Annotated in this window: 202 protein-coding genes, 3 tRNA genes, 1 riboswitch and 1 other annotated feature (2 of these 207 only partly in view); of the genes, 128 read left to right on the forward strand and 77 right to left on the reverse strand. The window is 56.4% G+C overall.

Annotation, left to right across the window (positions count from 1 at the left end):
* A protein-coding gene (gene fruA, locus K7H94_RS06585; RefSeq protein ID WP_222951832.1) for a PTS fructose transporter subunit IIBC crosses the window boundary here: on the forward strand, positions 1–1,120 show its 3' portion. The gene continues 578 nt to the left of window position 1, outside the view; the window shows 1,120 of its 1,698 coding nt (coding positions 579–1,698); its start codon lies beyond the left edge, outside the window; the stop codon is at positions 1,118–1,120.
* A gap of 70 nt (positions 1,121–1,190) precedes the next feature.
* Here fruA and nfo read toward each other — a convergent pair whose 3' ends face one another.
* Both nfo and K7H94_RS06595 read right to left on the reverse strand, forming a co-directional pair.
* Positions 1,191–2,036 (reverse strand): deoxyribonuclease IV, encoded by an 846-nt coding sequence (nfo, locus tag K7H94_RS06590; protein WP_058775787.1) that lies wholly within the window; start codon positions 2,034–2,036, stop codon positions 1,191–1,193.
* A 56-nt stretch (positions 2,037–2,092) separates the two neighbouring features.
* On the reverse strand, positions 2,093–3,139 hold the full coding sequence (locus K7H94_RS06595) for a YeiH family putative sulfate export transporter (protein ID WP_125309752.1): 1,047 nt from the start codon (positions 3,137–3,139) through the stop codon (positions 2,093–2,095).
* A gap of 106 nt (positions 3,140–3,245) precedes the next feature.
* Here K7H94_RS06595 and K7H94_RS06600 point away from each other — a divergent pair, with 106 nt between their 5' ends.
* The 5 genes from K7H94_RS06600 (at position 3,246) to K7H94_RS06620 (ending at position 8,567) form a co-directional block, all read left to right on the forward strand.
* Positions 3,246–3,623, forward strand: coding sequence for a YkvA family protein (locus K7H94_RS06600; RefSeq protein ID WP_058757253.1), 378 nt, complete (start codon positions 3,246–3,248; stop codon positions 3,621–3,623).
* Positions 3,624–3,632: 9 nt separating this feature from the next.
* On the forward strand, positions 3,633–4,499 hold the full coding sequence (gene yieE / locus K7H94_RS06605) for a DNA-binding transcriptional regulator YeiE (RefSeq protein WP_222951833.1): 867 nt from the start codon (positions 3,633–3,635) through the stop codon (positions 4,497–4,499).
* Between the two features lie 136 nt (positions 4,500–4,635).
* Positions 4,636–6,102 (forward strand): amino acid permease, encoded by a 1,467-nt coding sequence (locus K7H94_RS06610; protein WP_058775785.1) that lies wholly within the window; start codon positions 4,636–4,638, stop codon positions 6,100–6,102.
* A gap of 597 nt (positions 6,103–6,699) precedes the next feature.
* Positions 6,700–7,779 (forward strand): FecCD family ABC transporter permease, encoded by a 1,080-nt coding sequence (locus K7H94_RS06615; RefSeq protein ID WP_058757255.1) that lies wholly within the window; start codon positions 6,700–6,702, stop codon positions 7,777–7,779.
* A complete protein-coding gene (locus K7H94_RS06620) occupies positions 7,779–8,567 on the forward strand; it encodes an ABC transporter ATP-binding protein (protein ID WP_021509274.1) in 789 nt (262 codons plus the stop codon). Before K7H94_RS06615 ends, K7H94_RS06620 begins: the two co-directional genes overlap by 1 nt.
* Positions 8,568–8,614: 47 nt before the next feature.
* Here K7H94_RS06620 and fghA read toward each other — a convergent pair whose 3' ends face one another.
* From fghA to ptrR, 3 genes are read right to left on the reverse strand one after another with little or no spacing between them, the layout of a single operon-like run.
* On the reverse strand, positions 8,615–9,457 hold the full coding sequence (fghA, locus tag K7H94_RS06625) for an S-formylglutathione hydrolase (RefSeq protein ID WP_276523017.1): 843 nt from the start codon (positions 9,455–9,457) through the stop codon (positions 8,615–8,617).
* A 12-nt stretch (positions 9,458–9,469) separates the two neighbouring features.
* Positions 9,470–10,594: an S-(hydroxymethyl)glutathione dehydrogenase/class III alcohol dehydrogenase gene (locus tag K7H94_RS06630; RefSeq protein WP_021509276.1), complete on the reverse strand. Its 1,125-nt coding sequence runs from the start codon at positions 10,592–10,594 to the stop codon at positions 9,470–9,472.
* Positions 10,595–10,639: 45 nt separating this feature from the next.
* Positions 10,640–11,551 (reverse strand): putrescine utilization regulator PtrR, encoded by a 912-nt coding sequence (gene ptrR, locus K7H94_RS06635; protein WP_058757258.1) that lies wholly within the window; start codon positions 11,549–11,551, stop codon positions 10,640–10,642.
* 103 nt (positions 11,552–11,654) lie between these two features.
* On the opposite strand from ptrR, the gene K7H94_RS06640 reads away from it, so the two are divergent.
* From K7H94_RS06640 to mglC, 7 genes are all read left to right on the forward strand, one after another.
* Complete coding sequence (locus K7H94_RS06640; protein WP_222951834.1) at positions 11,655–12,785, forward strand: YbfB/YjiJ family MFS transporter; 1,131 nt, start codon at positions 11,655–11,657, stop codon at positions 12,783–12,785.
* 124 nt (positions 12,786–12,909) lie between these two features.
* A complete protein-coding gene (gene folE / locus K7H94_RS06645; protein ID WP_021509279.1) occupies positions 12,910–13,575 on the forward strand; it encodes a GTP cyclohydrolase I FolE in 666 nt (221 codons plus the stop codon).
* Positions 13,576–13,629: 54 nt separating this feature from the next.
* Positions 13,630–14,790: a DUF418 domain-containing protein YeiB gene (yeiB, locus tag K7H94_RS06650; RefSeq protein ID WP_058757260.1), complete on the forward strand. Its 1,161-nt coding sequence runs from the start codon at positions 13,630–13,632 to the stop codon at positions 14,788–14,790.
* Between the two features lie 141 nt (positions 14,791–14,931).
* Positions 14,932–15,972: an HTH-type transcriptional regulator GalS gene (galS, locus tag K7H94_RS06655; protein ID WP_021509281.1), complete on the forward strand. Its 1,041-nt coding sequence runs from the start codon at positions 14,932–14,934 to the stop codon at positions 15,970–15,972.
* Between the two features lie 308 nt (positions 15,973–16,280).
* A complete protein-coding gene (gene mglB / locus K7H94_RS06660) occupies positions 16,281–17,276 on the forward strand; it encodes a galactose/glucose ABC transporter substrate-binding protein MglB (protein WP_104188497.1) in 996 nt (331 codons plus the stop codon).
* A 71-nt stretch (positions 17,277–17,347) separates the two neighbouring features.
* A complete protein-coding gene (gene mglA / locus K7H94_RS06665; protein WP_021509283.1) occupies positions 17,348–18,868 on the forward strand; it encodes a galactose/methyl galactoside ABC transporter ATP-binding protein MglA in 1,521 nt (506 codons plus the stop codon).
* 18 nt (positions 18,869–18,886) lie between these two features.
* Entirely contained in the window at positions 18,887–19,897 is a 1,011-nt protein-coding gene (mglC, locus tag K7H94_RS06670; RefSeq protein WP_021509284.1) for a galactose/methyl galactoside ABC transporter permease MglC, read from the forward strand.
* 64 nt (positions 19,898–19,961) lie between these two features.
* On the opposite strand, the gene sanA is transcribed toward mglC, so the two are convergent.
* The 5 genes from sanA to K7H94_RS06695 all read right to left on the reverse strand — a co-directional run bounded on the left by sanA (position 19,962) and on the right by K7H94_RS06695 (position 24,766).
* On the reverse strand, positions 19,962–20,681 hold the full coding sequence (sanA, locus tag K7H94_RS06675) for an outer membrane permeability protein SanA (RefSeq protein ID WP_031280053.1): 720 nt from the start codon (positions 20,679–20,681) through the stop codon (positions 19,962–19,964).
* 139 nt (positions 20,682–20,820) lie between these two features.
* Positions 20,821–22,518: an NAD-dependent malic enzyme gene (locus K7H94_RS06680; protein WP_058757262.1), complete on the reverse strand. Its 1,698-nt coding sequence runs from the start codon at positions 22,516–22,518 to the stop codon at positions 20,821–20,823.
* Between the two features lie 158 nt (positions 22,519–22,676).
* On the reverse strand, positions 22,677–23,573 hold the full coding sequence (cdd, locus tag K7H94_RS06685) for a cytidine deaminase (RefSeq protein ID WP_222951835.1): 897 nt from the start codon (positions 23,571–23,573) through the stop codon (positions 22,677–22,679).
* A 124-nt stretch (positions 23,574–23,697) separates the two neighbouring features.
* Complete coding sequence (locus K7H94_RS06690; protein ID WP_222951836.1) at positions 23,698–24,390, reverse strand: CidB/LrgB family autolysis modulator; 693 nt, start codon at positions 24,388–24,390, stop codon at positions 23,698–23,700.
* Positions 24,383–24,766, reverse strand: a complete 384-nt coding sequence (locus K7H94_RS06695) for a CidA/LrgA family protein (protein WP_058769941.1) — start codon at positions 24,764–24,766, stop codon at positions 24,383–24,385. The genes K7H94_RS06690 and K7H94_RS06695 overlap by 8 nt, the downstream gene beginning before the upstream one ends.
* A gap of 151 nt (positions 24,767–24,917) precedes the next feature.
* Between K7H94_RS06695 and K7H94_RS06700 the strand changes: the two genes are divergently transcribed.
* Positions 24,918–25,265 (forward strand): endonuclease domain-containing protein, encoded by a 348-nt coding sequence (locus tag K7H94_RS06700; protein ID WP_222951837.1) that lies wholly within the window; start codon positions 24,918–24,920, stop codon positions 25,263–25,265.
* Between the two features lie 479 nt (positions 25,266–25,744).
* Here K7H94_RS06700 and metG read toward each other — a convergent pair whose 3' ends face one another.
* Complete coding sequence (gene metG, locus K7H94_RS06705) at positions 25,745–27,778, reverse strand: methionine--tRNA ligase (protein ID WP_141495211.1); 2,034 nt, start codon at positions 27,776–27,778, stop codon at positions 25,745–25,747.
* A 162-nt stretch (positions 27,779–27,940) separates the two neighbouring features.
* On the opposite strand from metG, the gene apbC reads away from it, so the two are divergent.
* On the forward strand, positions 27,941–29,053 hold the full coding sequence (gene apbC, locus K7H94_RS06710) for an iron-sulfur cluster carrier protein ApbC (RefSeq protein ID WP_058757266.1): 1,113 nt from the start codon (positions 27,941–27,943) through the stop codon (positions 29,051–29,053).
* Positions 29,054–29,056: 3 nt separating this feature from the next.
* Here the strand turns inward: apbC and K7H94_RS06715 are convergent, their stop codons facing one another.
* A complete protein-coding gene (locus tag K7H94_RS06715; protein ID WP_222951838.1) occupies positions 29,057–29,500 on the reverse strand; it encodes a GNAT family N-acetyltransferase in 444 nt (147 codons plus the stop codon).
* A 290-nt stretch (positions 29,501–29,790) separates the two neighbouring features.
* Here K7H94_RS06715 and ahpC point away from each other — a divergent pair, with 290 nt between their 5' ends.
* Both ahpC and ahpF read left to right on the forward strand, forming a co-directional pair.
* Positions 29,791–30,354, forward strand: coding sequence for an alkyl hydroperoxide reductase subunit C (gene ahpC, locus K7H94_RS06720; RefSeq protein WP_010617942.1), 564 nt, complete (start codon positions 29,791–29,793; stop codon positions 30,352–30,354).
* A 70-nt stretch (positions 30,355–30,424) separates the two neighbouring features.
* A complete protein-coding gene (gene ahpF, locus K7H94_RS06725; protein WP_058769944.1) occupies positions 30,425–31,993 on the forward strand; it encodes an alkyl hydroperoxide reductase subunit F in 1,569 nt (522 codons plus the stop codon).
* A 52-nt stretch (positions 31,994–32,045) separates the two neighbouring features.
* Here ahpF and K7H94_RS06730 read toward each other — a convergent pair whose 3' ends face one another.
* Complete coding sequence (locus tag K7H94_RS06730; RefSeq protein ID WP_021509295.1) at positions 32,046–32,243, reverse strand: hypothetical protein; 198 nt, start codon at positions 32,241–32,243, stop codon at positions 32,046–32,048.
* Between the two features lie 345 nt (positions 32,244–32,588).
* Positions 32,589–32,685: riboswitch (TPP riboswitch) on the forward strand.
* A gap of 33 nt (positions 32,686–32,718) precedes the next feature.
* Here K7H94_RS06730 and thiM point away from each other — a divergent pair.
* The 3 genes from thiM (at position 32,719) to fbaB (ending at position 35,501) form a co-directional block, all read left to right on the forward strand.
* The gene (gene thiM / locus K7H94_RS06735) at positions 32,719–33,504 is read left to right on the forward strand and encodes a hydroxyethylthiazole kinase (RefSeq protein WP_222951839.1); all 786 of its coding nucleotides are present in this window, start codon (positions 32,719–32,721) and stop codon (positions 33,502–33,504) included.
* Positions 33,501–34,301 carry a bifunctional hydroxymethylpyrimidine kinase/phosphomethylpyrimidine kinase gene (thiD, locus tag K7H94_RS06740; RefSeq protein WP_215800837.1) on the forward strand — a complete coding sequence of 267 codons (801 nt, stop codon included), beginning with the start codon at positions 33,501–33,503 and terminating at the stop codon, positions 34,299–34,301. Before thiM ends, thiD begins: the two co-directional genes overlap by 4 nt.
* Positions 34,302–34,448: 147 nt before the next feature.
* A complete protein-coding gene (gene fbaB / locus K7H94_RS06745; RefSeq protein ID WP_058757271.1) occupies positions 34,449–35,501 on the forward strand; it encodes a class I fructose-bisphosphate aldolase in 1,053 nt (350 codons plus the stop codon).
* 206 nt (positions 35,502–35,707) lie between these two features.
* On the opposite strand, the gene K7H94_RS06750 is transcribed toward fbaB, so the two are convergent.
* The 5 genes from K7H94_RS06750 to K7H94_RS06770 all read right to left on the reverse strand — a co-directional run bounded on the left by K7H94_RS06750 (position 35,708) and on the right by K7H94_RS06770 (position 41,295).
* Positions 35,708–36,394, reverse strand: coding sequence for a GntR family transcriptional regulator (locus K7H94_RS06750; RefSeq protein WP_058769948.1), 687 nt, complete (start codon positions 36,392–36,394; stop codon positions 35,708–35,710).
* Positions 36,395–36,493: 99 nt separating this feature from the next.
* Positions 36,494–37,954, reverse strand: a complete 1,461-nt coding sequence (locus K7H94_RS06755) for a mannitol dehydrogenase family protein (protein WP_222951840.1) — start codon at positions 37,952–37,954, stop codon at positions 36,494–36,496.
* Positions 37,955–38,006: 52 nt separating this feature from the next.
* Positions 38,007–39,290 (reverse strand): MFS transporter, encoded by a 1,284-nt coding sequence (locus tag K7H94_RS06760; RefSeq protein ID WP_058757273.1) that lies wholly within the window; start codon positions 39,288–39,290, stop codon positions 38,007–38,009.
* Between the two features lie 151 nt (positions 39,291–39,441).
* Positions 39,442–40,452, reverse strand: coding sequence for a Zn-dependent oxidoreductase (locus K7H94_RS06765; RefSeq protein ID WP_058757274.1), 1,011 nt, complete (start codon positions 40,450–40,452; stop codon positions 39,442–39,444).
* Between the two features lie 297 nt (positions 40,453–40,749).
* Positions 40,750–41,295, reverse strand: coding sequence for a chorismate mutase (locus K7H94_RS06770; RefSeq protein ID WP_222951841.1), 546 nt, complete (start codon positions 41,293–41,295; stop codon positions 40,750–40,752).
* Between the two features lie 230 nt (positions 41,296–41,525).
* On the opposite strand from K7H94_RS06770, the gene K7H94_RS06775 reads away from it, so the two are divergent.
* Genes K7H94_RS06775 through K7H94_RS06785 form a run of 3 tightly spaced genes read left to right on the forward strand, consistent with a single transcriptional unit; the run spans position 41,526 to position 43,803 of the window.
* Positions 41,526–42,161 (forward strand): hypothetical protein, encoded by a 636-nt coding sequence (locus K7H94_RS06775; RefSeq protein ID WP_222951842.1) that lies wholly within the window; start codon positions 41,526–41,528, stop codon positions 42,159–42,161.
* 41 nt (positions 42,162–42,202) lie between these two features.
* The gene (locus K7H94_RS06780; RefSeq protein WP_031280057.1) at positions 42,203–43,033 is read left to right on the forward strand and encodes a cytochrome b/b6 domain-containing protein; all 831 of its coding nucleotides are present in this window, start codon (positions 42,203–42,205) and stop codon (positions 43,031–43,033) included.
* The gene (locus K7H94_RS06785; protein WP_058757278.1) at positions 43,030–43,803 is read left to right on the forward strand and encodes a molybdopterin-binding protein; all 774 of its coding nucleotides are present in this window, start codon (positions 43,030–43,032) and stop codon (positions 43,801–43,803) included. The genes K7H94_RS06780 and K7H94_RS06785 overlap by 4 nt, the downstream gene beginning before the upstream one ends.
* A gap of 56 nt (positions 43,804–43,859) precedes the next feature.
* Here the strand turns inward: K7H94_RS06785 and K7H94_RS06790 are convergent.
* Positions 43,860–43,935: transfer RNA gene (locus K7H94_RS06790), tRNA-Asn, on the reverse strand.
* Positions 43,936–44,243: 308 nt separating this feature from the next.
* Between K7H94_RS06790 and K7H94_RS06795 the strand changes: the two genes are divergently transcribed.
* A complete protein-coding gene (locus K7H94_RS06795) occupies positions 44,244–45,365 on the forward strand; it encodes a Gfo/Idh/MocA family protein (RefSeq protein WP_222951843.1) in 1,122 nt (373 codons plus the stop codon).
* Positions 45,366–45,497: 132 nt separating this feature from the next.
* Here K7H94_RS06795 and yegS read toward each other — a convergent pair whose 3' ends face one another.
* From yegS to K7H94_RS06835, 8 genes are all read right to left on the reverse strand, one after another.
* Positions 45,498–46,397 carry a lipid kinase YegS gene (gene yegS, locus K7H94_RS06800; protein WP_215800839.1) on the reverse strand — a complete coding sequence of 300 codons (900 nt, stop codon included), beginning with the start codon at positions 46,395–46,397 and terminating at the stop codon, positions 45,498–45,500.
* A gap of 228 nt (positions 46,398–46,625) precedes the next feature.
* Positions 46,626–47,996 (reverse strand): prephenate-dependent tRNA uridine(34) hydroxylase TrhP, encoded by a 1,371-nt coding sequence (gene trhP / locus K7H94_RS06805; protein ID WP_058769956.1) that lies wholly within the window; start codon positions 47,994–47,996, stop codon positions 46,626–46,628.
* Between the two features lie 139 nt (positions 47,997–48,135).
* Complete coding sequence (gene baeR, locus K7H94_RS06810; RefSeq protein WP_031280058.1) at positions 48,136–48,843, reverse strand: envelope stress response regulator BaeR; 708 nt, start codon at positions 48,841–48,843, stop codon at positions 48,136–48,138.
* Between the two features lie 9 nt (positions 48,844–48,852).
* Positions 48,853–50,238 carry an envelope stress sensor histidine kinase BaeS gene (gene baeS / locus K7H94_RS06815; protein ID WP_222951844.1) on the reverse strand — a complete coding sequence of 462 codons (1,386 nt, stop codon included), beginning with the start codon at positions 50,236–50,238 and terminating at the stop codon, positions 48,853–48,855.
* Complete coding sequence (gene mdtD, locus K7H94_RS06820) at positions 50,235–51,641, reverse strand: multidrug transporter subunit MdtD (protein WP_031280060.1); 1,407 nt, start codon at positions 51,639–51,641, stop codon at positions 50,235–50,237. The genes baeS and mdtD overlap by 4 nt, the downstream gene beginning before the upstream one ends.
* Positions 51,642–51,739: 98 nt before the next feature.
* Positions 51,740–54,814, reverse strand: coding sequence for a multidrug efflux RND transporter permease subunit MdtC (mdtC, locus tag K7H94_RS06825; RefSeq protein ID WP_021509313.1), 3,075 nt, complete (start codon positions 54,812–54,814; stop codon positions 51,740–51,742).
* Positions 54,811–57,933: an MdtB/MuxB family multidrug efflux RND transporter permease subunit gene (locus K7H94_RS06830; RefSeq protein WP_222951845.1), complete on the reverse strand. Its 3,123-nt coding sequence runs from the start codon at positions 57,931–57,933 to the stop codon at positions 54,811–54,813. The genes mdtC and K7H94_RS06830 overlap by 4 nt, the downstream gene beginning before the upstream one ends.
* The gene (locus K7H94_RS06835; protein WP_222951846.1) at positions 57,933–59,162 is read right to left on the reverse strand and encodes an MdtA/MuxA family multidrug efflux RND transporter periplasmic adaptor subunit; all 1,230 of its coding nucleotides are present in this window, start codon (positions 59,160–59,162) and stop codon (positions 57,933–57,935) included. Before K7H94_RS06835 ends, K7H94_RS06830 begins: the two co-directional genes overlap by 1 nt.
* Before the next feature lie 240 nt (positions 59,163–59,402).
* Between K7H94_RS06835 and K7H94_RS06840 the strand changes: the two genes are divergently transcribed.
* Entirely contained in the window at positions 59,403–60,365 is a 963-nt protein-coding gene (locus tag K7H94_RS06840) for an aldo/keto reductase (protein ID WP_021509316.1), read from the forward strand.
* Between the two features lie 221 nt (positions 60,366–60,586).
* Positions 60,587–61,921, forward strand: a complete 1,335-nt coding sequence (locus K7H94_RS06845) for a carbohydrate porin (protein WP_021509317.1) — start codon at positions 60,587–60,589, stop codon at positions 61,919–61,921.
* Between the two features lie 115 nt (positions 61,922–62,036).
* On the opposite strand, the gene yegD is transcribed toward K7H94_RS06845, so the two are convergent.
* From yegD to K7H94_RS06860, 3 genes are all read right to left on the reverse strand, one after another.
* Positions 62,037–63,389 (reverse strand): molecular chaperone, encoded by a 1,353-nt coding sequence (gene yegD / locus K7H94_RS06850; RefSeq protein WP_222951847.1) that lies wholly within the window; start codon positions 63,387–63,389, stop codon positions 62,037–62,039.
* Between the two features lie 75 nt (positions 63,390–63,464).
* Positions 63,465–66,029, reverse strand: a complete 2,565-nt coding sequence (locus K7H94_RS06855) for a diguanylate cyclase (RefSeq protein WP_222951848.1) — start codon at positions 66,027–66,029, stop codon at positions 63,465–63,467.
* A 343-nt stretch (positions 66,030–66,372) separates the two neighbouring features.
* The gene (locus K7H94_RS06860; RefSeq protein ID WP_021509320.1) at positions 66,373–66,984 is read right to left on the reverse strand and encodes a phosphatase PAP2 family protein; all 612 of its coding nucleotides are present in this window, start codon (positions 66,982–66,984) and stop codon (positions 66,373–66,375) included.
* Between the two features lie 229 nt (positions 66,985–67,213).
* Between K7H94_RS06860 and udk the strand changes: the two genes are divergently transcribed.
* From udk to asmA, 3 genes are all read left to right on the forward strand, one after another.
* Positions 67,214–67,852: a uridine kinase gene (udk, locus tag K7H94_RS06865; protein ID WP_010615887.1), complete on the forward strand. Its 639-nt coding sequence runs from the start codon at positions 67,214–67,216 to the stop codon at positions 67,850–67,852.
* A gap of 120 nt (positions 67,853–67,972) precedes the next feature.
* On the forward strand, positions 67,973–68,554 hold the full coding sequence (dcd, locus tag K7H94_RS06870; protein ID WP_021509321.1) for a dCTP deaminase: 582 nt from the start codon (positions 67,973–67,975) through the stop codon (positions 68,552–68,554).
* Positions 68,555–68,613: 59 nt separating this feature from the next.
* Positions 68,614–70,413: an outer membrane assembly protein AsmA gene (asmA, locus tag K7H94_RS06875; RefSeq protein WP_058757289.1), complete on the forward strand. Its 1,800-nt coding sequence runs from the start codon at positions 68,614–68,616 to the stop codon at positions 70,411–70,413.
* A 199-nt stretch (positions 70,414–70,612) separates the two neighbouring features.
* Here the strand turns inward: asmA and K7H94_RS06880 are convergent, their stop codons facing one another.
* Positions 70,613–72,181 carry a TerC family protein gene (locus K7H94_RS06880; protein WP_222951849.1) on the reverse strand — a complete coding sequence of 523 codons (1,569 nt, stop codon included), beginning with the start codon at positions 72,179–72,181 and terminating at the stop codon, positions 70,613–70,615.
* Between the two features lie 789 nt (positions 72,182–72,970).
* On the opposite strand from K7H94_RS06880, the gene wbaP reads away from it, so the two are divergent.
* The 29 genes from wbaP (at position 72,971) to K7H94_RS07025 (ending at position 113,384) form a co-directional block, all read left to right on the forward strand.
* Entirely contained in the window at positions 72,971–74,404 is a 1,434-nt protein-coding gene (gene wbaP / locus K7H94_RS06885) for an undecaprenyl-phosphate galactose phosphotransferase WbaP (protein WP_058757291.1), read from the forward strand.
* A 299-nt stretch (positions 74,405–74,703) separates the two neighbouring features.
* Positions 74,704–75,834: a polysaccharide export protein gene (locus K7H94_RS06890; protein ID WP_031280061.1), complete on the forward strand. Its 1,131-nt coding sequence runs from the start codon at positions 74,704–74,706 to the stop codon at positions 75,832–75,834.
* Positions 75,835–75,843: 9 nt separating this feature from the next.
* A complete protein-coding gene (locus tag K7H94_RS06895) occupies positions 75,844–76,278 on the forward strand; it encodes an arsenate reductase/protein-tyrosine-phosphatase family protein (protein WP_021509326.1) in 435 nt (144 codons plus the stop codon).
* Between the two features lie 12 nt (positions 76,279–76,290).
* Positions 76,291–78,468, forward strand: coding sequence for a tyrosine-protein kinase Wzc (wzc, locus tag K7H94_RS06900; RefSeq protein WP_222951850.1), 2,178 nt, complete (start codon positions 76,291–76,293; stop codon positions 78,466–78,468).
* A gap of 397 nt (positions 78,469–78,865) precedes the next feature.
* Positions 78,866–79,783, forward strand: coding sequence for a glycosyltransferase family 2 protein (locus K7H94_RS06905; RefSeq protein ID WP_058757292.1), 918 nt, complete (start codon positions 78,866–78,868; stop codon positions 79,781–79,783).
* Between the two features lie 70 nt (positions 79,784–79,853).
* Positions 79,854–80,606, forward strand: coding sequence for a glycosyltransferase family 2 protein (locus K7H94_RS06910; protein ID WP_222951851.1), 753 nt, complete (start codon positions 79,854–79,856; stop codon positions 80,604–80,606).
* 155 nt (positions 80,607–80,761) lie between these two features.
* On the forward strand, positions 80,762–81,796 hold the full coding sequence (locus tag K7H94_RS06915; RefSeq protein WP_021509330.1) for a glycosyltransferase: 1,035 nt from the start codon (positions 80,762–80,764) through the stop codon (positions 81,794–81,796).
* Between the two features lie 69 nt (positions 81,797–81,865).
* Positions 81,866–84,076, forward strand: coding sequence for a phage tailspike protein (locus tag K7H94_RS06920; RefSeq protein ID WP_031280062.1), 2,211 nt, complete (start codon positions 81,866–81,868; stop codon positions 84,074–84,076).
* A 309-nt stretch (positions 84,077–84,385) separates the two neighbouring features.
* Positions 84,386–85,648, forward strand: a complete 1,263-nt coding sequence (gene wcaK / locus K7H94_RS06925; RefSeq protein ID WP_159378509.1) for a colanic acid biosynthesis pyruvyl transferase WcaK — start codon at positions 84,386–84,388, stop codon at positions 85,646–85,648.
* 3 nt (positions 85,649–85,651) lie between these two features.
* The gene (locus tag K7H94_RS06930) at positions 85,652–86,875 is read left to right on the forward strand and encodes a glycosyltransferase (RefSeq protein ID WP_222951852.1); all 1,224 of its coding nucleotides are present in this window, start codon (positions 85,652–85,654) and stop codon (positions 86,873–86,875) included.
* Entirely contained in the window at positions 86,872–88,212 is a 1,341-nt protein-coding gene (locus K7H94_RS06935; RefSeq protein WP_021509334.1) for an MOP flippase family protein, read from the forward strand. The genes K7H94_RS06930 and K7H94_RS06935 overlap by 4 nt, the downstream gene beginning before the upstream one ends.
* A 140-nt stretch (positions 88,213–88,352) precedes the next feature.
* Positions 88,353–88,565, forward strand: a complete 213-nt coding sequence (locus K7H94_RS06940; RefSeq protein ID WP_222951853.1) for a hypothetical protein — start codon at positions 88,353–88,355, stop codon at positions 88,563–88,565.
* Positions 88,566–88,655: 90 nt separating this feature from the next.
* On the forward strand, positions 88,656–89,552 hold the full coding sequence (gene galF, locus K7H94_RS06945) for a UTP--glucose-1-phosphate uridylyltransferase GalF (RefSeq protein WP_021509335.1): 897 nt from the start codon (positions 88,656–88,658) through the stop codon (positions 89,550–89,552).
* Between the two features lie 45 nt (positions 89,553–89,597).
* Complete coding sequence (gene galE / locus K7H94_RS06950) at positions 89,598–90,611, forward strand: UDP-glucose 4-epimerase GalE (protein WP_222951854.1); 1,014 nt, start codon at positions 89,598–89,600, stop codon at positions 90,609–90,611.
* Between the two features lie 519 nt (positions 90,612–91,130).
* Positions 91,131–92,546, forward strand: coding sequence for a mannose-1-phosphate guanylyltransferase/mannose-6-phosphate isomerase (locus K7H94_RS06955; RefSeq protein ID WP_222951855.1), 1,416 nt, complete (start codon positions 91,131–91,133; stop codon positions 92,544–92,546).
* Positions 92,547–92,560: 14 nt separating this feature from the next.
* Entirely contained in the window at positions 92,561–93,943 is a 1,383-nt protein-coding gene (gene cpsG / locus K7H94_RS06960) for a phosphomannomutase CpsG (RefSeq protein ID WP_222951856.1), read from the forward strand.
* Complete coding sequence (locus K7H94_RS06965) at positions 93,940–94,734, forward strand: ABC transporter permease (RefSeq protein ID WP_058775755.1); 795 nt, start codon at positions 93,940–93,942, stop codon at positions 94,732–94,734. The genes cpsG and K7H94_RS06965 overlap by 4 nt, the downstream gene beginning before the upstream one ends.
* The gene (locus tag K7H94_RS06970; protein WP_222951857.1) at positions 94,734–96,020 is read left to right on the forward strand and encodes an ABC transporter ATP-binding protein; all 1,287 of its coding nucleotides are present in this window, start codon (positions 94,734–94,736) and stop codon (positions 96,018–96,020) included. Before K7H94_RS06965 ends, K7H94_RS06970 begins: the two co-directional genes overlap by 1 nt.
* 55 nt (positions 96,021–96,075) lie before the next feature.
* Positions 96,076–97,827 (forward strand): GT99 family glycosyltransferase N-terminal domain-containing protein, encoded by a 1,752-nt coding sequence (locus tag K7H94_RS06975; protein ID WP_222951858.1) that lies wholly within the window; start codon positions 96,076–96,078, stop codon positions 97,825–97,827.
* A complete protein-coding gene (locus K7H94_RS06980) occupies positions 97,827–101,555 on the forward strand; it encodes a glycosyltransferase (RefSeq protein WP_222951859.1) in 3,729 nt (1,242 codons plus the stop codon). Before K7H94_RS06975 ends, K7H94_RS06980 begins: the two co-directional genes overlap by 1 nt.
* A gap of 14 nt (positions 101,556–101,569) precedes the next feature.
* A complete protein-coding gene (gmd, locus tag K7H94_RS06985) occupies positions 101,570–102,604 on the forward strand; it encodes a GDP-mannose 4,6-dehydratase (protein ID WP_222951860.1) in 1,035 nt (344 codons plus the stop codon).
* Position 102,605: 1 nt separating this feature from the next.
* Positions 102,606–103,508, forward strand: a complete 903-nt coding sequence (locus K7H94_RS06990; RefSeq protein WP_222951861.1) for a GDP-mannose 4,6-dehydratase — start codon at positions 102,606–102,608, stop codon at positions 103,506–103,508.
* Positions 103,484–104,569, forward strand: a complete 1,086-nt coding sequence (locus K7H94_RS06995) for a glycosyltransferase family 4 protein (protein WP_338047733.1) — start codon at positions 103,484–103,486, stop codon at positions 104,567–104,569. The genes K7H94_RS06990 and K7H94_RS06995 overlap by 25 nt, the downstream gene beginning before the upstream one ends.
* Positions 104,570–104,644: 75 nt before the next feature.
* The gene (locus tag K7H94_RS07000; RefSeq protein ID WP_276523018.1) at positions 104,645–105,757 is read left to right on the forward strand and encodes a glycosyltransferase family 4 protein; all 1,113 of its coding nucleotides are present in this window, start codon (positions 104,645–104,647) and stop codon (positions 105,755–105,757) included.
* A 133-nt stretch (positions 105,758–105,890) separates the two neighbouring features.
* A complete protein-coding gene (gene gndA, locus K7H94_RS07005; protein ID WP_222951862.1) occupies positions 105,891–107,300 on the forward strand; it encodes an NADP-dependent phosphogluconate dehydrogenase in 1,410 nt (469 codons plus the stop codon).
* Positions 107,301–107,391: 91 nt separating this feature from the next.
* Positions 107,392–109,902 carry an acyltransferase family protein gene (locus K7H94_RS07010; protein ID WP_222951863.1) on the forward strand — a complete coding sequence of 837 codons (2,511 nt, stop codon included), beginning with the start codon at positions 107,392–107,394 and terminating at the stop codon, positions 109,900–109,902.
* A 37-nt stretch (positions 109,903–109,939) separates the two neighbouring features.
* Positions 109,940–110,875, forward strand: a complete 936-nt coding sequence (locus K7H94_RS07015) for a glycosyltransferase family 2 protein (RefSeq protein WP_222951864.1) — start codon at positions 109,940–109,942, stop codon at positions 110,873–110,875.
* Positions 110,876–110,882: 7 nt separating this feature from the next.
* Positions 110,883–112,928: a glycosyltransferase family protein gene (locus K7H94_RS07020; protein ID WP_222951865.1), complete on the forward strand. Its 2,046-nt coding sequence runs from the start codon at positions 110,883–110,885 to the stop codon at positions 112,926–112,928.
* Between the two features lie 66 nt (positions 112,929–112,994).
* Positions 112,995–113,384 carry a GtrA family protein gene (locus K7H94_RS07025; protein WP_222951866.1) on the forward strand — a complete coding sequence of 130 codons (390 nt, stop codon included), beginning with the start codon at positions 112,995–112,997 and terminating at the stop codon, positions 113,382–113,384.
* A 38-nt stretch (positions 113,385–113,422) separates the two neighbouring features.
* Here the strand turns inward: K7H94_RS07025 and K7H94_RS07030 are convergent, their stop codons facing one another.
* The 12 genes from K7H94_RS07030 to hisL all read right to left on the reverse strand — a co-directional run bounded on the left by K7H94_RS07030 (position 113,423) and on the right by hisL (position 123,333).
* Positions 113,423–114,538, reverse strand: a complete 1,116-nt coding sequence (locus K7H94_RS07030; protein WP_159378493.1) for a succinylglutamate desuccinylase/aspartoacylase family protein — start codon at positions 114,536–114,538, stop codon at positions 113,423–113,425.
* Between the two features lie 112 nt (positions 114,539–114,650).
* The gene (locus tag K7H94_RS07035) at positions 114,651–115,448 is read right to left on the reverse strand and encodes an ABC transporter substrate-binding protein (RefSeq protein ID WP_021509348.1); all 798 of its coding nucleotides are present in this window, start codon (positions 115,446–115,448) and stop codon (positions 114,651–114,653) included.
* Between the two features lie 66 nt (positions 115,449–115,514).
* Positions 115,515–115,991: a YbaK/prolyl-tRNA synthetase associated domain-containing protein gene (locus tag K7H94_RS07040; RefSeq protein ID WP_222951867.1), complete on the reverse strand. Its 477-nt coding sequence runs from the start codon at positions 115,989–115,991 to the stop codon at positions 115,515–115,517.
* A 105-nt stretch (positions 115,992–116,096) separates the two neighbouring features.
* Positions 116,097–116,708 carry a bifunctional phosphoribosyl-AMP cyclohydrolase/phosphoribosyl-ATP diphosphatase HisIE gene (gene hisIE / locus K7H94_RS07045; protein ID WP_021509350.1) on the reverse strand — a complete coding sequence of 204 codons (612 nt, stop codon included), beginning with the start codon at positions 116,706–116,708 and terminating at the stop codon, positions 116,097–116,099.
* The gene (gene hisF / locus K7H94_RS07050; RefSeq protein ID WP_021509351.1) at positions 116,702–117,478 is read right to left on the reverse strand and encodes an imidazole glycerol phosphate synthase subunit HisF; all 777 of its coding nucleotides are present in this window, start codon (positions 117,476–117,478) and stop codon (positions 116,702–116,704) included. Before hisF ends, hisIE begins: the two co-directional genes overlap by 7 nt.
* Positions 117,460–118,197 carry a 1-(5-phosphoribosyl)-5-[(5-phosphoribosylamino)methylideneamino]imidazole-4-carboxamide isomerase gene (gene hisA, locus K7H94_RS07055; RefSeq protein WP_059011594.1) on the reverse strand — a complete coding sequence of 246 codons (738 nt, stop codon included), beginning with the start codon at positions 118,195–118,197 and terminating at the stop codon, positions 117,460–117,462. The genes hisF and hisA overlap by 19 nt, the downstream gene beginning before the upstream one ends.
* The gene (hisH, locus tag K7H94_RS07060; protein ID WP_010617671.1) at positions 118,197–118,787 is read right to left on the reverse strand and encodes an imidazole glycerol phosphate synthase subunit HisH; all 591 of its coding nucleotides are present in this window, start codon (positions 118,785–118,787) and stop codon (positions 118,197–118,199) included. The genes hisA and hisH overlap by 1 nt, the downstream gene beginning before the upstream one ends.
* Positions 118,787–119,854 (reverse strand): bifunctional histidinol-phosphatase/imidazoleglycerol-phosphate dehydratase HisB, encoded by a 1,068-nt coding sequence (gene hisB / locus K7H94_RS07065; protein ID WP_021509354.1) that lies wholly within the window; start codon positions 119,852–119,854, stop codon positions 118,787–118,789. The genes hisH and hisB overlap by 1 nt, the downstream gene beginning before the upstream one ends.
* On the reverse strand, positions 119,851–120,927 hold the full coding sequence (gene hisC / locus K7H94_RS07070) for a histidinol-phosphate transaminase (RefSeq protein ID WP_222951868.1): 1,077 nt from the start codon (positions 120,925–120,927) through the stop codon (positions 119,851–119,853). Before hisC ends, hisB begins: the two co-directional genes overlap by 4 nt.
* A complete protein-coding gene (gene hisD, locus K7H94_RS07075) occupies positions 120,924–122,231 on the reverse strand; it encodes a histidinol dehydrogenase (RefSeq protein ID WP_222951869.1) in 1,308 nt (435 codons plus the stop codon). The genes hisC and hisD overlap by 4 nt, the downstream gene beginning before the upstream one ends.
* A gap of 3 nt (positions 122,232–122,234) precedes the next feature.
* Positions 122,235–123,134 carry an ATP phosphoribosyltransferase gene (gene hisG, locus K7H94_RS07080; protein WP_222951870.1) on the reverse strand — a complete coding sequence of 300 codons (900 nt, stop codon included), beginning with the start codon at positions 123,132–123,134 and terminating at the stop codon, positions 122,235–122,237.
* Positions 123,135–123,188: 54 nt separating this feature from the next.
* Positions 123,189–123,310, reverse strand: a sequence feature (His leader region).
* Positions 123,286–123,333 carry a his operon leader peptide gene (gene hisL, locus K7H94_RS07085; RefSeq protein WP_100396937.1) on the reverse strand — a complete coding sequence of 16 codons (48 nt, stop codon included), beginning with the start codon at positions 123,331–123,333 and terminating at the stop codon, positions 123,286–123,288. It overlaps the preceding feature by 25 nt.
* A 180-nt stretch (positions 123,334–123,513) precedes the next feature.
* Between hisL and K7H94_RS07090 the strand changes: the two genes are divergently transcribed.
* Entirely contained in the window at positions 123,514–124,341 is an 828-nt protein-coding gene (locus K7H94_RS07090) for an SDR family oxidoreductase (protein ID WP_222951871.1), read from the forward strand.
* 195 nt (positions 124,342–124,536) lie between these two features.
* On the opposite strand, the gene K7H94_RS07095 is transcribed toward K7H94_RS07090, so the two are convergent.
* Genes K7H94_RS07095 through puuD form a run of 3 tightly spaced genes read right to left on the reverse strand, consistent with a single transcriptional unit; the run spans position 124,537 to position 127,157 of the window.
* Positions 124,537–125,817, reverse strand: a complete 1,281-nt coding sequence (locus tag K7H94_RS07095; RefSeq protein ID WP_058771096.1) for an NAD(P)/FAD-dependent oxidoreductase — start codon at positions 125,815–125,817, stop codon at positions 124,537–124,539.
* Between the two features lie 21 nt (positions 125,818–125,838).
* Positions 125,839–126,396 carry an HTH-type transcriptional regulator PuuR gene (gene puuR / locus K7H94_RS07100; RefSeq protein ID WP_058757319.1) on the reverse strand — a complete coding sequence of 186 codons (558 nt, stop codon included), beginning with the start codon at positions 126,394–126,396 and terminating at the stop codon, positions 125,839–125,841.
* Positions 126,393–127,157 (reverse strand): gamma-glutamyl-gamma-aminobutyrate hydrolase, encoded by a 765-nt coding sequence (gene puuD / locus K7H94_RS07105; protein WP_021509363.1) that lies wholly within the window; start codon positions 127,155–127,157, stop codon positions 126,393–126,395. Before puuD ends, puuR begins: the two co-directional genes overlap by 4 nt.
* 211 nt (positions 127,158–127,368) lie before the next feature.
* Here puuD and K7H94_RS07110 point away from each other — a divergent pair, with 211 nt between their 5' ends.
* Positions 127,369–128,784 (forward strand): glutamine synthetase family protein, encoded by a 1,416-nt coding sequence (locus K7H94_RS07110; RefSeq protein ID WP_021509364.1) that lies wholly within the window; start codon positions 127,369–127,371, stop codon positions 128,782–128,784.
* Positions 128,785–129,150: 366 nt separating this feature from the next.
* Positions 129,151–130,509 (forward strand): APC family permease, encoded by a 1,359-nt coding sequence (locus tag K7H94_RS07115; protein ID WP_058757322.1) that lies wholly within the window; start codon positions 129,151–129,153, stop codon positions 130,507–130,509.
* A 361-nt stretch (positions 130,510–130,870) separates the two neighbouring features.
* On the opposite strand, the gene sbcB is transcribed toward K7H94_RS07115, so the two are convergent.
* On the reverse strand, positions 130,871–132,292 hold the full coding sequence (sbcB, locus tag K7H94_RS07120) for an exodeoxyribonuclease I (protein WP_222951872.1): 1,422 nt from the start codon (positions 132,290–132,292) through the stop codon (positions 130,871–130,873).
* 202 nt (positions 132,293–132,494) lie between these two features.
* On the opposite strand from sbcB, the gene dacD reads away from it, so the two are divergent.
* The 3 genes from dacD (at position 132,495) to tmaR (ending at position 135,374) form a co-directional block, all read left to right on the forward strand.
* Entirely contained in the window at positions 132,495–133,661 is a 1,167-nt protein-coding gene (gene dacD, locus K7H94_RS07125) for a serine-type D-Ala-D-Ala carboxypeptidase DacD (RefSeq protein ID WP_031280074.1), read from the forward strand.
* Between the two features lie 162 nt (positions 133,662–133,823).
* Positions 133,824–134,882 carry an FUSC family protein gene (locus K7H94_RS07130; RefSeq protein WP_021509368.1) on the forward strand — a complete coding sequence of 353 codons (1,059 nt, stop codon included), beginning with the start codon at positions 133,824–133,826 and terminating at the stop codon, positions 134,880–134,882.
* Between the two features lie 171 nt (positions 134,883–135,053).
* Positions 135,054–135,374: a PTS system regulator TmaR gene (tmaR, locus tag K7H94_RS07135; protein WP_021509369.1), complete on the forward strand. Its 321-nt coding sequence runs from the start codon at positions 135,054–135,056 to the stop codon at positions 135,372–135,374.
* A gap of 43 nt (positions 135,375–135,417) precedes the next feature.
* Here the strand turns inward: tmaR and K7H94_RS07140 are convergent, their stop codons facing one another.
* Positions 135,418–136,485, reverse strand: coding sequence for a LacI family DNA-binding transcriptional regulator (locus K7H94_RS07140; protein WP_222951873.1), 1,068 nt, complete (start codon positions 136,483–136,485; stop codon positions 135,418–135,420).
* A gap of 99 nt (positions 136,486–136,584) precedes the next feature.
* Here K7H94_RS07140 and K7H94_RS07145 point away from each other — a divergent pair, with 99 nt between their 5' ends.
* Positions 136,585–137,355 (forward strand): YdcF family protein, encoded by a 771-nt coding sequence (locus tag K7H94_RS07145; protein ID WP_058757325.1) that lies wholly within the window; start codon positions 136,585–136,587, stop codon positions 137,353–137,355.
* 216 nt (positions 137,356–137,571) lie between these two features.
* Here K7H94_RS07145 and K7H94_RS07150 read toward each other — a convergent pair whose 3' ends face one another.
* A complete protein-coding gene (locus tag K7H94_RS07150; protein WP_222951874.1) occupies positions 137,572–138,483 on the reverse strand; it encodes a ketopantoate reductase family protein in 912 nt (303 codons plus the stop codon).
* Positions 138,484–138,694: 211 nt separating this feature from the next.
* On the opposite strand from K7H94_RS07150, the gene fusA reads away from it, so the two are divergent.
* Positions 138,695–140,794 carry an elongation factor G gene (gene fusA / locus K7H94_RS07155; protein WP_222951875.1) on the forward strand — a complete coding sequence of 700 codons (2,100 nt, stop codon included), beginning with the start codon at positions 138,695–138,697 and terminating at the stop codon, positions 140,792–140,794.
* A gap of 39 nt (positions 140,795–140,833) precedes the next feature.
* On the opposite strand, the gene K7H94_RS07160 is transcribed toward fusA, so the two are convergent.
* Positions 140,834–141,619, reverse strand: coding sequence for a phosphate/phosphite/phosphonate ABC transporter substrate-binding protein (locus tag K7H94_RS07160; protein ID WP_245001405.1), 786 nt, complete (start codon positions 141,617–141,619; stop codon positions 140,834–140,836).
* Positions 141,516–142,583, reverse strand: coding sequence for a fatty acid desaturase (locus tag K7H94_RS07165; protein ID WP_222951876.1), 1,068 nt, complete (start codon positions 142,581–142,583; stop codon positions 141,516–141,518). Before K7H94_RS07165 ends, K7H94_RS07160 begins: the two co-directional genes overlap by 104 nt.
* Positions 142,584–142,800: 217 nt before the next feature.
* Between K7H94_RS07165 and K7H94_RS07170 the strand changes: the two genes are divergently transcribed.
* Positions 142,801–143,823 (forward strand): LLM class flavin-dependent oxidoreductase, encoded by a 1,023-nt coding sequence (locus tag K7H94_RS07170; RefSeq protein ID WP_058757329.1) that lies wholly within the window; start codon positions 142,801–142,803, stop codon positions 143,821–143,823.
* A gap of 249 nt (positions 143,824–144,072) precedes the next feature.
* On the opposite strand, the gene K7H94_RS07175 is transcribed toward K7H94_RS07170, so the two are convergent.
* The 3 genes from K7H94_RS07175 to K7H94_RS07185 form a co-directional block, all read right to left on the reverse strand.
* Positions 144,073–144,900, reverse strand: a complete 828-nt coding sequence (locus tag K7H94_RS07175; RefSeq protein WP_141495246.1) for a glycosyltransferase family 8 protein — start codon at positions 144,898–144,900, stop codon at positions 144,073–144,075.
* 22 nt (positions 144,901–144,922) lie between these two features.
* Complete coding sequence (locus K7H94_RS07180; RefSeq protein ID WP_141495247.1) at positions 144,923–146,305, reverse strand: D-arabinono-1,4-lactone oxidase; 1,383 nt, start codon at positions 146,303–146,305, stop codon at positions 144,923–144,925.
* A gap of 78 nt (positions 146,306–146,383) precedes the next feature.
* A complete protein-coding gene (locus tag K7H94_RS07185) occupies positions 146,384–147,025 on the reverse strand; it encodes a TetR/AcrR family transcriptional regulator (protein ID WP_125310083.1) in 642 nt (213 codons plus the stop codon).
* Between the two features lie 212 nt (positions 147,026–147,237).
* Between K7H94_RS07185 and K7H94_RS07190 the strand changes: the two genes are divergently transcribed.
* The 3 genes from K7H94_RS07190 to K7H94_RS07200 are packed head-to-tail and all read left to right on the forward strand — an operon-like array spanning position 147,238 to position 149,838.
* Positions 147,238–148,065, forward strand: coding sequence for a MetQ/NlpA family ABC transporter substrate-binding protein (locus K7H94_RS07190; RefSeq protein WP_222951877.1), 828 nt, complete (start codon positions 147,238–147,240; stop codon positions 148,063–148,065).
* Positions 148,066–148,076: 11 nt separating this feature from the next.
* A complete protein-coding gene (locus tag K7H94_RS07195; RefSeq protein WP_141495248.1) occupies positions 148,077–149,201 on the forward strand; it encodes a methionine ABC transporter ATP-binding protein in 1,125 nt (374 codons plus the stop codon).
* Positions 149,182–149,838, forward strand: a complete 657-nt coding sequence (locus K7H94_RS07200; protein WP_141495249.1) for a methionine ABC transporter permease — start codon at positions 149,182–149,184, stop codon at positions 149,836–149,838. Before K7H94_RS07195 ends, K7H94_RS07200 begins: the two co-directional genes overlap by 20 nt.
* A 170-nt stretch (positions 149,839–150,008) precedes the next feature.
* On the opposite strand, the gene K7H94_RS07205 is transcribed toward K7H94_RS07200, so the two are convergent.
* The 9 genes from K7H94_RS07205 to K7H94_RS07245 form a co-directional block, all read right to left on the reverse strand.
* On the reverse strand, positions 150,009–151,280 hold the full coding sequence (locus K7H94_RS07205; protein ID WP_222951878.1) for a TonB-dependent receptor: 1,272 nt from the start codon (positions 151,278–151,280) through the stop codon (positions 150,009–150,011).
* 104 nt (positions 151,281–151,384) lie between these two features.
* On the reverse strand, positions 151,385–152,773 hold the full coding sequence (locus K7H94_RS07210; RefSeq protein ID WP_222951879.1) for an FAD-binding oxidoreductase: 1,389 nt from the start codon (positions 152,771–152,773) through the stop codon (positions 151,385–151,387).
* A gap of 57 nt (positions 152,774–152,830) precedes the next feature.
* The gene (locus tag K7H94_RS07215) at positions 152,831–153,628 is read right to left on the reverse strand and encodes an ABC transporter permease (protein ID WP_104189730.1); all 798 of its coding nucleotides are present in this window, start codon (positions 153,626–153,628) and stop codon (positions 152,831–152,833) included.
* Positions 153,625–154,455 (reverse strand): ABC transporter ATP-binding protein, encoded by an 831-nt coding sequence (locus K7H94_RS07220; RefSeq protein WP_141495252.1) that lies wholly within the window; start codon positions 154,453–154,455, stop codon positions 153,625–153,627. The genes K7H94_RS07215 and K7H94_RS07220 overlap by 4 nt, the downstream gene beginning before the upstream one ends.
* A complete protein-coding gene (locus tag K7H94_RS07225) occupies positions 154,452–155,423 on the reverse strand; it encodes an ABC transporter substrate-binding protein (RefSeq protein WP_088518058.1) in 972 nt (323 codons plus the stop codon). Before K7H94_RS07225 ends, K7H94_RS07220 begins: the two co-directional genes overlap by 4 nt.
* A 13-nt stretch (positions 155,424–155,436) precedes the next feature.
* Positions 155,437–156,315 carry a creatininase family protein gene (locus tag K7H94_RS07230; protein WP_141495253.1) on the reverse strand — a complete coding sequence of 293 codons (879 nt, stop codon included), beginning with the start codon at positions 156,313–156,315 and terminating at the stop codon, positions 155,437–155,439.
* Between the two features lie 14 nt (positions 156,316–156,329).
* The gene (locus tag K7H94_RS07235; protein WP_141495596.1) at positions 156,330–156,785 is read right to left on the reverse strand and encodes a RidA family protein; all 456 of its coding nucleotides are present in this window, start codon (positions 156,783–156,785) and stop codon (positions 156,330–156,332) included.
* Positions 156,772–157,971, reverse strand: a complete 1,200-nt coding sequence (locus K7H94_RS07240) for an amidohydrolase family protein (protein ID WP_141495254.1) — start codon at positions 157,969–157,971, stop codon at positions 156,772–156,774. Before K7H94_RS07240 ends, K7H94_RS07235 begins: the two co-directional genes overlap by 14 nt.
* On the reverse strand, positions 157,968–158,918 hold the full coding sequence (locus K7H94_RS07245) for a PDR/VanB family oxidoreductase (protein ID WP_181444743.1): 951 nt from the start codon (positions 158,916–158,918) through the stop codon (positions 157,968–157,970). The genes K7H94_RS07240 and K7H94_RS07245 overlap by 4 nt, the downstream gene beginning before the upstream one ends.
* Before the next feature lie 146 nt (positions 158,919–159,064).
* Between K7H94_RS07245 and K7H94_RS07250 the strand changes: the two genes are divergently transcribed.
* Together K7H94_RS07250 and K7H94_RS07255 are read left to right on the forward strand one after the other, a co-directional pair.
* Complete coding sequence (locus tag K7H94_RS07250) at positions 159,065–160,009, forward strand: LysR family transcriptional regulator (RefSeq protein ID WP_222951880.1); 945 nt, start codon at positions 159,065–159,067, stop codon at positions 160,007–160,009.
* Positions 160,010–160,121: 112 nt separating this feature from the next.
* Positions 160,122–160,571 (forward strand): GNAT family N-acetyltransferase, encoded by a 450-nt coding sequence (locus K7H94_RS07255; protein ID WP_222951881.1) that lies wholly within the window; start codon positions 160,122–160,124, stop codon positions 160,569–160,571.
* Positions 160,572–160,707: 136 nt separating this feature from the next.
* On the opposite strand, the gene K7H94_RS07260 is transcribed toward K7H94_RS07255, so the two are convergent.
* The 3 genes from K7H94_RS07260 to K7H94_RS07270 form a co-directional block, all read right to left on the reverse strand.
* Positions 160,708–161,100, reverse strand: a complete 393-nt coding sequence (locus tag K7H94_RS07260) for a DUF943 family protein (protein ID WP_245001406.1) — start codon at positions 161,098–161,100, stop codon at positions 160,708–160,710.
* Positions 161,097–161,942: a DUF3289 family protein gene (locus K7H94_RS07265; protein WP_222951882.1), complete on the reverse strand. Its 846-nt coding sequence runs from the start codon at positions 161,940–161,942 to the stop codon at positions 161,097–161,099. Before K7H94_RS07265 ends, K7H94_RS07260 begins: the two co-directional genes overlap by 4 nt.
* A gap of 300 nt (positions 161,943–162,242) precedes the next feature.
* Positions 162,243–162,318, reverse strand: a tRNA-Asn gene (locus tag K7H94_RS07270).
* 507 nt (positions 162,319–162,825) lie between these two features.
* Between K7H94_RS07270 and K7H94_RS07275 the strand changes: the two genes are divergently transcribed.
* The 3 genes from K7H94_RS07275 to K7H94_RS07285 are packed head-to-tail and all read left to right on the forward strand — an operon-like array spanning position 162,826 to position 166,312.
* Positions 162,826–163,749: a sugar ABC transporter substrate-binding protein gene (locus K7H94_RS07275; protein ID WP_058782055.1), complete on the forward strand. Its 924-nt coding sequence runs from the start codon at positions 162,826–162,828 to the stop codon at positions 163,747–163,749.
* Positions 163,750–163,781: 32 nt separating this feature from the next.
* Positions 163,782–165,266, forward strand: a complete 1,485-nt coding sequence (locus K7H94_RS07280; RefSeq protein ID WP_021509786.1) for a sugar ABC transporter ATP-binding protein — start codon at positions 163,782–163,784, stop codon at positions 165,264–165,266.
* Positions 165,267–165,280: 14 nt separating this feature from the next.
* Positions 165,281–166,312 (forward strand): ABC transporter permease, encoded by a 1,032-nt coding sequence (locus tag K7H94_RS07285; protein WP_058777949.1) that lies wholly within the window; start codon positions 165,281–165,283, stop codon positions 166,310–166,312.
* Positions 166,313–166,434: 122 nt separating this feature from the next.
* Here K7H94_RS07285 and K7H94_RS07290 read toward each other — a convergent pair whose 3' ends face one another.
* Entirely contained in the window at positions 166,435–166,584 is a 150-nt protein-coding gene (locus tag K7H94_RS07290) for a hypothetical protein (protein ID WP_155519939.1), read from the reverse strand.
* Positions 166,585–166,769: 185 nt separating this feature from the next.
* Between K7H94_RS07290 and nac the strand changes: the two genes are divergently transcribed.
* The 4 genes from nac (at position 166,770) to K7H94_RS07310 (ending at position 171,762) form a co-directional block, all read left to right on the forward strand.
* Entirely contained in the window at positions 166,770–167,687 is a 918-nt protein-coding gene (nac, locus tag K7H94_RS07295; RefSeq protein ID WP_021509788.1) for a nitrogen assimilation transcriptional regulator NAC, read from the forward strand.
* 274 nt (positions 167,688–167,961) lie between these two features.
* Positions 167,962–168,921 (forward strand): HTH-type transcriptional regulator Cbl, encoded by a 960-nt coding sequence (cbl, locus tag K7H94_RS07300; RefSeq protein WP_021509789.1) that lies wholly within the window; start codon positions 167,962–167,964, stop codon positions 168,919–168,921.
* Between the two features lie 93 nt (positions 168,922–169,014).
* Positions 169,015–169,854, forward strand: a complete 840-nt coding sequence (locus K7H94_RS07305; RefSeq protein ID WP_222951883.1) for a GNAT family N-acetyltransferase — start codon at positions 169,015–169,017, stop codon at positions 169,852–169,854.
* Positions 169,855–169,980: 126 nt separating this feature from the next.
* Entirely contained in the window at positions 169,981–171,762 is a 1,782-nt protein-coding gene (locus tag K7H94_RS07310) for a thiamine pyrophosphate-requiring protein (protein ID WP_058757344.1), read from the forward strand.
* 562 nt (positions 171,763–172,324) lie between these two features.
* On the opposite strand, the gene K7H94_RS07315 is transcribed toward K7H94_RS07310, so the two are convergent.
* Together K7H94_RS07315 and K7H94_RS07320 are read right to left on the reverse strand one after the other, a co-directional pair.
* Positions 172,325–172,771 (reverse strand): transposase, encoded by a 447-nt coding sequence (locus K7H94_RS07315; RefSeq protein ID WP_222951884.1) that lies wholly within the window; start codon positions 172,769–172,771, stop codon positions 172,325–172,327.
* Positions 172,772–172,956: 185 nt separating this feature from the next.
* Entirely contained in the window at positions 172,957–175,122 is a 2,166-nt protein-coding gene (locus K7H94_RS07320) for a putative bifunctional diguanylate cyclase/phosphodiesterase (RefSeq protein ID WP_222951885.1), read from the reverse strand.
* Positions 175,123–175,434: 312 nt separating this feature from the next.
* Between K7H94_RS07320 and phnF the strand changes: the two genes are divergently transcribed.
* From phnF to phnE (K7H94_RS07390), 14 genes are all read left to right on the forward strand, one after another.
* On the forward strand, positions 175,435–176,151 hold the full coding sequence (phnF, locus tag K7H94_RS07325; protein WP_059012653.1) for a phosphonate metabolism transcriptional regulator PhnF: 717 nt from the start codon (positions 175,435–175,437) through the stop codon (positions 176,149–176,151).
* Complete coding sequence (gene phnG / locus K7H94_RS07330) at positions 176,148–176,597, forward strand: phosphonate C-P lyase system protein PhnG (protein WP_058757348.1); 450 nt, start codon at positions 176,148–176,150, stop codon at positions 176,595–176,597. Before phnF ends, phnG begins: the two co-directional genes overlap by 4 nt.
* Complete coding sequence (gene phnH, locus K7H94_RS07335; RefSeq protein WP_058771117.1) at positions 176,594–177,169, forward strand: phosphonate C-P lyase system protein PhnH; 576 nt, start codon at positions 176,594–176,596, stop codon at positions 177,167–177,169. Before phnG ends, phnH begins: the two co-directional genes overlap by 4 nt.
* Positions 177,169–178,245: a carbon-phosphorus lyase complex subunit gene (locus K7H94_RS07340; RefSeq protein ID WP_021509798.1), complete on the forward strand. Its 1,077-nt coding sequence runs from the start codon at positions 177,169–177,171 to the stop codon at positions 178,243–178,245. Before phnH ends, K7H94_RS07340 begins: the two co-directional genes overlap by 1 nt.
* On the forward strand, positions 178,238–179,086 hold the full coding sequence (locus K7H94_RS07345) for an alpha-D-ribose 1-methylphosphonate 5-phosphate C-P-lyase PhnJ (protein ID WP_021509799.1): 849 nt from the start codon (positions 178,238–178,240) through the stop codon (positions 179,084–179,086). The genes K7H94_RS07340 and K7H94_RS07345 overlap by 8 nt, the downstream gene beginning before the upstream one ends.
* A complete protein-coding gene (gene phnK, locus K7H94_RS07350; protein ID WP_211725429.1) occupies positions 179,076–179,837 on the forward strand; it encodes a phosphonate C-P lyase system protein PhnK in 762 nt (253 codons plus the stop codon). The genes K7H94_RS07345 and phnK overlap by 11 nt, the downstream gene beginning before the upstream one ends.
* A gap of 167 nt (positions 179,838–180,004) precedes the next feature.
* Entirely contained in the window at positions 180,005–180,709 is a 705-nt protein-coding gene (phnL, locus tag K7H94_RS07355; protein ID WP_222951886.1) for a phosphonate C-P lyase system protein PhnL, read from the forward strand.
* Positions 180,706–181,842 (forward strand): alpha-D-ribose 1-methylphosphonate 5-triphosphate diphosphatase, encoded by a 1,137-nt coding sequence (gene phnM / locus K7H94_RS07360; RefSeq protein ID WP_058774782.1) that lies wholly within the window; start codon positions 180,706–180,708, stop codon positions 181,840–181,842. The genes phnL and phnM overlap by 4 nt, the downstream gene beginning before the upstream one ends.
* Entirely contained in the window at positions 181,842–182,378 is a 537-nt protein-coding gene (gene phnN, locus K7H94_RS07365; protein ID WP_104188816.1) for a ribose 1,5-bisphosphokinase, read from the forward strand. Before phnM ends, phnN begins: the two co-directional genes overlap by 1 nt.
* A complete protein-coding gene (gene phnP, locus K7H94_RS07370; RefSeq protein WP_222951887.1) occupies positions 182,375–183,145 on the forward strand; it encodes a phosphonate metabolism protein PhnP in 771 nt (256 codons plus the stop codon). The genes phnN and phnP overlap by 4 nt, the downstream gene beginning before the upstream one ends.
* An 80-nt stretch (positions 183,146–183,225) precedes the next feature.
* Entirely contained in the window at positions 183,226–184,053 is an 828-nt protein-coding gene (gene phnC / locus K7H94_RS07375) for a phosphonate ABC transporter ATP-binding protein (RefSeq protein WP_222951888.1), read from the forward strand.
* Between the two features lie 26 nt (positions 184,054–184,079).
* Positions 184,080–185,009 (forward strand): phosphonate ABC transporter substrate-binding protein, encoded by a 930-nt coding sequence (gene phnD / locus K7H94_RS07380; protein WP_031280167.1) that lies wholly within the window; start codon positions 184,080–184,082, stop codon positions 185,007–185,009.
* 127 nt (positions 185,010–185,136) lie between these two features.
* Positions 185,137–186,000, forward strand: a complete 864-nt coding sequence (gene phnE / locus K7H94_RS07385) for a phosphonate ABC transporter, permease protein PhnE (protein WP_058757354.1) — start codon at positions 185,137–185,139, stop codon at positions 185,998–186,000.
* Positions 185,997–186,881 (forward strand): phosphonate ABC transporter, permease protein PhnE, encoded by an 885-nt coding sequence (phnE, locus tag K7H94_RS07390; RefSeq protein WP_166720682.1) that lies wholly within the window; start codon positions 185,997–185,999, stop codon positions 186,879–186,881. Before phnE (K7H94_RS07385) ends, phnE (K7H94_RS07390) begins: the two co-directional genes overlap by 4 nt.
* On the opposite strand, the gene K7H94_RS07395 is transcribed toward phnE (K7H94_RS07390), so the two are convergent.
* A complete protein-coding gene (locus K7H94_RS07395) occupies positions 186,835–189,420 on the reverse strand; it encodes an ATP-binding protein (RefSeq protein ID WP_211727283.1) in 2,586 nt (861 codons plus the stop codon). The genes phnE (K7H94_RS07390) and K7H94_RS07395 overlap by 47 nt on opposite strands.
* A 144-nt stretch (positions 189,421–189,564) precedes the next feature.
* Between K7H94_RS07395 and K7H94_RS07400 the strand changes: the two genes are divergently transcribed.
* The 6 genes from K7H94_RS07400 to K7H94_RS07425 all read left to right on the forward strand — a co-directional run bounded on the left by K7H94_RS07400 (position 189,565) and on the right by K7H94_RS07425 (position 195,868).
* A complete protein-coding gene (locus K7H94_RS07400; protein ID WP_222951889.1) occupies positions 189,565–191,070 on the forward strand; it encodes a sugar ABC transporter ATP-binding protein in 1,506 nt (501 codons plus the stop codon).
* A 10-nt stretch (positions 191,071–191,080) separates the two neighbouring features.
* Positions 191,081–192,064 carry an ABC transporter permease subunit gene (locus tag K7H94_RS07405; protein ID WP_021509811.1) on the forward strand — a complete coding sequence of 328 codons (984 nt, stop codon included), beginning with the start codon at positions 191,081–191,083 and terminating at the stop codon, positions 192,062–192,064.
* A gap of 198 nt (positions 192,065–192,262) precedes the next feature.
* A complete protein-coding gene (locus K7H94_RS07410; protein ID WP_058757358.1) occupies positions 192,263–193,201 on the forward strand; it encodes an ABC transporter substrate-binding protein in 939 nt (312 codons plus the stop codon).
* Between the two features lie 56 nt (positions 193,202–193,257).
* Entirely contained in the window at positions 193,258–193,941 is a 684-nt protein-coding gene (locus tag K7H94_RS07415) for a D-lyxose/D-mannose isomerase (protein WP_222951890.1), read from the forward strand.
* Positions 193,942–193,953: 12 nt separating this feature from the next.
* Positions 193,954–194,814 (forward strand): ketose 1,6-bisphosphate aldolase, encoded by an 861-nt coding sequence (locus tag K7H94_RS07420; RefSeq protein WP_058757359.1) that lies wholly within the window; start codon positions 193,954–193,956, stop codon positions 194,812–194,814.
* A 1-nt stretch (position 194,815) separates the two neighbouring features.
* On the forward strand, positions 194,816–195,868 hold the full coding sequence (locus tag K7H94_RS07425) for a carbohydrate kinase family protein (protein ID WP_222951891.1): 1,053 nt from the start codon (positions 194,816–194,818) through the stop codon (positions 195,866–195,868).
* Here the strand turns inward: K7H94_RS07425 and K7H94_RS07430 are convergent.
* Positions 195,805–196,551, reverse strand: coding sequence for a response regulator (locus K7H94_RS07430; RefSeq protein WP_104188831.1), 747 nt, complete (start codon positions 196,549–196,551; stop codon positions 195,805–195,807). The two genes, K7H94_RS07425 and K7H94_RS07430, sit on opposite strands and share 64 nt — an antisense overlap.
* Before the next feature lie 454 nt (positions 196,552–197,005).
* Here K7H94_RS07430 and K7H94_RS07435 point away from each other — a divergent pair, with 454 nt between their 5' ends.
* Both K7H94_RS07435 and K7H94_RS07440 read left to right on the forward strand, forming a co-directional pair.
* Positions 197,006–198,304: an NCS2 family permease gene (locus tag K7H94_RS07435; RefSeq protein ID WP_021509817.1), complete on the forward strand. Its 1,299-nt coding sequence runs from the start codon at positions 197,006–197,008 to the stop codon at positions 198,302–198,304.
* A 260-nt stretch (positions 198,305–198,564) separates the two neighbouring features.
* On the forward strand, positions 198,565–198,939 hold the full coding sequence (locus K7H94_RS07440; protein WP_227746459.1) for a hypothetical protein: 375 nt from the start codon (positions 198,565–198,567) through the stop codon (positions 198,937–198,939).
* A 46-nt stretch (positions 198,940–198,985) separates the two neighbouring features.
* Here K7H94_RS07440 and K7H94_RS07445 read toward each other — a convergent pair whose 3' ends face one another.
* Positions 198,986–200,440 (reverse strand): AMP nucleosidase, encoded by a 1,455-nt coding sequence (locus K7H94_RS07445; RefSeq protein WP_021509819.1) that lies wholly within the window; start codon positions 200,438–200,440, stop codon positions 198,986–198,988.
* A gap of 74 nt (positions 200,441–200,514) precedes the next feature.
* Here K7H94_RS07445 and K7H94_RS07450 point away from each other — a divergent pair, with 74 nt between their 5' ends.
* The 22 genes from K7H94_RS07450 to ybiX all read left to right on the forward strand — a co-directional run bounded on the left by K7H94_RS07450 (position 200,515) and on the right by ybiX (position 222,964).
* The gene (locus K7H94_RS07450) at positions 200,515–200,676 is read left to right on the forward strand and encodes a hypothetical protein (RefSeq protein ID WP_155519940.1); all 162 of its coding nucleotides are present in this window, start codon (positions 200,515–200,517) and stop codon (positions 200,674–200,676) included.
* 162 nt (positions 200,677–200,838) lie between these two features.
* Positions 200,839–201,897 (forward strand): branched-chain amino acid ABC transporter substrate-binding protein, encoded by a 1,059-nt coding sequence (locus K7H94_RS07455; protein ID WP_021509821.1) that lies wholly within the window; start codon positions 200,839–200,841, stop codon positions 201,895–201,897.
* An 81-nt stretch (positions 201,898–201,978) separates the two neighbouring features.
* Positions 201,979–202,893, forward strand: coding sequence for an ABC transporter permease subunit (locus tag K7H94_RS07460; protein ID WP_021509822.1), 915 nt, complete (start codon positions 201,979–201,981; stop codon positions 202,891–202,893).
* Positions 202,894–202,912: 19 nt separating this feature from the next.
* Entirely contained in the window at positions 202,913–204,187 is a 1,275-nt protein-coding gene (livM, locus tag K7H94_RS07465; protein WP_411829751.1) for a high-affinity branched-chain amino acid ABC transporter permease LivM, read from the forward strand.
* Positions 204,180–205,055, forward strand: a complete 876-nt coding sequence (locus tag K7H94_RS07470; RefSeq protein ID WP_021509824.1) for an ABC transporter ATP-binding protein — start codon at positions 204,180–204,182, stop codon at positions 205,053–205,055. Before livM ends, K7H94_RS07470 begins: the two co-directional genes overlap by 8 nt.
* A complete protein-coding gene (locus tag K7H94_RS07475; protein WP_058771132.1) occupies positions 205,048–205,797 on the forward strand; it encodes an ABC transporter ATP-binding protein in 750 nt (249 codons plus the stop codon). The genes K7H94_RS07470 and K7H94_RS07475 overlap by 8 nt, the downstream gene beginning before the upstream one ends.
* A 120-nt stretch (positions 205,798–205,917) precedes the next feature.
* Positions 205,918–207,333 carry an EmmdR/YeeO family multidrug/toxin efflux MATE transporter gene (locus K7H94_RS07480; RefSeq protein ID WP_222951893.1) on the forward strand — a complete coding sequence of 472 codons (1,416 nt, stop codon included), beginning with the start codon at positions 205,918–205,920 and terminating at the stop codon, positions 207,331–207,333.
* Between the two features lie 302 nt (positions 207,334–207,635).
* Entirely contained in the window at positions 207,636–209,486 is a 1,851-nt protein-coding gene (locus tag K7H94_RS07485; protein ID WP_222951894.1) for a glycosyltransferase family 25 protein, read from the forward strand.
* Entirely contained in the window at positions 209,476–210,255 is a 780-nt protein-coding gene (locus tag K7H94_RS07490) for an NTP transferase domain-containing protein (RefSeq protein ID WP_072209930.1), read from the forward strand. Before K7H94_RS07485 ends, K7H94_RS07490 begins: the two co-directional genes overlap by 11 nt.
* Positions 210,252–210,641 carry a ParB N-terminal domain-containing protein gene (locus tag K7H94_RS07495; protein ID WP_058757367.1) on the forward strand — a complete coding sequence of 130 codons (390 nt, stop codon included), beginning with the start codon at positions 210,252–210,254 and terminating at the stop codon, positions 210,639–210,641. Before K7H94_RS07490 ends, K7H94_RS07495 begins: the two co-directional genes overlap by 4 nt.
* The gene (locus K7H94_RS07500) at positions 210,634–211,305 is read left to right on the forward strand and encodes an NTP transferase domain-containing protein (RefSeq protein ID WP_058757368.1); all 672 of its coding nucleotides are present in this window, start codon (positions 210,634–210,636) and stop codon (positions 211,303–211,305) included. The genes K7H94_RS07495 and K7H94_RS07500 overlap by 8 nt, the downstream gene beginning before the upstream one ends.
* Positions 211,305–212,534 carry a DUF711 family protein gene (locus K7H94_RS07505; protein WP_072209931.1) on the forward strand — a complete coding sequence of 410 codons (1,230 nt, stop codon included), beginning with the start codon at positions 211,305–211,307 and terminating at the stop codon, positions 212,532–212,534. Before K7H94_RS07500 ends, K7H94_RS07505 begins: the two co-directional genes overlap by 1 nt.
* Before the next feature lie 16 nt (positions 212,535–212,550).
* On the forward strand, positions 212,551–213,255 hold the full coding sequence (locus K7H94_RS07510; RefSeq protein ID WP_222951895.1) for a class I SAM-dependent methyltransferase: 705 nt from the start codon (positions 212,551–212,553) through the stop codon (positions 213,253–213,255).
* Entirely contained in the window at positions 213,248–213,994 is a 747-nt protein-coding gene (locus K7H94_RS07515) for an aspartate/glutamate racemase family protein (protein ID WP_058757371.1), read from the forward strand. The genes K7H94_RS07510 and K7H94_RS07515 overlap by 8 nt, the downstream gene beginning before the upstream one ends.
* A gap of 269 nt (positions 213,995–214,263) precedes the next feature.
* Positions 214,264–214,683: a DUF6130 family protein gene (locus K7H94_RS07520; protein WP_222952032.1), complete on the forward strand. Its 420-nt coding sequence runs from the start codon at positions 214,264–214,266 to the stop codon at positions 214,681–214,683.
* Positions 214,684–214,700: 17 nt separating this feature from the next.
* Complete coding sequence (locus K7H94_RS07525) at positions 214,701–215,696, forward strand: alpha/beta fold hydrolase (RefSeq protein ID WP_222952033.1); 996 nt, start codon at positions 214,701–214,703, stop codon at positions 215,694–215,696.
* Between the two features lie 73 nt (positions 215,697–215,769).
* Entirely contained in the window at positions 215,770–216,510 is a 741-nt protein-coding gene (locus K7H94_RS07530) for a response regulator (RefSeq protein WP_222951896.1), read from the forward strand.
* Positions 216,507–217,817 carry a sensor histidine kinase gene (locus K7H94_RS07535; RefSeq protein WP_166711572.1) on the forward strand — a complete coding sequence of 437 codons (1,311 nt, stop codon included), beginning with the start codon at positions 216,507–216,509 and terminating at the stop codon, positions 217,815–217,817. The genes K7H94_RS07530 and K7H94_RS07535 overlap by 4 nt, the downstream gene beginning before the upstream one ends.
* A 136-nt stretch (positions 217,818–217,953) precedes the next feature.
* On the forward strand, positions 217,954–219,144 hold the full coding sequence (locus K7H94_RS07540) for a cytochrome c biogenesis protein/redoxin (protein ID WP_222951897.1): 1,191 nt from the start codon (positions 217,954–217,956) through the stop codon (positions 219,142–219,144).
* 289 nt (positions 219,145–219,433) lie between these two features.
* Positions 219,434–219,601: a hypothetical protein gene (locus K7H94_RS07545; protein ID WP_193752272.1), complete on the forward strand. Its 168-nt coding sequence runs from the start codon at positions 219,434–219,436 to the stop codon at positions 219,599–219,601.
* 348 nt (positions 219,602–219,949) lie between these two features.
* The gene (locus K7H94_RS07550; protein ID WP_276523019.1) at positions 219,950–222,235 is read left to right on the forward strand and encodes a catecholate siderophore receptor Fiu; all 2,286 of its coding nucleotides are present in this window, start codon (positions 219,950–219,952) and stop codon (positions 222,233–222,235) included.
* Positions 222,236–222,286: 51 nt separating this feature from the next.
* Positions 222,287–222,964 carry a PKHD-type hydroxylase YbiX gene (ybiX, locus tag K7H94_RS07555; protein WP_150058604.1) on the forward strand — a complete coding sequence of 226 codons (678 nt, stop codon included), beginning with the start codon at positions 222,287–222,289 and terminating at the stop codon, positions 222,962–222,964.
* A gap of 57 nt (positions 222,965–223,021) precedes the next feature.
* On the opposite strand, the gene K7H94_RS07560 is transcribed toward ybiX, so the two are convergent.
* The 3 genes from K7H94_RS07560 to K7H94_RS07570 all read right to left on the reverse strand — a co-directional run bounded on the left by K7H94_RS07560 (position 223,022) and on the right by K7H94_RS07570 (position 224,896).
* Positions 223,022–223,097, reverse strand: a tRNA-Asn gene (locus tag K7H94_RS07560).
* Between the two features lie 103 nt (positions 223,098–223,200).
* On the reverse strand, positions 223,201–223,977 hold the full coding sequence (gene mtfA / locus K7H94_RS07565; RefSeq protein WP_222951899.1) for a DgsA anti-repressor MtfA: 777 nt from the start codon (positions 223,975–223,977) through the stop codon (positions 223,201–223,203).
* A gap of 238 nt (positions 223,978–224,215) precedes the next feature.
* The gene (locus K7H94_RS07570) at positions 224,216–224,896 is read right to left on the reverse strand and encodes an ASCH domain-containing protein (RefSeq protein WP_222951900.1); all 681 of its coding nucleotides are present in this window, start codon (positions 224,894–224,896) and stop codon (positions 224,216–224,218) included.
* Positions 224,897–225,476: 580 nt separating this feature from the next.
* Between K7H94_RS07570 and K7H94_RS07575 the strand changes: the two genes are divergently transcribed.
* Positions 225,477–226,181, forward strand: coding sequence for a phosphohydrolase (locus tag K7H94_RS07575; protein WP_058757381.1), 705 nt, complete (start codon positions 225,477–225,479; stop codon positions 226,179–226,181).
* 70 nt (positions 226,182–226,251) lie between these two features.
* Complete coding sequence (locus tag K7H94_RS07580) at positions 226,252–226,497, forward strand: hypothetical protein (RefSeq protein WP_104093175.1); 246 nt, start codon at positions 226,252–226,254, stop codon at positions 226,495–226,497.
* 40 nt (positions 226,498–226,537) lie between these two features.
* On the opposite strand, the gene K7H94_RS07585 is transcribed toward K7H94_RS07580, so the two are convergent.
* Together K7H94_RS07585 and dcm are read right to left on the reverse strand one after the other, a co-directional pair.
* The gene (locus K7H94_RS07585; protein WP_222951901.1) at positions 226,538–228,133 is read right to left on the reverse strand and encodes a methyl-accepting chemotaxis protein; all 1,596 of its coding nucleotides are present in this window, start codon (positions 228,131–228,133) and stop codon (positions 226,538–226,540) included.
* Between the two features lie 149 nt (positions 228,134–228,282).
* On the reverse strand, positions 228,283–229,680 hold the full coding sequence (dcm, locus tag K7H94_RS07590) for a DNA (cytosine-5-)-methyltransferase (protein WP_222951902.1): 1,398 nt from the start codon (positions 229,678–229,680) through the stop codon (positions 228,283–228,285).
* 156 nt (positions 229,681–229,836) lie between these two features.
* Here dcm and K7H94_RS07595 point away from each other — a divergent pair, with 156 nt between their 5' ends.
* From K7H94_RS07595 to K7H94_RS07605, 3 genes are all read left to right on the forward strand, one after another.
* Entirely contained in the window at positions 229,837–230,313 is a 477-nt protein-coding gene (locus tag K7H94_RS07595; protein WP_152390714.1) for a very short patch repair endonuclease, read from the forward strand.
* A gap of 70 nt (positions 230,314–230,383) precedes the next feature.
* The gene (locus K7H94_RS07600) at positions 230,384–230,659 is read left to right on the forward strand and encodes a hypothetical protein (protein ID WP_021509848.1); all 276 of its coding nucleotides are present in this window, start codon (positions 230,384–230,386) and stop codon (positions 230,657–230,659) included.
* A gap of 11 nt (positions 230,660–230,670) precedes the next feature.
* Positions 230,671–230,686 carry the 5' end (the start) of a DUF808 domain-containing protein gene (locus K7H94_RS07605; protein WP_058757386.1) on the forward strand. 896 nt of this gene lie beyond the right edge of the window, so the window shows 16 of its 912 coding nt (coding positions 1–16); the start codon lies at positions 230,671–230,673; its stop codon lies beyond the right edge, outside the window.

Here is a 230,686-nt window from a genome sequence, read left to right on the forward strand (position 1 = left end):
GAAAACCGCACAGGAGCTGGATAAAGCGCAGGCGGAAGCCAAAGTCTGGCAGCCTTCCGGCAACCAGGCTGCAGCCAGCCAAAGCGACAGCAAAGAGAAAGCCGGTGCCTATCGGCATCTGCTGACTGGCGTATCTTATATGCTGCCGATGGTGGTCGCCGGCGGTCTGAGCATTGCGCTGTCATTCGCCTTTGGGATTACCGCGTTTAAAGAGCAGGGCACCTTAGCCGCGGCGCTGATGCAGATCGGTGGCGGCAGCGCCTTTGCGCTGATGGTGCCGGTGCTGGCGGGCTTTATCGCCTTCTCGATTGCTGACCGTCCGGGCCTGACGCCGGGTCTGATTGGCGGCATGATCGCCACCAGCATCAACGCCGGTTTCCTTGGCGGCATCATCGCCGGTTTCATCGCCGGTTACGCCGCGAAACTGCTGAGCAGCAAAGTGAAGCTGCCGCAAAGTATGGAGGCGCTGAAGCCGATTCTGATCATTCCGCTGGTGGCCAGTCTGATTACCGGCCTGCTGATGATTTACGTGGTAGGCAAACCGGTTGCCGGCATCATGAGCGGCCTGACCAGCTGGCTGGCGAACATGGGCACCGCTAACGCGGTCCTGCTGGGCGCGATTCTGGGCGGCATGATGTGTACCGACATGGGCGGTCCGGTGAACAAAGTGGCTTACGCCTTTGGTGTTGGTCTGTTGAGTTCGCAAACCTACGCGCCGATGGCCGCGATCATGGCGGCCGGTATGGTGCCACCGCTGGCGATGGGGCTGGCAACGCTGGTAGCGCGTCGTAAGTTCAATAAAGGTCAGCAGGAAGGCGGTAAAGCCGCGCTGGTACTCGGCCTGTGCTTTATCTCCGAAGGTGCCATTCCGTTTGCGGCGCGAGATCCGATGCGCGTGCTGCCATGCTGTATCGTGGGTGGCGCAGTGACCGGTGCTATCTCCATGGCGATGGGTGCCAAACTGATGGCGCCGCACGGCGGGCTGTTCGTCCTGCTGATTCCAGGCGCCATTACGCCGGTACTGGGTTACCTGCTGGCGATTGTGATTGGTACGCTGATTGCGGGTCTGGGCTATGCGATTCTGAAACGTCCGGAAGAGGAACTGGCCAAAGCCGCGTAACGGCAGCCAGGAACAACAAAGGGAGCCGCGGCTCCCTTTTTTTATTGGCGACAGGCCCCGGTGAAAACCGTTACGCCTGCTGCTCGGCCTTCAGCCAGGCAATTTCATCCTTCCAGATATCCGGATTGATGGTTTCGAGAATCATCGGGATACCGTCAAAACGCGCATCCTTCATCAGCCAGCTAAACGCGGTCTTGCCAATGTTGCCCTCGCCGAGGCTGTGATGGCGATCCACGCGGCTGCCGAGCGTGCTTTTGGCATCGTTAAGGTGCATACCGCGCAGATACTGAAAGCCCACCACGCGCTCAAACTCGGCAAAGGTAGCTTCACAGGCGGCTTCGCTGCGTAAATCATATCCGCCAGCGAAGGCATGGCAGGTGTCGATGCATACGCCGACGCGCGACTTATCCTCGACGTGGTCAATAATCGCCGCGAGGTGTTCAAAGCGGAAACCGAGGTTGCTGCCCTGACCGGCGGTATTCTCAATCACCGCTACCACGTTGTGGGTTTTATCCAGCGCAATGTTGATCGACTCGGCGATGCGCTTCAGGCAGGCATCTTCATCAATCTGCTGCAGGTGGCTGCCGGGATGGAAGTTGAGCAGCGTCAGACCAAGCTGTTCGGCGCGCTGCATCTCATCGATAAACGCCTCGCGCGATTTCTCCAGCGCGTCCATCACCGGGTGACCGAGGTTAATCAGATAGCTGTCGTGCGGCAGGATTTGCGCGGCGCTAAAGTTGTATTGATCGCAGGCGGTTTTAAAAGCGTCGATCACCTGCGCAGAGAGCGGCGCGGCTTTCCACTGGCGCTGATTTTTAGTGAACAGCGCAAAGGCTGTGGCTTCGATTTCATGGGCCCGGATCACTGCCTGGTCTACGCCGCCGGATGCGCTTACGTGTGCGCCGATATATTTCATGCCGCTCTCCTGAATGGGCGATTGCTGATGCAAAACGCCCATGATAGCGGATGCGCTTACGCCATGAAATGTTGCACCAGCACATTCAGTGCGCCGCCGCCGAGAATCAGCCAGATAAACATCAGCAGACCAAGCAGCAGCGGTTTGACGCCCGCCTGCTTCAGCGCGCCGAAACGGGTGGTTAAGCCCAGCGCCGCCATCGCCATCGCCAGCAGCAGATTCGCCAGCTGATTCAGTCCCGCTACCACCGGCGGTGGCAGCAGATGCAGCGAGTTAAACAGCGCCACCACAATAAACAACAGGGCAAACCACGGAAAGCGGATCGGCTGCTGTGCCTGACGCTGGTGGCTGCGCTGGCGCTGCAGCCAGCTGCCGAGGATCAGCAGAAACGGTGCCAGCATCATCACCCGCAGCATCTTGGCGATCACCGCCGTGTTCTCCGTTTCCGCGCCCATCGCATGGCCAGCCGCCACCACCTGCGCCACTTCGTGCAGCGTCGAGCCGGTAAAGACGCCAAAGTGCTGCGCGCTGACCTGCGGCAGCAGCGTCCAGAGAAACGGGTACAGCACAATGCCGACGGTGCCAAACAGCACCACGGTGGCCACCGCGACCGCCACTTTCGACGGTGCGGCTTTTATCACCGGTTCACTTGCCAGCACCGCTGCCGCACCACAAATGCTGCTGCCGGCACCAATCAGCCACACGGTTTCACGATCCATTTTCAGTACACGGATACCGATCAGGCAGGTGATCAGAAAGGTTGAGCTCAGCACCAGCACATCAATCAGCACGCCGCTGACGCCGACATCGGCGATCTGCTGCACGGTGATGCGGAAGCCGTAAAGAATGATGCCGAGTCGCAGCAGTCGCTGTTTGGCCAGCAGTACTCCACTGTCGCACGGGGTCGCAACGCGGGGATACAGGCTATTACCCAGCACGATGCCGATAATGATGGCCAGCGTCAGCGCGCCGAATCCCGCGCCCGCCAGCCACGGCTGACTGGCCAGCCACGCGGCACCTGCGGCGATGGCGGCGGTCAGCAGCAGTCCCGGCAGCCAGCGATGAACATGAAAAGGGGTTTTGTTGACGCTTAGTTCAGCCATAATACGCTTCTCCTCAGTGAGGCTTTAGCGTGCGCCTGGCTGGCTTAAAAGTGAAATTGATAATATATTTATAATCAACCGGAATAAGTGATAAGGAAGGGCAACAATGTTCATGCGCTTGCGCCGCTGGGCGAAGCTCATCAAACGGGACGTGCTGACGCTGTGGTTTGCCTGTCGCGATCCGCGTACGCCGTGGTGGTTTAAGCTGCTGGCGTTTGGCATCGTCGCTTATGCGCTCAGCCCCATCGATCTGATTCCGGACTTCATCCCGATTATTGGCCTGCTGGATGACGCGATTATCATCCCGCTTGGCGTGATGATCCTGCTGCGTCTGCTGCCGCGCGACGTGCGCATCAGCAGCGCCGAACGCGCCGAGGTGCAACGGGCGCGCGGCAAAAAGATCGTCAGCTGGAGCGGCCTGATTCTGATGCTGCTGATCTGGCTGGCGGTGGTGATCTATCTGGTGAAGCGGTACGCCATGTAAGGAGCACGCATGCACATTACGCTGCGTCAGATTGAAGTGTTTACCGAGGTGCTGAAAAGTGGCTCCACCACGCAGGCCTCACAGGTGCTGGCGCTGTCGCAGTCGGCGGTCAGCGCGGCCCTGGCCGATCTGGAAAGTCAGCTCGGTGTACAGCTGTTCGACCGCGTCGGTAAACGGCTGGTGCTCAACGAGCACGGCCGGCTGCTCTATCCGCGCGCGGTCGGGCTGCTGGAGCAGGCGATTGAGATCGAACAGCTGTTTAAAGAGGACAACGGAGCGATTCGCCTGTTTGCCAGCAGCACCATCGGCAACTATCTGCTGCCGGGGATGATCGCCGCGTATCGCCGCGATTTTCCCACGCTGCCGCTGGAGCTGAGCGTTGGCAACAGCCAGGACGCCATCAATGCGGTGGCCGATTTTCGCGTCGATATCGGCCTGATTGAAGGGCCGTGCCATGAGCCGGATATCATCAGCGAACCGTGGCTGGAAGATGAACTGGTGGTGTTCGCCGCGCCGGATGCGCCGCTGTTACAGCAGCCGGCGACGCTGGAGACGCTGGCCGCTGCGCCGTGGATCCTGCGCGAGCGCGGTTCCGGTACGCGTGAGATTGTCGATTACCTGCTGCTGTCGCACCTGCCGCAGTTTCAGCTGGGGATGGAGTTAGGCAATTCGGAGGCAATTAAACACGCGGTGCGCCACGGCATGGGCATCAGCTGCTTATCGCGCCGGGTGATTGCCGATCTGCTGGAGGCGGGCACGCTGACGGAAGTGCCGGTGCCCCTGCCGCGCCTGACGCGCACCCTGTATCGCATCCATCACCGGCAGAAACATCTGTCGAAAGCGCTGAGCCGCTTCCTCGCCTATTGCCGGGAATAGCCGCAGTCTGCCCTGTGCTGTGGCTAATAATTCCCGGCCGATTATGAAGGTAACTAATAACCCGAGGCGAATGCTATACAGTGCAGGCTTTGCTGCTACAATCGCGCCTTATTTTTATCCAGCATAGCGTTTACACATGCATAATGACTCAAAAACAACACAACAACCTGGGCTGCGCCGTGAATTAAAAGCGCGCCATCTCACCATGATCGCCATTGGCGGTTCTATCGGCACCGGCCTGTTTGTCGCGTCGGGTGCCACTATCTCTCAGGCGGGTCCTGGCGGTGCGTTACTCTCCTACGCGCTGATCGGCCTGATGGTCTACTTCCTGATGACCAGCCTCGGCGAACTGGCGGCGTTTATGCCGGTCTCCGGTTCCTTTGCCACCTACGGCGCCAAATATGTCGAAGAGGGCTTTGGCTTCGCGCTGGGCTGGAACTACTGGTACAACTGGGCGGTAACCATCGCCGTTGACCTCGTCGCCTCACAGCTGGTGATGAACTACTGGTTCCCGGACACGCCAGGCTGGATCTGGAGCGCGCTGTTCCTCGGTCTGATGTTCCTGCTCAACTACATTTCGGTCAAAGGCTTCGGCGAGGCGGAATACTGGTTCTCGCTGATCAAAGTCGCCACAGTCATCATCTTTATTGTGGTCGGTGTGCTGATGATTACCGGTATCCTGCGTGGCGCAGAAAATGCAGGCTGGCACAACTGGACGGTGGGAGATGCGCCGTTTGCCGGCGGGTTTGCCGCGATGATTGGCGTGGCGATGATTGTCGGCTTCTCCTTCCAGGGCACCGAACTGATCGGGATTGCCGCCGGTGAATCAGAAGACCCGGCGAAGAATATCCCGCGCGCGGTGCGCCAGGTGTTCTGGCGTATTCTGCTGTTCTATGTGTTCGCGATCCTGATCATCAGCCTGATTCTGCCGTATACCGATCCGCAGCTGTTGCATAACGATGTCACCGATATCAGCGTCAGCCCGTTCACGCTGGTGTTCCAGAATGCCGGTCTGCTGTCCGCGGCGGCGGTGATGAACGCGGTGATCCTGACGGCGGTGCTGTCGGCGGGTAACTCCGGCATGTACGCCTCAACGCGTATGCTGTTTAACCTGGCGCAGGAAGGCAAGGCACCGCGCATTTTTGCGAAACTGTCGAAAGGCGGCGTACCGCGCAATGCCCTGCTGGCCACCACGGTGGTGGCAGCGCTGTGCTTCCTGACTTCGAAATTTGGCAATCAGGAAGTGTACCTGTGGCTGCTGAATACGTCAGGAATGACCGGCTTTATCGCCTGGCTCGGCATTGCTATCAGCCATTATCGCTTCCGCCGCGGCTATGTGGCGCAGGGGCTGAATCTGGCCGATCTGCCTTACCGCTCCGGCTTCTTCCCGCTGGGTCCGATGTTTGCGTTCGCGCTGTGTCTGGTCATTACGCTGGGGCAGAATTATCAGGCATTTCTCGCCGATCGCATCGACTGGTACGGCGTAGCCGCAACCTATATCGGCATTCCGCTGTTCCTGGTGATCTGGCTGGGCTATAAGCTGACGCGCGGCACCCGCTTCGTGAAATACAGCGAGATGGAATTCCCTTCCTTTAAGCAGTAATGCCTGACAACGCGGCCTTGACGCGATTATGCGCGATGAATCGCGCCGCTACAAACCGGTGCAACCCTCTGTAGCGGCGCAATTTATTGCGCTGGCAAACAGGCAGAATTGCCTGACAACGCGGCCTGGAGGCGATTTTGCGCGATGAATCGCGCCGCTACAAACCGGTGCAACCCTCTGTAGCGGCACAATTTATTGCGCTGGCAAACAGGCAGTAATGCCTGACAACGCGGCCTTGACGCGATTTTGCGCGATGAATCGCGCCGCTACAAATCGGTGCAACCCTCTGTAGCGGCGCAATTTATTGCGCTGGCAAACAGGCAGTAATGCCTGACAACGCGGCCTGGCCGCGTTTTTGCGCGATGAATCGCGCCGCTACAAATCGGTGCAACCCTCTGTAGCGGCGCAATTTATTGCGCTGGCAAACAGGCAGCATTGCCTGACAACGCGGCCCCGGCCGCGTTTTTTTTGCGATTTATTACACTATGCAAACCTGGCGCAAACCATTCGGGCTTTGTTACAGAGACAGCATTGATAATTATTATCACCTGCTCTATTGTGGCAGCCGTTATAAAGCGACAGGAAACAGGTAGAACAATGCGTAGTACGGACTCCGCGCTGGTGGCGGAACATGGCACCGAAGCCGATACCCTGACCCGTTATCGTCAGGTTCTGCGTCAGCGACTGCTGCTGATTGGTGTGCTGGTGCTGGCGATCCTCGCTTCAGTTATCCTCGATTTCACCCTTGGCCCGGCCGGCCTGACTCTCGACACGCTGTGGCAAACGCTGCTCCATCCCGCAGCGGTGGACGCCGGCACGCGCGTGATCGTCTGGGACATCCGTCTGCCGTATGCGCTGATGGCAGTGGTGGTCGGCTTTTCACTCGGCCTGGCCGGTGCAGAAATGCAGACCATCCTCAATAACCCGCTGGCCAGCCCGTTTACGCTCGGCGTCTCGTCGGCAGCGGCGTTTGGTGCCGCGCTGGCGATCATTCTCGGCATCGGTATTCCCGGCGTGCCGGACCAGTGGCTGATCTCCGCCAATGCCTTTGTCTTCGCCTTGTTTGCCGCGCTGATGCTGGATGGCATCACGCGCTGGACCAAAGTCTCAACCTCCGGCGTGGTGCTGTTTGGCATCGCGCTGGTGTTCACCTTTAACGCCCTGGTTTCGATGATGCAGTTCATCGCCAGCGAAGATACGCTGCAGGGCCTGGTGTTCTGGACCATGGGCAGTCTGGCGCGTGCTTCATGGGAAAAACTGGGCGTGCTGAGCGCCGCCTTTGCCATCCTGCTGCCGTTCTCGATGCTCAGCAGCTGGAAACTCACGGCGCTGCGCCTGGGTGAAGATCGCGCGGTGAGCTTCGGCATTGATGTGCGGCGTCTGCGGCTGGCGACGCTGTTGCGCATCAGCATTCTCTCAGCGCTGGCGGTGGCATTCGTCGGCCCGATCGGCTTTATCGGCCTGGTCGCGCCGCACATTGCGCGCATGATGTTTGGTGAAGATCACCGCTACTATCTGCCGGCCAGTGCGCTGACCGGCGCGCTGGTGCTGTCGCTGGCGTCGGTGGCCTCGAAAAACCTCATTCCCGGCGTCATCATTCCGGTCGGCATCGTCACCTCGCTGGTGGGTGTGCCGTTCTTTCTCAGCATTATTCTGCGGCATCGGGGGACAGTGTGATGGAGCAGGGCTTACGCGTCAGCCACTTTTACGCCGGTTACCCGAAGCGGAACGTCATCGACGATCTCAATGTCACGCAGCTGCCACGCGGCAAAATCACCGTGCTGCTGGGGCCCAACGGCTGCGGCAAATCGACGCTGCTGCGTGCGCTGGCCGGTCTGAGCAAAGGGCAGGGCGAGCTGTGGCTCAATGGCGAAGAGCTGATGAGCCAGCCGTTTGCCCGGCGCGCGCAGCGCGTGGTCTATCTGCCGCAGACGCTGCCAGCCGGTGTGCATCTGCACGTGCTGGAGTCGATCATCGTGGCGCAGCGTGCCTCCGGCGGATTACACAGCGCCGCCAGTGAAGCGGAAATCATGCACCTGCTGGAGCAGCTGGGCATTGCCCATCTGGCGATGCGTTATCTTGATCAGCTGTCCGGTGGCCAGAAGCAGCTGGTCGGGCTGGCGCAGTCGCTGATTCGCCGTCCGGAACTGCTGCTGCTGGATGAACCGCTCAGCGCGCTGGATTTAAATTATCAGTTCCACGTGATGGATTTGGTGCGGCGCGAAACCCGGCTGCGCAACATGGTAACGGTGGTGGTGGTGCATGATATCAACATCGCGCTGCGTCATGCCGATCACGCGCTGATGCTGAAGCAGGGGCAACTGCTGGCCGACGGTGTGCCGTCGCAGGTGATTACGCCGGAGACGCTGGCGCAGGTGTATGGCGTGCGCGGCCGCATTGAGCACTGCTCACAGGGCATGCCGCAGGTAATGATTGATGGGCTGGTGGCGGAATCGCTGGCCTGACGCCAGACACGTTCTGCCCCTCAGCATCAGAGGGGCAGAGAAGTGCACTACGCCAGTAAATGCTGCGCGTGGAACCGCAGATGGTCTTCCACAAAGCTGGCGATAAAGAAGTAGCTGTGGTCATACCCCGGCTGGATACGCAGCTCCAGCGGGAAGTTCTGCTCGCGCGCCACCGCTTCCAGCCGCTCCGGGCGTAGCTGATCGGCGAGGAACTGATCGCTATCGCCCTGATCGATCAGCACCGGCAGGCGATGTTCAGCGTTCTGCATCAGCAGGCAGCTATCCCACTCGCGCCACGTCTGGCGATCGTTGCCCAGATAGGCGGCAAAGGCTTTCTGTCCCCACGGCACTTCGGTCGGGTTGACGATTGGCGCAAACGCGGACGCTGACGCAAAGCGCCCGCCGAGGCGCAGCGCCAGCACCAGCGCGCCGTGGCCGCCCATCGAATGCCCCATTACCGACTGGCGATCGCTCAGCTTGAAGTTATCCGCCACCAGTGCCGGCAGCTCCTCGCTAAGATAATCGAACATGCGATAATGTGCCGCCCACGGTTGCTGCGTGGCATTGAGATAAAACCCGGCACCCTGGCCCAGATCGTACCCGCTGTCATTGGCCACTGCATCGCCGCGCGGGCTGGTGTCCGGCATAATCAGCACCAGACCGAGTTCGGCCGCCACGCGCTGCGCACCGGCTTTGGTGGTGAAGTTCTCATCGTTGCAGGTCAGCCCGGCGAGAAACCACACCACCGGCGGTGGCGCGTCGTCGCGCGGCGGTGGCAGAAAAATGCTGAACGTCATCGGGCAGTTGAGCACGGCGGACTGATGACGCCAGCGCTGCTGCCAGCCGCCAAAAATACGGTGTTCTTCCAGCAGCTCCAGAGTGGATGCCATGTCGCCTCCTGCTTATTTATTAAAATGCACCACGGAACGGATCGATTTGCCTTCATGCATCAGCTCAAATGCCTCGTTGATCTCTTCCAGCGGCATGGTGTGGGTGATGAAATCATTCAGCGCAAACTTACCGTCGAGGTAATCCTGCACGATGCCCGGCAGCTGAGTACGTCCTTTCACGCCGCCAAACGCCGACCCGCGCCATACGCGACCGGTAACCAGCTGGAACGGCCGGGTAGAAATCTCTTCGCCGGCACCGGCAACGCCGATAATCACTGATTCGCCCCAGCCTTTATGGCAGCACTCCAGCGCGGAACGCATCACGTTGACGTTACCGATACACTCAAACGAGAAGTCCACGCCGCCGTCGGTCATCTCGACGATAACTTCCTGAATTGGCTTAGCAAAATCTTTCGGATTAACCAGGTCGGTTGCGCCCAGTTTGCGCGCCAGGTCAAACTTGCTGGTGTTGATATCAATACCGATGATGCGACCGGCCTTCGCCATTTTCGCCCCAATGATCGCCGACAGGCCAATGCCGCCGAGGCCGAAAATCGCCACGGTGTCGCCTTCTTTCACTTTGGCGGTGTTCATCACCGCGCCCATGCCGGTGGTCACGCCACAGCCGAGCAGGCACACTTCTTCCAGCGGCGCTTCTTTGCTGATTTTCGCCAGGGAGATTTCCGGTACAACGGTGTACTCAGAGAAGGTCGAGGTGCCCATGTAATGGAAGATCGGCTTGCCGTCTTTAAAGAAGCGGGTGGTGCCGTCGGGCATCAGCCCTTTGCCCTGTGTGGTGCGGATTGCCTGACACAGGTTGGTTTTGCCGGAGAGACAGAATTTACACTTGCCGCACTCTGGCGTGTACAGCGGGATCACGTGATCGCCGACCGCTACGCTGGTAACGCCTTCGCCCACCGCTTCAACCACGCCGCCACCTTCGTGACCGAGGATCGCCGGGAATACGCCTTCCGGATCTTTACCGGACAGGGTGTAAGCATCGGTATGGCACACGCCGGTGGCCACGATGCGCACCAGCACTTCCCCTTTCTGTGGCGGCATCAGATCCACTTCTTCAATCTTCAGCGGTTCGCCAGCAGCCCAGGCCACGGCCGCGCGGGTTTTAATCATGTTCATGCAATCCCTCTTCCTGTGATGTCGTGATTGGATAAAAAATAACGCTTACTCAGCGGCCTGCAGCGGATGCAGCAGTTCATCGTTGAGCGGGCGGTCATCAAACATTTCAATAATCAGATACTTCAGCGCCTCAACGTTGGGCGTAAAGGCGTCGCGGCGCCACATCAGCCAGGTGGCCGTGTCGCGCCAGGTCGGCGGCAGGCTGTGCTGCTGCACGCGCGCGCGGGCCGGCATCTGCGCCAGCACCGAGGCGGGAATCATCGCCACGCCGCCGCCGCCGGCTACGCAGGCGACCATGGCGTGATAAGACTGAATCTCCATAACGCTGTGCGGTGCGCTCTGGCTGTCGCGATACCAGGACTCCAGCCGGGTGCGGTACGAGCAGCTGTTGCCAAAAGCAAACAGCGTATCGCCCTGCGTATCGCGGGCGCTGTGAATCGGCGCATGTTCGAGGCTGGTGATCAGCACCATCTCTTCACGAAAGGCGATGCAGCCATTCAGGTCGTCATGACTGGCCGGACCGTCCACCAGCGCCGCCGCCAGCGTACCGGCGCGCACTTTATCGATGATATCGCCTGAGGTGCCGGTCACCAGCGACAGCGCGACGTTGGGGAAGCGCTGATGATAGGCGGCCAGCAATCCCGGCAGGCGGGTGGCGGCGGTGCTCTCCATCGAACCGAAGGCAAAGTTACCACCGGGTTCACCGGCGCGCGCCATGTTCAGCGCCTCGTCGCTCAACGCCAGAATACGCTGCGCATAATTGAGGAAATTGTGGCCCATCGGCGACAAACGAATGCGCTGCTTCTCACGAATAAATAGATCGACGCCGATTTCTTCTTCCAGCTGTCGCAGTCGCGTGGTGAGATTAGACGGCACGCGATGCAGCATTTCGGCGGCGCGCGCCAGTGAGCCGGTTTCGGCCACGGAACAGAACATGCGGAGCTGTACTAAATCCATATTCTCTTCTCGTAAACAACTTGGTTAATATTATTCACTTTTCGTGAGTCTAAACGTCATGCATGCTGCTGACAAGTGATAATCCCATCGATCCGGAGTCAGAATGGCGTGGCGAGTCGCGCTTAGCGCGTTTTTAAGTTTAGTGGTTGCAATGGGGATTGGGCGATTTGCGTTTACCCCGCAGGTGCCGCTGATGATTCACGACGGTCAGCTCACGCTCGCCAGCGCCAGCCTGGTCGCGGCGCTGAACTATCTCGGTTATCTGGCCGGATCGTTTGACGCGATGCGCGCGCAGCGGCGCGTGGAGTGGCGGCTGCAGCTGGGCGTCTGGGGTGCCGTCGCGCTGACGTTGCTGTCCGCCTGTATCAGCGGGCCGTGGCTGCATGCGGTGGTGCGTTTCCTGATCGGCGTCGCCAGCGGCTGGGCAATGGTGCTGGTGGCAGCATGGAGCAATGAGCAACTGCTGCATCACGGCCGGCCGGGCCTGTCGGCAGCGGTATTTGCCGGTCCCGGCACCGGCATCTTCATCAGCGGCATGCTGGCGGTACTGCTGCACGCCAGCGGCGTGAGCGCGGCGTTTGCCTGGGCGGCGTACGGTGTGCTGGCGCTGCTGCTGATTGCCGCGATTGCGCGCTTCCTGCCGCGCAGCGGACAGCTGCATCGTCCGCAACAGGCCGCCGAGCCGCTGCTACTGACGCGTGACCTGAAGCGCCTGATCCTCAGTTACAGCCTCGCCGGCTTTGGCTATATTCTGCCCGCCACCTTCCTGTCGCAAATGGCGGCGGCGCGCTTCCCTGATAGCGCTTTTGCGCAGTTTGTCTGGCCGGTGTTTGGCGGCGCGGCGGTGATCGGCATCGTGCTGGGAATCGTGACGCGCCACTGGGGCAGCAGCCATCGGCGGCTGGCGCTGGTGCTGTGGGCGCAGGCGCTGGGCGTGATCGCCGCCATCGTACTGCCGGGCATTAACGGTCTGCTGCTGGCAGCGCTGCTGATTGGCGGCGGCTTTCTCTGCGTGGTCCAGCTGTCGCTGCAGTACAGCCGGGAGCTGGCGCCGCACCACGCGCGCTATCTCGCCGGCCTGCTCACGACCGGTTATGCCATCGGACAGCTCGGTGGGCCGCTGCTGTCCTGGATTTCCAGCCTGCTGTGGCACCGGCTCGATCCGGCGCTGTGGGTGGCCGGAGGCGGTTTGCTGCTGGCGGGGGGGCTGGTGATGCGGCGCTCGCCCACCTGAAACGCTTTCATTTCCAATCGGATTGATTGCTGGATTAAGCGCGCGTTGTGTTTCACAATACGCGCTCAGAATTTCCCCCGCAGGCGCAGACCTGCGGGCGCATCACCTGCCGGAGAAGAGTACGATGAGCACCTTAAGTCAGGAAGCCGCCCTGGTTCACGAAGCACTGCTGGCGCGTGGCCTGGAAACGCCATTACGCGCCCCGGTGCGCGACATGGACGACGCGTCACGCAAGCGCGAGATCGCCGGCCACATGACCCAGATTATGCAGCTGCTGAATCTGGACCTGGAAGACGACAGCCTGATGGAGACGCCGCACCGCATCGCGAAGATGTACGTCGACGAAATCTTTTCAGGTCTGGATTACGCCAACTTCCCGAAAATCACCGTCATCGAAAACAAGATGAAAGTGGATGAAATGGTCACCGTGCGGGATATCACCCTGACCAGCACCTGTGAACACCACTTCGTGATCATCGACGGCAAAGCCACCGTGGCCTATATCCCTAAAGACAAGGTAATTGGCCTGTCGAAGATCAACCGTATCGTACAGTTCTTCGCCCAGCGTCCGCAGGTGCAGGAGCGTTTAACCCAGCAGGTGCTGGTGGCGCTGCAAACCCTGCTGGGCACCAATAACGTGGCGGTGTCGATCGATGCGGTGCACTACTGCGTGAAAGCGCGCGGCGTCAAAGATGCGACCAGCGCGACCACCACCACTTCACTCGGCGGATTGTTCAAATCGAGCCAGAACACGCGTCAGGAGTTCCTGCGCGCGGTACGCCACAGCTAAGCAGCGCGGGCGGCGTCGTCGTCGCCCGTGTTCCTCTCACCGTCAGGGCACTCGATGCAACGCTATCTCGCGCTGGATTTCATTCGTGGTTGCGCCATTCTCGGCATATTGCTGCTGAATATCGTCGGCTTTGGTCTGCCCTCGGCGGCCTATCTCAATCCGGCCTGGCAGGGTGAAGCCTCCGTTTCTGATGCCTGGACCTGGGCAATCATGGATGGCCTGGCGCAGCTAAAATTCCTGACGCTGTTTGCGCTGCTGTTTGGTGCCGGACTGGCACTGCAGGTGCCGCGCGGCAGCCGCTGGATCTCCTCGCGCTTAACGCTGCTGGTCTTCATCGGGTTCATCCACGCGGTGTTCCTGTGGGAAGGCGACATCCTGCTGGATTATGGCCTGATTGGGTTGATTGTCTGGCGCATGCTGCGTGACGTGCCGTCGGAGCGGGCGCTATTACACACCGGCGTGCTGCTCTATCTGGTGGGCTGTGCCGTGCTGCTGGTGTTTGGCGTCATCTCCAGTCCGCAGCCGACGCGCTCATGGCTGCCGGGCGCGGCAGATCTGGAGTATGAGAGCTACTGGAAACTGGTCGGCGGCTGGGAAGCGGTGCAGAATCGCCTCGAACACCTGTCATCCGGCCTGATGGCGCTGGCTTCGCAGTATGGCTGGCAGCTGGCCGGGCTGATGCTGATCGGTGCCGCGCTGATGCGCAGCGGCTGGCTGAGCGGCCAGTTTAGTCTGCAACACTACCGACGCGCGGCGGCGCTGTTACTGACCATCGGCTGGCTGATTGCCATACCCGGCGTGCTGGCGCAGTGGCTGCTACAGTGGGAATTTCGCTGGAGCGGCTTTTTCCTGCAGGTGCCACGCGATCTCGCCAGTCCGTTTATCAGCCTTGGCTACGCTGCACTCTGTCTCGGTTACTGGCCGGCCATCGCCGCCACGCGGTTCAGTTACGCCATTCAGTGCGTCGGCCGCATGGCGCTGAGCAATTATCTGCTGCAGACGCTGATCTGCACCACGCTGTTCTACCGCTTCGATCTGTTCCTCAAATTTGACCGCCTGCAGCTACTGGCTTTTGTACCGGCCATCTGGCTGGTCAATATTCTGTTCTCCGTGCTGTGGCTGCGCGTCTTCCCGCAGGGACCGATGGAGTGGCTCTGGCGCCGACTGACGCAGCTCGCCGCCGGAAAAGCGGACAACGCGTCCGCTGGCAGATAATGATGTTCATCACAAAGGTTGCATAATTGTATGTAACCGTTTTCATCCGTGTGACGTAATTCACGCAGCTGTTTCCGATGCCCTGACAGAATAGCGCCGTTACGCGCCAGTCGCGCCTTTTCTCCTCTGTGGAACAACTGCATGATAACGATTCGTGATGTCGCCCGTCAGGCCGGGGTTTCCGTTGCCACCGTGTCGCGGGTGCTCAATAACAGCAGTGCAGTCACCTCTGATACCCGCGAAGCCGTGCTGCAGGCGGTTGAATCGCTCGGCTACCGGCCGAATGCTAACGCGCAGGCGCTGGCTACCCAGGTGAGCGATACCATCGGCGTGGTGGTCATGGACGTTTCCGATCCCTTCTTTGGTGCGCTGGTTAAAGCGGTGGATACCGTGGCGCAGCGCATGCACAAGCATGTGCTCATCAGCAATTCCTGGCATCAGGAAGAGAAAGAGCGCCATGCCATTGAGGTGCTGATTCGCCAGCGCTGCAACGCGCTGGTGGTGCACGCGAAAACGCTTACAGACGCGGAGCTGGCGCGGTTTATGGATCAGGTTCCCGGTATGGTACTGATTAATCGTACTATTCCGGGATACGAGCACCGCTGCGTCTGCCTCGACAATGTCACTGGTGCGCAGGTAGCGACGCGCATGCTGTTACAGCAGGGCCATCAGCGCATTGGTTACCTCAGTTCGAGCCATCCGATTGAGGACGTGGCGCAGCGCCGCGACGGCTGGCTGCAGGCACTGGCGGAGCAGGGCATCCGCCCGCCGGAGGGCTGGATTGCGCATGCCGAACCGGACATGCAGGGCGGTGAAGCCGCGATGGTGGAATTGCTGGGGCGCAATCTGCACCTCACTGCGGTGTTCTCCTATAACGATGGCATGGCGGCCGGTGCGCTCACTGCGCTGAAAGATAACGGTATTCAGGTGCCGCAGCATTTCTCTGTCATCGGCTTCGATGACATCCCCATTTCCCGTTACACCGACCCGCAACTGACCACGGTGCGCTATCCCATTGTTTCTATGGCGAAACTGGCGACTGAGCTGGCCCTGCAGGGCGCAGCAGGCACGCTCGATCCGCACGCCGCGCACTGCTTCATGCCTACGCTGGTGCGGCGCCATTCGGTGGCGCAGCGGCAAATTGTGGAGTCGGTCACTAATTCAGGCGATAGCGCCGTGTAACCGTTTCCAATCTGTGATTGTATTCACAGTTAATTAACATGGCGCTCACTATGATGGCAGCGTCTTACCGGACTGAAACATTATGTAACGCCGGGCTTTCCTTCCCCGGTCTGGTTTCAGTAGCCGATTGAAATGGTTCACAACACACTTCAGGAAGCGTTTACCTACAGGGAAGTCAGGATAGCGATGGTGGTCCGGCTTGGTAGCAGCGCCTGCCCCATAAAAAATAGCGTTTCAACCGACTGCGCTGTCTGCCCGCAGGCAATACGGCGCGATGAAATACCCTGCATAAAAAAACCGGAGATACCATGAATAAGAAGGTTTTCACGCTCACAGCACTGGTTGCCAGCATGATGTTTGGTGCAACTGCGCACGCCGCCGATACCCGCATTGGCGTGACAATTTATAAATATGACGACAACTTCATGTCGATGGTGCGCAAAGACATCGAAAAAGAGGCGAAAAGCGTAGGCGGCATTCAGCTGCTGATGAACGACTCACAGAACGACCAATCCAAACAGAACGACCAGATTGACGTGCTGATGGCGAAAGGCGTGAAAGCGCTGGCCATCAACCTGGTGGATCCGGCTGCTGCGGCAGTGGTGATTGACAAAGCGCGCGCGAACGACGTGCCGGTGGTGTTCTTCAACAAAGAGCCTAACGCGAAAGTGCTGGCCAGCTACGACAAAGCTTACTATGTCGGTACCGACTCCAAAGAGTCCGGCATCAAGCAGGGTGAGCTGATCGAGAAACACTGGAAAGCCACGCCAGCCTGGGATCTGAACAAAGACGGTCAGATTCAGTTCGTGCTGCTGAAAGGTGAACCGGGCCATCCGGACGCTGAAGCGCGTACCAAATACGTTATCGAAACCCTGAACAAAGACGGCATCAAAACCCAGCAGCTGGCGATGGATACCGCAATGTGGGATACCGCGCAGGCGAAAGACAAAGTCGACGCCTGGCTGTCTGGCCCGAACGCCAACAAAATTGAAGTGATCATCGCGAACAACGATGCGATGGCGATGGGTGCGGTTGAAGCGCTGAAGGCGCACAACAAAACCAGCATTCCGGTATTTGGTGTAGACGCCCTGCCAGAAGCGCTGGCGCTGGTGAAATCCGGTGCGATGGCCGGTACCGTGCTGAACGATGCGGAAAACCAGGCGAAAGCTACGCTGGACATTGCTAACAACCTGGCCAATGGCAAAGAGCCAACCGCGGGTACCAACTTCAAGATGGATGGCAAAGTAGTACGCGTACCGTACGTACCGGTTGATAAAGAAAACCTGTCGCAGTTTGTGAAGTAATTCGTCCCGGGCGCGGCTTTTCTGCCGCGCCTTATTGCATCTGACCAACGCTTTTTTTAGCCAGGTAAATTATGGCCAGTGAGAATCCGACCACACAGCGAGAATATCTGCTGGAGATGACGAATGTCTCGAAATCATTTCCAGGGGTGAAAGCCTTAGATAATGTGAATTTAAAAGTGCGGCCGCACTCCGTCCATGCCTTAATGGGTGAAAACGGCGCCGGTAAATCCACTTTATTAAAATGCCTGTTTGGGATTTATAAAAAGGATACGGGGAGCATCCTGTTTCAGGGTGAGGAAATAGATTACAAATCCTCCAAAGAGGCGCTGGAAAATGGCGTTTCAATGGTGCATCAGGAATTAAACCTGGTGCTGCAGCGCAACGTGATGGACAACATGTGGCTGGGGCGCTATCCGCGCAAAGGTCCGTTTGTCGATCAGGATAAAATGTATCGTGATACCAAAGCGATCTTTGATGAATTAGATATTGATATCGATCCGCGTGATAAAGTCGCGACGCTTTCGGTATCGCAAATGCAGATGATTGAAATCGCCAAGGCGTTTTCCTATGACGCGAAAATCGTCATTATGGATGAGCCCACGTCATCGCTGACCGAAAAAGAAGTTAACCACCTGTTCACCATTATCCGTAAGCTGAAAGATCGCGGCTGCGGTATTGTTTATATTTCGCATAAAATGGAAGAGATTTTCCAGCTGTGCGATGAGATCACCATTCTGCGTGACGGCCAGTGGATTGCCACTCAGCCGCTGGAAGGGCTGGACATGGACAAGATCATCGCCATGATGGTCGGCCGTTCGCTCAACCAGCGCTTCCCGGACAAAACTAACGTGCCGGGTGAAGTGATTCTGGAGGTGCGCAATCTGACCTCGCTGCGCCAGCCATCGATCCGTGATATCTCGTTTGATCTGCACAAAGGCGAGATTCTGGGGATTGCCGGCCTGGTGGGTGCCAAGCGTACTGACATTGTGGAAACCTTATTTGGTATCCGTGAGAAGTCGGGCGGCACCATTAAACTGCACGGTAAAGCGATTAATAACCACAGCGCCAACGAAGCCATCAACCATGGTTTTGCGCTGGTGACGGAAGAGCGGCGTTCCACCGGGATTTATGCCTACCTGGATATTGGCTTTAACTCGCTCATTTCTAATATCAAGAAATATAAATCCAGTATGGGTCTGCTGGATAATAAACGCATGAAAAGCGATACCCAGTGGGTCATTGATGCCATGCGGGTGAAAACGCCCGGCCATCATACCCAAATTGGATCGCTCTCCGGCGGTAACCAGCAAAAAGTCATTATTGGTCGCTGGTTATTGACGCAGCCGGAAATACTGATGCTTGATGAACCGACGCGCGGTATTGACGTCGGCGCTAAATTCGAGATTTATCAGCTGATCTCGGAGCTGGCGAAAAAAGAAAAGGGCATCATTATTATCTCTTCTGAAATGCCAGAGCTGCTGGGCATTACCGACCGTATTTTGGTAATGAGTAATGGTCAGGTAGCGGGCATTGTCGATACTAAAACGACCTCGCAGAATGAAATCCTGCGTTTAGCGTCATTACACCTTTAATGAAGCAAGGGCTTTAACATGAAAGCGACTACTAAAAAGAATGCGCTAACCTGGTTAAAAGAGGGCGGCATTTATGTTGTCCTGTTGGTACTGCTGGCGATTATTATTTTCCAGGATCCGACCTTTTTGAGCCTGATGAACCTGAGTAACATTCTGACTCAGTCATCGGTCCGTATTATTATCGCCCTCGGCGTAGCCGGTCTGATCGTGACCCAGGGCACCGACCTGTCGGCAGGGCGCCAGGTGGGTCTGGCGGCGGTGGTGGCAGCAACGCTGCTGCAGTCGATGGATAACGCCAACAAGGTGTTCCCGCATCTGGAAACCGTGCCGATTCCACTGGTGATTCTGACCGTGTGCATCATCGGTGGCGTGATTGGTCTGGTTAACGGCGTGATCATCGCTTACCTGAAGGTGACGCCGTTTATCACTACGCTGGGCACCATGATCATCGTTTACGGCATCAACTCGCTGTACTACGACTTCGTGGGCGCTTCACCGATTGCCGGTTTTGACGCTGGCTTCTCGAAGTTTGCCCAGGGCTTCCTGCGCTTCGGCGACTTCAAGCTGTCGTTCATCACCTTCTATGCGATTATCGCCATCGTGTTCGTCTGGATCCTGTGGAACAAAACCCGCTTCGGCAAAAACATCTTTGCTATCGGCGGTAACCCGGAAGCGGCGAAAGTCTCTGGCGTTAACGTTCCGCTTAACCTGATCCTGGTGTATGCGCTGTCCGGCGTGTTCTATGCCTTCGGCGGGATGCTGGAAGCGGGCCGTATCGGCAGCGCCACCAACAACCTCGGCTTTATGTATGAGCTGGATGCGATTGCAGCCTGCGTGGTGGGCGGCGTGTCGTTCGCTGGCGGGGTAGGTACCGTCGCGGGTGTGGTGACCGGTGTGATCATCTTCACCGTCATCAACTACGGTCTGACCTACATCGGCGTGAACCCGTACTGGCAGTACATCATCAAGGGCGGCATCATCATCTTCGCCGTGGCGCTTGATTCGCTGAAATACGCGCGTAAGAAATAGCAGAGAACAAGGTCAACCATCAGGGCTGCGGCAACGCGGCCCTTTTTTATTTGTTTCGCTTCTGCTATTTCCGCAGCTTCTCTTCCAGCTCAAGCAACTGTTCCGGTGTGACCGCCGGGTAGCTCTGCGCATCTTCAGGCACTTCATGCACCGCCGGAATCGGCACCAGCGGGCCAAGGAAACGCGGCTCGCGCTTCATCAGATAGAGATCCGCCAGCGCACCGAGACGCGCACCCACCTCGCGGAACCGTACCGACAGCATATTTTTGGGCGACGGCACGGCGTAGCACTGCGCCTGAATGCCCAGATGCTGGGCGATATACAGTGCGCGTTCGCAGTGGAAGCGCTGGGTAATGATGATGAAGTCGTTGGTGTCGAAGACTTTGCGCGTGCGCACAATCGAGTCCAGCGTACGGAAACCGGCATAATCCAGCACGATGTCCGAGGGATCGACGCCGGCTTTGATTAAATCGCGTCGCATGGTCATCGGCTCGTTGTAGCTCTGCAGCGCATTATCGCCGCTCAGCAGCAGATAATTCACCTTGCCGCTGTTGTAAGCGTTGAGCGCGCCCTGAATGCGATACAGGTAATACTGATTGATGACGCCGGTGCGGTAATACTTGGCGGTGCCCAGCACCACGCCGACCTGACGATGCGGCAGCGAAGCGACATCTTCATAAATAAACGGCGCGGTTCGCCAGCTAATCCAGCGATCGAGGCCGAGCGCGGTCGCCATCACCAGTAAGATGATGATAAACAGAGCAAAGAAAACGCGTTTAAGTATGCGCACGGGCACTCGGTTGACGAAAATTCAGATGGGTCAAGGCTACTTGAGGCGGCACGGCTAAGCAAGTTCGCGCCGGTCGGCTGGCGTTTTTTTAAGCGCTGCCGCACCTGAAGCGTGCGGCAGCGTCGATCTGCAATTAAATCGAGGTACGGCGGTAGTGACGATACTGCGGCAGCCAGAAGTTGTTGTTGATGGCTTTCGACAGCACGTCCTCGGAGGTAACCACCGCCACGCCCGCCAGCTGCGCCGCTTTGCCCACTTCCATGGCGATCACTTTGGAGACGCCCTGGATGTCCTTAATCTCAGGCAGCACCGGACCTTCACCGTCGTTAACCAGCGGTGAGCAGTCAGCCAGCGCGCGGCTGGCGGTCATCAGCATCGAATCCGTTACGCGGGTGGCGCCGGCAGCGATCACGCCGAGACCGATACCCGGGAAGATATAGGAGTTGTTGCACTGGGCAATCGGGTAGGTTTTGCCTTTCCAGGTGACCGGTGCAAATGGGCTGCCGGTGGCGACCAGCGCGTCGCCGTCGGTCCAGGCGATGATATCAGCCGGGGTCGCTTCCACGCGTGAGGTCGGGTTCGAGAGCGGCATTACGATCGGGCGTTTGCAGTGCTTGTGCATCTCGCGAATGATCTCTTCGGTGAACAGTCCCGGCTGGCCGGAAACGCCGATCAGGATATCCGGCTGGGCATTGCGCACCACGTCGAGCAGTGAAATCGAATCGCTGGTCACGTCCCAGTCTTTCAGATTGTCGCTCTTCTGCACCAGCTTGCTCTGGAAATCGAGCAGGTTAGGCAATTTGTCAGTGAGCAGGCCGAAACGGTCTACCATCATCACGCGCGCGCGCGCTTCATCATCGCTCAGGCCTTCGGATTTCATCTGTGCGACGATCTGCTCGGCAATACCGCAGCCGGCGGAACCGGCACCGAGGAACACCACTTTCTGCTCGCACAGACGGCTGCCTGCAGCGCGGCTGGCGGCGATCAGCGTGCCCACCGTGACAGCGGCCGTGCCCTGAATATCGTCATTGAAGCAGCAGATCTCATCGCGGTAACGCTCCAGCAGCGGCATGGCGTTTTTCTGCGCGAAATCTTCAAACTGCAGCAGCACGTTTGGCCAGCGGCGCTTCACCGCCTGAATGAATTCATCAACGAAGGCTTCATACTCTTCGCCGGTGATGCGCGGATGGCGCCAGCCCATGTAGAGCGGATCGTTCAGCAGTTGCTGATTATTGGTGCCGACATCCAGCACCACCGGCAGGGTGTAGGCCGGGCTGATGCCGCCGCACGCGGTGTACAGCGACAGCTTGCCGATAGGAATGCCCATGCCGCCGATGCCCAGGTCGCCGAGGCCGAGAATACGCTCGCCGTCGGTGACCACAATGACTTTGACATTCTGCTTGGTGGCGTTTTGCAGCATGTCTTCAATGCGGTCGCGGTTGTTATAGGAGATAAACACCCCGCGCGCGCGACGGTAAATTTCTGAGAAGTGCTCGCAGGCCGCGCCAACCGTTGGGGTGTAGATGATCGGCATCATCTCTTCCAGGTGGTTGTCCAGCAAGCGATAGAATAGCGTTTCGTTGGTGTCCTGGATGTTGCGCAGGTAGACGTGCTTGTCGTTATTGTTTTTGAAGTCCAGGAACTGACGCCAGGCGCGCTCGGCCTGCTCTTCGATGGTTTCTACGGCGTCTGGCAGCAGGCCATTGAGGTTAAATTCGTTACGTTCTTCCAGCGAGAAGGCGCTGCCTTTGTTCAACAGCGGAAATTCCAGCAGGATCGGACCCGCGTAAGGAATATACAGCGGACGTTTACTTTCGTACTCGAGTTCCATGCAGTGTTTGCTCCGGTTGCAGTGTTTTCTGACGTGTCGCCAGCAAGAAGGTAACGCCAGACCCGTTTATTGTGAAGTTCTGGCGCCCGATCCTATGAAAATTCCTGCAGATGTACAGCTTTTGTTAATAGAAGGTCACAAAAGCGGTAAAAGGATCACTAAACTGTTGGTTTCGAAACTAAAGTAACTGAGAAATTGCTGCAGCCGAGCGCGGCGAGGGTGGTGCGGGTGGCATCAAACTGGCTCAGCGTGGCGTCGGCGCTTTCTGCCAGCACCGCCTGCTGAATCTCCTCCAGCGCTTCGTTGTGCATATTCATCAGAATCAGCGCGGCCTGCAATGGCGGCAGGCTCGGGTTAAAGGCGGCATTTTCGGCATAGCGCCCGGTGTAAATCTGGCCGCTGCGGCTCTGCAACGCCACGCCGCTATAACTCTGGCTGTAAGGTGCATGGCTGCGGCTGGCGGCATCAATCGCGGCCTGCTGCAGCGCATCGCCCTGCGGCAGGAAACCGTGGTCGACGGGGGTCAGCAACCGTTCGCTGATATTGAGATCGGCCGGGCCAAAGGCATCCGGTAAATAGTCGGCCAGCGTGCTGACCGCGCGGCCCGGCAGGCTGATGCGGATCGCCGTACCGCTATTGAGTTCATTCATAAACTGGCGGCAGTGCCCGCACGGCGTGTAGTTGACGGTAATCGTCGCCAGCTGCGCTTCGCCCCGCAGCCAGGCATGCGTGACTGCGCTCTGCTCGGCGTGGACCGTTTGCTGCAGCGGCGCATGTAAAAACTCCATGTTGGCACCGAAGTACCAGTGGCCACTGATGCCGCGCGCAATAGCGCCTACGTTAAAGTGCGAAACCGGTGCCACGGCACAACAGGCGGCAATCGGCAGCAGTGCGAGTGCCAGCGCATCATCATCCAGACCGGTTGTCTGTTGCAGCTGAGCCACTTCCTGCGGTCGCAGCACGCCATGAAAATCAGCAGCGTCCAGCAGCGGCTGAAGCGCGCTCTGCAGCGCAGCGGGCAGGGCAGAGAAAGCGGAAGTGAATCGTGCATGCATGATGTTATGGCCTCATTAACTCGTCAGCGGCGAAGCGCCGCCTCAAGGTTTATATGTGATCCATGTCGCTATGACAATGCAAGCTGATTGGCTTGTTTCAACTTTGCGAGATCTCTCGCAAGTTTTACCCCAATAAGTGCATCAGCAAAGGAAAAATAAAAGGCGCCAGTAACGAGGTGATGATGCCGCAGATTACCAGCGCCAGTGAACTGAAGGCGCCTTCCTGATAGTCAATCTCCGCGGCGCGCGCGGTGCCGAGCGCATGAGACGCGTTGCCAATCGCCAGCCCGCGTGAGGACTTGCTGCGCACTTTAAACAGATTCAGCAGCATGTGGCCAAACACCGCACCCAGTACGCCAGCAATCAACACGCAAATGGCGCTGATGGCCGGAATACCGTGTAGCGAGCCCGACACTGCCATGGCGATGGGCGTGGTCACCGACTTCGGCAGGATGGTGGCCGCGATTTCCGGCGTCGCCCCCATCCACAGCGCGATCGCCGTGCCGGACACCATGGCGGTAATGCTGCCGATAAAACAGACGCTGATGATGGTTTTCCAGCGCGCGCGAATCTGGTGCATCTGCTCATACAGCGGCAGCGCCAGCGCCACCACGGCGGGCTGCAGCAGCTGATTAAGCAGCGCGCTGCCAGCGAAATAGCGCGCGTAGGGCAGGTGCGTCAGCAGCAGCAGTGGAATAATGATCGCCATGGCCACCAGCAGCGGATTGACGATGGAGAGGTTAATTCTGGCTGCCAGACGGCGTGCCAGCAGATACGCCACCACGGTAAGCGGCAGTGACCACCAGGCGTCACTCATGGCCGGACTCCTTCGGACGCTGCAGGCGCTCGGCGCTGAGGCCGACAATCAGTAATACCAGCAGGGTGCTGACCATGCAGGAGACGACAATCGGGCCAAACTGTGCGCTGAGGATATCGGTGTAGCCCATCACGCCAACGCTGATCGGCACAAACAGCAGCGCCATGTAGCGGATCAACAGCTGACAACCGGGTTTCACCCACGTTACCGGGATAATCTGCAGCGCCAGCAGGGCAAACAGCAACAGCATGCCAAGGATGCTGCCGGGAATGGTAAATGGCAGCAGGGCGGCAAGGCCGTTGCCGGCATACAGCGCGGCATAGACGATGGCAAAGGCGCGCAGATAGCGCCAGCAGGCAGATAGCATGGTGGGCATGTCAGGCTCCTGTTTTCGTGGCGCTTCATCATACGCATTAAGCGCTTAGCGTGCTAGCGATCACACTGGAATGCAGATTCAGGATTTCAACACCTCTGCTTTGAAGCTGAGTAAAGCGGCGTAAGCTGGTGGGCAGAGCGAAGGAGCAGCGATGAACCACACCGTGCAACCGCAGCGCGCGCTGCGAAAGGCGATGCCGCAAGCGGAGCAAAAACTATGGCGCTATTTACGCAACCGAAATGTGTGTGGCGCGAAGTTTCGCCGCCAGCATCCAGTTGGAGGGTACATCGTTGATTTTGCCTGCGTTGAGCGATCGCTGATCGTGGAACTGGATGGCGGACAGCACAATATGCCTGAAGAGCAGGCTTATGATGCCCGGCGCACGGCGTATTTACAGCGCTGCGGCTGGCGCGTTATTCGCTTCTGGAATCATCAGGTGTTTAATGAATTTGAGGCGGTGATGGCGGAGATTTATCGCTGTCTGATGCTGGCGCAATGAGTGCGGTGCGGTTTTCCCCTCACCCCAGCCCTCTTCCGCAGGCGGGAGAGGGGGTAGTCTTATGCGGGGTTTTGCTATGTGCAGGCCTGGCTCTGAACCCAAACCCCGCACTAAACGGTTCCCTCTCCCGCAGGCGGGAGAGGGTTAGGGTGAGGGCCAGCGCGCACCACCCCTTACTTCACCGGTATACCCGGCTGGGCACAGCCATCCACTGACAGCACAAAGCTGCGCTTCTGGAATCATCAGGTGTTTAATGAATTTGAGGCGGTGATGGCGGAGATTTATCGCTGTCTGATGTTAGCGCGATGAGCGCGGTGCGGTTTTTCCCTCACCCCAGCCCTCTCCCGCAGGCGGGAGAGGGGGTAGTCTTGTGCGGGGTTTTGCTATGTGCAGGTTTGATACAAGGTTAACAACGTGCGCTGTTCGGTCCCACCCGCAGGCGGGAGAGGGTTAGGGTGAGGGCCAGATCGCACCAACCCTTACTTCACCGGCATACCCGGCTGCGCGCCGCTATCCACTGACAGCACAAACAGATCTTTGCCGCCAGGGCCGGCAGACAGCACCATGCCTTCGGACACGCCGAAACGCATTTTGCGCGGAGCCAGGTTAGCGACGATGATAGTCATCTTGCCCACCAGCACCGACGGATCCGGATAAGCGGCGCGAATGCCGGAGAAAATCTGGCGCTTCTCGCCACCCAGATCCAGCTGCAGACGTAGCAGCTTATCGGAACCTTCTACCAGCTCAGCCTGCTCGATCAGCGCTACGCGCATGTCGACTTTGGCGAAGTCATCAATGGTGATGGTCTCGCCAATTGGTGCATCGGCCAGCGGACCGCTTACCGCCGGCTGGTTCGCCGCTGCTGCGTCCTCTTTCGAAGCCGCAATCAGCGCCTCCACTTTTGCCATCTCAATACGACCATACAGCGCTTTAAACGGCGCTACGCTGTGGTTGAGCAGCGGCTGCGCAATGCCATCCCAGCTCAGTTCGCTTTGCAGGAAGGCTTCTGTGCGCTCGCTCAGCGACGGCAGTACCGGCTTCAGCCAGGTCATCAGCACGCGGAACAGGTTGATGCCCATGGAGCAAATCGCCTGCAGGTCGGCATCGCGGCCTTCCTGTTTCGCCACCACCCACGGTGCCTGCTCGTCAACGTAGCGGTTGGCCAGGTCGGCCAGCGCCATGATCTCGCGGATCGCACGGTTGTATTCGCGGCTGGCCCAGGCTTCACCGATTTTCTCTGACGCATCAACAAAGGTCTGATACAGCGCCGGATCTGCCAGTTCGCTTGCCAGCTGGCCGTTAAAGCGTTTGGTGATAAAGCCGGCGTTGCGCGAGGCGAGGTTCACCACCTTATTAACGATGTCAGCGTTCACGCGCTGGACGAAATCTTCCAGATTGAGGTCAATATCGTCGATGCGCGAAGAGAGCTTGGCCGCGTAGTAGTAGCGCAGGCTGTCGGCATCAAGATGCTGCAGCCAGGTGCTGGCTTTGATGAAGGTGCCGCGCGATTTCGACATCTTCGCGCCGTTCACCGTGACATAACCATGCACAAACAGGTTGGTCGGCTTGCGGAAATTGCTGCCTTCCAGCATCGCTGGCCAGAACAGGCTGTGGAAATAGACGATGTCTTTGCCGATGAAGTGATACAGCTCGGTGCTGGAATCTTTCTTCCAGAACTCGTCGAAATCGATGTCGCCGCGTTTGTCGCACAGGTTCTTAAACGACCCCATGTAGCCGATGGGCGCATCCAGCCAGACGTAGAAGTATTTGCCCGGCGCACCAGGGATTTCGAAGCCGAAGTACGGCGCATCGCGGGAGATATCCCACTGTTGCAGACCGGCTTCAAACCACTCCTGCATCTTGTTTGCCACCTGCTCCTGCAGCGCACCGGAGCGCGTCCACGCCTGCAGCATCGCGCTGAAGGACGGCAGATCGAAGAAGAAGTGTTCAGAATCGCGCATCACCGGCGTTGCACCTGACACCACCGATTTCGGCTCAATCAGCTCGGTCGGGCTGTAGGTCGCGCCGCACACTTCGCAGTTATCGCCGTACTGATCGGGTGATTTACATTTCGGACAGGTGCCTTTGACGAAGCGATCAGGCAGGAACATGCCTTTTTCCGGATCGTACAGCTGCGAAATGGTGCGGTTTTTAATGAAACCGTTCTCTTTCAGGCGCGTGTAAATCAGCTCAGACAGCTGGCGGTTTTCGTCGCCGTGCGTGGAGTGGTAATTGTCGTAGCTGATGTTGAAACCTGCGAAATCGGTCTCATGCTCCTGCTTCATTTCCGCAATCATCTGCTCCGGCGCGATACCCAGCTGCTGGGCTTTCAGCATGATCGGCGTGCCGTGGGCGTCGTCCGCACAGATGAAGAACACCTGATTGCCACGCATTCGCTGGTAACGGACCCACACGTCAGCCTGAATGTGTTCAAGCATGTGACCTAAGTGGATAGAGCCGTTTGCGTACGGCAGGGCGCACGTTACCAGTAGTTTTTTAGCGACTTGAGTCATAATTTGCGTAGCATTCCGTGAATAAAAAATCGGGCTTAGATGTTAACCGAAGCACCCTCTGGCGTAAACACAGCAGCTCGGCCACGTCACTTTTAGCGCCTATCTGATATGATTGATGGCACACCGCCATCGTCTGGCGTCATGACTAAATAAGGAGTTGGGATGACCGCACAATCCCGGGACCATCATTCACCTGAAGCGTTGCGCGCCGTGGTTATCGGCGTGCTGAGCGAGTTTGAGCATCCGACGCTGCAACACAATCTGACTACCCTCAAAGCGCTGCGCCACGTGGCGCTGCTCGACGACAAGCTGCACATTGAACTGGTGATGCCATTTGCCTGGGCCAGCGCGTTTGAGGCGCTGAAAGCCCAGACCAGCGCGGAACTGCTGCGCCTGACCAACACGCGCGCCATCGACTGGCGGCTGCGTCATGACATCGCCACCCTGAAACGCGTGAAAAATCAGCCGGGAGTCAACGGCGTGAAAAACATCGTCGCCGTCAGCTCCGGTAAAGGTGGCGTGGGCAAATCCAGCACCGCCGTGAATATGGCGCTGGCGCTGGCGGCCGAAGGCGCGCGCGTCGGTATTCTCGATGCGGATATTTACGGCCCGTCGATCCCGGACATGCTCGGCACCGAAAAGCAGCGCCCCACCTCGCCGGATGGCACGCACATGGCACCGATCATGGCGCACGGTCTGGCAACCAACTCTATCGGCTATCTGGTGACTGACGATAACGCCATGGTGTGGCGCGGACCGATGGCCAGCAAGGCGCTGATGCAGCTGCTGAACGAAACGCTGTGGCCGGATCTCGATTACCTGATTCTGGATATGCCGCCGGGCACCGGTGACATTCAGCTGACGCTGGCGCAGAACGTGCCGGTGACCGGTGCGCTGGTGGTGACCACGCCGCAGGACATTGCGCTGATTGATGCACGCAAGGGCATGGTGATGTTCGAAAAAGTCAGCGTGCCGGTGCTGGGCGTGGTGGAAAACATGAGCATGCACATCTGCAGCGAATGCGGGCATCACGAGCCAATCTTTGGTACCGGCGGTGCGCAGAAGCTGGCTGAGGATTATCACACCCGCCTGCTGGCTCAGCTGCCGCTGCACATTAATCTGCGCGAAGATCTCGACGACGGTGAACCGACCGTGATTCGCCGTCCGGAGAGTGAATTCACCGCGCTGTATCGTGAACTTGCGGGCCGGGTTGCCGCCCAGCTTTACTGGCAGGGTGAGGTGATTCCGGGCGACATCGCCTTCCGCGCGGTTTAAGCCTTAGCTGCCGCTGGTGCGTGACGCCAGCGGCAGGTGCATCAACACGTACTGGCCCTGTTCACTCTCTCCCAGCGCTTCGCGCTGCCAGCCGTGCTGCTGATAAAACTGCAGCGCCGCTTCGTTCTGTAGCAGACATTTCAGCGCGCCGGTGGAGGTAAAACGCTGCTGCACCGCGTTCAGCAGCGCATTGCCGACGCCCTGGCCCTGAAAGGCCGGATCAACATACAAACTGTGCAAAAAATTATCGTTGTCCATTACGCCAGCAAAGCCTGCGCGGTGGCCGTCGATCTCCGCCACCAGTACCGTTTCACCGGGAATAATCGCGTCGAAATCTTCCAGCTGCCAGTCGTCGCCGGCCAGCCATGTCCAGTTATGACGGCGCGCCGCGAGATAAAGCGTGCGTAGAAAAGGGCGGTCGGCTTCTTCAAAAAGACGAATTTTCACTTCCAGACTCCATGACGAGTAAGCGGGCACGTTTTGTAGCGGCGTTGCGCACGCAGTTGAATCGTGCAGCAAAGATGATTGAATGTTTATAAAAAAATAGCAGTTGCCGCGCGCGAAGATAAAGCCTGTTAACTCTGCGGCTTTTCTGTGTAGAATGCCGCGGCAAGCCGCATCAAATCTGGCGTCGGCACTTTGATAGCTTTTGATTATCTGATTGATAACGTCTGCATATTAGAAGTTGGCCCGAAAATTATGTAGCCTGCATCACATCTTTTTAACGGAGGTCACCCATGTCTATCATCAATACCAAAATCAAACCGTTCAAAAACGCTGCATTCAAAAACGGCGAATTCATCGACGTAACCGAGAAAGACGTTGAAGGTAAATGGAGTGTTTTCTTCTTCTACCCGGCTGACTTCACCTTCGTATGCCCGACTGAACTGGGTGACGTGGCAGACCACTACGAAGAGTTCCAGAAACTGGGCGTAGACATCTACTCCGTTTCAACTGACACGCACTTTACCCACAAAGCCTGGCACGGTTCTTCAGACACCATCGCGAAAATTCAGTATGCGATGATCGGCGACCCGACCGGTGCTCTGACCCGTAACTTCGAAATCATGCGTGAAGCAGAAGGTCTGGCTGACCGCGGTACCTTCATCGTTGACCCGGAAGGCATCATCCAGGCCATCGAAATCACTGCAGAAGGCATCGGCCGTGACGCATCTGACCTGCTGCGTAAAGTGAAAGCGGCTCAGTACGTGGCTTCTCACCCAGGTGAAGTTTGCCCGGCTAAATGGAAAGAAGGCGACGCAACGCTGGCTCCATCACTGGACCTGGTTGGCAAAATCTAAGTCACCTACGCCCTTTGATCTTTCTTCCATCGGGTGCTGCGGCACCCGATTTTCTTCACAGGAACTCACTATGCTCGACACCAATTTAAAAACCCAGCTCAAGGCCTACCTTGAGAAACTAACGAAACCGGTTGAGTTGATTGCCACACTGGACGATGGCGCAAAATCCGCAGAGATCCGTACTCTGCTGACCGATATCGCGAGTCTGTCTGATAAAGTCAGCTTCCGTGAAGAGAACGATCAACCGGTACGTAAGCCATCATTCCTGATTACTAACCCAGGCAGCCACAGCGGTCCGCGCTTTGCCGGTTCGCCAATGGGCCACGAATTTACCTCACTGGTGCTGGCACTGCTGCAGACCGGTGGACATCCGTCGAAAGAGGCGCAGAGCCTGCTGGATCAGGTTGTTGCGCTGGACAGCGACCTGCATTTCGAAACCTATTACTCTCTGTCGTGCCACAACTGTCCTGACGTGGTACAGGCGCTGAACCTGATGGCGGTGCTCAATCCACGCATCCGTCATACCGCCATCGACGGTGGCATGTTCCAGAACGAGATCACCGAACGCAACGTCATGGGCGTGCCGGCGGTTTACCTCAACGGCAAAGAGTTCGGTCAGGGTCGCATGAGCCTGGCAGAAATCGTCGGTAAGGTAGACACCAACGCGGATAAGCGTGCGGCTGAAGAGCTGAACAAGCGTGATGCCTATGAAGTGCTGATCGTCGGCAGCGGCCCGGCGGGCGCTGCGGCGGCCATCTACTCGGCGCGTAAAGGCATCCGTACCGGCCTGATGGGCGAGCGCTTTGGCGGCCAGGTGCTGGACACCGTTGACATTGAAAACTACATCTCCGTGCCGAAAACCGAAGGGGCCAAGCTCGCCGGTTCCCTGCGTGCGCACGTTGATGACTATGACGTGGACGTGATCGACACCCAGAGCGCCATCAAGCTGATTCCGGCAGCCAAAGAGGGTGGCCTGCACGCCATCGAAACCGCTTCCGGCGCAGTGCTGAAATCACGCAGCATCATCATTGCTACCGGCGCACGCTGGCGCAACATGGGCGTTCCGGGCGAAGAGCAGTATCGCACCAAAGGTGTAACCTACTGCCCGCACTGTGACGGCCCGCTGTTTAAAGGCAAACGCACGGCGGTGATCGGCGGCGGTAACTCCGGCGTTGAAGCGGCCATCGATCTGGCCGGTATTGTCGAGCACGTCACGCTGCTGGAGTTCGCCAGCGAAATGCGCGCCGATAAAGTGCTGCAGGATAAACTGCGCAGCCTGAAAAACGTCGATGTGATCCTCAACGCGCAGACCACCGAAGTGAAAGGCGACGGCAGTAAAGTTACCGGTCTGACCTACATCGACCGCAATAACCAGACCAGCCACGAACTGGCGCTGAGCGGTATCTTCGTCCAGATTGGTCTGCTGCCTAACACCAACTGGCTGGAAGGCGCGGTAGAGCGCAACCGCATGGGCGAGATCCTGATCGACGCCAAAGGCGAAACCAGCCTGAAAGGCGTATTTGCCGCCGGCGACTGCACCACGGTGCCGTACAAGCAGATCATCATTGCCAGCGGGGAAGGGGCCAAAGCGTCACTGAGCGCGTTTGATTACCTGATCCGCACCAAACCGGCTGAATAAGTTTTGCGATAGCCACGCAAGCGCCCTGCAACCTGTGTTGCGGGGCTTTTTTTTATCCCAGCCAGCGACGCGCCTGTTCATCGCTGATATCGCGATAATAAATTTTATGGATGCGCTCGCCGCAGCGTTTGCATTCGGCTTCGAGGTACGTGGAGTACCGGTAACGGCCGCCGGGGGCAACGGCGCCTTGACGGGAAATGGTGATATTGTGCCAGTGGTGCGCGTGCGGAAGAAAACTGAATAAAGTCATTAGCGATTCCGGGTGAAGGTGAAACAGCGGTCTTCAAATCCGGAGGGGAATTAGGCCGCGTTATGCCGCCGGCCGATTTGATATTAATCAAGTTGCGCGCTTTCTTCTGTTTATTTCCCGCCTACTGCCCCGGCAGATTAAATTAACTATCCTGATGAATTTTCGGTATTTTGGGGAAATTGATCTCCATCGATTTGTTTATATTTTCCTGATGATCAAAAAATCATGAAAATTGATGGCGCACGTATTTTTGCTCTTCGTTGTCCGGCAAAAAAAGCGCACCCGCCGCAGGATTTACAACTTTAAGCTGACCCTTTATGCTGTGAAGGCACGTCTGACACGGACGTGCATGACTCGGGGTGCCCTTCTTTGTGAAGGCTGAGAAATACCCGTAATACCTGATCTGGATAATGCCAGCGTAGGGAAGTCAGATGCCTGACCGCATTCGCCTTCCTGATTGCCGGTTGGGAGCCTTATGACACAGCCTGACCCTCTTTCCCCGGCGCAACTCGCGCACTCTCTGCAACTGCTGCGGCAGCAGGCACCGCTGGTGCACTGTATGACTAACGACGTGGTGCAAACTTTTACTGCCAACGTGCTGCTGGCACTGCAGGCTTCGCCCGCGATGGTGATTGATGGCGATGAAGCGGCGCAGTTTGCCGGTTTCGCCGATGCACTGCTGATTAACGTTGGCACCTTAACCCGCGAGCGTCGTGATGCGATGCTGGCGGCGGTACATGCCGCTAACCAGGCCGGCACACCGTGGACGCTCGATCCGGTGGCGGTAGGCGCGCTAACCCTGCGTACGGAATTCTGTCAGCAGCTGCTGAGCCTGCGACCGGCGGCCATTCGCGGCAACGCTTCAGAGATTCTCGCCTTAGCCCAGCAGGCCACGGGCGGACGCGGTGTGGATAGCGTGCATCAGGCCGATGCCGCACTGAACGCCGCGCAGCAGCTGGCGCAACGCTGCACGACCCTTGTCGCGGTAACCGGCGAAGTCGATTACGTCACCGATGGCCGCCAGACGCTGGCGATTCCCGGCGGCAGCCCGCTGATGACGCGCGTGGTCGGCACCGGTTGTGCGCTATCCGCCGTCGTCGCGGCGTGCAGCAGCCTGCCGGGTGAGCGCATCCAGCACGTGGCAGCGGCCTGCCGCGTAATGTCACTGGCGGGAGAGCAGGCCGCGCGCAGCGTGGCAGGGCCCGGCAGCTTCGTCGCCGCTTTTCTCGATGCGCTGTGGACGCTGGAGGTGGCGGCATGAAACGTATCAATGCATTGACCATTGCCGGCACCGACCCCAGCGGCGGCGCAGGTATCCAGGCCGATCTGAAAGCGTTTTCCGCGCTCGGCGCGTACGGCACCAGCGTGATTACCGCACTGGTGGCACAGAACACCCGCGGCGTGCAGTCGGTGTATCGCATCGAACCGGCATTTGTCGCGGCGCAGCTCGACTCGGTGCTGGACGACGTGCGCATTGACGCCGCCAAAATCGGTATGCTGGCGGAGACGGCGATCGTCGAGGTGGTGGCAGAGAAGCTGAAACGAGCCAGCCTGCCGTTTGTGGTGCTGGATACGGTGATGATTGCCAAAAGCGGCGATGCGCTGCTGTCGCCCGATGCGGTAGCCAGCATTCGTGAATGTCTGTTGCCGCAGGTATCACTGATCACGCCCAACCTGCCGGAAGCCGCGGCGCTGCTGGGTTGCCGCATGGCGCAGGACGAGGCGAGTATGCTGCAGCAGGGCGATGCGCTGCTGGAACTGGGCTGCGAAGCAGTGCTGATGAAGGGCGGTCATCTCAGCGATGCGGAAAGCCCGGACTGGCTGATCACCCGTGCCGGCCGCCAGCGCTTTACCGCACCGCGCGTTAACACCCGTCATACGCACGGCACCGGCTGCACGCTGTCGGCGGCGCTGGCGGCATTGCGACCGCGCCATGTGGACTGGGCGGGCACCGTAGCGGAAGCCAAGGCCTGGCTGCAGCAGGCGCTGCTGCACGCCGATTCGCTTGAGGTCGGCCATGGCATTGGGCCGGTGCATCATTTCCATCAGTGGTGGTAGGGCGTAACGCCAGATTGCCGATTTTTCACTGCGTATCCGTCTGAAAAATGGAGTCAGCAATTTGCCAGCCTGGCGCGTTTCGGTCCAGGCTGTGGGGGGCGAATCGGCAGGTGCCGGTTCTTTTCCAGCCATTTATCAGGAGCGAACATGACGGACATCGTACAGTTATTGGGTAAAGAGGCGGATACGCTTCTTCAACATCGCTGCATGACCATTCCAGCGGACAGCCTTTATTTGCCGGGCGCGGATTATGTCGATCGCGTGATGATTGATAACAATCGTTCTCCTGCGGTACTGCGCAATATGCAGACGCTCTACAACACCGGCCGTCTGGCGGGTACCGGCTATCTGTCGATTCTGCCGGTGGATCAGGGCGTGGAACACTCTGCCGGCGCCTCGTTCGCTGCCAATCCGGCCTATTTCGACCCGAAGAATATCGTCGAGCTGGCGATTGAAGCCGGCTGTAACTGTGTGGCATCAACCTATGGCGTGCTGGCCTCCGTGTCACGTCGCTACGCGCACCGCATTCCGTTTATGGTCAAGCTGAACCATAACGAAACCCTGAGCTATCCCACGCAGTATGACCAGACGCTGTACGCCAGCGTCGAGCAGGCATTCAACATGGGCGCGGTTGCGGTCGGCGCCACCATCTATTTTGGTTCTGAGCAGTCGCGCCGGCAGATCGAGGAAATTGCAGCGGCCTTCGAGCGCGCGCACGAGCTGGGCATGGTGACGGTGCTGTGGGCCTATCTGCGCAACAACGATTTCAAGAAGGATGGGGTGGATTATCACGCCAGCGCCGATTTGACCGGTCAGGCTAACCATCTGGCGGCCACCATTGGTGCCGACATTGTGAAGCAGAAAATGGCGGAGAATAACGGCGGCTATAACGCGGTGAAGTTTGGCCACACCGATGAGCGCGTGTACAGCAAGCTGACCAGTGAGAATCCGATCGATCTGGTGCGCTACCAGCTGGCCAACTGCTACATGGGCCGCGCCGGGCTGATTAACTCCGGTGGTGCTTCAGCCGGTGCGACCGATGTGGCGGAGTCGGTGCGTACGGCGGTGATCAATAAACGCGCCGGCGGCATGGGGCTGATTCTCGGACGCAAGGCGTTTAAGAAGTCGCTGAAAGAGGGCGTGGCGCTGATTAATGCGGTGCAGGATGTGTATCTGGCGAAAGATGTGACGATTGCCTGATGGTGTGAGGTGCTTTTTCCCCCTCACCCTAGCCCTCTCCCGCAGGCGGGAGAGGGGACATGAATGTGCGGTTTTTCAGAGTTAATTATTGAGTACTAGCTGGAACAGCTCCCTCTCCCGGTGGGAGAGGGCCGGGGTGAGGGCATCACACCGCACCGTATCAAACCGCACCGCATCACACCCCACCGCAAGCTCACCGAACAACACTACGGCCCTTCAAACCATTCGCTGTTGCGCTCGGCAATCGGCGTGATGGTCAGAATCATCTCCTGCAGATGTCGCCGCATCGCCTTCTCAGCCGCATCGGCATTCTTCGCTTTCAGCGCGGCAAATATCTCTTCGTGCTGCTGAATCAGGCTCTCCGGCGGCGACACTTCGCTCAGCGTCAGAAAGCGCACGCGGTCCATCGTCGCTTTAATGTTCTCCACCGTCTCCCACGCCAGCAGGCAGTCAATGCCTTCGGCAATCAACCGGTGAAACTCATCGTCGAGCGCCAGAAACGCCTGGCTGTCGTGGCGTTCCGCTGCCAGTCGCTGCAGCTGCAGATTGTGTTCCAGCGCCATCAGTCCGGTGGCAGCGATCTCCAGCGCGGCGCGACGAACCACGGCGATCTCCACCGCTTCACGGATGAAACGGCCGTCGGCCACGCGCTGGGCGGAGATTTTGCGCACGAAGGTGCCGCGCTGCGGCAGAACCTGCACCAGGCCGGCTTCCGCCAGTTTGATAAAGGCTTCCCGCACCGGCTGCCGCGACACGTTGAAGCGCGCCGACACTTCTTTCTCCGACAGCAGCGAGCCCGGATGGATCACGCAGGTCACGATATCCTTCCGCAGATAGCGATAAATCTGCTGATTTACCGGTTCGCTGGTGGTTATGGTATAGGCAATCGACATGCAGCAATATCCGTATTACGGCTGGCCGCCGCCAGCCCGATGAGAAAGCGTCAGTCTAATCAGCACGCTGCGTCTGCGCTACACATTTGTGCAGGCGGCTTAGCCTTCTGTGACCAGCGCCTGCACCGTGGCGCGTGCACCGGTAAGCCGCAGCTGCTGATACAGCTCGGTAAGCCGCGTAACAAACACTGAGTGATAACGTAAATCGTCGCCGAACACCGCCTGCAGGCGCAGTAAGGCCTCAACGCGCTGCGGGCCATCCTCGCTATTGGCAACAATGCTGGCCAGCTGTGCGCTGAGCGGATCGCGAACCTCAATCGCCGCGCCCTGCTCATCGACGCCGCTGATATAGCGCATCCAGCCTGCCACGCCCAGCAGCAGATAATCACAGGCCGTCCCGTTACGCAGATGCCAGCGCACGCTATCCAGCAGGCGCTGTGGCAGCTTCTGCGTGCCGTCGGTGGCGATTTGATAAGTGCGATGTTTAATCGCCCGGTTTTCGTAACGGGCGATCAGCGAGTCGGCATAGGCGACCAAATCAACATCCTGCGTGCGCAGCGTGGGTGCCTGATCCTGCAGCATCAGCGCGCGCGCCGCCTGACGAAAATTCGCATCGGCCATGCAATCGCTGATGTGCTGATACCCGGCCAGGTAGCCGAGATAAGCCAGGAACGAGTGGCTGCCGTTGAGCATGCGCAGCTTCATCTCTTCGTACGGCAGCACATCACGCACCAGCTCCGCACCGGCCTGTTCCCACGCCGGGCGGCCGCTGACGAAGTTATCTTCAATCACCCACTGGAAAAAAGGTTCGGCTTCCACCGCCACCGGATCGCGACTGCCCAGCCGCGCTTCCAGCGTTGCGAAAGCCTCATCGGTCATCGCCGGTACGATGCGATCCACCATGGTTGAGGGAAAGGTGAGGTGGGTCTGAATGTAATCCGCCAGCGCCGGGCTGCGACGCTGCGCCAGCTGGGTTATCACATTGCGCGTAACGTGGCCGTTCTCCGGCATGTTGTCACACGACATCACGCTAAACGGCGGCAGATCGCGCTGGCGACGGCGTTCAATCGCCGCCAGGATCACGCCGGGCAGCGAGCGCGGCGCGTCAGGATGCGCCACATCGTGCACGATGTCCGGATGCGTCAGGTCGAGCTGGCCGCTCGACGGCAGCGAACAGTAGCCTTTTTCCGTGACCGTCATCGACACGATGGCGATTTCCGGCTGGCTCATCGCTTCAATCACCGCCTCAATACCGTCACTTTTCGCGTGCAGCGCCTGGGTAATTACGCCAACAATGCGCGTGTGCAGGCTGTCGTCGGCCATTTCGGTCACGCTGTACAGCAAATCCTGCTGGCGCAGAGCGGCGATCAGCGCGCCACTGTTGAGATTCACTTCGCAGTAGCCCCAGTCGCTGCCGTGCTGCGCCAGTTGGTCAGTGGCCAGCGCCTGATGCGCGCGGTGAAAGGCACCAAAACCGATGTGCACCATGCGGGTTTTCAGCTGGCTGCGGTCGTAACGGGGGCGCTGTACGTCAGCGGGAAGGCGATCGGGTTGTAACATGCATAATCCTTGTGGCAAACGGGGCGCGCGGCGCCCCGGCAGAGTCATTCGATTAAACGGAAACCGGTTTGTCGCTGGCTTTCGGGCTGCGAATCACAAACAGCACCAGCAGCGCACCAAGGGCCGCCACCACACCCGCCAGCACAAAGGCGCTGTCAAATTTGCCGGTGTGCTGCACGATGAAGCCGGTAACGATCGGGCCGATAATGCCGGACAGGCTGCCAATCAGGTGAATAAAGCCGCTGATGCTGCCGACGCGGCTCTTGTGCACCACATCCTGAATAATCGCCCAGTAAATGGCACCGGTGATGTAGAGGAAGAAGATGGAGATCGACATCATGATCACCGCCGAATTCACCTCTTTGATGGTGCCCGCCAGCGCCACACATATGGCTGCCGCCAGCAGCGACACTACCAGCACAATCTTGCGTGATAGCAGCAGCTTACCGGTAATATTAAAGATTTTATCGGAAATCCAGCCGCCCAGCGCCAGGCCAACGAAGCCGACAATCCACGGGATCATGGTAGTGATGCTCATGGCTTTGATATCCAGCCCGTGCGCCTGCACCAGATAGGCCGGGAACCAGCTCAGGAAGAAGAACAGAATGTAGTTGTAGCAGAAGAAGGCGAATGCGGTAACGAGGATAATCGGCTGACGCAGATAGTAGCCCATGCCGTGCGCTTTGCCGTCCGCGTCGATGATATCTGCCGGCTCTTCCGCTTTCAGTTTCTCTACCAGCGCGCGCTCCTGCGCTGAGACGCGCTTACTGCGCGCCGGATTATCGGCGGCGAAGAAGAACCACAGCGCCATCCACACCAGGCCAATCAGGCAGATCACCACAAACGCCGGACGCCAGCCGAAGGAGAGCGCCAGGTAGCCGACAATCGGCCCGGCGACCGCGCCGCCGAGCGGGGAACCGGCACTCAGCAGGCCCATGGCGGTGGCGGCCTGCTTTTTCGGGAACCAGCCGTTGATGGCTTTGTTGGCCGAGGCGCAAATCGGGCCCTCCGCCATGCCGAACAGCACGCGCAGAATCATCATCGACCAGAAACCGGTCGCCAGCGCGGTCATGCCGCAGAACAGTGACCACATGCCGACGGCGGTGCCGAGCACAATCGTCGGGCCAAATTTATCGGTGGCCAGGCCGCCAATAAAGTTGAACAGCGCATAGCCGAAGAAGAAGCTGCCGAAGATCAGGCCGAACTGCTCGGCATTGATCATCAGATCTTTTTCCACCAGCGGCACGGTGAGCGACAGGGCAATACGATCGAGGTAGTTGATCATATAAACCAGGAACAGCAGCAGTACGAGGGTCCAGCGTAGATTCTTCAGCATAGAAACTCCGTTTCCCTGTTCTTCTTCAGGCGGCAGCGTCACGGGGAGATGACCTTGATGACCGCGGCGCTGCGCCTGATTTATGCAGGGGATTATTGTTGTGGCCGGCGGGTACGCACCGGCATCAGGAACATCTGGTGTGGCGCCTCATTCAATCCATTTGCAGGATCACTTTGCAGCAGGTGCGCGGGTCTTGTTCAAACAGCGTCATGGCGCGCTCGATCTGCGCCAGCGGGAAATAGTGGGTGACCAGTTTCTCCGGCTGGATCAGCCCCTGTTCCAGCCACGCAATCACCTGCGGGAAGCGGTTGCTGTTCAGGCGCGAGGTAAACAGCGACAACTCTTTACTGGTCAACGCCTGCTGCGTCAGGCTACACGGCTCAGCAGAAAACCCGAGCAGGCCGATGCGCGCCGCCGGCGAGGCCAGCGCAGCCGCTTCAGCGAGGATCGCCGGATGGCAGGCGGCGTCGATAATCAGCGTCGGCTGAACGCCTTCCAGCTGCGCCGCCAGCGGGATCTCGCTGTTGTTGAACAGGCGATCGGCACCGTTTTGCTGCGCCAGCGCCAGCCGCTCTGGCAGGCGGTCGACCACCAGCACCTGCTGTACGCCGTACACGCCTTTCAGCACCTGAATGGCGGTCAACCCCATCGGACCGGCACCGTAAATCAGCGCCACATCCTGTGGCTGCGGTTTGAGGAACGCCGTGATATTCGCGGCAATGGTGAAGGGCTCAACCAGGCTGGCGAGTTGGTCGGGAATGCTCGCCGGCAGGCGATGGGCATTTTGGGCTGGCGCCACCGCATACTCGCTGAAGCCGCCGTCGCGGTGGACGCCAATCACCTGCAACGACTGACAGACATTGGGACGGCCAACGGAGCAGGGATAGCAGTGGCCGCAGCTCACCACCGGATCGACCGCCACGCGCTCGCCCAGCCGGCTGGCATCAACGTCCTGTCCGACCGCGTCAATCACGCCAAAGAACTCATGGCCGATCACGCGCGGATAGCGGGCAAATGGATTGTGACCGTGCCAGATGTGCACGTCAGAGCCACAGATGCTGGCAAATTTCACTTTTACCCGTACTTCATCAGCGGCGGGCTGTGGCAGCGCGCGCTCGGCCAGCAGCAGTTTACCCGGTTGTTCAATCACCACACTTTTCATCATTTACTCCTGGCTGGTGGCCTGAAGGCGCGGCGCACCAGCAATAACGCGACAGTAATGATGAAAAAATACGCGCAATAATACTACCATACAAGTTGCTGTTGCAGAGTTGTGAACGCAATCACAGAGCGGATGGGGCAGTTGGAAAGAGAAGTTTCAGAATGGCGTTGCGGTGCGCATCACTGCACATCCTGTAAAGTCGTTACCTGGTTTACAGGGTCGCCATTCAGGGCGACCGGAATAAACGCAGTAAAATGACAGGCCTGCTGCGATCGACGGCACGCTCGCCGTGCAACATCACGGTCGCCGTAACGTCACCGCGCTGAGCGTGCGCCACAATAACTCTTTATCCTGCGGCGACACGTTGCGCTGCTGAATGTCTCGCATGAATTCGGCTTTTTGCGGTGCCTGCAGCGTCGCGCCCTGTTTCAACTGCGCGGCAAGCTGCGTCAGAATCGCGTCGCTGTAATGACCAATGCTTTTGCGCACCTCATCCAGCGGACGCGGCTGCCAGTGCGGCTCCGGCGTTGCCAGCCAGTCGGCGCGATAGCGATACTGCACCGCTTTCGCCACATCCATCTGTGCCTGAATAAACGGCTGCACCGTGGCATCGTCCAGACCCAGCTGACGCGCTTCCGCCAGGGCTTTGTCCAGCACCTTGCGCTCCTGACCCAAATCTTCAATCGGCTGATGATGCTGCGCTTTATAACCCGCCACATCCTTCATGTAAGACAAACGCGTGTTAATAAGCTGGCCCGGCGAAGGACAGCTGAGTTCTGCCGCGGCGGCGGAACAGCTGCAAATCAGCAGCGCTAACGTGGCCGATCGTAACTGCATTTCCATACTGATGCTCCCAATGTTCAACCCAGGCGCTGGATCTGCGCGAGGCTCAGGCTAAGACAAAATAATGACATGACAAAGTACAGGGTGAAAAATTATCTTGTTTTTTAATCTACCAACTAGTAGGTTTGTTTTCCAGCGCCTTTTGCCGCAATGTTATTGCGCTTTGGGTTGAATGATTTCTGGCACAGGGCTGCCGCTGAGGCAGCGCTTATCATCAAAAGGAATACTCCATGACGGTCTTATCACATCACAAACGCCTTTCACTGCTGATTGCCGGTTCACTGCTGGCCGGCGCCACGCTGTCGCCGGCGATGGCGGCAGAGATGGCAGGGCAAAAAGTGCAGGTACGTGGCGTTGTTGAATCGGTAAACGGGCAGCAGCTCACTATCAAGCCACGCGAAGGATCGGAGGTCAGCGTGGCCATGAAGCCAGGCGCGATGGTGTCTGCGGTGGCGAAGGCCAGCATCAGCGACATTAAAAAGGGCGATTACGTGGGCATTGCCTCGCTGCCGAAAGCAGGCGGCGGAGATGGCGCGCTCGAAGTGCTGATTTTCCCGGCGCAGCTGAAAGGTGCAGGCGAGGGTAACTTCAGTTGGGATCTGAAGCCGGGCAGCTCAATGACCAACGCCACAGTCGCCAATAGCGTCACCTCGGTGGACAACAGCGAAGTGACGGTGAGCTATCACGGCCATCAGAAAAAAATTGCTATTCCGGCCGGTACGCCGGTGGTGACGCTGGCGGCGGCCACCCCGGATGACCTGAAACCCGGCACCACGGTGTTTGTTCCGGCCGAGAAGGGCGCCGACGGTAAGCTCACCGCAGGCAATATCATTGTCGGCAAAAACGGCGTAGTGCCGCCGATGTAATCCGGCTCCAGCCAGGCCTCGCCTGGCTGGTAAGGGGCTCGATGATGCAACAGCCTTCACCTTCCCGCAGTAAAACGCTAATCCGTCGTCATTCGCTGCTGGTGCGCGTGACGCACTGGGTCAACGCCCTGTGTTTTGCCGTACTGCTGATGAGCGGACTGCAAATCTTTAATGCACATCCGCGTCTGTATGTCGGCCTGTATGGCGCGGACCATGAGCAGCCGGTGTTTGAAATCGGCAATCGTCAGCAGCAGGGATTTGTCCGGCTCGGCTCGCTGCAACTGAATACCACCGGCGTGCTCGGTGTCTCGAAGCTGGAGGGCACGCTGACAGCGCGCGCGTTCCCCGGCTGGATGACGCTGCCGTCGTGGCAGGATTTGGGAGCCGGTCGCCACTGGCACTTCTTTTTTGCCTGGCTGCTGCTGTTCAACGGCGTGATTTATCTGCTGCACGGTTTCTGGCACCGGCACTTTCGCCGCGATCTGTTGCCCGACCGTCAGCAACTGGGCGCCCGTCATTTGTGGCAGGAGATTTGCGACCACGCCCGGCTGCGCTTCGCCCGCGGTGAAGCGGCGCGGCGCTATAACGCGTTGCAGAAACTCAGCTATCTGCTGGTGATCTTCATACTGTTGCCGCTGATGCTGCTCAGTGGATTAACCCTGTCGCCAGCGCTGGATGCGGCGCTGCCGTTTTTACCCGATCTGTTTGGCGGCCGTCCGACGGCGCGCACGGTGCACTTTATCACCGCCACGCTGCTGGTGCTGTTTGTGCTGGTGCATGTAGTGATGGTGCTGGTGTCAGGCGTGTTCAATAACCTGCGTTCGATGATCACCGGACGTTACGCGATCGACAAAGAGGATACCCCATCATGAAAATCGAGCTGTCGCGTCGCCGCCTGCTGCTGGGCGCGCTGTCCGGCGCCGGCGCGGCGCTGCTGAGCGGTTGCGATCAACTGACGCAAAATGACACGGTCAGCGGCTGGCTCAATCAGACCGAGCGGCTGACGCGTGCCAGCCAGCGCCTGCTGGGCGGCCAGCGGCTGGCACCGGAGTTCAGCGAGGCCGATATTTCGCCGCTGTTCCGCGCCAACGGCACGCAAATGCCTGACTCCGACGAATATGCGCGTTTGCTGGCGAACGGGTTTGCCGACTGGCGGTTGCGCGTCACCGGGCTGGTGCAACAGCCGCTGAGTTTATCGCTCAGCGATCTGCAGCGGTTTCCCAGTCGCACACAGATTACCCGGCACGACTGCGTGGAGGGCTGGAGCGCGATTGGCAAATGGCAGGGCGTACCGCTCGGACTGGTGCTGGATGCGGCGCGCCTGCGGCCAGGTGCCCGCTACGTGGTGTTCCTGTGTGCCGACGAACTGGAGCAGACGCTGGACGGCAGCGGGCGCTATTACGAAAGTATCGATCTGCATGATGCGTGGCATCCGCAAACGCTGCTGGCCTACCGTATGAACGATCAGCCGCTGCCGGTCGCGCACGGCGCGCCGCTGCGTCTCAGGGTCGAGCGCCAGCTCGGTTACAAGCACGCCAAGTATCTGATGGAAATCAAAGTGGTGGATTCGTTTGCCCAGCTGTGGGGCGGACGCGGCGGCTACTGGGAAGATCGCGGTTACGAGTGGTATGGCGGTATCTAAACGTCAGATACGCAGAAAAGCAAAAAGCCTGCTCTAAAAGCAGGCTTTTCTAAATCTGGCTCCTCTGACTGGACTCGAACCAGTGACATACGGATTAACAGTCCGCCGTTCTACCGACTGAACTACAGAGGAATCGTTTGGAACGGGGCGCATATTATCGGGCAGGCTGTGGCTTGTCAAAGCTCTTTTTCACAATTTTTTCTGACTGCTGAATAAAGCGTCAATTGCCCGACGCGGGCCCGCGCGATGGCGCGAATTAGCGCCAACACTGCGCCTGATTGTGAGAGATGTCACCAATGCTATGCAAAATTACATTCTGATTTGTCGCTTCTGTCCGATACCTCGCATGTATGATCACAGATATTTCATTTCGCCGTTGTCGCCGCCCAAAACGAAACATATATTCCGGGAAACTCATCCCCGTGAACCGCAGGTGCAGCATGAACAAAGTCAGAATCGGTATGATTGGCAGTGGATATATTGGGCGTTGTCACGCGATTGCCTACGCGCAGGCACCCACGGTGTTCGCCCTGAAGGGTGAGATTGTGCGTGAGATGCTGGCAGAGGTGAATCCGGCGCTGGCGGCGCAGCAGGCGGCGACGTTTGGCTTTGCCCGTTCGACGGGCGACTGGCGCGAGCTGGTGCGCGATCCGCACATCGACGTGGTCGATATCTGCGCGCCCAATTTCCTGCATAAAGAGATGGCGCTGGAGGCGATTCGCCACGGCAAGCACGTCTACTCCGAAAAGCCACTGTCGCTCTCGGTGGCCGATGCCGAAGAGATGGTGCAGGCGGCAGAGCAGGCGGGGGTGAAAACCCTGGTAGGCTTCAACTACATGAAAAACCCCACCAGCCAGCTGGCACGGGAGATTATCGCGCGCGGTGAGATCGGCGAAGTGGTGCACTTTTACGGCACCCATAACGAAGATTACCTGGCGCGCGCGGAGACGCCGCTCGACTGGCACTGCCAGAAAGCGCTGGCCGGTCTCGGCGCGCTTGGCGATCTGGCGGCGCATATCGTCAACATGGCGCACTATCTGGTCGGTGATATTGATGAGGTGAGCGGTGACATGATGACGGTGATCAAACAGCGACCAGATCCGAAGGCGCTGTCACGTCTGCTGCCGGTGGAAAATGAAGATCAGGCCAGCGCGCTGCTGCGCTTTAAAAATGGCGCGCACGGCGTGATTGAAACCTCGCGTATCGCCTGCGGCAGCAAGATGGGGCTGACTTATGTGGTGACCGGCACCAAAGGCACGCTGCGCTACACGCAGGAACGCATGGCTGAGCTGGAACTGTACCTGCACGACGATCCGGCCGGCCGCCAGGGCTTTAAAACCATTCTCACCGGTCCGGCGCACCCGGATTATGCCAGCTTCTGCGTCTCAGCCGGCCACGGCATCGGTTTTAACGATCAGAAAACGGTCGAGATTCGCGATCTGATTAACGGCATCGCCGCCGGCGACCGCATGTGGCCGGATTTTGCCGAAGGGCTGCAGGTGCAGAAGGTGCTGGAAGCGGTGGCGATTTCCGCCGTGGAGCGCCGCTGGATGAAGGTGTGACGCAGAGCGTCAGCCGGAGACGCACGTAACCGGTCGCTATGAATGGCGACCTTACACGGTGCGTGCAGGGATGGCGAGCCTCACAGGGTGCGCATTTATGCGCACCGGGATAATGCAGAAATTTTCCAAAGATTACGCCAGCAACGCACACTGCGGCGGCAGGCGGCAGCTCAACGCGCCGGGCTGCACCTCAATCTCAAACTCGCTGCCGGACAGTGGCTCGCCGTCGAGGTTAAAGGTCATCTCATGCGGTGAACGGATGGTCAGCGACGTCAGCTGTGCCGCGACAATGTTCGGATTTTCATCGTCGCGCGTCAGCGAGTGCAGCAGCGTTGGCAGCAGCTCCTGGGCGGTTACGATGCTGAGATTGAGCTGTCCGTCGTTGATCAGCGCTTCCGGACATAACCGCTGTCCGCCACCGGCCTGACGGCCATTGCCAATGCCAATCACCAGCGCGTCACCCTGCCAGTGAAAGCCCGGTCCGCTGATTTCGCAGCTGTCCGGCTTCAGCGCATCAACGCGCATCAGGCCATGAATAAAATAGGAGACGCCGCCCAGCGCCGATTTCAGTTTCTCCGGCGTTTCCGTAGTGATGCGCGTGCCAAAACCGCCGGTCGCCATGTTAATGAAGTAACGGTCGCCGTTGACGCGCGCCAGATCGATGGCCGTGGCTTTGCCCAGCACCGCCAGCCGCAGCGCGGGTTCCATCTCTTCAGGAATACCGGCGCTGGTGGCGAAATCATTGGCGGTGCCAAGCGGTAAAATCCCCAGCACCGGCCGCTGCGCTGGCGGCAGGGCGGCCAGCGCGGTGGCAATCTCATTGATGGTGCCATCGCCGCCGCCAGCCACCACGGTTTCCGCCTGCAGCTGCAGCGCTTCCTGCACGTAGCGGTCACCGTCGCCTTTTTCCCAGGTCACGCGCACCGCCAGGTTAAAGCCTTCGTCGCGCAGGGTATTCACGGCGGCACGCAACTCTTCATTGCCTGCGCCTTTTCCATTCAGAATCAGCAAAGTGAGGGGTTTATTTTGCATTATCGCTTCCCTGATGAGTAAGACAGAGCTGTGGTTATAGCATAGCTGCGGCGGGAACTTTATCGGCGAACGATGAAAAAAGAAAACCCGCACGGGGGAGCCGGGCGGGTGAATGAGGTGGTTCCTGGTACTACCTGCTGTTTGTTGTTACTCGTTAGCAGCAGGCGCGATTCTAAAGCGCGGCGAAGCGGCGGTCTGTGATCCTGTTCTAACTTCGCCGTTTTCTTTTCATTTAGTGCGATTTTTACCGTGCGGATCGTAAGTGCTGTTACCGTCGGTAAAATTGCGCAGCAGCAGCGCATAGGCCAGATCGACCCCCTCCGGCACGCTGATCCAGACGCGATGACCATCTCCCGGAGCGACCTCAACCGCGGCACCCTTGTCATTCTGCATCGCCTGCAGCGTGCAGTTGAGATTGCCGTCCGGCGTCATGATCTCTACGCTATCGCCCAGCATGAACTTGTTCTTCACCGCCACCTGCGCCCACGTACCGCGCCGCTCACCAGTGAATTCACCGACAAACTGCTGACGCTCCGAAATGGAAAAACCCTGCTCGTAGTTTTGATAGCTGTCATGGGTGTGGCGACGCAAAAAACCTTCGGTATAGCCGCGGTGCGCCAGCCCTTCCAGCGTCTCCAGCAGTGCCGGATCGAAAGGTTTGCCGGCGGCCGCATCGTCGATTGCGCGGCGGTACACCTGCGCGGTGCGCGCGCAGTAGTAAAACGATTTGGTGCGGCCCTCAATTTTCAGCGAATGCACGCCCATCTGGCTCAGGCGTTCGACGTGCGCCACCGCGCGCAGATCTTTCGAGTTCATGATGTAGGTGCCGTGCTCATCTTCGAACGCGCTCATCACCTCGCCTGGCTTCATCTTCTCTTCCAGCAGGAATACCCGGTCGGTGGGCTGACCGACGCCGAGCGTCGCGGGCTGCACTGCAACCGGCTGATGGAAGCCAACAATGTTGCCGACCTCATCCTGCTGGCCTTCGGCCACGTTATATTCCCAGCGGCAGGCGTTGGTACAGGTGCCCTGATTGGGATCGCGCTTATTCAGATAGCCAGAGAGCAGGCAGCGGCCGGAGTAGGCCATGCACAGCGCGCCGTGGACAAAGATTTCAATCTCCATCTCCGGTACCTGCTGGCGAATTTCGGCGATCTCCTCCAGCGACAGCTCGCGCGACAGAATCACGCGCGTCAGCCCCATCTGCTGCCAGAACTTCACCGTGGCCCAGTTCACCGCGTTAGCCTGCACCGACAGGTGAATCGGCATCTGCGGGAAGGCGTCGCGCACCAGCATGATCAGGCCGGGATCGGACATGATCAGCGCATCCGGCTGCATCTCGATAACCGGCGTCAGATCGCGGATAAAGGTTTTCAGCTTGGCGTTGTGCGGGGCAATGTTCACCACCACGTAAAACTTCTTGCCGAGCGCGTGCGCCTCGCTGATGCCTTTGGCGAGGTTTTCATGGGTGAATTCGTTATTGCGCACGCGCAGGCTGTAGCGCGGCTGGCCGGCATACACCGCGTCGGCGCCGTAGGCAAAGGCATAACGCATATTTTTCAGCGTGCCTGCCGGCGAAAGCAGTTCGGGTTTAAGCATGGGAAGTTCTCACTGATGTCAGGTCAGCATGCCATCACGGATGGCACGTGCAGCGGCCGCGTCAGACGGCCCTGCAAAAGGTGGGGAATTGTAGGCAGGGCGACTCCCGATGTAAATTGACCTGGATCAATCTAAGCGGTTACAGCAGGCGGCCAACATCCGCTTCCCAGCGATATCCCATGCCGTACACGGCGCGAATAAACGGCTGTTCGGCATCAAGGTTCTCCAGCTTGCGCCGCAGGTTCTTGATGTGGCTGTCAATGGTGCGATCGGTGACCACGCGATAGTCGTCATACAGATGGTTCAGCAGTTGCTCGCGCGAAAACACTTTGCCCGGCTCCAGCGCCAGGGTTTTCAGCAGGCGGAACTCGGCGGGCGTCAGCTCCAGCGGCTGTTCGCGCCAGCTGGCCTGAAAACGCCCTTCGTCGATCAGCAGATGCGAGGCCAGCTGCGCCTCTTCTGGCGAACGTTTCACCCGGCGCAGAATGGTTTTCACCCGCGCCACTACTTCACGCGGGCTGAAGGGTTTGCAGATATAGTCGTCAGCGCCAATCTCCAGCCCGAGCAGGCGATCAATCTCTTCCGTGCGTGCGGTCACCATGATAATCGGCAGCTCAGAGAAGCGGCGGATTTCCCGACACAGCGTCAGGCCGTCACGGCCCGGCAGCATCAAATCCAGCAGCATCAGGTCTGGCGGCGTTTGTTGCACATAACTCAGTACCGCGTTGCCATCGGCGAGGTGGTGCGTGCGGTAGTTTGACGCCTGCAGGTAATCAATCATCAGCTGCGCCAGTTTGGGTTCGTCTTCCACAACAAGAATCAGGGGATCGCTATTTTCCGTGCTCATAAAGGGTGTCTAGTGAGGAACATACGGCAAGTTTAGCGTGATTTTCAGCCCACCTAAATCAGAGTCGGCCGCATTAATGCTGCCGTCATGCGCCTCAACAATATTCTTGCAGATCGCCAGACCGAGCCCGGAGCCGCCGCTGGCGCGATTTCGCGAGCTTTCGGCGCGGAAGAAGCGCTCAAACAGCTGTGCCTGCTGCTGGCGCTCGACGCCCGGTGCGCTATCGGCAAACTGCAGCTGCCACTGCTCGCCGCTGAGCTGCATACTAAGCTGCACCGTGCCGCCGGCATCGGTGTAACGCAGGCTGTTTTCCAGCAGGTTAGTAAACAGCTGCATCAGCCGGTCCGGATCGCCAAAGCTGCTGGCCTGCGCCGGCAGCATCAGGCTGAGCATCAACCCCCGGCTGCGATAGCGTTCGCCAAAACTGCCCGCCACCACCTCCAGCAGACTGACCAGATCCACCGGCTGTTTGCGGTAGGCGAGGGCGCCCGCGTCGGAGAGCGACAGCTGGTGCAGGTCTTCCACCAGCTGGGTCAGCAGCGCGACTTCGCTCTGCAGCGAACTGATGGCGTCGGGCGTCAGCTTGCGTACGCCATCCTGCATCGCCTCCAGCTCACCGCGCAAAATCGCCAGCGGTGTACGCAGCTCATGGGAAATATCGGCCATAAAGGCGCGCCGGTTGCTCTCGTTTTTCTCCAGCGAGCGCGCCAGCTGGTTGAAGTCGCGCGCCAGCTGGCCAATTTCGTCGCTGCTGCCAACCTCCACCCGGGTGGTAAATTTGCCCGCCGCCAGCTGATGGGTGCCGTCCACCAGCCGTTTCACCGGTGCCAGCAGGCCGCGCGCCAGCAGCCAGGTGACCAGTGCGGCCAGCAGCGTGGTGAGGCCGACAATCAGCCAGCTGGTCTGGCGCTGCTGATGGTCAAAGTTGATATCGGTGCTGCGCGTCAGTCGCTCGGCGGGCGACGCAATCACCCAGCCAACAATCTTGCCGTTGCTGGTGGTGATATTGCGGCGTGAGCCTTCCGGCGGCACCGGCGAGCGCGGGCCGGACAGTATTTTGTACTGCTGATCGATAATCCAGAACTGGGTGCGCCAGCCGTGCGGCGGCAGCTGCGTGCCGCTGCCAGGATTCTGTTCCAGCGAGCGCAGAATGGTGAAAATCAGCCGGTCGTTGTTACGCAAAAAATCCCAGCTACCGTGCTGTTCGTATTGATCGGCCAGCGCATCGCTCAGCAGCGTCAGGCGCTGCTCGTTGCCCTTTTTGATGTAATCGACAAAGCCATGCTCAAAGCTGAGGCGCACGCCCCAGTGCATGGTGATGATCACCAGCATGCAGGTGGAAAAAATCGCCATAAACAGTTTGGCGCTGATGCCGAGTTTTACCGGCTGCTTCATCCTTTTCTCCTGCCTCTCAGGTCCACGTTTTTACTCACATCGGCGGGTACGCGCCAGAACACCAGCGCCGGCAGCGCAATCACCAGCGCCATGCACAAATAGGTGTACATAAAGGTTTGATGGGTCGCGGCGCTGTCGCTCACCGCGCCATGGCCGAAAGCGCCGAGCAGCAGACCGGCCACGGTGACGCCGATACTCATCGACAGCTGCATGATCATCGACAGCAGGCTGTTGCCGCTCGAGGCCAGCTCGTCCGGCAGCTCTTTCAGCGTCAGGGTATTCATGGACGAAAAGCGGATGGCATTGACCATGCCCTGCAACAGCAGCACCACGGGCAGCAGCCAGATCCAGCCGAGCAGCGCCACCACGGGAAACAGCAGCACCACCAGCGCCAGCGCCAGCGTGCCGCCCACCAGCGCGTTACGATAGCCAAACAGATTTACGATGCGCACCACCACGCGTTTGATGCCCATGTTGCCCAGCACCATCGGGATCATCATCAGCCCGGCGTGGAACGGGCTAAAGCCGAGACCCACCTGCAGAAAAATCGGCGTCATAAACGGCAGCATGCCGCTGCCGATGCGGCCGGTGAAGCTGCCGAGCAGGCCGATGGCGTAAATGCGGTTGTCAAATAGCTTCAGGCTAAACAGCGCGTTATCGTTGTTGCGGCCGTGCATCAGGTAGAACAGCAGGGAAAACACCCCCAGCAGAATCAGCAGGCACAGCAGCAGCGGCGAGCCGCCGGCGCTGCGCTGGCCGTCGAGCGCCAGCGTCAGCGTAGCCATGCCGACCGCCAGCAGCACAAAACCGAGGAAGTCAAAGCGTCGCGTCTGCATGGTGTAGTTCGGCATTAGCAGCAGCGTGGCAATGGCACCGATGATGCCGACCGGAATGTTGATCAGGAAGATCCAGTGCCAGCTGGCATACTCCACCAGAATGCCGCCCAGCGCCGGGCCGAGCAGCGGGCCAATCTGGCCGGGCAGGGTGACAAAGGTCATGGCCGACATGTACTGCTCACGCGGCACGATTTTCATCACCGTCAGCCGGCCGACCGGCACCATCATCGCACCGCCGATGCCCTGAACCACGCGCGCCATCACCAGCTGGTCAAGTGAGGTGGCGAAGGCACACAGCAGCGAGCCGAGGCTGAACAACACGATGGCGCAGAAGAAGATGTTGCGCACGCCAAAGCGGTCCGCCAGCCAGCCGCTGAGCGGCAGCGTGACCGCCACGGTAAGCACGTAGGAGACAATCACCGAGTGCATATGCAGCGGGCTGACGTTGAGATCGTGGGCCATCGCCGGAATCGCGGTGTTCACAATGGTGGTATCCAGCGTCTGCATAAAAAAGCCGAAGGCCACAATCCACAGTTGCCAGCGGACGGTGGCGGTTTGTGCGTTCATGGTCATCCCGTGTTAACAGTTTCATCAGCCGCAGGTCGCGTAGCGGCGCGATTTATCGCGCGTTGAATTGCGCCGCTACGCTTAGTGCAGGTATGACGTTATGGCTCCGTTATCAACCGCGGCTGCTTTTTCCGACGGCGCAGTTTATCCATCATCAGGTACACCACCGGTGTGGTGTACAGCGTCAGCAGCTGGCTCATCACCAGCCCACCGGCAATGGTGATGCCCAGCGGCTGGCGCAGCTCCGCGCCGTCCCCGCTGGTCAGCACCAGCGGCAGCGCACCAAACAGCGCCGCCAGCGTGGTCATCAGAATCGGGCGGAAACGCAGCTGGCACGCCTGGAAAATGGCGTCGCGCGCCGACAGGTTGCCGTTGCGCTCCGCCTCCAGCGCGAAATCCACCATCATGATGGCGTTCTTTTTCACGATACCGATCAGCAGCAGGATGCCGATCAGCGCAATCAGGCTGAACGGCGTATTAAACAGCTGCAGCGCCAGTAGCGCGCCGACGCCCGCCGAGGGCAGGGTAGAGAGAATCGTCAGGGGATGCACGTAGCTCTCATACAGAATGCCGAGCACGATATACACTGCGGCAATCGCCGCCAGCATCAGCCACAGCTGGTTCGACTGCGAATCCTGAAATACCTGCGCGGTGCCGGCGAAGCTGCCACGCACGCTGGACGGCACGCCAATCGCCGTGATGGTGCGGTCAATGGCCTCCGATGCCTGCGACAGCGAGACCCCTTCCGGCAGGTTAAACGAGATGGTCGAGGCCGCCGACAGCCCCTGATGGTTGACCGACAGCGGCGCGTTGGCCGGCTGCCATTTGGCAAACCAGCTCAGCGGAATCGCTTTGCCATCGCTGTTGATCACGAACATCTGATCCAGCGCGCTGACATCCTGGGTATAGCGCGGATCAACCTCCATCACCACTTTGTACTGATTCAGCGGCTGGTAGATGGTGGAGATTTGCCGCTGGCCGAAGGCGTTATTCAGCAGCGCATTGGCCGCCGACACGTCGATGCCGAGGCGCGCCATGCTTTCGCGGTCGTAAGTCAGCGCCATTTCGCTGCCGTTGTCCTGCTGATCCGAGTTCACATCGGCCAGCTCTGGCAGCGCGGCAAACGCCTGGCGGATTTTCGGCTCCCACTCACGTAAATCGGCGAGGTTATCCGACAACAGGCTGTACTGGTAGCTGGCGTTCGATTCACGTCCGCCGACGCGAATATCCTGCACCGCATTGAGGTAGAGGTTGGCACCCGGTTCTTTCGCCAGCTTCACACGCAGGCGGGCGATCACTTCCTGCGCGCTTTCGCTGCGTTCTGACAGCGGCTTGAGTGACACAAACATCGAGCCGCTGTTGGTGCGCGAGCCGCCGGTGAAGCCGGTGACGTTATCGACCGCCGGGTCAGCCTTGATGATGTTCATGAAATCCTGCAGCTTGCCGCGCATCGCCTGAAACGAAATGCTCTGATCGGCGGAGATAAAGCCGTTGAGACGGCCGGTATCCTGCTCGGGCATAAAGGTTTTCGGGATGGCGATAAACAGCCAGATGGTCAGCCCGACGGTGCCGAGCAGCAGCAACAGCACCCAGATCGCGTGGTTCAGCACCCAGCCCAGCGAGCGCGCATAGCCCTGCTGCACCGCCAGCAGCACGCGGCCAAATCCGCGCGTGCGCGGCTGGCTGCGCTTCGCCTGCGGTTTCAGCAGATACGCGCACATCATCGGCGTCAGGGTAATGGAGATAAACAGCGAGATGAGAATCGCCACCGACAGCGTGATGGCAAACTCCGAGAAAAAGCGGCCAATAATACCGCCAATCATCAGCAGCGGCAGGAACACCGCAATCAGCGACAGGCTCATCGACAGCACGGTAAAGCCCACCTCGCGCACCCCGGTGAGTGCCGCCTGCAGCGGCTTCATGCCGGCTTCGACGTGGCGCGCGATGTTTTCCAGCACCACAATGGCGTCATCCACCACAAAGCCGGTGGCGATGGTCAGCGCCATCAGCGACAGGTTATTCAGGCTGAAGCCGCACAGGTACATGGCGGCGAAGGTACCAATCAGCGATACCGGCACCGCCGCCGCCGGAATCAGCGTGGCGCGGCCGTCGCGCAGGAAGAAAAACACCACCAGAATCACCAGCGCCACGGCGATCACCAGCGACTGCTCCACTTCGTGCAGCGAGGCGCGGATGGTGGGCGAACGGTCCTGGGCGATTTGCAGGTCGATAGCTGCCGGGATCACCTCATGCAGCTCCGGCATTTCTGCCCGGATGCGGTCGACGGTATCAATGATGTTGGCGTCCGGCGACTTGCGCACCACCAGCAGCACCGCCGGTTTGCCGTTGGTCATCCCGGCGTTGCGCACGTCCTGTACCGAATCCTGCACGTTCGCCACATCGCTCAGCCGCACCGCCGCGCCGTTGTTGTAGTGCACCACCAGCGGCTGGTAGACGCTGGCGGTTTGCAGCTCATCGTTGGTCCGCACCTGCCAGCGCTGCTGGGTATCGTCGATGGCACCCTGCGGACGGCGCTGGTTGGCGTTGCTGATGGCGGTGCGCACCGCATCCAGCGACACGCCCTGATTAAATAGCGCCTGCGGATTGAGGTCGACGCGCACCGCCGGCAGCGAACTGCCGCCCACCGTGACATCGCCGACGCCATCAATCTGTGACAGCTTCTGTGCCAGTTGCGTCGACGCGTAATCATACAGCTGACCGGGATTATAAATGTCCGAGGTCATGGTGAGGATCATGATCGGCGCATCGGACGGGTTGGCTTTGCGGTAGGTTGGACGATTGGGCATGCCGGTCGGCAGCAGGCTCTGGGCGGCATTGATCGCCGCCTGCACGTCGCGCGCCGCGCCGTTGATGTCGCGGTCGAAATCAAACACCAGGATGATGCGCGTGCTGCCCAGCGAGCTGGTGGAAGTCATTTCACTGACGCCGGCGATGCGCCCCAGCGAGCGCTCCAGCGGCGTGGCGACCGAGGCCGCCATGGTTTCCGGCGACGCGCCGGGCAGCGAGGCCGAAATCAGAATCACCGGGAAATCCAGCTGCGGCAGCGGCGCCACCGGCAGCAGACGGAAGCCAAGAATGCCCGCCAGCGCAATCGCCAGCGTCAGCAGCGTGGTGGCAACCGGCCGATGGATAAACAGGGCGAAAAACTTCACGACTGCGCCTCCGTGCCTTTCAGACGCCGGCGCGTGGCGTGGGCAAGGCGATCAAACAGCAGATAGATCACCGGGGTGGTAAACAGCGTCAGCACCTGGCTCAATACCAGGCCACCGACCATGGCGATGCCGAGCGGACGACGCAGCTCCGCGCCGACGCCGGTACTAAGCATCAGCGGCAACGCGCCAAGCAGCGCCGCCAGCGTGGTCATCAGAATCGGCCGGAAGCGCAGCAGACAGGCCTGATAGATCGCCTCACGCGGCGCCATGCCCTGTTCACGCTCGGCGGCCAGCGCGAAGTCGATCATCATGATGGCGTTCTTCTTCACGATACCGATCAGCAAAATAATGCCGATGATGGCGATGATATCCAGCTCGTTGCCGCTCAGCATCAGCGCCAGCAGCGCGCCAACGCCGGCGGTGGGCAGCGTCGACAGAATGGTAATCGGGTGGATGAAGCTCTCATACAGCACGCCGAGCACGATATACATCGCCACTACCGCCGCGACGATCAGCCAGATGGTGCTGGTCAGCGCCGCTTCAAACGCCAGCGTGCTGCCCTGAAACTGCGTCATCATCTCTGCCGGCATGCCGACCTGATCTTCCGCCGTGGTGATCGCCTGCAGCGCATCGCCGAGCGAGTAGCCGTGCGCCACGTCAAACGAGAAGGTGGCCGACGGGAACTGGTCGAGATGATTAATGCTCAGCGCAGCGTGGCGCTCTTCGACTTGCGCGATGGCGCTGAGCGGCACGCTGCCGCCGTCGCTGCTGTTCAGGCGAATCGCGTCGAGGCTGGCGAGACCGGGGGTTTGCGTGTTGTCCTGCTCCAGCACCACGCGATACTGATTGGCCTGGGTGTAAATCGTTGAGATCAGGCGCTGACCAAAGGCGTTGTACAGCGCATTATCAATGTCGGCCATGCTGATGCCGAGCCGGCTGGCGCTGTCGCGATCTACGCGCACAAAGGCTTCCAGCCCCTGATCCTGCCAGTCGCTGCTGACGTTGCGCAGCTGCGGCAAGGTGTTGAGCTGTGCCAGCAGTTTCGGCACCCAGCTGCCCAGTGACTCCAGCGAACCCGATTGCAGAGTAAACTGGTACGGCGTGCGGCTCGCCTGGGTATCAATGGTCAGGTCCTGTACCGGCTGCAGCCACAGTGACACGCCGGGCAGGCGATCGATCGCCTGCTGCAGCCGCTGCTGCACTGCCGGAATACGATCGTCACGCTGGTCCAGCGGTTTCAGGTTGATTTGCAGCCGCGCGCTGTTAAGCGCCGCGTTGGTGCCATCTACGCCGACGAACGAGGTCAGGCTCTGCACCGCCGGATCTTTCATAATGATCGATGCCACGTCGCGGGTGCGCTGCGCCATACTGGCGTAAGAGACCGACTGCGGCGCCTGCAGCGTGCCCTGAATGATGCCGTTGTCCTGCTGCGGGAAGAAGCCCTTCGGAATCACCACCCACAGCAGCACCGTCAGCAGCAGCGTGCCAAGCGCCACCGACAGCGTCAGCCACGGATGGCGCAGCACGCGCGTCAGCCAGCGGCCATAGCCGGCAATCACCTTATCGAACATCGCCTCGCTGGCGCGGGAGAAGCGGTTCTGCCTGCGCAGCGATTCGGCGCTCAGCATGCGCGCGCACATCATCGGCGTCAGCGTCAGCGAGACCACCGCCGAGATCAGAATCGCCACCGCCAGGGTCACGGCGAACTCGCGGAACAAACGGCCAATCACGTCGCCCATAAACAGCAGCGGAATCAGCACCGCGATCAGCGAGAAGGTGAGGGAGATAATGGTGAAGCCAATCTCACCGGCACCTTTCAGCGCGGCGGTCATCGGCTTTTCGCCTTTTTCGATGTAGCGCGAGATGTTCTCGATTACCACGATGGCGTCATCGACCACAAAGCCGGTGGCGATGGTCAGCGCCATCAGCGTCAGGTTATTGATCGAAAAGCCAAGGAAATACATGGCGGCAAAGGTGCCGACCAGCGACAGCGGCACCGCAACTGCCGGAATAATGGTGGCCGGGACGTTGCGCAGAAACAGATAGATGATCATCACCACCAGCCCGATGGCCAGCATCAGCTCATGCTGGGTATCCGCTACCGAGGCGCGAATGTTGGTGGTGCGGTCGGTGAGCAGTTTGACGTCAACCGACTTCGGCAGCGTGGCGGTCAGCGACGGCAGCAGCGCGCGGATGCTGTCAGCGGTGGCGATAATATTGGCGCCCGGCTGGCGCTGCACGTTCAGCACAATCGCCGGCTGTCGGTTAGCCCAGGCGCCCAGCCAGCTGTTCTCTGCACCCTGTTCAACCGTGGCGACGTCGCCCAGCCGCACCGGCGCGCCGTTGCTGTAGCTGATAATCAGCTTGCGGTAATCCTCCGCGGAGGTCATCTGGTCATTGGCCGACAGCGTGATGGAGCGCGTTGGGCCATCAAGACTGCCTTTCGCCGAATTGACGTTGGCGTTGCTGATGGCGGTGCGCACCGTCTCGCTGGTGAGGCCGAGGGCCGCCAGCGCCTGTGCGTTCATCTTCACCCGCACCGCCGGACGCTGGCCGCCGGAGAGCGTGACCAGACCGACGCCGGAGACCTGGGAAATCTTCTGCGCCACCCGCGTCTCCACCATGTCCTGCACCTGCGTCAGCGGCATGCTGGTGGTGGTAACGGCCAGCGTCATGATTGGCGGATCGGCCGGATTGACTTTGCTGTACACCGGCGGATTCGGCAGATCGTTAGGCAGCAGGTTAGTGGCAGAGTTGATCGCCGCCTGCACTTCCTGTTCGGCAACGTCGAGCGCCAGCGTCAGCTGGAACTGCAGCGTAATTACCGAGGCACCGCCGGAGCTTTGCGACGCCATTTGCTTCAGACCGGACATCTGCCCGAACTGGCGCTCAAGCGGCGCGGTAATCGACGAGGTCACCACATCCGGGCTGGCGCCGGGATAGAGCGTGACGACCTGAATGGTCGGGTAATCGACTTCCGGCAGCGCGGAAACCGGCAGGAAGCGATAGCCCAGCACGCCGGCCAGCAAAATCGCGATCATCAGCAGCGTGGTGGCCACCGGGCGCAGAATAAACTGGCGTGACGGGCCGCCGCTGGCGTCGGGAGGCATCACCTGCATTATTGACGTTCTCCGCGAGCCGGTTGCGCCGCGCGCGTGCTGTGCGTGGCGGTACTCTGTGCGGCGACAATTTCCACCGTGGCGCCTTCGGTCAGGCGGTCGAGACCGTCGGTGACCACGCGCTGACCGGCCTGCAGCCCGGCATCAATCACCACTTTCTGGCTATCCTGCAGCCCGGCGGTGACGCGTTTCTTGCTCACTTTGTTATCACTGTTCACCACCCAGACAAAGTGGCCGTCGTTGCTCATCTGCAGCGCGGCGGTCGGGATCACCACTGCGTTTTGCAGCGTATCCACCTTCAGCCGGGCATTAACAAACTGATTGGGAAACAGGGCGTCGTCCTGATTGCTGAAGCGCGCCTTGAGTTTAATGGTGCCGGTGGTGACATCGATCTGGTTATCAATGCTCAGCAGCGCACCCGTGGCCAGCAGGGTTTTATTGCTGCGATCCCAGGCTTCAACCGGCAGCGGCTGACCGCTTTTCTGGGCTTTCAGGATCTGGCTGATGTTGTTCTCGGCAACGCTGAACACCACGTCAATCGGGTGCGTCTGGGTGATCACCACCAGACCATTGGTATCGCCGGCGGTAATGTAGTTGCCGACATCCACCTGCTTCAGCCCGACGCGTCCGGCAATCGGCGCGGTGATGCGGCTGTAGGTCAGATTGAGCTGCGCGCTGGCCACATTGCCTTCGTCGGCTTTGATGGTGCCGAGAGTTTCGCTGACCAGCGAGCGCTGCGTATCCAGCTCCTGCTGCGACACCAGTGAGGTTTTTGCCAGTTTTTCGTAACGGCTTAGGTCGCGGCGCGCGTTAGCCAGCGTCGCCTGATCTTTGGCCAGCTGGCCCTGTGCCTGGGTGAGCGCTACCTGCCATGGGCGGGGATCGATTTCTGCCAGCAGCGCGCCGGCCTCCACCTGCTGACCTTCCGTGAAGTGCAGCGCCATCAGCTGGCCATCGACCCGGCTGCGCACCGTAACGGTGTTGGCCGCGGTGACGGTGCCAAGTCCGCTAAGGTAATAGGGCACGCTTTCGGTGGTCGCCGTTGCGGCCTGCACCGGTGCCAGCGGACGGCGTCCACCGCCGTTGTTGCCACCGCGTCCGTGATGCGGCTGGCCATCAGCCTGGGTAGCCTGTGCAGGCTCGGCCGGATGCTGCCACCAGTAGTAAGCGCCTGCCAGCGCAGCCAGCACCACCACGCTAATCAGGCTCGTTTTTAATCGTTTATTCATTGCTCTGTGTGCTCTCCGGCGGTTTCGTTTTCCCCACATGCGCGCGCAAACGAACCGCGGCGCAAACGAAATGATTGTAGTCGCCCGGGTCGGGCAAAAATTGAAGGAATTAAGAATATCGCCCCGGGCACGCTAAGTATTCATATTCAGTAAATATTTTGGCAGCAATACGCATAAGCGTGACTTTTTCCTTTGCTAAGCTGAATGACAGACCAGTCTCGTTTCACTAAGGAGGATCACATGCGTCAACACAAAACCCGTCAGCTGGGCGACAGCGGTATCAGCGTGCCGCTGCTGACGTTTGGCGGCAACGTTTTTGGCTGGACGGTCGATGAAAAAACCTCGTTTTCACTGCTCGACGCGCTGGTGGAAAAGGGGCTGTTCTTCATTGATACCGCAGACGTTTACTCACGCTGGGCGCCGGGCAACGCCGGCGGTGAATCGGAAACCATCATCGGTAAGTGGCTGAAAAAAAGCGGTAAGCGCGACAGTATCGTGCTCGCCACCAAGGTAGGCATGGAGCTGACGCCGGAGAAAACCGGGCTGAAACCGGCCTATATCCGCCAGGCCGTGGAAGATTCGCTGCGCCGCCTGCAGACGGATGTCATCGATCTCTACCAGGCGCACCGTGATGACGACAGCACGCCGCTGGTGGAGACGCTGAAAGCCTTCGACTCGCTGATCAAAGAGGGCAAAGTGCGGGCTATTGGTGCGTCCAACTACAGCGCGCAGCGCCTGCAGGAAGCGCTCGACATCAGTAAGCAGGAGGGACTGGCGCGCTATGAAACCCTGCAGCCGGAGTACAACCTGTACGATCGTCAGGAGTATGAAAGCGGACTGGAGCAGGTGGCGGTGAAAAACGGTCTCGGCGTGATTAACTACTACTCGCTGGCCAGCGGTTTCCTGAGCGGGAAATACAAGAAGCCGGAAGACGCCAGTAAAAGCGCGCGCGGCCAGGGCATTGTAGAAAAATACCTCAACGATCGCGGTAAGCGCATCATTGAAGCGCTGGAAGATGTCGCGGCCTCGCACGACGCCTCGGCTACCCAGGTGGCGCTGGCGTGGCAGATTGCACGACCGAGCATCACGGCACCGATTGTCAGTGCCACGTCGCTGCAGCAGCTGGATGAGCTGGTGAAAGCCACCGAGTTGGAGCTCAGCAAGCAGGAGATTGAAGAGCTGGCCAGCGCCAGCAAGCCGTAACGCGAAGCGGGACGCTGCGGCGTCCCGTCACGTAATAATTTTTTCGCCACGCAAAAAATGCCTTTTTCCTCCAGAACATATCCATTCATCGATCGCTGTCACAATTGCGTTAAGTCACTGTCACCTTTGCACTCACTGCGCACAGATTTGCAAAAATTGACATAACCTCAGCATTATTCTCTGCCCGTTCCTCTCCGGAAATTCACAGAAGAATAATCATCATGAACAGAAAAAAAGCAGTGCAGCATATGCCTCGCCTGGCAGCGGGCACCCTGATGTTTGCCATGTTGAGTGCGTCGGCGGTGGCAGCCGATGCGTTCAGCTACGATTCTCCCTATATGTTTGGCGACTGGGGCGGTAACCGAACGCAGCTGGAAAACGACGGCGTGAAATTCGACGTTAACTACACCATGGAGAGTGCCTCGAACCTGGGCGGCGGTGCCGATACCAATACCTCGATGCGCTACAGCGATCAGTGGGCGTTTGGCCTGAATCTTGACCTGCAAAAACTGCTCGACTGGCAGGATGCGCAGTTCCAGATGACCATTACCGACCGTAACGGTCGCAATATCTCCGATCAGGTGGCAGACCGCCGTACCGGCATGCTGTCATCGGTGCAGGAAGTGTACGGACGTGGCCAGACCTGGCGTCTGACGCAGTTCTGGCTCAGCAAAGGGCTGTTTGATAACACCGTCAACCTGAAAGCCGGTCGCGTTACCGTCGGGGAAGATTTCGACAACTTCGACAGCAAGTTCCAGAACCTTGCATTCGGCAGCGGCCAGGCGGGTAACTGGCGCGGCGACCGCTGGTTTAACTGGCCGGTTTCCCAGTGGGGCGGGCGCGTGAAGGTTAACTTCACGCCGGAAGTGTTCTTCCAGGTGGGCTTCTACAACCAGAACAGTGCCAACTACGATCGCGGTGACGGTTTCCGTCTGGACACCAGCAACTCCGAAGGCAATCTGGTGCCGGTGGAACTGGGCTGGAAACCGACCTTCGGGCCGGCCAACCTTCCGGGTAACTACCGCATTGGTTACTACTACTCGTCGGCCAACGGCGATAACTACGGCAGCTGGCGCGATGGCGCTTATCAGAGCAAGGATCACGCCTACGGCGGCTACGTGCTGTTACAGCAGCAGCTGACCGCGCAGGGCGGCGATGCCAGCCGCGGCCTCGGCGTGACGGTGCAGGCGGTGATGAACGATCACAAAACCTCGAAAACCGACAACTATCAGTCGATCAGCTTTACCTGGAAAGGGCCGTTTGATGCGCGTCCGCAGGATGAGATTGGCGTCGGCGCGGCGCGTATTCACGTCAACAGCGCGTATACCCGTTCGCTGCGTCAGCAGAATGATGCCAACGGCGAAACTGATTTCGACAGCCCAACCTATCTGCCGATTCAGGATGGTTCCGAGTACAACTACGAGGTTTATTACAATGCGCAACTGACCAAATGGCTGCAGCTGCGTCCAAACCTGCAATACGTGGTGGCACCGGGTGCGGTGAGCGAAGTGAAAGATGCGTTTGTGGGTGGGATCAGTGCGAACGTGAATTTCTAATCTGGCAGAATGTGTGACTTTTCCCTCTCCCTTTGGGAGAGGGCAGGGTGAGGGGAAAATCGCACGGAGCTGTCTGGCCCTCACCCTAACCCTCTCCCGCAAGCGGGAGAGGGAATTATCTGAACATCACTTCGGCCCAGCGCGCCAGGCCGGCGGTGACCGAGCCGAAATCATCGCCGCTGGCGATGGGCGTGTCGGGCAGTGCCTGCTGCAGCGCGGCGCGCAGGATCGGCGAACGGGCGCTACCGCCGGTGAGGTAAATCACTTCCGGACGGGTGTCACAACTGGCCAGCGCCAGCTGCACCTGCTCAAGAATGCGTGCCAGCGGCTGGTTGATCGCCTCTTCCAGCTGCGCGGCGCTGATATCCGCCTGTAGCGTTTGCGCAATAAACGCCAGCGAGGCCGCGGTCTCGCGCTCCTCGGAGAGCGCAATCTTGCTCTCTTCCGCCGCGCGCACCAGCCGGTAGCTCAGCTTCTGCTGCCAAACTTTCAGCAGATGTGCGACTTTATCGCCCTGTTCGGCATCACGCACCAGATCGCGCAGCAGCTTGCCGCTGGCGGCCGAGTAGAAGTCGCTTTGTGCCGGCACATCGTTAATCGCCACCGCGTTCCACCACGGCAAGGCGGGCAGGGCAGTGCCCTTCAGCGTGTTACCGCCCAGACCCAGCAGCGGCATCAGCGTTTTGAATGCCAGCATGATATCGAGGTCGTTACCGCCGACGCGGCAGCCGCTGTGGCCAAGCAGGCTGGCACGGCGATCGGACTGATTACGCCACTGCGGCCCCATCAGCAGCATGGAGCAGTCGGTGGTTCCGCCGCCAATATCCACCACCAGCACGCGTGTCTCCTGCTGCAGTGTGGCTTCAAACTCCAGACCGGCGGCAACCGGCTCGAACTGAAACTCGACGTCGCGGAACCCGGCACGCTGTGCGGCACGCAGCAGAATGCCCTGCGCCTGCTGGTTGGCGTCTTCACCGCCCAGCCCCTGGAAGTTGATTGGCCGGCCAATCACGGCCTGGTCAATCGGTTGATCGAGCTGGGTTTCACCCTGCTGGCGAATTTGCAGCATCATGGCGCACACCAGATCTTCAAAGAAGGCGATCTGCTGGGGTTTCAGGCCGCTGGCGCCGAGGAACGACTTCGGCGATTTGACGAACCACACCTCTTCCGGATCGACCATATAGTGCTGCAGCGCGGTCAGACCAAACTGCACACTGGCGGGCGTTACCTCGATATCCTCTTCGCGGTTATAACGCAGCGCGCGCTGCAGCAGCGCGGTGCTTTCGCTGTCTGGCGTGGGGACCTGATGGTGGCGGTGCAGCCATTCACTGATGGCTTCGCGCGTGGGCGCGCAAATCATGGAGGGAAGCAGGCGCTGACCGTTTTCCAGTGTCAGTAACCGCGGTGTGCCGCTATCCGTTACCGCGATGGAACAGTTAGCCGTGCCGTAGTCGAATCCGATAAACATTGTATCCCCCATGCCAGAAAAAAGGGGGCGACTTTAGCGCAGCCAACGCGGGCTGGCAATGGGCAGCGCCGCAGTTTATCCCTGAACTTCCTGGTAAACCTGATACTGGCCGCGCCCGGCGTGTTTGGCGCTATAACAGGCGACATCGGCCTGCAACATCACCACATTGCTGATGCAGTTATGCTGATCGATTTGCGTGATACCGGCGCTGGCACCGACGTGATACGGCCGGTCCTGCCAGATAAAGGTAAAGTCATGCACCGCGCTGACGATGCCCTGCACCACCTCGCGCACCTGGTCAACATTGCTGTAGGGCAGCAGCAGGCCAAATTCGTCACCGCCGAGGCGCGCCAGCACATCGCTATTGCGCAGGTGCTGTTGCATGAGATCGGCCAGTGCGCGCAGCAACGCATCGCCAGCGGCATGGCCGGCGGTATCGTTGACCGCTTTAAACTTATCCAGATCGATAAACACCAGCACGTGCTCGCTGTGATGCGCGGCGGCGTCATTCACCAGTCGCTTCAGCTGCTGTTCAAAGCTGTGACGGTTCGGCAGGCGCGTCAGCATATCGTGGGAGGCGCTGTAGCTCAGGCGTTTCATCATGCGGCGCGACTCGCTGACGTCATGAATGACCATTACGGCACCAATGTCGCTGCCGGTCAGGGTTTTCAGCGGTGTGATGCTGTAGTGAATCTCGACCTGGGCACCATCCGGGGTATGCAACACCAGCTCTTCTTCCAGGTCCGGTGCGGTTTTGCTGGCGGGCAGGCTGCACAGCAACAGATTCTCCACGCGCGGCCCCTGCGCGCCACGCGTAATCGTCAGCAGTTCGCTCAGCGCCATGCCAGCCGCTTTTGCCTGCGGCCAGCCGCTCAGCGTCTCGGCCACCGGATTCATGAAGGTCACCCGCATCTCATCGTCAGTACAAATCACCGCTTCACCAATCGAGTCGAGGGTGATCGCCATGCGTTCCTTCTCCTGGAACAGCGCTTCATTCAGCGTGCGCAGCGAAGTAATGTCCTGGCAAATGCCCAGCATGCGTTCGATCTGCCCGTCCTTGCTGATGATGCTATTGGCCTCGGAGCGCACGTAGCGCACGCCCTGCGGCAGGTTGATGCGGTACTCCAGCTGGAAGGCGCTGCGGCGTTCAATCGCCTGCTGAATGGTGAGCGCGGCCGCTTCACGTTCCTGAACATCGACCAGATGCAGCCACAGGTCGTAGCTCGGTACCCGGTGCGGCTCCAGCGCAAACAACTCGTACATGCGCTTGTCCCATAACATCTCGCCGTTTAGCAGGTTCCACTCCCACACGCCGATGCCGCCCGCTTCATTGGCCAGCGTGATGCGCTCCATCAGCCGCTGGTTGACCTGCTCGCTCTGCTTCAGCTCGGAGATATCCACAATCTGCGCAATAAAGTAGAGCGGGTGCAGCTGCGCATCACGCACCATCGAGACCGTGAGGCGCGCCCAGACGATCTCGCCATCTTTACGGAAATAGCGTTTCTCCAGGGTATAGGTCAGGATCTCACCGGCGATCAGCCGCTCCAGCTGCTGCAGGTCGCTGTTGAGATCGTCCGGATGGGTGATCTGCTGAAAGGTGAGTTTTTTCAGCTCTTCCGCCGCGAAGCCTAGCGTGCGGCACAGCGACTGGTTGACCTGCTGCCAGCCGCCTTCCGGCGATACCAGCGCCATGCCGATGGCGGAATACTCCATGGCGTTGCGGAAGCGGGTTTCACTTTCGCTGATGTGGTGCTTTTCACGCTGGAAGGCATCCATCACCAGCGACATCACGTGGCTCGGCAGCAGCACCAGCAGAAACGGCAGCCAGGTGCTGATCTGGCCGAGCAGCAGATCGTTGCGCGCCAGGTTGACCCAGTCGAGCGCCAGCAGCAGCGAGATAAAGCTGGCGTTGAGGAAAAACAGCAGAAAGGCTTCGAATTTGGGCAGGCGCACCGCGCACCAGAACAGAATCACCACGATAAAGGTAAACGGCCACGGCAGGAAGCGCAGCGCCAGATAGCTGGCCAGCAGCGTGACGATCAGCGTGAGCAGCGTCTCCAGCTGGCGTTCCGGCGTGATCAGCTGGCGCAGCGGTTTATCAGGCCACAGCAGCAGCACCGGACCGAAGGCCAGCACGCCAATCACTTCGGAGATCACCCATGTGGAGAAAAACGGCAACGAGGCGTGGCCGTCAACGTGCAGCATCCATAGCGCCACGACGCCGCCCAGCAGCGGCGCGATCAGGCCCGCAGCCAGCGCAAAGCGTATCCAGTCGGCCAGTGAGTTGAGCGGGGCTTTGCGGTCGAGCAGCGCGCGCAGCATCAGCCCGCCGAGGATGGCCTGCACCATATTAAGGATGGCGAATTTGACATTGCTCAGGGCCGGGCCGATCACCAGCAGATTGGCCAGCGCCGTGCCGAGCACGCAGCTAGCCAGCAGCAGCGGTACCTGTCGCGAGGGGGCGCGGAACACCACGACGGTCATTAACGCGGTGGAGTACCAGAGCGGGGAAATGCGGCCGCTGACAACAATCAGTTCCAGACAGAACAGCGTAAGTAAAAATGCCAGCGCGCAAAGCAGCAGGGCGCTGAGCCACTTTTTTTGCGGATTATCCTGCGAGGTTGTTATCTCAAGAGTCATGCACGAATCCAGCAGCGCGCATTGATTACTCGAAGAAAAATGCGCCAGTCAATCTCTTAATCCATGCTAGCACATCTGTCAGATATCTTTGTGCGGAAATGTTTTTTTGCGGCCTGCATCCAGGTGCGCATGAATGCGCACCCGACAAAAACGGTGAAATCTGCTGGCAGTGTCGCGCCTGCTGGATCTGCAGTAATTCAGGTAAGGACACGACAAATTGCACAATTTTGTAGCGGCGCGATTTATCGCGCAATAAATTGCGCCGCTACCGTATGTGCAATCATTTGTGGAACGTCTTCAAAACGTAATTGACAGACCTTACACCCTTTACCGCGCAACACACTCAGCGGAACAAATCGGCGCGGGTGAAGGGCTTTTCCAGCCCGGCGAGGTCAGCGGAAAAACGCTCGAGGAACTGCTGGGTGGTGGCGACGCGGCCGTGGCCCATCAGCAACAGCGGAATCAAAAATGCCACCGCCACCTGCACCACGCTAAACCCTTTCAGCGCGGTGCGGCGCTGGCTCAGCAGGAACGCGCTGCTCAGGGTAAAGCCCAGCATCAGTCCGGCCAGCACTTCACTCACCGAGTGCGCATGGATCACCAGGCGCGATAATCCCACCATCAGCGGAATCAGATAGCCGATACCGATGGTCAGGGCGCGCCAGAACGTGGGCCAGCGGCCGGAAATCAGCCACATCATCACCGGCCACAGCGTCGCTGACATCGCGCTATGGCCGCTGAAACCGGTAAAGTTGTAGCGCGCGCTGCCAATGCCGAAGCCGAGAAACATAATCTTCGAGATGCTGACCAGCAGGCCCGCCAGGCCAAACGCCAGCAGCCAGTACCAGACGGTGCGACGGTTGTCGCTTTTCCACGGCAGCACCAGTGCGATGATCACCGCAGTGGGGATCAGCAACATACTGTCGCCGAAATAGGTCAGGGTTCTCCAGCTCATACTTTTCCTTGCAACGACTATCGGGCTCCCGCCAGTCACACGGCGGGCAGAGAAACAGTGTATCGATTAAGCCGCTGGCTGCAAAACGGGATAGTCTGAAAAGGCGGCGCGCCGGTTTTCACTGGCATCAACCCGGTGAAATCCCTATAATTGCCGCCAACTAACCCTCTCAATCGGCCTGTTTTTGTGCAGACAGAAACCGGCTCCAGTTATCAGGTCTTAAAAAAGTATGACTGACAAGTCTCATCAGTGCGTGATCGTTGGCATTGCAGGTGCATCCGCATCCGGAAAAAGTCTTATTGCCAGCACGCTCTATCGTGAAATCCGTGACCAGGTCGGTGACGAGCATATCGGTGTGATCCCCGAAGATGCCTACTATAAAGATCAAAGCCACCTCACCATGGAAGAGAGGGTGAAAACCAACTACGACCATCCGAGCGCGATGGACCACGATTTGCTGCTGCAGCATCTGCGCGCGCTGAAGGCCGGCGAAGATATCGACCTGCCGGTTTACAGCTACGTTGAGCACACCCGTACCGATGAGTGTATTCATCTGAAGCCGAAGAAAGTGATTATTCTGGAAGGGATTCTGCTGCTGACCGATGCACGGCTGCGCCAGGAGCTTAACTTCTCGATCTTCGTTGATACCCCGCTGGATATCTGCCTGATGCGCCGTATGAAGCGCGACGTCAACGAGCGCGGGCGCTCGATGGACTCGGTGATGAGCCAGTACCAAAAGACCGTGCGCCCGATGTTCCTGCAGTTTATTGAGCCTTCCAAGCAGTATGCCGACATCATTGTGCCGCGCGGTGGTAAAAACCGCATCGCCATTGATATCCTCAAGGCCAAAATTAACCAGTATCTTTGACGACGCCCGTCCGGTTCAGCGGGACCGGAACGGGACACCGTGCGTCCGGATGGACGTGACGCGAACGGTTTGTCACAACCTGACCACCTTTCGCTACACTTAAATCATGGAGTTTCTGCGATGAGATTATGCGATCGCGATATTGAAAGCTGGCTGGACAGCGGCAAGCTGGCCATCGATCCCCGTCCGCCGGTTGAGCGCATCAACGGTGCTACCGTGGATGTGCGCCTCGGTAACCAGTTCCGTACCTTTAGCGGCCACACCGCACCGTTTATAGATTTGAGTGGTCCAAAGCATGAAGTGAGCGCGGCGCTGGATCGCGTGATGAGCGATGAGATTGTGCTGCCGGAAGGCGAAGCGTTCTTTCTGCATCCGGGTGAACTGGCGCTGGCGGTGACGCTGGAATCCGTCACCATCCCCGACGATCTGGTGGGCTGGCTGGATGGCCGTTCGTCGCTGGCGCGCCTCGGGTTGATGGTGCACGTTACCGCGCACCGCATCGACCCGGGCTGGCAGGGCCGTATCGTGCTGGAGTTTTACAACTCCGGTAAGCTGCCGCTGGCGCTGCGTCCAGGCATGCTGATTGGCGCACTGAGCTTTGAACCGCTGTCCGGGCCGGCGGCGCGTCCTTACAATCGCCGCGAAGACGCCAAATATCGCGGGCAGCAGGGCGCTGACGCCAGCCGTATTGATAAAGACTAACGTTTCTCCTGGAGTGATTTCGCGCCAGCGGCCTGAAATCTGACGGTGATGAGGATGCAATGAGAAGACTGATAACCACGCTGGCCATCCTGTTAGTGGTGGTCGTAGCGGGCATGACGGCACTGGTGTTGCTGGTCAATCCCAACGACTTTCGTACCTATATGGTACAGCAGGTAAAACAGCGCAGTGGTTATCAGCTTGAAGTGAGCGGCGACCTGCGCTGGCACGTCTGGCCGCAGCTCAGCATTCTGGCGGGCCGCATGAGCCTGACCGCGCCCGGCGCCAGCCAGCCGATGGTGACCGCCGATAATATGCGCCTGGACGTCAATCTGTGGCCGCTGCTGTCGCATCAGCTGAGCGTCAGCCAGGTGATGCTGAAAAACGCGATTATTCGCGCCACGCCAGACAGCGCGGTGCAGAAACCGCAGGGCGCGCCGATTGAGCCGGGCGACAGTGAACCGGCCATCGCCGCCAGCAATGGCTGGACCTTTAACATCAGTAAACTGCGCATCGCCGATAGCCTGCTCATCTGGCAGCAGCCGGGCGGTGACGAGTACAACTTCCGCGATCTCAACCTCAATCTGAATCAGGACGATAACCGGCAGGCCAGCGTTGAGCTGGCGACACGCGTGTCGCGCAATCAGCGTAATCTCAGCCTGAACCTGAAAGGGCAGATGGACGTGGCGCACTATCCGCACCGTATCAGCGGCCAGCTGGATGAGCTGGATTACACGCTGGACGGCGCGAACCTGCCGCCGCAGGGCATTAAAGGGACGCTGAGCGGGCAGGCGCAGTGGGATGGCGACCAGCAGCAGTTTGCGCTGAACAAGCTGCAGTTAACCGCGAACGACAGCGCCCTCGACGGCAGCGCTGAGGGTCGGCTGGCCCTGCCGCAGCAGCTCAACCTCGCGCTGCATGCGACCTCGCTCAATCTGGATAACCTGATGGCCAGCGCGCCCGCCAGCGATAACAGCACCACGCAGCAGGCTAACGTGATGCGCACGCCGGTGATCGCTGAGCCGCGCGCGCACAATAATGCCGACTCGCCGCTCAACAGCATGGATTTGCAGCTGACGCTCGACGCTGACAGCAGCGTGTGGCGCGGTCTGACGCTCAGTAATCTGCAAATTGACGCCCGCAATCAGCGCGGGCTGCTGACGCTCAACAAGCTGCAGGGCAAATTTGGTGACGGCCACTTTTCCATTCCCGGCTCGGTGGATATCCGTCAGCCGGTCACGCAGGTGGCGTTTCAGCCGGAGCTGAGCAGCATTGCCATTGCGCCGCTGCTTAAAGCGCTGGAACTGCCAGCTTCGCTGCAGGGCACGGTCTCGCTCAAGGGCGACATCAGCGGTGCCGGGCTGAGCGTGGCGGAGGCGAAACAGAACTGGCAGGGCAATGCAGAACTGGAAGCGACTAATCTGCAGCTGGCGCAGCTGAATTTACAGCAGATGGTGCGCCGCGCCGTGGCGCGCGTCAGCAATCGCGTCAGTAACGATCAGCCGGATGATCAGGGAATTGAACAGTTAAGCGGGCGCATCAGCCTAAAGCAGGGCAACGTCACGCTGCCGGATCTGCAGGGCGGCAGCAGCCGGCTGGCGCTGCAAACCCACGGCAACGTGGATGTGGTGAAGCAGCAGCTGGATGTCACCATTAATATGATTCTGCGCGGCTGGCAGGGCGACGACCGGCTGGCGAAAGTCCTCAACGGCCAGCCGATTCCGCTGCGCATGTACGGCAGCTGGGGCAATCTGCAGTATTCGCTACCGGTGGATGACGTGGTGCGCCAGCAGTTGCAGGGCGAAGCCAAAACGCGCCTTAATCAGTGGCTGGATAGCCAGAAGTCTGCACCGCGGCAATAAAAGGACCAGGACGACGTTATCGGATTGTTCATCGCGCGATGATTCGCGCCGCGACCCCGCGTTGCACTGACGGGTAGCGGCGCAATTTATTGCGCAATGTACAACGGTGCGGATGTCAGACATGCGCGATAAATCGCGCCGCTACAAATCGCAACACTGGTGGCCGGACACGCATAATAAATCACGCCCCGGCGCCGGGTTAAATAAACGGTGCGGGCGCGACCGGCACAATCTCGACTTTTTGCACCCGATGGTTCTCCACCTGCAGGGTGCGCAGCAGATAATCCCCGACGCGCAACTCCTCACCTTCGGCCGGCACGTGCTGCAGGCTATCCATCAGCAATCCCGCCAGTGTATGGTAATTGCGCCTCTCGTCGAGCGGCAGTGCCACATACAGCGCTAAATCTTCCAGCGGCATATGGCCGTTGGCGATCCAGCCGCCATGCTCTGCGGGCTGAATATCGTAACGGGCATCAATCTCTTCCCCTTCATTGGGCAGGTTGCCGGCGATGGTCTCCATCACGTCGCTCAGCGTCACCACGCCTTCCACCGAACCAAACTCATCCACCACAAAGGCAAAATGAGTGCGCGCATGGCGAAACTGCTCCAGCGCCTGCAGCAGGGTGACGCGCTCGGGAAACACCAGCGGCTGGCGAATAAGCGCACGCAAATCCAGCGATTTACTGTGCAGCGACTGATGCAGCAGATCGATCACATGCACCACGCCCAGCGGCTCGCGTCCCTGTTCGGTGATTAGCAGGCGCGTATGCTGGTTGCGGTCGAGTTTATCCATGATCGACTGCGGGTCTTCGCTCAGATCAATATGCTCGACGTCATGGCGTGACGTCATGATGCTGTTGATTTGGCGCTGACCCAGACCCAGCACGCGCATGATCATGCGCCGCTCCTGACGGTTAAACAGCGCTGCGCCCTGGTTATCGCTCAGCAGCGATGCCGTGTCGGCATCCAGATCGGCGCGCTGCGCTTCACCGCGCAGAATGCGCAGCACGGCTTCGGCGGTGCGCTGGCGCAGCGGCCGTCCGGCGATAAGAAAACGGCGGCGATTAAACAGCGCCAGCTGGTTAAAGATCTCAATCACAATCGAGAAGCCAATGGCCGCGTACAGATAGCCTTTGGGGATGACGAAGCCGAAACCCTCTGCCACCAGACTAAAGCCGATCATCAGCAGAAAGCTCAGGCAGAGAATCACAATGGTCGGATGGCCGTTAACGAAGCGCGTCAGCGGCTTGCTGGCTAGCAGCATTAACAGGATGGCGATGGTCACGGCGATCATCATCACCGGCAGGTCGTTGACCATACCGACGGCGGTAATGACGGCATCAAGTGAAAAGATGGCGTCCAGCACCACGATTTGCGCCACCACCGGCCAGAATTTAGCACCGCTGTTATTTTGACCCGATTCCTCGTCGCTGCCCTCCAGTCGGGCGTTTAGTTCGGTGGTGGCTTTAAACAACAGGAAGATACCGCCGCCCAGCAGCAGCAGGTCGCGTGCACTGAAGCTGTGCTGGAAGAGGGTGAACAGCGGTTGGGTCAGCGTAACCAGCCACGACAGCGACGCCAGCAGCACCAGCCGTGATACCAGCGCCAGCAGCAGGCCGAACACCCGCGCGCGGTCGCGCAGCGTTGGCGGCAGCTTCTCCACCAAAATGGCAATGAAAACCAGGTTATCAATACCCAGCACCAGCTCAAGAACGATTAGCGTGACTAATCCTGCCCAGAGCGACGGATCGATGATCCACTCCCACATACTTTCATCACCATAATGTCTAAAAATGAGCTTAGTCTGATGATAGTTAATCGTCAGACAGGGTACAAATACGCCCCGGCCGCACGGATGTCGCGGACTGGCGGCTTATTAGGATTAATCTTACCTTGTTCAGCCGGGCGATAAGTGAAAAGTATGGATAAACATCCTGTGTTGATGAAGACCACTATTTATTCTTATCCGGCGGCAAAAGCGTACATTTTTAATGCGACTAATCTGAAGACGGGTATCGAATTATTCTGAAATTTGGCGTGAAATTGCCTGGCGGGGCTGGCATCAATACTTATGGCTGGTAGTCTTTTTCCTAAAATAGTGCAGGGAAGACGGGGCCTACTTGTAAACAAGCCAGTAATAACTAGTATAGCAACGTGTTAGTAAATGTCTGCGCCAATGTTGTTAATAGCGCGCTGTTTAGCTTCTTAATGTTGTGAATTGTGATCGTGCACGGGTTAAGGCGGGTATTTCCCGGCGTGGCGACAAAGCGCGGACAAAAAATAGGGTGTTGTAAGCGGTATTGGCAGCGACAGCCAAGGGCGGTAGCGTGCCTGATGTGGTTTTCACAGGTTAAGAATTGTCTGGCCTTGCGGCAAAAGGAAGTCAGACTAATCTGTTGGTATTTATCACAATTTTCTTGCTTAACTGGAAAGAGAATTGGCCTAAATGCCGGGGAGTTCGCCGCAGTTTGTCTCGCTGGTTTAGTTAGTGCATCGCTCATTAATTACTCAGGCTTAGGCGTTAGGGATTAAGGGAAATAAAATAAAAGAGTCAAATATGCGCGATAATGAATTTACATATAAAAGTCTTCTGACAAAAATTTTACTGGCGTGCTCGGATTTAATTTGTTTCAACGCGGCATTGTTTATTGCACTCGCGCTGATTAATTCGTTCGCCGATTCTCCACTGGCAGATATTTCTGAAAAAGACCTCAACTTAAAAATCGCCACCCATGTCTGTCTGTCCTTAATTTGTACAGGCTGGTTCTGGGTTCGCCTGCGTCATTATACCTATCGCAAACCCTTCTGGTTTGAGCTGAAAGAGATCTTTCGTACCATTCTCATTTTCTCTGTCATCGATTTGTCAATTTCAGCATTATCACAATGGCAGATGTCCCGTTTTGTCTGGGTATTAACGTGGATTTTAGCGCTGGTGCTGATTCCGCTGGCGCGTGCTATTTCCAAACGCGTGCTGAATCATTTCGGTATGTGGAAAAAGCAAACCATTATTATTGGCAGCAACCGTAACGCGCAGGAAGCCTGGCAGGCGCTGCAGAGCGAAGAGGTGATGGGCTTTGACGTGATCGCCTTCTTCGACGTCGATGGCAGCTGCCCGCAGGCCAGCATCTCCGGTGTACCGGTGCTGCATAACGAGCAGGAGCTGTGGCAGCTGACCAACAGCGAAACCCAGTTTATCGTCGCGGTTGAGTTTGAGCAGAGTCAGCACCGCGACCGCTGGCTGAAAATGCTGGCGATGCATAACTGTCGCTCGGTCTCGGTTATCCCGACGTTGCGCGGTGTACCGCTGTACGGCACCGATATGGCTTACATCTTTAGCCATGAAGTGATGATTCTGCGTGTGAATAACAACCTGGCGAAACGCACCTCACGTGTCCTGAAGCGGGCATTCGATATCGTCGGCGCGCTCAGCATCATCATCGCGCTGTCGCCTGCGCTGCTGGTACTCGGCTTCATGGTTGGCCGTGATGGCGGACCACCGATTTACGGTCACGAACGTGTGGGTCTCAATGGCCGCAAGTTCAAGTGCCTAAAGTTCCGCTCCATGGTGATTAACTCGAAAGAGGTGCTGGAAGAGGTGCTGCGCACCGACCCGGTAGCCCGCGCCGAGTGGGATAAAGATTTCAAACTGAAAAACGATCCACGTATTACCAAAGTCGGTCATTTCATCCGTAAAACCAGCCTGGATGAGCTGCCGCAGCTGTGGAACGTCGTGCGCGGTGACATGAGCCTCGTTGGCCCGCGCCCGGTGATTGAAGATGAACTCTGCCGTTATGCCGGTGATGTTGATTATTACCTGATGGCAAAGCCAGGCATGACGGGATTGTGGCAGGTCAGCGGTCGTAACGACGTTGACTATGAGACGCGCGTCTATTTCGATTCGTGGTATGTCAAAAACTGGTCGCTGTGGAATGACATCGCGATTCTGTTTAAGACGGTCGGCGTGGTACTCAAACGCGACGGCGCTTATTGATAGACAGCAAGGGCAGGGGACGAAATAACGTGCCCGCCTGATAACTGCCGGTGCTGGGAGTGTCTGTAACTGATAACTGCCATTATCGAGCCCGAACAGAGCGGGTTATTAAGCCGCTTAACGATAACCCACTTTAATTGAAGTCGTCTGCAATCAGGATGACAACATAAACCAGGGAGCTAATGATAATGAACCTCAGTTTCAGTGTTTAATTCCTTGCCTTTATTTTTGTTAGACGCTTACACAGCGGCGTTTTCGCCTCTATCAATCATTAACTGATAGCGAAGAACCAGATGATAATGAAAACTAAATTGATACCGTTACTGGTATCCGCGACTTTCCTCTCCGGGTGCACCATCGAACCAGGTTCGCACCTTTCCACTAGCGGAAAAGATGTCATTGAGCAACAGGATAGCAATTTTGACATCGACAAATACGTTAACGTCTTCCCTCTGACGCCGCGTCTGGTTGAACAGATGCGTCCGAAGCCGCTGGTTGCTCAGGCTAACCCGCTGCTACAGAACGAGATTCAGAGCTATCAATACCGCGTTGGCATCGGCGACGTACTGAACGTCACAGTATGGGATCACCCTGAGCTGACCACGCCGGCCGGTCAGTACCGTAGCGCCAGCGACACCGGTAACTGGGTGCAGGCAGACGGTACCATTTTCTATCCGTATATCGGTAAAGTGCGCGTTGCAGGCCGCACCGTGACGGAAATCCGCAGTGAAATCGCGCGTCGTCTGGCGCAGTTCATTGAAAGTCCGCAGGTGGATGTCAATGTGGCCGCGTTCCGTTCGCAGAAAGCCTACGTGACTGGTTCGGTCACCACCTCCGGCCAGCAGCCGATCACCAACGTGCCGCTGACCGTGCTGGATGCGGTGAACGCCGCGGGTGGCCTTGCCGCTGACGCCGACTGGCGCAACGTGGTGCTGACGCACAACGGCCGCGAGCAGCGCATTTCGCTGCAGGCGCTGATGCAAAACGGCGACCTGAGCCAGAACCATCTGCTCTATCCGGGCGATATCCTTTACGTACCGCGTAACGACGATCTGAAGATCTTCGTGATGGGCGAAGTGAAACAGCAGACCACGCTGAAGATGGACCGCAGCGGCATGACGCTGGCTGAAGCGCTGGGTAACGCACAGGGCATGGATCAAACCACCTCTGACGCCACCGGCGTATTCGTCATTCGTCCGATTCGCGGTGCTAACCGCACCAAGATCGCCAACATCTATCAGCTGAACACCAAAGATGCGGCGTCGATGGTGATGGGCACCGAATTCCAACTGGAGCCGTACGACATTGTCTACGTCACCGCAACACCAATCACCCGCTGGAACCGCGTGATTTCCGGACTGCTGCCGACCATCGTAGGTATCGACGATGCAAGCTCCGCAGCGCTGCGTTTCCGCAACTGGTCGGACTAAGGTTTTACCATGATTAAGTCAGTGTTAGTCGTCTGCGTCGGCAACATTTGCCGCTCCCCCACCGGGGAGCGTCTGTTTAAACGCGCACTTCCGCATACCCGTATCGCCTCTGCCGGTCTTGGCGCCCTGAAGGGCCACCCGGCGGATAAGACGGCCAGCGCCGTCGCCGCTGAACATGGCGTTTCGCTGGACGGTCATGAGGCTCAGCAGTTAACGGCCAGCATGTGCCGTGACTTTGACCTGATTCTGGTAATGGAGAAGCGCCACGTTGAGCAGGTGAATCGCATCGATCCGGCCGCGCGGGGGAAGACCATGCTGCTGGGCCACTGGCTTAACCAACAGGAAATTGCGGATCCGTACAAAAAAAGCCGTGAGGCCTTTGAAGAGGTTTACGGGTTACTGGAAAACGCTACCCAGAAATGGGTTAACGTACTAAGCCGATAGTTGGGAATATCCATGAATATCAAAAACAAGGTTATGACTGCGCCAAAAGAAGATTCGAATGGATGGGATCTGGCGCATCTTGTGGGACAGCTGATCGATCATCGCTGGATCATCGTGGCGGTCACCGCTTTCTTTATGCTGATGGCAACGCTCTACACACTGTTTGCTACGCCAATCTATAGCGCGGACGCTATGGTGCAGGTGGAGCAGAAAAACACCGCCTCGGTGCTGAACGAATTACAGGATGTGATTCCGACCACGCCAGCATCAGACACCGAGATTCAGATCATCGAATCCCGCATGGTGATTGGTAAAACCGTTAACGACCTCGGTCTGGACACGGTCATTCAGCAAAACTACTTCCCGGTGATCGGTAAAGGTCTGTCGCGCCTGATGGGCAACAAGCCGGCGCAGATTGCCATTTCACGCCTGGAAATTCCGCGCAGCATTGACAAACGTACCGTTGAGCTGGAAGTCACCGGTCCGCAGACCTATACCGTGAGCAAAGACGGCGACGAGCTGTTCAAAGGCCGCGTGGGTCAGCTGGAGCAGCACGGCGACGTCACCATGCTGGTTAGCGGCATTCAGGCTGACGAAGGCACCAGCTTCAGCGTCACCAAGCTGAGCGACCTACAGGCGATTAAAACCGTGCTGGGCGCGCTGACCGTCGCCGATAAAGGCAAAACCACCGGCGTGCTGGGCCTGGAGTTCCAGGATGAAGATCAGGAGCAGGCGAGCCGCGTGCTGAACCAGATCGTCAACAACTATCTGCTGCAGAACGTTGAGCGTAAGTCTGAGCAGGCGGAAAAGAGCCTCGAATTCCTGCGCACCCAGCTGCCTAACGTGCGTGCCAAACTGGATGATGCGGAAGACAAGCTGAACACCTTCCGTCGTCAGAACGAGTCGGTCGACATGTCGCTGGAAGCCAAATCGGCGCTCGACTCGTCCGTTAGCGTCCAGAGCCAGCTGAACGAGCTGACCTTCCGTGAAGCCGAAGTTTCCCAGCTGTTCACCAAAGACCACCCGACCTACCGAGCGCTGCTGGAAAAACGCAAAACGCTGGAAGCGGAACAGGCGCAGCTGAACAAGAAAATCTCGGCCATGCCGCAGACCCAGCAGGAGATTCTGCGTCTGACGCGTGATGTGCAGGCCGGTCAGGAAATCTACATGCAGCTGCTGAATCGTCAGCAGGAACTGGGCATCAGCAAGGCCAGCACCGTGGGTGATGTGCGCATCATCGACCGTGCCGAAACCAGCACCAGCCCGGTGGCACCGAAGAAGCTGCTGATTATTGTCGCGGGTCTGATTGTTGGTGTGATGCTGTCGGTTGGTCTGGTGCTGCTGAAAGCGCTGTTCCACCACGGGATCGACAACCCGGAGCAGCTGGAAGAGCTGGGCATGAACGTCTATGCCAGCGTACCGCTCTCCGAGTGGCAGCGTAAGAAAGACACCGAAGCGCTGGCGCGACGCGGCAGCAAAGAGAAGTCGGACCCGCACAACACGCTTCTGGCGCTGGGTAACCCGACTGACCTCTCCATCGAAGCGATTCGTAGCCTGCGCACCAGCCTGCACTTCGCCATGATGGAAGCGAAAAACAACATCCTGATGATCACCGGTGCCAGCCCGGGTATTGGTAAAACCTTTATCTGTGCCAACCTGGCGACGCTGGTATCCAAAGCAGGTCAGCGCGTGCTGTTCATCGATGGCGATATGCGTCGAGGCTATACCCACGAGCTGCTGGGTGCGGACAACAAGACTGGCCTGTCTAACGTACTGTCAGGCAAGAGCGAGTTCTCGCCAGCGATGATTCAGAAGGGCGTATACGGTTTTGACTTCCTGCCGCGCGGTCAGGTGCCACCGAACCCGTCTGAGCTGCTGATGCATCGTCGCATGCAGGAGCTGCTGGACTGGGCGAGCAAAAACTATGACCTGGTGCTGATCGATACGCCGCCGATTCTGGCTGTGACCGACGCTTCCATCATCGGTAAGCTGGCCGGTACCTCGCTGATGGTGGCGCGTTTCGAAACCAACACCACCAAAGAGCTGGATGTCAGCTACAAGCGCTTCGCCCAGAACGGTATCGAGATTAAAGGCGTCATCCTCAACGCCGTGGTCCGTAAAGCGTCGAATGCCTATGGTTATGGCTACGACTATTACAACTACGAATACGGTAAAGAGAGCAAAAGCTAAGCACTATCGGGGGCGGATTTTCCGCCCCTTTTTATGGCGCGTCTCTGGCTAAGCGCCATGCCTTGTGCCTCTGCAAAACATACGGATACACCGCAGAGTATTGTAGCGGCGCGATTTATCGCGCAATAAATTGCGCCGCTACGGAACGTGCGGTGATTAAGCGCAGAAAACTGCGGCGGTGAAATTGATACCGCGAACATAATAACGATTTATTTTCGGTGCGTTTTGCACTACCCAACATACACACAGCACAATCTTAGGTATTTCCGTGACGGTACGAAAAGTCTTATTGAAAAATAATACTAACGGCATGATTTTTCAGAACAAAGCCGATTCCTTTCTACAGGCCGCTCGCGTTACCGTTGAATCTGGAACAGCTGTTTAAGAGGTGCTGGCAATGCAGGACATCCGCTTCTCAATTGTAATTCCCGCTTATAACGCGTCGAAATCGATTGTCACGACGCTGGATTGCGTCAAAGCGCAAACCTATCGCAACTTTGAAGTCATCATCGTGGATGACAAATCCGCTGATGCCGCGGAACTGGCGCAGGTGGTGCGCGGCGAGCGCTATCAGGATCTGGACATCAAACTGGAGCTGTCTGAGGTCAAACTCAACGGCGCCGGCGCACGCAACAAAGGTATTGAACTGGCGCAGGGCGACTTCATCAGCTTCCTCGACGCCGACGACGAGTGGCACGCGGACAAGCTACTGGAAGTGTGCGATACCATCCGCAAGCTGGAAGCGCAGGGTAAATCGCGCTATGTCATCTTCAGCCAGGTCAATATTCATCAGGACGGCAGCTTCCTCAAAGTGATGCCGATGCAGCCGCCGGGTAAGAACGAGACCGTGGCGGAGTACCTGTTTGGCTGTTACGGCTTTATCCAGACCAGTACCATCGTGCTGAAACGCGAAGATGCCGCCAGAATCCAGTTTGATGCGCGCTATATTCGCCATCAGGATTATGACTTCTGCATCCGCGCCGACCGCATGGGCTATGAATTTGTGATGATCGCCAAACCGCTGGCGACCTACCATCTGGTGACCAAATTTGGTTCCAAACACAAAGGCGAGTCGGTGAAGTACTCCTTCTTCTGGCTCGACACCATGAAGCCGCACCTGACGGCGCGCGATATCCATACCTACAAAGCGTTCAAGCTGCCGCTGCGCTACAAAATGGATGGCAATTCGCTGCTGGCCAGCGTCAGTTTTGCGCGCTACTTCTTCCTCACCAACCGTGATAACCGCGCCTACTTCATCAATCGCCTGGTCGATAAGCTGAAGTCGCGCTTCACGGGGCGAAGAGCGGTTTCCTGATCGATTTATGACTTTCACTTGCTCCCGCAGCGGGAGCATTTTTTCGGTTCCTGACACTCCGGGTATACAAATGACAAATCATGTTGGCACCATCGGTATCGTGATGCCGATGTACAACGCGCGCAACACCGTGCTGCGTGCGGTTGAGTCGATCGTGAATCAGACCTACAGCGACTGGCATCTCTACCTGGTCAATGATAAATCCACCGATGATTCACTCGCTTTTGTGCGCGAGCACTGCCAGGACGCGCGCATCACTATCCTCAGCAACGAGGTCAACCTCGGCGCGGCGGAAACGCGCAACGTGGGCCTGCGCGCGGCTAAAGAGGAGATCATTGCGTTTATCGACAGCGATGACGAATGGCACGCGGAGAAACTGGCCGAGCAGGCCGCGGCGCTGGCCGCCGGTGACGACTTTGTGATCACCCATTATCACTACAAAACCAAAACCGCCGATCACGACATCAACTACCACAAACCTTATCTGCAGCAGGAAAACTTCGTGAAGAAGCAGTATCGCGTCTGCTTCTCCTCGGTGTGTTTCCGTCGTCCGCCACAGGGCATCTTCTTCCAGCGTAAAGGGCATGAAGACTTCCTGTTCCTCTATGAGCTGTTCCTCCGCTACAAACAAGCCCGGGTGATCCAGAAGACGCTAGTCAACTACTACGAGCTGGGCGATTCGCTGTCGCGTAACAAAAACAAAGCGGCGAAATGGCACCTCGAATTATTAAGAATTATCTATAAAAACAATCCTTTAAAAATCTATTACTATTACGGCTGGTATATGGTGAATGGGGTTCTTTTCACCCTTAAACATCGCTAAGACCCTGTGTCCTTCGCGCTGCCGCTACGTTGGCTGCGCACGTCCATCCCGGTCACTTACCTGAGTAAGCTCCCGGGAATGAACGCACTTGCCGCCTTGCGGCAACGCAAATGACTTGGGTCTGGATTTGAGCAATTTGAGGTGAAAAGTATCAGATGAAAAAGATTGTTTTGGTTATTAAGGATGCCTACTCCTACGCAGGCACGGAGAATATCTGCAACTTCATGTCGGAGTGCCTCGGTGAAGAGCATGCCGTTACCATTTACTCGCTGGAAGGGCACGGCAAAACCTTTTACCCGTTTGAGCGGGTGAAAGAGATTGTCAGCTTCGAAGGCCACAGCAACCCGATTAAAAGTGCCGTGGCGCGCATCCATCAGGAGGGCTTCGACAGCGTATTCCTGATTAGTATGGGGCGCCTGAGCGTGATGTTTGCCTTCTGGAACCTGATGGCAATGAAGAAAAAAACCTTCAAAGCCTACGCCTGCGAGCACATCGCTATTAACTCCTTCAGCAAGCCGATCAAACTGCTGAAGTGGCTGCTGCTGCGCTACTACGACCAGGTGATCGTGCTGACTGACAAAGACCATCAGGTCTTCACCCGCTGGCATATCCCCAGCCAGCAAATTCCTAATCCGGTGGTGTACAAATCCTGGCAGCGCGAGACGCGCAGCCGTCAGGCGCTGGCGGTAGGCCGCCTCGATAACCAGAAGGGCTTTGACCTGCTGCTGGATATCTGGGCCGACTTCAGCAAAAAACACCCGGAGTGGAAGCTGGTGATCGCCGGTGACGGCGAACTGCGCCAGCAGCTGCACGATCAGGCCGCGGCGCTGGGCATCACCGGCAGCGTTAACTTTGTCGGCAAAGTCAGCAATATCAATGATTACTACCGCGACAGCGACATGGCGCTGATGACGTCACGTTATGAAGGGCTGCCGCTGGTACTGCTGGAAGCCAAATCCTGGTCGCTGCCGGTGGTGGCCTATGACTGTCCGACCGGACCGCAGGAGATCATCAACCACGGCGAAGATGGCTTCCTGGTGCCAATGAACGACAAAGCCACTTTCCTGGCGCGCATGGAGCAGCTGGCCAGCGACGATCGCCTGTTCTTTGCCATGAGCGAAAAGACCAAAGAGACGGCGCTGAAGTTTGACGGTAATCAGATCAAACAGAGCTGGCTGGCGCTGGTGTAACCACTTTTATCGTGCCTCGGGGATACCTTTTCGGCCGCCATGCGGCCCCATGACCACGGGATTGTTAGCATGAAAAGAAGAGAAGTCTTGCAAACTGCAGCCTCCTCCATTGTTGCCGCGCTGTCGGTGAGCGCGTTTTCCAGTTACGCCGCCAAAAGTGGTCAGCCGGCGCTGAAAGCGGTTGATGCCTCCAGCGTCCCGCCGGGCGATGTGCCGATTCTGACGCCGGAAAACGTCTATACCATGCCACCGCAGTTCTGGCAGAACTTTGAGGGCAAACTGTGGATTGGCGCAGCAGGCAAAGATGCCAGCCAGGCCGGCAACCAGATTCCGGTGTATCTGCGCGACGCCAGCGGTAAGGTTTCCCAGGTGAGCCAGCCAATTGCGCTCAATAAAGGCAACTTTGCCCAGTTTATTCACGATAATGCCGCGTTAATCGCCAATCCCGCGCACTCGATGGTGGTGGAAGATAACCAGGGCAATACGCTGTTTTCCATCAGCGATGTGTCGCGCCCGAACGCCAGCAACTTCAGCCAGCGCCTGGCGCAGCCGAACGGCTATCAGCTGATCGGCGAAATCCCGTCGGTGGAAGAGCTGCGTAAAACCCGACCGCTGTTTGCCGGAGCGAAAATCAAGCTGAAAAGCTGGCACGAAGGGCTGGAAGTGGGCGGCGGCGAGTTCGTCGGCGTGTATGGCGAAGGCGAAGATGATGGCGGCGTGATTTTCAGCGGCAACGGATTCTACTGGCGCCGCGTGGTGGAAGATTTCAACCGTCTGACGCTGTTTGACTTCGGCGCCATCGCCGATGGCAAAACCGATACGGCACCGGCGATCAAAGCCATGTATCAGTGGTCGCTCAAGGCTAACCAGCAGATCTGCGTGCAGTTCCCGGCAGGCACCTTCTTCGTGACCGGCTGTGACTTTGGCGATCAGCAGCAGCGCTTCTTCCGCATTTCCGGTGCGATGGTTAACTTCGGCTATTTCCCGGCGACCACGCTGGTATCTGACGGTCGTTCCGAATTCCTGTTCCAGGTGAATGCGCGCTGGACCGAAATCTCCAACCTGATCTTCAACGGTCAGAACGACAAGCGGCCAAACAAACAGGGGCTGTTCCGCAACACCTGTCCGGGCGGCCAGTTCTTCCGCGGCGCCTGCCTGCGCTTCAACCGCGTCGGCGGCACCTCAATCAGCCTGCTGGATACGCTGGACTGCAAAATCGACCAGTGGTACGCCGACACCTGTACCGGTGACGTGATCAAAGCCAGCTGGTCCGGACAGAAGCAGGGTGCGTGGGACCACAGTACGGCGATTGAGCTGTCAAACTTCAACGCCCAGCGCTGTACCGGCGGCATGGTGCTCAACCTGCCGCGCTGCAGCCAGTCGATCATTCATAACGGCTGGATTGAGCACAGTGAGCACCCCGGCGATATCTCGAACGGCCAGTGGATCATTGATGCGCTGAGCCTGGAAGATTGCAAAAACCCGCTGAACGCGCGCAATTCCCGCCTCAACATGCGCCAGACCAATCTGCAGTCTGGCAGCTGGATCGATAACTCGCTGGAAGGCGAGCGCTGGCTGAATATCTGGGAGATGGGCTCAACGCGGGTGGAGTCTTACGGCGTGGCCATCGACGGCAGCCTGAAATACAACTACATCACGTCGCGTTTCCGTCTGACCAACAACACCAATCAGGCCACCTGGTTCGAGCTGGGTAATTTTTACTCGCCAACCGTGGGTGACAGCTGGGAGATCGAGCTGTTTGGTCAGTCGCAGTTCAGCAACGGCAGCGACAAACAGCCGCTGCTCGACGTGATGGGCGGTAAACAGACCGGCGGTCGCGCGGTGATTCATCTGCAGCGCAAAACCAGCAAGGCGGAAGCCAGCTGGTCTGCGGAAGGCAGTTCGCCGGTGCTGGAGGTGCGCGTCGATGCGCGCAGCGATACCGATAGCAAAGTGTTCGTCAAACTGGCGGGCTGGACGCCGACGGCGGTGGTGCTGATTAAGAGCACCGCCAAAGACCGGTTCCTCACCGGCCGCTGTGCGCGCGTTGACGCCACCATGGCGCAGGGCAGTCCGACCAGCGGCAGCCAGCCGGCCCCGCAGCGGTTTAGCCTGCACAACGGTAAAGCCGGCATCGGCGGCAACGAGCAGGGCGATTTGCTGCTGGCGTCGCGCGCGCTGAAGCCCGAAGAGGTAGATACGCGCCAGCCGAAGGGGTTTGTTTCAGTGGTGATCAACGGCGAGCAGGTGGCGCTGCCGTATTTTGCGCTGAAGTCGTGAGGATTTAACGCAGATAACGGTGCAATTTATCGCGGAGGCCACAACGGCACCGAGCGAGGACGGGCAAAGCGCAATAAATTGCGCCGCTACGGTTTGTGCAGAGGAGATTTCTGCACTGACCCTTTGCACCGTCTGTAGCGGCGCGATTTATCGCGCATGTAACACCTGTCGCAGGTATCAATTACGTCACAACAGGCAGTCGTTAATTTCGGGCCGCTGGCCCATTAGCAGTTTTTTCTTACAGAGTTCACTTAGCCAGTATGGAACTGGCGGCTTGTAAAAAATTACAAAAATTTATCTGGAGTTTTTATGAAGATTTTATTGGTGGGTAACCATACCTGTGGAAATCGTGGGGATGGCGCGATTTTACGTGGACTGATTGATTCATTGCAGGCCGCGCGTGGGGATCTGGATATCGATGTCATCAGCCGCTATCCAACCAGCTCCGGATATTTACTGCAGCAGCATATCCAGCAGGATTCGCTGTTTCTGCACAACAGTAAGGCGCCAAAAGGGCTGGTCAGCAGCCTGAAGCGCAAAGTCGCCAACCGTCTGATGCCGGACATCATGATGGCGCACCTTGGCAAAGGTGGCGTGTATAAATCCTTCTCGGTGCCGCCGCATCTGGCGGAGTTCACCCGCAGCCTGGCGAAATATGACGCCATCATTCAGGTCGGCGGCTCGTTCTTTGTCGATCTGTACGGCGTCACCCAGTTTGATCACGCGCTGTGCGCGCTGATGGCGAAGAAGCCGCTGCACATGATCGGTCACTCGGTGGGCCCGTTCGAAAACCCGCGCGTCAATGCGCTGGCAAACTTTGTTTTTGACCGCGTCGACAGCCTGGTGCTGCGCGAAGAGGTCAGCCTCGATCGCCTGAAGCAGGATGGCGTGACCACCAGCCGGGTGAAGAAGGGTGTGGACACCGCGTTCCTGGTGCAGGCGCGTGAGGTGGATAATCCGAGCCACAACCTGCTGCACTGGCAGAACATCATTCAGTCGCGCAAAACCATCGCTATCACCGTGCGTGAGCTGGCACCGTTCGACAAACGTCTTGGCGTTACGCAGAAAGAGTATGAAGCCGCGTTTGGCCGGGTGATCAACGCCATGATCGCCGAAGGTTATCAGGTGGTGGCGTTCTCCACCTGTACCGGCATCGACAGCTATGCCAAAGATGACCGTATGGTGGCGCTGACGCTGCGCGACCACGTTGAGCAACCGGAGCACTACCATGTGATCATGGACGAGTTCAACGACCTGGAACTCGGCATCCTGCTCAGCCACTGCCATCTCACCATCGGCACGCGCCTGCACTCGGCAATCATCTCCATGAACTTCGGCACGCCAGCCGTGGCCATCAACTACGAGCACAAATCGCTCGGCGTGATGAACCAGCTGGGTCTGCCGCAGATGGCCACCGACGTGCAGAGCCTGATGGACGGCTCGCTGATCGACAAAGTGCAGACGGTGCTGGCGGACTACGACAACGTGAAGCAAAAAGTGAACACCGCGGTGGCGCAGGAGCGTGAAATCGGCAACCGCATCACCGAAGAAATTCTCAACGTCCTGGGGTAAGTGATGAAGCTAACCTTTTTCACCATGCGTTTTCCGGTTGCCTCTGAGACGTTTGTCCTCAATCAGGTGACGCATTTCATCGATGCCGGCTATGACGTCGAGATCATCTCGGTGTTTCCGGGCGACATGATCAACCGTCATGCCGCGTTCGATGAGTACAATCTGGCGGCGAAAACCCACTATCTGCTGCCGGAAGAGAAGGTATCAAACCTCGACAAACTGACCCAGCGCATCGGACTGATGCTGCCGAAAATCGCCAAGCCGGCGCTGCTGAAGTCGCTTAACGTTGGCCGCTACGGTGCGCAGGCAAAAAAACTGCTGCTGCCAGCCATTGTCGCCAATGCCCGGCAGACCTTTACCGCCGATGTGTTCCTGGTGCACTTCGGCTATGCCGGTGCGCTGGCGAATAAACTGCGCGAGCTGGGGGTACTGAAGGGCAAGCAGGCGACGGTGTTCCACGGCGCTGACATCTCGCGTCGCCACATTCTTGAAGAGCACAAACAGGATTACATCAACCTGTTCAGACAGAGCGAACTGATGCTGCCGATCAGCCATCTGTGGGAGAACAAGCTGATTGAGATGGGCTGTCCGCGCGAGAAAGTGCACGTCACGCGTATGGGCATCGAGCCGGAGAAGTTTAATTTCCAGCCACGCGACGCGTTCCACAAACCGCTGCGCATCGTTTCGGTGGCGCGCCTGACCGAGAAAAAAGGGCTGGACGTGGCGGTCAAAGCCAGTGAAATCCTGCGCGATAACGGCGGTCAGTTCCAGTTCACCATCATTGGTAACGGCGAGCAGGACGGCATGATGCGCGAGCACATCACGCGTGCTGGCCTGGAAGACATGGTAACCATGCCGGGCTTCAAGCCGCAGGAGGAGATTCGTCAGGCGCTGAGCGAGGCCGACATCTTCCTGCTGCCGTCGAAAACCGCCGCCGATGGCGATATGGAAGGCATTCCGGTGGCGCTGATGGAAGCGATGGCGGTTGGTTTACCGGTGGTGTCCACCTATCACAGCGGCATCCCGGAGCTGATTCAGAATAACGTCAGCGGCTGGCTGGTATCGGAAAATGATGCCGACGAGCTGGCGGACACGCTGCTGCGCCTGTCGCGCGGCGACGTTGACGTTGCACCGGTGGTGGCCGCAGCGCGCCATAAAGTGGAAACCGAGTTCAATCAGCACATCGCTTACGGTGAGCTGGCGAAAATTCTGGAGCGCATGGTGTGAGTGGATTAAAAAAACAGGCGGTGTGGCTGTTTGGCAGCACCTGCTTTGCCGCGCTGCTGCAGGTGCTGCAGCTGGCGGTGCTGGCGCGTAAGCTGGAAGCGCACGAGCTGGGTTTGCTGGCGATCATCAACGCCATTCTGGCGGTGGCTACCGTGCTGCAGGACATGGGCATGAGCAGCTACATCGTGCATCGTCAGGAGATTACACGTCGTGAGCAGAGCACCATTTACTGGGTTAACGTTTCGCTGAGCTTCTGTACCGGTCTGATCATGCTGGCCATCGCCTGGCCGGTGGCGTGGTTCTACCATCTGCCGGAGCTGACGGCGCTGATTATGCTTACCAGTCTCAACTTCCTCGTGCTTGGTCACTTGTCGCAGTATCAGGCGCACTATGTGAAAACCAAACGCATGGTGACGCTGGCGAAGATTGAGATGGGCACCAAGCTGTTTGCTTTCCTGTGTACGGTGGCGATGCTCTATTTCACCTCGCTGACGGTAGCGGCGGCGATTCTCGGACTGTTCATCAACGCCTTCACGCGCATTCTCTGCATGATCTACTTTGGCGAGAAGTCGTGGCGGCCAACCTGGGAGTTCGACGGCAAAACCTTTGTCAGCGCGGTGCGTTACGGTATCTATCAGTTGGGTTCGCAGACCATTAACCAGCTGCGCACTCAGGCCGATGCGCTGATCGTCGGTAAAGTGATGGGTGCCGAAATGCTGGGGATTTACTCACTGGCGAAAGAGCTGATTCTGCAGCCGCTGAAGCTGGTGTCGCCGGTGATTAACCGCCTGGCGCTGCCGCGCTTCGCTGAGAAGCAGCACGATCCCGAGCAGCTGAAAAAACTGTTCCTCAAGGGCACTTTCGTCATCATGCTGTTCAGCAGTGCGATGTACCTGGCGATTGGTATTCTCTCTCCGGTGATTGTGCGTGTGCTGTATGGCGCCTCGCACGAGCAGGTGTATCACCTGATCCCGCTGATGCTGCTGTTCGGTATGCTGCGCCCGATGGGCGGCCTGACCGGCGCGATCTCCCAGGCGAACGGACGCACCAACGTCGAGTTCTACTGGAATATCGTCGCCAGCCTGGTGGTGGTAGTGGTGCTGGCCACTACGTGGATCTGGCCGAACGTGATTTACGTGGCGCTGACGCTGTCGATTTCACAGGTGCTGATCTCCGCCTTCGCGCATCCGTTCTTCATCAAACCGGTGATTGGCATCCGCTTTATGCCCTATGCGCGCCAGTGGGTGTCGGTGTCGGTGGTGTTTGTCGGCCTGATGCTGCTGGTGAATCATTTCAACCTGTTCGTAATGCCCGAGTGGTTTGAGGGCTGGCTGTAAGCGGTGATGACGGGGGCGGTCGTCGGCAACGGCGACCGCCCGGCATCATCAGATGTGATCGGTGAGTGACGTGCAGCTGCCGGTGCGCATCAAATGCGCACCCTACAAAAACCTGCAGTGATCCCGTAGGGGCGCCATTCATGGCGACCTTTCAAAAATACGCTTCCATCTTCGCCCCAATGATGTTTCCGCAACGCCGGTCTGAACGCTCAACAATCACTGGCCTCACCGGTCATCGCTCATCACTCTGCCTTCCACTGTTTTTCAGCCATTTAGCCGCTTTTTTTTCCCGCCTCATCGCTGACTGGCAGATGGACTTTTTGACGATTTTTTATGTGTTGACAGAGAGTTAGTGCCGGTTTTTCAGATAAAGATTATACTTGCTCAACCGGCCGATCCTGCATAATCGACCCCACGTATTCACTTCATAAAATGGAATAAATATGACCAAGCTTAAAGCAGTAATCCCGGTTGCGGGTCTCGGTATGCATATGCTCCCTGCGACTAAAGCCATTCCGAAAGAGATGCTGCCTATCGTCGATAAACCAATGATTCAGTACATTGTCGACGAGTGCGTGGCGGCGGGCATCAAGGAGATTGTGCTGGTCACCCATGCTTCCAAAAATGCAGTGGAAAACCACTTCGATACCACCTACGAGCTGGAAGCGCTGCTTGAAGCGCGCGTGAAACGCCAGCTGCTGAGCGAAGTGCAGTCAATCTGTCCGCCGGGCGTGACTATCATGAACGTGCGTCAGGCGAACCCGCTGGGTCTTGGCCACTCAGTACTGTGTGCCCGTCCGATGATTGGCGACAACCCATTTGTGGTGGTACTGCCAGACGTGCTGCTGGATGACTCCACCGCTGACCACCTGCGCTACAACCTTGCCGCGATGGTGGCACGCTTCGAAGAGACCGGCCGCAGCCAGGTTCTGGCGAAACACATGCCGGGCGAAGACCTGTCTGAATATGGCGTGCTGACCACCGAGCAGCCGCTGGATAACCCGGGCGATATCAGCACCATCACCAACTTCGTGGAAAAACCTGAGCATCCGTCCGAGCTGAACTCAGACCTGACCGCCGTGGGCCGTTACGTGCTTTCTGCGGATATCTGGGGTGAACTTGAGCGCACGGAGCCAGGTGCCTGGGGCCGTATCCAGCTGACCGATGCCATCGCCTCTCTTAGCCAGAAAAAACCGGTTGATGCTCAGCTGCTGACCGGCACCAGCTTCGACTGCGGCCGTAAACTCGGCTACATGCAGGCCTTCGTCTCTTACGGTCTGCGCAACAACACCCAGGGCCGCGATTTCCGCGAAGCAATCCAAAAAATCCTGGCAAAATAATCTCTTTCCCCGCCGCGCAGGTTGCGCGGTTTTAAAGGAGTACACATGGCTATTTTGGTAACGGGCGGAGCAGGGTACATCGGCTCCCATACGGTGCTGGCGCTGTTAGAGCGCGGCGACGACGTTGTAGTCCTGGATAACCTTTGCAATGCCTCGCGCGAAGCAATCAATCGCGTTGAGAAGCTGGCCAGTAAGAAAGCGGTATTCGTTGAAGGCGACATCCGCGATCGCGCCTGCCTGCGCGATCTGTTTGCCAGCAATGACATCTCGGCCGTCATCCACTTCGCCGCGCTGAAAGCGGTGGGCGAATCCACGCGCATGCCGCTGGAATATTACGAGAACAATGTCGCCGGGACCGTGGTGCTGCTGGAAGAGATGCGCGCCGCCGGCGTGTGGAACTTCATCTTCAGCTCATCCGCCACCGTATATGGCGCTGACGCACCGGTTCCGTACGTCGAAACGACGCCGATTGGTGGCACCACCAGTCCGTACGGCACCTCCAAGCTGATGATTGAGTTCGTGATGCGCGACTTCGCCAAAGCCGAGCCGAACTTCAAAGCCATCGCGCTGCGCTACTTCAACCCGGTCGGCGCGCACGAATCCGGTGAGATTGGCGAAGACCCAACCGGTATTCCGAACAACCTGCTGCCGTACATTGCGCAGGTGGCGATTGGGCGTCTGGACAAGCTGGGCGTGTTTGGCGATGACTACGCGACGCCAGATGGCACCTGCCAGCGCGACTACATTCACGTCGTCGACCTGGCGGAAGGGCACCTGAAAGCGCTGGATCACCTGCCAAAAGTTGAAGGCTACAAAGCTTACAACCTCGGCGGCGGCAAAGGCTTCTCGGTGCTGGAGATGATCAAGGCGTTTGAGCAGGCGTCCGGTAAACAGATTCCGTTCGAGTTCAAACCGCGCCGCGACGGCGATCTGCCCGCGTTCTGGGCGGATGCCAGCCTGGCCAACAAAGAGCTCGACTGGCGCGTCACGCGCGGTATTGATGCGATGATGCGCGATACGTGGAACTGGCAGTCGAAGAACCCGAATGGCTTTAAGTGATTAAGCAGGTAATGAGTAAAAACCCGGCATATGCCGGGTTTTTTTATGGGCAAATAATTTACTTTGGTGTTTTTTTGTTCAGGCATTCATTTGCGGGATGCAGAAAAATCCTAATCAGCGCCAGACCAATGCATCATGTTCACAACTCATCATATTGATTTAGTGAAACCCCGCTGCAGCCTTTCATTCTGCGAATCGCCAGCTATATTCTTTCCGACTCAGTAGCTTGCCGTTAACCGCAACGATGAAAAGAAATTAAGATTCGCCGCGCCGGCATCAGACAATAACCATGTTAATTCGGCAGCACAAAATGTATTATTTGCGATGGTCTCAGACAAAGCGGTTGATGCTGCAATATTGACCATAATTAGCCGAGACGGAAAGCACAGGATTGACTTGTTACACAGCATATTGGTTGCTGCAAGCCAAGGGCGGTAGCGTGGCTATTTTTTGTTTTGCTGAAAAATTGTCCCGCTGGAAATGATAGAGCAGTCTAAAAGACACATTAGAGGTTGTGGAATGTTACTTCCCGTAATCATGGCCGGAGGAACCGGCAGTCGTTTGTGGCCCCTTTCACGTGAATTGTATCCAAAACAGTTCATCAGCTTGCACGGACAGCACTCGATGCTGCAGGAGACTGTCAACCGCCTGACCGGTGTCGAAGCGCGAGCTCCGCTGGTCATCTGCAACGAAGAGCACCGTTTCCTCGTCGCTGAACAGCTTCGTCAGATCAACAAACTTTCCCATAACATCATCCTTGAACCGGTTGGTCGCAACACGGCGCCGGCGATTGCTCTGGCAGCGATTAACGCGATTGAGCAAGGCGATGATCCGGTACTGTTAGTGTTAGCCGCCGACCATGTCATTGAGAACCGCGCGGCATTCCACCAGGCCATCACCACCGCAACGAAATATGCCAAGCAGGGGCATCTGGTCACCTTCGGCATCGTGCCCACCGGACCTGAAACCGGTTACGGCTATATTCATCGCGGTGAGCAGCTGGCGGGTGATGAACATGCGCCGTTTAGCGTGCAGCGTTTTGTGGAAAAGCCTAACCTGAAAACGGCTCAGGATTATCTGGCTTCCGGTGAATATTACTGGAACAGCGGGATGTTTATGTTCCGCGCTAAACGTTATCTGCAGGAACTGGAAAAATTCCGTCCTGATATTCTGGATGCCTGCCGCCGTGCCATGGCGAATGTGGCAGAAGGTAACGACTTTATCAGCATTGATAAAGACGATTTCATTGCCTGCCCGGATGAGTCCGTTGATTATGCCGTGATGGAGCAAACGGACGCTGCCGTCGTGGTGCCGCTGGATGCAGGCTGGAGCGATGTCGGATCCTGGTCCGCGCTGTGGGAAGTGAATGAAAAAGATGCAGCCGGTAACTCGCTGAAAGGCGATACCTTCCTGCACAACACTAAAAATTGCTATATCAACAGCGAAGATCAGTTAGTGGCAGCTATCGGCGTGGAAAATCTGGTGATTGTTAACACCAAAGATGCCGTGCTGGTGGCGCGCAAAGATCAGGTTCAGGACGTCAAACGCGTGGTGGAGTTCCTGAAGAGCGAATGCCGTACGGAATATCGTCGTCATCGTGAAACTTACTGGCCATGGGGACGCTGCGATCTGGTGGTCAATACCGGCCGTTTTAATGTAAATCGTATCACCGTTAAATCGGGTGAACGTTTCGAATTACAGATGCATTATCACCGAACTGAACACTGGGTGATCTTATCCGGCACTGCCAAAGTGACTATTCAGGATAAAACCTTATTGCTGACGGAAAACCAATCGACCTTTATTCCTATTGGCCATCAGCACACGTTAGAAAATCCAGGCAAGATTCCGTTAGAGCTGCTGGAAATTCAGTCAGGCTCCTATCTGGGCGATGACGATTTAATTCTGATTAAAGAACAATTTGCAAGTAAGTAAGGACAGACGAGATCATGGCAGCATTGACCTGTTTTAAAGCTTATGACATTCGCGGTGAGCTTGGCGCGGAATTAAATGAAGAAATTGCATATCGTATTGGTCGCGCTTATGGCGAATTTTTAAAGCCGGAAACGATTGTTGTGGGCGGCGATGTTCGGCTGACCAGCGAAAGCCTGAAAATGGCCCTGGCCAATGGTTTAATGGATGCGGGTACCAATGTACTTGATATCGGCTTAAGCGGCACGGAAGAGATTTATTTCGCCACTTTCCATTTAGGCATTGATGGTGGCATCGAAGTGACGGCAAGCCATAATCCGATGAACTATAACGGCATGAAGCTGGTGCGTGAAGGTTCCCGTCCGATCAGTGGCGATACAGGCTTACGTGATGTTCAGCGTCTGGCTGAAGCTAACGATTTTGCGCCGGTCGATGCAGCTAAGCGTGGCAGCTATAAACAGATCTCGGTATTGGATGCCTATGTCGATCACCTGATGGGCTACATTGATCTGGCAAATTTCACCAAACCCATGACGCTGGTCATCAACTCGGGTAATGGCGCTGCCGGTCACGTTATCGATGAGATCGAAAAGCGCTTCCAGCTGGCGAATGCACCGGTCACCTTCATTAAAGTTCATCATGAAGCGAATGGTCATTTCCCTAACGGTATTCCCAATCCCTTACTGCCAGAGTGCCGGAAAGATACCTCTGACGCGGTGAACGCGAACAAAGCCGACATGGGCATCGCATTTGATGGCGACTTTGATCGCTGCTTCCTGTTTGATGAGAACGCAGAGTTCATCGAAGGGTATTACATTGTTGGCCTGCTGGCCGAAGCGTTCCTCAAGAAAGAGCCTGGCGCGAAGATCATTCACGATCCCCGTTTGACCTGGAACACCATCGACGTCGTCACTAAAGCGGGTGGCATACCTGTTATGTCTAAAACAGGTCACGCGTTTATTAAAGAGCGCATGCGTGAAGAAGATGCGGTGTACGGCGGCGAAATGAGCGCACACCATTACTTCCGTGATTTTGCCTATTGCGATAGCGGAATGATTCCGTGGCTGCTGGTAGCAGAGTTGCTGGCGGTGAAAGGAATGACGCTGTCTGAACTGGTTTCGGAACGTATGAAAGCGTTTCCTTGCAGTGGAGAAATTAATTCCAGGGTTGTTGATGCACTTAAAAAAATTCAAATCATCAAAGACCGCTATGCTACCACAGAGTGCATATTAGATACGACTGATGGCATAAGCGTTGATTTCTCAGATTGGCGTTTCAATATAAGAACTTCGAATACCGAGCCATTAGTCAGGTTAAATGTCGAAGCAAAAAATGACTTGACGCTAGTGAATGAAAAAACATCAGATATTCTGGCCTTGCTCAATGGAGTTAAGAAGTGAAAGATATACTCTTAGCGATATTCAAATATCGTGGTTTTATATGGAGTAGTGTGAAAAGAGACTTTCAGTCCCGCTACCAGATGAGCATACTCGGCGCAGCGTGGTTGGTGTTACAACCCCTGGCGATGATTACTGTATACACGGTGATTTTTTCACAACTGATGCAGGCGAGGTTACCTCAGTCAACAGGGCCTTTTGCGTATAGCATTTATTTATGCTCAGGTATTCTTACCTGGGGGCTTTTTGCTGAAATACTTTCAAGAATGCAAGTTGTATTCATTGAAAATGCGAATCTAATCAAGAAAGTTACTTTTCCGCGAATCTGTTTACCAGTGATAATTATATTATCCTGTATTCTGAATTTCTTAATCATTTTTTTCTTATTCTTGTTTTTTCTCTCCTTAACAGGAAATTTCCCGGGCTGGAATTTTTTCTATGTTATTCCTGTGCTAATTGTTCAGATTTTGCTAGCCAGTGGTCTGGGGATTACGCTCGGAGTTTTAAATGTTTTCTTCCGTGATGTCGGACAGTTTGTCACAGTACTGTTGCAATTCTGGTTTTGGTTTACGCCCGTAGTTTATGTCTATACAACGCTCCCTGTCTGGGCTCAGGGATGGTTAAGTTATAATCCAATGACATCTGTCATCAATGGCTATCATGAGATCTTTGTGCACAACTCAATACCAGATTTTTTTGCCATGAAATGGACAATAGGGATTGCTGTTATTTTTTGTGGGCTAGGTCTTTATCTCTTCCGTAAACATGCGGCAGATATGGTGGATGAATTATAATGTATAGCATCAAAGTTGAAAATGTATCCAAAAGCTATAAGCAATATCCGAGAAAGATTGATAGGTTATTAGAATGGATCTTGCCAGGCAAAAAAAAACGTTATCATGAAAAGCGAGTGTTGAATGATATTTCATTTGAGATTAAAAAAGGTGAGGCTGTAGGTATTATCGGTGTCAATGGTGCCGGGAAAAGTACGCTATTAAAAATTATCACGGGTACAACGGCTGCGACCTCAGGACAGGTTAAATTCCAGGGCCGCATTGCTGCATTACTTGAGCTTGGTATGGGTTTTCACCCTGATTTTACAGGGAGACAAAACGCAATTATTGCTGGTCAGCTTTTGGGTATTACTGAAGAAGACATGGACGAAGTCATTCGGGATGTCGAAAGCTTTGCAGGTATAGGCGAGTATTTTGATTCTCCTGTACGAACCTATTCAAGCGGAATGCAAGCACGAGTAGCATTTTCAGTCGCAACAGCGGTCAAAGCGGACATATTAATTGTCGACGAAGCGTTAAGCGTAGGCGATTTAGCATTTCAGGCAAAATGTATGCAGCGAATGAACAAGATGTTAGAAGATAACGTCACCATCTTGTTTGTGAGTCATGCGCTTTTCCAGGTTAGACAATTTTGTTCACGCGCGGTTTATATCGCAGATGGCGAACTAAAAGCATTTGGAGCAGCGGCAAAAGTTTGTGATCTCTATCAAAACTCACTTGTTGAAAATAAAATTTCAATTAAAGAGCAAGAGGAAACAGGATTAATAGTAAATAATAATCTTGATCCTGATATTTCGGTCAATCCTACACTTCGCCAAAATTCTCTTCAGGAAAACGCAGGAAATCTCGACCTGGAATTCCTCGATTTCAAAATGTTAAATAACGAAGGCAAAGAAGTTGCCACTCTTTACGCAAAAGACAAAGTGACTGTGCAAGCTGTCATACGCTGCAATAGAGATGTTCCTGTCGGGGCCTGTGTAGGTATGCTGATTGGGGACAAAAATGGATTTCCAGTTCTCAGTATGAATTCTAACTACTATGATACACGACTTGACAGCCTTAAAGGAGGCGAGCATGTGATTATTAGTTGGGATTTTGTTATACCGTTTTTTATGGGAGAATACCGAGTCGATATTGGTATTAAGCCCGAGCCATATTCATCAGATTTTTACGATAGAATATTTTGTGTTAAAGTTTTTACTGTTAATACCCCAGTTGAGCTTCTGAAGGAAAACTTTGGTGGCATGCTTCATATTCCAGCAGAAATGAAAGTGATAAAAAAATAATAAAGAAACGAAAATTATGTTGCTGGGTTTTGATCATACGAGGTGAAAGTTAGTGATGGCGAGTAAGAAATCCAAGTACCTGTTCTTTTGGCTTCCCTATGATGTCAAATATTCATATGAGACATTCCTGACTGCTTTTTATCTGAGCGTTAAAAGATTTCCTGGTAATGATGCAATACATATTGGGCATGAGCAGCTCTTTAAGGATGTACCCTCCCATATTCCAGAGGACTGGCTTGCTGGTTTCAACTCTTCTTTGCCAGATAACGAAGAACTGAGAAATTTAAATAAAATTATCTGGAGCAGTGAAGTATTTGCAGAGTTAGAAGATAAGTTGCAATCAAAGAATTTAGTTTGGGAGCATATTCTAACTAAAGAATATGAGCCATTAGTAGACATGTTTGACGCTGAAATAGTGCGTATTAAAAAAGAAAATGATATCAAGGCAATAATCTTATGGTCGAATTGTCCTTCTGTTAAAAAAGTTGCCAGTGTCCATCAAATCCCAGTAATCCACAATGAACTTGGGCCACTAAGAGAACCGACTTATTTGCCTACCTGCTATTTTGACTTCAGCGGCGTCAATGGTAATACTGAAGCAGCAAATCGTTTTGAAAGATATGAAGGAAAAGGCGATAATTTCGCTCATTTCGGACGCTTGGCGTTGCTAAGTTTGTTTTTGAAAGTCGTTAAGCCGATCCGTAAGTTTGATGAGTTTGATATTGGACTGCCTCTGCAAGTTGAAGATGATTCTAATATAATTGCTTACAGTAATGGTTTTGATAATTCTGAACTTATTAATTACGCGAAGAGTAAATCAAACAGTGTCCTGGTTCGTAAACATCCTTACGGCCGCGTTGATTACAAAGACATTGAAAGTGGATCTGAAAAATTATCTCCACAGGAATTTATTGCTCTCTGCAAAGAAGTGCTTACAATAAATTCGAGTGTTGGTTTTGAAGCGTTATTATGGGGAAAGCCAGGAAAAGTATTGGGTGATTCTCCATTTTCATATATTGATTATGAGAGTAAGAATTACATGAGCGCGCTTCGATTTGCCCTTCTTAATTACCTGACACCTTTTGATTTTCTTTTTAATATAGAATACTACGACTGGCGTATTACTATGCCAGATGAAAACAGTATTGCTGAAAAACATTTATTCCATTATCTCAATCAAAAGCATGGCTGGAACAGAGAAAATATTGATTTCAATAAAATACCTGTCGAGCTAGAGAAAATTCTTTTTAGAAATTTGAATTTACAATTTGTTGAAAGTGAGAAAAATTTAACAGTTAAAGTGGATGCTTTAAAGAAAGAGTTAACTCAATATAAAAATAAAGAATTTATTAAAATTAAAAAGTTAGAGACGGAGTTAGCGAAATATAAAGATGATGTAAATAATATGCATGATAAGGTTAAATCGTTATCAAATGAGTTGTTACATCATCAAAACACACTGCAAAATGTTTATGCAAGCAAATCCTGGCGACTGACACAACCATTGAGGTTATTAAATAGTATAAGATTCAAAAAGGAATCATCACTTCCCTTAAAGCGAAGAGTTATTTTTCTTGTTATGTCTTTGGCACGAAAAGTACTTTCTAACTATCAGTCTAGAAAAATAGTTATTTATATTGCTAAAAGAACTGGATTATATGGGAAATTAAAATCAATTTATTTGATGAATACGAGGCCAGTTACTCATTCAATTGTTGATGTATCGAACCAAAGTGATCAATCCAGAGATACGATAACAAATACAAAAAAAATCAAAATGCTCAAAAATCTGCGAGGAAATGATTAATGCGCATTGCAATTGATATTCAAGGATTACAGTCGGAAAGCCGTTTCAGAGGTATTGGCCGCTATACTCGCGCAATAATTAAGTCTCTGATCAGTCTTTCTTTTATTAAGAAATATGAAGTTATACTAATAGGTAATGGCGCATTCCCAGTAAAGGAAATACTTAATGAGTTCGCTCCGATCGTTGGCCGGCGCGCTATCAAGTTCTGGTATCCACCAGGAGATTGTGCATTTGAGCAGCCAATAAATCATCACAACAATAAAAATGCTAAAATAGTTCGTGAAGCATTTTTCAAAAGCTTAAAACCCGATGTTATTTATGTTCCAGCTATGTTCGAGGGTTATCAGGATAACAGTGTCTTAAGTGTCAATGAATTTGATAAAGAAACTCCGGTTGTTACAACGCTTTACGATCTGATACCACTACATAATCCTGAGCAATATCTGGATCCTAATCCTAACTATAAAAAGTTTTATCTCGAGAAAATTTCTTACCTACAGGCATGCAAAAAATTATTGGCCATTTCTGACTTTTCTATGAAAGAGGGGCAGGAATATTTTAAAGATAAAGCTAATGATATAATTAATGTTTCTACTGCATGTGACGACATTTTCAGAGTTGTATCATTAAATGACGAAGAAGTTAATCAATTAAAGGTAAAATTCAAAATAACGAAACCTTTTATTATGTATTCAGGTGGGGCAGATGAAAGAAAAAATCTTCCGGCATTAATTAAGGCCCTAAGTGAACTTCCTGGTACATTGCGTGAAACTTACGATTTCGTTTTAGCTGGAAAGTTATCACAGTTTGATATTGATAACCTAAATCATTATGCACGAAAATATAAATTAGAACATATGTCTATGGTCATGACCGGCTATGTTTCTGATGAAGAACTTGTTCGACTTTACAACATGTGTAGCCTTTTTGTTTTTCCTAGCTGGCATGAGGGGTTCGGCTTACCGGCTTTGGAAGCTTTAGCTTGTGGAGCTGTCGTCATTGGCGCTGACAATACAAGTTTACCAGAGGTTATAGGCATAGAAGAGGCATTATTTGATCCTTATAGTGTGGCTGATATTAGAGAAAAAATCACTCACGTTTTAACAAATCAGGCTCTTTACAGAACTTTGAAGGAAAAGGGTTTAGTAAGAGCTCAGGTCTTTTCGTGGAAGAATTCTGCGGAAGTAGCACTTGCAGCTATAGAAGAAGTTGTTCGTAAGAGGCCAAAATGTTCGCCTATTAATGCGGATACGCCCAGAAAAAAATTAGCATTTTTTACGCCTCTTAGCCCGGCCCGATCGGGAATTTCTCTCTATAGTGAAGAGTTACTTCCTGCATTATCTAAATTCTATGATATTGATGTAGTAATCGATGAGAATCAATCAGACATTAACGAGAATTCATTATACTCTGTCATTAAGGTAAATGAATTTTTGAATGCTGCAGAATGCTATGAGCGCATTATTTATCAAATGGGTAATTCTGTGTTTCATGATTATATGCATGAAATACTTGAGATTTATCCCGGTATTGTTTGTTTGCATGATTTTTATCTAAGTAACTATTTTCGCTATAAAGAAACACTTGCTGGAAATGAACGCCATTGGAGCGACCAATTACTATCTTCCCATGGATATAAGTCAATTATCCATAGAGCAGAAGTCTGTGATGATGATAGAATAATGTATCATTATCCATCTAATTTTAATGTGCTGAGTAATGCTATAGCAATAATAGTACATTCTGATTATTCAAGGAAACTGGCTAAACAATGGTATTATAATAGCCGAGTGCTGGACTGGGAGCGTATTCCTCTACTGCGTGCAACTCCTCATCCATTAGATAAGAATCAAGTTCGAAATGAATTAAATATTTCAGACAACACCATACTTATTTGCTCTTTTGGTATGCTTGATAGCTCTAAGCTTAACCATATGCTTATTGAAGCATTGGGTGCCTTACCTAAAAAATCAAAAGATAAAATCAAGATGGTTTTTGTTGGCGAACTTGGTGGTGATTATAAAATCACAATTGAGTCTTTGATTAAAACTCATCAACTTGAAGATGTAATAGAAGTTACAGGTTGGGCATCTGATGCGCTTTATCGTCAATACCTGGCAGCGGCAGATATTGGTGTTCAGCTGCGCTGTCTGTCACGTGGAGAAACCTCCGCTGCAGTATTAGATTGTATGAATTACGGTCTTGCGACTATTGTCAATGCAAATGGTTCAATGGCTGAACTTCCTGACGATAAAGTTATTAAGCTTGGTGATGATTTTTTGATCAGTGATTTAATAGAGTCAATTGATAAACTATGCAATGATAAAGAATATAGAAGTGCTTTAGGCAAAGATGCACATCTATATGTTGCATCGGAACATAGTCCGGAAGTGTGTGCCGAATCCTGTTTTAATCACATTGAAGCAGCTTATAATAAAATAAATGTTACTGTTAACGATGTTATCAAGAAGCTTGAGATTAATAATGATGAAGTTAAACGCTATGCTAACTTAATAGCTAATAACTTCCCACGACTAAAATCAACCAGAAAGATATTCTTTGACGTCTCTCTTATAAAAGATTCTGATTTATGGACAGGTATAGAGCGTGTGACGCGGGCTTTACTAATTGAAATGATAAAGCTTTCCAATAATCATTTCAGTGTCGTACCTGTATATTTAAGCAAAGAGTTGGACGGATATATCTTGCGTGAAGCTAATGGTTTTATGCAGAAACTTTATCCTGGAATAGCCTCTTATGTCGAAGGCGACAGGTGTGTGGATTTACATGAGGATGATATTTATTTTTCATCTGAACTGGCTTGTGATTTAGTTATAGATGTAAAGAAAAACGGATTTTATGAACATTTGTTAAAGAAGAGTGTCAATATTACGTTCATGATTCATGATATTCTGCCTGTTACGAAAAAAGATTTCTTCCCACCGGGGGCTAATGAAAATTTTTCAACGTGGCTCAACATTGTGATTGAATACTCTGATAAAATTATTTGTGTAACTGACGCGGTAGTTAATGAAGTAAATAAATATATCAATAATAATAATCTAAGTAACCCACGATTGCAGATGGGATATTCTCATCATGGTGCAGATATTTTGTCCACTATTCCTTCAGCTGGGACTAACTCACATGACCTTGACAAGGTCAGTGCAATTAAACAGAATCTTTCCTTTTTGATGGTGGGAACAGTTGAGCCGCGTAAAGGGCATTTACAGGCTATTGCTGCTTTTGATCGGCTTTGGGCGTCTGGTAATGAGTCTAATCTGGTCATTGTAGGTAAAGAAGGATGGAAGGGGTTGCCTGATAATGCGAGGCGTACCATCCCGGAAATTGTACATACGATTAAAAATCATCCGCTCCTGGGAAAAAAACTTTTCTGGTTCGATAATGCCAGCGATGAACTCTTGAGCGAACTTTACGCAAACGCAGATTGTTTGCTCTATCCATCTGAGGATGAAGGATTTGGACTACCGTTAATTGAGGCCTCACAGCATAATAAGCCTTTGATAGCGCGTGATATTCCGGTGCTTCGTGAGGTGGCTGGTGAGGGCGCTTATTATTTCAAATCCAATCGGCCAGAAGCATTGTCTCATGCCGTTGAAGAGTGGATCGAACTCTTTAAAAAAAATGCCCATCCTGATTCAGCTAACATAAGCTGGTTAACTTGGGCGCAAAGCGCAGAAAATCTTGTTAAAAAACTCTTTGATTAAAAGGTTATCTATAAATGAAAAGTGCGGTTATCACAGGTATTACTTGTCAGGATGGAGCATACCTGGCAGAACTTTTATTGAATAAAGGCTATAGAGTTTATGGCACATACCGTCGTACAAGTTCTGTTAACTTTTGGCGCATTGAAGAGTTAGGTATTAAAAACCATCCACAACTCACACTTGTTGAATATGATTTGACAGATCTATCCTCTAGCATTCGTTTACTGCAGGAAAGTCAGGCAATTGAAGTTTACAACCTTGCAGCACAAAGCTTCGTAGGCGTCTCATTTGACCAACCCTTGACTACAGCGGAAATTACTGGGATTGGCCCAGTTAATTTATTAGAAGCAATACGTATTGTTAATCCCAAAATTCGTTTTTACCAAGCTTCAACTTCTGAAATGTTTGGCAAGGTTCAGGCGATTCCACAGAAAGAAGATACACCATTTTATCCGCGCAGCCCATATGGCGTGGCTAAGTTGTATGCGCACTGGATGACGATTAACTACCGTGAAAGCTATAACATTTTTGCTTCAAGCGGAATTTTGTTTAACCATGAATCCCCGCTGCGTGGTCAGGAATTTGTTACTCGCAAAATCACTGATTCAGTGGCAAAAATCAAACTTGGTAAGCTTGATGTACTTGAACTGGGCAACCTTGATGCGAAACGCGACTGGGGCTTTGCTAAAGAGTATGTAGAAGGAATGTGGTTGATGCTTCAGGCAGATGAACCGGATACCTTTGTACTTGCTACCAACCGAACAGAAACTGTACGTGACTTCGTATCAATGGCATTTAAAGCTGCTGGTATTGAGTTACGTTTCGAAGGTAAAGACGAACAGGAAGTGGCAATTGACGTAGCAACAAATAAAGTTGTTGTGAAAGTGAATCCGAAATTCTACCGTCCAGCCGAAGTTGAATTACTGATCGGTAATCCTCAGCGTGCTAAAGATATTCTTGGATGGCAACCTAAAACAACCCTTGAAGAGTTATGCGCTATGATGGTTAAAGAAGATCTTCGCCGTAACGAACAAGGATTCTCTTTCTAATATGACTAATGGCAAAAAAGCATTGATCACCGGGATCAAGGGCTTTACTGGCCATTATATGGCAGCGGAACTTTCCGCTGCTGGATATGATGTTTATGGCCTGGGTTCAGCTTGCTCGGATAATATCGATAACTATTTTCAGGTAGATCTCACAGATAATATTCAAGTTAAAAACGCAGTAGATTGTATAAGTCCCGATGTAGTCGTTCATCTGGCAGCAATTGCTTTTGTTGGTCACTCAAATCCGAACGCATTCTATGATGTCAATCTTTCCGGCACGCGCAACTTGCTATGTGCGTTAACAGAAACAAAGAAAAAGCCTGAAGCCGTATTAGTGGCCAGTAGCGCAAACGTTTATGGAAATAATATTGCTGGTAAGCTCGATGAATCAACGCTTCCGAATCCTGCCAATGATTATGCCGTTAGCAAACTTGCTATGGAATACATGGCTAATCTGTTTAAAGATAAATTGCCATTAATTATTACTCGTCCTTTTAACTATACGGGAGTAGGGCAAGCTGAGAATTTTTTAATTCCTAAAATTGTCAAACATTTCCGCGAACGCAAAAGCGTTATTGAACTTGGTAATATAGATGTATGGCGTGACTTCTCAGATGTACGAGATTTAGTTAAATGCTATGCTGAATTACTGAAGTGTAAAGCTTTTGGGAAAGTGGTCAATGTTGCTACTGGAAAGATGCACTCACTTAGAGATGTTATTAGCCTTTGTGAAGACATTACCGGTCACTCCATAACTGTTGAGGTTAATCCTGGTTTTGTTAGACCAAATGAAATCAAAGAGTTGTGCGGTGATATTTCGTTGCTGAATCGTCTGATTGGTCATGAAATGCAAAAAGTACCACTTAGGGAAACTCTGAAATGGATGCTGGAAATAAAAAGCTAGAGGTTGTTTTCTCGACTGATTGCATAAAATACCCTTTAACGGGTATTGGGCGTTATGCTTTTGAACTGGCGAAACAACTCCAGCAACGGGAAGATAAACTATCGCTTACTTTTTTGCATGGAACAAGAATAAGAGATTCATTGGCGGTTGCAGGTGAATCTTCGCAATCCGTTCAGTCGCTAAAACGAGAATTACAAAAAAGCAAAATAGTTAGTGAAGTGTATCGCCTTGTTTTTCCTCATCTAAAGACCCGGGCACTTAAAAAATTCCAAGAACACATTTACCATAGTCCTAATTATTATCTTCCTCCGCGTGTTAAAAATTGTGTTGCGACTTTTCACGATCTGTCAGTATTTCATTGGCCACAGTTCCATCCTGCTGGGAGAGTACATCTCTTGCAAAAAGAACTGCGTAATACTGTAAAGCGTGCTTCGGTATTGATAACGGATTCATATTTTACAAAAAATGAAGTAATGGAATTTTTTTCGTTGGATGAAAAGAAAATCTTAGTTGCACCACTGGCGTGTAATCATCAATTTCATTCGCGCACTCAAGAAGATGTTCACGCAGTATTGGATAAGTATGATCTAAAATGGCGTCGCTTCTTTCTTTACACTGGTACAATCGAACCCAGAAAGAATATTTTAACGCTTCTTCGTGCATATGATCGCTTATCATCACAAGAGAAGAACAATTTCCCACTCGTTATTAGCGGATATAAAGGCTGGGAAAATGAAGAGCTCTTTCGTCTTTTTGACAAAGGCGAGCGGGAAGGGTGGTTGAAATATTTAGGCTTTGTATCAAGTAACGATTTACCTATGCTCTATAGTGCTGCTAACTGTTTTCTCTTCCCTTCGATTTATGAAGGGTTTGGATTACCAGTACTGGAGGCTATGTCATCTGGTACTCCCGTTATTTGTTCAAATGCAACTTCATTACCTGAAGTTGTTGGAGACGCCGCGCTAATGCATGAACCGGAAGACATAGAATTGCTAACGCATTATCTAAAAATAATGATTAATGATGAGAAGTTAAAACAGGAAATGATCCGGGGGTCTTAGTCAGGCCCGAAATTATTCGTGGTCATTATGTGCCGATAAAACGATAGAAGCGTATGATCAGGTTTTTAAATTAATATGATAAAAGTTCTTCACTGTTATAAAACTTATTATCCCGATACATTTGGCGGTATTGAACAAGTTATCTATCAACTTGCTGAAGGCGGCGTTACAAGAGATATCTCTTCAACAGTTTTTACCCATACGCCAAATGAGTCTGGGGAAGCTTCTCTTGATAATCATTTAATCATTCGTAATAAGACAAGTTTTGAAGCTGCTTCAACCCCTTTTTCTTTTTCCTCGTTTAAAAAATTCAGAGAGCTTGCTGATAAGTCAGACATTATTCATTATCATTTTCCCTATCCGTTTATGGATATCCTGCATTTCTCGAATTTTACAAAAAAGCCATCGATCGTAAGCTATCATTCCGATATTGTTAAACAAAAGGCCCTGCTAAAACTTTATACACCATTGATGAATAGGTTCCTTTCCAGTGTAGATTGCATTGTTGCTGCATCACCAAATTATGTCGAAAGTAGCCCGATTCTGCAAAAATTTAAAGATAAAGTTAAGGTCATTCCCTATGGTCTGAATGAAAGTTTTTATCAAAACAATGATCCCCAGGTATTAGAAAAGTGGTCCCAGCGATTCCCTAACGGCTTTTTTCTTTTCATTGGGACTTTTCGTTACTATAAAGGGCTTCACATACTCATCGATGCTGTCGCTGGTAGTGATTATCCTGTTGTCATTGTTGGTGCGGGACCCATCGAATCTGAACTGAAAGCGCAAGCCCAGTCGTTGGGTATCGACAATATTCATTTCCTTGGTGCATTACAGGATGACGATAAATCTGCGTTATTACAGCTTTGCACTTGCTTAGTTTTTCCTTCACATCTTCGTTCAGAAGCTTTTGGTATTTCTTTGCTTGAAGGGGCTTTGTACTCAAAACCACTGATTTCAAGCGAAATTGGAACCGGTACTACTTTCATCAACATTGACGGCCTTACCGGTCTGGTTGTCCCGCCTTCAGACCCCAGGGCTTTACGCAAAGCTATGGATGAGATCTGGTTCAACCCAGAGAAGGCTCATACCTTTGGCCAGGCTGCTCAACAACGATTCGAAAAACTTTTTACAGCGGACAAGATGATTGAAAGTTATGCAGGTTTTTATATGTCCCTGTTAAATAAGTAAATTTCATCACTCGCTGCATTTCTTAAAAAGCATCAATAATTACCTCTTATCACCTCTCATGAGTTAACATATTAGTCACTTACTGAATGGTGTTACTGGTAACACCTAGCGAGACCACAGACAGGAGTATGTAATGTCCAAGCAACAGATCGGCGTTGTAGGTATGGCAGTGATGGGGCGCAACCTTGCTCTTAACATCGAAAGCCGCGGTTACACAGTCTCAATCTTTAACCGTTCACGTGAAAAGACTGATGAAGTTATCGCTGAAAATCAGGGCAAAAAACTTGCTCCTTATTACTCCGTGGAAGATTTTGTCGAGTCGTTAGAAAAACCCCGCCGCATCCTTCTGATGGTACAGGCAGGTGAAGCGACAGACAAAACCATCGCTTCACTAACGCCACACCTTGATAAGGGCGACATCCTGATTGATGGTGGTAACACCTTCTATAAAGACACTATCCGTCGTAATAAAGAACTGTCTGATCAGGGCTTCAACTTCATCGGTACCGGTGTCTCCGGCGGCGAAGAGGGCGCACTGAAAGGCCCATCGATCATGCCTGGCGGTCAGAAAGAAGCGTATGAACTCGTAGCGCCAATTCTGGATAAAATTGCCGCGCGTGCAGAAGACGGTGAAGCCTGCGTTACTTACATCGGTCCGGACGGTGCAGGCCACTACGTGAAGATGGTGCACAACGGTATCGAGTATGGCGATATGCAACTGATTGCAGAAGCATACGCTTTGCTAAAAGGCGCACTCGGACTGAACAATGAAGAGCTGGCTAAAACCTTCACTGACTGGAACAACGGTGAACTGAGCAGCTACCTGATCGACATCACCAAAGATATCTTCACCAAGAAAGATGAAGACGGTAAATACCTGGTTGATGTGATTCTGGATGAGGCAGCCAACAAAGGTACCGGTAAATGGACCAGCCAGAGCTCTCTGGATCTTGGCGAGCCACTTTCTCTGATCACTGAGTCAGTATTTGCTCGTTACCTCTCTTCACTCAAGTCACAGCGTGTTGCAGCTTCTAAAGTGCTGAGCGGCCCTCAGGCGCAAGCCTTCACCGGTGACAAAGCTGAGTTCATTGAGAAAGTGCGCCGAGCACTGTATCTGGGTAAGATCGTTTCTTATGCTCAGGGCTTCTCTCAGCTGCGTGCGGCTTCAGAAGAGAACAACTGGAATCTGCATTACGGTGAAATCGCTAAGATCTTCCGTGCTGGCTGCATCATCCGTGCACAGTTCCTGCAGAAAATTACTGATGCTTATGCGACCGATGCTAACATCGCAAACCTGTTGCTGGATCCCTACTTCAAAAACATCGCTGATGAATATCAGCAGGCGCTGCGTGATGTTGTCTCTTATGCCATCCAGAACGGTATTCCAACGCCAACCTTCTCAGCGGCAATTGCATACTACGATAGCTATCGCTCAGAAGTGCTGCCTGCCAACCTGATTCAGGCTCAGCGCGACTACTTTGGTGCACACACTTATAAGCGTATTGATAAAGACGGTGTGTTCCATACCGAGTGGTTAGATTAATTAAGCACAGTTGTAAATGACCCGGCTTTGCCGGGTTTCTTTTATCATAAAATGTTTAAAAATATAAAAACTTTTCAAATGGTGTTGGCGAATGAATCAAAAGGTTTCAGACAAACATATTTCTTACCATCCATTTATTGATGGATTACGAGCCCTGGCAGTACTATCTGTAGTTCTTTTTCATCTGAATTCGAAAATACTACCTGGCGGTTTTGTTGGTGTAGATGTTTTTTTTATTATTTCAGGTTTTATTGTCAGTGCTTCGGTTGCAGCCTTTCAGGGAAGCACAATATTGCAATTCTTTGCAATATTTTATAGTCGAAGAATAAAGCGTATATTTCCTGCATTAATCTTTATGCTTCTGGTTGTTTTTTTTATATCCACTGCGTTAATTCCCGGATCGTGGTTAAGTTGGGTTAATCAGTCAACAGGTTTATATGCTTTTTTTGGTTTTAGTAATTTCATCCTTGCTTCTACAGGAAGAGATTATTTTGCACCTACAACAGATTTCAACCCATTTACGCATACCTGGTCACTGGGTGTCGAAGAGCAATTTTACCTGATATTTCCTTTTTTTTACATTTTTTGGTTATCATCGGGCAAGAGATATATATCTTCCCTGATTTACTTAATTCTTGGTATAGCCTCTTTAGTACTCTCTTTTAAATTATCAGTAACACAACCGACTCAGGCATACTATTTTACACCTAGTCGCTTTTGGGAGTTAGCGTCGGGTGTTCTGTTATATCAGTTCATGTCCACATTCAGGCAGCAGCTGATTTCATGCGAATGGATAATCTGGCTTAAAAGAGTGACTGGTGTTCTCTCTTTGGCAGGTTTATTGGCTTCATTTGTTATAACAAATACTAATCGTTTCCCAATGCCTGGCGCATTACTTGCAACAACTAGTACGCTTGGGCTAATTTTCAGCCTTTATTTTAGCGTTGCGCTGTCAGGCGTTAATAAATTATTAAGCAACAATTTTCTAACATTTGTGGGCAGGCTTTCATTTTCTCTCTACCTATGGCACTGGCCCGTCTTTGTATTGTTTCGCTGGACCTGTGGATTAGAAAGTGTATTTCAGCAATTGCTTGCATTATTGATAACAGCATTATTTTCGCTTTTCTCTTACTTTTTTATTGAAAAACCTGTTCGCACTTCACGATTTATTGCTAAGAAAAACAATTGGGTGATTTTATCGACAGGGATATTGGTTATAAGTGCAGCGTATGTGGTTGCTTTAAAAGTTGATTCGCATGTCGGAAAAATTTCGCAAAGTGTATTAACTAAATCTCCACAGGACTGGTATCCAGAGGGGAGCGGGTTTGTTGAAGGCTATCCGGGATGTCAAGCTGAGCCTGAGCATGTTAATGTGAATGGTGGGTTATTGCTAATCTATAAACCGCAGGGTTGCCTTAATCCTGTTTCTTCAGACTCACATCAGGTTTTCGTTATTGGAGATTCACATGCACTGGCTTATTCAGGATTATTTAAAAGTTTTGCTATAAAAACACAGACGACAATTTATGCCTATAATAACGGTGGCTGCCCGTTCTTAAGTTTTACACCGGAAAGAGATCTGGATGTACCTCAATGTCAGCAATATTCAGATTCATCGCTTCAGGATATTGTGAAAAGAATAAAGCCAGGTGACGTTTTATTCTTGGCTTCATTAAGATTACCAAGATTTGTAGACCAGTGGGCCTATTTTGGCGATAAGCAGCATGCTGAAATACTCTTTAGTGAACATGCTGAACAAGGGCGTAAGCGTACTATAGACTACGCTAAGTACGCTTTGAAACCGTTTGTTGATAAAGGTGTGAAGATAGTTTTTGAAGCACCAAAGCCACTTTTTAAGATCCCTGTCTATCGATGCGCTGATTGGTTCAACAAGATAAATCCTATCTGCAAGGGAGGCGATTCAATTTCACGTGAGACAATTGAACATAATCGTGCTCCGATTTTAGCCAGTTATTCAGAATTACAAAAATTTATTCCATTGAGTATATGGGATCCTTTACCGACATTATGTGATAAAACTAGCTGTAATGCCTACAAAAATGGCAAGCCGTTATTTTTTGATGGAGATCATTTGAGTGGATATGGTAATAAAGTCTTGTTGCCTTCTTTTATGGCCTTCATAAATTCACTCGAAAATGGTAAGCGTCAGGAGATTGATTTTGCTGGTAAGAAATTAAATATCGATTTTACTAAGTCTTATTATCCTCCTTTTATAGAGGAGATTGAGGGGCTTTCACAACATGAAGTGTGGGGACGCTGGTCTGACAAAAATGAAGCCGAAGAAGTATTAATAAGATTCAAAAGCGACTTGCCAAAGCACTTAATTCTTACTTTTAAAGCCCATGCTTTTGGACCTAATGCAAATAACAGCGTCAAGATTAAATATGCTGGTCTGACACACGAAATTAAATTAAATGAGAATGAGTCAATTCAATCTGTTGAATTTAACTCGAATGAGAGTTCAAATGAAATCTTTGTTGTTCCCCCCGTGCCAACCACACCAAAATCTCTTAATATTGGAGAAGATTTGCGGATGTTAGGAGTAGGCATAGTTAGCCTTGAAATTAGTGAAGTAAAATAGTGAAAATTGCAAATTTATTAGATATGGATTGCCAAAAATGATTGATCAAACAGATTATGATATTGCAGTTATTGTACCCTGCTATAATGAAGGCGTTTCTATTTCGCAAGTTATAAATGATTTCAGGGCACATCTGCCATCCGCATCCATTTATGTCTTTGATAACAATTCAAGTGATGATACAGCAGAAAGAGCGATTGAGGCAGGTGCCATAGTTTTTACTGTTAAAGAACCTGGTAAAGGAAACGTTGTCAGGCGTATGTTTGCAGATATTATTGCTGACATTTATATTATGGCTGATGGCGATGCAACCTATGATGCAGCAAGCGCTCCAAAAATGATTGAAAAGTTGATTTCTGAACGTCTTGATATGGTAGTTGGCGTTAGAAAGCATGAAGATAAAGAGGCATATCGTCTAGGCCATACGTTTGGTAATAAGATGTTAACAGGCTGTGTGAAAAGTATATTCGGCGGCAAGTTTTCTGACATGTTATCGGGGTATCGTGTTTTTTCGCGTCGCTACGTAAAATCATTCCCAGCAATGGCTAAAGGCTTTGAGACAGAAACAGAACTTACTGTACATGCTCTTGAGCTAAGAATGCCATATGGAGAAGTTGATACGCCTTATGGTGCCAGAATGGAAGGATCTGAGAGTAAATTGAGCACTTACAGAGATGGGTTTCGTATTGCTAAAATGATTCTCAGACTATACGCGACTGAGCGCCCATTAATGTTTTATGGAATTTTAGCGCTAATTTTCAGTATTACCGGTATTATTTTAGCTTTTCCTCTCGCCATTTATTATTTTGAAACGGGACTTGTTCCTCGCTTACCAACCGCGGTGCTTTCGACAGGACTAATTCTTTTGTCAGCGATTTCATTTGTAACCGGTTTGATTCTTGAAAGCGTGACTGTAGGAAGGCGTGAACTTAAGCGGCTTTCTTATCTTTCTGTTCCTGTAAAACGTATATAATTATACTATGATGAAATTAACTTCAAACAGCATTGTCAGATTCATTTTTTTTATTCTGTCATTAATCGCGACCTTCAGTATTGTTTTCCATACTCAACTATTAACGGGTTTTGATTTCGTTACAGGTAGTCGATTCGATGGCATGATTGAAACTAGCATTTTACATCACTGGTACAACGTTTTAACTGGTCATGCAAAATGGAATCAAGTAGCTTACTTTTATCCCTATAAAGATACTCTTGGCTATAACGATGGCTATCTTATTTTTGGAATAATTTACGCTATATATAAGTTACTAGGTTTTGACGTTTTCCTAGCATCCGAACTTGTAAATGTCTCTATAAAATCTCTGGGTTTTTTATCTTTCTTTTATCTCACACATCATGTATTAAAGTTGGGTTTTTATACTTCGCTGGCAGGCTCAATAATTTTTACCCTGAGTAACTCTCTGACTGTACAAATGCATCATGCTCAATTGCTGAGTCTGGCCTTTGCACCGTTATTAACTGCCTTGCTTCTAAAATATTTTTCAGCTCTTACTTTAGGAGACAGAAAAGGGGCTATTATTAACGGAAGTTGCGCAGCTATTTTTTTATCAACCTGGCTGATAACGACTTTCTATATGGCCTGGTTTTACCTTCTTTTCGCACTTTTTTTCATTTTTATATTTTTTTCGTCTGTTATTTTTAATAAAGATGCAAGGCGTAAACTGTTTGGAAATCTAGAGCTTTACTCTATCTTTGTACCTGTTGTTTCTTTCATTGGCTCACTGATTCCTTTTCTGATTGTTTACTTGCCCAAAGCTAAAGAAACGGGTGGGCAAAATCTGGACTCTGTAACCTATTATGCGCCTAAAATTGGTAATCTTCTCGATCCAGGTTCAACAAATTTTGTTTTTGGTAATATTGCCGATGTTTTATTTACCAGGCATTTTTCATCTGTCCAGCGAGTAGGTGAACTGAATGTTGGATTTCCCCCCTTCATACTGATGGTTTTCATTGTAGCCTCATGTTCTTTTTTATTCATAAAAAAGAAGGATATATCGGCGAAATTAATTGCAAGTTTAATTCTGGCATTGTTTATATCATTTGCTGTAATGATTAAACAGGGTGATTTTTTTCTATGGGAGTATATCTGGAAATTTGTTCCCGGCGCTAAAGGCATGAGGGTTACTTCGCGCTATGCGCTATTTCTCATCTTCCCACTCGCGCTTTTAGCTACGTTATTTATCTCAGGCAGAATAGTCCGGATAGCAAAACCATTAGCATTCTTGTTTAGCATACTACTTATTACTGAGCAAATAAATATTTCGCATAGCGCTAACTTCGATAGAAAAAACAATCTGGCATTCTTAAAAAGTTTGCCAGTGCCCCCAGCTGAATGTAAATCATTCTATGTGTTAGGGCAGCGAAAAGGCGAGTTTGATGTAGATAGCGATAAGATTGACATTAATCTCTACCCCCACAATGTTGATGCTATGTTTATTGCTGAAATCTTCCACCTGAGAACTATTAACGGTTATTCCACTTTCAATCCTAAAGATTGGGACTTTGCAAAGAACCCGCTAAATACTTATCTGCCCAGAGTGCTCAAATACGCTGATGCTCACAGTATTCGTCAGGGTTTGTGTGAGTTTGATTTAAATACACTCAAGTGGTCATATTTTACCGGACCTCTAGTTCCTGGTGTATCAGCGAAAATAAAAGGAGGTCTATCCTTAAAGCTTAAATCATTTTTATTGCCAGTTGACGCTACTTCAGGCCAGACACTCATGGTAACTATCGTTAATGAGAGTGATTTAGCCGTAGGGAAAAATACTTATTATCCATTGAATGTTGGTGTGCAGTTATTAGGGCCTGGCAATAAAGTTATTAACCAAGATTTTTTGCGAGTTACCATGCCCCATTTAAATGCTCATGGTGGACAAGCTGATTTAATAATAAAACTGCCTGCTAAGATTAATCAGGGTGAGAGTATACTAATCATCCCGGTCGAAGAGGGCATAACCTGGCTGGACAGTAAGGGCATCAAACCTTTACGCATATCCTTTTAATTGATATGGCCAACTAATTTTTGGTTTAGTTGGCCATGGCTTAATTCTTATTTTGTAAAATTTTTTATGAAAAAACTTATATTGTTTGGCTTTGTAGGTGTGGCTGGATTTTTAGTCGACGCACTTGTACTTTATCTGTTTAAAAACTACATGGGTTTATATAGGGCAAGGTTAATATCATTTATGGCTGCAGTTGTTACTACGTGGATATTAAACCGACAACTTACTTTTCGTGAGAGGTCGTCGGCATTAAGTAAGAAAAAAGAGTTTGCTAATTATCTCTTCTTTATGCTCTTTGGTGGTGCGGTAAACTATATTGCATACAGTATTTCCGTTTACAATTCTTCCTGGATTGCACAATATCCGGTTATCGCTGTGGCCATAGGAAGTCTGTGTGGTCTGGCGGTCAATTTCACAACATCATCACTTTTTGTGTTTAAAAATAAACGCGATTAGTTCTGATGGTGAACCGACTCGCCAGTAGGTGGTGTTAACTACACCACCAGCAACTCCCCCTTTCGTCCCGCATTTTCCCCCGCCAGCCTCACCACCAGCATTCCAGCCGTGACAAACTTGGTCAGGTTTCGTGCATACAGCACGCCGCCAAACTCAGCCACCAGCGGTGTCACGTAGTCATTGATCGGGTCGACAATCTCCGCCACCACTTCGCCCGCTTTAATCCACTCGCCTAATTTTCTGCGGTTCAGCAGCAGTCCGGAGTGTGGCGCGTGGATGTACTCACAGCCCGCCAGTTGCGTTGGTGCATGGATCAGGGCAGGGGAGTCTCCGATTTCTCCGGCAATATATCCCCCTTCAATCAGCGCATTGATAATCGCATCCGCATCTTTCTCCGCCTGTTCCGGCGATACATCGGCTACGCCGCGCAGTTCCAGCGTCACCGGCAGCAGGCCGCGCGGCATCGGGTAGTCCTTGCCAAAACGCTCAGCCAGTGTTAGCCAGGGTTCGCAGCAGGCTTCATCAAAAGGCTCTCCGCCGGAGATCTGCGCCAGTAGCTGCACTTCACTGCCAAGCCAGCGCGCCAGCGGCTCAATCTCCGGCCAGGCGTGCGGTGTGGTGTAAAGATGCGGCAAGGCATCCCAGTCGCAGTGCAGGTCAATCATCAGGTCTGCCTGGCTGGCCATGCGCATCAGGGTGAAGCGCTGGGCCTCCAGTTCGGTTTTGGCGATGCGGTCGCGGTAGTGACGATCGATGGCGTCGCGAATCAGTCGTTTGTTTTCATATTCACTCTGTGTCAGCGATCCCGCCAGTTCAGCCGCCAGCGTATCGCCCAGCGCCGGGAAGCGACGGTTAAAATCCTGACCAGAAAGAGTATGAAAACGTCCGAGGTGAGTGCCGTGCCAGTGCTGACCCAGCGCGAGCGGATTCGCGACCGGCACCAAAGTGACTTTGGCTTTCAGCTTGCCCGCCGACTCCAGCGCCAGCAGCTTCTGCTTGAGATACCACGCCACCGCCATGCCCGGCAGCTCATCGCCGTGCAGCGCCGCCTGAATATACACCCGCTGCTGTGAGTCGGTGCCGAAGTGGAAGCTGACAATTTCCCGCTGGGTGCCCAGCGTCGCGCTTAACAAAGGATGATGTTGTTGTTGCATAACGCAGTCGATGTCCTGTGTCTGGGGCACGCTCGTGGCCGCGCCGCATGAAATTGATGAAGGGAATTATAGTTCTGCTGGAAAAAGGGCGGCAAATGCGCCGCCCCATCGATCACTGCTTAATAGAGATATCCGTCGCAAAATACTTCTTCTGCAAGGTATCAAAAGTACCGTTCTTTTTGATTTCCGCGAAGGCGTTATCCAGCGCGGTTTTTAATTCGGTGTCGCCTTTGCGCAGGCCGATGGCGGTGCCAGGGCCGATAATCGGATCCTGCACAATCGGGCCAGCCAGCTCGAAATCTTTGCCCTGCGGATGTTTCAGGAAGCCGTTCGCGGCCTGTGCGGCATCGGTGAACACCACGTCAAGGCGTCCGGAAATCAGGTCGCTCTCAACCTGTGCCTGATCGCCATACGGCACCACGTTCACGCCGTGCGGCTGCCATTTCGCCAGCGCGTAGCGCTCCTGCACGGTGCCCTGTTCCACGCCCACGGTTTTGCCTTTCAGCGATTCCGCGGTGGGCAGCAGGCCGGAGCCTTTACGCGCAATCAGCTGAGTGTGGGTGTCATACAGCGGCACGGTGAAGTCGATCTGCTTCAGACGCTCTTCGGTGATACCCATATCCGACAGGATGGCGTCAAACTTACGCGCCTTCAGCGCCGGGATCATGCCGTCGAACTGGCTCTCGACCCACACGCATTTGGCCTGCATCTGCGCGCACAGCGCATTGCCGAGGTCGATGTCAAACCCGACTAACTTGCCCTGCGGCGTTTTGGATTCAAAAGGGGGATAGGTAGGATCAACGGCGAAACGCACCTGATCGATTTTTGCCTGAGCGCCGAACGCGCAGCCTGCCAGCACAGCCAGTGCCAGCGTCTGGCGCAGACGGGCGGTAAAACGGGAACTTGCCATAGTTGCGGTCTTCTTTTGTCGTGATGATAAGTCATCGAGAGTACCGCTCAGCGTGGTGTATGGCAATTAGAGTATTATTTTCATCACGTTACCATTGTGCAGTGCGCGGTAATCCTCAACCTGCAGTACCACCGACTTCTCCAGCAGCCCGGCGTTAAAGGCAATTTCGTCGTAGCGCTTGAACAGCAGCGGGTCGACCACCAGCTGTAAATCCGCATGAAAGCTAAACGGCGGAATCGCGCCAAACACGCAGCCGGTCAGCGCATCCACCTCAGCCGGCGAGGCCAGCGAGGCGCGCCGGCCACCCACAGCGGCTGCCACTTTACTCAGGTCGGCCTGCTGGTCGGCCGGTAGCACCGCCAGCACATGCTGTTTGATGCCGTTGCCCTTGACGTGACACACCAGCGCTTTGGCACCTTGTCCCACTTCCGTGCCACGAATCGCGGCCACGGCTTCACATTTACCGGTCGCTTCATGCTCCATGAGTCGGTAACGGGCGTTGTGCTGATCGAGCAGGGCGAGCAGTTTTTCATGCGTGGTCATGGAGGTTTCCATTCTGATGAAGCGCAATTGATCGCACTCTTTTGCGAAGTATGCTGCTCAAAATCGAGCCAGAAAGCCCGTTTTGAGCAGCATGGCGCACAATTGTTACTTATGGCGTGCGCGCAGGTTGTTGATGATGGTGCTGAGATCCAGCTCCTGATCCTGCAGCAGCACCAGCAGATGGTACAGCAGGTCGGAGGCTTCGTTAGTCAGTTCGTGGCGGTCATTGACGGTAGCAGCCAGCGCGGTCTCAACACCTTCTTCTCCCACCTTCTGTGCGATGCGCTTGGTGCCGCTGGCGTACAGCTTCGCCGTATAGGAGCTGGCCGGATCGGCGCTTTTACGCGAGGCCAGCAGTTGCTCCAGCTGATACAGGAACGTCCAGTCCGGTGCGGCAGGCGAAAAGCAGCTCGAGGTACCGAGATGGCAGGTGGGGCCAATCGGATTGGCCAGCACCAGCAGCGTGTCGTTATCGCAATCCGGCGTGATGCTGACCACTTTGAGGAAGTGGCCCGACGTTTCGCCTTTGGTCCATAAACGGTTTTTGGTGCGGGAGAAGAAGGTGACGTTGCCGTCGGCCAGCGTCTTGTGCAGCGCGTCCTCGTTCATATAACCGTGCATCAGCACTTCGCCGGAGACGTTGTGCTGGACGATGACGGGCATCATGCCCGCGGTTTTGGCCCAGTCCAGTCTGGCCAGTTGTTCTGCAGTTAACACGCGCGAATCTCCACACCGTTGTCGATCAGGAAGTTTTTCAACTCGCCGATATTGATAATTTGTTTGTGAAACACCGAAGCCGCCAGCGCGCCGTCGACGTTTGCCTGCTCGAAGGCTTCGAGGAAGTGCGCCATGGTTCCTGCGCCGCCGGAGGCGATCAGCGGCACCTTACACACGTCACGCACCTTCTTCAGCTGCACCAGGTCGTAGCCGTTACGCACGCCGTCCTGGTTCATCATATTCAGTACGATCTCGCCAGCGCCCAGCTTCTGCACTTCCTCTACCCAGTCCAGCGTTTCCCACTGGGTAACGCGGGTGCGCGCTTCGTCGCCGGTATACTGATTAACGTGATACTTGCCGCTGGCTTCATCAAACCAGGTATCGATGCCCACCACAATGCACTGTACACCGAAGCGATCTGCCAGCCGGGTAATCAGCGTCGGATCGGCCAGCGCGGGTGAGTTGATGGAGATCTTATCTGCGCCAAACTGCAGAATGCGCGCCGCATCTTCCGGGGTTTTGATGCCCCCGGCGACGCAGAACGGAATATCGATCACTTCCGCCACGCGCGATACCCAGCTTTTATCTACCACGCGGCCGTCGGAAGAGGCGGTGATATCGTAAAACACCAGTTCGTCAGCGCCTTCCTGGGCATAGCGCTGCGCCAGCGGGACGATGTCGCCAATGATTTCGTGGTTGCGGAACTGCACGCCTTTCACTACTTGCCCGTCACGCACGTCCAGACAGGGGATTATCCGTTTTGCCAGCATGCAATTGCCTCCGCTACCGTAAATTTATCTTCCAGCAGGGCGCGACCGACAATCACACCCTGGGCACCGCTGCCGCGCAGGGCGGCGATATCGTCCAGTGAACCGATGCCGCCGGAAGACTGGAACGCGATGTCCGGAAACGCCTGGGACACTTCCTGATACAGCGCCACGTTGGAACCGCTCAGCGTGCCGTCGCGCGAAATATCAGTGCACAGCACATGTTTCAGGCCCACCGGCTGATACCAGCCAATCACCTCTTCCAGCGTCACGCCTGCCGCTTCCTGCCAGCCGCTGATCGCCACTTCTTTGCGATTGCTGGCGTCAATGCGCACGTCAAGCGCCAGCACAATGGCGTCGGCACCGAATTCGCTGAACCAGCTTTTCACTTCTTCCGGCTGCTTCACTGCGGTGGAGCCAACCACCACGCGCGTGGCACCGGCTGCCAGCAGGGCGGCCACATCGTCACGATGACGAATACCGCCACCAACCTGCACCGGCACGCTGACGCCGCGTAAAAGCGTGGTTAGCAGCGGGATCTGGCGCTTTGCCGGATCTTTAGCCCCGGTCAAATCCACCAGATGTAACACTTCCGCGCCCTGGCGTTCATAATCCTGCAGGCGCGGCAGGGGATCGTTGCCGTAATCGCGCTGCTGGCCGTAGTCGCCCTGATGCAGGCGCACCACTTTGCCGTCGATCAAATCTAATGCGGGGATAATCATCACATCTCCAGGAAGTTTTTCAGCAGCTGCGCGCCGGCTTTACCCGAGCGCTCCGGGTGGAACTGCACGCCGAAGAAGTTATCTTTCTGCAGGGCGGCGGTGAACGGCAGGCCATAGTCGCACTGGGCGATGGTGGCGGCATTCACCGGCATGGCGTAGCTGTGCACAAAGTAGAAGTAGCTGCCGTCCGGAATGTTGCGGAACAGGTGATTGCCGGCCTGCGCGGTGATCTGGTTCCAGCCCATGTGCGGCAGCGGTAACCCCTGGGTATCCATCAGCGATACCGGCTCATCAACGATGCCGAGCGTGCTGACGCCGCCGTTCTCATCGCTGCCGCGTCCGAGCAGCTGCATGCCGAGACAGATGCCGAGCACCGGCTGGGTGCAGGCTTTCACCAGCTCGATCAGCTCGCGCTCCTGCAGCTGGTCCATCGCCGCCCGCGCGGTACCGACGCCGGGCAGAAACAGTTTGTCGGCGCGCAGCACCACGTCCGGATCGCGGCTCACCGCGGGCGTGTAGCCAAGGCGCTCAATCGCCCACTTAACCGAAGAGAGGTTGGCGCAGCCGGTATCAAGAATCACCACGTTCATTACAGCACTCCTTTCGAGCTCGGCAGGGTGTTGCCCTCAACGCGAATCGCCTGACGCAGCGTGCGGCCAAAGGCTTTGAACAGGCTTTCCACGCGGTGGTGATCGTTGCGGCCTTTGGTTTTCAGGTGCAGCGTGCTCATCATGGCGTACGACAGCGAGCGGAAGAAGTGCTCGACCATTTCGGTGCTCAGGTCGCCAACGCGCTGATAGCTGAACTCGGCTTTGTATTCGAGGTGCGGACGGCCGGAGATATCCAGCGCGCAGCGCGCCAGGCACTCATCCATTGGCAGCACGAAGCCGAAGCGGCCGATGCCGCGCTTGTCGCCCAGCGCCTTCAGCAGCGCTTCGCCCAGCGCCAGGCCGGTGTCTTCTACCGTGTGGTGATCGTCGATATACAGGTCGCCTTTCACCTCGATGTTCATGCGGAAGCCGCCGTGCACGGCGATCTGATCCAGCATGTGATCAAAGAAGCCGACGCCGGTGTTAATTTTGCTGCCGCCTTCGCGATCCAGCCACACTTCCACTTTAATCTGCGTCTCTTTGGTGTTGCGGTTCACCAGCGCGTGACGGTCGCGTTTGGTCAGGCGCGCCTGAATCGCGTCCCAGTCTTCGCCTTCCGCACCGTAGCGCAGGCCCTGAATGCCCATGTTCTGCGCCAGCTGGATGTCGGTCAGACGGTCGCCAATCACATAGCTGTTGGCGGTATCCAGCGCGCCGTCGGCCAGCCAGGCTTCGACCATTTTGGTCTTTGGCTTGCGGCAGTCGCAGTTCTCTTCCGGCAGATGCGGGCAGATCAGGATGTCGCTGAAGTTCACGCCCTGTGAGCGCAGGATCTGCATCATCAGGTTGTGCGGGCCGTCAAAATCGGCCTGCGGGAAGCGCTCAGTGCCCAGGCCGTCCTGGTTGGTGATCATCACCAGCTGATAACCCGCCTCCTGCAGCGCCAGCAGGGCCGGGATGGCGTTCTTCTCAAACGCCAGCTTCTCCATACGGTCCACCTGAAAATCCGTCGGCGGCTCAGAGATGAGGGTGCCATCGCGGTCGATAAAAAGGATCTTCTGACTCATGCTTGCTCCACAGATAAGGCTTGCAGCGCGGCGATCAGGCGCTCGCACTCTTCACGGGTGCCGATGGAGATGCGCAGACATCCCGCCAGGCCAGGGTTTTTGTTTTGGTCGCGCAGAATAATGCCCTGATCCCACAGCGTTTTAAACACTTTTGGCGAGTCGGTGAAGCGCGCCAGAATATAGTTAGTCTCGCTCGGGAAGACCTGCTGCACTACGCTCAGCTGCGGCAGCTGTTCGCACAGCCAGGCGCGGTTGTCGTTAAGCTGCTGCGCGTGCTGACGCATCAGCGCGATGCCTTGCTCGCTCAGCGCCTGCGCCGCCACGTCGGCCACCGGCGTCGCCAGCGGGTAAGGTGCAATCACCTTCAGCAGCAGATCGATCACCGGCTTGTTGGCCAGCGTAAAGCCGCAGCGCAGGCCCGCCAGCGCAAAGGCTTTCGATAGCGTGCGCAGAATCACCAGATGCGGGAACTCCTGCAGCCAGCCGGCCAGCGTTGCTTGCGGGCAGAACTCAATATAGGCTTCGTCGGCCACCACCAGCGCTTTGCCGGCGGTCATCGCCAGCAGCTGGCGGATGTCATCCTGAACAATCAGATTGCCGGTCGGGTTGTTCGGGCTGCACATGTACACCACTTTCACGCCGTCCAGCTGGTCCGCGATGGCGGGCAGGTTGAGCTGCCAGTTATCCAGTGCCGGCACGGTGCGGTACTCAATACCGATGGTTTCGGCGCTGACGCTGTACATGCCGTAGGTCGGCGGGCAGAACAGAATGGCGTCTTTTCCCGGTTCGCAGAAGGCGCGCATCAGCAGCTCAATCCCTTCATCCGCCCCGCGGCTCACCAGCACCTGCTCCGGCTGAACGCCGGCATAGGCGGCGTAGCGCGAAATGACTAATTTTGGCTGGCACTCCGGATAGCGGTTCAGCGTCTGCTGCGACAGCTCAAACGGCACCGGCAGCGGAAATTCGTTCGCATTCAGCCATACGTCACCGTTGCCACCGAGGCGACGAGCAGACTGATAGGGCGTCAGCGCGCGCACGTTGGCGCGGGCTAAATCTTCAACGTTGTTGCTCATGCTTGCTCCTTCAGGGCGGCGACGCGCAGGGTCACGGCATTTTTGTGCGCGTCCAGCTGTTCCGCGGCGGCGAGGGTTTCAATGGTGGCGGCGAGGTTGAGGAAGCCCTGCGGCGTCAGCTCCTGTACCGTCATGCGTTTCTGGAAATCGGCCAGCCCAAGGCTGGAGCAGGTCGCGGTGTAGCCATAGGTCGGCAGCACGTGGTTAGTGCCGGAGGCATAATCACCGGCGGATTCCGGCGACCAGTCGCCGAGGAACACCGAACCGGCGCTGGTGATCTCCTCAACCAGCGCGCGCGGCTGGCGCGTCTGAATAATCAGGTGCTCCGGGCCGTACTGATTGGAAATCTCAACGCACTGCGCCAGATCCTGCGCCACGATCAGGCGGCTGCTCTCCAGCGCCTGACGGGCCGTAGCGGCACGCGGCAGCTGCGCCAGCTGTTGTTCAACCGCCAGCGCCACAGCGTCGGCCAGCTGCCGTGAAGGCGTCAGCAGGATCACCTGGGAATCCGGACCGTGTTCGGCCTGCGACAGCAAATCTGAAGCGACAAACGCCGGCGTCGCGCCTTCGTCGGCAATCACCAGCACTTCAGACGGACCGGCAGGCATGTCGATCGCCGCGCCGTCGAGACGCTGGCTGACCTGGCGTTTCGCTTCGGTCACGTACGCGTTGCCCGGGCCAAAAATCTTGTCCACTTTCGGTACGCTTTCTGTGCCGAAGGCGAGGGCGGCAATCGCCTGCGCGCCGCCGACCTGAAACACTTCCTGCACGCCGCACAGCTGCGCCGCGTACAGAATTTCATCGGCAATCGGCGGCGGCGAGCACAGTACCACACGGCCGCAGCCGGCAATGCGTGCCGGCGTTGCCAGCATCAGCACGGTAGAGAACAGCGGCGCCGAGCCGCCAGGAATATACAGGCCGACCGACTTCACCGGACGGGTGATCTGCTGGCAGCGCACGCCCGGCTGAGTTTCCACGTCCACCGGCGGCAGAATCTGCGCGTTGTGGAAGGTTTCGATATTCGCCATGGCGTCTGCCATCGCCTGCTTTAAGCTGTCGCTCAGCCGCTCGCCGGCCGCCTGCATCTCAGCGGCGGACACGCGCAGATTCTCCACCTGGGCTTTGTCGAAGCGCGCGCTAAACGCCCGCAGCGCCGCGTCGCCCTGCTGTTTTACCTGCACCAGCACGTCCTGCACGGTGGCGCTGATGCTGGCCGATGCCGAGATTGCCGGACGCTGCAGCAGCGCCTGCTGCTGTTCGGCACTGCACGCCTGCCAGTCGATAGGTTGCATGATTGCGCTCATCGGTTACTCCAGCATTTTTTCAATTGGCAGCACGAGGATCGAACTGGCGCCAAGCGCCTTCAGTTTTTCCATGGTTTCCCAGAACAGCGTTTCGCTGCTCACCATGTGCATCGCCACGCGGCTCACTTCACCGGCCAGCGGCAGCACGGTAGGGCGCTCGGCACCCGGCAGCAGGGCGATGACTTCTTCCAGCCGCTCGCTCGGAGCGTGCAGCATGATGTATTTGGATTCACGCGCTTTAATCACGCCCTGAATACGCGTCATCAGCGTGTCCACCAGCTGCTGTTTCGCCGCTGGCAGTTCGCCATCGCGCTGAATCAGCACCGCTTTAGAGCGGTAGATCACTTCAACTTCACGCAGGCCGTTAGCTTCCAGCGTGGCGCCGGTAGACACCAGGTCGCAAATGGCATCGGCCAGACCGGCGCGCGGTGCCACTTCAACAGAGCCGTTCAGCAGGCAGGATTTAAACGCGATGCCTTGTTTATCAAGGTATTTCTTCAGCAGGTGCGGGTAAGAGGTGGCGATACGGGCATTATTCAGGCATTGCGGACCGGTGTACTCGGCATCGACTGGCATTGCCAGTGACAGGCGGCAACCGCCGAAATCGAGGCGGCGCAGCGTAAAGTAGCGCGGGTCTTCGCCCTGCGCGCGGCGTGTCAGCAGCTCCTCTTCCAGCACGTTTTCGCCAATGATACCGAGGTCGACCACGCCATCCATCACCAGGCCAGGGATATCGTCATCGCGCACGCGCAGGATGTCGATCGGCATGTTCTCCGCAAACGCAATCAGACGCTGCTGCTGAAGGTTAATTTTAATACCGCAGCGTGCCAGCAGTTCGCGTGATTCATCACTCAAACGGCCAGATTTCTGCATAGCTATGCGTAAACGGGTGTTATCTAACATGGTTCCTGTCCTCTTATTCAATCCTGTCTGAAGCGTTTTGGGTTGCGTTCGCCCATAAAAAAACCCCCGGAAGATGATCTTCCGGGGGCTCTCTTTGCGCTCGCACCACTGGAAGATCCTAAACGTCTTCCAGCACACATCGCCTGAAAGACTAGTCAGGGTGATGGTGATGATGGTGGTTGAACTGAACGCGTGTCATAAAAAATTCCGTTGCTGAATGAGTATTCATTTGCGTGCTGATTAACCTAACGAAGATGGCGGCGCTTGGCAACCCTTTTTTAACGTCAGTTTTCGCAACCTTCGGCAACAGTTTGCGCTGGTCTGGCTGACGCGCTGGCACTAAGATGGGGTGTCTTAGCGCGGGAGAGCAGGAGTCGATATGAAAAAGGTCGCGATTGTAGGTCTGGGATGGCTGGGAATGCCGCTGGCGATGGCGCTGTCAGCGCGCGGCTGGCAGGTGACCGGCAGCAAAACCTCACCGGACGGCGTCGATGCGGCGCGCCGCTGTGGTATTGATGCGTTTCAGCTGGTGCTGTCACCGGAGCTGGAGTGTGAAGCAGACGATTTGGCCGCGCTGATGGCGGTGGATGCGCTGGTGGTGACGCTGCCTGCCAGCCGCACCGTGCAGGGCGGCGAAGATTACATGCAGGCGGTGCAGAACGTGGTCGATACCGCGCTGGCGAATAAAGTGCCGCGCATCATCTTTACCAGCTCTACCTCGGTATACGGCAGCGGCGACGGCGTAAGAAAAGAGAGCAGTGCGCTGCAGCCGGAGACGGTAGCGGGCAAAACGCTGGTGGAGCTGGAAAACTGGCTGCATGGCCTGCCGGGCACCAGCGTGGATATCGTGCGTCTCGCCGGACTGGTCGGCCCGAATCGTCATCCGGGGCGTTTCCTCGCCGGTAAAACCAACCTGGAAAACGGCGCGCACGCGGTGAACCTGGTGCATCTTGATGATGTGGTCGACGCGATTGTGCTGCTGCTGCAAACGCCAAAAGGCGGGCACGTTTACAACCTGTGCGCTCCGAAACACCCGTCACGCGACAGCTTTTACCCGAGCGTGTCGAAGCAGTTAGGCCTGGTGCCACCGACGTTTGTTGCCGAGCCGGTGCGCGCCAGCGGCAAGGTGATTGACGGTTCGAAGATTTGTCACGAGCTGGGGTTTGAATACAGCTACGATGACCCGATGAAGATGCCGCTGGAGTAGGGGCGGTGCGGGGTTGCCCTCACCCTAACCCTCTCCCGCCCGCGGGAGAGGGAACCGCCCGAGCGCACATTCCTGGTACTGCTCCCGACTTAAATAAAGGCACCGTCCTTCTCCCTCTCCCTGCAGATGAACGCACCGTCCTTCTCCCTCTCCCCGTGGGAGAGGGCCGGGGTGAGGGCAGCAAACCGCACCCACCTAAACCCCCAGCCGATCCCTTAACGCATACCAGGCCGCACCCATCGCCGTCAGTGGCACCTTAAAGCGTCTTCCGCCGGGAAACGGCAGGTGCGGCAGCTTTGCAAACGCATCAAACCGCTCTGCATGGCCGCGCAGCACTTCGGCGATCAGCTTGCCGGAGAGGTGCGTACAGGTCACGCCATGTCCGCTATCGCCCTGCATAAAGAACACATTCTTCTCCAGCTGACCAAACTGCGGCATGCGCGATAGCGTGAGCAGGAAGTTACCGCTCCAGCGATGGCTGATCTTCACGTCGCGCAACTGTGGAAAGGTGCGCAGCAGCTTGGGCCGGATCAACGCCTCAATGTCTTCCGGTTCGCGCGCCCCATACACCACGCCGCCGCCGTACAGCAGGCGGTTGTCGGCGGTCAGGCGGAAGTAATCCAGCAGATAGTTACAATCTTCCACACAGTGGTTATTGGGCATCAGCCCCAGCGCCTGATCGCGGCTCAGCGGCTCGGTGGTGACGATCTGCGAGCCGCACGGCATGCTTTTGCGCCCCAGTCGCGGTTCCAGCTGTGACGGCAGATAGGCGTTGCCGGCAAAAATCACAAAGGTGGCGCTGACTTCACCCTGCGCGGTTTTGACCCGGTTGGGTGCGCCGTAGGTCACTGCCAGCGCCGCCGACTGCTCATAAATACGGCCGCCGTGCCGGCGAATTGCCTCGGCTTCACCTAACGCCAGATTGAGCGGGTGCAGATGGCCGCCGCGCCGGTCCAGCAGGCCGCCGACGTAACGGTCGGTGGCCACTTCACGGCGGATACCGCGCTCGTCCAGCAGCTCCAGATCGCTGTTGCCGTAACGCGCCCAGCTGGCCTGCTGGCTGCGCAGATGCCCCATCTGGCGTTGATTGAGCGCTGCGAAAATGCCGCCGGGGCGATAGTCGCAGGCGATGGCGTAACGATCGATGCGGTCGCGGATAATCTCCGCCCCTTCGAACATCATGCTGCCCAGCATCTGCGCAGTCTGTTTGCCGTAGCGTTGCTCGATGACATCGACATCGCGGCTGTAGGAATTCACCACCTGGCCGCCGTTGCGGCCGCTGGCGCCAAAGCCGACGCGGGCCGCTTCCAGCACCACCACATCGTAACCGGCTTCGGTAAGAAACAGCGCGGAAGAGAGCCCGGTAAACCCGCCGCCGATGATACAGACGTCACACTGAATGCTCTCCTGCAGCTGCGGCCACGGCGCGTGCGCGTTGGCGGTCGCGGCGTAATAACTTTGCACGTGGTGCATCATAACCTCCTGTAGCGCGTGAACTCAGAAATTGGCGGGCGTATGCGCGCTGACAATGCGACACGGCTGATCTGACGTATTGGTAAAACTGTGCGGCAAACCGGTATCAATCACGTAGCTTTCGCCGCGGTTAAGGTGATAACTCTGACCGTTCACCACCAGGGTGATTTCCCCTTCCAGCACCGTGCCGGTCTCTTCCCCCGGATGGCGCAGCTTTTCACCGGTGCTGGCCCCCGGCTCGTAGCGCTCCAGCAGCATGGCCAGCGCACGCTTCGCCGCACCGTTATCAATCAGCTGTAAAGAAACACCGAGGCTGCCGATCTCAACGCAATCATCCGGGCGTACGATGATGCGCGGCGTGGCATTCTCTTTCGGCTCCGAGAAAAACTCCGACAGCGACAGCCCATACACTTTGAGTAGCTTTTGTAACGTGCTGACTGCCGGGCTGACTTTATCCTGCTCAATGGTGCTGATAGCGCTGTGTGTTAAACCTGACAACTCAGCGACGCGACGCTGAGACAATCCCAACTCCTGCCGGATTTGCGATAAGCGTCGTCCGGGCGCCAGAGTGGCATCATTCATGGCTGCTTTTCCTTGTGATAACGTGCTGCGGCGTGGATAAAGGCCTCGAATAAACGGCGCGAGACCGGATCGCGATCGGATTGCCACTCCGGATGCCATTGCACCGCCAGCGCAAACGGATGCTGGCGCAGGCTGACGGCTTCGATCAGGCCATCCGGTGCGCGGGCTTCAATGCGTAACTGCGGGCCAGGCTCGCGGATGCCCTGGCCGTGCAGCGAATTGACCGCGAACGCTGCAGCGCTGCCCAGCAGCTGGCTCAGCAGGCCATCGGGTTCGGGCTGCACCAGATGCGCCGGCGCGTACTGCTGCTCCAGCGGCTGGCTGTCATCTTCGCGGTGCTCCTGAAACAGGTGCGTCTGATGCAGCTGGCGATGCAGCGCGCCGCCGTTGGCGACCACCAGCTCCTGCAAACCGCGGCAGATGCCCAGCATCGGCATTTTTTTCCCGCTGGCGTGGGTGATAAGCGCAAAGGACAAGCGGTCACGCGACGGATCGGCATGCGCCTCATGACCCTCTTCACCGTAATGCCAGGGTTCAATATTGCTTGGGCTGCCGGTGAGCAAAATGCCGTCCAGCAGCGTCATACTGTTTTCTAATAGCTGCGGCGCGTGCATCAGCTGATGCGGTAAAGGCAGCGGCACGCCACCAGCCAGCACCACGGCGTCGAGGTATTTGTTATGCACGGTCTGCCCAACGTGGTTGCCGATGGGGTTCTGGCACATCACTACGCCAATCAAAGGCTTGTCAAAAATAATGCCCATTACTTCTCCACGCTGCTGTTCAATATTTCCGCCGGTTTTGCGCGCTAAGTAGAAAAAGTGTGCAATATATTGTCAATCTAGCAACCGTCTGGTTGTTCTTCAAACAGAATTGTTACATTTGCACACCATTTGCGTTAGAGCTATGTTAGAGGTGTGGCTGTTATTTTGAGCATGTGCAAACCATCTTAAACGGTATAGGGCGGGTGGGAAGATGACGAACCTCGTGGAAGTAGAAGACTTCACGCGACACAGTGAAGAAAAACGAACCAGCGCGTTCCAGCTGGAGGTGAAAACCTGGCTGGAACGCCATCCGGAAACGCAGTATGTCGATATTCTGTTAAACGATCTCAACGGGGTATTTCGCGGTAAACGCATTCCCGTCTCCGCGTTAGCTAAGCTGGAAAAAGGGTGTTACTTTCCGGCCTCGGTTTTCGCCATGGACATTCTCGGCAACACCGTCGAGGAAGCCGGCCTCGGACAGGCGCTCGGCGAACCTGATAACCTCTGCATACCGGTCCCCGGGACCTTAATTCCTTCCGCCTCTGACCCGCAACGTATCGCCCAGCTGCTGCTGACCATGTGCGACCAAGATGGCACTCCCTTTGACGTTGAACCCCGAAACGTGCTGAACCGGCTGTGGCAACAGCTGCGCAATCGCGGTTTGTTTCCGGTGGTAGCGGTAGAGCTGGAGTTCTATCTGGTGGACAAAAAGCGCGATGCCGAAGGCTATATTCAGCCGCCGTGTGCGCCGGGTAGTGAAGAGCGCAACATGCAGAGTCAGGTGTATTCGCTGGATAATCTCGACCATTTCGCCGACGTACTGCGCGATATTGACGCGCTGGCGAAACTGCAGAATATCCCCGCCGACGGCGCGCTGGCGGAAGCCTCGCCGGGCCAGTTCGAAATCAACCTGCACCATACGCGCGATATCCTCAAAGCCTGTGACGACGCCATTCTGCTGAAGCGGCTGGTGCGTCAGGTGGCAGAAAACCACGGCATGACCGCCACGTTTATGGCCAAGCCGTATGAGGAGTATGCGGGCAGCGGTATGCACGTACACATCAGCATGCTGGATGCCGCCGACCACAACGCCTTTGCGCTGGATGATGGCAGCGATTCGCCGCTGCTGAAGCGGGCGCTGGCTGGCATGATCGATCTGATGCCGGCATCAATGGCGCTGCTGGCACCTAACGTCAACGCGTTTCGTCGCTTCCTGCCGGAGGCGTTTGTGCCGCTGCAGGCGTCATGGGGACATAATAACCGCACGGTGGCGCTGCGCATTCCCTGCGGCGATGTAGAAAACCATCGCGTCGAGTACCGTGTGGCGGGCGCCGATGCCAATCCGTATCTGGTGGTGTCAGCAATTATTGCCGGTATCTTGCACGGTCTGGATAATCAGCTACCCTTACCGCATCCGGTGAAGGGCAATGGCCACGAGGCGGAAGGGCTGGAACTGCCGATTCGCCAGAGCGATGCGCTGTATGAGTTTGAAAACAGCTATCCGCTGCAAAAGCTGCTTGGCGAGCGTTTCAGCGGCGTGTGGCACAGCTGCAAACAGTATGAACTGCGCGAGTTTGAACGGCTGATCACCGCCACGGAAATTGACTGGATGTTAAAGAACGCCTGACCGGCAGAAGAATTGATCCAACATCTTGTGTCGATGGCCTAAGTTGGGGCAAAATACGCGCCCTGCAAAAGACAAAACATAACCGACGCTTATTACGTCGGTTATTTTTTTGCATGGTGCTTTCACTACATGAACGAGGCCGGACACGCATCCGGATAGATAGACACTGAAACACGCTTGTGCGTGAGATTTGAGGAACAAAGATGGGACTGTTTACAATTGCACCAGCGCAGGCTGGTTCTCGCTTCCGTGATGATTATGGCGCGGCGACAATCGCAAACACTAATATCACTTCTCACTGCAGCACATTGCGCAGTATCCCTGTGGTACAACTGAACTCAGTTGTTGCTGTAGGGGGCCTGAACAATGTCGCTTAATACCTCTGCCGCACCACAGCGTGCACATCTGAAAAAATCTCTGACTCTGATCCCGGTCGTCATGATGGGCCTGGCGTATATGCAGCCAATGACCCTGTTTGATACCTTCGGCATCGTGTCAGGCCTCACCGACGGTCACGTCGCCACCGCTTATGCTTTCGCGCTGATCGCGATACTGTTTACTGCCGTGAGCTACGGCAAGCTGGTACGCCGCTTCCCATCTGCGGGCTCCGCTTACACCTATGCTCAGAAGGCTATCAGTCCGCACGTCGGCTTTATGGTGGGCTGGTCATCACTGCTGGACTATCTGTTCATGCCGATGATCAACATCCTGCTGGCGAAAAGCTACTTTGAGTCGCTGGTGCCGGGCATTCCGTCGTGGATTTTCGTGGTGCTGCTGGTGGCGTTTATGACCATCTCCAACCTGCGTGGGATCAAAACCGTGGCCAACTTCAACAGCGTCATTGTGGTGCTGCAGGTTGTGGTGATGGCAGTGATCACCGGTATGGTGGTGTATGGTGTGGCACACGGTATTGGCGCCGGTACGCTGACCAGTACTAAGCCGTTCTGGTCTGAAAATGCGCAAGTGGTACCGATGATTACCGGTGCGACCATTCTGTGCTTCTCGTTCCTTGGCTTTGACGGTATCAGCTCGCTGTCGGAAGAGACCAAAGATGCCGAGCGCACCATTCCACGCGCGATTTTCCTGACCGCGCTGATTGGTGGGGTGATCTTTATTGGCGTCTCGTACTTCCTGCAGCTGTACTTCCCGGATATCTCGCGTTTCCAGAATCCGGACTCTTCACAGCCGGAAATCATGCTGTTCGTGGCGGGTAAAGCGCTGCAGATCGGCATTCTGATTTTCTCGGTGGTGACGGTGCTGGCCAGCGGCATGGCGGCACACGCCGGCGTTTCGCGTCTGATGTACGTGATGGGCCGTGACGGCGTGTTCCCGCAGCGTTTCTTTGGCTTCGTGCATCCGAAATTCCGCACGCCGTCGCTGAACGTGCTGCTGGTTGGTGCGGTAGCGCTGCTGGCGATCAACTTCGACCTGGTCACCGCAACGGCGCTGATTAACTTCGGTGCGCTGGTGGCGTTCACCTTTGTGAACCTGTCGGTGATTGCCCAGTTCTGGATTCGTGAGAAGCGTAACAAGACGCTGAAAGACCACCTCAACTATCTGGTGCTGCCCATTATGGGTGCGCTGACGGTGGGTGCGCTGTGGATCAACCTGGAAGAGACCTCGATGGTGCTCGGCCTGGTGTGGGCGGCGATTGGTATTGTTTACCTGGCGTTTGTGACCCGCACGTTCCGCAATCCGGTACCGCAGTTTAGCGAAGAGGTGTAAGGCTTTTCCCTCACCCTAACCCTCTCCCGCCCGCGGGAGAGGGAACCGCCCGAGCGTGTGTCAGGTATCAGCCTGGTAGCTGCACCAAAACGTACTACTCCTCTCCCCGCAGGAGAGCACCGGGGTGAGGGCACCAGAACGCACTATACTTCTCCCTCTCCCCGTGGGAGAGTGCCAGGGTGAGGGCACCAGCCCGCACTCTACCTCTCCCCGTTGGAGAGTGCCAGGGTGAGGGCACCAGCCCGCACTCTACCTCTCCCCGTTGGAGAGTGCCAGGGTGAGGGCACCAGAACGCACTATGCTTCTTCCTCTCCCCGTGGGAGAGGGCCGGGGTGAGGGCATCAGCCCGCACGAAACCCTGCTACGACACCAGCTCCTGCGCATACAAATACAGCGCTTTCAGCTGCGCCATCTTCTCTGCATCGCCCTCATGCAAACTGGCCAGCGACTCCAGCTCCATCAAAAACGCCTGTACCCGCTCAGCATTAAGCTGCTCGCGGCGGTGCTGCAGCCAGCGCTGCTGCTCTTTATCATCCAGCGTGCCGGGGAAGTTGCGGGCGCGATAGCGGAACAGCAGCTTCGCGATACGTTTATCCTCAAAGGTCAAATCGAGCGCCGGCAGGTTCTGCGGCGGCGTCTGACGCAGGATGTTCATGCCGGCGCGATCGGCGTCGCTGAAGAAGCCGTCATACAGTTGCGCATCGACATCCTCCGACGGTGTGAACGGCTCCGCTTCGGCAAACAGCGTCACCACATTTTCCCGCACTTCGGCATGCTGGCGCAGCAGGGCCAGATTCGCCAGACAGTGCTGACGATCGATACCCAGCCGTTCGGCATCTTCCGGGCGCAATGTATTGGCCGGGGCCAGCACCGGGCACTTATTGATGTGCACCAGCTTGATCGGCACCGCCGGCAAATCGCCCAGATCGCTGTGTCGCGTATACAGCCGCTCGCGCAACTCATCCGGCGACAGCGTCAGCAGCGGCGTCATGTCGCCGGCCAGATCGGCCACGATCAACGCGTTTTTGTTATCCGGATGCCATGCCAGCGGCACAATCCAGCTGGTATTACCGCGCGCTGCGCCGAACATGCCGGAAACGTGCACCAGCGGCTTCATCTGCGGAATATCAATCAGCGTCATCAGTTTCTGCTTGTTGCGATGGGTAAACAGAAACTCAAACAGCTTCGGCTGCTTCTCCCGCACCAGCTTTGCCATCGCCAGCGTGGCGTACACATCGGACATGGCATCGTGCGCCTGTTCGTGTGCCACGCCGTTAGCCTGGGTGAGATGCTCCAGCTTAAAGCTCGGGAAACCGTCGTCGTTCTCCGGCCAGACGATGCCTTCCGGGCGCAGCGCATAACAGGCGCGCATCACGTCGAGCAGATCCCAGCGCGAATTGCCGTTCTGCCAGCTCCAGCCATACGGGTCGATAAAGTTGCGGTAGAAGATATTGCGCGTCACTTCGTCATCGAAGCGCACGTTGTTGTAACCGATCACACAGGTCTGCGGTTCGCTGAACAGCGCGTGAATGCGCTGAGCAAACTCCACTTCCGGCACGCCGCGCGCGTTGGCCACCTGCGGCGTGATACCGGTGATCATTACCGCTTCTGGCTGCGGCAGGTAATCGTCCGCGAGCTGGCAGTAAAACACCTGCGGTTCGCCCACGGCGTTAAAGGCTTTGTCGGTGCGCAGGCCTGCAAATTGCGCCGGACGATCCAGCGACGGGCTTTTGCCGAAGGTTTCATAATCGTGGAACAGAAAAGTGAACTCAGAGGCGGGCACGGCGTTATCCTGGCTATGGAAAATCAACGCACAGAATAGTCGTCAGCCCGGTACAGCACAACCTCGATCGCCATCGCTGCGAGCGGGCGCGCAGCATTTGTCCGCGGTTCATACTTTTTTTCAATTTATTCAGATATCAAAGCGCTATTTGCCGTAAAACGTGCGGCGGTAAATTCATTTATTTGATGTTGAGGAAGAAGTGTTGAAAAGGCGTCTGTTGGTAACTGTATCTGGAATGATTGTTTGGGCATCGCTGGCGCATGCGGATGACAGCATGCCGTTTCCCCTGACGCCGCCGGCCATTGATGCCGCGTCCTGGGTGCTGATGGACGCCACCACCGGGCAGATCCTCACCGCAGGCAACCCGGATGCGGAGCGCAACCCGGCCAGCCTGACCAAACTGATGACCGGTTATGTCGTCGACCGCGCGGTCGATCAGAAGAAAATCACCCGCGACGATGTGGTCACGGTGGGTAAAGACGCGTGGGCCGCCGGCAATCCGGTGTTTAAAGGCTCGTCGCTGATGTTTCTTAAGCCGGGCGATAAAGTCACCGTGCGCGACCTGATGCGCGGCGTGATCATCGATTCCGGCAACGACGCCTGCGTGGCGCTGGCCGACTATGTGGCCGGCAGCCAGGAGAGCTTCGTCAACATGATGAACAGCTACGTGCAGAAACTCGGCCTGACGCACACCCACTTCGAAACCGTGCACGGTCTCGATGCGCCGGGGCAGCACACCACCGCGCGCGATCTGGCGGTGCTGTCGCGCGCCATCATTAACGGTGAGCAGGATTTCTACGCCATGTACAGCGAGAAAACCCTCAGTTTCAACGGCATTACCCAGAACAACCGTAACGGCCTGCTGTGGGATCAGAATCTGCACGTCGACGGCATGAAAACCGGCCACACCGAGAGCGCCGGGTTCAACATCGTTGCCTCGAACATTGTCGGTCGCCATCGTCTGATTGCGGTGATCATGGGCGGGAAAAGTTCAAAGGGACGTGAAGAGCAGGCGCGTAAACTGCTGGTGTGGGGACAGAACAACTTCGACACCGTGCAGCTGTTCCACGCCGGGAAAAAGATCGGCAGCGAAAACGTCTGGTACGGCAACCCGCACAAAGTGGACGTCGGTACCACCGAAGATATCTATCTGTCACTGCCGCGCAGCGAAGTGTCGAACGTGATGGCGAAGTATGTGATCAATCGTAAAGACCTCGAAGCGCCACTCAAAGCCGGCGAGCAGGTGGGCGAAATTCAGGTGCTGGATAAAGACAAGCAGCTGGCCAGCTATCCGCTGTACGCGCTGCAGTCGGTCGATGAAGCAGGCATCATCACGCGCATCAGCGATTACGTGAAACAGAAACTGTAAGCCGTCGGGCGATAAGCAAACGCTGCGTTACATCCTTGTGAGCACTGAGAAAACAAGATGTAGCGCAGTTGTATTATTGCGCAAAAAGTTGCGCCAGCCCCTCAATGTTCGTGCTGCGCCAGGGTAACATAGCGCGCAAATTTTTATCGCACCCGGACCACCATGTTACGCGCTGATAAGCCCATCTCTCCGATTGAGTTCTGGTTTTACCGCCACTACCGCGCCGTGCACGGCGTACGCATCGCTATCGCCTTTGTGCTGTGCTTCCTGTTTGTCCGTCTGACCGATATTCCGGAAGGCACCTGGCCGCTGATCACGCTGGTGGTGGTGATGGGACCGATCTCCACCTGGGGCAATGTTTTGCCGCGCGTGGTGCAGCGTATCAGCGGTACCTTTGCCGGGCTGATATCAGGGCTGATCGCGCTGAAGCTGGAGCTGCTGTCACTGCCGCTGATGCTGGTGTGGTGCTTTATCGTGATGATCGTCTGCGGCTATCTGACGCTGGGCAAACACCCGTATATGGCGCTGCTGATCGGCATCACGCTCGGCGTGGTGGTCGGCGCGCCGGCCGGCGATTTCACCGTGGCGCTGTGGCGCGGCGGCGATGTGATCCTCGGCTCGCTGATGGCTTTACTGTTTAGCGCCATCTGGGCGCAGCGCGCCTATACTCACTGGCGCATTCAGCTGTCGGACGCCTTTATCAACATGGCGAAGATTCATCACGCTGGCTTTTCTGCCAATCTGGTGGAGAAGCCGCGCCTCAATCCGCGCTTCCAGAAGCTGCTCACCAGCGTGATCAAAATGCGCGCGCTGCTGGAGCCGGCGAGCAAAGAGACGCGCATCCCTAAATCGGTGTTTGAAGCCATTCAGACCATTAACCGTAATATGGTTAACACCATGCAGATGCAGATTGAAGCCTGGTGGGCGTCGCGCGAAAGCCATCTGATTTTGCTTAACGCGCCAACGCTGCGCCGCACGCAGCAGATGACCGAGAACACCCTGAACGCGCTGGCGGCGCTGATGGTGAAAGGCGAGACCGAACAGGTGATTGCCAACAGCCACGAGCTGGAAGCCATCACCCAGGAGCTGGAAGCGCTGATCGCCAACGGCAGCGCGCGGCTGGAGACCACCGCGATTTACGGTTACGTCTGGCTGAGTCTGGAGCAGGCGCGTCAGCTGGAGCGCATGACAGACCTAGTGCGTCTGGCGTTGCGCAAATAGTTTTCTCAGGCAATGACTTAGTGCGAATTGCCCTTTCTTTGCGCTAAGATAAGTGCCAGTCCGAATTTAGCGGTGAAAATTGCGAACCCGGCTTATAAGCCGCTAAGCTAAATGTCTTCCCGGTTTATGACTATTTTGCCTGCCGCGGCAGGCCACAAGAAAGGTGCCAACATGGAAAATGCCAAGCAATCATTTCAGGACGTACTGGAGTTTGTGCGTATGTTTCGTCGTAAAAACAAACTGCAGCGCGAAATTACGGACAACGAAAAGAAAATCCGTGATAACCAGAAACGTGTGTTGCTGCTGGACAACCTGAGCGAGTACATCAAACCTGGTATGAGCGTGGAAGCGATTCAGGAAATCATCGCCAGCATGCGCGTGGATTATGAAGATCGCGTAGATGAGTACATCATCAAAAACGCCGATCTGTCGAAAGAGCGTCGCGAGCTGTCGAAAAAGCTCAAAGCGATGGGCGAACCGAAAGGGCAGTAAGCTTCACGGGCTCGATAGCCGCGTTTTGCTCCAGGGTCGCCCTTTACGGCGACCTTTTTAATGCCCGCGCCAGCTGCTGTAACTGATGCGCAATTTCCGCCACATCCACCTGCTGCTGCAACGGCGCCGCCGTGGTGGCGCGCAGGACCAGCTCGGTCTCCAGCGGCTGACCGTCCGGCATCTCTCCCTCCAGCTGCGCCAGCAGACGATCGACGCTCACCGTGCCTAACTGCTGTAAATCCTGGCGCACCGTGGTCAGCGGTGGCTGATACCACGCGCTCTCCGCCGTATCGTCGTAACCGATGATCGACATCTCCGCCGGAATTCGTACGCCATGCTGATGCAGCGCGCGCATCGCCCCCAGCGCCATTTGGTCGTTAGCCACCAGCAGCGCCTGCGGCAGCTGGTCGGGCAGCAGTGTCAGCAGCGCCTGGTAGCCGGACGCTGCGCTCCAGTCGCCGCTCAGTACGCAGTCCGGCACCAGCTGATGACGCGCCAGCGCCTGTTGCCAGGCGCTAAATCGCGCCCGCGCTGACGCGGAGCTGGCAGGCCCGTTCAGCACGCCAATCTGCCGGTGGCCGAGCGCCACCAGATGATCCACCGCCTGCTGCGCACCGCTGGTGCTCCGGTACTGACACTGCGCCACGGCAGCGCTGCGCTCCACATCCAGAAACAGCGTCGGTTTGCTGCCGCACTGCTGCTGAATCTGCGCTGCCTGCGCGGCATCCAGCGGCAGGTTGATCAGCAGAGCATCGACGCGCTGCGCCAGCAGTTCATGCACCGTGTCCTGCGCGTGGCTGGTGGCATTGGCCATGGCGATCACCAGATGATAGCCCTGCGCCGCCGCGCGCTGCTGAATCGCCGAAGCAATCTGCGCTGGCGCCATCAGCGCCAGATCGCTGGTCGCCAGCCCGAGCGTGCGCGTGGCCTTGCCGGCCAGCTGCTGCGCGACCCGGTTTGGCACGTAGCTGAGCTGCTGCATCGCGGCTTCCACCCGCGCGCGGGTGCGGGGTGACACCTGCGCGGAATGGTTCAGCACCCGGGAAACCGTTTGATAGGAGACGCCAGCCAGCCGGGCGACATCGTCAAGCGTTACGGAACGCGCTGTCATTGATCCCTCCTGATGAGAATGCGGCGAGTGTAGCAAATTTTTCCCTGCCGTCGCGGTATTAAGGCGTTACACTGCCAGTGATAACGCAAGGAGAAAGTGATGCAGCTCAATGACCATCAAATTCAGGATATCAACACCATTGCCGCCTGGCTGGCGCTCGATCAGCTGCCAAAGGACGGTACGCTGGAGGTCGATTTAGCCATACTTGCCGGACATGCGGTGCTGCCAAACGTCGAAGCGGTGATTGCGCTGGCGAAGAAATATCAGCTGCCGTTGCTGATCAGCGGCGGCATCGGTCACTCAACCGCGCTGCTGGCCGCGATGATTGCCAGCCATCCGCTCTATCGCCAGATCGACACCGCCGGCAAGGGCGAAGCACAGCTGCTGGGCGAGATGGCGCGTGTGTTCGCTGAGCTGCCTGACGATCAGCTGCTGCTGGAAACCGCCTCGCGCAACTGTGGCGAAAACGCCGCCTTAAGCCAGCGCCTGCTGGATGAGCAGCAGTGGCAGCCGCAGCGCGTGCTGCTGGTGCAGGATCCGTTGATGCAGCGCCGCAGCTGGGAAACCTTCCGCTGGCAGTGGCGCGATCGCGAGCATGCGCCGGAATTCATCAGCTGGCCGGTGTTTGTGCCGCAGGTGATGATGGATGCGGGCATGCTGCGCATCGTTGGCGCGCCGCCGCAGGGGTTGTGGTCAGTGGAGCGTTTTCTGTCGCTGCTGATGGGCGAGGTGCAGCGCCTGCGTGACGACGCCAGCGGCTACGGCCCGAACGGCAAGGGGTTCTTCGGGCACGTTGATGTACCCGACGCGGTCGAAGCAGCCTGGCAGCGCCTGATGCAGCTGCCCGGCGTGCAGTCGCGGTTGGGTTGAGCCGTCACCAAAAGCATATGTGATTGAGTAAAGAGAATATTCTGCCTTATCCGTAGCGGCGCTATTTATTGCGCAACCGGCCGCGGTGCGGAAATGCACATTGCGCGATAAATCGCGCCGCTACGGTTTGTGCGACTGGCTGGTGCCGCAATGACATGTCGCACAAATAACAGGGTGCGCATTCATGCGCACCAGGCACGCCACGCACCGGACCGATCACCGCGTCTGCAAATACACCTGCAAATTCACATACACCGCGTTCAGCAGCGGCATCGCCACCGCATGGCGCGCGCCGCGCACCAGCAAATCGCCGATGATCTGATCGGCTTCGATATCGTAGCCCTGGGTTAAATCGCGGTACATGGATGAGGTCATCGCCGCATCAGGATTGTTCAGCGTCTCATAAATCTTCGCCGTCACGGCCGGGCGCTGCTGATAGCCATCGGCTGTGATCACCGCCAGCACCTCGGCGAAAATGCCCTGTAGCAGCGCTTCACCACCGGCTGAACGCAGGATGTGCTGCGTATTGCCGCGCGCCAGACAGCACACGGCACCCAGCGTGCTCAGCAGCAGCCACTTCTCCCACAGCTCACTGATAATGTTATCGGCGAACACGCTATCAAACTGCGCATCACGCAGTGCGGCATCCACGCGCTGCAGACGGGCATCGTTGTTGCCGTCCAGCGCGCCGTAGTAAAGCACGTGCAGCGGCGAGAGCTGCATCACTTCGCCGTGCTCGCCCAGCGTGGCGTGAATCTTACACAGCCCGCCAATCACCTTGTCACCGAAACGTGCGCGCAGCGTATCAATATGACGCATACCATTGAGGATCGGCATGATCAGCGTCTGCGCGCCAACCGCCGGGGCGATGTCTTCCATCGCCTGTTCCAGCGCAAAGCTTTTCACCGTCAGGATAATCAGATCGTAATCACCGGTCAGCGTCGAGGCCAGCGCCAGCTGCGGCTGCAGCACCGTGCTGCCCTCCGGCGTTTGCAGCACCAGTCCGGTCTGTTGCAGCTGCTGCTGGCGGCGCTCGCGCACCAGAAAGGTCACATCACGGCCGGCCTGCGCCAGGCGCGCGCCAAAGTACCCGCCGGTGGCACCGGCTCCCACAATCAGAATACGCATGGACTGTTTTCCCGTTAAGCATGAAAGCCTTACCTTAAAGCGCTGCGCGTCACTGCGCCACACCGCAAATGCGGAAAACCGTGACAATCTCAGCGATGAGCAAAAAAAGCTCAAACTGTTCGTATTCATTCGTACAATGGGTTTATGCTGGGGCACAGCGGCGGGCAATGGTGCCTGCCGGTTTTTTTCGTCGACAGACTAAGGACGCATCATGCCCCGACCCCTCCCCATCGAACGTTATCGCAACATCGGCATCTCCGCGCACATCGATGCCGGTAAAACCACCACCACTGAGCGCATCCTGTTTTACACCGGAATGAGCCACAAGCTGGGTGAAGTGCACGATGGCGCGGCAACCACCGACTGGATGGCGCAGGAGCAGGAGCGCGGCATTACCATCACCTCGGCGGCGGTCAGCTGCTACTGGCCGGGCATGGACGGCAGTTTTACGCCGCACCGTATCAACATCATTGATACTCCCGGACACGTTGACTTCACCATTGAAGTGGAGCGCTCAATGCGCGTGCTGGATGGCGCCGTGATGGTGTACGACGCGGTCGGTGGTGTTCAGCCGCAGTCAGAAACCGTGTGGCGGCAGGCGAATAAATACCACGTGCCGCGCATTGCGTTCGTCAACAAGATGGACCGCCAGGGCGCGGACTTTTTCCGCGTGGTGCAGATGATGAAAGATCGCCTGCAGGCGCATCCGGTGCCGATTGTCATTCCCATCGGCGCTGAAGAGCAGTTCAGCGGGGTCATCGATCTCAACAAAATGCGCGCTATCTACTGGGACGACGCCAGCCAGGGCATGAGCTTTAGCTATGCGCCGATTCCGGACGCGCTGCAGGCGCAGGCGACGGAGTGGCGGGAAAACATGGTGGCAGCAGCGGCAGAAGCCAGCGAAGCGCTGATGGACCGCTATCTGGAGCAGGGCGATCTCAGTGAAGACGAGGTGATTGCCGGGCTGCGGCAGCGCACGCTGGCGGGCGAAATCCAGCCGATGCTGTGCGGCAGCGCGTTTAAAAACAAAGGGGTGCAGCGCATGCTCGATGCGGTCATCGAACTGATGCCTTCACCGCTCGACGTGCCGCCGGTCGCCGGCATCAACGAGCGCGGCGAACACGACGAACGCCATGCTGACGATGAGGAACCTTTCTCGGCGCTGGCGTTCAAGCTGATGAGCGATCCTTACGTCGGTCAGCTGACCTTTGTGCGCGTCTATTCTGGCGTGCTGCGCAAGGGTGACAGCGTGTGGAACGCGGTGAAAGGGCGTAAAGAGCGCATTGGCCGCATCGTGCAGATGCAGGCTAACGATCGCATCGAGATTGATGAGATCCGCGCCGGCGATATTGCCGCCTGCGTCGGGCTGAAAGAGGTCACCACCGGCGAAACGCTGTGCGATCCTAATGCGGTAATCACGCTGGAGCGCATGGAGTTTCCCGATCCGGTGATTTCGCTGTCGATTGAGCCAAAGACCAAAGGCGATCAGGAAAAAATGGGGCTGGCGCTGCAGCGGCTGGCGGCAGAGGATCCGTCGTTCCGGCTGCACACCGATGAGGAGTCCGGTCAGACCATCATCTCCGGCATGGGTGAACTGCATCTGGAGATCATCGTCGACCGTCTGAAACGCGAGTTTGGCGTGGAAGCCAATATTGGCCGGCCGCAGGTAACCTACCGCGAAACCATCCGCAAAACGGTGCGCGAGGTGGAAGGGAAATTTGTGCGTCAGTCGGGCGGCAAGGGCCAGTATGGTCACGTGGTGCTGACGCTCGAGCCGCAGGCGGCCGGAAGCGGTTTCGCCTTTGAAGACGCGACCAAAGGCGGCGTGGTGCCGCGCGAATTCATTCCTTCGGTGGAGAAGGGCATTCGCGAAGCGCTCAACAGCGGCGTGCTGGCCGGTTATCCGGTGGTCGACATCAAAGCCACGCTGACGTTTGGCTCTTATCACGACGTTGACTCGTCGGAGATGGCGTTCCGCATGGCGGCAATCTTTGGCTTCAAAGCGGCAGCGAAACAGGCCGATCCGGTGATACTTGAGCCGGTGATGCAGGTAGAAGTGGAGACGCCGGAAGAGTATGCCGGCGGCGTGATGGGCGATTTGTCATCCCGGCGCGGCACGCTGCAGGGCATGGACGAGCGTTTCGGCGCGCGCATTATCCGTGCTGAAGTGCCGCTGGCCGAGATGTTTGGCTACGCCACCACGCTACGCTCAATGTCGCAGGGCCGCGCCACGTACAGCATGGAGTTTGCCCACTACGCCGAAGCACCGCGTAACGTCGCAGAGGCGATTATCGCTGCTCGCGCTCAGTAAGCCCGCTGGCGGCAGGGATGCCGCCGGTTAGTGCTTTATTTACAGCGCCGTCACGCCCAGCGCGGCGGCGTCATCTTCCCAGCGTTTAACCTCGTCAAACCAGTCGCGCTGCGGCACAGAAAAGCCCGCCAGCAGGTTGGCCTTCATCACATCCTTGTAGTCCTCCACATTGGCCAGCTCAAACAGCGTGCTGCGCAGCTTTTCCAGCAGCAGACTGTCGGTTTTCGCTGAGGTTATCAGCGGCAGCGCGGCACACAGCGGGGTTTCGCCGATGATGGCTAAGCCCTGCAGCTCCTGCGGCCGGTATTTGCGCAGCAGCGCCCAGGTGATGCAATCAATCGCGGCGAGGTCGGCCTGTCCGGCGCGCAGCGCGGCCAGCGACTGGCGGTGGCTGCCGCTGAACCGGGTAGTGGCGAAGAATTTGCCGTCCTGGGCCAGCGGCGCGACCACGTAGCGCAGCGAATTGTATCCGGAGTGTGAGTCATTGCTGTTGCACACTGCGCGACGGTCGCGGAAATCGGCGAGGCTCAGGTTCTCATCTTCCTGCCGCGCCACCAGCCAGCTGCGATAGCGCAGATCATGGCAGCCAGGCGCATTGGACTGAAACGTGCCCACCAGTTGCACGTCAGGCAATAGCGCGACCAGCGGATAGCCGCAGGTCTGACTCAGCAGCAGATTGTCATCACGCCAGTGTGGCAGCAGGTCGTCGTGCCACTGCACCTCAGCCTGCACGCCGCGCTTCGCCAGCAGCCGCGTCAGCACTGAGGTCATGGCCAGCGTGCTCGGGTGGTCGATGTCGTACATCGGTAAAGAGATGATGTGCATTCTGTGCGTCCTTGTGGTGTCCCGGGTGGGCGTTAACGTCGATCGGCTGACGCCAGAAGCGCTTCATCCATTCGCCGTAACCGGCAACGCGAAAACCCTGATTACGCTGATAGTAGCCGTCGCGGTAGAGCAAATAGACTTTGCGCAGACCGTACCAGGGTAAACCGGGCAGATCGTGATGTACAGAATGATAGTTGAGATTCAGGAACATCAGGCGCCACGGCCAGGCCGCTTCGTTATTTACCGAGCGCGCCAGCGGCGCCTCATCGGCACGATGTTCGTAAAATGAGCGCACCTTGGTCAACATCAGCGCCGGATAGCTCACCGCCAGCACCAGCCACAGCGGGGAAAAGCCGTGCAGGCTGAGCCAGTAAAACAGCCCGGCCAGCAGTAGCAGATGCACCAGCCACATCATCATCGCCGGCACGTCGCGCTGCACCACGCTTTGCGTCAGCGCGCGCAGCGTGGCGAGGATATCCAGCAGCGGTCCCAGCAGCAGACGTCCCGGAAAGGTGTTGCGCAGATGTATAACGCGCTGTTGCCAGGGTTTGAGCCGAGCCCAGTGCGCCGGCGACAGATAATAGGTTTCCGGATCATCATGCGGATCGGTCAGGGTGTGGTTGCGGTGATGTGCCAGGTGCGAATCCCGGTAGAGACCATACGGATACCACACCGCCAGCGGCAGCATGCCAAACAGCTGATTAAGGCGCGGCAGGCGCGTCGGATGGCCATGAATCAGTTCATGCTGCAGCGACAAATACCAGGTGGTGAACAGGATCAGCAGCAGCGTGGCGAGGGGCAGGCCCAGCGTTTGCCAGTACAGCACGCTGGCGAACCAGCCGCTATAAACGGTAATGATTAACAGCCAGGTCGGCAATTCGCTGCGCCATAGCCAGCTGCGCGCCAGCTGGTGCACCACTTCGCGCTGTTGGGTACTGAGGTAGGCGGAGGTTCCTTTGACCATGTTCATGAATTCAGTCAGCGAGACGGGAAAAGATGCGCTCAAGATGCGCGATACGCGTGATAAACACAAAGACGGAAAATTGCTTTGTTATGCAAAAAAGTTGAAGAAGCGCGCGAAAACTATTGGCTATCAGTCCTCTTCGCACAGGCGTAACCTTACCTCATCGAATTCTGATTGATGACGCCGGCGCCGTTCTGGCCCGCGAGGAGCATTTAGCATGAAAAAAATTGGCTTTTTATCTTTCGGTCACTGGACCCCGTCACCACACTCGGCCACCCGTTCGGCGCAGGATGTGCTGCTGCAGTCGATTGACCTGGCGGTCGCCGCCGAAGAACTGGGGGCCGACGGTGCCTATTTCCGCGTACACCACTTTGCCCGCCAGCTGAGTTCACCGTTTCCGCTGCTGGCGGCGGTCGGTGCCAAAACCAGCCGCATCGAGATTGGTACCGGTGTAATCGACATGCGTTACGAAAATCCGCTGTATATGGCGGAAGACGCCGGGGCAGCGGACCTGATCGCCAACGGCCGTTTGCAGCTCGGCCTGAGCCGTGGCTCGCCGGAGCAGGTGATTGAAGGCTACCGCTACTTTGGCTTCAATCCGCGCGAAGGGGAAACCGATGCGGATATGGGACGTCGTCACACCGAAGAGCTGCTGGAAGTGCTGCGTGGCGAAGGGTTCGCCAAACCCAATCCGCAGCCGATGTTCCCGAATCCACCGGGACTACTGCGCCTCGAGCCATATTCCGAAGGCCTGCGCGAGCGTATCTGGTGGGGTTCCGGCTCGAACGCCACATCGATCTGGGCAGCGCAGCTGGGGATGAATTTGCAGAGTTCGACGCTGAAGGATGACGAGACCGGCGAACCGTTCCATGTGCAGCAGGCGAAGCAGATTCGCGCCTATAAAGAAGCCTGGCAGGCGGCAGGGCATCAGCGTGCGCCGCGCGTGTCGGTCAGCCGCAGTATTTTTGCCCTGATGAACGACACCGACCGCGCTTACTTCGGTCGCGGCGGACAGGAGCAGGATTCCGTCGGGTTCCTCGATGAGAAAACCCGCGCCATCTTTGGGCGTAGCTATGCTGCAGAGCCGGAGCAGCTGGTCAAACAGCTGGCACAGGATGAAGCGATTGCGGAAGCCGATACCCTGTTACTGACCATCCCTAATCAGCTTGGCGTGGATTATTGTGCGCACGTGATCGACAGCATTCTGACCCACGTCGCGCCAGAGCTCGGCTGGCGTTAAGCCACAGTGCGCAGGGAAGCGCACAATTATTGCGCGATAAATCGCGCCGCTACCAGGGTGCGCATAAATGCGCACCCTGGGAAATGCGGCAAGGTCTTTTGACGCGTATCAGATTCTGCAGGGTCGCTATTGATGGCGACAATGCGTCCTTCACGAACGCATCCAGACCTTGTAACCCGCATTCAACCCTGTAGGGTCGCCATTTATGGCGACCAACCATTGCCCGATAAATCGCGCCGCGACCAGCCATTAATCCGCGCCCAGCTCCCACCACAGCTTATCCAGCGCGTAATAACGGTCGCGCTGCGCCTCTGGCTGGTTCAGGTCGCGCTTCCACGGTTTGGCGAGAATGTAGTGCAGATTCTTCACCTCATCGTCATGCCATAAGCCGGCATGCTGGAACGGCAGGGTTTTTAGCGCGTTATAAATGTACGGCAGCGGCAGCCAGCGCCCGGCAAACACTTCATTGAGCAAATCCTGTTCGGAGAACGGATAGCGGCGCAGGTCGTCAATCTCAGTCACTTTCTGCTGCAGCCAGTCGAAAACCGCCTGATCCGGCTGCAGCACCAGAAAACCGCCGTTGAGATAGTTATCAAGATCGGCGGGCGAGGTCTCACCGCGCGCCTGCCAGGTGTAGTGACAATGCTCCGGCTGCCAGCTGTCGGGATAGCTGGCGATTTGATTCGGGTTGCAGCGGCAGGCATGACAGGCCGCCAGCGCATGCTTGCCGAGGTCAAGCGTAAACAGCTCATCCATGTTGCGCAGCACCAGCATATCGGCATCAAGAAACACCACGCGCTCGCAGCCGGTCAGCTCCCAGGCGCGCAGCTTGCTCCACACTTCACCAAACTGTGCCGAGGCATAATGCTGCTCCAGCGCGGCGTCCGGCATCAGCGGCTGGACCGGATGGATCACGCAGCCCAGCGCCTGTAATGCTTCGCGCATGCTCAGGTCGATGGCATCGGTGACCATCACAATCAGCGGCCAGCGCGTTTCGCTGCGTTTGAGTGAGCGATGCAGCGCTTTCACCCCGACATAATATTCCGGCTGCGTTAACAGCGTTACCCAGGCGTACATAAATTCTCCCCATCAAACTCAATCAATCAAACAAAGCCGTGACATAGTCATTGCTAAAGCGGTGCGTCGGATCCAGCTGTTCACGCACCGCACGAAACGCATCCCACTGCGGATAGATGGCGCGCCACTGATAGCGCTGCGGATCGTAATATTTACCCCAGTGCGGACGTCCGCCTTCCGCCGCCAGCAGTTTTTCCACTTCGGTGAGGAAATGCAGTCCGTCCTGCGACAGCGAGCCGTCATCCGCGTAATACACCACGAAGCCAAAAAAGCAGGTCGGCTGCTGATGCGCCGGGCTCATCCACGCCTGTGAAGCGCCGGTACAGCGCAGGATGATGGGATAGTGCATGTGCGGACGATTCTGCGCGTACCAGGCTTTGATCTTGCTGATAATTTCCGGCGTTTTGGCCAGCGGCACGCCAATCTCAACGTTGATCTGCGGTACGGCAATGCCACGACAAAACAGCTGGTAGATATCGCCGCTGATGTCGGTGAAATCACGGAAGCGGGTGACGGTACGGAACTGTTTGCCGCCTTTACCGTGAATCTGCGTGTCGCGATGCATGTGTTCGAGCGTCTGATCAATGGTGTCGTTGAGGCTGCTGTCGGCCTGATCGCCGTGCTCAATCACTTCGCGCTGATGGTCGTACCACGCCTGGCTGTCCTCGGCACTGGCGACATCGGCGTTCCAGACATGCATCAGGTTGTCATCGACAAACCACCAGGCTTTGCTGAGTTCGTGCTGCTCATTCCACGTCAGCAAATCCTGCTCCAGTGAATCGGCAGACGCCGCGAATTTATGGCAGGTAAACAGGCGAAATGGCTGAGTGCGCAAGGTAATGGCGGTGACGATGCCGAGCGCGCCAAGTGACACCATCGCCGCCGGGAAATCGGCGTCGTCGCGTTGAAACTCGCGCACGCTGCCATCGGCCAGCACCATGCGGATATGCAGCGCTTCGTCCGCCAGCGAACTCTGTGCCAGGCCCTGACCGTGGGTGCCGGTTGCCAGCGCGCCGGCCAGCGTCTGCACCGCTATCACGCCGGGCGAAGAGGCGAGCATGCGATCCATCTTTGTCAGGCTGTCATACACCTGCTGTAGCGGCGTGCCCGCGGCAAACGTTACGCTCTCTTCATCCTGAGCGAGGATGCCGCGCAGCGCACTGAGATCCAGCAGTACGTCCTGCGGCTGTACGCACAGCATGCGACCGGGCGACAAACGGCTGCCGAGCACGCGCACTTTGCCGTGCGAGTCACGCAACAGCTGTTGCAACTCAGCTTCACTGCGCGGCTGATGCAACTGCTGGCGCTGGCCAACTACCGAATTTTGCGCCCAGTTCCAGAGCGCAGGCGTGTCATCGGTATTTTGCGTGTTGCGTAACGGATAGAGGAGAGCATCTTTCTTCACTACAGCGTTCCTTAATCTGAGGTCTGTCACGGTCCCGTTTATTTGATCAAGCGTAGACCATCACAGCGAACCCGCAGATTACGGGGCTTTGCGGATATAACGCAGCGTGGCCGTCACCGCCAGCTGACGGTTGCGGCGAATACTGTCCTCTTCACTGTCGTGGGGGGTAAACAGCGTGTGGAAGGTGTAGCGGTTGGAGACGTGATGCACACAAATACTGCTGAGCAGGCGGTGTACGTCCACGGTATCCAGGCCGTCGATAAAGATGCCCTGACGCTGGCCGCGGGACAGGATGTCATCCAGCAAATCGAGGGTACTTTTGTTCATCGCTTTGATGCGATCCGACTGCATGATGTAACGCCCGCGCAGCAGGTTTTCTGTACACACCAGGCGCATAAAATCGGGATGCGTGACGTGATAGTCAAAACTGGCTTCCACCAGTTTGATCATCGCCTCTTCCGGCTCCAGCGTAGTAAGATTCAGGCCGGTTTCATGCTGGCGGATCGCCTGATACACCTGCTCCAGCACCTCAATATACAGCTTCTCTTTGTTGATGAAGTGATATACCACCATGCGCTTGGTGGTCTGTGCCAGTTCAGCAATCTGCTCCATTCGCGCGCCCTGCATACCGTATTCGGCGAAGGTTTGCAGCGCACCCGCGAGGATGCGTTTTTTCAACCCTTCCGGGTCATTTTTACGTTTGGGTGTGGTATCCGACATAGCGCTCAATAACGGTCAATCAAACAGGCATGGTAGCACAGCCGCCCGGGGCCTTTTGGCGCGATGAGCGGCGGCATGGCTTTATTCATTTCAGGAATAGCATTCCCGGATAAATCATAATGCTGGAATAAGCAACTGCGTATACTGCGCGTATCTGTCGATCACGGCAGCTTATTTTGACTCGCGTAATAATAACACTCAGGAAATAATTTATGCACACACGCTTTGTATCAGCCAAAAAGAAATTGTTGTTAACCGTCGGCGCGTTACTGGTTGCCGGCAGCGTGGTCGCGCCGTTTTCAGTGGCGCAGGCGGCGGATAAAACCGCGGTGAAGGTTGGTATCATGAGCGGCGAGGACGAAGACGTCTGGCGTGAAGTAATAAAGCAGGCCGCCGCGAAAGGGCTGACGGTGAAAACCGTGATTTTCAATGATTATAATCAGCCCAACGAAGCGTTACAGAATGGTGAAGTGGATGCCAATGCCTTCCAGCATCAGCCGTTCCTGAATAATCAAATCAAGGTCAATCATTACGATATCGTGCGCGTCGGCGATACCGCCGTCTGGCCGATCGGTCTCTATTCGAAGAAAGTGAAAAGCGCCGCCGCTCTGAAAGACGGAGCGGTAATCGGCGTGCCTAACGATCCGTCGAACGAGGCACGCGGTCTGGTGCTGCTGCAGCAACAGGGGCTGATCAAACTCAAACCGGGCGTCGGCATTGCCGCGACCACGGCCGACATCACTGACAATCCCCATCACCTGAAAATCAAAGAGCTGGATTCCGGCATCATTGGTCGCTCGGTGCCGGATCTCGATGCGGCAGTGGTCAATACCGACTGGGCGCTGAAAAGCGGTCTGACCGCGGCGGATCGTATCGCGCAGGAGCCGGTGAAAGACAATCCGTACAACAACTTTATCGCGGTGAAAAAAGAGAACGCCAGCGCCCCGTGGGTGAAAACCCTGGTGGCATCGTACCAGAACGATGCCGTCAAAACGGTGTTTGACAAGGTCTACAAAGGCACGGGCGAAACCGCCTGGTAAGGAACCCATCCATGACGCTATTTTCCGAGGCCACCGTGCCCCTGACCGCCGTGGCGCGCGGCGTGATCGAAGAGGCTCAGGTACGCGATCGCGTGGCGCAGCACAGCAACGTGGTGCGTTTGCAGGGCGTGTCGCGCCGTTTCGGCCAGACACAGGCGCTGCGCAATGTCTCACTGACAGTGCAAAAAGGCGAAATCCTTGGCCTGATTGGGCGCAGCGGCGCCGGAAAATCGACGCTGATTCGCTGTCTCAACGGGCTGGAGCAGCCCGACGAAGGCGTAATCGAGATTGAAGGGCGGCGTATTACCGGTCTGTCAGAACAGCAGCTGCAGGCGGTGCGCAGTCGCGTTGGCATGGTGTTTCAGCACTTCAATCTGCTGTCGGCAAAAACCGTGGCGCAGAATGTGGCGCTGCCGCTGAAAATAGCTGGCATGGAAAAGGCACAGCGCAACCAGCGCGTAGCGGAACTGCTGGCGCTGGTGGGGTTGAGCGACAAGGCCGGACACTATCCGGCGGCGCTCTCCGGCGGACAAAAACAGCGCGTCGGCATTGCCCGCGCGCTGGCCGCCAGCCCGGCGCTGCTGCTGTGTGACGAAGCCACGTCGGCGCTCGATCCGGAAACCACCCGCTCGATTCTCGCGCTGCTGAAATCGCTCAATCAGCAGCTTGGTATCACCATTCTGCTGATCACGCATGAGATGGAGGTGATCAAATCCGTGGCGCATCGCGTGGCCGTCATCGACGCCGGGGAGATTGTCGAGCAGGGCCCGGTGTGGCAGGTGTTCGCCCATCCGCAATCCGCGCTGACGCGCACGCTGCTGCGCGGGCTGCTGCCGCAGCTGCCGGAGAATCTCGCAGCGCGGCTCAGCGAACAGCGTGAAGGTGAGGCGATCTATAGCGTTCACTTTGCTGGTGTGGCGGCGCAGGGGGATTTGCTGACGCAGTTTGCCAGCGCTCTGCAGGGTAAATTTCGCCTGCTGCAGGGGGGCATCGACCACATTCAGCACTACGCGGTAGTGCGTTTCTTTATTGCGCTCCCGGCCGCCAACGCTGCCGATGAGTATCAGGTTCTCAGCTGGCTGCGTGCGCAGCAGGCACAGGTGGAGTTGGTCGGTTATGTCGCCAGTGATGATTGATTTACTGCTCAACGCGTTGGGTGAAACGCTGCTGATGACGACGGTGGCCGGCCTGTTTTCGCTGCTGGCCGGATTACCGCTGGGACTGATTCTGGTGACCACCAGCCCCGGCGGCATTGCTGAAAACCAGAGCATCAACCGCCTGCTGGGTGTGGTGATCAATGGCTTTCGCTCGCTGCCGTTCATTATTCTGCTGGTGGCGCTGATTCCCTTTACCCGTCTGCTGGTCGGCACCTCTCTGGGCACCTGGGCCGCAATTGTGCCGTTATCGATCACCGCCACGCCCTATTTTGCCCGGGTAGCGGAAGTGTCACTGCGCGATGTCGATCGCGGGCTGATTGATGCGGTGCGTGCCATGGGCGCCAGCAAATTACGTATTGTCTGGGAGGTGCTGATTCCGGAAGCGCTGCCGGGCATTCTTTCCGGTTTTGTCGTCACGCTGGTGGCGCTGATCGGCGCCTCGGCAATGGCGGGTGCCATCGGGGCGGGCGGTCTGGGCGATCTGGCAATTCGCTACGGTTATCAGCGTTTTGACACGGCGGTGATGGTGGCGGTGATCGCCGTGCTGATCGTGCTGGTGTGCGGTATCCAGTGGCTCGGCGATCGGCTGGTGCAGCGCATTGACAGGCGGCACTGAGAAACACGTCTGCGCCAGTACGCTCTCCTGCAGACAAATGCTTCGCATCAGGCGCTGGCGGTGCATGTCGTCAAAAAACTCAACAGGCCCCTGTTAAAGGGGCCTATGGGTTAATCAGCAATTCATCCTGAGCAGCAGGTAAAGACAGTTAATTCTGATGGAATGAATGTTTAAAAGTCGTATTGCAAACTCAAACGATTCTGCCAGAAATGTGAATCGTACAGAGGCGATGTCTGCACGCCAGCAAAATCGGTCACGCTTAATCCTTTTAATACACCGCTGAACGCCCAGGTGAAATACACCAGATATTCCGACTGATTAATGCTGGCAGACTGTGCCGAGGGTTTTAAATCCATAAACGAATATTGTGTACCCAGAGAAAGATGCTCATTAAGCACGTAGTTCAGGTTGGTCATATACGCATTGCCACTGCCCAGATCCTGGGTACTGGTGAAAAACGGCTGGGCGAAATAGGGACCCGATGAACTGTTGTGGGCATAAGGCACCACCAGTGAACCGTTACCCCAGCTATTGGGGCTGGCAGCAATATGGTCGTAGCCCAATTTCCAGTTCAGTGCAGGAGTGAAACTCAGCGCGAGCTGAGCACCGTAAGAGGTGCTATTGACCTCTCCGGCCAGCGCTTTCCCTAAGCTGGTACCGCGAATAAACTGCAGAGCCACATCCGGCTGCAACAATGTATCCTGCCACTGCACATGACTTTCGCCATAGACAACGCGGGAATAATCAGCATATTCCTGATACCACACTTGTCCGGTAAGTTTTTTGTTATCCCACTGCGTGCCCTGTCCGCCACCTATCGCCCACATGCCGTTAGTGCGCTCATCGATATCCGAATAGGCCGTGGTATCCAGGAACTGATCGTCGCCCCAGGGTTTGTAGCGCCAGACTTTGGTCGCATGCAAATACTGGGTGCTGTCGCCATAATTGGCATCAACGCCCCTGAAGAGTATCGGTGTAATACGCCAGTCATAGTCACCGACGAAGGGAATGTTAATGCGTTGATCGCCGGCAGTAATTTTAAAATCATCCTGTTGCCAGCTTAAATAAGCTTCCCCGATATTGGTCTGATTATCACCAATGTCGCTGATGGTATGCGCTTCATCCGGGTGATCAATCCCCCGCAAAAAGATGGCGCTCACGCCAGCGCGAAAACCATACGCGGGAGCCGTTTCATATTTCACACTGCCGCCGTAACTGGTGGTGTCCTGATTAAAGCCTTTGGAAAAATAGGCATTGTGTGTGGAGTAGTAGAGCGTACGCAAACTGCCGCTAACGGTACCGCAGGTGAATATATCGCTGAAGCTGTCTACACCGCTGGCATCGTAATGACAGTCGCTGATATTACTTTGTGTCGCAGCCAGTGTTGCTGGCGCGAAGGGGAAAAACAGCGCAAGTAAACCGACACGTTTTAGTGCTCTCATTGCATGATCCCTGAATAAACACACCCGTTGAGGAAAGCGTAACGATGCCAGCCGGGTGAGAGGATCACCCGGCGGTGAGTTATGCCGTAAATAAAAAGTGATGATCAATTAACGCCGGGAATAAGTACCGCCGGCAAGGTTTCACGTACTTCCCAGCCACGTAGCTTGCCGGGGTTTAATAAGTTGTAAGGATCGCAGGCGGATTTTAGGGCAACCACATCAGGCCGCACCATACCTTGTTTGCCATCCTCAATATGAATGACATGCGGATTATTTATTTTCACATTATGGCTACGATAAATATCCATAATGGCATTGAGCCGTTCCGGGCTGCTGTAACGGATTAATGGCAGGCCGCTACAGGTGAGCGCGCCGTTCATGTCGCGCAGAAATTCAATATGTGACATCACCTCATCCGATAATTCAGCTTCCATTGCCAGCACCTGTTGATGGTAATTATCCACAGCGTAAGCGGTTTGCAGGTAAGTCAGGGTTTTATCAACCTTCAATGCCTGCAGGGTGGTGTGGTTCCAGCAATATTCAATCAGGGAATGGCCGCTATTTTCCCCTTCGGCAAAGTGCAATGCATTACGGCCGTTGTGTTGTGCGAGGATGGCGGGCAGCAGGCCATCACTCTCGCTTCCGGTCACTGAAATGACACCGTGTTGAGCCCGAATCTGCGCCTCCGCTAAATCGCTGAAATAATCCAGCACCGGTGCGGCAAATACCGCGATTTGGCGTTTAACAATGCCAGGTGAACGCGCCAGCGCATCGGCATAAGCCATTGCAGAGGGGAAATCGGCGAAGGTATCCAGGCGCTCTATCCAGTCGTGGCAGGGTGCCAGTGCCAACTCGATCTCCAGCACGATGCCATTGCTGCCGTAAGCATGATGCAACAGCAGGGCGTCCGGTGCCTGCAACGTAATGATGCGCGGTGTCTCTTCCATCGTCATCATACGAATTGACAGCACGTTGCCTGGCGCGGCCAGCGGACCGTAGTTAATCGATCCTACTCCGCCAAAACCGCCGCCAAATAAACCACCCAGCGTGGCAAGTTTCCAGGTTGAGGGCATGCAACGCAGCTCCCAGCCATGCGGGCGGGTATGTGCTTCGAGATCGCCCAGACGAATGCCAGCCTGCGCGCGCACCGTACCGGTACCCATGGCGGTGACGCTGTTCAGGCGTGTCATGTCGACCATGACACCGCCCTCCAGCGGAATCAGCTGGCCGTAGTTGCCGGTGCCGCCCCCCCGGAGATTCAGTGGGATACGGGCTTTTGCACAGGCTGCCACAACGGCAAGCAGTTCGTTCTCATCGCGTGGACGAACAGCCAGCTCGGCGAACTTCTCTTCCAGCTGGTGTTTAAGCACCGGGCTAAACCAGTGAAAGTCACGTGACAGACGTTTTACTTTCGGCGCTTCTTTAATCCAGTCAAATTCCGGCAACGCCGCGACCAGCGCCGCCAGTGCAGACTGGCGATCGGGTTCAGACATGTATAGCTCCTGTCAGTAGAAGAGGTGATGGGCGGTTGATGATCCGCCCGTGTTGCATTAACTCGGGCTCAATTCACTCTCATGCCATGCTGCCAGTACGCGGCGCGTGAGCCATGACATCAGTGCAAAGAGCAGGAAGCCGGCCAGGGAAATCAGTAACAATGCGGCAAACATCAGCGGAATATTGAGTTGATAGCCAGCCTGCAGGATCTGATAGGCCAGCCCGGTATCCGTGCCGCCGGTGCCTGCAACAAATTCCGCGACCACCGCGCCAATCAGCGACAAGCCACTGGAGATGCGCAACGCACCAAAGAAATAGGGCAACGCCGATGGAATGCGCAGGCGTATTAAAATTTGCAGGCGCGATGCATGGTTTAGCCTGAAATAGCTCAGTAGCCCCGGAGACACGCTACGTAAACCTTGTGTGGTGTTTGAAATGATCGGGAACACCGCCATCAGGGTGGCGCACACCACCAGAGACAACGTGGTGTCTTTCACCCAAATAATGATCAGCGGCGCAATGGCGACAATCGGCGTTACCTGCAGAAAGACAATATAAGGAAATAACGCCGTCTCGATAAACCGATTCTGCACCAGTAAAAACGCAATGATGGAGCCAATAACCGTCGCCAGCACAAACGAGATCACCGTGATTTTCAGCGTGTAAAGTAAGGACATAAACAACGCCGGAAAGTTTTGCGCCAGGCTTTGCGCCACGACGAGTGGAGAAGGGACCAGAAAGGCGGGCACCTTAAACGCGGTGACCAGAAACTGCCACAGTAACAGCATGGCAATGGCGACCACCGCCGGAAACAGCCATTGTTGAAATTTACGGTTTGCTGCAAGCGGTTTCATGCTTTGCTCTCCTGACTGGCTGCGAGCAGGCCGCGCTGCAACAGCTGCGCATAATGGGTAAACGGCTGACTGACTCGAAACGCATCATCACGCGGCAGGCTGGTTTCAATGCGAATATCATCAACAACGCGACCCGGACGCGCGGCCATCATAATCACACGCTGCGACAGGAATACGGCTTCCTGAATCGAGTGGGTCACAAAAACTACTGTAAGCTTTTGCTCCTGCCACAAATCGAGCAGGTCGCTGTCCAGTTTGTTGCGGGTGATTTCGTCCAGCGCGCCAAAGGGTTCATCCATTAACAGCACCCGGGGACGCGTCACTAAACCACGGGCAATTGACACCCGCATCTGCATGCCACCGGAAAGCTCGCGTGGCAGTACATGACCAAACTGGCCCAGGCCAACCAGTGCCAGAATCTCGCGCACCCGGGTGTCGGCTTCACCGCGTGGTACCCCCGCCAGATCCAACGGCAGGCGTACATTCTTATGCACGGTGCTCCACGGCATCAGGGTGGCTTCCTGAAACACAAAGGAAAGCGGCAGATCGCGTTGATTCTCCCGACGATCGCGACGAAATAGCATCAGTTTGCCATCACTGGGTTCAATTAAGCCGGCGATCATTTTCAGCAAGGTACTTTTGCCACAGCCGGAAGGGCCGAGCAGTGAAACAAACTCGCCCTGGCGCACGGTCAGTTCCACCGGCAGCAGTGCCCGCGTCCCGTTGGGATAGATTTTCTCCGCGGAGAGCACCTCAATCGCCGGCGGCGCGGCAGGCCGTGGCTGGCTGTCCGGATTGATCGGCGTTATGTTGCTGGCGGTGTTCATGGCATGACCTTAACGTCTTTGATGAACTGCAGCGTGTAGCTACCCGCAAACGGCACTTTGGCCGGATCGATTAGCTTGTTATCCACCAGCAACTGCCATGTCTGTTTTAGCCGTGGCTCGGTAATAATACCGATACCCGCCGTTTGTGCGTCGCCGCCCGTCACCATCTGGTATTTCTTCATCTGGGCGATACCGAAGGCGATCTGCTCCTCGCTCATCTGGGGATTCTCTTTCCTGATGAGAACGTTGCCAGCGCTCGGATCCTGCAGATAGTTTTTCCAGCCCTGCATTGAGGCTTTAACGAATGCGGCTACCGCCTGCGGACGTTTCTCAATGGTTGATTTCATGCACACAATGCTGTTGCCGTAGGGCGGGTAACCCCATTCGCTGATCGGGTAGACATTGGCTTGCGCATGGGCTTTCTGCACGGCAAACGGTTCCGAGGTGATATAACCCTGCTGCACCAGCGTTTTGTCTGCGAGGAATGGCTGGATGCTGAACGTGTACGGGCGCACGCGCGCATTCTTCAGGCTGAGCGCACTCTGCGCCCACGGCCAGTAGGAGGTATAAGCTTCCGCCGCCAGCAGGAAGGTTTTACCCTGCAGATCCGCTTTATCTTTCACATCAGGATGGGTGAGAAAAGCAATTGCCGAGTGCTGGAACGTAGTGGCAACGGGTACGGCTTCAACACCCTGCTGCCAGGATTCAAGCGCCTGCATGTTATCGCTAATGATGCAGTCTGCCTGACCCGCCGCCATCAGCTGCATGGTGTGAACCTGGGGACCACCCATTTTAATGGTGACGTCCAGCCCGGCATCTTTATACAGGTTCTGCGCCAGTGCCTGATAAAAACCGCCATGCTCTGCTTGCGCATACCAGTTGGTCATAAAGGTGAATTTCTCCGCCGCCATGCTCTGGGCCGACAGCGCCAGCGACAGTGCGGCAATCATGCTTAATTTTTTATTCATCGTGATCCCCTGGTTAGCGCGGTGTTAAGAGTGATGCAGCGTCGTTGTGGTCTAATACTTTGCCCTGCCAGTGACCTGTGCCCCATGCCGGTTCAGCGCGGGTTACCCAGCTCATTTGATGCATTTCGGTGATCACCTGTGCCCAACTTTCCGCCAGCGAATCCAGAATCGCCGCGCCTTGTTCGGGCGTGGACGGCTGTGGATCGCCAATCACGCCGCTGGGGCCGAAATCATAAGAAGCCCATGCCGCCATGGGTTTACTGGTCGAGAGTGTCGGGCAGGGGAAGGCAGGCGGATAATTCGCCACGGCTTTGCTCATCTGCACTGTGTCGGGGGCGAGTGCCAGCATCAGTGCGGTTTCCGCATGACCGGCATGCATCGCCATTTGACGCTCTTTGTCGTCCATAAAACTTTCGGCACAGTTGGGCACTTTGAAGGTGTCTTGCATGATGATGATCATGTCACCGTGTCGCAGACGGAGTTCGCGTGCGGCCATCTGCAGCGGCTGTGGCTGCCCGCCATGGCCATTCACCATTAAAAACTTACGGAAACCGGCGCGATAAAGAGATTCACCAATCTCCAGAATGGTATGTAACAAGGTTTCCCCGGTCAGCGTCAGCGTGCCGGGAAAGTGCAGGTGCTCATCGGATTTGCCATAGGTGATCGGCGGAATGGCATAAGCCGGGATATCCGCGGGTAAACGTGCCAGGGCATGCCCGACCACGCCCGATGAAATGACGCTGTCGACGGCACACGGCAGATGGGGACCGTGCTGTTCGATGGCGCCGGTCGGTAACACAATCACCGTGTTGGCTTTATTATCCAGTGTGGCGATGTCGGTCCAGCTCAGGTACGGCAAAAAGCGGTTTGCCGGGATATAACCATGCAACATACTGTTTCCTCGCGTTATTGTGGCAACCACGCCGTGGCTTCAACTTCAATTAGTACGTCCGGGCTCGGCAGCATTTCACTGACCTGCACCACCGTTGACACCGGCGGTTCGTCCGGGAAGAACTGCTTGCGCACCCGGCTGTAGTGCGGGAAATGGTCCAGATTGCGAAAGTACTGCACCAGTTTGAAAACATCACTCATCTGCCCACCGGCGCTTTCAAGGGTGGTGCGGATGCTCTCCAGCACATACCAGCTTTGTGCCAGGATTGGACCTTCTTTGAAATCGGTAGAAAATTCACCACTGCGTCCCAGCAGCCGTTGCGCTGCTTCGGGAACATCGCTGTAACCGCGCACGATCGTCGCGGTTTGCGGATTCACCGGAATAATGCCGGAGAGAAAAATAAAGTCGCCGACGCGTCGCCACGCCGCATATTTCGCCAGCGGCTTACCCGCCCCTTCATCTAGCGTCATCAGTTTCTTCTCCATAACGCACGCCTTGTTTAAGCCGATAGCGCTGGCGCCGGCGCAGCGGCCAGCTTGCTGTATCGGCATGCGGAAAAATCACCATATCGTTGTGACGGAAAGCATCGGGCTGGCAGATGAGCTGAGAGGCTTCATCAAAGGCAGCTCCCAACTGCAGGCTCAATACCCCACTGAACAGGGTATCCAGGGGGTCGTAACTGCCGAGAGGGCAGAAGGCGTCCTGCACGTTGTCAGCGCCCAGCAGCAGTGAAATTCCACGCGCCTGCGCTTCTTTCACCAGCGTTAATCCACGCTGACGCGGTGTGCGATAGGGCACGGCGTCCTGTAACAGCAGGTTGGTCAGGGGCAGAGCGATCAGCGTCACCCGGTGCAGCGCCAGCCGATCAAGAATCTGCAGCGCATCTTCCTGTTGCGACAGCGCGCAGCTGTGGCTGCAGGTAATATGACCACTGAACGGATGTTGTTGCAGGTAGTTCGCCAGCCAGCGCATGCCCTGGGCATCAGCATTCAACTCTTCATCAATGTGCAGGTCGATATCGAGCTGCCACTGTTCGGCAGCTTGCAGAAGATGTGAGAAGGCTTGCGCATCCCAGTTGCTGCTGTGAATGAAACCACCCAGAAGCGCGCCCGGACCGCTGATGGCCACCTGAGTGGCAATATGCTGCGCATCATCCGCGCTGGCGAAAAAACTCAGCGGGGCGAGCGCCACGCGTTCGATACGACATAAAGGATGCTGTAACTCACCAATAACCTGCCACGCCAGCGGCGCCTGCGCGCTGAACCAATCGACGTGGGTGCGTAATAAACCCACGCCACTCTCCACCGCCCATTGCAACGCCTGATGCGCGCGCTGATGCAGGTCTGCACGGCTCCAGTGCACGCGATCCTGGTGCATCGCGGTAATCGCAGCCAGCAAACCGGGCTGGCGTGCCGGGCTGCGCTCGAAGGTGAACGTTTTGTCCAGATGCGCATGCGGTTCGATCAGGGCAGGAAGCACCAGAGCGCCATTAAGAGGCAAATAATCAGCATACGCTCCTTCACTGGGGGCGAACTGCAACCCGTCAGCGTGAAAATGTAACGTCGCCAGCTGCGGCTGGTTGTCCTGCTGTGGCCAGCTGTCTGGCAGGAGCCAGCGGGGTAAACGTGCGCCGGTTGCGCCTGGATAGATGTTCATAAGTCCAGTACCAGAAGCGGAGAGCGTGCGCGTGAGCAGCACAGAACGATGCAGTCATTCGCGGCACGCTCTTTTGGGCTTAACACCTCGTCGCGGTGATCGGGTTCACCCGACAAAACGCCCGTAATGCAGGCACCACACATGCCTTGCTCACAGGAGAGTTCGATATCGATACCCGCCGCTTCCAGCACCCCGGCAATGCTTTGTGCCTGTCCAACGGTATAACGCGCGCCGGAGGAGGCAATCTCCACGTCGAAGCTGTCGCCTGCGGTGATCAGGGAGGCTGCAGGATTGAAACGTTCGCTGTGCCATTGATCTGGCTGCCAGCCGCGTTCCAGCGCTTGCTGCTGCAGGTAGTGCATGAAACCAGCTGGTCCGCAGGCAACCAGCGCGCTGTTGGCTGATGTTTCCAGATCGTCAGGTATCCGGGTGCGCAGGCTGTCGCCTTCGCTACTGCAGTGAATGACGACACGCTCACCGAGCTGCGCCAGACGTCTCGCAAACGCCAGTTCATCATGGTGTTTGAGAAAGATATGCAGCATGAATTCAGCCTGCCGCCCGGCCAGCGCTTCTGCCATGACCAGCAGTGGCGTCAGGCCAATACCGGCAGCAAATAATAAGGTGCGCGGTGCATCCGGTAGCGGAAAGTGGTTACGCGGTGCCGACAGGGTTAACGCATCGCCGACATTCAGCTGTTGATGCAGCCAGCGGGAACCGCCTGTCGAGGCGGGATCAAGACGCACGCAGATTTCATAGCCAGCGGCACTGGCTGGCGAACACAGTGAGTATTGACGTACCCCTCCCGCCGGCAGGTGGACATCAATGTGCGCGCCCGGTGTAAAAGGCGGCAGCGGTTGGTCGCTGGCACTCTCCAGCGTCAGTAACAGATTGCCAGCACCGTTGGACTGCTTTGCGATGACGGTGACAGCCAGGTGTGTTGATTTCATAATCAGCCTGTCTTTGCAGGGCTGTCATCAGCGTTAGCGCCGCGCATACCCTTGTCTTTATCATGGATGCGATTATTATTTTGCCGTTGTGTAAGCGTCCATCTGTTTAATTCGCATGATGCGTTGCAAAAAAGAGAGCACCCACTATGTTTGCCTTCTCACGTTTTCTGATTTATTTCACCGAAGTGGCACGCCAGGGTTCGCTACGTAAGGCTTCCGAGGTGTTGCACGTCTCTGCCTCCTCTATCGACCGGCAGATTTTGCGCGTGGAGGAACAGCTGGATATGCCGTTGTTTGAACGCCATCCATCAGGTTTATGTATGACTGCCGCTGGCGAAATCCTGTTTAATGCGGCCAAAAACTGGCAACGTGATTTTGGTCGTGTTTGTACCCAATTAGAGGATCTGCGTGGCTTGCGACATGGCCATGTACATATCGCCACCATTGATGCCATTAACCGCGGTTTTTTCTCATCAATCCTGCAGCGTATCCGTGAAGACTATCCGGGCATTTCGTTTACCCTCACCACCATGAGCAATATCCATATCGCGAATGCGCTGACCGCCGGTGATGCGGATTTTGGCATCATGCTTAACCCACAAAGTTCGCGTGAACTGCTGGTGAAATCCTTTGCAGATCTGCGTCTGGGGATTGTGGTTAGCCGACATCATCCCCTGGCAGCGCTGGAAGCTATTCGCTTTAGCCATTGCGAACCCTGGCCGTTTATTGTGCCCGCCGCGCCATTAATGCTGGCCGATCCGCTGGAAGCGCTCATTAACAGTTCTGGCATTCGCCTGAAGGAAGTGGGGCGCACCAATAACATTCATATGCTGCGATCGTTAGTGCGTGATGATGTTGGCATCAGCCTGATGTGCTGGCTGGATATTGTTGATGAATATCGCCGGGGAGAACTGAAATTCATTCCGCTGATCGACACGGTATTAAAACCCTTTACTCTGTCACTGTGCGTGGCACCACAACGCCAGTTATCGGTGGCCGCGTCAATGATGCTCGGGCAGCTCGAGTTATTCTTTGCAATGATAGAGAGTGAAGAAGCGCTGGCGGGGAAGGAAGAGAAGCATATCGGGTAAACGCCGGACTTGCCTGCCAGATATTGCAGCGGGTGGTGACGAACAACACCTATTGTAGATGTCAGGTCAGTCTGGTAGCGCCACAGCAGCCTCCTTTAATACAGGTATCACGATGGTGAAGATTGAACACGCAGACCCGCGCTCGGCGGAATCACAGTGGCTGATTGAAAAACTCTCCGCAGAGCTTGCGGCTATCACTGGCGATGGCGGAAACAGCCGCGCCAGCGTTGACACCTTTCAGGGTGAAGGCGCGTTGTGGGTGATCGCGAGAGACGCGCAGGGCACGGCCGTCGGCTGCGGCGCGTTACGGCCGGTGGCTGCCGGGATCGCTGAACTGAAAAGGATGTTCTCCGACCGCAGTTTGCCGGGCATCGGCTGCGCCTTGCTCAGCGCTCTGGAAGCCGCGGCAAAAACGTTGGGATATCGTGAACTGTGGCTGGAAACCCGGCATGTTAATCAGCGTGCCGTGGATTTTTATATCAGGCAGGGCTACCGGCAGAGAGAAAATTACGGACCCTACCGCGGCCGGGAAGAGGCCATTTGCCTGGGCAAAACGTTATAAAATAAAGGGCTGGCTGACATCAGTCCGGCGGGTTTAATTTAGCGGCCCGTATCATCTTCCATCGCCCAGCAAACTCACCACAACAAAAAGCCCGCTCAGGTTTCCCTGAGCGGGCTTCTTTCAATCTGGCTGGATGTTAAAATTGATATTTAACGCCGCCCTCGCGGGTACGCCAAATCATCATAAGAATATTTTTGTCGATACAATTTTTTGGCGGTTTCATATCAGAGAAGCAAAGCCTGTCTTCGTTACCTTGCGCTTGATAGCCTTTTCCCAAAGCATAAATAGCAATCAGGAATGGCGTGTTATTTCCAGATGGAATGTTATATTTATTCAGTATTTTTTCACGATTATTTGTCCACCATTCAATTTTTCTGGATTCAGCGGAAGGTAAATCATTAACAATAATCTGTGCTGTGTTGCCATCATAATGAGCATCAATAACAGAAACTTTATCATTTCCGAAAAAAAGATAAATGAGGCTGCATAAAGCTATCACCAGGGCTGGAATAACAGACTTACGCATCATCGCTTTCCCTCGATATCGATCACCGCTTCCATGTTAGTCAGAAATGGACGGAAGCCGAATCTGTCAAAATGTTGCAAGACAAACCAGATTTTGAAAAACTGGAACTGGCTAAATTTTTGCTTACCTATATCACGGGCGTCAAGCCCAAAATGATCCTGACCGGAAAATTTGATACTCGCACGCCATCCAGCGTTGTTAACATCAAGACGGATAATTTCTATTTTCGTTGCATGGACATCATGCACAGTAATCCCCATGCCATTAATTTTATCAAGTAGCATCGAGTCAAATTTCGGTAGAATTGACAATTTAATGGCTGAAGTTAATTGCTCTAATTTTTCCTGAGGAAATCCCATGCTGTTATAGTCAATAAATAACCCAATGGTCTCACGCATGATCGACGTTGTTTTTCTGGCATCATAATCAGAATGTAACTTATCACGGTACGCTAAATTAAGTTGAGCGTTATAGAATGCTGAACCGCGTGAAAGCTGAAAATGCCTCAGCATTTGATTGATAAGATATCTGTGCGGACCGATGAAAGAGTAAGGCAGAGAAGTTACCTGCATCTCTTCAAACAGTAGTTGCGCACATTGTTCAACGCTGAGTTTGCCACCACGGTGTATGCCATTGTATGCCCCTGCGAACCTCGATTGCGGAGTATCAAAGGCAGTCAATCGGGTCAGGGTGTAAGGATCCACCACGTTTGATATGTTGACCAGTCCAAACTCTCTTTTCAGCCTCTCTTCCGGGATATCCCCATAACGCATGTCGTCAGAAGAGTAATCATTAAAACGCCGCTGGGTGGTGAAAACCGTTGCTGGAAATACAGCATTACTCATAGAAAGTGCTCCCTTGCTGGTGTTTGTCCCTGTTGAAACACACATGAATGCGCAGATTTGCCCATGCTGCGGGTTTTACCGCCTCACTGCCTGGTGCCAGAACAAAAAATGGTCATTAAAGTCCGTAAGCGGCACAGAGTTTTTGCGGAGCATCCCCAGGGAGCACATGCCTGCGACTGAGGACAGGGTGAATGCAGCGCTGGTCAGCCAGCAAGCCAAGGCAGGATGGTGGTGTGGAGAAGGGGGGACGCAGAAGACAAAAAGCCCGCTCAGGTTTCCCTGAGCGGGCTTCTTTAAATCTGGCTCCTCTGACTGGACTCGAACCAGTGACATACGGATTAACAGTCCGCCGTTCTACCGACTGAACTACAGAGGAATCGTTGGAACGAGGCGAATATTAGCGATGCCGATCCCCGTTGTCAAAGCCCGATCGCACACTTCTGGTTTAAGTGCGCGTAAAAGCAGCGGATTGCTGCTTTTCTGCCTTGAATGGGCAAATTTCAAACTGCCAGCAAGATCTCACTTTAAACGCATTTCCTTTGAGATGTTAGATGCGTGTCAAAGTTTTGTTATTTGCCGATTTTAAAACAATCGTTTCAGTGCTTTTATGATGAAAATTTCAAAAGAAGAGATGATGAAACAAATGAACTGCTTATCATCACGCCCGAAACGAGTTTTGTCCGCTCAACGCTTCTTTCGAAAGTAACATATTGATAAGGAAGATGTTGAAAAAAGGAGCAGCACGGTACCGATAGCGTCAGACCAGAAGCCTTACCTCTACGAACAGAAAAAAAACGCCAGCGACGTTGAGTGAATGTAAAAGATATTTTTCATTCGCGGACTCAGCCAACCTGAGCACGTTAACAAATAAGAAGGGTTACCTATGAAATTCAAAAAAGCGTTAGTGACTTCCCTGTTAGCTTGCATGTTACCTGCCGCTGTGATGGCAAAAGATATCCAGCTGGGCGTTTCTATGGCGCTGTTTGATGACAACTTCCTCACTATCCTGCGCACAGCCATGCAAAAAGAGATGCAAAAAGACAACGTGAAAGGCCAGGTGGAAGATGCCAAAGGCGACGTCTCTCAGCAGCTGCAGCAGGTACAAAACTTCATCGGCCAGGGCGTCGACGCCATCGTCGTTAACCCGGTCGATACTAACGCGGTGAAACCGATCATGGATGCCGCGACCAAAGCCGGTATTCCACTGGTATTCGTCAACCGCAAACCGGCGGGTCAGCTGACCGACAAGATGGCGTACGTCGGCTCCGACTCTGAACTGGCGGGCCGTCTGCAGATGGAAGCACTGGCCAAAGCGATGAACGGCAAAGGCAACGTGGCGATCCTGATGGGCGACCTGGCGAACGAATCAACCCGTGACCGTACTAAAGGCGTCGAAGCGGTGGTCGCCAAATATCCGGGCATTAAGGTGGTACAGAAGCAAACCGCCAAGTTTACGCGTAACGATGCGGTAGACGTGGTGAGCAACTGGATGACCGCCGGTGACGATATCCAGGCCATTGCCTCAAACAACGATGAAATGGCGATTGGTGCGCTGCAGGCGCTGGGTAAAAACCCGAACCACATCCTGATTGCCGGCGTGGACGGTACGCCTGATGCGCTGCAAATGCTGAAGAATGGCAAAATGGTTGCCACCGTATTCCAGGATGCGAAAGGTCAGGGCGAAGGTGCCGTACAGACTGCGGTGAAACTGGCGAACGGCGAAAAAGTGGAAAAAATCATCAACATCCCTTACCAGCTGATCACCAAAGACAACATGGCGCAGTTCGAAAACCGTAACCAGAAATAATCGCTCCCCCTTAAGCCGTACGGAGGTGATGTATGACCGCTTTTGCGCTTGAAGCCGAAGGCATCAGCAAGTTCTTCCCCGGAGTGAAGGCACTCGACAATGTCTCACTGCGTATTAAGCCGGGGTCGGTACATGCCCTGATGGGTGAAAATGGCGCGGGCAAATCCACTTTAATGAAATGCCTTATCGGGATGTATCGTCCCGATAAGGGCACCATCCGCATTAAAGGGGAGCCAGTGCAGTTTCAGGACACCATGGACGCGCTGCGTTCCGGCATTTCCATGATTCACCAGGAGCTGAATCTGGTGCCTTACATGACCGTGGCGGAGAATATCTGGCTCGGTCGTGAACCGATGAAATACGGCTTTGTCGATCACGGCAAGCTCAATCAGCAGACGCAGGAACTGCTTAACAAGCTGAATATCCGTCTGAAAGCCGATCGGCTGGTCGGCGAGCTTAGCATTGCGTCCCAGCAGATGGTGGAAATTGCCAAAGCGGTGTCGTGGAACTCCGACATCGTGATTATGGATGAACCGACCTCGGCGCTGACGGAAACCGAAGTGGCGCATCTGTTCACCATCATCCGCGACCTGCGTGCCCAGGGCAAAGCCATCATCTATATCAGCCATAAAATGGATGAAATTTTCGCCATCACCGATGAGATCAGCATCTTCCGCGACGGCACCTGGGTCGGCAGTAATAGCACCACCGCCTTTACCCGTCAGTCGCTAATCACCCAGATGGTGGGACGCGAACTGACGCAGCTGTTCCCTAAATTCAACAGTGCCATCGGCGAAGAAGTGCTGACGGTGCGCAATCTGACCTGCAAAGACCGCTTTACCGATGTCAGCTTCAGCGTGCGCAAAGGCGAGATCCTCGGCGTGGCCGGGCTGGTAGGTGCCGGACGCAGCGAGGTGATGGAGAGCCTGTTCGGCATGGAAAGCTTCGACAGCGGTGAAGTGCTGATTGATGGTGTGCCGGTGAAAATCGATTCGCCCTCAACGGCGATTGAGAAGGGCATGGCATTTCTCACCGAAGACCGTAAAAAGTCCGGGCTGTTTCTGGTGTTGTCAGTGCTGGAGAACATGAGCATCGTCAATATGCCCGATTACATCGGCAAAAGCGGTTTCGTTAGCCACATGAAGATGGCGCAGGACTGCATGGAGCAGATCCGCAAACTCAATATTAAAACGCCGACCATGGATCAGATCATCAATAACCTCAGTGGCGGTAACCAGCAGAAGGTGCTGATTGCGCGCTGGCTGCTGGCGCAACCGAAGATTCTGATCCTCGATGAACCAACCCGCGGCATTGATGTTGGCGCTAAAGCCGAAATCTACCGCCTGATCAGTGAACTGGCTAACCGTGGCGTGGCCATCATCATGGTGTCCTCTGAGCTGCCGGAGATTCTCGGCATGAGCGACCGGGTGATGGTGATGCACGGCGGACGTATAACCGGCATCCTCGATAAAGAAGAGGCCGACCAGGAAACCATTTTGTCGTTGGCATCCGAGTGAGGCACGAGACCCCTATGAGTAACGTAAAAGTAACGGCCCCGCAGGCCACCGAACAGAGTTCTTTCTTCGGCAATCTGCGCCATAAACTGCCGAAAGACACCGGCATCTTTGTCGTGATGTTAGGCATTGCGCTGATTTTTGAAATAGCCGGCTGGTACGTGCGTGACCAGTCATTTTTGCTCAACACCAACCGTTTAGTGCTGATTGTGCTGCAGGTAGCGATCATCGGTATTATCGCCGTCGGCGTCACCCAGGTCATTATTACTACCGGTATCGACCTGTCGTCCGGTTCGGTTATCGCCCTGACGGCGGTGGTTGCCGCCAGCCTGGCGCAGACGTCTGACAGCCTGTCGCCGATGTATCCGTCACTGGTCAATCTGCCCGCCGCCATCCCGATCGTCGCCGGCATCGGCGTCGGCCTGCTGTGCGGCGTGGTCAACGGTGTGCTCATCACCAAAACCGGCATTCCGCCGTTTATCGCTACGCTCGGTATGATGGTGTCGGCGCGCGGTCTGGCACAATATTATACCCAGGGTAACCCGATCAGCTTCCTGTCGGACGGTTTCACCTCCATCGGTCAGGGCGCTATGCCGGTGATTATCTTCCTGGTGGTCGCCTTCCTGTTCCACATCGCACTCAAACACACCCGCTACGGCAAATATGTCTATGCGATTGGCGGCAACATGACCTCCGCCAAAGTATCGGGCATCAACGTTAATAAATACCTGATCATCGTGTATACCATCGCCGGGGCGCTCTCGGGTCTGGCGGGAGTGGTGCTGGCGGCACGCGTCAGCAGCGGCCAGTCGAGCATGGGCATGGCGTATGAACTCGACGCCATCGCCGCCGCAGTTATCGGTGGCAGCAGCCTGATGGGCGGCGTCGGGCGGATTACCGGCACGCTGATCGGCGCAGTGATCCTCGGTTTAATCAAAAGTGGCTTTACCTTTGTTGGCGTCGATGCCTACGTGCAGGACATCATCAAAGGGATGATCATCGTCGCAGCGGTTTCAATCGATATGCACCGCAACCGCAAAAAACGCTAACCCGTTCTGCTCCTCTCTTCCGGGAGAGGAGCAGGGTAAAGGCGGTAATTGCACGCTGCCAGGCTGCCGGCATCGTCAGACACAATAAGTTTTCCCACTGATAGCCACCGCGCAATTTCTCTTTATTCTCCTTTCTGCCCCCGCAATCCGTGCATTTTCTGCCCGTTTTGCACCACAGCAGCACGCGCAGTCATCACTTTTTTGCACATCTGCCTCGCAAATGCTGCACCATCAGGGTGCGTCATCGCCAGCGGATAAACGTTATGGGTCATGTGCGGGGCTTATTAACCCATTCGGGGTAATCAGAAACGCTTATTTTCCCGTTCGTTAGGAAAATTCTGGTCAGTGCCCGCCGGGTAAAGATCAAACCTGGCCTGCATATTGCAATTTCTTTGTCACAAGCCAGCAGGCTGAGAACTCATCATTTGGGCATTCGGGGATCCGTGACGGAGGCAATATGAACTTAAGACGACTGAAATACTTTGTAAAAATCGTCGATATCGGCAGCCTGACGCAGGCAGCAGAAGTCCTGCATATCGCACAACCTGCACTCAGCCAACAGGTGGCGACGCTGGAGAACGAACTCGACCAGCAGTTGCTGATCCGCACCAAGCGCGGCGTAACGCCAACCGAAGCCGGTAAAATTCTTTATGCTCACGCACGCACCATCCTGCGCCAGTGCGAACAGGCGCAGACAGCGGTAATCAACGCTGGCCAGGCGCTCAATGGTCAGGTATCGATTGGCCTCGCGCCGGGCACGGCGGCCTCTTCGCTCACCATGCCGCTGCTGCAAACGGTGCGCGAGCAATATCCTGATGTGCTGGTCTATCTGCACGAGAACAGCGGCACTTCACTCAATGAGAAAGTGATGAATGGCCAGCTGGATATGGCCGTGCTGTACGATCGCGCGCCGACTGCCGGTATCAACAGCATTCCGCTGATGAAAGAGGAGCTGTATCTGGTAGGGGCGACGGCCTGTCCGGGTACTACGGTGGATCTGGCTGACGTGGCGCAGATGAACCTGTTCCTGCCGCGTGACTACAGCGCCGTGCGCAAACGCGTGGACGAAGCGTTCTCGCTGCGTCGTCTGAGTGCGAAAATCATCGGTGAAATTGAGTCGATCTCAACCTTAACCGCGGCGGTGTCGAGCGGCATGGGCGTTACCGTACTGCCGGAATCGGCGGCACGCGCGCTGGTGAGTTCAACGCATGCGTGGATGGCACGCATTAACAGTCCATCGCTGAATCTGCCGCTGTCGCTGAACGTCTCAGCGCGCCTGCCGCTGTCGCCATCGGCGCAGGCGGTCAAAAATATCCTGCTGTCGCTGCTGAATAAGCCGATGGTGGAAGAGCGCGAGCTGATGTTAGTGGGTTGATAGAGAGAGGTTTTTTCCCTCACCCTAACCCTCTCCCGCCCGCGGGAGAGGGAACCGTCTGGCGCGGCCATCCATCCCGGTACGCCATCTCAATCTCGCGCGATCCGCTCCCTCTCCCTATGGGAGAGGGCCGGAGTGAGGGCGGCAAAGCGCACCCATCCCCAATCTCACGCTTATTACTATTCCGCATAACACACCGTTTTTTATTATTTGTTGCAATCACACCAACTTCATAACATGGACGAAACAGGGGCAGGAAACAGGAGAAAAGGGTGTGAATTTCCAGCAACTTAAAATTATACGCGAAGCGGCCCGTTGCGAATTCAACCTGACAGAAGTCGCCAATACGTTGTTTACCTCGCAATCGGGGGTGAGCCGGCATATTCGCGATCTGGAAGATGAACTGGGCGTGGAAATCTTCATTCGTCGTGGCAAGCGGCTGTTAGGCATGACCGAACCGGGCAAAGCGCTGCTGACCATTGCTGAACGCATCCTTGATGAGGCCGGCAAAGTGCGCCGCCTGGCGGATGTGTTTACCAATGAAACCAGCGGCGTGCTGACCATCGCCACCACGCACACCCAGGCGCGCTATAGCCTGCCGCGCGTCATCAAAGCGTTTCGCCAGCTCTATCCCAACGTGCGGCTGGAACTCAATCAGGGTTCACCGCAGGAGATCGTCGCCATGCTGCTGGCCGGTGAGGCTGATGTCGGCATTGCCTCGGAGCAGCTGGTGAATAACACCAGCCTGGCGGCATTCCCGTGGTTCAGCTGGCACCACTCGCTGCTGGTACCGCACGATCACGAGCTGCTGGCGAATCAGCCGGTCACGCTCGCCAGCCTCAGCCGCCATCCGCTGATCACCTATCGTCAGGGGATTACCGGTCGCTCGCGCGTGGACCGCGCCTTCCAGGCTGCTGGCCTCCGCCCGGATATCGTGCTCAGCGCGCAGGATTCTGACGTAGTGAAAACCTATGTCGAACTCGGGCTGGGCGTCGGTATCCTCGCCGATCAGGCGTGCGATATTTACGATGGCGAAGACCTGGTGAAGATCGATGCTCACCATCTGTTTGATGCCAACACCGTGTGGCTCGGACTGAAGCGCGGCCAGCTCCAGCGCAACTACGTCTGGCAGTTCCTTGAACTGTGTAACGCTAACCTGTCACTGGAAGAGATCAAACGGCAGGCGCTCTCTTACGAAACCGACGACGAACCCGCCATCGATTTCCAAATCTGAGTTTCCTCTCTGGCCCGGTGCGGGCCTTTTTTATTTGCTTCCCCAAACGGACGTGGCAAGCTGGCGGGCAGAACGCCTCTCAGGGAGAACAGAATGAATACGATATTGCGCGCCATGACCCTCGCGGACGCCGAAGCGGGTTATCGCCTGACTCAGCAACTGGGCTGGGCGCACCGCCGCGAAGACTGGCAGCAGCTCATCGCCCTGGGTGAAGGCGTGGTGGTTGAGGCGCAGGGCGACTATCTCGGCGGGGCGATTGGCTGGCGCTGGGGGCCGGATGCCGCCACTATTGGTCTGGTGATTGTGAGCGAACAGGCGCGCGGACGCGGTATTGGCCGCCAGGTGATGCAGGCAATGCTGGAAAAATTCTCCGGCTGCAACGTGCGGCTGCACGCCACCGATATGGGGCAGGTGCTGTATGAGAAGCTCGGCTTCCAGGCCTGCGATCGCGTGGCGCAGCACCAGACGCGCGCGCTGGCGCAGCAGCCTGCGGTAATCGTACCGGATGGCCTGACGCTGCGGCCGGCCGTTGAAGCGGATGCCGCCGCCATCGACGCACTGGATTATCAGGCGAACGGGCTGCGGCGCACGCGTCTGCATCAGCAGTTGCTGGCGCAAAGCGTGGTGCTGCAGGATGCACAGGGCAGGTTGCAGGGGTTTGCCAGTCGCCGCCGCTTTGGACACGGCTGGACTATCGGTCCGGTGATTGCTGACGATGTTGCGGCGGGGCAGGCGCTGGTGTCGCAGCTGATGCAGGATCTGACGCAGCAGTTTGTCCGGCTGGACACGCCCGATGCCCGGCTCGGCGCGTGGCTGCTCAACCTTGGGCTGGCGCAGGTCGATGCGCCTTATGCGATGGTACACGGCATACCGTGGCGGGCGGCACCCAACGGGCCGCAGACCTTTGCGCTGGTCTCGCCTGCGCTGGGTTAACTAAGCGTAACGGCGGTGATTTCTAAGCCAGACGCGGCGAACGTCGCCGAACAGGCGTAATCTGTCACATTCCATTTCGTCGGCTACCCTTAACGTTTATTGCAAACGTCTAAGGGAGAGCCCGTCATGAGCAAGAAAACCAGCGATTTCTTTGTTGAACGCCTGCAGGCATGGGGCGTCACACGCATTTATGGCTATCCGGGCGATGGCATCAACGGCGTGCTGGGCGCTATCCAGCGGGCCAATAAAGCCGGTGCAGGCATCGAATTTATTCAGGTGCGACATGAAGAGATGGCGGCTTTTATGGCTGCCGGTCACGCCAAATTTACCGGGGAGCTCGGCGTCTGTCTGTCGACCGGCGGACCTGGCGCGACCCATCTGCTGACCGGCCTGTACGATGCCAAAATGGATCACGCGCCGGTGCTGGCGATTGCCGGCCAGGCAGAAACCACCGCACGCGGCGCCAGCTATCAGCAGGAGATGAATTTAGACCGCATCTTCGCCGATGTGGCGAACTTCGTGCAGGAAGCGGCAGCCCCGGCGCAGGTCCAGCATCTGGTCGATCGCGGCGTGCGCATTGCCAAAGCGCAGAACGGCGTCGCGGTGATCATCCTGCCGAAAGATCTGCAGGATGAGAACTGGCAGCCACCGCAGCATGCGCACGGATTTACCCATTCCGGCCCGGGCTATCAGCGGCCAAAGATTGTGCCCTACGACGAGGATTTGCGCCGTGCCGCAGAAGTGCTTAACGCCGGCAAAAAAGTCGCGGTACTGATTGGTGCTGGTGCGCGCGGTGCTGCGGTTGAAGTGGTGCAGATTGCCAATGTGCTCGGCGCGGGCGTGGCCAAAGCGCTGCTGGGCAAAGACGTGCTGCCGGACGATGCGCCTTTTGTCACCGGTTCGATCGGCCTGCTCGGCACCAAACCGTCGTGGGAGCTGATGCAGAATTGCGACACTTTACTGATGATTGGCAGCGGTTTTCCGTGGACCGAATTTCTGCCGCCGGAAGGTAAAGTGCGCGCGGTACAAATCGATATCGATCCGGCGATGCTGGGGCTGCGCTATCCGTGCGAGGTCAATCTGCACGGCGACGCGGCAGAGACCCTGCGTGCGCTATTGCCGTTACTGACGCATAAAGCGGATCGCCACTGGCAGGAGGAGATCGCGGTACAGGTGCGCGACTGGTGGACGTTGATGGAACAGCGCGCTATGGCGCCCGCCAACCCGGTCAATCCGCAGCGCGTGGTGTGGGAGATGTCCCCGCAGCTGCCGGAAGATGCGATTGTCACCTCGGACTCGGGCTCCTGCGCCAACTGGTTTGCGCGCGATTATCGGGTGAAGCAGGGCCAGCGCGCCACGCTGTCGGGTGGGCTGGCTTGCATGGGTGCCGCCGTCCCGTTTGCCATCGCCGCGAAATTTGCCTTTCCCACTCAGCCAGTGGTGGCGCTGGTGGGCGACGGGGCGATGCAGATGAACAACCTGGCCGAGCTGATCACCATTCAGAAATACTGGCAGCAGTGGGCCGATCCGCGCCTGATTGTCTGCGTGTTCAATAATCAGGATCTCAATCAGGTCACCTGGGAACAGCGGGTAATGGAAGGCAATCCGCGCTTTGAAGCTTCGCAGCAGCTGCCGGATGTGCAGTATGCGCGCTTTGCCGACAGCCTCGGTTTGCAGGGCATCTATGTCGACCGGCCCGAAGACCTGGCGGCGGCGTGGCAGCAGGCGCTCAGCGCCACCCGACCGGTAGTGCTGGAGGTGAAAACCGATCCGGAAGTGGCCCCGCTGCCGCCGCATATCACACTTAAGCAGGCCAAAGCTTTTATGTCGTCAATGGCGAAGGGCGACCGCGGCATGGCGCAGGTGATTAGCGACACCGCCAGTCAGTTGCTGCACAGCAAGGGTTAGCGCGCTGCTACAATATGTGCAGGATTGTGGTGCAAAAATTCAATGCCGCACGAATCGTAGCGGCACAATTCATTGCGCATTCTGGCTGCTGTGCAGTGTTTCACTCAGCGCGATAAATCGCGCCGCTACAATGTGTGTGGATGGGGGTGCAAAAATTAAATCCCGCACGAATCGTAGCGGCGCAATTTATTGCGCATTCCGGCAACTGTGAAGTGTTTAACTCAGCGCGATAAATCGCGCCGCTACAATGTGTGCAGAATGGTGGTGCAGAACTACAATGCCGCACGGATCGTAGCGGCGCAATTCATTGCGCATTCCGGCAACTGTGCAATGTTTCACTCAGCGAGATAAATCGCGCCGCTACAAAGTGTGCAGGATGGTGGTGCAGAAATTCAATCCCGCACGGATCGTAGCGGCGCAATTCATTGCGCATTCCGGCAGCTGTGGAGTGTTTAACTCAGCGCGATAAATCGCGCCGCTACAATGTGTGCAGGATGGTAGTGCAGAACTACAATGCCGCACGAATCGTAGCGGCGCAATTTATTGCGCTTTATAACCGGTATCACTCTTGTTGATAATAATGATCCAGCTCCCACCTCAACGGGTTTTGCTCAATATATTGCCGTGCGAAAAACAGCTCTTTTTCATTGCGTATAATCCGCTCATAAAAATTGTGTTGCCACACTCTGTTTGCGATAGCCCGACTAACGCCTGCCTTATAACCAGCTACGATTCTGCTTAAGGAATTATTGTTCTCGCCACACAGCCACAAAATGCCGTGTAGGTGATTTGGCATCACAACAAATGCATCTGTCATCAATCCTGGAACACGTAACGACAGATTAAGCCACTCCTGATATACAACACTCCCTGTTTTACTGGGAATCAGTTGCGCCTGCCTGATACGGCCAAACAGACATAACCGTTGTCGCGTAACGAGGGTAATGAAATAAGCTCCCGCTGCAGCGTAATCGTAATGCAACAGTCGTAATTGTTTTCTGAATTGCATAACAGCCTCCTTTCACAGAGCATCTGCTATCCGAATCAATTTTTCAGATTGTTTTTTAACTTCTCCGATCCAGATTCAAAAAAGCGCGAAAAATAACGCCGCTACGATTTCCGTCATAGATCAGCACGTAAATACATTCCCGCACAAATCGTAGCGCCGCAGTTTATTGCGTCTCTTCTGCACCCTCACACCATCCGCTCAATCTCGCTCAACGGCACCGCCCGGCTGAACAAATATCCCTGCAGTTCATTGCACCCGGCATCGGCCAGCGCGTTTTTCTGGCCCTCGGTTTCGACGCCTTCAGCGGTGACGGTCAGGCCCATGGCGTGGCCGAGGCGCACCACGGATTCGACAATCGCGGTGGAGTTTTCCGCCACGCCCAGCGACTGGGTAAACGACCGGTCGATTTTAATCTTGTCGACCGGAAACGTGCTGAGATAATTCAGGCTCGAATAACCGGTGCCGAAATCATCCAGCGCGATACGGAACCCGGCGTCGCGCAGTACGATGATACTGTTGCGCGCTTCGTGTTCATCCTCAATCAACACGCCTTCGGTGATTTCCAGCTCCAGCCGCTGCGGATCGGCTCCTTCCGACTGCACAATCTCAATCATGCGTTCGACAAACCCGCTGGCGCGGAACTGCACCGGCGAAACGTTCACCGCCACAATCACCTGCGGTAACTTCAGGGCGGTTTTGCAGGCCTCGCGCAGCACCCATTCGCCCAGCGGAATAATCATGCCGGTCTCTTCGGCGATGGCGATAAAGTCGGCAGGCGACACATCGCCGCGCTGCGGATGATGCCAGCGCAGCAGCGCTTCCAGTCCGACAATCTGCTGGCCGCTGATCTCCATCAGCGGCTGATACCACACCGCCAGACCGTCGTACGTGACCAGCGCCTGACGCAGATCCGCCGCTATCTGCTGGCGCGTGCGCAGCGATTCATCCATCACCTTTTCAAACTGGCGATACTGTCCGCGTCCGCCATTTTTCGCCTCGTACAGCGCAATGTCGGCTTTGCGCATCAGCTCCAGCCGGTCAATGCCATCGCGGGGTGCCAGCGCCAGGCCAATGCTGACGCCAACCCACAGCTCGTTGCCCACCAGCTGATACGGCTCGCCCAGCGCGGCGATGATGCGCTGGGCGAGCGCCTGCACCTGACCGATATTCTCTACCTCCGGCATCACGATGATAAATTCATCGCCGCCAATACGCCCGACGGTATCGCTGGCGCGCACCAGGTGGCTCAGGCGGCGCGCCACCTCGATAATCAGATCATCGCCGGCGTGATGGCCCCAGGTATCGTTAATGATTTTGAAGCGGTCCAGATCCAGCAGCAGCAACGCCACGCGCTGGTCGTGACGGGTCGCGGCGGCCAGTGCCTGAGTTAGCCGATCCTCAACCAGCGCCCGGTTCGGCAGTCCGGTCAGCACATCGTGAAACGCCAGATGCTGCGCCTGCGCCTCGCTGGCCCCGAGCTTCAGCAGCGACTGCGATAAATCGAGCGAGGAAGTCCAGATGCGCCGCACCATAAACAGACACAGCAGGGTGATCAGCAGCACCGAAATCAGCGTGGAAGGGCCGAGGGTACGCAACATCTGCGCGCCCGGCTTGTCCGGATCCCAGCTGAGGTAGCCGACGATATCGCCCTGACGCGAGGTCAGCAGATAGCGTGCTTTGCGGTCGTTCTGCGGTACGCCATCGCTAAAGAAGAGCTGCCGCAGCTGACTGCGTTCAGACAGGTTGCGCAGATAGCCATCATCAAGAAACTTAATACTCACCAGCCGGTAGCGCCCGGCCTCGCGCGTGCTGCTGATATCGCCCACCGCCAGCGCTGCCGCACGCTGGCCGATGCGCACAAAATCCGCGCGGTCGGCCGGACCGGCTACCTCATCACTGCTTTGCACCAGTGGCGTCTGCAACAGATCGCGCAGGTACGGCCCGATGCGCAGATCCGCCACCGGCTGGCCGTTGCGCCACACGGCGGTCGGCTGATTGGTGCGGTCAAGCAGCACAATCAGCTGATGATCAAACATATCGTACAGCCAGCTACCGACGTTTTGATTCAGCCAGTCGCTGTCCGGCTGCGGCTGCGCCAGTTGATCGGCGAGCGGGGACCAGCGCGTCAGGCTGCGCAACTGGCGCAGATGTTCACTCAGGCTCTGATTGAACGAGGCGGCGATCATCCGCTGCTGCTGCTCGCGCGCCTCATGGTTGGTGGCCGAGGTGCTCCAGAACAGGCCGAAACCGGCACCGAGAAAAGTCAGCAGCAAAATCGCCACCAGCGGCAGGATCACTTCGCGCAAAAAATTGCGGCGAAAACCGTGCGAAAGTTTGAAGGTGTTTATCATTTTAAGGTTTCGCGCTCCGGGCAGGGCTTAATGATTAAATTAGCAGAATTTACGCAGCCTGCATCCGGTAAGGGAAGCGTTAAAGGCGTGAAACTGCACGCGATTTTTTTGCGCATAGTCACAAAGGTAACAGTTAAGTGGATTTTATTGAATTGGTCGCTGTCTGGCTGCCATCCTGCTGCCTTAAAGCAAATTCATCCGCACGTCACTGAGCCGTCACGGCACTGTCATCTGTCTCCCGCACTGTAGTCGCCATTCCGCAGCCTCTTCCGCTGCGCCCCTCAACCTGAAGCGAATGAGGTATTGAGCGTGATGGAGATATCCAGACATCCGACCACTGTCTATCAGGCGGTTGCCGCCCAGCTGGAGCAGGCGCTGCAGGAGCGCTATCGCTGCGGCGATTATCTGCCGTCAGAACAGCAGCTGGCCGATCACTACGCCGTCAATCGCCACACGCTGCGCCGGGCCGTAGATGAGCTGGTGAACAAAGGCCTGCTGCAGCGGCGCCATGGCGTCGGCATCCTGGTGCTGATGCGCCCGTACGACTACCCGCTGCATGCCCAGGCGCGCTTTAGCCAGAACCTGCTGGAGCAGGGCAGTCATCCCACCAGCGAACGGCTGCTGGCGGTACTGCGTCCGGCCAGCAGCGACGTGGCCGCCGCGCTGGGCAGTGACGAGGGCGCCAGCGTCATTCACTTACGCACCCTGCGCCGCGTCAACGGCGTGCCGGTGTGCGTGATCAACCACTATCTGCCCGACCTGTGCTGGTGGCCGGCGCTGCAGACGTTCCAGCACGGTTCCCTGCACGACTTCATGCAGCAGCAGCTCGGCCTGCAGTTGAGTCGCCGTCAGACCCGCATCAGTACCCGCCGCGCACAGGCCAAAGAGTGCAAACAGCTGGAGATTACGCTGCACGCGCCGCTGCTGTGCGTGCGCACCCTGAATACACAGCCGGACGGTCAGGTGGCGGAGTACTCCGTCAGCCTGACGCGTGGCGACATGATTGAACTCACTCTGGAGCACCAATGAAACAGCAAACCGCCCGTCAGCACTGGCTTTCGGTGCTGGCGCACAGTGAAGCCAGCGCGCTGGCCAGCCACTGGCAGTCGCTACAGCTTACACCCGCCTTCGAGCGCCTGCGCCCGGCGGAAACCGGTTTAACCCGTTTGCAGGCGCGCATGGGCGGCAGCGGGAAACGCTTCGTCATGGGCGATGCCACCGTCACCCGCGCGGTGATCAGACTGCACGATGGCACGCTGGGTTTTAGCTATGTGCTGGGGCGCGATAAGGCGCATGCCGAACGCTGCGCGCTGATTGATGCGCTGCTGCAACAGCCGGAAACCCAGGCGCTGCTGCAGGAAAAAATTATTGCCCCGCTGGCGGCACTGCGTGAAGAGCAGCGCCAGCTGCGCGCGCGGGAGATCGCCAGCTCCAAAGTGGATTTCTTTACGCTGGTTCGCGGAGATAACGAATGACATTACTGGCAAGTTTTAACCATCCGGTTGCCGACGCCCAGCGCGCCTTCCGCCGCATTCTCAAAGCGATGAGCGAGCCGGGCGTGATGGTCTCGCTGCCGCTGGCGCAGGGCTGGGGCGATCTCTCCCCGGCAGCAACGGCGGTGCTGCTGACGCTGGTCGATCAGGAGAGCGCGCTGTGGCTGGATCGCCGCGTGGACAGCGATATCGTGCGCAGCAACCTGCGCTTTCACACCGGCGTACCGATTGTCGATGAGCGCGATGCCCCGTTTGCGCTGACCCACGCGGCGGCCAATCCCGATCCCGCCTGCTTCGCCGCCGGTGACAATCTGTCCCCTGAGAAGAGCACCACGCTGATTGTCGAAGTGCCGTCGCTCAACGGCGGGCTGACGCTGCGCCTCTCCGGGCCCGGCCTGCGTGAGCCGCGCGCCATCGCGCCGCAGCTGCCGGCCGCCATTCTGACCTACCTGCGTGAGCGCCCGCATCCGTTCCCGCAGGGGGTGGATCTGATTTTCACCTGCGGTGAAGCGATGATGGCGCTGCCACGCACCACCGATGTGGAGGTGTGCTGATGTATGTAGCCGTGAAAGGGGGCGAAAAGGCGATTGCCAGCGCCCATCAGCTACAGGCCGATCTGCGCCGCGGCGATCGCAGCGTCGCGGAGCTGGGCTGCGACCAGGTGGCGCAACAGCTGGGACTGGCGGTGGACCGGGTGATGACCGAAGGCGGCATTTTTGATACACAGCTGGCGGCCTTAGCCATTAAACAGGCCAGTGGTGATTTGGTCGAGGCGATTTTCCTGCTACGCGCCTACCGCACCACGCTGCCGCGCCTCGCGGACAGCCTGGCGCTGGAAACCGCGGAAATGCGCATCGAGCGCCGCATCTCGGCAGTTTACAAAGATCTGCCCGGTGGCCAGGTGCTGGGCCCGACCTATGACTACAGCCACCGCCTGCTGGATTTTACCCTGCTGGCCAACGGCGAAACGCCGGCTGCCGCGCGTGACGATCAGGCGCTGGCGCAGCGTTGCCCGCATGTGTTCAGCATGATGACGCGTGAAGGGCTGGCAGCGCGTGAAGAGGATGACGGCAGCGAGCCGTGCGACATCACGCGCCAGCCGCCCGGTTATCCGGCGTCACGCGCTGCCCGCTTACAGCAGCTGGTGCGCGGCGACGAGGGGTTTCTGCTGGCGCTTGGCTATTCGACCCAGCGCGGCTATGGCCGCAACCATCCGTTTGCCGGTGAAATCCGCACCGGCTATCTCAGCGTGTCGATCTGCCCCGAAGAGCTGGGTTTTGAGATTGAAATCGGCGAGATCCTGCTGACCGAATGCGAAATGGTCAACGGCTTCACCACCCAGGGCGACAGCGCCCCCCACTTTACCCGCGGCTATGGTCTGGTGTTCGGACGCGCAGAGCGTAAGGCGATGGCGATGGCGCTGGTGGACCGTGCGCTGCAGGCACCCGAGTATCAGGAGCGCATTGCCGGGCCGGCGCAGGACGAAGAGTTCGTGCTGTCGCACGCCGATAACGTCGAAGCCGCTGGCTTTGTCTCGCATCTGAAACTGCCGCACTACGTGGATTTCCAGGCGGAGCTGGAGCTGCTGCAGCGGCTGCGCCAACAGCATCAGGAGCAGAATGATGAGTGAGTTAACCGGCTACAACAACGGCTACCTGGATGAGCAGACCAAACGCACCATCCGCCGCGCCATTCTGAAAGCGGTCGCGATCCCCGGCTATCAGGTGCCGTTTGCCGGCCGCGAAATGCCGATGCCGTATGGCTGGGGCACCGGCGGCATTCAGATCACTGCCAGCATTATTGGCGACAGCGACGTGCTGAAAGTGATCGATCAGGGCGCGGATGACACCACCAACGCGGTCTCTATCCGGCGCTTCTTCCAGCGCGTCAGCGGGGCGGCAACCACCGAAGCCACCAAAGACGCCACGCTGATCCAGACGCGGCACCGCATTCCGGAGACGCCGCTTGAAGAGGATCAGGTGCTGATTTTCCAGGTGCCGATCCCGGAGCCGCTGCGCTTTATTGAGCCGCGTGAGACCGAAACCCGCACCATGCACGCGCTGGAGGAGTACGGCATCATGCAGGTCAAGCTGTATGAAGATATCGCCCGCTACGGCCATATCGCCACCACCTATGCCTATCCGGTGAAGGTTAACGATCGCTACGTGATGGATCCGTCGCCGATTCCCAAATTCGACAACCCGAAGATGCACATGATGCCGGCACTGCAGCTGTTTGGTGCCGGACGTGAAAAACGCATTTATGCGCTGCCGCCCTACACCAAAGTGGAAAGTCTTGATTTCGACGATCATCCGTTCAGCGTGCAGAGCTGGGAACAACCCTGTGCGCTGTGCGGTTCGCGCCACAGCTATCTCGACGAAGTGGTGATGGATGATGCCGGTACGCGCATGTTTGTCTGCTCCGATACCGATTTTTGCCACCAGCAGCAGGAACAACAGCATGCACAGTGAACAGCCGCTGCTCGCGGTCAATAACCTGACGCACCTCTACGCGCCGGGCAAAGGTTTTGAAGACGTCAGTTTTGCGCTCTATCCCGGAGAAGTGCTGGGGATTGTCGGTGAATCCGGCTCGGGAAAAACCACGCTGCTGCGCAGCCTGTCGGCACGTCTGACGCCACAGCAGGGCAACATTCTTTACCACGGCCGCGATCTGTATCAGCTCAGCGAGAGCGAGCGCCGGCGGTTACTGCGCACCGAGTGGGGCGTGGTGCATCAGCATCCGCTGGATGGCCTGCGTCCGCAGGTGACGGCGGGCGGCAATATTGGTGAGCGTCTGATGGCGATTGGACAGCGCCATTACGGCGACATCCGTAACGAGGCGCTGCGCTGGCTGCAGGACGTCGAAATTCCGGCCAACCGCATTGACGATCTGCCCACCACCTTTTCCGGCGGCATGCAGCAGCGTCTGCAGATTGCGCGCAACCTGGTGACGCAGCCGACGCTGGTGTTTATGGATGAGCCGACCGGCGGGCTGGATGTTTCGGTACAGGCGCGCCTGCTGGATCTGCTGCGCACGCTGGTACGCGAACTGAATCTGGCGGTGATTATCGTCACCCACGATCTGGGCGTCGCGCGTCTGCTGGCGCACCGCCTGCTGGTAATGAAGCAGGGCAAAGTGGTGGAGAGCGGGCTCACCGACCGGGTACTTGACGATCCGCACCATCCGTACACCCAGCTGCTGGTTTCATCGGTGCTGGCATAGAACACGCTGGCGGTGCGCATTAATGCGCACTACTCACGAGGTGTGCACCAATCGTAGCGGCGCAATTTATTGCGCTCAGTTGAACAGCGAGCGTTGCTGTTAAATGCGCGATAAATCGCGCCGCTACGGTTACGTGCGGCTGCACGAATCATTATCAGGACATCAACATGCAACCCATTTTGCGCGTAGAAAATCTCAGCAAAACCTTTGTGCTGCACAACCAGAACAGCGCCGAGCTGCCGGTGCTGCAGCACGCCAGCCTTGAAGTGGCCGCCGGCGAATGCGTGGTGCTGCACGGGCGCTCCGGCAGCGGTAAATCCACGCTGCTGCGTGCGCTGTACGGTAACTATCAGGCCAACAGCGGCCACATCTGGCTGCAGCATCACGGCCAGTGGGTCGATCTGGCACAGGCATCGGCGCGTCAGATGCTGGCGATCCGCCGTGACACCGTCGGCTGGGTCAGCCAGTTTCTGCGCGTGATTCCGCGCGTACCGACGCTGGAGATCGTGATGCAGCCGCTGCTGGAGCGCGGCGTCGAACGCGCCCGCTGTGAACAGCGCGCCCGCGAACTGCTGACGCGTCTTAACGTGCCGCAGCGCCTGTGGTCGCTGGCTCCCTCGACCTTCTCCGGCGGGGAACAGCAGCGCGTTAACATCGCACGCGGCTTTATCGCTGACTATCCGGTGCTGCTGCTGGATGAACCCACAGCGTCACTCGACAGCGCTAACAGCGCGGCGGTGGTGGAGCTGATTGAACAGGCGCGCGCCCGCGGCGCCGCTATCGTAGGTATTTTCCATGACGAAGCGGTGCGCGCCCGGGTGGCCGACCGCCTGCACGTCATGCAGCCGCTGCACACAGGAGAACAGGCATGATCGTGAATAATGTCCGGCTGGTGCTGGAAAATGAGGTCGTCAGCGGATCGCTGGAGATGCGCGGCGATCGGATCGCCAGTTTCAGCGACAGCGGCAGTCAGCAGCCGGGCGCGCTGGACGGCGGGAACGCGTTTTTGCTGCCGGGGCTGGTCGAGCTGCATACCGACAACCTCGATAAATTCTTCACGCCACGGCCTAAAGTTGACTGGCCGGCGCATTCGGCGATGAGCAGCCACGATGCACTGATGGTCGCCAGCGGCATCACCACGGTGCTGGACGCCATCGGCGTCGGTGACGTGCGCGACGGCGGTCATCGCCTTGAAAACCTGAGCAAAATGATTACGGCGATTCAGGACAGCAACCGCAAGGGCATTAACCGCGCCGACCACCAGCTGCACCTGCGCTGTGAGCTGCCGCACCACACCACGCTGCCGCTGTTTGAAGCGCTGATGAGCACCCCGGAGCTGTCATTGGTGTCGCTGATGGATCATTCGCCGGGCCAGCGCCAGTATGCGTCGCTGGAGATGTACCGCACCTACTATCAGGGCAAATATCAGCTCAACGATGAGCAGATGGATCAGTTTGAGCGCGAACAGCTGGCGCTGGCTGCCGAATTCTCCACGCCGAACCGCAACGCCATCGCTGGCCTGTGCCAGGCGCGCGGTATTCCGGTTGCCAGCCACGATGATGCCACGGCGGCGCACGTCGCGGAGTCACACGCGGTGGGCAGCGCCATTGCCGAGTTCCCCACCACGCTGGAAGCGGCTCGCGCCTCGCGCGACTGCGGCATGCGGGTGCTGATGGGCGCGCCCAACATTGTGCGCGGCGGATCGCACTCCGGCAATGTCGCGGCGTGGCAGCTGGCCAGCCACGGCCTGCTGGACATCCTCTCGTCGGATTACTATCCGGCCAGCCTGCTGGATGCGGTATTCCGCCTGGTGGCCGACGAGCGTAATGCGCTGACGCTACCGCAGGCGGCGGCGCTGGTCACGCGCAACCCGGCACAGGCGATTGGCCTGCACGATCGCGGCACGATTGCGGAAGGGCTGCGCGCCGACCTGGTGCTGGCACACACCGATCACGGTCATGTGCACATTCGCCACGTCTGGTCACAGGGCAGGCTGGTGTTCTGATGGCGCGCCTCATCTGGCTGACCGGGCCCTCGGGCTCGGGTAAAGACAGCCTGCTGAACGCGCTGCGCGAGGCGCCGCCGGACAAGCTGGTGATCGCCCATCGCTATATCACGCGGCCGGCCGATGCCGGCGGTGAAAACCACGTGGCGCTGAGCGAAGCCGAATTCCGCCGGCGGGAAGCGCTCGGCCTGTTCGCCATCAGCTGGCGCGCACACGGCCTGAGCTACGCGCTCGGCGAGGAGATTGACCACTGGCTGGCGCGCGGTCTCAACGTGCTGGTCAACGGTTCACGTCTGCATCTGCCAGTCGTGCGCCAGCACTACGGCGAGCAGCTGCTGCCGCTGGTGCTGCAGGTCTCGCCGGCCGTGCTGGCGGCACGGCTGCGCCAGCGCGGGCGCGAAAGTGAAGCCGACATTCAGCGACGGCTGGCGCGCGCGGCAGAACCGCTGCCTGCCCACTGCCACGCCCTCAACAACGATGGCGCGCTGATCGACACGCTCCATCAGCTGCGCCAGTTACTGGAGCATCCGCCATGAATCTGACCTTTCTCGGTACGGGCGGCGTGCAGGCCGCGCCGCTGTTCGGCTGCGACTGTCGCGCCTGTGAACGCGCCCGGCAGCAGCCACGCTATGCGCGTCACGCCACCAGCGCACTGATCGACACCGGTCGTGAGCGCATCCTGCTCGATGCCGGTCTGCCCGATCTGCATCAGCGCTTCCAGCCCGGTGAGCTGAGCCGCATTCTGCTGACGCATTTCCACATGGATCACGTGGCCGGCCTGTTCAGTCTGCGCTGGGGCCGGGGCGCGTCGATTCCGGTGTGGGCGCCGCCGGATGAAAAGGGCTGCGACGATCTGTTTAAACATCCCGGCCTGCTGGCGTTTCGCCCGGCGCTGACTCCATTTGTCGCGCACAGCTTCGGCGCCCTGCAGGTGACGGCGCTGCCACTGCAGCATTCGCGGCTGACTTACGGCTACCTGTTCGACTGGCATGGCACGCGGCTGGCGTGGCTGTGCGACACCTGTGGTTTGCCACCGGACACCACCGATTTCCTGCAGGGCCAGCCGCTCGATCAGCTGGTGATCGATTGTAACGATGCGCCGCGCGCCGCGGCGGGTAATCACAACGACGTTACCCGCGCACTGGACATCGTGGCCCGGCTGGCTCCGCGCCAGGCATGGCTGGTGCACCTGTCACATGAGATGGATAACTGGTTGCTGGACAATGGGTTACCGGAAAACGTCAGCGTACCGTTCGATGGCCAGCAGATTGCTGTCGGTTTGCGCGACGCTGTCACCGTTTAATCATGGTTCTGTCATCAGACCTTCATCGCCAGTGTCCGTAATAACGGGCAATCAACACCTCAGAAGAGATGGAGCGCAACATGGCACAGGCACTACTCAAAACCGTCGTCGACAATGCACATCCTGCCCAGCGCCATGGCGACAAGGTGCTGTCGGTGCAGGGGCTGTGCAAAGCCTTCGGTGATAACCGCGTGCTGGATGATGTCAGTTTCGATCTTCATGCGGGCGAGCTGGTGGCGGTAATCGGCCGCTCGGGCGCAGGTAAATCGACCCTGCTGCATATGCTGAACGGCACCATTGCCAGCAGCGAAGGCGCGATTCTCAGCATGCGTCACGGCGAGGCGGACCGCGATGTGGTGACGCTCAACAGCCGGCAGATGCGCGAATGGCGCAGCGAGTGCGGCATGATCTTTCAGGACTTCTGCCTGGTGCCGCGCCTCGACGTGCTGACCAACGTGCTGCTGGGCCGGCTCAGCCAGACTTCAACGCTGAAATCCTTTTTAAAAATCTTCTCCGACACCGACCGTGCGCAGGCGATTGAACTGCTGCAGTGGATGAACATGCTGCCGCAGGCGCTGCAGCGGGCGGAGAATCTGTCCGGCGGCCAGATGCAGCGCGTCGCCATCTGCCGAGCGCTGATGCAGCGCCCGAAAATTCTGCTGGCCGACGAGCCGGTGGCGTCGCTCGATCCCAAAAATACCAAACGCATCATGGATGTGCTGCGCCAGGTGAGCGAGCAGGGCATCAGCGTGATGGTCAACCTGCACTCGATTGAACTGGTGCAGCAGTATTGCACCCGGGTGATCGGCATCCAGCGCGGCAAAGTGCTGTTTGACGGCCATCCCGCTCAGTTGACCGACAGCCTGCTGCATGCGCTGTACGGCGACGAAATTAACCAGCTCCACTAACTCCCACGGCAAGAGAAAATCTCACAATGAAACTGACTGCTTTAGCTTTACTGACAGGCGCTCTGATGGCTTTTGGCGTTAACGCAGCGGATGCACCGAAACAGCTGAACCTGGGAATTCTGGGCGGGCAGAACGCCACCCAGCAGATTGGCGATAACCAGTGTGTGAAAACCTTCTTCGACAAAGAGCTGGGCGTGGATACGCAGCTGCGCAACTCGTCTGACTATGCCGGCGTGATTCAGGGGCTGCTGGGCAACAAGATCGATATGGTGCTGAGCATGTCGCCGGCATCTTACGCCTCGGTCTATCTGCAAAACCCGAAGGCCGTGGATATCGTCGGTATCGTGGTGGACGACAAAGATGGCTCGAAAGGCTACCACTCGGTGGTGATCGTCAAAGCCGACAGCCCGTATAAGAAGCTGGAAGATCTGAAAGGTAAATCGTTTGGCATGGCCGATCCGGATTCCACCTCCGGCTTCCTGATGCCGAATCAGGCCTTTAAGAAAGAGTTTGGCGGTACGGTGGATGATAAGTACAACAACACTTTCTCCAGCGTGACGTTTTCCGGTGGCCACGAGCAGGACATCCTCGGCGTGCTGAATGGCCAGTTCGACGGCGCGGTGACCTGGACGTCGCTGATTGGCGATTACAACAGTGGTTATACCTCGGGGGCCTTTGGTCGTCTGATTCGTATGGATCACCCGGATCTGATGAAGCAGATCCGCATCATCTGGCAGTCGCCGCTGATTCCTAACGGCCCGATTCTGGTGAGTAATAACCTGCCCGCTGACTTCAAAGCGAAAGTGGTGGCCGCGATCAAAAAGCTGGATAAAGAAGATCACAGCTGCTTTGTTAAAGCGGTGGGCGGCGCCCAGCACATCGGCGCCGCCAGCGTCGCGGATTACCAGAATATCATCGATATGAAGCGCGACCTGATGAAGGGTGCTCGCGGGTAACCGCTCAGGGCAACGCGTGGCAAGGTGCGCATCAATGCGCACCCTACGACGCCATGCAGACAATATTGTAGGGTCGCCATTTATGGCGACCTGATTACCCTGCTGGCATCAACAAAGGATCTCACCCTTGACCGATTTCGAACACTACTACCAACGTATTCGCCGCCAGCAAAAGCGCGACACGCTGCTGTGGTCGCTGCTGCTGGTGGCGCTCTATCTCGCGGCCGGCAACGTGGCGGAATTCAACCTGGTCACGGTCTGGCAATCGCTGCCTCACTTCTTTGACTACATCGGCGCGACGCTGCCGGTGCTGCACCTGCCGCTGCTGTTCGCGGACGTCAAAACCGAGGGTTCGCTGGCTTACTGGGGCTATCGCCTGCACTTTCAGCTGCCGCTGATCTGGGAAACCCTGCAGCTGGCGCTGTCCTCCACCCTGATTGCAGTGCTGATAGCCGCCGTGCTGGCGTTTTTCGCCGCTGATAACACCCAGACACCGCGCAGCCTGCGCATGGCGATTCGCGCCTTTGTTGCCTTCCTGCGCACCATGCCGGAGCTGGCGTGGGCGGTAATGTTCGTGATGGCGTTCGGCATCGGTGCTATCCCCGGCTTTCTGGCGCTGGCACTGCACACCATCGGCAGCCTGACCAAACTGTTCTACGAATCAATTGAGAGCGCCTCCGACAAACCGGTGCGCGGTCTCGCCGCCTGTGGTGCCAGCAAGCTGCAGCGTATGCGCTTCGCCTTCTGGCCGCAGGTGAAACCGACCTTTCTCTCCTACAGCTTTATGCGGCTGGAAATTAATTTCCGCTCCTCCACCATCCTCGGGCTGGTGGGCGCGGGCGGCATCGGTCAGGAGCTGATGACCAACATCAAACTGGATCGCTACGATCAGGTCAGCATGACGCTGCTGCTGATCATCGTGGTGGTGTCGCTGCTGGATACGCTATCCGGCTGGCTGCGCCGCCGTGTGGTAGAAGGAGACGTAAAATGATCGCCTTAGCGCCCGACGTGGCGAAACTGAAACAGCAGCACGCTGCACTGTTTGCCGCGCAACATCGTTACCTGCGGCGCATCGCGCTGATTGCACTGGCGCTGGTGCTCTACTATCTGTTCTTCTTCAGCGTGTTCGGCATCGACTGGCAGCGCTTTGTCATCGGCTGCCAGCAGCTCGGACGCTATTTCCTGCGCATGTTCGTCTGGCAGGATTTCGTCAACTGGCCGTTTGGCTACTATTTCTCGCAGGTCGGCATCACGCTGGCTATCGTGTTTGCCGGCACGCTCACCGCCACCGTCATCGCGCTGCCGGTCTCCTTTCTGGCGGCGCGCAATGTGATGCACGATCCGCTGACGCGGCCGATATCGCTGCTGGTGCGCCGGCTGCTGGATGTGCTGCGCGGCATCGACATGGCCATCTGGGGATTGATCTTCGTGCGGGCGGTAGGCATGGGGCCGCTGGCCGGGGTGCTGGCGATTGTGATGCAGGACATCGGCCTGCTGGGCAAGCTGTATGCCGAAGGGCATGAAGCGGTTGAACGCTCACCCAGTCGCGGCCTGAGCGCAGTGGGGGCCAACAGCCTGCAAAAACACCGTTACGGCATTTTTACCCAATCGTTTCCCACCTTTCTCGCGCTGAGTCTGTATCAGATTGAGTCCAACACCCGCTCGGCGGCGGTGCTGGGCTTTGTCGGCGCCGGTGGCGTCGGGCTGGTCTACGCCGAAAACATGCGCCTGTGGAACTGGGATGTAGTGATGTTTCTCACCGTGATTCTGGTGGTGGTGGTGATGGTGATGGACGCCATCTCCAGCCGGTTGCGTAAACGCTACATCACCGGGAAAGGGGTGCCGCTGTGGCAGCCTGCCGCGCGCGACTGAGCCGTTCGCTGCGCTGCCAGGCGCGCTCCAGCGCCTGCACCAGCTGCGCCTGCTGCCAGGGTTTCGCCAGCCGTTCACACAGCGGTAGCGTCACCGGCGTCTGGCGCAGATCCTGACCGCTGATCAGCAGGGTGGCCAGCTGTGGCCACTGCTGCTGCGCCTGACGAATCACATCCGCACCGTTCAGAGCGCCCGGCAGCATCAGGTCACTGATCAGCAGATCGATATCCGGCGTCTGGCGCAGCAGAGTCAGCGCGCTCTCGCCGTCAGCACACTCCAGCGTCAGATAACCCAGCTGATGCAGATGTTCGCACAGCGTCTGGCGCACCGCCGGCTCGTCATCCAGCACCAGTATCAGGCGATCGCGGCTGGCACGCGGCGTCAGCACCGGCGCGCTCACCAGCGGCTGCGCGGCTTCCGGCGCGCGCGGCAGCAGCAGACGCACCGTGGTGCCCTGGCCCGGCGCGGTCTCCAGTTCGATCTGTCCGCCGGACTGGCGCACAAATCCGTACACCATCGACAGCCCCAGCCCGCTGCCGCTGCCGGTGGCTTTGGTGGTAAAGAAGGGTTCAAACACCTGTTCCCGCACCTCGGCGGACATGCCGCAGCCGTGGTCAATCACTTCAATGGTGACGCGGTCGCGCTTGCCATCGGCCTCCTGAATTCGCTGATTCCAGATGCGCAGGCGGATCTCGCCGCTCTGGCGCTCCATGGCATCGCGCGCGTTCACCACCAGATTCATCAGGGCGTTCTCCAGCTGGCCGGCATCAATCCACGCCGGCCAGCCGGGGCGCTGCGCATCCACCACCAGATGCTGGCCGGGCAGCAGGGAGTGCTGCAGCAGCGACTGCAGATTTTCCACCAGTTCCACCACCGCAACGGCACGCGGATAAAGCGCCTGTTTGCGTGAGAAGGCCAGCAGGCGCTGCGTCAGCTGAGCGGCGCGATCGGCGGCCAGCCGCGCGCGCTCAATGCGGCTGGCCAGCGTGCCGGGCGGCAGCTGATCGACGGTCAGCGCCAGGCTGCCGATGATCACCGCCAGCAAATTATTGAAATCGTGCGCCAGGCCGCCGGTCAGCTGACCGACCGCTTTCATCTTCTGGCTGTGCAGCAGTGCCGCTTCCAGCGCCTTACGTGAGGTGCGCTCCAGCACCGTGTTGACCATGCCGCGCCGCGGCACCGGGCTGAAGCGCAGTTCCAGCGTGCGGCCATCCGGTAACCTCACTTCCTGCGCGTCGTGCAGGCTGCCGAGCTGCACATCGACGCGATCGAGCAAACGCTGATAGTGCATGCCGCGATGCAGCTCGCGTGGTGCGAAGCCCAGCAGTTCGGCATACTGCGCATTCCACACCACCAGTTGACCGCTGTTATCAAACAGCGCGAAGCCGTCGCGCATGGCGAGGAAGGTCGATTCCAGCTGGTTACTTTTCTCTTTCAGTAGCTGCGAGGTGTGGGCCAGCGAAGCGGTGTTGCGGGCGAACACGTTAAAGGCGCGCGCCAGATCGCCCAGCTCATCGCGCCGTGCCAGGCCGGGCACGCTGACGCTTTTCTCCCCCTGCGCCAGCCGCGTCATGGCGTGCGCGATGGCGGTAAGGCTGGAGCCAAGATTGCGGTAGATGTAGTAACCGGCGTAACCGGTAATCAGCAGCGCCAGCAGCATAAACAGACCGATGAAACCGATGATTGAATCCAGTTCCTGATGGGCGGTGGCGCTGCGCGCATCGCTCTGCTGCGCCACCAGCTGAACGTAGTGGGTGATGTCTTCGTTGAGCATCGCCACCAGCGCCTTGATGCGATAGGTGGCGTAGGCGATGGCGATGTCACTCTGTTCCAGCTGACCGGCCACCGGCAGCAGCTGCTGGCTGGTGCTGACCAGCCGCGCGCGCTGCATCGCCAGCACGCCCTGCAGCGGCAGCGCAGACCAGATCGGCAGCACGCTGTTGAGCTGTTGCACTGCGGCCTGCGGCGTGGCGGACTGAATTGCCACGGTTAACAGCGCGGCCGTCTGCTGGCGCAGCGGCAGAAACGCGCCGTCGCTGGCCAGCAGGTCGATACGGTTGAGCAGCAGCTGCGCCTGCCACAGGCCGCTGAGCATCACGTTACGCTGTAAATGGCGCTGATGCCCCTCCAGCAGCAGCTGGCTGATGCTTTGCTCCAGCATCTGGCTGCGTTCGCGGATGCGTGCCAGCAGCGCCGGCTGCTGTGCGGCCAGCGGCGCGCTGGCCAGCTGACTCAGCGACTGCTGCAGCGCCTGCTGAGTCTGCTGCAGACGCGCCGATTCGCTCTGGTATTCGAGCGCGCCCACCACCTGCGCCAGCCGCACCGCAGCGATGGCGACATTGGCCGTATCACGCGCCAGCGCCAGGCTGCCGTTCATGTCGGCCAGCGTTTGTGCCTGCGCCTGCTCCTGAATGTGACCGGCGTGGCGAAAACCGAAAATAGCCACCAGGCTCACCGCCAGCGTAACGCTCACCACCAGCAGATTAAACATCAGCAGGCGCCCGCGCGCGCCGGCGTGCCAGTGCAGACTGTGACTCATTGCTGCTGCTCCTCACCGCTCAACTCCGGCGAGTATAGAAGCGTGCCCGGGGCGCAATATGACAAATATGAACGGCGTCTGACATTTTCCATTTATCTGGCGTTGCTTAACTCGCGGCTATCCACTGGCAGCAGGAGCCTGAAGATGGCGGCGACACCGATATTAGAAATGCGGGCAATTACCCGGCGCTTCGGCAGCTTCTATGCGCTGAAAGGCGTCGACCTGACCGTCTGGCCGGGTGAAGTGCACGCGCTGATGGGCGAAAACGGTGCCGGTAAAAGTACCTTAATGAAGATTCTGGCCGGCGCGTATACCGCCAGCAGCGGGGAAATTCTTATCGATGGTCAACCCTACACCATCAGAGGCCCGAAAGAGGCGCTGGCGGCAGGGATCACCCTGATTTATCAGGAAATCAACCTGGCACCGAATCTGACGGTGGCAGAGAACATCTTTCTCGGCAGTGAAATTTCCCGTGGCGGGCTGGTGAAGCGTCGCCAGATGGCGGAAGAAGCGCAGCAGGTGATTAACCGCCTTGGCGCGCAGTTCAGCGCCACCGATCTGGTGAGCCGCCTGAGCATCGCCGAGCAGCAGCAGGTGGAAATTGCCCGCGCGCTGCATCGCAACAGCCGCATCCTGGTGATGGACGAACCCACCGCTGCGCTCTCGAATCGCGAAACCGAACAGCTGTTTGCGCTTATCAAACGCCTGCGCAGCGAAGGCATGGCGATCATCTACATCAGCCACCGCATGGCAGAAGTGTATGAACTCTCCGATCGCGTCAGCGTGCTGCGCGACGGCCAGTACGTCGGCAGCCTGACGCGCGAACAGCTGAACGCCAGCGAACTGGTGCGCATGATGGTCGGCCGTCCGCTTAGCGATCTGTTCAACAAAGATCGCGCCATTAGCTTCGGCGATATTCGTCTGGCGGTAAATCATCTGACCGACAACCGCAAAGTGCATCCCTGCAGCCTGGCGGTGCGCGCCGGGGAGATTGTCGGGCTGGCCGGGCTGGTCGGTGCCGGCCGCAGCGAGCTGGCGCAGCTGATTTTTGGTGTGCATCAGCCAGCCGGCGGGGAAATCTGGATCGACGGTGAAAAAGTACAGATTCACTCGCCACGAGACGCCATTGCGCGCGGCATCGGTTTCCTTACCGAAAACCGCAAAGAGCAGGGGCTGTTTCTGGAACTGGCGGCGCAGGAAAACATCGTGATGGCCACGCTTGAGCGCGATGCCAGCTACGGCCTGCTTAACCGGCGCAAAGGGCAGAAGATCGCCAGCGAGGCGATTCAATCACTTAATATCCGCGTGCCGCACGCCCAGGTGCGCGCTGGCGGCTTATCCGGCGGCAACCAGCAGAAGCTGCTGATTTCGCGCTGGGTATCGATAGCGCCGCGCATCCTGATTCTGGATGAGCCGACGCGCGGCGTGGATGTCGGCGCCAAGAGTGAAATCTACCGCATGATGAACCAGATGGCGCAGCAGGGGGTGGCAATTTTGATGATCTCCAGCGAGCTGCCGGAAGTGGTGGGTATGAGCGACCGCGTGTACGTGATGCGCGAAGGCACCATCGCCGGCGAGCTGAGCGGCGAGCAGATTAGCCAGGAAAACATAATGACACTGGCCACCGGCGCGCAGCCGGTCCAGGCCTGAGGAGACGGGAATGACCAGTGAAACCGCACGCGTAAAAAGTCCAACGCTAAAACGTGCGTTGATGAGTGACCTGCTGCAAACCGTGGGTATCTTGCCGATTCTGATCCTGATCGTGGCGGTATTTGGCTTTGTCGCCCCGAACTTTTTTACCGAAGCTAACCTGCTGAATATCACGCGTCAGGCCTCCATCAACATTGTGCTGGCGGCGGGCATGACGTTTGTCATTCTCACCGGCGGCATTGACCTGTCGGTTGGCTCAATGCTGGGTACCACGGCGGTGGTGGCGATGGTGGTGTCGCTCGATCCGGCGTTTGCCGGGCTGACCATCCCCGCCGCGCTCGGAGCCGGGCTGATCATGGGGCTGTTCAACGGCATTCTGGTCGCCTGGGCGGGCCTGCCGCCGTTTATCGTCACGCTGGGCACCTATACCGCGCTGCGCGGGGCGGCCTATCTGCTGGCTAACGGCACCACGGTGATCAACTCGGATATCAACTTTGAGTGGATAGGCAACGGTTATCTCGGCCCGATCCCGTGGCTGATTATCATTGCCTTTGCGGTGATTGCGCTGTGCTGGTTTATTTTGCGTCGCACCACGCTTGGCGTGCACATCTATGCGGTGGGCGGCAACATGCAGGCAGCGCGCCTGACCGGCATCAAAGTGGGTGCGGTGCTGGTGTTTGTCTACGCCATGAGCGGTCTGCTGTCCGGGCTGGGTGGCCTGATGAGCGCATCGCGGTTGTACAGCGCTAACGGCAACCTTGGCGTGGGCTATGAGCTGGACGCGATCGCCGCGGTGATTCTGGGCGGGACCAGCTTTGTCGGCGGCATTGGCACCATTACCGGCACGCTGATTGGCGCGCTGATTATCGCCACGCTGAACAACGGCATGACGCTGATGGGCGTGTCGTACTTCTGGCAGCTGGTGATTAAGGGCGGGGTGATCATTATTGCGGTGCTGATCGATAAGTACCGTACGCGGCATCACGTGGGGTGAGGGGCGGGCGCTGGCTTTGGCCCTCACCCCAACCCTCTCCCGCTTGCGGGAGAGGGGGCTGTCCGGAGCGAAGAGGTAACTAACGTGCTTCACCTGAACACCATGCTGAACGGTTCCCTCTCCCGCGGGCGGGAGAGGGCCAGGGTGAGGGCAAAGGCAATCAGGGCATAAAACCAAAAAAGCAGGAGAACATCGACTATGCGTTTTAATCCGATTATCACCGGACTGCTGGCCGCGACGCTGTTCAGTGCGCCATTTGTGCAGGCCAAAGAACTGAAATCCATCGGCGTGACGGTGGGCGATCTGGCTAACCCGTTCTTCGTCCAGATCACCAAAGGGGCGGAGCTCAAGGCGCGTCAGCTGGCGGGCGATAAGGTCAACGTGACGCTGGTCTCCAGCGGCTATGATCTTGGCCAGCAGGTAGCGCAGATTGACAACTTCATTGCCGCTAAAGTGGACATGATCATCCTCAACGCTGCCGACTCCAAAGGCATCGCGCCGGCGGTGAAGCGTGCGCGTGATGCCGGCATCGTGGTAGTGGCGGTGGACGTGGCCGCGGACGGTGCCAATGCCACCATCACCTCTGACAACACCCAGGCCGGGGCCATGGCCTGTAAATACATCTCCGACCGCCTGAAAGCCAAAGGCAACGTGGTCATCATCAACGGACCACCGGTGTCAGCGGTGCAGAACCGCGTGGAAGGCTGCATGAATGAGCTGAAAACCCACCCGGATATCAAACTGCTCTCTTACAACCAGAACGCCAAAGGCAGTCGCGAAGGCGGACTGGAAGTGATGACCGGTCTGCTGTCGGCCAATCCGAAGATTGATGCCGTGTTCGCCATCAACGATCCTACCGCTATCGGTGCCGATCTGGCGGCGAAACAGGCGCAGCGTAGCGAATTCTTTATCGTCGGCGTCGATGGATCGCCAGACGGCGAAGAGGCGCTGAAGCGCAAAGGCTCGCTGTTTGTCGCGACACCAGCCCAGGATCCGCAGGTGATGGCGGCCAAAGCGGTTGAGATTGGCTATGACATCCTGCAGGGCAAGCCAGCGCCGGATAAGCCGGTGCTGATTCCGGTAACGCTGATCGATCGTAACAATGTCAGCAGCTACAAAGGCTGGACGGTGAAATAAGCCACACGGGCGTCGCGGTGCACATGCGCGCCGCGACGCCCGCCGGAGATGCAGCTATGCAACGTTCCGAAGTTAACGCGATTTTGCAACTGACCCGTGAATTCTTTCTGCGGCAGGATGTGCATCTGCCGCCGTGGGCCGATTACGGTCTCAGCCAGTGGCGTGCGCTGGACACCTCAGCCGCTGCCGAACTGCTGGCGCTGCACCTCGGCTGGGATGTCACCAGTTTTGGTGCCGATGATTTCAGCCAGACCGGCCTGACGCTGTTTACCCTGCGCAACGGTTCACGCGGCGGACAACCGTGGGGCAAACCGTATGCGGAGAAGATCATGCACGTGCGCGAAGGGCAGGTGACGCCGATGCATTATCATCCGCAAAAAATGGAAGACATTATCAACCGCGGCGGTGGCAACCTGATTGTCACGCTACACAATCGCGACGGCGATCGGCTGGCGGATTCGCCGGTACAGGTCACGCTGGATGGCATCCGCCAGACTCATGCCGCCGGCTCCCAGCTGCGGCTATCACCGGGCGAGAGCGTCACGTTACTGCCCGGTGTCTGGCACAGCTTCTGGGGCGAAACCGGCTACGGCGATGTGCTGGTGGGCGAAGTCTCCATGCCCAATGACGATGAGCACGACAACGTCTTTCTTACCCCGCTGGCGCGCTTTAATCCGATTGATGAGGATGAAGCGCCGCGCTGGCTGCTGTGTAACGAATATCACCGCTGGCTGGCATAACAGGAGTGTTCCATGGCACTGATCTCTCTGGCGCAGGGCCTCGCCCATGCGCAGCAGCACGGTTACGCGCTCGGCGCGTTCAACGTTCTCGACACCCACTTTCTGCGCGCGCTGTTCCATGCGGCGGAGCAGCAGCGTTCACCGTTTATCATCAACATTGCCGAGGTGCATTTTAAATACGTCAGCCTGGAACCGCTGATCGCCGCTATCCGTGCCGAAGCGGCGCTGCACGCCATCCCGGTGGTGCTCAACCTCGATCACGGCCTGCATTTTGATGCGGTGATGCAGGCGATTCGTCTCGGCTTCACCTCGGTAATGTTCGATGGTTCAACCCTGAGCTATGACGAGAACATTCGCCAGACGCGGGAAGTGGTGAAGATGTGCCACGCGCTGGGCATTTCGGTCGAGGCTGAGCTGGGCGCCGTGGGCGGCGATGAGGGTGGCGCGCTGTTTGGCGAAGCGGACAGTAATAAATTCACCGACCCGGCGCTGGCGGCGGAATTTGTCCAGGCAACCGGCATCGACTGCCTCGCAGTGGCCATCGGCAACGCGCACGGCAAATACAAAGGCGAGCCAAAGCTGGATTTTGACCGTCTGGCGGCGATTCGCGCAGCGGCCGGCATTCCGCTGGTACTGCACGGCGGTTCCGGCATCAGCGACGCCGATTTCCGTCGCGCCATCAGCCTCGGCATTCACAAAATCAACTTCTACACCGGGATGTCGCAGGCGGCGCTCGGGGCGATTGAAACGCAAATCACCCAGCGCGACGCGCGCTACGACTCTTTTGCCGAACTGTTAATGGCGGTTGAACGCGACATCGCCAGCGTTGTGGCCCAGCAGATGCAGGTGTTTGGCAGCGCCGGGAGGGCCTGACATGGCAGCACGCAACGGCATTCTGGCGGCGGGTAATATGCTGGTGGATCACGTGCAGCGCATCAGCCACTGGCCAGAACAGGGCTGGCTGGCCGAAATTAGCCACAGCGAGAAATGCAGCGGCGGGGCGGCGCTGAATGTGCTGTTTACCCTGGCGCGCATGCAGGTCGGTCTGCCGCTGGCCGCCGTGGGGATGCTGGGCGAGGACAGCGACGGCGATTACCTGCTGCAGCTGCTGGATGAACATCGTGTGGATCGTCAGCACGTGCAGCGCACCGGTGCGGCAGCCACGGCGATGACGCAGGTGATGACCGCGCCGGACGGTCAGCGTACCTTTTTTCACGCGCGCGGGGCCAATGCGCAGCTCGATGTGGCGCACTTCGCTCACCTCGCCACCGCGCACCGCATCTTCCACCTCGGCTATCTGCTGTTACTGGATAAGCTCGATCAGCCCGATGCGCAGTATGGTACCCGCAGCGCCCGGCTGCTGGCGGAGATGCAGCAGCGCGGCTATCTCACCTCGCTCGATCTGGTTTCGCGCGCCGGCGAGTATCAGGCGCTGGTGAAGCCGGCACTGCGCTGGCTCGATTATCTGGTGATTAACGAACTGGAAGCGCAGGCGCTCACCGGCATCGAGCTGCGCAGCAGTGGCACGCTGGCGTCACCGGCGGCGTTTGCTGCGGCGGCACGCTGGCTGCTGGCGCAGGGCGTGCGCCAGCGCGTGGTAATTCATGCACCGGAAGGCGCCTGGGGCCAGCAGTCAGCGGGCGACGGCCTGTGGCAGTCCGCCTGGTGCTTAGCGGCAGAGGAGATTGTCGGCAGCGTCGGGGCGGGCGATGCCTTCTGCGCCGGCGTGCTCTACGCCAGCCATCAAAACTACAACCTGCAGCAGACGTTAAAACTGGCCCATACCTGCGCCAGCTTTAATCTGCATGCGGCCAACGCGCTGGACGGCATCCGGCCACTGAGCGAGATGCAGCGCTGGATGAATCAGGCGATTTGCGTTTCGCGCGCCGCGGCGGACGGGCGCATCACATCGGCGGAAAAAACATAGCCCAGTCCGCGAATGGTGCGGATCAGGATCGGCTGATGCGGATTAGCCTCGATTTTGCGTCTGAGGCGCATGATCAACACATCAATGGTGCGATCGAACACGTCGAGGCTCTCGCTGTGGGTCAGCTCCAGCAGCTGGTCGCGCGTCAGGACCTTACGCGCGTGGCCGACCAGCGCGCGCAGCAGGCTGTATTCGCCCTGGGTGAGCGGTACGCTTTCACGCTGCGGATTGAACAGCTGACAACGCACATCATCCAGCCGCCAGCCATTAAACTGCCAGCCGTCATCAATCACCGTTTCCGGCTGCGCCAGTCGCCCGCAGCGGCGTAGCGCCGCACGGGCCCGCGCCACCACCACGCGGGGATTAAAGGGTTTGGCGATATAGTCGTCGGCGCCCATCTCCAGCCCAACCACCATATCGGCTTCCGATCCCATGCCGGTCAGCATGATCACCAGCAGCTCAGGGCGCTGACGCTGCATCTGCTGTAATACCAGCAGGCCGTTGGTATCGGGCAGCATCATATCCAGCATCACCAGGGAGATTTCCGGATGCTGCGCCAGCAGCGCCAGGGCGTCGCGCCCCTGATGACAGCTATAAACGGTAAACACATGTTCGCTCAGCACATCGTGCAGCAATTCGCAGATGGCACGATCATCATCAACGACCAGAATCGCGGGCTTCATTGCACTGCCTCTTTTGTTGCGAAAGGGTTAAACGCAGTGTAACCCGGCGTTTTTAAGCTGCTGAAACGCGCAGCAGAAACGTGAGCGCCATCGCCTGGCAGAGTGTGAAAGCGTGCGTTACCGCAATATTTCACCCCCGGCTGCGCACGGCGGGAAAACGTTTGCGCGCAGGTGGTGCAATGCACCATAATCGCGCCTCGTTCTGGTTCAGAATTTTCTTAGCCGCAACGGCACGCTAAAACGGAAACGATTGCGTCAGGGAGTGGCATAGCAATTGCTATGTGGACAGGGGATAGCACACGACGTTCTGCTGCCAGCGGTGGCAAAACGCCGGCATAAAAAAATAATTTTCCTCACTTTTTCCGCGTCAGCTTAGCCACCACGCGCGGAATAGCGGGAAAACGCCTTGGCAAGAGAGAGCAGGCCTGCGGGCCGTCTCCGCTGATGAGAGATGATGATGTTAGAAAAACTTTTTAAGTTAAAAGCACACCACACCACGGTGCGCACCGAAATCATTGCCGGTATTACGACCTTTCTGGCAATGGCCTACATCCTGTTTGTGAACCCCAGCATCCTCGGGGCGACCGGTATGGATAAAGGCTCGGTGTTTGTCGCCACTTGTCTGGCTGCAGCCATCGGTTCGATTCTGATGGGCCTGATCGCCAACTATCCGATCGCGCTGGCACCGGGCATGGGCCTGAACGCCTTCTTCACCTACACCGTGGTGCTGCATATGGGCTACACCTGGCAGATCGCGCTGGGTGCGGTGTTCCTCTCGGCGGTGATCTTCTTTGCACTGTCGATTTTTAAAATTCGCGAATGGATTATCGCCAGCATTCCGCTGCCGCTGCGTGCCGGGATTGCGGCAGGCATTGGTCTGTTCCTCGCACTGATTGCGCTGGAAGGAGCGGGCATCGTAGTGGATAACCCGGCTACGCTGGTCGGTCTGGGCGACCTCACCAAACCGGGTCCGCTGCTGGCGCTGCTTGGCTTCTTTATCATTGTGGTGCTGGAAGCGCGTCGCGTGACCGGAGCCGTACTGATCGGCATTCTGGTTGTTACCTTTATCTCGATGGGCATTGGCCTGACGCCGTTCGCGGGCGTGTTCTCTGCGCCGCCTTCGATTGCGCCGACCTTTATGCAGCTGGATATCGCCGGCGCGTTCAACGTTGGCCTGGTGAGCGTGATCTTTGCGTTCCTGTTTGTCGACGTGTTTGATAACACCGGCACGCTGCTGGGCGTGACGAAACGCGCCGGTCTGGCCGATGAGCAGGGCAACGTGCCGAAAATGGGCCGTGCGCTGATCGCCGATAGTGCCGCTGCGCTGTTCGGTTCACTGCTGGGTACCTCAACCACCACCAGCTATGTGGAGTCCGCTGCGGGCGTCAGCGCCGGCGGCCGTACCGGTCTGACGGCGATTGTGGTCGCCATTCTGTTCCTGCTCAGCCTGTTCTTCTCGCCACTGGCGGGTAGCGTGCCGGTCTACGCCACGGCGCCAGCGCTGCTGTTCGTTGCGGTGCTGATGGCTTCCGGTCTGGCAGAAATTGACTGGAAAGATGTCACCACGGCGGCACCGGTCACCGTGACCGCGCTGACCATGCCGCTGACTTACTCGATCGCCAACGGTATCGCCTTTGGTTTTATTACCTGGACGGTGGTGAAACTGCTGAGTGGCCGCACCAAAGAGGTCAATGCGGCGCTGGTGATTCTGTCGATTCTGTTTGTGATTAAACTCGGCTGGCTGAGTGCCTGATGCTGTGTAACGGAAGCCCGCCCGGGCTTCCGTGTAAGTTGTTACATTCGCGCAATCATTGTTTGCGTGATGTCTCGCAATTCCTGCCCGTCGCCACTTTTCTCTTTCAGGCCTGTTGTTTACTGTCTTTCCGTAAATTCTGCCATGCGCAAATTTTTTGCCTGCAGTGGCGGGATCGTGGAATGTTTAATCGCTGCCGCTCTGCTTAAATAGCGTTGGAGTGAGGCGATGACACAAGGTTGCTGAAGAAGGACAAGATAATGGATTATCCCGTTTGCACGCTGCCGCATCGGTTGCCGCCTCGCCTTCTGGCGTTAAGAAATCAGGGAGCACCGCTAATGGTACGATTAACCCAACACGTGGAACAGCTGGCGAATACCACCCAGCTATTACAGCAGGATGTCGCGGTCCTGACCGCGCGTTTTGAAAACCTTGCCACCAGAGCGGACGTGGAACGCGTGCGTACCGAACAGGGACTGATATGCAATCAACTGATGAATGAGATCGGTCAGGTGGAGAAGCGCATCGATAAAAAGTTCGAACGGTTAAATGACAGACTGATCTGGACCCTCATGTTGCCGGCTATCCTCGCCGTACTGGCATGGTTGGTAAAAGTGGCGGTGCTGAAAATTTAAGGTTGCCAGCAGAAATCCGGCCCGTCCATGGGCCGGAACAGCGGATTTAGCGGAAGGGCGGTTCGTTGAAGGTACGTAGTTTCCTGGAGTGCAGTTTGTCACCCTCGGCGCGCAGCAGCTCAACCGCGCAGATGCCAATCTGCAGATGTTCCGAGATCGCGCCCTCATAGAAACGGTTGGCCTGGCCGGGCAGCTTGATCTCACCGTGCAGCGGTTTATCCGAGACGCACAGCAGGGTGCCGTACGGTACGCGGAAACGATAGCCCTGTGCGGCAATGGTGGCGCTCTCCATATCCACCGCCACCGCGCGGCTCAGGTTGAAGCGTAACGCAGATGCGGAGTAGCGCAGCTCCCAGTTGCGGTCGTCTGTGGTGACGACCGTACCGGTACGCAGGCGCTGCTTCACCTCTTCGCCGGGCATACCGCTGACCGCTTTGGTGGCGTCGTACAGGGCACGCTGCACCTCCGCGATGCTCGGGATCGGGATATCCGGTGGTAATACGCTGTCCAGCACGTGGTCGTCACGCAGATAGGCGTGCGCCAGCACGTAATCGCCGATGCTCTGGCTTTCACGCAGGCCACCGCAGTGACCAATCATCAGCCACGCATGTGGGCGCACCACCGCGAGGTGGTCGCAGATGGTTTTGGCGTTCGACGGACCGACGCCAATATTCACCAGCGTGATGCCGCGACGATTGGGCGAGGTTAAATGCCAGGCGGGCATCTGATGCTTCTTCCACGCCAGATCCGACATCATCGCCGTTGGGTCCTGCGTTTCCGCCGTGATCACCACATCGCCGGCGCAGGCGAGACTGTCGTACGGCGTGCTGGGATCCTGCACCTGCTCAATCGCCCAGCGCACGAACTCATCGACGTAGCGCGTGTAGTTGGTGAACAGCACAAACGGCTGGAAGTGTTCTACCGCAGTGCCGGTGTAGTGACGCAGGCGCGCCAGGGAGAAATCGGTGCGCAGCGCGTCGAAATGCGACAGCGGGAACAGCGCGTCGGCGTTGAACAGGCCATCAGCGGTTTCATCGCCAATCTGCGACAGCTCGGTCGTCGGGAAATGGCGCGCAATACTGGCGCTCATGGAGCGGTCCAGCGACAGGTCGGAGCCATCAATCACATAGGGATAAGGGATTTCCTGCTGTGACGGGCCCACCTCAATCAGCACGTCGTACTCTTTTTCGATCATCTGCAGCTGTTCGCTGAGATAGTGACGCAGCAACGCCGGGCGCGTGATGGTGGTGCTGTAGCGGCCGGTGTGGGTAAAACGTCCCCAGGCGCGGGTGCGATTTTGCTGCGGGCCTTCACCCTGCCAGGTGATGCGCAGCTCCGGATAGACAAACAGCCCCTGCTGGCGCAGCCCGGCGTCCGGCAGTGTGCCGCTGGCAGTGAACGTGCGAATGGCGTTGCGCAGCGCTTCAACCGCGTCGTCATACAGACGCTCCAGTTGATCCAGCGCCTGTTCGGTGGTCAATCCGTTCCGTTGCGTATTCATAGATTCTCCTTCAGCAATTTGGACCGATTTGACCAGAGCATAGCGGATAAACCTTTCATCACGATGAAGAATCTGTGATCGACCGCATTCTGCACCATCACGGTGCTGGTAGGCGGCAAAAGGCTGGCTATGTTTATCAGGTGCAGGGAGGCCACATCGCACGTTTTCCGCCCGGCTGCGATGCCGCTGCAAAAAAATTGTCACCGATTGTCTTCTCTGGCGAGCTTTTTGCTTAAATTTCAACCGTGGTCGCACAGACCACACTGCTCTCGAAGTGTTTCAGATTGATTTCTCCCAGGCCGTGGTATGGCTCCGTTCCTGACCCGTTGAGGATTGAAAGCATGTCTTTGAAATTCATAAAACACCCATTGAAGGTGGTGATGGCAGGTTGTTTAAGCATGGCGTTCTACGCGCAGGCTGATATAAAGATTGGCGTGGCCGGTCCGTTTACCGGACCGAATGCTACGTACGGTACGCAATACTGGAAGGGCGCCAGCCAGGCCGCGGCGGACATTAACGCGGCGGGTGGCATAAACGGTGAAAAAATTGTGCTGGTGCAGGGCGATGACGCCTGCGAACCCAAGCAGGCGGTGGCCGTTGCCAACCGGCTGGTGGATCAGGACAAAGTGATGGCGGTAGTTGGCCATTTCTGCTCATCTTCGACCATGCCAGCCTCAGAGGTGTACGACGAGGCGGGCGTACTGGCGATTACGCCCGGTTCAACCAATCCACAAATCACCGAGCGCGGCATGAAAACCCTGTTCCGCATGTGCGGGCGTGATGACCAGCAGGGAACTATCGCCGCGAACTATATTCTCGATACGCTGAAAGCGAAGAAAGTGGCGGTGATCCACGATAAAGATACTTACGGTCAGGGGCTGGCGGATGCCACCAAAGCGGCGCTGGAGAAACGCGGCGTCAAAGAGGTGCTGTATGAGGGGCTGTCGCGCGGTGAAAAAGACTTCAACGCGCTGGTCACCAAAATCGGCGCGGTGAAACCGGATGTGGTCTATTTCGGTGGCTGCCATCCGGAGGCGGGTCCGCTGGTGCGGCAGATGCGTGAGCAGGGCGTCAATGCGGCTTTCTTCTCCGGCGACTGCATCGTGACGGAAGAACTGGTGACTGCCGCCGGCGGTCCGCAGTTCACTAAAGGCGTGTACATGACCTTCGGCAATGACCCGCGCACCATCGCGGATGGCAAAGCGGTGATTGAAAAATTCCGCGCCAGCGGTTTTGAGCCGGAGGGGTATACGCTGTACGCCTACGCCTCCATTCAGGCTCTGGCCGCCGCCTACAAAGCGGCAGGTAAAGACAATGCCAAAGCCAGCGACTGGCTGAAGGCCAACAGCGTTGACACCGTGATGGGCAAGAAGGCGTGGGACGAAAAAGGCGACCTGAAAGTCTCGGATTACGTGGTCTATCAGTGGGATGACAAAGGCAAATATCACCAGCTGTAATTCGCTCTGCGGCCCCGCGCGCAGCGGGGCCGTTCGCATCTGAGCGTGTCCTGTGCACGCCTTCCACCTGCGAGAGACAATATGGACGCCTTCTTTATACAGCAGCTGATTAACGGCCTGACGCTGGGCGCGGTCTACGGGCTGATCGCCATTGGCTACACCATGGTTTACGGCATTATCGGCATGATCAACTTCGCCCACGGCGAGGTGTACATGATCTCTGCTTATCTGTGTGCGATCGGGCTGGCGCTGCTCAGCTACTTCGGCATTCACTCCTTTCCGCTGCTGATCTTTGGCACGCTGTTGTTCACCATCGTGGTTACCGCCGCTTACGGCTGGGCCATTGAGCGCATTGCCTATCGCCCGCTGCGCAATTCCACCCGGCTGGCACCGCTGATCTCTGCCATTGGTATGTCGCTGATTCTGCAGAACTATGTGCAGCTCAGTCAGGGACCGAATCAGCAGGGCATTCCTACTCTGCTCAGCGGTGTGCTGCGTATGGAGATCGACGGCGGCGTGGTGCAAATCACCTGGACCAAAGTGTTTATCCTGGTGGCGGCGCTGTGCGGGATGGCGCTGCTGACCTGGATTATCCAGTACACCAAACTGGGCCGTATCTGCCGTGCGGTCCAGCAGGATCGGCGCATGGCGTCGATTCTCGGTATCAATACCGATCGGGTGATTTCGCTGGTGTTTGTCATCGGCGCGGCGATGGCCGGGCTGGCCGGGGTGCTGGTTACCATGAACTACGGCACGTTTGATTTCTACGCCGGCTTCATTATCGGCATCAAAGCCTTCACCGCGGCGGTGCTGGGGGGCATCGGTTCGCTGCCCGGCGCGATGCTGGGCGGTTTGCTGCTGGGCGTGGCCGAGGCGCAGTTCGCCGGGCTGGTGAACTCCGATTACAAAGATGTGTTCTCGTTTTCGCTGCTGGTGGTGATTTTAATCTTCCGTCCGCAGGGACTGCTGGGCCGGCCGCTGGTCGCCAAAGTGTGAGGAAGCCAGAATGAAGGCAATGATGCAAACAAGCGGCATCCGTCAGGTGCTGCTCGACACGCTGCTGGCCGGTGCCGTCGCGCTGGTGGTGTTCGGCCCGGTAGTGGGCGTGGTGCTCAGCGGCTACAGTTTTACGCTGTCGCCGCTGCGCGTGGCGCTGCTGGTGGCGGTGGTGATGGCAGGACGTTTGCTGCTGGGGCTGTTTCTGCATACCGCCTTGGGGCGCCGTTTTCTGCGCAAGTTTGAGGGTAACGATGACGGCGTATACGTGCGTGAACCCGGTTACCGCTCGCGCCTGCGCTGGATAATACCGCTGCTGCTGGTTGTGGCCCTGGCGTTTCCGTTTCTCTCCAGCAAGTATCTGCTGACGGTGGCGATTCTCGGACTGATCTACGTGCTGCTGGGACTTGGGCTCAATATCGTGGTCGGCCTCGCCGGGCTGCTCGATCTGGGCTATGTGGCATTTTACGCCATTGGTGCTTACGGGCTGGCGCTGGGCTATCAGTATCTCGGGCTGGGTTTCTGGAGCATGATCCCCATCGCTGCGCTGCTGGCGGCATTGGCCGGTGCGCTGCTTGGCTTTCCGGTGCTGCGCATGCACGGTGACTATCTGGCTATCGTCACGCTCGGCTTCGGTGAAATTATCCGGCTGGTGCTGAACAACTGGCTGTCGTTCACCGGGGGGCCGAACGGCGTCTCGGTGCCGTCACCGACCTTTCTCGGCCTTGAATTCGCCCGCCGGGCAAAAGAGGGCGGCATACCGTACCACCAGTTTCTGCATCTCGATTACAACCCCAACATGAAGTTCATCTTTATCTACGTGGTGCTGGTAATGGTGGTGCTGCTGGTGCTGTTTATCAAGCACCGGCTGACGCGCATGCCGATTGGCCGGGCGTGGGAAGCGTTGCGTGAAGATGAAATCGCCTGTCGCGCCATGGGGCTGAATCACGTGCTGGTGAAGCTGTCGGCGTTTATGCTCGGCGCCTCAACCGCCGGTATTGCCGGGGTATTTTTCGCCAGTTATCAGGGGTTCGTTAATCCCACCTCGTTTACCTTTTTTGAGTCCGCGCTGATTCTGGCCATCGTGGTGCTGGGCGGGATGGGCTCGACGCTCGGCGTAGTGCTGGCCGCGTTTGTGCTGACGGTGGCGCCCGAGCTGCTGCGCAGTTTTGCCGAGTACCGCGTGCTGCTGTTTGGCATGTTAATGGTGCTGATGATGATCTGGCGTCCGCGCGGCCTGGTGCGCACCGCACGCGTCGGTGTGCCGCTGAGAAAAGGAGTACGCCATGAGTGATGCCATCCTGCAGGTTGATAACCTGATGATGCGCTTTGGCGGCATCAAAGCGCTGAATGATGTCAGCCTGCGCGTGGAGCGCGGCTCGGTCACCGCGCTGATTGGCCCCAACGGCGCGGGCAAAACCACGGTATTTAACTGTCTGACGGGATTTTATCGCGCCAGCGGCGGTCGCATTGTGCTCAATGCCCATCAGCGCAGCACCGATGTGATTCAGGTGCTGGGCCAGAAGATTCAGCCGGGTGACTGGCTGCGGCCGGCGCGGCTGGGCTCGCGCATCTGGTACAAGATGTTTGGCGGCGCACATCTGGTGAACCGCGCCGGTCTGGCGCGCACCTTTCAGAACATCCGCCTGTTTCGCGAGATGTCGGTGGTGGAGAACCTGCTGGTGGCGCAGCATATGCAGGTCAACCGACAGTTGCTGGCCGGCATTCTCAATACCCGTGGCTATCGGGCAGCGGAGAGTCGCGCGCTCGATCGCGCTTTTTACTGGCTGGAGCGCGTTGATCTGGTCAGCAGTGCCAACCGGCTGGCCGGTACGCTCTCTTACGGCCAGCAGCGCCGGCTGGAGATTGCGCGCGCCATGTGCACCCGGCCGGAGCTGATCTGCCTGGATGAGCCCGCAGCGGGGCTTAATCCGGTCGAAACCGAGGCGCTGAGCCAGATTCTGCATCAGCTGCGCGCCGATCATCGCATCAGCGTGCTGTTGATTGAACACGATATGCCGATGGTGATGCGCATTTCCGATCACATCGTCGTGCTGGATCACGGTGACGTGATCGCCCAGGGCACGCCGCAGCAGATTCGACACGATGCGAAGGTGATCGCCGCTTATCTCGGCGCGGAAGAGGAGAGCGAGCATGGCTGAAGCAATGCTGGCGTTTGAACAGGTGGATGTGTTTTACGGCCCGGTGCAGGCGCTGAAGCAGGTGTCGCTGACCGTGGCGGAAGGGGAAACCGTTGCGCTAATTGGGGCCAACGGTGCGGGAAAATCCACGCTGCTGATGTCGATTTTTGGTCAGCCGCGCATTGCCAGCGGTGAAATTCGCCTGCGCGGAGAAGCCATCAGCCAGCGGTCGACCCATTTTATCGCCGCCAGCGGCATTGCTCAGGCGCCGGAAGGACGGCGCATCTTTCCGGATATGACGGTGGAAGAGAACCTGCTGATGGGCACCATCGCCATCGGCGAGCGCTACATGAAGCAGGATAAAGAACGCATGTACACACTGTTTCCACGCCTGCTGGAGCGGCGGAAACAGCGGGCAATGACGCTCTCCGGCGGCGAGCAGCAAATGCTGGCGATCGCCCGCGCGCTGATGAGCCGGCCGCGTCTGCTGCTGCTGGATGAACCCAGCCTCGGGCTGGCCCCGCTGGTGGTAAAGCAAATTTTCAGCATCCTGCGCGAGCTGACGCAGCAGGGCATGACGCTGTTTCTGGTGGAGCAGAACGCGCGCCACGCACTGCAACTGGCGGATCGCGGTTATGTGATGGTCAATGGCGAAATTCGTCTGAGCGGCAGCGGTAGCGAACTGTTGCACAACGAAGAGGTGCGCAGCGCCTATCTGGGCGGCAGCGTCGGCGCGGGCGGGGAGTCAGCAAAAAGTTTGTAATAATGATTAAATGGTGACGGGAAACACTTTGCATAATCGTTAGCAGCCTATCATCATTATTACTCTACTTCTTAACCAAAGTGATTTGGTACTCCCTTGCAAAATCCTGGCGTAGCAGTAATGCGGGCGATCAGAAACACGGCGTGGTATCCCAAACGCCGTGCTTATCGCACGCTGTTGTGGCGTGAAATCACCCCACTGGCGGTGCCCATCTTTATTGAGAACCTGTGCGTAATGCTGATGGGGGTTCTCAGTACTTTTCTGGTGAGCTGGCTGGGCAAAGAGGCGATGGCGGGCGTTGGGCTGGCTGACAGCTTTAACATGGTGATCATCTCCTTTTTTGCCGCCATCGATCTCGGTACCACGGTGGTGGTGGCGTTCAGCCTGGCCAAACGCAACGGCAAGCGTGCGCGTGCGGCGACGCGGCAGTCGCTGGGATTGATGACGGTGCTGGCGTTTGTGCTGGTCATCGCCATCGAGTTCTGGGGGCATCTGATTGTTGACGTGATTGCCGGCAACGCCGAGCCGCAGGTCAAAGAACTGGCGCTCAGCTATCTGCAAACCTCCGCGTGGAGCTATCCGGCGGCGGCGATTGCGCTGATAGGCAGCGGCGCGTTGCGCGGTGCCGGCAACACTAAAATTCCGATGCTGATTAACGGCGGCATGAATATCCTGAATATCATCATCAGTAGCGTGCTGATCTACGGTGCGCTCGGCTGGGAAGGGATGGGATTTGTCGGTGCCGGGCTGGGATTAACCATTTCACGCTATATCGGCGCGGCGGCGGCCATTTACGTGCTGTATCGCGGCATCAGCCCGGCGCTGAAAATCACGCTGGCCAGCTATTTCCGCCGCTGGGATCGCAACATCCTGATGGAAGTGCTGGGGATTGGCGTACCGGCCAGTATCGAATCAGTGCTGTTTAACGGCGGCAAACTGCTGACGCAGATTTTTGTCGCCGGCATGGGCACCAATGAGATCGCCGGTAATTTTATTGCCTTCTCCATCGCCACGCTGATCAACCTGCCGGGCAACGCGCTCGGTTCGGCGTCGACCATTATCACCGGCAGACGCTTAGGGAAAAATCAGGTGATGCAGGCGGAGCGGCAGATCAAGCACGTATTCTGGCTGGCGATGATTGGGCTGTGCACGCTGGCGTTTATCACCGTGCCGCTGGCGGGCACGCTGGCGCGATTCTACACCCGCGATCCGCAGGTGATTGAGGTAACCAAACACCTGATCTGGCTGAATGCTGCCTTTATGCCTATCTGGACCGCCTCCTGGGTGCTGCCGGCCGGGCTGAAGGGCGCGCGCGACGCGCGGTACACCATGTATGTATCGATGTTCAGTATGTGGGGTGCGCGCGTGGTGGCCGGTTATCTGCTCGGCATTGTGCTGGGCATGGGGGTGATTGGCGTCTGGCTCGGCATGTTCCTCGACTGGACGGTGCGCGGTATCTGTTTCTGGTGGCGTTTAACCAGCGGCAAATGGCTGAACAATTACCGCAAAATGCTCGCGAAGAGCAGTGGCCCGTAGGGCTGAGGAATCCCCACAAAAAAAGAAAGGCATAGGGTTTTATGATCAGGTTATTGCGCCAGCAAAAACAGATCGCACCCTATGCCTGCCATACCCGGCCCCGTCTCAAGCCGCACGGCTATTTTCGCGCTGACCGCTGCCTTTCCGCTGGCAACCTTACTCAGCGCTTTCGTGCATTCGAACGTGATGCGACAACTGTGCACCTTGCCAGTAAACCTAAAAAATTTTTTTATTTTCCTTAAGAATCGTCTTTATTGCGCCGTCCTGAAAATGAGAGCTTTCTTAGTGCGATGGGTGTAGAGATGATGACAGTCAACTGGCAGACGATAGATAAGGTTGTATACATCAACCTGAACAAACGCAAGGATCGCAGGGTGCGCATTGCTCGTCAATTAAAAGCAATTGGCGTACCACGTGAAAAGATTGTCCGTTTTGAGGCTATTGAAGAAGCGCCAGGCTATATCGGCTGTATTAAATCACATATTCTCGTGCTGCAAATGGCTCAGCAAAACGGCTGGAAAAATGTATTGATTCTGGAAGACGATATGGTTTTCCATGATGATATTCAGACCAAACAGCGAATTGATCTATTTCTCTCCTCTTTACAGCAGATCAACTGGCATGTCGCGCTGCTCGCTGCCAACTATGATAACGTCGTGCCGTTAAAAAGTGTGGATTATATTGTTAAGCCGCAATATGCATGGTGCGCTTGCGCTTACATTGTGAACGGTGATTACTACTCCACTCTCATTGATAATTATGCAGAAAGCTTGCAGGGGTTGCTGGCGGGTGGCGTTCCTCAGTGCTGGGCTTTAGATGTACGCTGGAATAGTTTGATAAAACGTGACCGCTGGTTGGGTATCTTTCCCAATGCGGGTTATCAGGCCGCTGATAAAAGTGATATTGAAAACCAACCTGTTGATTATCGAGCTCATTTCGCTAAAAAATTAGAAGAAATAGTCTGGCAAGCCTATCAACCTGGCGAAGAAAAGATAAAAGTGGATATCTTTTTCCAGTGGGCCCCCGGCTGGACTAACTTTGAGTCGGTATATCGCGCTATGCAGGCCAAACCGCATTTTGATTGTCAGATTATCCTTGCGCCCTATTTCAGTCGGGGCGCAAAAGCACCGGATTACACTGCACAGCGTGATTTATTAAATGATAAGGGTATCCGGTATACCGAGTATCACGAGTATGAGATTACGGCGCGTAAGCCCCATGTGGTTTTTTTACAAAATCCTTATGATGATGCACGTCCCAATGAACTGCAAAGTTTGACGCTTAATCGACGCAATATTTCTATCGCCTATATTCCTTATGGGTTAGATATGGGTGATGGCGAGAGAAACCGTGTTTATCAGTACAATCTTCCCTGTCAAAATGTTGCCAGGTGGGTATTCGTTCGCTCTCAGCGGCATAAAGATGAGTTTGCTAAATATTGCGGAAATGGCAATCATCACGTCTATGTTAGCGGACATCCAAAGCTAGATAACTATCCATCACGCTTTGGCGTCCAGACGGATGGCAAAGTTAATAAAGGCAAGCCAACGCTATTATGGGCGCCGCATTTCGTCATGCCTGATGATGAAAAGATGTGGTCTACGTTTAATTTATATACACAGGCAATGCTTGATATCATCAAACGTGATGACGTCAATTTGATTATTCGGCCACATCCGCTTTTTAAACAATTTCTGGATATTCGTAAAGAGCGCGGAACACACAGCGAAACTGCTCAGAACTGGCAAATGCTGCGCGAATACTCTCATCTCAAATCACATGTGGAGTGGGATTTTTCTGCAGATTATCGCTACGCCTTTTCACAATCAGATGCGCTGATGGCAGATGCAGGATCGTTTTTGCTGGAGTATTTACCTTCGCGTAAGCCAATCCTTTTCCTGACTCATGAAAATTGCCTCGGTATTAACAGTAGCGCTGAATTTATTTATGACGCTTATGACGTTGCGAATGAATCCGCAGATATTAAAACTTTCGTTGATAATCTTGTTTCAGGCAAGGATCCCATGCGTGATAAGCGACTGCAGGTTTTACGTGATGAACTTCATATGCCAGAGCAGGGCGCAGGCAGTGAGATTGTAAAAATCATTGAAAAAACCCTTATGCCCGCTGGAGTTCATCACAATGTCTTCTAAACGCGCCGCAATATTACTGGTTGCTGGTCAGGGAACGAGAATGGGGCATCTGACCCTAAATTATCCTAAATGCTTGCTGCCGGTCGGTGAAATCACCGTGCTGGATACGTTGCTGACTGAGCTGTTAAAATGCGGCGAGCGTGAAATTGTACTGGTTACCGGTCATCAGTCATCAGTTGTAGAACGCTGGATTAAAGATAATTATGCTGATGCTAATATTAAGTTAGCGCACAATGATAATTATAAAAATGATGTCAACATATTATCCGTTGAAAAAGGTGTCAGCGCGCTTAATCATCCTGAATATGGCTATACAATTATCGAAACGGATGTTCTGCTGGATCCACGTGTATGGCCGCGGTTAACGCAAGCTGAAATGGGCAGTGACAGTTTTTGGCTCACCCATGGTTATTACAACTCTTGCCTTACTGGCGGTATTGTCGAAGCCAGTAAAGCTGAACCTGCTATAAAGAAAATTGCCTATGTGCCCGATTACGACTCCGCATTTGATGGCTGGATGAAAATGGTCGGCTTGCTAAGTGTCTCTCCGGAACAGGTGGAAAACGATCGACGCCTGCGGCAGACGTTTTTACAGACAAGCACTCAGCAATATTACATGGCACCCTGGATTGTACACCGCTCTTGCTTACCCTGCCGTGCTGTAGATATTACGGATTTGTTTGCAAGATCTTTCAACGAAGAAGTCGATTACTGGCAGGCGGTTGCGGATTATCATTTATTATTAGAAAATTTTGAGGCACTAAAATGAATGTAGAGTTTTTTGAACCACAAAAATTGCGTCATATTGAAAAATTCAGTTCACGTCGCGTTGAATGGTTGCGTAATAAAATTATTCAGGAAGGCGTATGGGTAAAACCTCTGGCGCTTGATCTACACCATAATCTGGTACTGGACGGCCAGCACCGTATGGAAGTCGCGCTCAGTCTGGGACTAAAAAGAGTACCGGTCGTACGATTTGATTACGCCTCGGTGCCATTAAGATCGTTGCGCGAAAATCATCAATTTGACTGGCAGGAAGTGGCGAGGCGTGCATTAATCAATGACATCTACCCTTATAAAACGGTAAAGCATGATTTCGTTGTACCCATGCCGGTATGTCAATTTTCGCTGCAGGAGTTAGGCTATCATGGTTGAAAATGCCATCATTCTGGCCGCCGGCAGAAGCCTGCAACTGGATGGTAAAAATAAAGTTTTAATTCGCCATCCCAAAACGCGGAAAACGATTCTAGACTATGCTATTGATGCCTTTCATGGGAAAAAAATCACCGTAGTGATTGGCTTTGGTGCGTTACAGATTATGGAGTCCTACCCTGATCTCAATTACGTTATCAATGACAACTGGGCAACGACTAATAATGCAATGAGTCTGGGGTTGGCCCTGAATCAGATTAATAGCCCCACGTACGTTGTCTCGGGAGATATGTTTTTTTCTCCTCAACTTATCCATGAAATGGATCACGCTGAGGGAAATCTCGTTTTGACTCACCAGCGGCATAATCGCATGCTGACCTCCATTCATTGTGACGTTAATCGCCAGGGCATCGTGGAGGAGACGTATCTGGGACCGATACGCGCCGCAGAGCACCCTGAGGCTATGGGTCTGTTTAAAGTCAGTGACATGGCACTCCTGAGTCAGTGGCATAAGCAATGCCTGCGTTATGGTAATTTGTATGCCGCCCAAACGTTACCGTGTCAGAAAACGACAGCACTCTACGCTCACGACCTGGGGGAGCATGCATTTAATGAAATTAATACGCTGGCAGATTACTGGCGTCTGATGCAGGAGGATCACGGTTAATGATACGAGCTATTACGCTGGGCTTGCCTTACTCCGCTATTTCCGACGGGCATTCTGAGTCACGTTTACATCACTTTCGCACGTTAGTGATTGATAAACTCCAGTCTCGTCGTTGGCCACTGCGAACATTACGTTTAACCCTGCCACCATTGAATGATCGTGATGAAGATGAGATTTATACCCTGCCAGCACGAATAAATTCAATCAATGCGTTGGCTGAAAGACTTGATATTCGTTGGTTTTGCTTACCGCTGGACTTAACGCATGGCGATAATTACCGCGGACGGTTAGATGCCGCGTTTGCTTTACTCTTCAGGCAACCGCGTATGTTTCTGAATCTGATGGTTGCCGATGAGCAGGGTATAAATATTCGAGCCAGCCATGACGTTGCCCGTTTCATGTTACAGGTAGCACATCGCAGTAATAATGGCTTTGATAATTTTCGCCTGGGTGCCTCATTGCGCTGTCCACCAAATGCCCCGTTTTTTCCCTTTTCCCGGCATGAAGGTGAGACACTGAAGTTTAGTTTTGCCCTCGAAACTACCGATATTGCTTTGGAATTGAGTGAGCAGGTGCGGGAAGGCAACATGCTGCTGGCGGACTTTGCTGACCAGTTTATTCTTCGACTCTGCGCACGCTTACGCGAAATTGATGCATTCGGTCATGAGCTGGCGTCTGATTCAGGGCTTGACTATGCCGGTCTGGATGCCTCACTGGCGCCTTTTCCGGATGGCAGTATTTCTGTCGGCAGGTTAGTTGAAAATCTTGGTGCGCGTCCTGGTGGCGTTCAGGGATCACTCTTTATAACCAGTATTCTGACGAATGCGATTAAAAGCGCAGTCGCAATCAGTGGTGCTCGCGCAACGGGTTTCAATGGCGTCATGTTCTCAGTACTGGAAGATGATGCCCTGGCGAGTACCAATAATCGTCGTGCATTAAGCATTGATACGCTTAATGCATGGTCAACTGTTTGTGGTTGTGGATTAGATATGCTTCCGGTGCCAGGTTCGACTCTGCCTGAAGATATAGCCGCGATTATTCTTGATACGGCTGCACTCGCGGTGCGGTTAACGAAACCGCTCGGTGTACGTTTATTACCTATTCCTGGCGGAGAGGTAAATGAATTTACACGCTTTAATTATGACTTCCTCTGCAACAGCCGCATTATGAGTGTCGCGAAAAGTGATGTTGATTTTTCTGCTGATAATGAACGCTGGACGTATCGCTAAAATCAGGCTTAATGAAATGTTAGATGCAAAAAAAGTGAAGAATTTTTGGGATCGTCGAGCGAATGATTACAATAAATTATCGTTAGAAAGTTTAGCAAACCTCGAAAACGATCCAAAGTTTCTCGATATTAAAATTCGCACAGAGATGCAAAAAGTTTTTGCCTGGTTGCCTGACCTGACAGGGAAAACGGTACTTGATCTCGGCGCCGGGGTCGGGCAGTGGGCTTTTCGTTTTCAGCATGAGGGCGCAAAAAAAATCACCGCTGTAGAGTTTTCAGCTGCAATGATTGAAGTGGGTAAGCTTGAAGCCAGCAAACGCAATATTAATAATGTCGATTTCATTCTTTCATCTGCCGAGAATTATTGTAGCTCAGAGCAGTACGATGTCATTTTCATATCTGGCCTGATGATCTACCTTAATGATGAGCAAGCTGAAAAAATGTTAAGTAATTTGCGTGCTTACAGTAAACCAGAAAGCACTATATTATTGCGTGATGGTACGGGTGTCGGTGAAAGATTCGAAATCAATAACCGCTATTCTGCGAATCTGCAAGCAGAGTATTCCGCTACATATCGAACCGCTGAGCAATACGAAAACCTATTTGCGCGGCATGGTTTCAGCTTAATCAGGAGTGAAAATATGTTCCCTGAAGGTCATATGCTTAATAAGTATCCTGAAACCCGATTACGCCTTTATCACTTTGAGCAAAAAAATGGTTAATATCTCACCTCTCTATGACGATGTTAGCTGGCCGGCAGATGAAGGTGTTTTAGGCGTCGTGGGCGTAGCCCCCTGGGCAACACTGGATTTTTGCCAGCAGCTGTATGGCCTGGTTCAGGCAGATAAAGAGTGGCAATATCCGCGGCTTATTATTGATAATAATAGTAAAATACCCAGCCGTGGGCGTCATTTGCAACTGGGTGAACGTGATCCTTCTCCCTGGATTCACGCAACTATTACAGAACTCGCTGCTGCGGGTGCGACGGTTGCCGTTGTGCCTTGTAATACCGCTCACCTCCTTTGGTCGCGCTGGAGCAAGGACGCAGCTATTCCGGTTATTAATATTATTGATGCCACACTTGAGCATATTGCGCCTCAGGGCAAGCGGGTTGTTGTGCTCGGTTCGCAAATGTTGTACCAGAGCAGGCTGTATCAGAATGCGCTTACGCAACAGCACGCCGAGATCGTCAATGTAGCTGCATCCACCCAACAGCTTTTGACACGCTGCATTAACGAGATAAAAGCGACAAAAAGCGTGTCTGAACTCTCAATGCGGCAGTTAGCGGACGCCGTAAGTAGCTGGAAGCAACAGGGCGCTACGCACATTATTCTGGCTTGCACAGAGTTGAGTTTGTTAAAACACAGCGCGATCTGGCAGGAAATGACGTTAATTGATTCGAGCGAAGCTCTCGCGCGTGCCGCTTTGCGCGCCATATCATTTCGCCGCCTGCGTGATTAAGGCGGACGAATTATTTCCACGACGAAGGGCCACTTATCTCATCAATTTTCCCGCCCCCGGGCCTGTGAAAATCCTGCTTTGATTTTCCCCCGGGCGGGGTAAACACCAATTTGTATCACACTGTATCTCCCGCCACACAGCACACACGCCGTTGCATAACCCGCCAGTCTGTACATATCCGCTATACATCGCCGTGGTCTTCTGTACGCATCAACCGAATGCATGGAGATACCACGTTGTTAACCCGACTGTTTATTTCAACGTTACTGATGGGCGCCTCTGCGACCTGCGCCTGGGCGGAGCGACTGAGCGCTGCTGACGTGCTCGGCCCGGCGGCCGTGGCGCCACTGGATCATCCCCAGCCGCCTGCGCGATTAATTGTGGATGCCCCGCTGGCCGGACCGCTGCGCAAGGGCGCGGTGTTTATCCAGTACCGGGCAGAAAACCTGCGCATCGAGCCAGTGTTTGGCCAGGAAGCGCTGAAAATCACGCCGCGCATCGGCCACATTCACGTCATCGTGGATGACAACCCGTGGCACTGGGCGGACACCAGCGGTGAGCCAGTGATTCTGGTCGGTCTGCCTGTCGGGCCGCACAAGGTCACCCTTATTCTTGCCGATCCTACGCATAAACCGATCGACAGCAAAACCATCACCTTTAACGTGCCCGTACAGATTGCACCGCACTGATGACCCGGAGATAAATGATGAAAACACTGTTACGTCAGACTCTATTGGCAACGCTGGTTCTCACGGCGGCAGGCACCGCGTTTGCCGCCACCCCGGCCTCACACGATTACGCCGCTGACTTCAGCCACGTGCAGCAGATCAACGCGGGGGTGCTGAACACAGGCTATGTGGACATCGGTCCGCGTGATGGTCAGGCGGTGATCCTGCTGCACGGCTGGCCGTACGATATCCAGAGCTATGCTCAGGTGGCACCGGCGCTGGCGGCAAAAGGGTATCGGGTGATCGTGCCGTATCTGCGCGGCTTCGGCAGCACGCGCTTCCTGTCGGATAAAACGCCGCGTAACGGCCAGCCTTCGGCAATGGCAGCGGACGTCGTGGCGCTGATGGATGCGCTCAATATCAAACAGGCCGTGCTGGGCGGCTTTGACTGGGGCGCACGCACGGCGGACATCGTCGCGGCGCTATGGCCGGAACGGGTAAAATCGCTGGTGTCGGTCAGCGGCTATCTGATCAGTAGCCAGCAGCTGGGAAAAAAACCGCTGCCGCCACAGGCCGAACAGCAGTGGTGGTATCAGTTCTATTTCGCCACTGAGCGCGGTCAGCAGGGGTATGCCGCCCATACCCACGACTTTGCGAAACTGATCTGGCAGCAGGCATCGCCCGGCTGGAAATTCAGCGATGCCACCTTTAACCAGAGCGCCAAAGCGCTGGATAATCCGGATCAGGTGGCGATCACTATCAGCAACTACCGCTGGCGCCTGGGCCTGGAAAAAGGCGAGCAAAAATATGCCGCTTATGAGAAAACATTAGCCACATTACCGGCAATTCGCGTCCCCACCATCACCATCGAAGGGGATAATAACGGGGCGCCGCACCCGGCACCTGAAACGTACCGTACCAGGTTCAGCGCCAGGTACCAGCATCGCACCTTCACGGGCAATATCGGACACAATCCGCCAGCGGAAGCACCGCAGGCGTTTGTGCAAGCCGTTGAGGATGCGGCCGCACTGTAGCGGAGTAATTCACGACCCGGACCGGCCATCGCGTGCCGGTCTTTTTTGCATAAGTGGCTGACAGGAGGCTGTTTTGGAGCACATTGATCACATTCTGGTGGTGGATGATGACCGGGATATCCGCGAACTGATAACCGACTATCTGATTAAGTCCGGTTACCGCGCCACCGGTGCGGCCAATGGCCGCGAGATGCGCGCCGTGCTGAGCAGCAGCCTGGTGGATCTGGTGGTGCTGGATATCATGATGCCGGGTGACGATGGCCTGACGCTGTGCCGTCAGCTGCGCAGCGATCCCCGGCAGAACCTGCCGGTACTGATGCTTACTGCCCGCAGCGAAGAGACCGATCGCATTCTCGGGCTTGAGATGGGGGCGGATGATTACCTGATCAAACCCTTTGTGGCGCGTGAGCTGCTGGCGCGCATCAAAGCGATCCTGCGCCGTACCCGGGCGCTGCCGCCGAATTTACATATTACCGGGGCCGGCCGCATCATTGCCTTTGGCGAGTGGCAGCTGGATACCTCCGCGCGCCATCTGCTGGACAGCGACGGCGTGATTGTGGCGCTGAGTGGCGCAGAGTACCGCCTGCTGCGCGTGTTTCTCGACCATCCGCAGCGCGTGCTGAATCGCGATCAGCTGCTCAACCTGACGCAGGGCCGCGACGCGGAGCTGTTTGAACGCTCGATCGATCTGCTGGTTAGCCGGCTGCGCCAGCGGTTACGCGAAGATGCCCGTGAACCGGCCTACATCAAAACGGTACGCAGCGAAGGTTACGTACTGGCGAGCACGGTGGTGATTAAAGAGGCGCATCAATGAGGCTATGGCCGCGATCGCTGCTGTCACGCCTGCTGATTATCGTGTTGGGCGGGCTGCTGCTGGCAAATACTCTCACGCTGGCAAGCCTGCTGATTGAACGCATGAGCAGCGCTAAAAGCGTGATGCTGGGCAACCTGGAGTACGATGTGGCGACCAGCGTGGCAATCCTCGATCGCCTGCCGGCGGACGAGCGTCCGGGCTGGCTGGCGAAGCTGGCGCGCGGCAACTATCGCTACAGTCTGTCGCCGGGCGAAGCGGGGCCGTATCCCTCCGGCTGGCGCACGCGCGACGCGGTACGCTCACTGCAGGAGACGCTTGGCGGGCGCTATCAGATGAGCATTCATGCGATTCCGGGGCCGCGGGAGCATATTCAGGTGCATCTGACGCTGCATGACGGCGCGCCGCTCACGCTCGATCTCTGGCCGCGCATGCCGGCGATTGCGCGCTGGCTGCCGCTGGTACTAATGGGTCAGCTGCTGCTGTTGCTGTGCTGCGCATGGCTGGCGGTGCGGCAGGTAGTGCGACCGTTTGTGCGCTTTACCCAGGCGGTGGATGCGCTCAAACCGGCCGCCAGCCACGCACAGCTGATGGCAGAGAACGGCCCGGATGAAGTGCAGCAGGCGGCGCGTGCGTTTAACGCGATGCAGCTGCGGATTCAGGATCACCTCAAAGCGCGTGCGCAAATCCTCGCGGCCATCTCCCACGATCTGCAAACCCCGATCACGCGCATGAAGCTTCGTGTGGAGATGGCGGAGCAGCCTGAGCTGCGCGACAAACTGCTGAGCGATCTCGATAACATGAGCCGTCTGGTGCGCGAGGGCATCGCCTATGCACGCTCATCGGAAGTGCTGGAGGAGAAGCGCCAGAGCGTCAGCCTCAACGCGCTGCTGGATAGCGTCGTCTGTGACTATCAGGATGTCGGTAAAGCGGTGAACTTTGTGCCGTGCACAGGTCATGACACCTTCGCCGTGCGGCCGCAGGCACTCCGGCGCATCATGACCAACCTGATCGACAATGCGCTCAAGTTTGGCGGCGAAGCGGAGGTTGAACTCTGTTCACCCCAGGGTGACAGCGTAGAGATTCGGGTGCGTGATAACGGGCCCGGCATCCCGGAGGAGGCGTTACAGGCGGTGCTGGAGCCCTTCTACCGCGTGGAGAGTTCACGCAATCGCCACACCGGCGGGACCGGGCTCGGCCTGGCGATCGCCACCCAGCTGGTGAGCCAGATGGCGGGCAGCCTGCAGTTGCGTAACCGGGCAGCTGGCGGGCTGGAAGCGTGCATCATCCTGCAGCAGCAGGATGTGTAACCTGATGTATCTGCCCGCCCGTTACACACATAACCCGACAAAACGGCGTTTCCCCGACACAGCCTGAACACATGCGGTGGATGTAATAGACGTACTGCCGGACGCGCAGACGTTTATCCACCGTATGAGGTTCCCTATGACACTGCTTATCGCTTTTCTCGCCGGGATGCTGACGCTGCTCAGCCCCTGTACCTTACCGATTATTCCTTTTGTATTTGCCAGCGTCCGCGGCCGACGCGGACAGCTGCTGGCGCTGCTGAGCGGCATGGTCCTGATGTTCACGCTGGTGGCACTGCTGGTATCGCTTACCAGCCACTGGGTCAGTCAGGTCACCAGCATTGGTCGCGACCTGGCGCTGCTGTTCCTGGCGATAGCCGCACTGACGTTAATCTCCACGCGCATCGCCCAACGCGTTACCCGGCCGTTTGTCGCGCTGGGTAACCGCCTCAACGATGCCAGCCAGCGGCGTAGCGGGGTGCTCGCCGCGCTGCTGGCGGGCCTGGCAACCGGTCTGCTGTGGTCGCCCTGTGCCGGACCGGTGCTGGGCGCGATCCTCAGCCTGGCCGTCGTGGGCGATCATCCACTGTCGGTTGGCGTGTTGCTGCTGGCGTATGGCAGCGGTGCCGCGCTGATGCTGGCGCTGCTCTATTTCGCCGGACGCTCGCTGGTAGCGCGACTGCGTCCGGGGCTGGCGATGAGTGCGCGGCTGCGTCAGGCGGCGGGCGTGCTGATGCTTGCCTCGGTGGGCGTGATTGTTACCGGCTCACAGAGCCAGCTGCAGGCAGCGCCCGCTTTTGCCCTGAAGCTGGAGCAGCAGCTGAGCCAGTGGCTGACCACGCCGGCACCCAAAGTGCGCCTGGAGCCGGTTAGCCTGCCGCAAACCAGCAGCGCGTTGCCGTCGCTGGAGGGGGGCACAGCGTGGCTGAACGGGGCACCGGTGACGCCTGCCACGTTAAAGGGCAAAGTGGTACTGGTCGATTTCTGGACCTGGGATTGCATTAATTGCCAGCATACGCTGCCATACGTGCGCGACTGGGCCAGTAAGTATCAACGTGACGGGCTGGTCGTTGTGGGTGTGCACACGCCGGAGTACCCGTGGGAGCGCGATGAAAAGGCGCTGAAGCGCGCGATTACGCGCTGGCAGCTGCCCTACACCGTAGTGGCGGATAACAATTACAGCATCTGGAACCGTTTTGGTAATCAGTACTGGCCCGCGCACTACATCTTTGATGCACACGGCCAGTTGCGCTACACCGCGTTTGGTGAAGGTAACTATGAAGAGCAGGAGAGGGTGATTCAGCAGTTGCTGAAAGAGGCGCGTGCATGACAGGTCAGGCGGCCCGCCCGGGCCGCCACTGCTTCTCATTTAGGTTGTGGTTCGCGGGGGATGACTTTGAAAGCCGGGGGGAGGGCACAGGACTATCAGGTAAACAGCGTGCGGCATTGCCGGGGGCCTCCCAGCCCGTAGGGGCATTCTTCAGTGTGACCGTCATGGCGCAGCCACCGTTGCCACCCCGATATGCAAAATGCAGTAATCCTACGCATAACTTGTCGTTTGGTTCCGCGTCCAGGCTGGGGTTTACTGTCAGCGTTAACCTTTTTTGGAGAAGCTGACAATGAAGAAGATCCTGCAGCAGTGGCTGGCGCGTCTGGCAGCCAGCAAAGCCGCCACCCCTGACGGGCGCGAATTCTACCCCGGTGAGCATATCGATCTGCTGATCCCGATCAGCCAGCTGTACGGCGTGGAGTTTCATCCTTCCGTGTATCGCTACTATGAACGATAACCGCCGCCACCAGCGCATGCGCTATTGCTATTGGAATGAACTGTGCACGCCAGACTAAAAACCCGCTCACGCCGAGCGGGTTTTTTTATGCTGTTTGCCCGCCTGATGAAAAAATTGCCGTAACCTGCCGCCGGTTTGTTCAATTGTATTGATTTCGTAATTTTAACGTAAAGAAAAGTATTCCCAAGCGGCAGCGTGCGTGTAAGAATATAAAGGTAAATGATAACTATTGGCGTTATCATTTAGGTGTTGTCTGGGAAAACCGTGTTGATTCAGTGCTATGCCTGAATGGCAGGTGCGGTTAAGACAATGAGTGCGTTAATAACGATAAGAAACTCACCTTTTAACATGGATAAAAATCGCCAGCTGCCGTTTGGTAGCTTCAATTCGCTGACCCTGTTCACCGGGCTTTGTATTGGTATTTCGCCGGCTGCGGCGCTGGGGGCCGATAACTCCGGCAAAAAATCTGATGATACGCTGGTGGTTGAAGCGCGCACGCCTTCGCTGTACGCGCCAAATGCCTCGGCCGATCCCAAATTTACCCGTCCGCTGGTGGATACCACCCGCACCATGACGGTGATTCCGGATCAGGTTATTAAAGATCAGGGCGTCACCAATCTGACCGACGCGCTGAAAAACGTGCCGGGCGTCGGGGCGTTTTATGCCGGGGAAAACGGCAGCTCAACCACCGGCGATGCGGTGTACATGCGCGGTGTCGATACCTCCAACAGCATTTACGTGGATGGTATTCGCGACATCGCCAGCGTCACGCGTGACACCTTCAACACGCAGCAGGTGGAAGTGATCAAGGGGCCTTCCGGCACCGACTATGGTCGCAGCGCACCATCCGGCTCGATCAATATGATCAGCAAACAACCGCGGCTGGACACCGGGCTTGACGCGTCAGTCAGCGCCGGCAGCGCGTGGATGCGCCGCGGCACGCTCGATTACAACCAGGCAATCAACGACAATGCGGCGTTTCGCCTTAACCTGATGGGTGAGAAAACCCATGATGCGGCGCGTGACAACATCCAGAACGAGCGATATGGCGTCGCGCCTTCGCTGGCGCTGGGGCTGGACACCGCAACGCGGCTGTACGTCAACTATTTGCACGTCCACCAGAACAACATACCGGACGGCGGTATTCCGACCGTTGGCCTGCCCGGCTATTCGGCACCGTCTGCCGCGTATGCTGCGCTGAACAATTCCGGCAAGGTCGCCACCAGCAACTACTACGGCACCGATTCTGATTTCGACAAATCGACTACCGACAGTGCCACGCTGCGCTTTGAACACGATTTGAGCGATAACACCACGCTGCGCAACACCACGCGCTGGTCGCGGGTGAAGCAGGAGTATCTGCTGACGGCGGTGATGGGCGGAGCCAGTAACATTACTGCACCCAACCCGAACGATGTTGGCAGCTGGCGCTGGTCGCGCCTGGCAAACACCAAAGATATCAGCAACCGTATTCTCACCAACCAGACCAATATCACCTCGAAATTTGCCACCGGTTCCGTCGGGCATGATGTGAGTGCGGGCGTAGAGTTCACGCGTGAAAACCAGACCACCTATGGCGTCAACGCGCTGACGCCACCTGCGGTGAATATCTACCATCCCATCAGCAGCATTTCGATTGGCGGTCTGGACCGCAACGGTGCGAACGCTAACGGGCAGACTGACACGTTTGGCATCTATGCATTTGATACGCTGGCGATTACCCCTGACTTTGAGCTGAACGGCGGCATTCGTCTCGACAACTACCATACCGAGTACGACAGCGCGACGGCCTGTGGCGGCACCGGACGCGGCGCGCTGGCTTGTCCGGCGGGCGTGGCGCGTAATACGCCGGTGACCACGGTGGACACGGCGAAATCCGGCAATCTGGTGAACTGGAAAGCGGGGGCGCTCTATCGTCTGACCGAACAGGGCAACCTGTATGTGAATTACGCCATTTCCCAGCAGCCGCCGGGTGGCAGCAGCTTCGCGCTGGCGGCGGGTGGCAGTGGCAACAGCGCCAACCGTACCGATTTTAAACCGCAGAAGGCCAAATCCAGCGAAGTGGGCACCAAGTGGCAGGTGCTGGACAAGCGACTGCTGCTGAACGCCGCGCTGTTCCGCACCGACATCGAAAATGAGGTCGATGCCAATGATGACGGCACTTACTCGCAAACCGGCAAGAAGCGCGTGGAAGGCTATGAACTCTCAGCAACCGGCAACATAACGCCGGACTGGGAAATCATTGCCGGTTACACCATGCAGCACGCGTCGGTGCGTGAAGGTGCCAGCGTGGCGCAGGATGGCTCATCTGCGCTGGCCTATACGCCGAAGCACGCCTTTACGCTGTGGACCAACTATCAGGCTACTGATGCGTTGTCGGTGGGCGCGGGCGCACGTTACGTTGGCAGCCTGCGTCGCGGCAGCGATGGGGCCGTGGGCACGCCGGATCACACCGAAGGCTACTGGGTGGCTGACGCGAAGCTTGGGTATAAGGTCAACAATAACCTCGACCTGCAGCTCAACGTGTATAACCTGTTTGATACTAACTATGTGGCATCGATCAACAAGAGTGGCTACCGCTATCATCCGGGCGAGCCGCGTACCTTCCTGTTGACGGCTAACGTGCATTTCTGATGGTCAACCGTGGGGCGTTCGCGCTCCACGCTTAATGGCGAGAACTCCGCGATGATGTATCACATTCCTGCCGTGCTCAACGCTGAACAGCTGGCGCACTTTACCACCCAGCTGCAGCAGGCTGACTGGGTTGACGGACGGGCGACGGTCGGCAGCCAGGGCGCGACCGTAAAAAATAACCAGCAGATTGACACCGGTACGCCACTTTACGATCGGCTGCAGGCTGCAGTGCTTCAGGCACTGAATAGCCATCCGCTATTCTTTGCCGCCGCGCTGCCGCGCACGCTTTCTGCGCCGCTGTTCAACCGTTATCAGCAGGGGGAAACCTACGGTTTTCACGTTGATGGTGCGGTACGCCACAATGGCGCGGCCGGCTGGATGCGTACCGATCTCTCCGCCACGCTGTTTCTGTGTGAACCCGACAGTTACGAGGGCGGGGAACTGGTGATCGAGGATACTTACGGTCAGCACCGCGTAAAACTGCCGGCGGGCGACCTGGTGCTTTATCCCTCCAGCAGCCTGCACTGCGTCACGCCAGTCACGCGCGGCGCGCGGGTCGCCTCGTTTTTATGGATTCAGTCGATGGTGCGCGATGATAAGCAACGCGCGATGCTGTTTGAACTGGACCGCAACATTCAAAGCCTGAAAGCGCGCCACGGTGACAGCGAAGAGCTGCTGTCGCTGCTGAATATGTACCACAACCTGCTGCGCGGCTGGACGGAGGTTTAGCCGTCACGCAATAACAAAAAGCCCGCTCAGGTTTCCCTGAGCGGGCTTCTTTAAATCTGGCTCCTCTGACTGGACTCGAACCAGTGACATACGGATTAACAGTCCGCCGTTCTACCGACTGAACTACAGAGGAATCGTTGGAACGAGGCGAATATTAATGGCAGCCCCTGTGGGTGTCAACCGCTAAAAACACATTTGTATTCAACTGGCTAGCAAAGCGGCAAAGCGATCGTGATTTAAGCAGATTCCGGTGCCTGCTGCGCCAGCCGCGCCAGCGGATCCTGATGGTAAAACTGCTGAAGGTGGCGATACATGGCCGGAAAACGGCTGGCGAGCAGGTCGGGGGCGCTGAAAAAGTACTCCGACAGCACGGCAAAACATTCCGCCGGATCGCTGACGGCATAAGGATCGAGGGTCGCGGCCTGTTCACCCACCAGCTCCACTTCCGCTTCAATCTCGGCCATCGCCTGCAGTAAATCTTTCTCCCAGCTGGCCACATCGCGCAGCGCGATGGCCGGGATGCCGCTGGTGTAACCGCTGCCGCGCGCGTCGAGCTTGTGCGCCACTTCGTGGATCACCAGGTTGTAACCAGAGAGATCGTATGAGTCCTGGATGTCCAGCGCGTTCAGCACCACCGGTCCCTGCGTCCAGCTCTGGCCGGCATGCACGGCCGGCGCGTGGTGCACCAGGCCGCTGTCGTCCTCCCAGCGATCGTCAACGCTGAACGGCTCCGGGTAGATCAGCACTTCGTGGAAGCCGTCGAGCCATTCCAGACCCAGCTTCAATACCGGCAGGCAAAACAGCAACGACAGGCGAGTCAGGCGCAGTTCGCTGAGTTCCAGACCCTGCAGCGGGGTGATTTTTTTCTGCAGCAGGAAGCGTTGCGCCAGCGCCACCAGTGCCTGCTGTTCGTCGCTGTTCAGCAGAGAAAAGATCGGCTGCCCCAGCGCCTGTTGCCAGGGCAGGGCAGTCACGGCAGCATCTTTTTGTGCACGCCACGGCCATTTGATCATTGCGTCACTCACTCTGCAGGGCGGAAATCATATCCTGACGCGGCAGACGATAAATTGCCAGCGTGGAATCAAAGCCGCTTATTCAACCTGTTAGCGGCGGATTTGTCTGTGACAGGGATTGCAAACTGGCAAGGTGGGAAAGGGGGCGCGCTGTGCCGCCGGCGAGGGGGCAAGGGCTGGTGATTCACTGAATCGCGCAAAAGACGACGCCCTCTTCCGTGCGGAAGAGGGCAAACGGTTAGCCTTCACGCTCCACACGCTGGAATGCGATGACCCAAACCCAGGGATTCACCTCCCAGCTGGTGGCGCCGTACTGCTTCTGCCACGCCTTGCGGTAAGCTTCTTTCGGCGATTCGGAATTCATGTTCATAGTGAAGAAATTATTGAGGAAGTGCGAATCGGTCTGCACGCCTTCCGCCATGATGTCGTCTTCGCTGATGTCCTGAATTTTCTCCGCGCGTACCGCCGTGATTTCCAGATCGATGCGGCTGGCCCAGCGCGGCATATGGATGGCGGTCTGCCAGCCAAACTGCTCGGCGACCTGCTGATTGTCTTCCTGTTGTCCAAGTTCATGGCTGTCGGCGCGATACTGGCAAAATGCCGGATTGCGGAACGGCAGCGGATCGCGCTCGTATTCCGCCAGATGCGCCTCAGGCACAATCGGACCCCGCCAGGTTTCACGCACCCACAGGCGATCGCCGACCTGGCCAAACGGGCACTGGGCGCCAATGTCCGCCATCGACATCAGCTTATAGCCATGCAGATGATTAGCGCTGACATCAAACGCGTGCACGCCTTCATGATGATCCTGTCCCGGGCCAAACGCCTGAGTTTTCATAATGCGCCGGGTCTGAGTTTGCTGGCCAACCAGCAGGGCGCGCACCCGCTGTTCGGAAAAAAGAATCGGCCGTTCTTTCATTATGTACCTCATGTTGTATCACGTACCCGGAGAACTTCGACGAAACATCCGTATCCTCGGATGAGAGCATTAGCATAATGGGTTTGAATCAATTTGCTTAATAATTTGTCGCCTTATTATCGGGCAATAACTGCCGCTTCCGGTATTAAAAATGGCTCATAAGCAAACAGTGTGCTGACGAAGGCTTCGGGTACAGGTGAGAGCCGTAAATTTCCCCTATACAGTACGTTATAACGGTCGCAATGGGAATCTTTTCAGATTATGTCGCTATGCAAAGGGGCGATTTAATGCTGGGGTTGCGACAGGCTAAACTGGACCTTTGGCGATGCTGAAAATTCACCCAGTGGGAAATGCATCACCGAAATTAAACAGAGTGGCTTAACTAAAACAGGTTAAGGAAATACTGAAAACCGTATCGCGGCTGGGCAAGCGGCATTAACAGCGCTATAACATGATCGGGATCGCATTTTTTTGCGCTGGACATCCGGGAAGGGTGTAAAGAAAGTGTCATCACCGGGCCGCTATGATGAGACGCAAGCCGTACCCGGTGCGAAATAATAGCAATAACAGGAGAAGCACGATGTCACTGACCCATTGGCAACACCGTTACGAAAGCTGGCTGCAGCTGAACTGGCTGCACGATGATAAAGCCCATGATATCGCGCACCTGCGCCGCGTCTGGATGAGCGCGGCCCGCATTATGCAAAACACCAATGCCGATCCGCTGGTGGTGCTGACCGCCTGCTATTTCCACGATGTGGTGAACCTGCCGAAAAACCATCCGGAGCGCCATCTGGCTTCGACTTACGCGGCGGAAGAGACGCGCCGCATTCTGCAACAGGATTTTCCGGATTTTCCCTCAGCGCTGCTGGACAGCGTGGCGCATGCGGTGCAGGCCCACAGTTTCAGCGCCCGCATCACGCCAAAAACGTTAGAAGCGAAGATCGTTCAGGACGCCGATCGTCTCGAATCATTAGGCGCGATTGGCCTTGCGCGCGTTTTCTATACCGCGGGTGCGCTGGGACGGCCGTTGTTCGACAGCGACGATCCGCTGGGTAAAGATCGTGAACTGGATGACGTAAAGTGGACGCTGGATCATTTCCAGAAGAAACTGCTGAGCCTGCCGCAGACCATGCAGACGGAAACCGGCCGTCTGCTGGCGGAACACAACGCCGATTTTCTCGTCCGCTATATGGCAAAGCTGTGCGCCGAACTGCAGGGCAATCTGACCGATATTGATGAGTCCGTGTTACGCGATTTCAGTCCCATACCGGCACAATATTAAATTTTTATGACAGTCTGTTAACTTTCATCTGCTTCCGCTACGTTGTTGTAAATCAAGAGGGAGTGTGAAGATGACCGAGACCGTTAACTTAACCATTAAAATTGACCCGGCGCTAAAAGAGCACATTAAACAGTTAGCCGCTGATAACCAAATCTCCATGAGTCAGGAGATCGTTAACCGCCTGCAGGCCAGTTTAGATACCGTTGAGCCACCGGTCGTCGACAGTCTGCATACCGAAGAGGCGGGCGATCAACTGAGCGCCGCCGAGCTGAAGCAGGTGCGTGCACTGCTGAAGAAAAGTAAGAAAAAGAAATAACACCAAAACCCGTCGCTGACGGGTTTTTTCTTTCTGCACCTTAGCTAACGCGGAACTGCTGCGCGCGCTGCGTCAGTCGCGCTGAAAGTTCACTCAGCTGCGCCGCTGCCTGCACCTGCTGGTCAGTCAGGGCTTCGTTTTGCTGGAGCTGAAGACTCATTTCCACCACTTCCCGGGCAATTTTGCTCACGCGATGGCTCTGCGCCGTACTGTTATCCTGCAGCTCATTCAGCTGGCTGACTACGCCCGATACCGCCTGGCCAATCCGCGCAAACAGTACTTCCAGCGCCTGCACCTTCGCAAAGCCATCCTGAACGTGCTGCTGCGTGTGCTGGATTAAACCGTCGATCTGCCGCGTGGATGCGCCGCTCTGCTGCGACAGCAATCCCATCTCTTTGGCGACGACCGAAAAACTGCGCCCGTAAGCGCCAGCATGCGCAGATTCTATCGCCGCATTAAGCGACAGCAGACGCGTCTGCATCGACAGGCTGTCCAGCATGCCGACGATGCCAGCGATATCGCCGGCGGCCGCAACGATCTGCTGCATCTGGTGATCCATATTGTCGACTTCATGGGCGCAGTGACGCATCAGCGCATCCGCGGACTGCGCGTCGTGCGTCGCCTGTTGCGAGAAGTGTGCACCTTTTTCCACCTCTTCTGACACGCGATGCAGCCGCTGCGACAGATGATGGAAGCTGGCATTTTGCGCCTGATGCTGCTGCATCACCTGCTGATTATGCTGCTGCATCTCATCAGCGCCGGCCGCCACCCGGGTTGCTACCGTCGTGATGTCGCTGACGATCTGCTGCAAACCCTGACGCATGGTATCGATGGACAGGAGCAGCTGGCGCGTTTCCAGCGACTGACGACGCGTCGGTGCCGGGCTGGCGACCAGATCGCCCGTCGCGATTTGTGCCAGCTGGGCGTTGGCGTGACGCAGCGGCAGCAACACGCCGCGCATCAGCAGCGCGGCGGCCAGCAGCAGCAGCGCCATTAATAACGCGGCAATCGCCAGCGCCAGATTGCGGCTCTGCTTGAGCGTGCTGAGCGAATGCTGGTTGACGCTGCCGAGCTGCTGATTGGCCTGTTCGATTTCGCTAAACCAGGCATCGTTGAACTGCTGCTGGAAAGCCTGCATCGGCACCATAAAAAATGCGTTGATATCATTGGCTGCCAGCCCTTTCAGCTGCTCCTGCAGCCCGCCAGCCAGCAGCACGAAGCCCTGTGCCAGCGGGCTATCGCTTTTCGCCTGATAGGCAGCAAACAGCTGCTGCGCCTGCTGCAATGAGGTAGTGGCTGCCGCCGCCAGGCTTTTCCAGCTGTCGACCGAACCGCTCTGCTGGTCCTGCATCAGATAAATGCCGGCACGATGGCTGTTGTCGCTGGCGGTGAGTAACTCAATACGTGCTTTATCCAGCAGGGCCAGCCGTTCGCGCAGCTGGCTGGCCTGCTGCAATGAGTGTTGCGTCTGATTCACGTGCTGGTTGAGCAACAGCACCCCGGCAAACTGCAGCAGACAAAACAGCACAATAAACAGCATGAACTGGCTGCGCAGGCTGGAGAGCCAGACGGGCAGACGCAGTGTAAAACGAGGTCGCAGCCGCAGCGGCAGGGAGATTACAGACAGGAGAGACATCAAACAGCTCCGCAAAAAATAAAACGCAGTATTGGTTTGATGCGTGACAGTCCGGTGACAGTGCGCGCGATGTGCGGCAAAACAGCACATCGCGCGTTACTAAAGCAAATTGCGGGTGGAAAACCGGGGCGTGAAGCGCGGCTGCGTTTTCAGCGGCGCTGACGCGCGTGCTGCTCAATCAGCGGCAGCAGTAGTTTCGCTACGGCGGCGAACACCGGCACCACCACCGAGTTACCAAACTGTTTGTAGGCTTGTGTGTCGGAGACCGGAATGCGGAAGCGCGCTTCGCCCGGCGCTTCAAAGCCCATCAGGCGGGCACATTCACGCGGCGTCAGGCGGCGCGGGCGGCGCGCCATGTTCGCGGCCTGCTGAAAATCCTGCTCGCCCAGCGCGTGATCCCAGCCGCGATCGATCAGGATTTCCGAACCGTCTTTATAGTAGCGCGCTGACAGCGTGCGTACGCAGCAGTGCGGATTGCGCGGATCGTTGAGGCCAAAGCCAAAACCGTTGCCTTTGGCTTTATGCTTCTTCGCATACTGGTAGAGATAGTGCCACAGCGTGGGCGACAGGGTATATTTTGCCGCCGGCTGCGGCTCCAGCAGGCTGTGCAGCGGCGGAACTTCAGGCGGATAGAGTGCCGCCAGCGCGCGCAGCGAAAAACCCTCGCTCAGGCCGGTATCGCGCCGGATCCCCACCAGCACGATGCGCTCGCGGTGCTGTGGCAGGAAGTGACGCGCATCGACCACTTTGGCATCCGGCGACGGGTCGTCAGCCGCGTCAGCGACGTCGTAACCCAGCTCATCCAGCGTGGCCATAATAATGGCAAAGGTGCGGCCTTTATCATGGCTCTTGAGGTTCTTCACATTCTCCAGCACGAAAAACGGCGGTTTTTTGGCGGCGAGGATGCGCGCCACATCAAAAAACAGCGTGCCCTGGGCTTCACATTCAAAACCGTGCGCGCGACCCAGCGCATTCTTCTTACTGACGCCGGCCAGCGAAAAGGGTTGACAGGGAAAGCCGGCCAGCAGCACCTGATGGTCGGGAATCGTCTTATCGATATGCTGATAAATCGCCTGCTCATCCGACAAACCGGCCGGCTGGGTAATCAGCCGGATATCACTGTTGAACTGATGCCGGGCGGGATCGCTGTAGTGATTGGCTTTGTAAGTGCGCACCGCTTCTTTATTCCACTCGCTGGTGAATACGCACTGGCCACCAATCTGCTCAAAGCCGCGGCGAATACCCCCGATGCCGGCAAACAGATCGATAAACTGAAAGCGGGGATTGTCATAATGCGCCGGTCGCGACGGCAGCAGCGCCTGCAGACGGGCGACCTCCGCCGCGGACAGCGCGGGCGCGGCACTTTTTCCCGCGCGAATACGGTTAAGCTGCGTGATACTCCAGTCGCGGCCGCCGGCCTCGCTCAGGATGACCACCAGATCGCGGGCCGCGTAGATATCCAGTACCTGCAGCAGTAACGCGGTGGCGTCATCATCAGCGGAGTGCGGGGAGGGCGAAGCCGTCGCGGCGGGATCGAGTGCAAGCATGCGTTTTTCCTTAACAGTGAAGCGGCTATGCTACCACTCCTGGCGCGGCGTGGAAATTAACGATGGCTGCGCAGCGTCTCGCAATCTGCTCTGCACAAACTTTCGCTTTCGCCTCAACGCGCTAAAGTTGAAGAAGCCCGGAAAAAAGGAGACGCCATGGCAGACGTCCACTCGCATGATATTCGCCGCAAAAATATGCGCGCCATTCGCAATCAGGATACGGCGATTGAGCAGCGTATTGCGCTGCTGCTGAAAGATCGCGGCTTTAGCTTTCGTGTACAGGACAAAGCGCTGCCGGGCCGGCCGGATTTTGTGCTGCCGCAGCACAAAGCCATTATCTTTGTGCACGGCTGTTTCTGGCATCGTCACCACTGTTATCTGTTCAAAATGCCGGCCACGCGTACCGAATTCTGGAGCGGCAAAATCAACAGTAACGTGGAGCGTGACCGGCGCTATGTGCAGCAGCTGCAGGAAAGTGGCTGGAAGGTGCTGATCGTCTGGGAATGCGCGCTGCGCGGCAAACTGCGGCTGGAAGATGAGGCGCTGGTGGAGCGGCTGGAAGAGTGGCTGCTGGCTGCCACGCACAGCAGCGAGATCGATCATCAGGGATTGCATCACTATCGGGCGGATTAAGGCAGGGTGATTGCTTTTAGCTGCCATAACAGTTTAGATCAGCGTTTTCTCTGGGACGCGGAACACCACCATGAGCAGCATCAAACTGACGGTCAGACGCCTGTATCAACTGCGCGATGAGCGCATGGTCAATGCCCATGCCACGGCACGCATTTACCTGGACGATACGCTGGTGGCCACCGAGGAGATAAGCGGCATGACAGAAAGTCCGGTGAGCAAGTATCTGCACGCCGACGATCTGCACGGGAAAACGTTACGCGTCGAATGGGACTGTGCGGGCATCGCCGATATGACGGTGACGGCGATTGAGCGGTGCCCCTGTTGTCAGGATCACGAACCGGAATAAGGAATGACATTTTGGCAGGAACCAGCT

The organism is Pantoea dispersa (assembly GCF_019890955.1).
Lineage (GTDB): Bacteria > Pseudomonadota > Gammaproteobacteria > Enterobacterales > Enterobacteriaceae > Pantoea > Pantoea dispersa.

What these genes read in the sequence shown, in the direction of transcription:
- K7H94_RS07440 (WP_227746459.1), top strand. Translation starts at nt 198,565, where the DNA reads ATGGATTATCCCGTTTGCACGCTGCCGCATCGGTTGCCGCCTCGCCTT.
- K7H94_RS06895 (WP_021509326.1), top strand. Translation starts at nt 75,844, where the DNA reads ATGATTAAGTCAGTGTTAGTCGTCTGCGTCGGCAACATTTGCCGCTCC.
- K7H94_RS07595 (WP_152390714.1), top strand. Translation starts at nt 229,837, where the DNA reads ATGGCAGACGTCCACTCGCATGATATTCGCCGCAAAAATATGCGCGCC.
- K7H94_RS07580 (WP_104093175.1), top strand. Translation starts at nt 226,252, where the DNA reads ATGACCGAGACCGTTAACTTAACCATTAAAATTGACCCGGCGCTAAAA.
- K7H94_RS07130 (WP_021509368.1), top strand. Translation starts at nt 133,824, where the DNA reads ATGTTACGCGCTGATAAGCCCATCTCTCCGATTGAGTTCTGGTTTTAC.
- K7H94_RS06880 (WP_222951849.1), bottom strand. Translation starts at nt 72,181, where the DNA reads ATGTGGGAGTGGATCATCGATCCGTCGCTCTGGGCAGGATTAGTCACG.
- phnG (WP_058757348.1), top strand. Translation starts at nt 176,148, where the DNA reads ATGAAACAGCAAACCGCCCGTCAGCACTGGCTTTCGGTGCTGGCGCAC.
- K7H94_RS07345 (WP_021509799.1), top strand. Translation starts at nt 178,238, where the DNA reads ATGAGTGAGTTAACCGGCTACAACAACGGCTACCTGGATGAGCAGACC.
- K7H94_RS07285 (WP_058777949.1), top strand. Translation starts at nt 165,281, where the DNA reads ATGAGTAACGTAAAAGTAACGGCCCCGCAGGCCACCGAACAGAGTTCT.
- K7H94_RS07490 (WP_072209930.1), top strand. Translation starts at nt 209,476, where the DNA reads ATGTCTTCTAAACGCGCCGCAATATTACTGGTTGCTGGTCAGGGAACG.
- hisD (WP_222951869.1), bottom strand. Translation starts at nt 122,231, where the DNA reads ATGAGCGCAATCATGCAACCTATCGACTGGCAGGCGTGCAGTGCCGAA.
- apbC (WP_058757266.1), top strand. Translation starts at nt 27,941, where the DNA reads ATGACCGCACAATCCCGGGACCATCATTCACCTGAAGCGTTGCGCGCC.
- K7H94_RS07455 (WP_021509821.1), top strand. Translation starts at nt 200,839, where the DNA reads ATGGCGTTCTACGCGCAGGCTGATATAAAGATTGGCGTGGCCGGTCCG.
- phnP (WP_222951887.1), top strand. Translation starts at nt 182,375, where the DNA reads ATGAATCTGACCTTTCTCGGTACGGGCGGCGTGCAGGCCGCGCCGCTG.
- K7H94_RS07090 (WP_222951871.1), top strand. Translation starts at nt 123,514, where the DNA reads ATGAAAAAGGTCGCGATTGTAGGTCTGGGATGGCTGGGAATGCCGCTG.
- K7H94_RS06940 (WP_222951853.1), top strand. Translation starts at nt 88,353, where the DNA reads ATGGCGACCTTTCAAAAATACGCTTCCATCTTCGCCCCAATGATGTTT.
- K7H94_RS07535 (WP_166711572.1), top strand. Translation starts at nt 216,507, where the DNA reads ATGAGGCTATGGCCGCGATCGCTGCTGTCACGCCTGCTGATTATCGTG.
- K7H94_RS06615 (WP_058757255.1), top strand. Translation starts at nt 6,700, where the DNA reads ATGCGTAGTACGGACTCCGCGCTGGTGGCGGAACATGGCACCGAAGCC.
- cpsG (WP_222951856.1), top strand. Translation starts at nt 92,561, where the DNA reads ATGGCAGCATTGACCTGTTTTAAAGCTTATGACATTCGCGGTGAGCTT.
- K7H94_RS07095 (WP_058771096.1), bottom strand. Translation starts at nt 125,817, where the DNA reads ATGATGCACCACGTGCAAAGTTATTACGCCGCGACCGCCAACGCGCAC.
- K7H94_RS07215 (WP_104189730.1), bottom strand. Translation starts at nt 153,628, where the DNA reads ATGAAACCGCTTGCAGCAAACCGTAAATTTCAACAATGGCTGTTTCCG.
- K7H94_RS06975 (WP_222951858.1), top strand. Translation starts at nt 96,076, where the DNA reads ATGGCGAGTAAGAAATCCAAGTACCTGTTCTTTTGGCTTCCCTATGAT.
- mglC (WP_021509284.1), top strand. Translation starts at nt 18,887, where the DNA reads ATGAAAGCGACTACTAAAAAGAATGCGCTAACCTGGTTAAAAGAGGGC.
- K7H94_RS07165 (WP_222951876.1), bottom strand. Translation starts at nt 142,583, where the DNA reads ATGGTCAAAGGAACCTCCGCCTACCTCAGTACCCAACAGCGCGAAGTG.
- K7H94_RS06980 (WP_222951859.1), top strand. Translation starts at nt 97,827, where the DNA reads ATGCGCATTGCAATTGATATTCAAGGATTACAGTCGGAAAGCCGTTTC.
- K7H94_RS06600 (WP_058757253.1), top strand. Translation starts at nt 3,246, where the DNA reads ATGTTCATGCGCTTGCGCCGCTGGGCGAAGCTCATCAAACGGGACGTG.
- K7H94_RS06955 (WP_222951855.1), top strand. Translation starts at nt 91,131, where the DNA reads ATGTTACTTCCCGTAATCATGGCCGGAGGAACCGGCAGTCGTTTGTGG.
- K7H94_RS07230 (WP_141495253.1), bottom strand. Translation starts at nt 156,315, where the DNA reads ATGTTGCATGGTTATATCCCGGCAAACCGCTTTTTGCCGTACCTGAGC.
- K7H94_RS06845 (WP_021509317.1), top strand. Translation starts at nt 60,587, where the DNA reads ATGAACAGAAAAAAAGCAGTGCAGCATATGCCTCGCCTGGCAGCGGGC.
- K7H94_RS07410 (WP_058757358.1), top strand. Translation starts at nt 192,263, where the DNA reads ATGCGTTTTAATCCGATTATCACCGGACTGCTGGCCGCGACGCTGTTC.
- K7H94_RS06910 (WP_222951851.1), top strand. Translation starts at nt 79,854, where the DNA reads ATGACAAATCATGTTGGCACCATCGGTATCGTGATGCCGATGTACAAC.
- K7H94_RS07185 (WP_125310083.1), bottom strand. Translation starts at nt 147,025, where the DNA reads ATGTCGGATACCACACCCAAACGTAAAAATGACCCGGAAGGGTTGAAA.
- K7H94_RS06990 (WP_222951861.1), top strand. Translation starts at nt 102,606, where the DNA reads ATGACTAATGGCAAAAAAGCATTGATCACCGGGATCAAGGGCTTTACT.
- hisH (WP_010617671.1), bottom strand. Translation starts at nt 118,787, where the DNA reads ATGAACGTGGTGATTCTTGATACCGGCTGCGCCAACCTCTCTTCGGTT.
- K7H94_RS06730 (WP_021509295.1), bottom strand. Translation starts at nt 32,243, where the DNA reads ATGACTTTATTCAGTTTTCTTCCGCACGCGCACCACTGGCACAATATC.
- nac (WP_021509788.1), top strand. Translation starts at nt 166,770, where the DNA reads ATGAACTTAAGACGACTGAAATACTTTGTAAAAATCGTCGATATCGGC.
- K7H94_RS06750 (WP_058769948.1), bottom strand. Translation starts at nt 36,394, where the DNA reads ATGTCGATTGCCTATACCATAACCACCAGCGAACCGGTAAATCAGCAG.
- K7H94_RS07340 (WP_021509798.1), top strand. Translation starts at nt 177,169, where the DNA reads ATGTATGTAGCCGTGAAAGGGGGCGAAAAGGCGATTGCCAGCGCCCAT.
- puuD (WP_021509363.1), bottom strand. Translation starts at nt 127,157, where the DNA reads ATGGGCATTATTTTTGACAAGCCTTTGATTGGCGTAGTGATGTGCCAG.
- K7H94_RS06640 (WP_222951834.1), top strand. Translation starts at nt 11,655, where the DNA reads ATGGCGTGGCGAGTCGCGCTTAGCGCGTTTTTAAGTTTAGTGGTTGCA.
- K7H94_RS07000 (WP_276523018.1), top strand. Translation starts at nt 104,645, where the DNA reads ATGATAAAAGTTCTTCACTGTTATAAAACTTATTATCCCGATACATTT.
- K7H94_RS07250 (WP_222951880.1), top strand. Translation starts at nt 159,065, where the DNA reads ATGTTTGCCTTCTCACGTTTTCTGATTTATTTCACCGAAGTGGCACGC.
- ahpF (WP_058769944.1), top strand. Translation starts at nt 30,425, where the DNA reads ATGCTCGACACCAATTTAAAAACCCAGCTCAAGGCCTACCTTGAGAAA.
- mglA (WP_021509283.1), top strand. Translation starts at nt 17,348, where the DNA reads ATGGCCAGTGAGAATCCGACCACACAGCGAGAATATCTGCTGGAGATG.
- K7H94_RS07415 (WP_222951890.1), top strand. Translation starts at nt 193,258, where the DNA reads ATGCAACGTTCCGAAGTTAACGCGATTTTGCAACTGACCCGTGAATTC.
- phnD (WP_031280167.1), top strand. Translation starts at nt 184,080, where the DNA reads ATGAAACTGACTGCTTTAGCTTTACTGACAGGCGCTCTGATGGCTTTT.
- K7H94_RS07505 (WP_072209931.1), top strand. Translation starts at nt 211,305, where the DNA reads ATGATACGAGCTATTACGCTGGGCTTGCCTTACTCCGCTATTTCCGAC.
- K7H94_RS07485 (WP_222951894.1), top strand. Translation starts at nt 207,636, where the DNA reads ATGATGACAGTCAACTGGCAGACGATAGATAAGGTTGTATACATCAAC.
- K7H94_RS07170 (WP_058757329.1), top strand. Translation starts at nt 142,801, where the DNA reads ATGAAAAAAATTGGCTTTTTATCTTTCGGTCACTGGACCCCGTCACCA.
- K7H94_RS06680 (WP_058757262.1), bottom strand. Translation starts at nt 22,518, where the DNA reads ATGGAACTCGAGTACGAAAGTAAACGTCCGCTGTATATTCCTTACGCG.
- K7H94_RS07400 (WP_222951889.1), top strand. Translation starts at nt 189,565, where the DNA reads ATGGCGGCGACACCGATATTAGAAATGCGGGCAATTACCCGGCGCTTC.
- hisC (WP_222951868.1), bottom strand. Translation starts at nt 120,927, where the DNA reads ATGAGCAACAACGTTGAAGATTTAGCCCGCGCCAACGTGCGCGCGCTG.
- K7H94_RS06840 (WP_021509316.1), top strand. Translation starts at nt 59,403, where the DNA reads ATGCGTCAACACAAAACCCGTCAGCTGGGCGACAGCGGTATCAGCGTG.
- hisB (WP_021509354.1), bottom strand. Translation starts at nt 119,854, where the DNA reads ATGAGTCAGAAGATCCTTTTTATCGACCGCGATGGCACCCTCATCTCT.
- K7H94_RS07475 (WP_058771132.1), top strand. Translation starts at nt 205,048, where the DNA reads ATGGCTGAAGCAATGCTGGCGTTTGAACAGGTGGATGTGTTTTACGGC.
- K7H94_RS07425 (WP_222951891.1), top strand. Translation starts at nt 194,816, where the DNA reads ATGGCAGCACGCAACGGCATTCTGGCGGCGGGTAATATGCTGGTGGAT.
- K7H94_RS07195 (WP_141495248.1), top strand. Translation starts at nt 148,077, where the DNA reads ATGACGCTATTTTCCGAGGCCACCGTGCCCCTGACCGCCGTGGCGCGC.
- K7H94_RS07205 (WP_222951878.1), bottom strand. Translation starts at nt 151,280, where the DNA reads ATGAGAGCACTAAAACGTGTCGGTTTACTTGCGCTGTTTTTCCCCTTC.
- fbaB (WP_058757271.1), top strand. Translation starts at nt 34,449, where the DNA reads ATGACGGACATCGTACAGTTATTGGGTAAAGAGGCGGATACGCTTCTT.
- K7H94_RS07290 (WP_155519939.1), bottom strand. Translation starts at nt 166,584, where the DNA reads ATGACCCATAACGTTTATCCGCTGGCGATGACGCACCCTGATGGTGCA.
- fusA (WP_222951875.1), top strand. Translation starts at nt 138,695, where the DNA reads ATGCCCCGACCCCTCCCCATCGAACGTTATCGCAACATCGGCATCTCC.
- K7H94_RS06830 (WP_222951845.1), bottom strand. Translation starts at nt 57,933, where the DNA reads ATGCAGGTGATGCCTCCCGACGCCAGCGGCGGCCCGTCACGCCAGTTT.
- livM (WP_411829751.1), top strand. Translation starts at nt 202,913, where the DNA reads ATGATGCAAACAAGCGGCATCCGTCAGGTGCTGCTCGACACGCTGCTG.
- galE (WP_222951854.1), top strand. Translation starts at nt 89,598, where the DNA reads ATGGCTATTTTGGTAACGGGCGGAGCAGGGTACATCGGCTCCCATACG.
- thiD (WP_215800837.1), top strand. Translation starts at nt 33,501, where the DNA reads ATGAAACGTATCAATGCATTGACCATTGCCGGCACCGACCCCAGCGGC.
- K7H94_RS07190 (WP_222951877.1), top strand. Translation starts at nt 147,238, where the DNA reads ATGCACACACGCTTTGTATCAGCCAAAAAGAAATTGTTGTTAACCGTC.
- tmaR (WP_021509369.1), top strand. Translation starts at nt 135,054, where the DNA reads ATGGAAAATGCCAAGCAATCATTTCAGGACGTACTGGAGTTTGTGCGT.
- ybiX (WP_150058604.1), top strand. Translation starts at nt 222,287, where the DNA reads ATGATGTATCACATTCCTGCCGTGCTCAACGCTGAACAGCTGGCGCAC.
- K7H94_RS07320 (WP_222951885.1), bottom strand. Translation starts at nt 175,122, where the DNA reads ATGATAAACACCTTCAAACTTTCGCACGGTTTTCGCCGCAATTTTTTG.
- K7H94_RS06835 (WP_222951846.1), bottom strand. Translation starts at nt 59,162, where the DNA reads ATGAATAAACGATTAAAAACGAGCCTGATTAGCGTGGTGGTGCTGGCT.
- ahpC (WP_010617942.1), top strand. Translation starts at nt 29,791, where the DNA reads ATGTCTATCATCAATACCAAAATCAAACCGTTCAAAAACGCTGCATTC.
- K7H94_RS07210 (WP_222951879.1), bottom strand. Translation starts at nt 152,773, where the DNA reads ATGTCTGAACCCGATCGCCAGTCTGCACTGGCGGCGCTGGTCGCGGCG.
- K7H94_RS06695 (WP_058769941.1), bottom strand. Translation starts at nt 24,766, where the DNA reads ATGCCCACCATGCTATCTGCCTGCTGGCGCTATCTGCGCGCCTTTGCC.
- K7H94_RS07420 (WP_058757359.1), top strand. Translation starts at nt 193,954, where the DNA reads ATGGCACTGATCTCTCTGGCGCAGGGCCTCGCCCATGCGCAGCAGCAC.
- mglB (WP_104188497.1), top strand. Translation starts at nt 16,281, where the DNA reads ATGAATAAGAAGGTTTTCACGCTCACAGCACTGGTTGCCAGCATGATG.
- puuR (WP_058757319.1), bottom strand. Translation starts at nt 126,396, where the DNA reads ATGAATGATGCCACTCTGGCGCCCGGACGACGCTTATCGCAAATCCGG.
- K7H94_RS07260 (WP_245001406.1), bottom strand. Translation starts at nt 161,100, where the DNA reads ATGATGCGTAAGTCTGTTATTCCAGCCCTGGTGATAGCTTTATGCAGC.
- K7H94_RS07585 (WP_222951901.1), bottom strand. Translation starts at nt 228,133, where the DNA reads ATGTCTCTCCTGTCTGTAATCTCCCTGCCGCTGCGGCTGCGACCTCGT.
- K7H94_RS07235 (WP_141495596.1), bottom strand. Translation starts at nt 156,785, where the DNA reads ATGACGCTAGATGAAGGGGCGGGTAAGCCGCTGGCGAAATATGCGGCG.
- K7H94_RS07470 (WP_021509824.1), top strand. Translation starts at nt 204,180, where the DNA reads ATGAGTGATGCCATCCTGCAGGTTGATAACCTGATGATGCGCTTTGGC.
- K7H94_RS07435 (WP_021509817.1), top strand. Translation starts at nt 197,006, where the DNA reads ATGATGTTAGAAAAACTTTTTAAGTTAAAAGCACACCACACCACGGTG.
- dcd (WP_021509321.1), top strand. Translation starts at nt 67,973, where the DNA reads ATGAGATTATGCGATCGCGATATTGAAAGCTGGCTGGACAGCGGCAAG.
- K7H94_RS07175 (WP_141495246.1), bottom strand. Translation starts at nt 144,900, where the DNA reads ATGTACGCCTGGGTAACGCTGTTAACGCAGCCGGAATATTATGTCGGG.
- K7H94_RS07240 (WP_141495254.1), bottom strand. Translation starts at nt 157,971, where the DNA reads ATGAACATCTATCCAGGCGCAACCGGCGCACGTTTACCCCGCTGGCTC.
- K7H94_RS07025 (WP_222951866.1), top strand. Translation starts at nt 112,995, where the DNA reads ATGAAAAAACTTATATTGTTTGGCTTTGTAGGTGTGGCTGGATTTTTA.
- K7H94_RS07480 (WP_222951893.1), top strand. Translation starts at nt 205,918, where the DNA reads ATGCGGGCGATCAGAAACACGGCGTGGTATCCCAAACGCCGTGCTTAT.
- K7H94_RS06700 (WP_222951837.1), top strand. Translation starts at nt 24,918, where the DNA reads ATGAACCACACCGTGCAACCGCAGCGCGCGCTGCGAAAGGCGATGCCG.
- yegS (WP_215800839.1), bottom strand. Translation starts at nt 46,397, where the DNA reads ATGCAAAATAAACCCCTCACTTTGCTGATTCTGAATGGAAAAGGCGCA.
- thiM (WP_222951839.1), top strand. Translation starts at nt 32,719, where the DNA reads ATGACACAGCCTGACCCTCTTTCCCCGGCGCAACTCGCGCACTCTCTG.
- K7H94_RS07225 (WP_088518058.1), bottom strand. Translation starts at nt 155,423, where the DNA reads ATGAATAAAAAATTAAGCATGATTGCCGCACTGTCGCTGGCGCTGTCG.
- nfo (WP_058775787.1), bottom strand. Translation starts at nt 2,036, where the DNA reads ATGAAATATATCGGCGCACACGTAAGCGCATCCGGCGGCGTAGACCAG.
- udk (WP_010615887.1), top strand. Translation starts at nt 67,214, where the DNA reads ATGACTGACAAGTCTCATCAGTGCGTGATCGTTGGCATTGCAGGTGCA.
- K7H94_RS07150 (WP_222951874.1), bottom strand. Translation starts at nt 138,483, where the DNA reads ATGCGTATTCTGATTGTGGGAGCCGGTGCCACCGGCGGGTACTTTGGC.
- metG (WP_141495211.1), bottom strand. Translation starts at nt 27,778, where the DNA reads ATGACTCAAGTCGCTAAAAAACTACTGGTAACGTGCGCCCTGCCGTAC.
- K7H94_RS07275 (WP_058782055.1), top strand. Translation starts at nt 162,826, where the DNA reads ATGAAATTCAAAAAAGCGTTAGTGACTTCCCTGTTAGCTTGCATGTTA.
- phnK (WP_211725429.1), top strand. Translation starts at nt 179,076, where the DNA reads ATGCACAGTGAACAGCCGCTGCTCGCGGTCAATAACCTGACGCACCTC.
- K7H94_RS07570 (WP_222951900.1), bottom strand. Translation starts at nt 224,896, where the DNA reads ATGAAAGAACGGCCGATTCTTTTTTCCGAACAGCGGGTGCGCGCCCTG.
- K7H94_RS06595 (WP_125309752.1), bottom strand. Translation starts at nt 3,139, where the DNA reads ATGGCTGAACTAAGCGTCAACAAAACCCCTTTTCATGTTCATCGCTGG.
- K7H94_RS07315 (WP_222951884.1), bottom strand. Translation starts at nt 172,771, where the DNA reads ATGCAATTCAGAAAACAATTACGACTGTTGCATTACGATTACGCTGCA.
- K7H94_RS06755 (WP_222951840.1), bottom strand. Translation starts at nt 37,954, where the DNA reads ATGTTACAACCCGATCGCCTTCCCGCTGACGTACAGCGCCCCCGTTAC.
- K7H94_RS06905 (WP_058757292.1), top strand. Translation starts at nt 78,866, where the DNA reads ATGCAGGACATCCGCTTCTCAATTGTAATTCCCGCTTATAACGCGTCG.
- phnH (WP_058771117.1), top strand. Translation starts at nt 176,594, where the DNA reads ATGACATTACTGGCAAGTTTTAACCATCCGGTTGCCGACGCCCAGCGC.
- cdd (WP_222951835.1), bottom strand. Translation starts at nt 23,573, where the DNA reads ATGCATGCACGATTCACTTCCGCTTTCTCTGCCCTGCCCGCTGCGCTG.
- K7H94_RS06770 (WP_222951841.1), bottom strand. Translation starts at nt 41,295, where the DNA reads ATGGAAATGCAGTTACGATCGGCCACGTTAGCGCTGCTGATTTGCAGC.
- galF (WP_021509335.1), top strand. Translation starts at nt 88,656, where the DNA reads ATGACCAAGCTTAAAGCAGTAATCCCGGTTGCGGGTCTCGGTATGCAT.
- wbaP (WP_058757291.1), top strand. Translation starts at nt 72,971, where the DNA reads ATGCGCGATAATGAATTTACATATAAAAGTCTTCTGACAAAAATTTTA.
- mtfA (WP_222951899.1), bottom strand. Translation starts at nt 223,977, where the DNA reads ATGATCAAATGGCCGTGGCGTGCACAAAAAGATGCTGCCGTGACTGCC.
- gndA (WP_222951862.1), top strand. Translation starts at nt 105,891, where the DNA reads ATGTCCAAGCAACAGATCGGCGTTGTAGGTATGGCAGTGATGGGGCGC.
- K7H94_RS07395 (WP_211727283.1), bottom strand. Translation starts at nt 189,420, where the DNA reads ATGAGTCACAGTCTGCACTGGCACGCCGGCGCGCGCGGGCGCCTGCTG.
- K7H94_RS07520 (WP_222952032.1), top strand. Translation starts at nt 214,264, where the DNA reads ATGGGCGCCTCTGCGACCTGCGCCTGGGCGGAGCGACTGAGCGCTGCT.
- K7H94_RS07160 (WP_245001405.1), bottom strand. Translation starts at nt 141,619, where the DNA reads ATGCACATCATCTCTTTACCGATGTACGACATCGACCACCCGAGCACG.
- K7H94_RS06930 (WP_222951852.1), top strand. Translation starts at nt 85,652, where the DNA reads ATGAAGCTAACCTTTTTCACCATGCGTTTTCCGGTTGCCTCTGAGACG.
- hisF (WP_021509351.1), bottom strand. Translation starts at nt 117,478, where the DNA reads ATGCTGGCAAAACGGATAATCCCCTGTCTGGACGTGCGTGACGGGCAA.
- K7H94_RS07515 (WP_058757371.1), top strand. Translation starts at nt 213,248, where the DNA reads ATGGTTAATATCTCACCTCTCTATGACGATGTTAGCTGGCCGGCAGAT.
- K7H94_RS06920 (WP_031280062.1), top strand. Translation starts at nt 81,866, where the DNA reads ATGAAAAGAAGAGAAGTCTTGCAAACTGCAGCCTCCTCCATTGTTGCC.
- K7H94_RS07015 (WP_222951864.1), top strand. Translation starts at nt 109,940, where the DNA reads ATGATTGATCAAACAGATTATGATATTGCAGTTATTGTACCCTGCTAT.
- phnL (WP_222951886.1), top strand. Translation starts at nt 180,005, where the DNA reads ATGCAACCCATTTTGCGCGTAGAAAATCTCAGCAAAACCTTTGTGCTG.
- K7H94_RS06775 (WP_222951842.1), top strand. Translation starts at nt 41,526, where the DNA reads ATGACGGTCTTATCACATCACAAACGCCTTTCACTGCTGATTGCCGGT.
- yieE (WP_222951833.1), top strand. Translation starts at nt 3,633, where the DNA reads ATGCACATTACGCTGCGTCAGATTGAAGTGTTTACCGAGGTGCTGAAA.
- hisG (WP_222951870.1), bottom strand. Translation starts at nt 123,134, where the DNA reads ATGTTAGATAACACCCGTTTACGCATAGCTATGCAGAAATCTGGCCGT.
- fghA (WP_276523017.1), bottom strand. Translation starts at nt 9,457, where the DNA reads ATGGCATCCACTCTGGAGCTGCTGGAAGAACACCGTATTTTTGGCGGC.
- K7H94_RS07550 (WP_276523019.1), top strand. Translation starts at nt 219,950, where the DNA reads ATGGATAAAAATCGCCAGCTGCCGTTTGGTAGCTTCAATTCGCTGACC.
- yegD (WP_222951847.1), bottom strand. Translation starts at nt 63,389, where the DNA reads ATGTTTATCGGATTCGACTACGGCACGGCTAACTGTTCCATCGCGGTA.
- K7H94_RS07600 (WP_021509848.1), top strand. Translation starts at nt 230,384, where the DNA reads ATGAGCAGCATCAAACTGACGGTCAGACGCCTGTATCAACTGCGCGAT.
- K7H94_RS06620 (WP_021509274.1), top strand. Translation starts at nt 7,779, where the DNA reads ATGGAGCAGGGCTTACGCGTCAGCCACTTTTACGCCGGTTACCCGAAG.
- K7H94_RS07575 (WP_058757381.1), top strand. Translation starts at nt 225,477, where the DNA reads ATGTCACTGACCCATTGGCAACACCGTTACGAAAGCTGGCTGCAGCTG.
- K7H94_RS06915 (WP_021509330.1), top strand. Translation starts at nt 80,762, where the DNA reads ATGAAAAAGATTGTTTTGGTTATTAAGGATGCCTACTCCTACGCAGGC.
- K7H94_RS06690 (WP_222951836.1), bottom strand. Translation starts at nt 24,390, where the DNA reads ATGAGTGACGCCTGGTGGTCACTGCCGCTTACCGTGGTGGCGTATCTG.
- K7H94_RS07200 (WP_141495249.1), top strand. Translation starts at nt 149,182, where the DNA reads ATGTCGCCAGTGATGATTGATTTACTGCTCAACGCGTTGGGTGAAACG.
- mdtD (WP_031280060.1), bottom strand. Translation starts at nt 51,641, where the DNA reads ATGAACGCACAAACCGCCACCGTCCGCTGGCAACTGTGGATTGTGGCC.
- K7H94_RS06860 (WP_021509320.1), bottom strand. Translation starts at nt 66,984, where the DNA reads ATGAGCTGGAGAACCCTGACCTATTTCGGCGACAGTATGTTGCTGATC.
- K7H94_RS07040 (WP_222951867.1), bottom strand. Translation starts at nt 115,991, where the DNA reads ATGACCACGCATGAAAAACTGCTCGCCCTGCTCGATCAGCACAACGCC.
- phnC (WP_222951888.1), top strand. Translation starts at nt 183,226, where the DNA reads ATGGCACAGGCACTACTCAAAACCGTCGTCGACAATGCACATCCTGCC.
- K7H94_RS06785 (WP_058757278.1), top strand. Translation starts at nt 43,030, where the DNA reads ATGAAAATCGAGCTGTCGCGTCGCCGCCTGCTGCTGGGCGCGCTGTCC.
- K7H94_RS07030 (WP_159378493.1), bottom strand. Translation starts at nt 114,538, where the DNA reads ATGCAACAACAACATCATCCTTTGTTAAGCGCGACGCTGGGCACCCAG.
- K7H94_RS07245 (WP_181444743.1), bottom strand. Translation starts at nt 158,918, where the DNA reads ATGAAATCAACACACCTGGCTGTCACCGTCATCGCAAAGCAGTCCAAC.
- K7H94_RS07430 (WP_104188831.1), bottom strand. Translation starts at nt 196,551, where the DNA reads ATGAAGCCCGCGATTCTGGTCGTTGATGATGATCGTGCCATCTGCGAA.
- K7H94_RS07145 (WP_058757325.1), top strand. Translation starts at nt 136,585, where the DNA reads ATGCAGCTCAATGACCATCAAATTCAGGATATCAACACCATTGCCGCC.
- K7H94_RS07545 (WP_193752272.1), top strand. Translation starts at nt 219,434, where the DNA reads ATGAAGAAGATCCTGCAGCAGTGGCTGGCGCGTCTGGCAGCCAGCAAA.
- phnN (WP_104188816.1), top strand. Translation starts at nt 181,842, where the DNA reads ATGGCGCGCCTCATCTGGCTGACCGGGCCCTCGGGCTCGGGTAAAGAC.
- K7H94_RS07220 (WP_141495252.1), bottom strand. Translation starts at nt 154,455, where the DNA reads ATGAACACCGCCAGCAACATAACGCCGATCAATCCGGACAGCCAGCCA.
- K7H94_RS06890 (WP_031280061.1), top strand. Translation starts at nt 74,704, where the DNA reads ATGAAAACTAAATTGATACCGTTACTGGTATCCGCGACTTTCCTCTCC.
- galS (WP_021509281.1), top strand. Translation starts at nt 14,932, where the DNA reads ATGATAACGATTCGTGATGTCGCCCGTCAGGCCGGGGTTTCCGTTGCC.
- K7H94_RS07140 (WP_222951873.1), bottom strand. Translation starts at nt 136,485, where the DNA reads ATGACAGCGCGTTCCGTAACGCTTGACGATGTCGCCCGGCTGGCTGGC.
- K7H94_RS07310 (WP_058757344.1), top strand. Translation starts at nt 169,981, where the DNA reads ATGAGCAAGAAAACCAGCGATTTCTTTGTTGAACGCCTGCAGGCATGG.
- K7H94_RS07020 (WP_222951865.1), top strand. Translation starts at nt 110,883, where the DNA reads ATGATGAAATTAACTTCAAACAGCATTGTCAGATTCATTTTTTTTATT.
- gmd (WP_222951860.1), top strand. Translation starts at nt 101,570, where the DNA reads ATGAAAAGTGCGGTTATCACAGGTATTACTTGTCAGGATGGAGCATAC.
- K7H94_RS07115 (WP_058757322.1), top strand. Translation starts at nt 129,151, where the DNA reads ATGTCGCTTAATACCTCTGCCGCACCACAGCGTGCACATCTGAAAAAA.
- K7H94_RS07405 (WP_021509811.1), top strand. Translation starts at nt 191,081, where the DNA reads ATGACCAGTGAAACCGCACGCGTAAAAAGTCCAACGCTAAAACGTGCG.
- hisA (WP_059011594.1), bottom strand. Translation starts at nt 118,197, where the DNA reads ATGATTATCCCCGCATTAGATTTGATCGACGGCAAAGTGGTGCGCCTG.
- K7H94_RS07280 (WP_021509786.1), top strand. Translation starts at nt 163,782, where the DNA reads ATGACCGCTTTTGCGCTTGAAGCCGAAGGCATCAGCAAGTTCTTCCCC.
- K7H94_RS07460 (WP_021509822.1), top strand. Translation starts at nt 201,979, where the DNA reads ATGGACGCCTTCTTTATACAGCAGCTGATTAACGGCCTGACGCTGGGC.
- K7H94_RS07035 (WP_021509348.1), bottom strand. Translation starts at nt 115,448, where the DNA reads ATGGCAAGTTCCCGTTTTACCGCCCGTCTGCGCCAGACGCTGGCACTG.
- K7H94_RS06795 (WP_222951843.1), top strand. Translation starts at nt 44,244, where the DNA reads ATGAACAAAGTCAGAATCGGTATGATTGGCAGTGGATATATTGGGCGT.
- K7H94_RS07540 (WP_222951897.1), top strand. Translation starts at nt 217,954, where the DNA reads ATGACACTGCTTATCGCTTTTCTCGCCGGGATGCTGACGCTGCTCAGC.
- asmA (WP_058757289.1), top strand. Translation starts at nt 68,614, where the DNA reads ATGAGAAGACTGATAACCACGCTGGCCATCCTGTTAGTGGTGGTCGTA.
- wzc (WP_222951850.1), top strand. Translation starts at nt 76,291, where the DNA reads ATGAATATCAAAAACAAGGTTATGACTGCGCCAAAAGAAGATTCGAAT.
- K7H94_RS06610 (WP_058775785.1), top strand. Translation starts at nt 4,636, where the DNA reads ATGCATAATGACTCAAAAACAACACAACAACCTGGGCTGCGCCGTGAA.
- trhP (WP_058769956.1), bottom strand. Translation starts at nt 47,996, where the DNA reads ATGCTTAAACCCGAACTGCTTTCGCCGGCAGGCACGCTGAAAAATATG.
- K7H94_RS06855 (WP_222951848.1), bottom strand. Translation starts at nt 66,029, where the DNA reads ATGACTCTTGAGATAACAACCTCGCAGGATAATCCGCAAAAAAAGTGG.
- K7H94_RS07525 (WP_222952033.1), top strand. Translation starts at nt 214,701, where the DNA reads ATGAAAACACTGTTACGTCAGACTCTATTGGCAACGCTGGTTCTCACG.
- K7H94_RS07305 (WP_222951883.1), top strand. Translation starts at nt 169,015, where the DNA reads ATGAATACGATATTGCGCGCCATGACCCTCGCGGACGCCGAAGCGGGT.
- K7H94_RS07110 (WP_021509364.1), top strand. Translation starts at nt 127,369, where the DNA reads ATGACGAACCTCGTGGAAGTAGAAGACTTCACGCGACACAGTGAAGAA.
- K7H94_RS06780 (WP_031280057.1), top strand. Translation starts at nt 42,203, where the DNA reads ATGATGCAACAGCCTTCACCTTCCCGCAGTAAAACGCTAATCCGTCGT.
- folE (WP_021509279.1), top strand. Translation starts at nt 12,910, where the DNA reads ATGAGCACCTTAAGTCAGGAAGCCGCCCTGGTTCACGAAGCACTGCTG.
- phnE (WP_166720682.1), top strand. Translation starts at nt 185,997, where the DNA reads ATGATCGCCTTAGCGCCCGACGTGGCGAAACTGAAACAGCAGCACGCT.
- K7H94_RS07265 (WP_222951882.1), bottom strand. Translation starts at nt 161,942, where the DNA reads ATGAGTAATGCTGTATTTCCAGCAACGGTTTTCACCACCCAGCGGCGT.
- K7H94_RS07510 (WP_222951895.1), top strand. Translation starts at nt 212,551, where the DNA reads ATGTTAGATGCAAAAAAAGTGAAGAATTTTTGGGATCGTCGAGCGAAT.
- K7H94_RS07445 (WP_021509819.1), bottom strand. Translation starts at nt 200,440, where the DNA reads ATGAATACGCAACGGAACGGATTGACCACCGAACAGGCGCTGGATCAA.
- wcaK (WP_159378509.1), top strand. Translation starts at nt 84,386, where the DNA reads ATGAAGATTTTATTGGTGGGTAACCATACCTGTGGAAATCGTGGGGAT.
- K7H94_RS06765 (WP_058757274.1), bottom strand. Translation starts at nt 40,452, where the DNA reads ATGAAAAGTGTGGTGATTGAACAACCGGGTAAACTGCTGCTGGCCGAG.
- ptrR (WP_058757258.1), bottom strand. Translation starts at nt 11,551, where the DNA reads ATGGATTTAGTACAGCTCCGCATGTTCTGTTCCGTGGCCGAAACCGGC.
- K7H94_RS07495 (WP_058757367.1), top strand. Translation starts at nt 210,252, where the DNA reads ATGAATGTAGAGTTTTTTGAACCACAAAAATTGCGTCATATTGAAAAA.
- K7H94_RS06970 (WP_222951857.1), top strand. Translation starts at nt 94,734, where the DNA reads ATGTATAGCATCAAAGTTGAAAATGTATCCAAAAGCTATAAGCAATAT.
- baeS (WP_222951844.1), bottom strand. Translation starts at nt 50,238, where the DNA reads ATGAAGCAGCCGGTAAAACTCGGCATCAGCGCCAAACTGTTTATGGCG.
- baeR (WP_031280058.1), bottom strand. Translation starts at nt 48,843, where the DNA reads ATGAGCACGGAAAATAGCGATCCCCTGATTCTTGTTGTGGAAGACGAA.
- K7H94_RS06995 (WP_338047733.1), top strand. Translation starts at nt 103,484, where the DNA reads ATGGATGCTGGAAATAAAAAGCTAGAGGTTGTTTTCTCGACTGATTGC.
- K7H94_RS06630 (WP_021509276.1), bottom strand. Translation starts at nt 10,594, where the DNA reads ATGAACATGATTAAAACCCGCGCGGCCGTGGCCTGGGCTGCTGGCGAA.
- phnF (WP_059012653.1), top strand. Translation starts at nt 175,435, where the DNA reads ATGGAGATATCCAGACATCCGACCACTGTCTATCAGGCGGTTGCCGCC.
- K7H94_RS06760 (WP_058757273.1), bottom strand. Translation starts at nt 39,290, where the DNA reads ATGCTGAAGAATCTACGCTGGACCCTCGTACTGCTGCTGTTCCTGGTT.
- dcm (WP_222951902.1), bottom strand. Translation starts at nt 229,680, where the DNA reads ATGCTTGCACTCGATCCCGCCGCGACGGCTTCGCCCTCCCCGCACTCC.
- K7H94_RS07255 (WP_222951881.1), top strand. Translation starts at nt 160,122, where the DNA reads ATGGTGAAGATTGAACACGCAGACCCGCGCTCGGCGGAATCACAGTGG.
- yeiB (WP_058757260.1), top strand. Translation starts at nt 13,630, where the DNA reads ATGCAACGCTATCTCGCGCTGGATTTCATTCGTGGTTGCGCCATTCTC.
- K7H94_RS07010 (WP_222951863.1), top strand. Translation starts at nt 107,392, where the DNA reads ATGAATCAAAAGGTTTCAGACAAACATATTTCTTACCATCCATTTATT.
- K7H94_RS07500 (WP_058757368.1), top strand. Translation starts at nt 210,634, where the DNA reads ATGGTTGAAAATGCCATCATTCTGGCCGCCGGCAGAAGCCTGCAACTG.
- phnM (WP_058774782.1), top strand. Translation starts at nt 180,706, where the DNA reads ATGATCGTGAATAATGTCCGGCTGGTGCTGGAAAATGAGGTCGTCAGC.